General features: G+C 63.8%; 199 protein-coding genes, 1 tRNA gene, 5 pseudogenes and 1 riboswitch (2 of these 206 only partly in view). Of the genes and pseudogenes, 113 read left to right on the top strand and 92 right to left on the bottom strand.

Going from position 1 to position 230,686, the window contains the following annotated elements; all coding sequences use genetic code 11:
• Positions 1-580, top strand: the 3' portion of a protein-coding gene (locus ABIC09_RS12760) for a sugar kinase (protein ID WP_148748972.1). The gene continues 314 nt to the left of window position 1, outside the view; only the last 580 of its 894 coding nucleotides appear in the window; its start codon lies beyond the left edge, outside the window; its stop codon occupies positions 578-580.
• Between the two features lie 75 nt (positions 581-655).
• A complete protein-coding gene (rbsK, locus tag ABIC09_RS12755; protein WP_148748973.1) occupies positions 656-1,564 on the top strand; it encodes a ribokinase in 909 nt (302 codons plus the stop codon).
• Between the two features lie 161 nt (positions 1,565-1,725).
• Here the strand turns inward: rbsK and ABIC09_RS12750 are convergent, their stop codons facing one another.
• On the bottom strand, positions 1,726-2,958 hold the full coding sequence (locus tag ABIC09_RS12750) for an NAD(P)/FAD-dependent oxidoreductase (RefSeq protein WP_354109465.1): 1,233 nt from the start codon (positions 2,956-2,958) through the stop codon (positions 1,726-1,728).
• 243 nt (positions 2,959-3,201) lie between these two features.
• Here ABIC09_RS12750 and ABIC09_RS12745 point away from each other — a divergent pair, with 243 nt between their 5' ends.
• Positions 3,202-3,996: an enoyl-CoA hydratase/isomerase family protein gene (locus tag ABIC09_RS12745; protein ID WP_354109464.1), complete on the top strand. Its 795-nt coding sequence runs from the start codon at positions 3,202-3,204 to the stop codon at positions 3,994-3,996.
• Positions 3,993-4,574 (top strand): histidine phosphatase family protein, encoded by a 582-nt coding sequence (locus tag ABIC09_RS12740; protein WP_354109463.1) that lies wholly within the window; start codon positions 3,993-3,995, stop codon positions 4,572-4,574. The genes ABIC09_RS12745 and ABIC09_RS12740 overlap by 4 nt, the downstream gene beginning before the upstream one ends.
• Positions 4,575-4,579: 5 nt before the next feature.
• Here the strand turns inward: ABIC09_RS12740 and ABIC09_RS12735 are convergent, their stop codons facing one another.
• The 4 genes from ABIC09_RS12735 to ABIC09_RS12720 form a co-directional block, all read right to left on the bottom strand.
• Positions 4,580-5,920, bottom strand: a complete 1,341-nt coding sequence (locus tag ABIC09_RS12735; protein ID WP_354109462.1) for a TRAP transporter large permease — start codon at positions 5,918-5,920, stop codon at positions 4,580-4,582.
• The gene (locus tag ABIC09_RS12730) at positions 5,917-6,495 is read right to left on the bottom strand and encodes a TRAP transporter small permease (protein WP_354109461.1); all 579 of its coding nucleotides are present in this window, start codon (positions 6,493-6,495) and stop codon (positions 5,917-5,919) included. Before ABIC09_RS12730 ends, ABIC09_RS12735 begins: the two co-directional genes overlap by 4 nt.
• 153 nt (positions 6,496-6,648) lie before the next feature.
• Complete coding sequence (locus tag ABIC09_RS12725; RefSeq protein WP_354084332.1) at positions 6,649-7,656, bottom strand: TRAP transporter substrate-binding protein; 1,008 nt, start codon at positions 7,654-7,656, stop codon at positions 6,649-6,651.
• 59 nt (positions 7,657-7,715) lie between these two features.
• Positions 7,716-9,434 (bottom strand): IlvD/Edd family dehydratase, encoded by a 1,719-nt coding sequence (locus ABIC09_RS12720; protein WP_354109504.1) that lies wholly within the window; start codon positions 9,432-9,434, stop codon positions 7,716-7,718.
• A 173-nt stretch (positions 9,435-9,607) separates the two neighbouring features.
• Here ABIC09_RS12720 and ABIC09_RS12715 point away from each other — a divergent pair, with 173 nt between their 5' ends.
• Positions 9,608-10,285 (top strand): GntR family transcriptional regulator, encoded by a 678-nt coding sequence (locus tag ABIC09_RS12715; protein ID WP_148748980.1) that lies wholly within the window; start codon positions 9,608-9,610, stop codon positions 10,283-10,285.
• Between the two features lie 15 nt (positions 10,286-10,300).
• Here the strand turns inward: ABIC09_RS12715 and ABIC09_RS12710 are convergent, their stop codons facing one another.
• A complete protein-coding gene (locus ABIC09_RS12710; RefSeq protein ID WP_148748981.1) occupies positions 10,301-11,122 on the bottom strand; it encodes an NAD-dependent epimerase/dehydratase family protein in 822 nt (273 codons plus the stop codon).
• An 89-nt stretch (positions 11,123-11,211) separates the two neighbouring features.
• Between ABIC09_RS12710 and ABIC09_RS12705 the strand changes: the two genes are divergently transcribed.
• Entirely contained in the window at positions 11,212-12,189 is a 978-nt protein-coding gene (locus tag ABIC09_RS12705; protein ID WP_354109460.1) for an SMP-30/gluconolactonase/LRE family protein, read from the top strand.
• A 176-nt stretch (positions 12,190-12,365) separates the two neighbouring features.
• On the opposite strand, the gene ABIC09_RS12700 is transcribed toward ABIC09_RS12705, so the two are convergent.
• Together ABIC09_RS12700 and ABIC09_RS12695 are read right to left on the bottom strand one after the other, a co-directional pair.
• Positions 12,366-13,796 (bottom strand): aldehyde dehydrogenase family protein, encoded by a 1,431-nt coding sequence (locus tag ABIC09_RS12700; protein WP_148748983.1) that lies wholly within the window; start codon positions 13,794-13,796, stop codon positions 12,366-12,368.
• Between the two features lie 274 nt (positions 13,797-14,070).
• Entirely contained in the window at positions 14,071-16,434 is a 2,364-nt protein-coding gene (locus ABIC09_RS12695) for a thiamine pyrophosphate-binding protein (RefSeq protein ID WP_354109459.1), read from the bottom strand.
• Between the two features lie 135 nt (positions 16,435-16,569).
• On the opposite strand from ABIC09_RS12695, the gene ABIC09_RS12690 reads away from it, so the two are divergent.
• Complete coding sequence (locus tag ABIC09_RS12690; RefSeq protein ID WP_354084329.1) at positions 16,570-17,031, top strand: Lrp/AsnC family transcriptional regulator; 462 nt, start codon at positions 16,570-16,572, stop codon at positions 17,029-17,031.
• A 90-nt stretch (positions 17,032-17,121) separates the two neighbouring features.
• Positions 17,122-18,042, top strand: coding sequence for a polyphosphate kinase 2 (gene ppk2, locus ABIC09_RS12685; RefSeq protein WP_187434594.1), 921 nt, complete (start codon positions 17,122-17,124; stop codon positions 18,040-18,042).
• 191 nt (positions 18,043-18,233) lie between these two features.
• Here ppk2 and ABIC09_RS12680 read toward each other — a convergent pair whose 3' ends face one another.
• The 7 genes from ABIC09_RS12680 to ABIC09_RS12650 form a co-directional block, all read right to left on the bottom strand.
• Positions 18,234-19,229, bottom strand: a complete 996-nt coding sequence (locus ABIC09_RS12680; protein ID WP_354109458.1) for a zinc-binding dehydrogenase — start codon at positions 19,227-19,229, stop codon at positions 18,234-18,236.
• Between the two features lie 60 nt (positions 19,230-19,289).
• On the bottom strand, positions 19,290-20,231 hold the full coding sequence (locus ABIC09_RS12675) for a DMT family transporter (RefSeq protein ID WP_354109503.1): 942 nt from the start codon (positions 20,229-20,231) through the stop codon (positions 19,290-19,292).
• Positions 20,232-20,419: 188 nt separating this feature from the next.
• Positions 20,420-21,259, bottom strand: a complete 840-nt coding sequence (locus ABIC09_RS12670; RefSeq protein WP_148748989.1) for an aldo/keto reductase — start codon at positions 21,257-21,259, stop codon at positions 20,420-20,422.
• Between the two features lie 264 nt (positions 21,260-21,523).
• Positions 21,524-24,229 (bottom strand): molybdopterin-dependent oxidoreductase, encoded by a 2,706-nt coding sequence (locus ABIC09_RS12665; protein ID WP_354109457.1) that lies wholly within the window; start codon positions 24,227-24,229, stop codon positions 21,524-21,526.
• Between the two features lie 15 nt (positions 24,230-24,244).
• On the bottom strand, positions 24,245-25,462 hold the full coding sequence (locus ABIC09_RS12660; protein ID WP_354109456.1) for an NAD(P)/FAD-dependent oxidoreductase: 1,218 nt from the start codon (positions 25,460-25,462) through the stop codon (positions 24,245-24,247).
• Between the two features lie 10 nt (positions 25,463-25,472).
• Positions 25,473-25,901, bottom strand: coding sequence for a globin family protein (locus ABIC09_RS12655; RefSeq protein WP_354031699.1), 429 nt, complete (start codon positions 25,899-25,901; stop codon positions 25,473-25,475).
• A gap of 123 nt (positions 25,902-26,024) precedes the next feature.
• Entirely contained in the window at positions 26,025-27,407 is a 1,383-nt protein-coding gene (locus ABIC09_RS12650) for an MFS transporter (RefSeq protein ID WP_148748994.1), read from the bottom strand.
• A 691-nt stretch (positions 27,408-28,098) separates the two neighbouring features.
• Here ABIC09_RS12650 and ABIC09_RS12645 point away from each other — a divergent pair.
• A complete protein-coding gene (locus tag ABIC09_RS12645) occupies positions 28,099-28,938 on the top strand; it encodes a formate/nitrite transporter family protein (protein WP_148748995.1) in 840 nt (279 codons plus the stop codon).
• A 59-nt stretch (positions 28,939-28,997) separates the two neighbouring features.
• Complete coding sequence (locus tag ABIC09_RS12640; RefSeq protein ID WP_354109455.1) at positions 28,998-30,725, top strand: bifunctional protein-serine/threonine kinase/phosphatase; 1,728 nt, start codon at positions 28,998-29,000, stop codon at positions 30,723-30,725.
• A gap of 35 nt (positions 30,726-30,760) precedes the next feature.
• Here ABIC09_RS12640 and ABIC09_RS12635 read toward each other — a convergent pair whose 3' ends face one another.
• Both ABIC09_RS12635 and ABIC09_RS12630 read right to left on the bottom strand, forming a co-directional pair.
• The gene (locus ABIC09_RS12635; RefSeq protein WP_354109454.1) at positions 30,761-31,429 is read right to left on the bottom strand and encodes an NAD(P)-dependent oxidoreductase; all 669 of its coding nucleotides are present in this window, start codon (positions 31,427-31,429) and stop codon (positions 30,761-30,763) included.
• A gap of 75 nt (positions 31,430-31,504) precedes the next feature.
• Positions 31,505-32,374: an SDR family oxidoreductase gene (locus ABIC09_RS12630; RefSeq protein ID WP_354109453.1), complete on the bottom strand. Its 870-nt coding sequence runs from the start codon at positions 32,372-32,374 to the stop codon at positions 31,505-31,507.
• 103 nt (positions 32,375-32,477) lie between these two features.
• On the opposite strand from ABIC09_RS12630, the gene ABIC09_RS12625 reads away from it, so the two are divergent.
• Entirely contained in the window at positions 32,478-33,371 is an 894-nt protein-coding gene (locus ABIC09_RS12625; RefSeq protein WP_354109452.1) for a LysR family transcriptional regulator, read from the top strand.
• Between the two features lie 24 nt (positions 33,372-33,395).
• On the opposite strand, the gene ABIC09_RS12620 is transcribed toward ABIC09_RS12625, so the two are convergent.
• Positions 33,396-34,313 carry an intradiol ring-cleavage dioxygenase gene (locus ABIC09_RS12620; RefSeq protein ID WP_354031694.1) on the bottom strand — a complete coding sequence of 306 codons (918 nt, stop codon included), beginning with the start codon at positions 34,311-34,313 and terminating at the stop codon, positions 33,396-33,398.
• Between the two features lie 174 nt (positions 34,314-34,487).
• Here ABIC09_RS12620 and ABIC09_RS12615 point away from each other — a divergent pair, with 174 nt between their 5' ends.
• Complete coding sequence (locus tag ABIC09_RS12615; protein ID WP_354109451.1) at positions 34,488-35,762, top strand: serine hydrolase domain-containing protein; 1,275 nt, start codon at positions 34,488-34,490, stop codon at positions 35,760-35,762.
• Positions 35,763-36,056: 294 nt separating this feature from the next.
• Positions 36,057-37,514: a sensor histidine kinase gene (locus ABIC09_RS12610; RefSeq protein ID WP_354084573.1), complete on the top strand. Its 1,458-nt coding sequence runs from the start codon at positions 36,057-36,059 to the stop codon at positions 37,512-37,514.
• Positions 37,515-37,518: 4 nt separating this feature from the next.
• Here ABIC09_RS12610 and ABIC09_RS12605 read toward each other — a convergent pair whose 3' ends face one another.
• Both ABIC09_RS12605 and ABIC09_RS12600 read right to left on the bottom strand, forming a co-directional pair.
• Positions 37,519-38,247, bottom strand: a complete 729-nt coding sequence (locus ABIC09_RS12605) for a cytochrome c biogenesis CcdA family protein (RefSeq protein WP_354109450.1) — start codon at positions 38,245-38,247, stop codon at positions 37,519-37,521.
• Positions 38,248-38,455: 208 nt separating this feature from the next.
• On the bottom strand, positions 38,456-38,722 hold the full coding sequence (locus ABIC09_RS12600; protein ID WP_354109449.1) for a hypothetical protein: 267 nt from the start codon (positions 38,720-38,722) through the stop codon (positions 38,456-38,458).
• A 515-nt stretch (positions 38,723-39,237) separates the two neighbouring features.
• Here ABIC09_RS12600 and ABIC09_RS12595 point away from each other — a divergent pair.
• From ABIC09_RS12595 to ABIC09_RS12575, 5 genes are all read left to right on the top strand, one after another.
• The gene (locus ABIC09_RS12595) at positions 39,238-40,287 is read left to right on the top strand and encodes a LysR family transcriptional regulator (protein WP_148749002.1); all 1,050 of its coding nucleotides are present in this window, start codon (positions 39,238-39,240) and stop codon (positions 40,285-40,287) included.
• 29 nt (positions 40,288-40,316) lie between these two features.
• Positions 40,317-40,688, top strand: a complete 372-nt coding sequence (locus tag ABIC09_RS12590; protein ID WP_014497036.1) for a helix-turn-helix domain-containing protein — start codon at positions 40,317-40,319, stop codon at positions 40,686-40,688.
• 366 nt (positions 40,689-41,054) lie between these two features.
• Positions 41,055-42,401: a L,D-transpeptidase family protein gene (locus ABIC09_RS12585; protein ID WP_354109448.1), complete on the top strand. Its 1,347-nt coding sequence runs from the start codon at positions 41,055-41,057 to the stop codon at positions 42,399-42,401.
• Positions 42,402-42,509: 108 nt separating this feature from the next.
• Entirely contained in the window at positions 42,510-43,325 is an 816-nt protein-coding gene (locus ABIC09_RS12580) for an enoyl-CoA hydratase (RefSeq protein ID WP_354109447.1), read from the top strand.
• Positions 43,326-43,459: 134 nt separating this feature from the next.
• Positions 43,460-43,747: a hypothetical protein gene (locus ABIC09_RS12575; protein ID WP_354109446.1), complete on the top strand. Its 288-nt coding sequence runs from the start codon at positions 43,460-43,462 to the stop codon at positions 43,745-43,747.
• 246 nt (positions 43,748-43,993) lie between these two features.
• Here the strand turns inward: ABIC09_RS12575 and ABIC09_RS12570 are convergent, their stop codons facing one another.
• From ABIC09_RS12570 to ABIC09_RS12555, 4 genes are all read right to left on the bottom strand, one after another.
• Complete coding sequence (locus tag ABIC09_RS12570) at positions 43,994-45,508, bottom strand: DUF5939 domain-containing protein (protein ID WP_354109445.1); 1,515 nt, start codon at positions 45,506-45,508, stop codon at positions 43,994-43,996.
• Positions 45,509-45,989: 481 nt separating this feature from the next.
• Positions 45,990-47,069 (bottom strand): isocitrate/isopropylmalate dehydrogenase family protein, encoded by a 1,080-nt coding sequence (locus tag ABIC09_RS12565; protein ID WP_354109444.1) that lies wholly within the window; start codon positions 47,067-47,069, stop codon positions 45,990-45,992.
• 125 nt (positions 47,070-47,194) lie between these two features.
• Positions 47,195-48,262: an alcohol dehydrogenase gene (locus ABIC09_RS12560; protein WP_148749010.1), complete on the bottom strand. Its 1,068-nt coding sequence runs from the start codon at positions 48,260-48,262 to the stop codon at positions 47,195-47,197.
• A 74-nt stretch (positions 48,263-48,336) separates the two neighbouring features.
• The gene (locus ABIC09_RS12555) at positions 48,337-49,533 is read right to left on the bottom strand and encodes a CaiB/BaiF CoA transferase family protein (RefSeq protein ID WP_354109443.1); all 1,197 of its coding nucleotides are present in this window, start codon (positions 49,531-49,533) and stop codon (positions 48,337-48,339) included.
• Between the two features lie 195 nt (positions 49,534-49,728).
• Here ABIC09_RS12555 and glgA point away from each other — a divergent pair, with 195 nt between their 5' ends.
• The gene (gene glgA, locus ABIC09_RS12550) at positions 49,729-51,144 is read left to right on the top strand and encodes a glycogen synthase GlgA (RefSeq protein WP_354109442.1); all 1,416 of its coding nucleotides are present in this window, start codon (positions 49,729-49,731) and stop codon (positions 51,142-51,144) included.
• Between the two features lie 172 nt (positions 51,145-51,316).
• Here the strand turns inward: glgA and ABIC09_RS12545 are convergent, their stop codons facing one another.
• The 6 genes from ABIC09_RS12545 to ABIC09_RS12520 form a co-directional block, all read right to left on the bottom strand.
• The gene (locus tag ABIC09_RS12545) at positions 51,317-52,267 is read right to left on the bottom strand and encodes an oxygenase MpaB family protein (protein WP_354109441.1); all 951 of its coding nucleotides are present in this window, start codon (positions 52,265-52,267) and stop codon (positions 51,317-51,319) included.
• Between the two features lie 84 nt (positions 52,268-52,351).
• Entirely contained in the window at positions 52,352-53,491 is a 1,140-nt protein-coding gene (locus ABIC09_RS12540) for a patatin-like phospholipase family protein (protein ID WP_502917666.1), read from the bottom strand.
• 225 nt (positions 53,492-53,716) lie between these two features.
• A complete protein-coding gene (locus ABIC09_RS12535; RefSeq protein WP_354109440.1) occupies positions 53,717-55,069 on the bottom strand; it encodes an MFS transporter in 1,353 nt (450 codons plus the stop codon).
• The gene (locus tag ABIC09_RS12530; RefSeq protein WP_187434597.1) at positions 55,066-55,587 is read right to left on the bottom strand and encodes a PRC-barrel domain-containing protein; all 522 of its coding nucleotides are present in this window, start codon (positions 55,585-55,587) and stop codon (positions 55,066-55,068) included. The genes ABIC09_RS12535 and ABIC09_RS12530 overlap by 4 nt, the downstream gene beginning before the upstream one ends.
• A gap of 22 nt (positions 55,588-55,609) precedes the next feature.
• Positions 55,610-57,814, bottom strand: coding sequence for an amylo-alpha-1,6-glucosidase (locus tag ABIC09_RS12525; RefSeq protein WP_148749016.1), 2,205 nt, complete (start codon positions 57,812-57,814; stop codon positions 55,610-55,612).
• Between the two features lie 59 nt (positions 57,815-57,873).
• Positions 57,874-59,637 (bottom strand): ABC transporter ATP-binding protein, encoded by a 1,764-nt coding sequence (locus ABIC09_RS12520; protein ID WP_354086330.1) that lies wholly within the window; start codon positions 59,635-59,637, stop codon positions 57,874-57,876.
• A 272-nt stretch (positions 59,638-59,909) separates the two neighbouring features.
• On the opposite strand from ABIC09_RS12520, the gene ABIC09_RS12515 reads away from it, so the two are divergent.
• On the top strand, positions 59,910-60,980 hold the full coding sequence (locus tag ABIC09_RS12515; RefSeq protein WP_148749018.1) for a glycosyltransferase family 4 protein: 1,071 nt from the start codon (positions 59,910-59,912) through the stop codon (positions 60,978-60,980).
• A gap of 125 nt (positions 60,981-61,105) precedes the next feature.
• On the opposite strand, the gene ABIC09_RS12510 is transcribed toward ABIC09_RS12515, so the two are convergent.
• The 5 genes and pseudogenes from ABIC09_RS12510 to ABIC09_RS12490 all read right to left on the bottom strand — a co-directional run bounded on the left by ABIC09_RS12510 (position 61,106) and on the right by ABIC09_RS12490 (position 67,410).
• Entirely contained in the window at positions 61,106-63,037 is a 1,932-nt protein-coding gene (locus ABIC09_RS12510; RefSeq protein ID WP_354109439.1) for an alkyl/aryl-sulfatase, read from the bottom strand.
• 273 nt (positions 63,038-63,310) lie between these two features.
• Positions 63,311-64,594, bottom strand: coding sequence for a TRAP transporter large permease (locus ABIC09_RS12505; RefSeq protein WP_347340232.1), 1,284 nt, complete (start codon positions 64,592-64,594; stop codon positions 63,311-63,313).
• Between the two features lie 243 nt (positions 64,595-64,837).
• A pseudogene (locus tag ABIC09_RS12500) lies at positions 64,838-65,179 on the bottom strand (TRAP transporter small permease); the annotation flags it as partial.
• A gap of 260 nt (positions 65,180-65,439) precedes the next feature.
• On the bottom strand, positions 65,440-66,441 hold the full coding sequence (locus ABIC09_RS12495) for a DctP family TRAP transporter solute-binding subunit (RefSeq protein WP_354109438.1): 1,002 nt from the start codon (positions 66,439-66,441) through the stop codon (positions 65,440-65,442).
• A 198-nt stretch (positions 66,442-66,639) separates the two neighbouring features.
• The gene (locus ABIC09_RS12490; protein ID WP_354109437.1) at positions 66,640-67,410 is read right to left on the bottom strand and encodes a methyltransferase domain-containing protein; all 771 of its coding nucleotides are present in this window, start codon (positions 67,408-67,410) and stop codon (positions 66,640-66,642) included.
• A 145-nt stretch (positions 67,411-67,555) separates the two neighbouring features.
• On the opposite strand from ABIC09_RS12490, the gene ABIC09_RS12485 reads away from it, so the two are divergent.
• A complete protein-coding gene (locus ABIC09_RS12485; RefSeq protein ID WP_148752383.1) occupies positions 67,556-68,299 on the top strand; it encodes an SDR family NAD(P)-dependent oxidoreductase in 744 nt (247 codons plus the stop codon).
• A 150-nt stretch (positions 68,300-68,449) separates the two neighbouring features.
• On the opposite strand, the gene ABIC09_RS12480 is transcribed toward ABIC09_RS12485, so the two are convergent.
• Positions 68,450-69,379 carry a helix-turn-helix domain-containing protein gene (locus ABIC09_RS12480; protein WP_354109436.1) on the bottom strand — a complete coding sequence of 310 codons (930 nt, stop codon included), beginning with the start codon at positions 69,377-69,379 and terminating at the stop codon, positions 68,450-68,452.
• 514 nt (positions 69,380-69,893) lie between these two features.
• On the opposite strand from ABIC09_RS12480, the gene ABIC09_RS12475 reads away from it, so the two are divergent.
• The 5 genes from ABIC09_RS12475 (at position 69,894) to ABIC09_RS12455 (ending at position 75,053) form a co-directional block, all read left to right on the top strand.
• Entirely contained in the window at positions 69,894-70,844 is a 951-nt protein-coding gene (locus tag ABIC09_RS12475) for a helix-turn-helix transcriptional regulator (RefSeq protein WP_354086326.1), read from the top strand.
• A 100-nt stretch (positions 70,845-70,944) separates the two neighbouring features.
• A complete protein-coding gene (locus ABIC09_RS12470) occupies positions 70,945-71,934 on the top strand; it encodes an alpha/beta fold hydrolase (protein WP_354109435.1) in 990 nt (329 codons plus the stop codon).
• 43 nt (positions 71,935-71,977) lie between these two features.
• The gene (locus ABIC09_RS12465) at positions 71,978-73,183 is read left to right on the top strand and encodes an NAD(P)/FAD-dependent oxidoreductase (RefSeq protein WP_354109434.1); all 1,206 of its coding nucleotides are present in this window, start codon (positions 71,978-71,980) and stop codon (positions 73,181-73,183) included.
• 37 nt (positions 73,184-73,220) lie between these two features.
• Positions 73,221-74,138 carry an MBL fold metallo-hydrolase gene (locus ABIC09_RS12460; protein ID WP_354086323.1) on the top strand — a complete coding sequence of 306 codons (918 nt, stop codon included), beginning with the start codon at positions 73,221-73,223 and terminating at the stop codon, positions 74,136-74,138.
• A 105-nt stretch (positions 74,139-74,243) separates the two neighbouring features.
• Positions 74,244-75,053, top strand: a complete 810-nt coding sequence (locus ABIC09_RS12455) for an SDR family NAD(P)-dependent oxidoreductase (protein WP_354109433.1) — start codon at positions 74,244-74,246, stop codon at positions 75,051-75,053.
• A gap of 89 nt (positions 75,054-75,142) precedes the next feature.
• Here the strand turns inward: ABIC09_RS12455 and ABIC09_RS12450 are convergent, their stop codons facing one another.
• Together ABIC09_RS12450 and ABIC09_RS12445 are read right to left on the bottom strand one after the other, a co-directional pair.
• Positions 75,143-76,273, bottom strand: a complete 1,131-nt coding sequence (locus ABIC09_RS12450; protein WP_354109432.1) for a helix-turn-helix transcriptional regulator — start codon at positions 76,271-76,273, stop codon at positions 75,143-75,145.
• Positions 76,274-77,236: 963 nt separating this feature from the next.
• The gene (locus tag ABIC09_RS12445) at positions 77,237-77,350 is read right to left on the bottom strand and encodes a DUF3606 domain-containing protein (RefSeq protein WP_502916848.1); all 114 of its coding nucleotides are present in this window, start codon (positions 77,348-77,350) and stop codon (positions 77,237-77,239) included.
• Between the two features lie 445 nt (positions 77,351-77,795).
• Between ABIC09_RS12445 and ABIC09_RS12440 the strand changes: the two genes are divergently transcribed.
• On the top strand, positions 77,796-81,077 hold the full coding sequence (locus ABIC09_RS12440; protein ID WP_354109431.1) for an autotransporter outer membrane beta-barrel domain-containing protein: 3,282 nt from the start codon (positions 77,796-77,798) through the stop codon (positions 81,075-81,077).
• Between the two features lie 218 nt (positions 81,078-81,295).
• Here the strand turns inward: ABIC09_RS12440 and ABIC09_RS12435 are convergent.
• A pseudogene (locus ABIC09_RS12435) lies at positions 81,296-81,397 on the bottom strand (non-homologous end joining protein Ku); the annotation flags it as partial.
• A 265-nt stretch (positions 81,398-81,662) separates the two neighbouring features.
• Here ABIC09_RS12435 and ABIC09_RS12430 point away from each other — a divergent pair.
• Both ABIC09_RS12430 and ABIC09_RS12425 read left to right on the top strand, forming a co-directional pair.
• A complete protein-coding gene (locus tag ABIC09_RS12430) occupies positions 81,663-82,061 on the top strand; it encodes a lipocalin-like domain-containing protein (RefSeq protein ID WP_354109430.1) in 399 nt (132 codons plus the stop codon).
• 763 nt (positions 82,062-82,824) lie between these two features.
• On the top strand, positions 82,825-84,213 hold the full coding sequence (locus tag ABIC09_RS12425) for an MFS transporter (protein WP_354109429.1): 1,389 nt from the start codon (positions 82,825-82,827) through the stop codon (positions 84,211-84,213).
• 8 nt (positions 84,214-84,221) lie between these two features.
• Here the strand turns inward: ABIC09_RS12425 and ABIC09_RS12420 are convergent, their stop codons facing one another.
• Both ABIC09_RS12420 and ABIC09_RS12415 read right to left on the bottom strand, forming a co-directional pair.
• On the bottom strand, positions 84,222-86,417 hold the full coding sequence (locus tag ABIC09_RS12420; protein ID WP_354109428.1) for a hypothetical protein: 2,196 nt from the start codon (positions 86,415-86,417) through the stop codon (positions 84,222-84,224).
• A 171-nt stretch (positions 86,418-86,588) separates the two neighbouring features.
• Complete coding sequence (locus ABIC09_RS12415) at positions 86,589-88,208, bottom strand: B12-binding domain-containing radical SAM protein (RefSeq protein ID WP_354109427.1); 1,620 nt, start codon at positions 88,206-88,208, stop codon at positions 86,589-86,591.
• A gap of 314 nt (positions 88,209-88,522) precedes the next feature.
• Between ABIC09_RS12415 and ABIC09_RS12410 the strand changes: the two genes are divergently transcribed.
• From ABIC09_RS12410 to ABIC09_RS12365, 10 genes are all read left to right on the top strand, one after another.
• Positions 88,523-88,972, top strand: coding sequence for a (2Fe-2S)-binding protein (locus ABIC09_RS12410; RefSeq protein ID WP_354086316.1), 450 nt, complete (start codon positions 88,523-88,525; stop codon positions 88,970-88,972).
• Positions 88,973-88,983: 11 nt separating this feature from the next.
• Positions 88,984-91,170 (top strand): xanthine dehydrogenase family protein molybdopterin-binding subunit, encoded by a 2,187-nt coding sequence (locus ABIC09_RS12405; protein WP_354109426.1) that lies wholly within the window; start codon positions 88,984-88,986, stop codon positions 91,168-91,170.
• Between the two features lie 44 nt (positions 91,171-91,214).
• Entirely contained in the window at positions 91,215-92,516 is a 1,302-nt protein-coding gene (locus ABIC09_RS12400; RefSeq protein ID WP_354109501.1) for an FCSD flavin-binding domain-containing protein, read from the top strand.
• The gene (gene soxX, locus ABIC09_RS12395; protein ID WP_148752410.1) at positions 92,509-92,958 is read left to right on the top strand and encodes a sulfur oxidation c-type cytochrome SoxX; all 450 of its coding nucleotides are present in this window, start codon (positions 92,509-92,511) and stop codon (positions 92,956-92,958) included. Before ABIC09_RS12400 ends, soxX begins: the two co-directional genes overlap by 8 nt.
• Before the next feature lie 8 nt (positions 92,959-92,966).
• The gene (locus ABIC09_RS12390; protein WP_354109425.1) at positions 92,967-93,425 is read left to right on the top strand and encodes a SoxY-related AACIE arm protein; all 459 of its coding nucleotides are present in this window, start codon (positions 92,967-92,969) and stop codon (positions 93,423-93,425) included.
• On the top strand, positions 93,425-93,742 hold the full coding sequence (soxZ, locus tag ABIC09_RS12385) for a thiosulfate oxidation carrier complex protein SoxZ (RefSeq protein ID WP_354109424.1): 318 nt from the start codon (positions 93,425-93,427) through the stop codon (positions 93,740-93,742). The genes ABIC09_RS12390 and soxZ overlap by 1 nt, the downstream gene beginning before the upstream one ends.
• A complete protein-coding gene (soxA, locus tag ABIC09_RS12380) occupies positions 93,739-94,518 on the top strand; it encodes a sulfur oxidation c-type cytochrome SoxA (protein ID WP_354109423.1) in 780 nt (259 codons plus the stop codon). Before soxZ ends, soxA begins: the two co-directional genes overlap by 4 nt.
• Positions 94,519-94,593: 75 nt before the next feature.
• Positions 94,594-95,919: an ABC transporter substrate-binding protein gene (locus ABIC09_RS12375; RefSeq protein WP_354086313.1), complete on the top strand. Its 1,326-nt coding sequence runs from the start codon at positions 94,594-94,596 to the stop codon at positions 95,917-95,919.
• Positions 95,916-96,854 carry a carbohydrate ABC transporter permease gene (locus ABIC09_RS12370; protein ID WP_354109422.1) on the top strand — a complete coding sequence of 313 codons (939 nt, stop codon included), beginning with the start codon at positions 95,916-95,918 and terminating at the stop codon, positions 96,852-96,854. Before ABIC09_RS12375 ends, ABIC09_RS12370 begins: the two co-directional genes overlap by 4 nt.
• Complete coding sequence (locus ABIC09_RS12365) at positions 96,851-97,690, top strand: carbohydrate ABC transporter permease (RefSeq protein WP_502917665.1); 840 nt, start codon at positions 96,851-96,853, stop codon at positions 97,688-97,690. Before ABIC09_RS12370 ends, ABIC09_RS12365 begins: the two co-directional genes overlap by 4 nt.
• Positions 97,691-97,741: 51 nt before the next feature.
• Here the strand turns inward: ABIC09_RS12365 and ABIC09_RS12360 are convergent, their stop codons facing one another.
• A complete protein-coding gene (locus tag ABIC09_RS12360; protein WP_502917664.1) occupies positions 97,742-98,677 on the bottom strand; it encodes an oxidoreductase in 936 nt (311 codons plus the stop codon).
• A gap of 36 nt (positions 98,678-98,713) precedes the next feature.
• On the opposite strand from ABIC09_RS12360, the gene ABIC09_RS12355 reads away from it, so the two are divergent.
• The 3 genes from ABIC09_RS12355 (at position 98,714) to ABIC09_RS12345 (ending at position 101,314) form a co-directional block, all read left to right on the top strand.
• Positions 98,714-99,265: a TetR/AcrR family transcriptional regulator gene (locus tag ABIC09_RS12355; protein ID WP_354109421.1), complete on the top strand. Its 552-nt coding sequence runs from the start codon at positions 98,714-98,716 to the stop codon at positions 99,263-99,265.
• Between the two features lie 343 nt (positions 99,266-99,608).
• Positions 99,609-100,487, top strand: a complete 879-nt coding sequence (locus ABIC09_RS12350; protein ID WP_354109420.1) for a hypothetical protein — start codon at positions 99,609-99,611, stop codon at positions 100,485-100,487.
• Positions 100,433-101,314 (top strand): alpha/beta hydrolase family protein, encoded by an 882-nt coding sequence (locus ABIC09_RS12345; protein ID WP_354109419.1) that lies wholly within the window; start codon positions 100,433-100,435, stop codon positions 101,312-101,314. Before ABIC09_RS12350 ends, ABIC09_RS12345 begins: the two co-directional genes overlap by 55 nt.
• Before the next feature lie 51 nt (positions 101,315-101,365).
• Here the strand turns inward: ABIC09_RS12345 and ABIC09_RS12340 are convergent, their stop codons facing one another.
• Both ABIC09_RS12340 and ABIC09_RS12335 read right to left on the bottom strand, forming a co-directional pair.
• Positions 101,366-103,033, bottom strand: a complete 1,668-nt coding sequence (locus tag ABIC09_RS12340; RefSeq protein WP_354109418.1) for a regulator — start codon at positions 103,031-103,033, stop codon at positions 101,366-101,368.
• 4 nt (positions 103,034-103,037) lie between these two features.
• Positions 103,038-103,742 (bottom strand): cysteine hydrolase family protein, encoded by a 705-nt coding sequence (locus ABIC09_RS12335; RefSeq protein WP_354035885.1) that lies wholly within the window; start codon positions 103,740-103,742, stop codon positions 103,038-103,040.
• Between the two features lie 620 nt (positions 103,743-104,362).
• Here ABIC09_RS12335 and ABIC09_RS12330 point away from each other — a divergent pair.
• Positions 104,363-107,839 carry an indolepyruvate ferredoxin oxidoreductase family protein gene (locus ABIC09_RS12330; protein ID WP_354109417.1) on the top strand — a complete coding sequence of 1,159 codons (3,477 nt, stop codon included), beginning with the start codon at positions 104,363-104,365 and terminating at the stop codon, positions 107,837-107,839.
• Positions 107,840-107,980: 141 nt separating this feature from the next.
• Here the strand turns inward: ABIC09_RS12330 and ABIC09_RS12325 are convergent, their stop codons facing one another.
• The 4 genes from ABIC09_RS12325 to ABIC09_RS12310 all read right to left on the bottom strand — a co-directional run bounded on the left by ABIC09_RS12325 (position 107,981) and on the right by ABIC09_RS12310 (position 112,933).
• On the bottom strand, positions 107,981-109,708 hold the full coding sequence (locus tag ABIC09_RS12325) for an FAD-dependent oxidoreductase (protein WP_354109416.1): 1,728 nt from the start codon (positions 109,706-109,708) through the stop codon (positions 107,981-107,983).
• Between the two features lie 58 nt (positions 109,709-109,766).
• Complete coding sequence (locus tag ABIC09_RS12320; RefSeq protein ID WP_148752428.1) at positions 109,767-110,786, bottom strand: S1C family serine protease; 1,020 nt, start codon at positions 110,784-110,786, stop codon at positions 109,767-109,769.
• 91 nt (positions 110,787-110,877) lie between these two features.
• Positions 110,878-111,327: a gluconate 2-dehydrogenase subunit 3 family protein gene (locus ABIC09_RS12315; protein WP_354109415.1), complete on the bottom strand. Its 450-nt coding sequence runs from the start codon at positions 111,325-111,327 to the stop codon at positions 110,878-110,880.
• 7 nt (positions 111,328-111,334) lie between these two features.
• Positions 111,335-112,933 carry a GMC family oxidoreductase gene (locus tag ABIC09_RS12310; RefSeq protein ID WP_354109414.1) on the bottom strand — a complete coding sequence of 533 codons (1,599 nt, stop codon included), beginning with the start codon at positions 112,931-112,933 and terminating at the stop codon, positions 111,335-111,337.
• A 200-nt stretch (positions 112,934-113,133) separates the two neighbouring features.
• Here ABIC09_RS12310 and ABIC09_RS12305 point away from each other — a divergent pair, with 200 nt between their 5' ends.
• Complete coding sequence (locus tag ABIC09_RS12305) at positions 113,134-113,922, top strand: thermonuclease family protein (RefSeq protein ID WP_148752431.1); 789 nt, start codon at positions 113,134-113,136, stop codon at positions 113,920-113,922.
• A gap of 214 nt (positions 113,923-114,136) precedes the next feature.
• On the opposite strand, the gene cyoD is transcribed toward ABIC09_RS12305, so the two are convergent.
• From cyoD to ABIC09_RS12285, 4 genes are read right to left on the bottom strand one after another with little or no spacing between them, the layout of a single operon-like run.
• Positions 114,137-114,526, bottom strand: coding sequence for a cytochrome o ubiquinol oxidase subunit IV (gene cyoD, locus ABIC09_RS12300; RefSeq protein WP_148752432.1), 390 nt, complete (start codon positions 114,524-114,526; stop codon positions 114,137-114,139).
• Positions 114,523-115,164 carry a cytochrome (ubi)quinol oxidase subunit III gene (locus ABIC09_RS12295; RefSeq protein WP_148752433.1) on the bottom strand — a complete coding sequence of 214 codons (642 nt, stop codon included), beginning with the start codon at positions 115,162-115,164 and terminating at the stop codon, positions 114,523-114,525. Before ABIC09_RS12295 ends, cyoD begins: the two co-directional genes overlap by 4 nt.
• Positions 115,164-117,164: a cytochrome o ubiquinol oxidase subunit I gene (cyoB, locus tag ABIC09_RS12290; RefSeq protein WP_354109498.1), complete on the bottom strand. Its 2,001-nt coding sequence runs from the start codon at positions 117,162-117,164 to the stop codon at positions 115,164-115,166. The genes ABIC09_RS12295 and cyoB overlap by 1 nt, the downstream gene beginning before the upstream one ends.
• Positions 117,154-117,987, bottom strand: coding sequence for a cytochrome ubiquinol oxidase subunit II family protein (locus tag ABIC09_RS12285; RefSeq protein WP_354109413.1), 834 nt, complete (start codon positions 117,985-117,987; stop codon positions 117,154-117,156). Before ABIC09_RS12285 ends, cyoB begins: the two co-directional genes overlap by 11 nt.
• 280 nt (positions 117,988-118,267) lie before the next feature.
• Between ABIC09_RS12285 and ABIC09_RS12280 the strand changes: the two genes are divergently transcribed.
• Entirely contained in the window at positions 118,268-119,068 is an 801-nt protein-coding gene (locus tag ABIC09_RS12280; RefSeq protein WP_354109412.1) for an SDR family NAD(P)-dependent oxidoreductase, read from the top strand.
• Between the two features lie 36 nt (positions 119,069-119,104).
• On the opposite strand, the gene ABIC09_RS12275 is transcribed toward ABIC09_RS12280, so the two are convergent.
• Positions 119,105-120,409 carry a PQQ-dependent sugar dehydrogenase gene (locus tag ABIC09_RS12275; protein ID WP_354109497.1) on the bottom strand — a complete coding sequence of 435 codons (1,305 nt, stop codon included), beginning with the start codon at positions 120,407-120,409 and terminating at the stop codon, positions 119,105-119,107.
• 205 nt (positions 120,410-120,614) lie between these two features.
• Here ABIC09_RS12275 and ABIC09_RS12270 point away from each other — a divergent pair, with 205 nt between their 5' ends.
• The 7 genes from ABIC09_RS12270 (at position 120,615) to ABIC09_RS12240 (ending at position 127,797) form a co-directional block, all read left to right on the top strand.
• Entirely contained in the window at positions 120,615-121,808 is a 1,194-nt protein-coding gene (locus tag ABIC09_RS12270; RefSeq protein ID WP_354109411.1) for a urate hydroxylase PuuD, read from the top strand.
• Positions 121,809-121,914: 106 nt separating this feature from the next.
• On the top strand, positions 121,915-122,772 hold the full coding sequence (locus ABIC09_RS12265) for a VOC family protein (protein WP_354109410.1): 858 nt from the start codon (positions 121,915-121,917) through the stop codon (positions 122,770-122,772).
• 317 nt (positions 122,773-123,089) lie between these two features.
• Positions 123,090-123,692: a hypothetical protein gene (locus tag ABIC09_RS12260; protein WP_354109409.1), complete on the top strand. Its 603-nt coding sequence runs from the start codon at positions 123,090-123,092 to the stop codon at positions 123,690-123,692.
• Positions 123,689-123,958 carry an HGGxSTG domain-containing protein gene (locus tag ABIC09_RS12255; RefSeq protein WP_354109408.1) on the top strand — a complete coding sequence of 90 codons (270 nt, stop codon included), beginning with the start codon at positions 123,689-123,691 and terminating at the stop codon, positions 123,956-123,958. The genes ABIC09_RS12260 and ABIC09_RS12255 overlap by 4 nt, the downstream gene beginning before the upstream one ends.
• A 160-nt stretch (positions 123,959-124,118) precedes the next feature.
• A complete protein-coding gene (locus ABIC09_RS12250) occupies positions 124,119-125,291 on the top strand; it encodes an ABC-three component system protein (RefSeq protein WP_354109407.1) in 1,173 nt (390 codons plus the stop codon).
• Positions 125,281-125,772 carry a three component ABC system middle component gene (locus ABIC09_RS12245; RefSeq protein ID WP_354109406.1) on the top strand — a complete coding sequence of 164 codons (492 nt, stop codon included), beginning with the start codon at positions 125,281-125,283 and terminating at the stop codon, positions 125,770-125,772. The genes ABIC09_RS12250 and ABIC09_RS12245 overlap by 11 nt, the downstream gene beginning before the upstream one ends.
• Positions 125,773-125,775: 3 nt before the next feature.
• Positions 125,776-127,797, top strand: coding sequence for a DUF3732 domain-containing protein (locus ABIC09_RS12240; RefSeq protein WP_354109405.1), 2,022 nt, complete (start codon positions 125,776-125,778; stop codon positions 127,795-127,797).
• Between the two features lie 301 nt (positions 127,798-128,098).
• On the opposite strand, the gene ABIC09_RS12235 is transcribed toward ABIC09_RS12240, so the two are convergent.
• Positions 128,099-128,836, bottom strand: coding sequence for a metallophosphoesterase family protein (locus ABIC09_RS12235; protein ID WP_354109404.1), 738 nt, complete (start codon positions 128,834-128,836; stop codon positions 128,099-128,101).
• A gap of 324 nt (positions 128,837-129,160) precedes the next feature.
• Here ABIC09_RS12235 and ABIC09_RS12230 point away from each other — a divergent pair, with 324 nt between their 5' ends.
• Both ABIC09_RS12230 and ABIC09_RS12225 read left to right on the top strand, forming a co-directional pair.
• Entirely contained in the window at positions 129,161-130,672 is a 1,512-nt protein-coding gene (locus tag ABIC09_RS12230) for a CYTH and CHAD domain-containing protein (RefSeq protein ID WP_354109403.1), read from the top strand.
• An 87-nt stretch (positions 130,673-130,759) separates the two neighbouring features.
• Complete coding sequence (locus ABIC09_RS12225) at positions 130,760-132,379, top strand: inorganic phosphate transporter (RefSeq protein ID WP_354109402.1); 1,620 nt, start codon at positions 130,760-130,762, stop codon at positions 132,377-132,379.
• A 3-nt stretch (positions 132,380-132,382) separates the two neighbouring features.
• Here the strand turns inward: ABIC09_RS12225 and ABIC09_RS12220 are convergent.
• Positions 132,383-132,487, bottom strand: a pseudogene (locus ABIC09_RS12220) (IS5/IS1182 family transposase); the annotation flags it as partial.
• 87 nt (positions 132,488-132,574) lie between these two features.
• On the opposite strand from ABIC09_RS12220, the gene ABIC09_RS12215 reads away from it, so the two are divergent.
• The 9 genes from ABIC09_RS12215 (at position 132,575) to ABIC09_RS12175 (ending at position 143,754) form a co-directional block, all read left to right on the top strand.
• Positions 132,575-133,546 (top strand): MBL fold metallo-hydrolase, encoded by a 972-nt coding sequence (locus ABIC09_RS12215; protein WP_354109401.1) that lies wholly within the window; start codon positions 132,575-132,577, stop codon positions 133,544-133,546.
• A 422-nt stretch (positions 133,547-133,968) separates the two neighbouring features.
• Positions 133,969-135,216 carry an MFS transporter gene (locus ABIC09_RS12210; protein ID WP_354109400.1) on the top strand — a complete coding sequence of 416 codons (1,248 nt, stop codon included), beginning with the start codon at positions 133,969-133,971 and terminating at the stop codon, positions 135,214-135,216.
• 103 nt (positions 135,217-135,319) lie between these two features.
• A complete protein-coding gene (locus tag ABIC09_RS12205) occupies positions 135,320-136,513 on the top strand; it encodes a M20/M25/M40 family metallo-hydrolase (RefSeq protein WP_354109399.1) in 1,194 nt (397 codons plus the stop codon).
• 40 nt (positions 136,514-136,553) lie between these two features.
• Positions 136,554-137,642: a mandelate racemase/muconate lactonizing enzyme family protein gene (locus tag ABIC09_RS12200; RefSeq protein WP_354109398.1), complete on the top strand. Its 1,089-nt coding sequence runs from the start codon at positions 136,554-136,556 to the stop codon at positions 137,640-137,642.
• A 203-nt stretch (positions 137,643-137,845) separates the two neighbouring features.
• A complete protein-coding gene (locus tag ABIC09_RS12195; protein ID WP_354109397.1) occupies positions 137,846-138,994 on the top strand; it encodes an amidohydrolase in 1,149 nt (382 codons plus the stop codon).
• 69 nt (positions 138,995-139,063) lie between these two features.
• The gene (locus ABIC09_RS12190) at positions 139,064-140,215 is read left to right on the top strand and encodes a caspase family protein (protein WP_354035912.1); all 1,152 of its coding nucleotides are present in this window, start codon (positions 139,064-139,066) and stop codon (positions 140,213-140,215) included.
• Positions 140,216-140,439: 224 nt separating this feature from the next.
• The gene (locus ABIC09_RS12185) at positions 140,440-141,870 is read left to right on the top strand and encodes a sodium:solute symporter family protein (RefSeq protein WP_354109396.1); all 1,431 of its coding nucleotides are present in this window, start codon (positions 140,440-140,442) and stop codon (positions 141,868-141,870) included.
• Positions 141,867-143,072 (top strand): sialidase family protein, encoded by a 1,206-nt coding sequence (locus tag ABIC09_RS12180; RefSeq protein WP_354109395.1) that lies wholly within the window; start codon positions 141,867-141,869, stop codon positions 143,070-143,072. Before ABIC09_RS12185 ends, ABIC09_RS12180 begins: the two co-directional genes overlap by 4 nt.
• Positions 143,073-143,076: 4 nt before the next feature.
• The gene (locus tag ABIC09_RS12175; RefSeq protein WP_354109394.1) at positions 143,077-143,754 is read left to right on the top strand and encodes an SDR family NAD(P)-dependent oxidoreductase; all 678 of its coding nucleotides are present in this window, start codon (positions 143,077-143,079) and stop codon (positions 143,752-143,754) included.
• Between the two features lie 17 nt (positions 143,755-143,771).
• On the opposite strand, the gene ABIC09_RS12170 is transcribed toward ABIC09_RS12175, so the two are convergent.
• Positions 143,772-146,879, bottom strand: coding sequence for a DEAD/DEAH box helicase (locus ABIC09_RS12170; RefSeq protein ID WP_354109393.1), 3,108 nt, complete (start codon positions 146,877-146,879; stop codon positions 143,772-143,774).
• Between ABIC09_RS12170 and ABIC09_RS12165 the strand changes: the two genes are divergently transcribed.
• Positions 146,878-147,075, top strand: a complete 198-nt coding sequence (locus ABIC09_RS12165) for a hypothetical protein (RefSeq protein ID WP_354109392.1) — start codon at positions 146,878-146,880, stop codon at positions 147,073-147,075. The two genes, ABIC09_RS12170 and ABIC09_RS12165, sit on opposite strands and share 2 nt — an antisense overlap.
• A 319-nt stretch (positions 147,076-147,394) precedes the next feature.
• On the opposite strand, the gene ABIC09_RS12160 is transcribed toward ABIC09_RS12165, so the two are convergent.
• Positions 147,395-148,582: a CaiB/BaiF CoA transferase family protein gene (locus ABIC09_RS12160; RefSeq protein ID WP_354109391.1), complete on the bottom strand. Its 1,188-nt coding sequence runs from the start codon at positions 148,580-148,582 to the stop codon at positions 147,395-147,397.
• A 187-nt stretch (positions 148,583-148,769) separates the two neighbouring features.
• On the opposite strand from ABIC09_RS12160, the gene ABIC09_RS12155 reads away from it, so the two are divergent.
• A complete protein-coding gene (locus tag ABIC09_RS12155; RefSeq protein ID WP_354109390.1) occupies positions 148,770-149,657 on the top strand; it encodes a VOC family protein in 888 nt (295 codons plus the stop codon).
• A gap of 57 nt (positions 149,658-149,714) precedes the next feature.
• Here the strand turns inward: ABIC09_RS12155 and ABIC09_RS12150 are convergent, their stop codons facing one another.
• The 3 genes from ABIC09_RS12150 to ABIC09_RS12140 all read right to left on the bottom strand — a co-directional run bounded on the left by ABIC09_RS12150 (position 149,715) and on the right by ABIC09_RS12140 (position 153,326).
• Complete coding sequence (locus ABIC09_RS12150) at positions 149,715-150,776, bottom strand: ABC transporter permease (protein WP_354109389.1); 1,062 nt, start codon at positions 150,774-150,776, stop codon at positions 149,715-149,717.
• Complete coding sequence (locus ABIC09_RS12145; protein ID WP_354109388.1) at positions 150,773-152,299, bottom strand: sugar ABC transporter ATP-binding protein; 1,527 nt, start codon at positions 152,297-152,299, stop codon at positions 150,773-150,775. Before ABIC09_RS12145 ends, ABIC09_RS12150 begins: the two co-directional genes overlap by 4 nt.
• Positions 152,300-152,360: 61 nt before the next feature.
• The gene (locus ABIC09_RS12140; protein ID WP_354109387.1) at positions 152,361-153,326 is read right to left on the bottom strand and encodes a sugar-binding protein; all 966 of its coding nucleotides are present in this window, start codon (positions 153,324-153,326) and stop codon (positions 152,361-152,363) included.
• A gap of 256 nt (positions 153,327-153,582) precedes the next feature.
• Between ABIC09_RS12140 and ABIC09_RS12135 the strand changes: the two genes are divergently transcribed.
• The 6 genes from ABIC09_RS12135 to ABIC09_RS12110 all read left to right on the top strand — a co-directional run bounded on the left by ABIC09_RS12135 (position 153,583) and on the right by ABIC09_RS12110 (position 161,490).
• The gene (locus ABIC09_RS12135; protein ID WP_354109386.1) at positions 153,583-154,851 is read left to right on the top strand and encodes an ROK family protein; all 1,269 of its coding nucleotides are present in this window, start codon (positions 153,583-153,585) and stop codon (positions 154,849-154,851) included.
• A gap of 106 nt (positions 154,852-154,957) precedes the next feature.
• Positions 154,958-156,058 carry a DNA polymerase IV gene (dinB, locus tag ABIC09_RS12130; RefSeq protein WP_354109385.1) on the top strand — a complete coding sequence of 367 codons (1,101 nt, stop codon included), beginning with the start codon at positions 154,958-154,960 and terminating at the stop codon, positions 156,056-156,058.
• 182 nt (positions 156,059-156,240) lie between these two features.
• Positions 156,241-157,893 carry an ABC transporter substrate-binding protein gene (locus tag ABIC09_RS12125; protein ID WP_354109384.1) on the top strand — a complete coding sequence of 551 codons (1,653 nt, stop codon included), beginning with the start codon at positions 156,241-156,243 and terminating at the stop codon, positions 157,891-157,893.
• 38 nt (positions 157,894-157,931) lie between these two features.
• Entirely contained in the window at positions 157,932-158,942 is a 1,011-nt protein-coding gene (locus ABIC09_RS12120) for an ABC transporter permease (RefSeq protein WP_354035932.1), read from the top strand.
• Positions 158,939-159,787: an ABC transporter permease gene (locus ABIC09_RS12115; protein WP_148752459.1), complete on the top strand. Its 849-nt coding sequence runs from the start codon at positions 158,939-158,941 to the stop codon at positions 159,785-159,787. The genes ABIC09_RS12120 and ABIC09_RS12115 overlap by 4 nt, the downstream gene beginning before the upstream one ends.
• The gene (locus tag ABIC09_RS12110; RefSeq protein WP_354109496.1) at positions 159,766-161,490 is read left to right on the top strand and encodes a dipeptide ABC transporter ATP-binding protein; all 1,725 of its coding nucleotides are present in this window, start codon (positions 159,766-159,768) and stop codon (positions 161,488-161,490) included. Before ABIC09_RS12115 ends, ABIC09_RS12110 begins: the two co-directional genes overlap by 22 nt.
• Before the next feature lie 93 nt (positions 161,491-161,583).
• Here the strand turns inward: ABIC09_RS12110 and ABIC09_RS12105 are convergent, their stop codons facing one another.
• The 3 genes from ABIC09_RS12105 to ABIC09_RS12095 all read right to left on the bottom strand — a co-directional run bounded on the left by ABIC09_RS12105 (position 161,584) and on the right by ABIC09_RS12095 (position 163,907).
• Entirely contained in the window at positions 161,584-161,985 is a 402-nt protein-coding gene (locus tag ABIC09_RS12105; protein ID WP_354109383.1) for a VOC family protein, read from the bottom strand.
• 130 nt (positions 161,986-162,115) lie between these two features.
• Positions 162,116-162,898, bottom strand: coding sequence for a class II aldolase/adducin family protein (locus ABIC09_RS12100; protein WP_354109382.1), 783 nt, complete (start codon positions 162,896-162,898; stop codon positions 162,116-162,118).
• Positions 162,899-162,914: 16 nt separating this feature from the next.
• Entirely contained in the window at positions 162,915-163,907 is a 993-nt protein-coding gene (locus tag ABIC09_RS12095; RefSeq protein WP_354109381.1) for an NAD(P)-dependent oxidoreductase, read from the bottom strand.
• A gap of 219 nt (positions 163,908-164,126) precedes the next feature.
• On the opposite strand from ABIC09_RS12095, the gene ABIC09_RS12090 reads away from it, so the two are divergent.
• Positions 164,127-164,525 (top strand): VOC family protein, encoded by a 399-nt coding sequence (locus tag ABIC09_RS12090; protein ID WP_354086278.1) that lies wholly within the window; start codon positions 164,127-164,129, stop codon positions 164,523-164,525.
• An 11-nt stretch (positions 164,526-164,536) separates the two neighbouring features.
• Here the strand turns inward: ABIC09_RS12090 and ABIC09_RS12085 are convergent, their stop codons facing one another.
• The 3 genes from ABIC09_RS12085 to ABIC09_RS12075 all read right to left on the bottom strand — a co-directional run bounded on the left by ABIC09_RS12085 (position 164,537) and on the right by ABIC09_RS12075 (position 167,869).
• Positions 164,537-164,923: a 4Fe-4S dicluster domain-containing protein gene (locus ABIC09_RS12085; protein ID WP_354109380.1), complete on the bottom strand. Its 387-nt coding sequence runs from the start codon at positions 164,921-164,923 to the stop codon at positions 164,537-164,539.
• On the bottom strand, positions 164,920-166,482 hold the full coding sequence (locus tag ABIC09_RS12080) for an FAD-binding protein (RefSeq protein ID WP_354086277.1): 1,563 nt from the start codon (positions 166,480-166,482) through the stop codon (positions 164,920-164,922). The genes ABIC09_RS12085 and ABIC09_RS12080 overlap by 4 nt, the downstream gene beginning before the upstream one ends.
• 61 nt (positions 166,483-166,543) lie before the next feature.
• Positions 166,544-167,869 (bottom strand): O-acetylhomoserine aminocarboxypropyltransferase/cysteine synthase family protein, encoded by a 1,326-nt coding sequence (locus ABIC09_RS12075; protein ID WP_148752466.1) that lies wholly within the window; start codon positions 167,867-167,869, stop codon positions 166,544-166,546.
• Between the two features lie 48 nt (positions 167,870-167,917).
• Between ABIC09_RS12075 and ABIC09_RS12070 the strand changes: the two genes are divergently transcribed.
• From ABIC09_RS12070 to epsC, 3 genes are read left to right on the top strand one after another with little or no spacing between them, the layout of a single operon-like run.
• Positions 167,918-168,259, top strand: coding sequence for a hypothetical protein (locus ABIC09_RS12070; RefSeq protein ID WP_354109379.1), 342 nt, complete (start codon positions 167,918-167,920; stop codon positions 168,257-168,259).
• 44 nt (positions 168,260-168,303) lie between these two features.
• The gene (locus tag ABIC09_RS12065; RefSeq protein ID WP_354109378.1) at positions 168,304-168,876 is read left to right on the top strand and encodes a flavin reductase family protein; all 573 of its coding nucleotides are present in this window, start codon (positions 168,304-168,306) and stop codon (positions 168,874-168,876) included.
• A complete protein-coding gene (gene epsC, locus ABIC09_RS12060) occupies positions 168,866-169,783 on the top strand; it encodes a serine O-acetyltransferase EpsC (RefSeq protein ID WP_354109377.1) in 918 nt (305 codons plus the stop codon). Before ABIC09_RS12065 ends, epsC begins: the two co-directional genes overlap by 11 nt.
• On the opposite strand, the gene ABIC09_RS12055 is transcribed toward epsC, so the two are convergent.
• From ABIC09_RS12055 to ABIC09_RS12040, 4 genes are read right to left on the bottom strand one after another with little or no spacing between them, the layout of a single operon-like run.
• Positions 169,780-170,646, bottom strand: a complete 867-nt coding sequence (locus ABIC09_RS12055) for an ABC transporter permease (protein WP_354109376.1) — start codon at positions 170,644-170,646, stop codon at positions 169,780-169,782. The two genes, epsC and ABIC09_RS12055, sit on opposite strands and share 4 nt — an antisense overlap.
• On the bottom strand, positions 170,639-171,499 hold the full coding sequence (locus ABIC09_RS12050; RefSeq protein WP_354109375.1) for an ABC transporter ATP-binding protein: 861 nt from the start codon (positions 171,497-171,499) through the stop codon (positions 170,639-170,641). The genes ABIC09_RS12055 and ABIC09_RS12050 overlap by 8 nt, the downstream gene beginning before the upstream one ends.
• Positions 171,496-172,554, bottom strand: coding sequence for an ABC transporter substrate-binding protein (locus ABIC09_RS12045; protein ID WP_354109374.1), 1,059 nt, complete (start codon positions 172,552-172,554; stop codon positions 171,496-171,498). The genes ABIC09_RS12050 and ABIC09_RS12045 overlap by 4 nt, the downstream gene beginning before the upstream one ends.
• Positions 172,555-172,573: 19 nt before the next feature.
• Positions 172,574-173,500: a TauD/TfdA dioxygenase family protein gene (locus tag ABIC09_RS12040; protein ID WP_354109373.1), complete on the bottom strand. Its 927-nt coding sequence runs from the start codon at positions 173,498-173,500 to the stop codon at positions 172,574-172,576.
• A gap of 564 nt (positions 173,501-174,064) precedes the next feature.
• Between ABIC09_RS12040 and ABIC09_RS12035 the strand changes: the two genes are divergently transcribed.
• From ABIC09_RS12035 to ABIC09_RS12020, 4 genes are all read left to right on the top strand, one after another.
• Positions 174,065-175,408, top strand: coding sequence for an LLM class flavin-dependent oxidoreductase (locus ABIC09_RS12035; protein WP_354109372.1), 1,344 nt, complete (start codon positions 174,065-174,067; stop codon positions 175,406-175,408).
• Positions 175,409-175,452: 44 nt separating this feature from the next.
• Complete coding sequence (locus ABIC09_RS12030; RefSeq protein ID WP_354109371.1) at positions 175,453-176,268, top strand: MetQ/NlpA family ABC transporter substrate-binding protein; 816 nt, start codon at positions 175,453-175,455, stop codon at positions 176,266-176,268.
• 246 nt (positions 176,269-176,514) lie between these two features.
• The gene (locus ABIC09_RS12025; protein WP_187434980.1) at positions 176,515-176,667 is read left to right on the top strand and encodes a hypothetical protein; all 153 of its coding nucleotides are present in this window, start codon (positions 176,515-176,517) and stop codon (positions 176,665-176,667) included.
• A gap of 45 nt (positions 176,668-176,712) precedes the next feature.
• Entirely contained in the window at positions 176,713-177,222 is a 510-nt protein-coding gene (locus tag ABIC09_RS12020) for an Lrp/AsnC family transcriptional regulator (RefSeq protein WP_354035969.1), read from the top strand.
• Positions 177,223-177,361: 139 nt separating this feature from the next.
• Here ABIC09_RS12020 and ABIC09_RS12015 read toward each other — a convergent pair whose 3' ends face one another.
• From ABIC09_RS12015 to ABIC09_RS12000, 4 genes are all read right to left on the bottom strand, one after another.
• The gene (locus tag ABIC09_RS12015) at positions 177,362-179,188 is read right to left on the bottom strand and encodes a tannase/feruloyl esterase family alpha/beta hydrolase (RefSeq protein ID WP_354109370.1); all 1,827 of its coding nucleotides are present in this window, start codon (positions 179,186-179,188) and stop codon (positions 177,362-177,364) included.
• Positions 179,189-179,475: 287 nt separating this feature from the next.
• Positions 179,476-180,456, bottom strand: a complete 981-nt coding sequence (locus ABIC09_RS12010) for a tripartite tricarboxylate transporter substrate binding protein (protein WP_354109369.1) — start codon at positions 180,454-180,456, stop codon at positions 179,476-179,478.
• A 75-nt stretch (positions 180,457-180,531) separates the two neighbouring features.
• The gene (locus ABIC09_RS12005) at positions 180,532-181,437 is read right to left on the bottom strand and encodes a VOC family protein (protein ID WP_354109368.1); all 906 of its coding nucleotides are present in this window, start codon (positions 181,435-181,437) and stop codon (positions 180,532-180,534) included.
• A gap of 17 nt (positions 181,438-181,454) precedes the next feature.
• Entirely contained in the window at positions 181,455-182,447 is a 993-nt protein-coding gene (locus tag ABIC09_RS12000) for a zinc-dependent alcohol dehydrogenase family protein (protein ID WP_354109367.1), read from the bottom strand.
• A gap of 113 nt (positions 182,448-182,560) precedes the next feature.
• On the opposite strand from ABIC09_RS12000, the gene ABIC09_RS11995 reads away from it, so the two are divergent.
• The 9 genes from ABIC09_RS11995 (at position 182,561) to ABIC09_RS11955 (ending at position 191,027) form a co-directional block, all read left to right on the top strand.
• Complete coding sequence (locus tag ABIC09_RS11995) at positions 182,561-183,262, top strand: GntR family transcriptional regulator (RefSeq protein ID WP_354109366.1); 702 nt, start codon at positions 182,561-182,563, stop codon at positions 183,260-183,262.
• 92 nt (positions 183,263-183,354) lie between these two features.
• On the top strand, positions 183,355-184,218 hold the full coding sequence (locus ABIC09_RS11990) for a fumarylacetoacetate hydrolase family protein (protein WP_148752480.1): 864 nt from the start codon (positions 183,355-183,357) through the stop codon (positions 184,216-184,218).
• 6 nt (positions 184,219-184,224) lie between these two features.
• On the top strand, positions 184,225-184,806 hold the full coding sequence (locus ABIC09_RS11985) for an amino acid synthesis family protein (RefSeq protein WP_148752481.1): 582 nt from the start codon (positions 184,225-184,227) through the stop codon (positions 184,804-184,806).
• A gap of 331 nt (positions 184,807-185,137) precedes the next feature.
• On the top strand, positions 185,138-185,803 hold the full coding sequence (locus ABIC09_RS11980) for a helix-turn-helix transcriptional regulator (protein WP_354109365.1): 666 nt from the start codon (positions 185,138-185,140) through the stop codon (positions 185,801-185,803).
• 143 nt (positions 185,804-185,946) lie between these two features.
• On the top strand, positions 185,947-186,891 hold the full coding sequence (locus tag ABIC09_RS11975; protein ID WP_354109364.1) for an ABC transporter substrate-binding protein: 945 nt from the start codon (positions 185,947-185,949) through the stop codon (positions 186,889-186,891).
• Positions 186,888-187,691 (top strand): ABC transporter ATP-binding protein, encoded by an 804-nt coding sequence (locus ABIC09_RS11970; protein WP_354109363.1) that lies wholly within the window; start codon positions 186,888-186,890, stop codon positions 187,689-187,691. Before ABIC09_RS11975 ends, ABIC09_RS11970 begins: the two co-directional genes overlap by 4 nt.
• Positions 187,672-188,454, top strand: coding sequence for an ABC transporter permease (locus ABIC09_RS11965; protein ID WP_148752485.1), 783 nt, complete (start codon positions 187,672-187,674; stop codon positions 188,452-188,454). The genes ABIC09_RS11970 and ABIC09_RS11965 overlap by 20 nt, the downstream gene beginning before the upstream one ends.
• Entirely contained in the window at positions 188,451-189,212 is a 762-nt protein-coding gene (locus tag ABIC09_RS11960; RefSeq protein ID WP_354086264.1) for an ABC transporter permease, read from the top strand. Before ABIC09_RS11965 ends, ABIC09_RS11960 begins: the two co-directional genes overlap by 4 nt.
• 33 nt (positions 189,213-189,245) lie before the next feature.
• Positions 189,246-191,027 (top strand): SDR family NAD(P)-dependent oxidoreductase, encoded by a 1,782-nt coding sequence (locus ABIC09_RS11955; RefSeq protein ID WP_354086263.1) that lies wholly within the window; start codon positions 189,246-189,248, stop codon positions 191,025-191,027.
• Between the two features lie 47 nt (positions 191,028-191,074).
• On the opposite strand, the gene ABIC09_RS11950 is transcribed toward ABIC09_RS11955, so the two are convergent.
• A complete protein-coding gene (locus ABIC09_RS11950) occupies positions 191,075-191,974 on the bottom strand; it encodes an MBL fold metallo-hydrolase (protein WP_354086262.1) in 900 nt (299 codons plus the stop codon).
• 48 nt (positions 191,975-192,022) lie between these two features.
• On the bottom strand, positions 192,023-192,655 hold the full coding sequence (locus tag ABIC09_RS11945) for a DsbA family protein (RefSeq protein ID WP_354086261.1): 633 nt from the start codon (positions 192,653-192,655) through the stop codon (positions 192,023-192,025).
• A gap of 113 nt (positions 192,656-192,768) precedes the next feature.
• On the opposite strand from ABIC09_RS11945, the gene ABIC09_RS11940 reads away from it, so the two are divergent.
• Positions 192,769-193,665, top strand: coding sequence for a LysR family transcriptional regulator (locus tag ABIC09_RS11940; protein WP_354109362.1), 897 nt, complete (start codon positions 192,769-192,771; stop codon positions 193,663-193,665).
• Here the strand turns inward: ABIC09_RS11940 and ABIC09_RS11935 are convergent.
• Both ABIC09_RS11935 and ABIC09_RS11930 read right to left on the bottom strand, forming a co-directional pair.
• Positions 193,657-193,755, bottom strand: a pseudogene (locus ABIC09_RS11935) (GMC oxidoreductase); the annotation flags it as partial. The gene ABIC09_RS11940 and the pseudogene ABIC09_RS11935 overlap by 9 nt on opposite strands.
• A 575-nt stretch (positions 193,756-194,330) precedes the next feature.
• Positions 194,331-194,405, bottom strand: a tRNA-Gln gene (locus tag ABIC09_RS11930).
• Between the two features lie 239 nt (positions 194,406-194,644).
• On the opposite strand from ABIC09_RS11930, the gene ABIC09_RS11925 reads away from it, so the two are divergent.
• Positions 194,645-196,423, top strand: coding sequence for an acyl-CoA dehydrogenase family protein (locus tag ABIC09_RS11925; protein WP_354035992.1), 1,779 nt, complete (start codon positions 194,645-194,647; stop codon positions 196,421-196,423).
• A 160-nt stretch (positions 196,424-196,583) separates the two neighbouring features.
• Here ABIC09_RS11925 and ABIC09_RS11920 read toward each other — a convergent pair whose 3' ends face one another.
• A complete protein-coding gene (locus ABIC09_RS11920; protein ID WP_148752564.1) occupies positions 196,584-197,813 on the bottom strand; it encodes an MFS transporter in 1,230 nt (409 codons plus the stop codon).
• A gap of 299 nt (positions 197,814-198,112) precedes the next feature.
• Between ABIC09_RS11920 and ABIC09_RS11915 the strand changes: the two genes are divergently transcribed.
• The 8 genes from ABIC09_RS11915 to ABIC09_RS11880 all read left to right on the top strand — a co-directional run bounded on the left by ABIC09_RS11915 (position 198,113) and on the right by ABIC09_RS11880 (position 207,082).
• Positions 198,113-198,871 (top strand): enoyl-CoA hydratase-related protein, encoded by a 759-nt coding sequence (locus tag ABIC09_RS11915; protein ID WP_148752565.1) that lies wholly within the window; start codon positions 198,113-198,115, stop codon positions 198,869-198,871.
• A gap of 49 nt (positions 198,872-198,920) precedes the next feature.
• Complete coding sequence (locus tag ABIC09_RS11910) at positions 198,921-200,579, top strand: bifunctional metallophosphatase/5'-nucleotidase (RefSeq protein ID WP_354109361.1); 1,659 nt, start codon at positions 198,921-198,923, stop codon at positions 200,577-200,579.
• A gap of 134 nt (positions 200,580-200,713) precedes the next feature.
• On the top strand, positions 200,714-201,643 hold the full coding sequence (locus ABIC09_RS11905; RefSeq protein ID WP_148752567.1) for a histone deacetylase family protein: 930 nt from the start codon (positions 200,714-200,716) through the stop codon (positions 201,641-201,643).
• A gap of 74 nt (positions 201,644-201,717) precedes the next feature.
• Positions 201,718-201,969 carry an exodeoxyribonuclease VII small subunit gene (locus ABIC09_RS11900; protein ID WP_148752568.1) on the top strand — a complete coding sequence of 84 codons (252 nt, stop codon included), beginning with the start codon at positions 201,718-201,720 and terminating at the stop codon, positions 201,967-201,969.
• 593 nt (positions 201,970-202,562) lie between these two features.
• Complete coding sequence (dxs, locus tag ABIC09_RS11895; protein WP_354035994.1) at positions 202,563-204,491, top strand: 1-deoxy-D-xylulose-5-phosphate synthase; 1,929 nt, start codon at positions 202,563-202,565, stop codon at positions 204,489-204,491.
• A gap of 38 nt (positions 204,492-204,529) precedes the next feature.
• Positions 204,530-205,084 (top strand): nucleoside 2-deoxyribosyltransferase, encoded by a 555-nt coding sequence (locus ABIC09_RS11890; RefSeq protein ID WP_148752570.1) that lies wholly within the window; start codon positions 204,530-204,532, stop codon positions 205,082-205,084.
• 26 nt (positions 205,085-205,110) lie between these two features.
• Complete coding sequence (locus ABIC09_RS11885) at positions 205,111-205,845, top strand: TlyA family RNA methyltransferase (protein ID WP_354035997.1); 735 nt, start codon at positions 205,111-205,113, stop codon at positions 205,843-205,845.
• On the top strand, positions 205,838-207,082 hold the full coding sequence (locus ABIC09_RS11880; RefSeq protein WP_354109360.1) for a class I SAM-dependent RNA methyltransferase: 1,245 nt from the start codon (positions 205,838-205,840) through the stop codon (positions 207,080-207,082). Before ABIC09_RS11885 ends, ABIC09_RS11880 begins: the two co-directional genes overlap by 8 nt.
• On the opposite strand, the gene ABIC09_RS11875 is transcribed toward ABIC09_RS11880, so the two are convergent.
• Positions 207,079-207,669, bottom strand: a complete 591-nt coding sequence (locus tag ABIC09_RS11875) for a hypothetical protein (protein ID WP_354109359.1) — start codon at positions 207,667-207,669, stop codon at positions 207,079-207,081. The two genes, ABIC09_RS11880 and ABIC09_RS11875, sit on opposite strands and share 4 nt — an antisense overlap.
• A 253-nt stretch (positions 207,670-207,922) precedes the next feature.
• On the opposite strand from ABIC09_RS11875, the gene ABIC09_RS11870 reads away from it, so the two are divergent.
• Positions 207,923-208,981: a class I SAM-dependent methyltransferase gene (locus tag ABIC09_RS11870; protein WP_187434993.1), complete on the top strand. Its 1,059-nt coding sequence runs from the start codon at positions 207,923-207,925 to the stop codon at positions 208,979-208,981.
• Positions 208,982-209,193: 212 nt separating this feature from the next.
• On the top strand, positions 209,194-210,039 hold the full coding sequence (locus ABIC09_RS11865; RefSeq protein WP_354109358.1) for a nucleotidyltransferase domain-containing protein: 846 nt from the start codon (positions 209,194-209,196) through the stop codon (positions 210,037-210,039).
• Between the two features lie 6 nt (positions 210,040-210,045).
• Here ABIC09_RS11865 and ABIC09_RS11860 read toward each other — a convergent pair.
• Both ABIC09_RS11860 and ABIC09_RS11855 read right to left on the bottom strand, forming a co-directional pair.
• A pseudogene (locus ABIC09_RS11860) lies at positions 210,046-210,553 on the bottom strand (hypothetical protein).
• A gap of 124 nt (positions 210,554-210,677) precedes the next feature.
• Entirely contained in the window at positions 210,678-211,556 is an 879-nt protein-coding gene (locus tag ABIC09_RS11855) for a DUF1194 domain-containing protein (RefSeq protein ID WP_148752576.1), read from the bottom strand.
• 256 nt (positions 211,557-211,812) lie between these two features.
• Positions 211,813-211,891, top strand: a riboswitch (Fluoride riboswitch).
• Positions 211,892-211,981: 90 nt separating this feature from the next.
• On the opposite strand from ABIC09_RS11855, the gene ABIC09_RS11850 reads away from it, so the two are divergent.
• From ABIC09_RS11850 to clpS, 5 genes are read left to right on the top strand one after another with little or no spacing between them, the layout of a single operon-like run.
• Positions 211,982-213,193, top strand: a complete 1,212-nt coding sequence (locus tag ABIC09_RS11850) for an MFS transporter (RefSeq protein WP_148752577.1) — start codon at positions 211,982-211,984, stop codon at positions 213,191-213,193.
• Between the two features lie 16 nt (positions 213,194-213,209).
• A complete protein-coding gene (gene crcB / locus ABIC09_RS11845; RefSeq protein WP_148752578.1) occupies positions 213,210-213,599 on the top strand; it encodes a fluoride efflux transporter CrcB in 390 nt (129 codons plus the stop codon).
• 6 nt (positions 213,600-213,605) lie between these two features.
• Complete coding sequence (crcB, locus tag ABIC09_RS11840) at positions 213,606-214,034, top strand: fluoride efflux transporter CrcB (RefSeq protein WP_148752579.1); 429 nt, start codon at positions 213,606-213,608, stop codon at positions 214,032-214,034.
• Between the two features lie 2 nt (positions 214,035-214,036).
• Positions 214,037-214,378, top strand: coding sequence for a DUF190 domain-containing protein (locus tag ABIC09_RS11835; protein ID WP_148752580.1), 342 nt, complete (start codon positions 214,037-214,039; stop codon positions 214,376-214,378).
• 41 nt (positions 214,379-214,419) lie between these two features.
• Positions 214,420-214,725 (top strand): ATP-dependent Clp protease adapter ClpS, encoded by a 306-nt coding sequence (clpS, locus tag ABIC09_RS11830; protein ID WP_148752581.1) that lies wholly within the window; start codon positions 214,420-214,422, stop codon positions 214,723-214,725.
• 4 nt (positions 214,726-214,729) lie between these two features.
• Here the strand turns inward: clpS and ABIC09_RS11825 are convergent, their stop codons facing one another.
• Positions 214,730-215,719 carry a LysR family transcriptional regulator gene (locus ABIC09_RS11825; protein WP_354109357.1) on the bottom strand — a complete coding sequence of 330 codons (990 nt, stop codon included), beginning with the start codon at positions 215,717-215,719 and terminating at the stop codon, positions 214,730-214,732.
• A gap of 82 nt (positions 215,720-215,801) precedes the next feature.
• Between ABIC09_RS11825 and leuC the strand changes: the two genes are divergently transcribed.
• The 3 genes from leuC (at position 215,802) to ABIC09_RS11810 (ending at position 219,197) form a co-directional block, all read left to right on the top strand.
• Entirely contained in the window at positions 215,802-217,226 is a 1,425-nt protein-coding gene (gene leuC, locus ABIC09_RS11820; protein WP_354109356.1) for a 3-isopropylmalate dehydratase large subunit, read from the top strand.
• Complete coding sequence (leuD, locus tag ABIC09_RS11815) at positions 217,223-217,822, top strand: 3-isopropylmalate dehydratase small subunit (RefSeq protein ID WP_354109355.1); 600 nt, start codon at positions 217,223-217,225, stop codon at positions 217,820-217,822. Before leuC ends, leuD begins: the two co-directional genes overlap by 4 nt.
• Positions 217,823-217,883: 61 nt before the next feature.
• Positions 217,884-219,197: a 2-hydroxycarboxylate transporter family protein gene (locus ABIC09_RS11810; protein ID WP_354109354.1), complete on the top strand. Its 1,314-nt coding sequence runs from the start codon at positions 217,884-217,886 to the stop codon at positions 219,195-219,197.
• A 39-nt stretch (positions 219,198-219,236) separates the two neighbouring features.
• Here ABIC09_RS11810 and ABIC09_RS11805 read toward each other — a convergent pair whose 3' ends face one another.
• The 5 genes from ABIC09_RS11805 to fabI form a co-directional block, all read right to left on the bottom strand.
• The gene (locus tag ABIC09_RS11805; protein WP_354036009.1) at positions 219,237-219,731 is read right to left on the bottom strand and encodes a GNAT family N-acetyltransferase; all 495 of its coding nucleotides are present in this window, start codon (positions 219,729-219,731) and stop codon (positions 219,237-219,239) included.
• A gap of 16 nt (positions 219,732-219,747) precedes the next feature.
• The gene (locus ABIC09_RS11800; RefSeq protein WP_354086246.1) at positions 219,748-220,938 is read right to left on the bottom strand and encodes an adenylate/guanylate cyclase domain-containing protein; all 1,191 of its coding nucleotides are present in this window, start codon (positions 220,936-220,938) and stop codon (positions 219,748-219,750) included.
• Between the two features lie 63 nt (positions 220,939-221,001).
• Positions 221,002-222,090, bottom strand: a complete 1,089-nt coding sequence (gene aroC / locus ABIC09_RS11795; RefSeq protein ID WP_354109353.1) for a chorismate synthase — start codon at positions 222,088-222,090, stop codon at positions 221,002-221,004.
• Positions 222,091-222,273: 183 nt separating this feature from the next.
• The gene (locus ABIC09_RS11790; RefSeq protein ID WP_354109352.1) at positions 222,274-222,873 is read right to left on the bottom strand and encodes a histidine phosphatase family protein; all 600 of its coding nucleotides are present in this window, start codon (positions 222,871-222,873) and stop codon (positions 222,274-222,276) included.
• A 12-nt stretch (positions 222,874-222,885) separates the two neighbouring features.
• Complete coding sequence (gene fabI, locus ABIC09_RS11785) at positions 222,886-223,695, bottom strand: enoyl-ACP reductase FabI (RefSeq protein WP_148752589.1); 810 nt, start codon at positions 223,693-223,695, stop codon at positions 222,886-222,888.
• A gap of 171 nt (positions 223,696-223,866) precedes the next feature.
• Between fabI and ABIC09_RS11780 the strand changes: the two genes are divergently transcribed.
• Positions 223,867-224,355, top strand: coding sequence for a sigma-70 family RNA polymerase sigma factor (locus ABIC09_RS11780; protein ID WP_128953175.1), 489 nt, complete (start codon positions 223,867-223,869; stop codon positions 224,353-224,355).
• A gap of 106 nt (positions 224,356-224,461) precedes the next feature.
• Positions 224,462-225,235: an anti-sigma factor family protein gene (locus tag ABIC09_RS11775; RefSeq protein ID WP_354109351.1), complete on the top strand. Its 774-nt coding sequence runs from the start codon at positions 224,462-224,464 to the stop codon at positions 225,233-225,235.
• Between the two features lie 355 nt (positions 225,236-225,590).
• On the opposite strand, the gene ABIC09_RS11770 is transcribed toward ABIC09_RS11775, so the two are convergent.
• Both ABIC09_RS11770 and ABIC09_RS11765 read right to left on the bottom strand, forming a co-directional pair.
• Positions 225,591-226,556, bottom strand: a complete 966-nt coding sequence (locus ABIC09_RS11770; protein WP_354037652.1) for a DnaJ C-terminal domain-containing protein — start codon at positions 226,554-226,556, stop codon at positions 225,591-225,593.
• 168 nt (positions 226,557-226,724) lie between these two features.
• Positions 226,725-227,132: an RT0821/Lpp0805 family surface protein gene (locus tag ABIC09_RS11765; RefSeq protein WP_187434996.1), complete on the bottom strand. Its 408-nt coding sequence runs from the start codon at positions 227,130-227,132 to the stop codon at positions 226,725-226,727.
• Between the two features lie 113 nt (positions 227,133-227,245).
• On the opposite strand from ABIC09_RS11765, the gene pdxH reads away from it, so the two are divergent.
• The 3 genes from pdxH to ABIC09_RS11750 are packed head-to-tail and all read left to right on the top strand — an operon-like array spanning position 227,246 to position 229,473.
• Positions 227,246-227,887 (top strand): pyridoxamine 5'-phosphate oxidase, encoded by a 642-nt coding sequence (gene pdxH / locus ABIC09_RS11760; protein ID WP_354086242.1) that lies wholly within the window; start codon positions 227,246-227,248, stop codon positions 227,885-227,887.
• A 50-nt stretch (positions 227,888-227,937) separates the two neighbouring features.
• Positions 227,938-228,690, top strand: coding sequence for an SDR family NAD(P)-dependent oxidoreductase (locus ABIC09_RS11755; protein WP_148752594.1), 753 nt, complete (start codon positions 227,938-227,940; stop codon positions 228,688-228,690).
• A gap of 12 nt (positions 228,691-228,702) precedes the next feature.
• Positions 228,703-229,473, top strand: coding sequence for a class I SAM-dependent methyltransferase (locus tag ABIC09_RS11750; protein WP_354109350.1), 771 nt, complete (start codon positions 228,703-228,705; stop codon positions 229,471-229,473).
• Positions 229,474-229,556: 83 nt separating this feature from the next.
• Here ABIC09_RS11750 and ABIC09_RS11745 read toward each other — a convergent pair whose 3' ends face one another.
• Positions 229,557-229,778 carry a hypothetical protein gene (locus tag ABIC09_RS11745; RefSeq protein ID WP_148752596.1) on the bottom strand — a complete coding sequence of 74 codons (222 nt, stop codon included), beginning with the start codon at positions 229,776-229,778 and terminating at the stop codon, positions 229,557-229,559.
• Between the two features lie 206 nt (positions 229,779-229,984).
• Positions 229,985-230,686 carry the 3' portion of a magnesium transporter CorA family protein gene (locus tag ABIC09_RS11740; RefSeq protein WP_148752597.1) on the bottom strand. Its footprint extends 276 nt past the window's final position, so only the last 702 of its 978 coding nucleotides appear in the window; its start codon lies off the right edge, out of view; it ends in the stop codon at positions 229,985-229,987.

Below are 230,686 nucleotides of genomic sequence, written 5' to 3'. Positions count from 1 at the left end.
CCGCGACGACGAGCACATCCACCCTTTTCCGATGCTCAACCTCGGCGGCTGCCGTGCGCTGCATGTCGACGGCCATCAGCCGGACGCCGCGATTCACTACGCAAAGGTCTGCCGCGAGGCCGGCATTCTGACCTCGCTCGACGGCGGCGGCCTGCGCACCAACACCCATGAGCTGCTCGAATACATCGACGTCGCCATCGTCGCCGAGCGGCTGTGCGAGCAGATGGATCTGACGCCGGAGAAGATGCTCGACTACCTCAAGGGCCGCGGCTGCAAGATCGGCGGCATCACCATGGGTGAGAAGGGCCTGCTCTGGTACAACGAGACCGGCACCGTCGAGACCATGCCGGCGATGCCGATCCCGCGCGAGCGCGTGATCGACACCAACGGCGCCGGCGACGTCTTCCACGGCGCCTATATCTATTCCTACCTCGCGCATCCCGGCAAAAGCTGGCGCGAGCATTTTGACTTCGCCCGCGCCGCCTCGACCTTCAAGATCCAGCGCCTCGGCAACGAGGCCGGCCTGCCGACCCTTGTGGACATCGCCAAAGTCAGGCACGAATTCGAAGCCAGGGTCTAAGGATTCTTTGTTTGAGCATGATCTTATCGGAGAACCGCTTCACACTTTTCGGGATCATGCTTGAGAGGGCATATCATGGGGCGCGTCTTCGTAGCCGGCAGCATCAACATGGATGTGGTGGCGACCGCCGATCGCCACCCCAGGGTCGGCGAGACCGTCGCGGGTCGGCAGGTGCTGTATTTTCCGGGCGGCAAGGGTGCGAACCAGGCCGTGGCCGCGTCACGGCTCGGCGCGAAGACCACGCTGATCGGGCGGCTGGGCACGGATTCGTTCGGGGCTGAGCTCAGGACGTTTCTTAACGCTCAGGGCATCGATCCCGGCGCGATCAAGGAGACGCCCGGGACACACACCGGCACCGCGATCATCACGGTCGCAGCCTCCGACAACACCATCATCGTCATTCCCGGCAGCAATGGGCTGGTCAGCGCGGATGACGTTGCGGATACGCCGCTGGCGAAGGGCGATGTCGCCGTCAGCCAGTTCGAGATCCCGCTGCCCACCATTGCCGCCTTCTTCCAGCGCGCGCGCGCGGCGGGCGCCACCACATTGCTGAATCCTGCCCCGGCGCAAAAGATGTCGAGCGAGCTGCTCGCGCTAGTCGATATCCTGGTGCTGAACGAGACCGAGCTTGGTTTCCTTGCAGGCACCGAACTCACCGACAGCGACGAGGCTGCAAGGATCATCGCGGTGGCACGAAAACTTCAGGCGCGCGCGGACCAGACAATCTGCATCACGCTCGGCAAGCGCGGCGTGCTCGCGCTCGCTGCCGCCGAAGAATTCGCGGTGCCGGGACGCGTGGTGAAGGCGGTCGACACCACCGGCGCCGGCGATTGCTTCGTCGGCGCGCTCGCATCACAGCTCGCTGAGGGCGCCGCCTTGCGCGCAGCCCTCGCCTTCGCCAACGCCGCCGCATCGATCAGCGTGCAGCGCATGGGCGCCGGGCCGTCAATGCCGACAGCCGCGGAGGTGGCGATGATTCTGTAGGTCCCTCTTCACCTCGCCCCGCTTGCGGGGAGAGGTCGGATTGCATCGAAGATGCAATCCGGGTGAGGGGGAGCCTCCGCGAGTCCAACTGTCACAGTATGCGCGGATAGAGCCCCTCATCCCAACCCTCTCCCCGTAAGAACGGGGAGAGGGAGAGAGCCTCACGCCAGCGCGCTCTTCAGGTCAAAGCTCTCATCCGCGGCCTGTTCCGGCGTGATCGAGCGATTCATCGCCTGCAACCTTCGGCCGAACATGTGATCGCCGGCGCGGTTGATCGATTCGATGCCGAGGAGCCTGTCGCCGTGGTAGCAGAACGCAGAGAACGCCTTTTTGGCGGGATCGCCGCGCAGCACGACGCGATCGTAGCCGGTGGTGAGACCTGCGATCTGGAGCTTGTCGTCGCCCTGGTCGCTCCAGAACCAGGGATGGCCGTCATAGGGCTTCTTGTCGCCGGTCAGCCGCGCGGCGAGGCAGCGGGCATGGTCGGTGGCGTTCTGCACCGATTCCAGCCGCAGCGAGCCGCCGAAGCGCGGGCTCGCGAACAGCGCGCAGTCGCCGACCGCGGAAATGTTAGGGTCGGATGTCGAGAGATATTCGTCGACGATAATGCCGGCGGCAACTGGCAGCCCCGCCTCGGCCGCCAGCTCGATATTCGGCAGCACGCCGACGCCGACCACGACGAGATCGGCGGGCAGATGCCGGCCGTCGCTCAAGGAGACGCCGGTGACCTTGCCGGTATCCTTATCGCCTTGGGCCTCGATGGAAGTAGCCTGCACGCCGAGGTGAATGCGAATGCCGGCCTCGCGATGCCGCGCCTGAAAATACTCCGAGACCTCCGCCGTCACCGCGCGCGCCATCACGCGCGGCGCAAGCTCGAGCACGTCGACCTCGAGCCCCTTGATCCGCGCGGTCGCGGCGAATTCGAGGCCGATGAAGCCGGCGCCGATCACCACGACCCGCGTCTTTGACGGAATGATCTTTCGCAGCGCCTCGCTCTCGTCGAGGATGCGCAGATATTTCACGTCGGGCAGATTGGCATTGGGCAGATCGAGCAGGCGGTTGCGCGCGCCCGTCGCCAGCACGAGATGGCCGTAAGGCAGCATCTCGCCGGATGCGAGGAGCAGCTTGCACCTCGCGCGGTCGATCGACACGGCGCGGCCCGCGATCAGCTCGATGGTCTGGTCCTGGTAAAAATTCTCCGGCCGGAACATCAGGCTCTCCGGCCCGGCGGAACCCTTGATGTAGGCCTTGGACAAAGGCGGCCGCTGATAGGGCAGATGCGCCTCGTCATTGATCAGGCAGATGCGATCCGAAAAACCCGCCTGCCGCAGGGATGCCGCGGCCTGATAGCCACCATGGCCGGCACCGACAATGAGCACAGGACCGTCCGTCATTGGACAGCCCATTTCCGCAAGACACGAGCGTCACCCATGTCGTCTCCTCTCTCGCTAAGATTGGCTTGGCTAGCCTTACGAGGAGCCGGCGCTCGTGTCCGTCCCTAAACGAAGGCGGCCCCATTTGAGCCGATCATTCCGCACGACGCAAGGCCCCTATGCGGGGCACTGGCGGCCAGGGATTGTCACCCCCCGCCTTCTGCGATTTAGTTGCGGCAACGAACCTCATGCCGGGGATTTCCGATGCCAGCTCCCGTCTCCCAACCCGATGATCCCGCCCTGCTGCGGATCGAAGGCCCGATCGCAACCATCACGCTCAATCGCCCCGCCGCCTTCAACTCGATCAACCTGGCGATCGCGCAGAAGCTCGAGCAGCTCGCGGCCACCATCGAGGGCGACGACGCGATCAAGGTCGTGATCCTTGAGGGCGAGGGCCGCGCCTTCTCCGCCGGCGGCGATCTGCAGACGATTGGCGCGGCAGCCGAGGCCAACACGGTGACGCCGGTGGTCGGCGAGCTGCTCAAGCACTATCATTCCTTCATCGAGATCATCCGGCGCATGCCCAAGATCTCGCTGTCGAGCGTGCACGGCTCGGCGGCCGGCGCCGGCATGGGCCTCGCCTTCGTCACCGATCTCTGCATCGCCGCCGAGGACGCGAAGTTCACGCCGGCCTATGCCAAGATCGGCGTCTCGCCGGATGGCGGCTCGACGGTCGGGATCGTCGGCACGGTCGGCGCGCGCCGCGCGCTGCAGATCTTTCTGACCGAGGATAATTTCACCGCGCAGCAAGCCCTTGAATGGGGCCTCGTCGCCAAGATCGTTCCCGCGACCGAGCTGAAGGCCGCGACGCGGCAGCTTGCCGAGCGGCTGGCGCAGAACGCGCCGGCAGCGATCGCCGGCACCAAGTCGCTGGTCTACGCGGCTGCCACCACACCCGTAAAACGGCAGCTCGATGCCGAGGAGCACAAGATCATCATGGCGATGAATACGGAGCAGTTTCGTGTTGCCGTGAAGAAGTTCACGAGCAAGAGCAAGTGAGCGCGCCCACGCCATCGCGTTCGTTCTGCGGCCTGCGCCACGGCGCGACGGATTGGAACCGGCAGGGACTGTTTCAAGGCCGGACCGACAATCCGCTGAACGAGGATGGCCTGCGGCAAGCACACGAAGCGGCGTATCTGTTGCGCGGTGTCGGCATCAGCCGCATCGTCGCAAGCCCGCTGGTGCGTGCGGCGAAAACCGCCGAGATCATCGCGGATGCGATCGCAGTGCCGCTCACGATCGACGCCGGTATCATCGAGCTCGATTTCGGAAGCTTTGAGGGCCTCCCCGTCCGCGACCTCATGATCAAGCACGGCGTCGATTCGGCGACGGGCCTCGTCTCGATCCTGCCCGCCGACGGCGAGAACTGGGAGGCCATGGCCGAACGGTCGCTGGCTTGCGTCTCCGCCTGGCTCGACAATTATTCCGGCGACCATCTGCTGTTCGTCTGCCACGACGCGGTGATGCAGGGCATGGCGAAGTCGCTCTCCGGCAGCTACTTCAAGAACAGCCATGGCACGCCGTTCGGCTACGTCCGGGACGGAGCCGGCTGGCGCATCGAGCAGATCGTCACTTGAGAAGATCACTTGGGACAGATGTAGCCGGTCCCCGCCGGCGATTTGAAGCAGCCGACCGATTCCGGCAGCACGTGCTGCGGCAGCCACAGCACGACGTTCGGGAAGTAGATCGCGAACGCAATGGTGGCGAAGAACACGACATAGATCGGCAGCGCCGCGCGTAGCGCTTTCGCAAAGCTGACCCCGACGAATTTCGACGCCATCAGCAGCACCAGCCCGTAAGGCGGCGTGATCAGGCCGAAGGCGAGCGTCGCGATCAGCACAACGCCCATGTGGACGCCGTTGATGTCGCCGGCTTCCGTCAGCGTGTTGACCAGCGGCATGAAGATGATGATGGTCGGCACGGGCTCGATGAAATCGCCGACCACGGTGAACAGCAGCACCATCAGCAGCATGATCAGATGCGGGTCGTTGCCCGCGATCGATGTGATCATGTCGGCGATGTAGCTCGCGCCGCGCAAGTAAGCGAGCATCCAGCCGAAGGCGTTGGCGGCGCCGATCGTGATCAGCGGCAGCGAGAAGATCAGCCCGGCGAGGCAGAAATCATACGGAATCTTCCTGAAATGCCCGCGGTTGAGCGCGGGGATCACGACCAGGATGATCCAGGCCACGGCGACGACGCCCGCTTCCGTCGGCGTGAACCAGCCGGTCAAAATGCCGCCGAGCAGGATCACCGGGATCATCAGCGGCAGCGCCGCATCGCCGGCGGCGAACACGATTTGCCGCAGCGGCGCGCGCGGCTTGCGCAAGCCCGAGGGGCCGAAGAAATAGCAGTAGATCATCAGGCCGAAGCCGATCATCAGGCCCGGCACCACGCCCGCCATGAACAGGCCGGCGATCGAGACGTTGCCGACCGCACCATAGACCACCGCGGTGATGCTCGGGGGCACGAGCGCCGCAATGGTCGAGGCCGACGCGATGATCGCGGCGATGAACGCGGGCTCATAGCCCTCGCGCTTCATCGGCCCACCCAGCGCGCGGCTCATCACGGCGACATCGGCCGTGGTCGAGCCCGACATCTCCGAGAAGAACATGCTGAAGACGACCACGACCTGTGACAGCCCGCCCCTGATATGCCCGACCAGCGACACCGAGAGGTTGGCTATTCGCACCACCACATTGGCCGAGCTCATGAGCTCACCGACCAGCAGGAAGAACGGGATCGCCAGCAGGGCTTCGGAATCGACGCCGTCGAAGATTTTCTGGATGATCGCGGCGAGCGAGACGTCGGACAGGATCGCACCGATGAATACGCCGGCCATCAGCGAGAACGGCACGGGCACGCCGAGGTAGCCGAACGACAGGAAGCAGATCGACATCAACGCCAGGACAATGGGTGCGCTCACGGCTGCGCCCTCATTTGCGCTTCGGTAACGACGGGCGCAGCGTCCTCGTCCAGCGGCTCCGGATGGTCAAAACCTTTGCGCAGACCGTTGACGAGCTGCTCGATGGTGAACAGGCCGATCAGGACGCCGGACAGCGGAATAATCGCGTAAAGCGAGGCAATCGGCGTGCCCGACGGCAGGCGGAAGCTGCCGAAGCCACGCAAATAATTCTGGTAGCCGTACCAGATCAGGCAGAAGGCGACGCCGAGCACGATGAGACGGATGATGATTTCGACGATCATCCTGGGCACGCCATGCATCGCCTCGGAAATCGCGGTGAGATAGAGGTGATCGTTGCGGCGGGTCGCAACCGCGGTCCCGATGAAGATCGCATAGATGAACAGCGTCGAGGTGACTTCCTGCAGCCACAGCCAGGGATGGCCGATGGTGCGGGTGACGATGTCGGCGGTGACCGACAGCGAGAAGCCGAAGCACAGCACGCCGCAGAGGATCATCAGCGCGAGCTCGAGCCAGTCGAGCCAGCGCCATTTCAGGTGGCGCTGGCGTTGCAATACGAGCTTGTCGGCGATGGCCATTGTTACCCTCGTCGTCCCGGCGAAGGCCGGGGACCCATAGCCCCAGCTGCTCATTGTGTTAGCGAGTTGACAGCTATCCCCCCAAAGCGCCGCTGCGGAGTAGAGGTCCCGGCCTTCGCCGGGGCGACGCGGAGAAGCGCCTGCGCGCGTGGTCTACTTGATCGACCGGATCAGGTCCTTGACCTTCACCGCGTGCGGGCCGAGCTCCTTGGCGAGCTTGTCGAGATAGGGATCGGCGATCGCAATGAAGCCGGACTTGTCAACATCGGGAACGATCTTGACGCCGATCGATTTCAGCTTGACTTGCGATTGATGCTCAAGCTCGATCGCCTTGGCGGGCTGGGTCTTGTTGACCTCGTCGGCGGCGGCCTGCACCCAACCCTGCTGCTCTGGCGTGAGGTTGTTCCAGAGCTTGTCGCTGACCCAGACCAGACTGTTGTTGGCCTCATGCTCGGTCATCGAGAGCACCGGCGCCACTTCATAGTGCTTGTTGGCGAGGTAGACGTTGACGCCATTCTCGGCGACATCGACCACGCCGGTTTGCAGAGAAGTGTAGACGCTGCCGAACGGCATGTGCACGATCTGGGCGCCATAGGCCGGGAACATGGTGTCCTCGGTCGGCGTCGCCTGCACCCGCACCTTGAGGCCCTTCATGTCCTCGACCTTCTTGATCTCCCGCTTTGAATACATGTTGCGCAAGCCAAGCGTCGCCAGCGCGATGACATGAGTGCCCTGAACTGTCTCTGCAATCATCGCTTTGACCGCATTTGCCACCTCGGGATTTGCTATCGCCTTGATGAGATGGTCTTCCGAGCGGAACAGGTAGTGCATTGACATAACGCCTGCCTGGGGCGAGAGCGTCGCGGCGTTCGCAGACGACGAAATACAGAACTCGATATCCCCCGCCTTGACGAGCTGCAACACCTGCGGCTCCTGCCCGAGCTGCGCGCCGGGATACTGGTCGATCAACATCGTTCCTTTGCTCAGCGCCTTGAGCTTCTCGCTGAAGATGTCGCCGAGGATTCCATAGCCGGTGATCTTGGGCTGGTCATAGGCGAAGCGATAATGCTTCACCTCCTGCGCCCCGGCGCCCGTGACGAAGAGAACAGCGGCCGTTGCCGCCAGCCGATGTAAGAATCTTGGCATCGATCGTTCAATCATCGTTTCCCCCTGTTTATCGCTCGCCGCTTTAGCGGTCTGAGCGTTCGTTCGGGTGGTTATCACCCCTTCTCGGTCTTCTTCCCAGCCCTCTGCATGAAATCGAAGTCGCAGCCCTCGTCGGCCTGCATGATGGTCTCGTTGAACAGCCAGGCATAGCCGCGCCGCGCTTCATCCGGCGCTGCGGCCGGCTTCAGCGCGGCGCGCCGACGCTCCAGCTCGGCGGCATCGACCAAAAGCTCAATGCTGCGCTTGGCCACATCGAGTTGAATTTTGTCGCCGTTCTTCACCAGCGCCAGCGGGCCGCCGACCGCGGATTCCGGCGTGATGTGCAGCACGATGGTGCCGAACGCGGTGCCGCTCATGCGCGCATCTGAAATGCGCACCATGTCCTTGGTACCATTCCGTGCGAGCTTCTTCGGGATCGGCAGATAGCCCGCCTCGGGCATGCCGGGCGCGCCCTTCGGGCCGGCATTGCGCAGCACCAGCACGTCGTCGGCGGTGACGTCGAGATCGGGATCGTCGACCCGCAAGGTCATGTCCTCGACGGATTCGAACACCACCGCGCGGCCCGTATGCTGCAGGAGCTTGGGGCTCGCAGCAGATTGCTTGATGACCGCGCCGCGCGGCGCGAGATTGCCGTGCAGGACGGCAAGGCCACCCTCCTTCTTGATCGGATTGTCGCGCGGACGGATCGCGTCCTGACCCGGCACGTCCTCCGCATTCGCGACGACGTCGCGCAGGCTCGCGCCCGAGATCGTCTTCGCGTCGAGATCGACGAGATCGCCGAGCTGCGCCAGCAGTTTCGGCACGCCGCCGGCGTGATGGAAATGCTCCATATAGTGCTCGCCGGACGGCTTGAGATCGACCAATACCGGCACCTCGCGGCCGATCTGGTCGAACACTTCGAGATCGAGCCGGTGCGGCGAGCGATGCGCCATCGCGGTCAGATGGATCAGGCCGTTGGTCGAGCCGCCGATCGCCTGCAGCACGACCTGCGCGTTCTTGAAGGAGGCCGGCGTCAAGAGCTCGCTCGGCTTCGGGCCCTTGGTCTTGGCCATCTCGGCCGCAACCCGGCCGCTCGCCTCGGCCAGACGGAAACGCTCGGCATGCGGCGCCGGAATTGTCGCGCTCATCGGCAGCGACAGGCCCATGGCTTCGATCATGCAGGCCATGGTCGAGGCCGTGCCCATCACCATGCAGGTGCCGACCGACGGCGCCAGGCGGCCATTGACGGCTTCGATCTCTGCATCGTCGATCTCGCCGGCGCGATACTTGCCCCAGAGACGGCGGCAATCGGTGCAGGCCCCTAGCACCTCGCCCTTGTGATGACCGACCACCATCGGACCGACGGGAATGACCACGGTCGGCAGGTCGGCGCTGATCGCCGCCATCACCTGCGCCGGTAGCGTCTTGTCGCAGCCGCCGATCACGATCACCGAATCCATCGGCTGGGCCCGGATCATCTCCTCGGTGTCCATCGCCATCAGATTGCGCAGATACATCGAAGTCGGATGCGCAAAGCTCTCGGCGATCGAGATGGTCGGGAACACGAACGGCATCGCGCCCGACAGCATCACGCCGCGCTTGGCGGCCTCGATGATCTGCGGGACGTTGCCGTGACAGGGATTGTAGTCGCTATAGGTGTTGGTGATGCCGACGATCGGGCGCTCCAGCGCGTCGTCGGAATAGCCCATGGCCTTGATGAACGCCTTGCGCAGGAACAGCGAGAAGCCGGCATCGCCATAGCTCGTCAGACCCTTGCGCAAACCACTCGTCATCATGCCGCTCCTTAGCTTGCTATTGTGGTACAGCCTGCCCCCTGATTGTCAATAAGACAGGGCCGGATCGCCACGCTTTCTGCTCCTGATGGCGCTCCTGGGCACAAATTATTGACAATCTGGGTTCGCCCTGCTCCACAAGGCGGACCGGCGAGGCGCCGGAGGCTGAGGGCATGTCCGACATTCGCACCGCAGACGCCATGACTATCCGGCGCGACGATCCCGATGACGTCGTCGCGCGGCTGGAGGAGGACATCATCTTCGGTCGTCTGCCGCCGGGCGCGCGCCTGACCGAGGACGCGCTGATGTCGCGCTACGGCACCTCCAGGCATTTCGTGCGGCAGGCGCTGGTGGACGCAGAGCGCCGCGGCATCGTCCGCCGCGAGAAGAACGTCGGCGCCACCGTGCGGTTCTATTCCGCCGAGGAGGTCCGGCAGATCTACGAGGTCAGGGAGATGCTGACGCGGCAGGCCGCGCTGATGATCCCCCTGCCCGCGCCGCAAGTCCTGATCGACGAGCTGACCGCCTTGCAACGACAATATTGTGCCAGGGCGGACGTGCAGGATCTGCGCGGCATCCACGAGGCCAACGACGCCTTCCACGTCGCGCTGTTTTCGGCTTGCGGCAATCCCTACCTGGTGCGCTCGCTGCAGGACTATATGAGCCTGACGCTGCCGATGCGCGCGAAGAACCTCGCCGACCGCGAAGGGCTGGCGCAGTCACGGCGCCAGCACGAGCTGATGATCGAGCTGTTGAAGGGCCGCGACAGCTGGGCGCTGGCGCAGCTCTGTGTGGATCACATGCAGTTCAGCAAAGCGGATTATCTGGCAAGGATTGCGGGGGAGAGCTAGCGCCGCCGTTCAAGACTACCGCTTATTCCAATCAATGATCCGGCTCGTGTCGCCGTCGAACTCGTTGCTGCAGAACGCGCCGCCCTGGTAGTGGTCGCCGACCGGATCCGGCTTCAGCTTGGCCTGTTCGGCCATGGCGTGCGCGACATGATCCTCAGAGCGGCCGGTGGGACGATAACCGAATTCGTAGGCGCGGTGGTTGTCCCACCAGGCGCGCTCGTTCAGCGACACGCCGTAAAAAACCTCGAAATGGATGTCGGGATGCTCGAGCCCGATTTGGCAGAGCTGCACCAGGTCTTCCGGCTTCAGCCAGATCGAGATCCGGCGAAGGTCCAGCGGCACGTCACCGAAATTGCCGATGCGGAGGCAAGTCACCTTCAGGCCGTGCTTATCGGCGTAGAGCGCGCCGAGTGCTTCGCCGAACACCTTGCTGACGCCATAGCGGCCGTCCGGGCGCGCGGTGACGTCGGTATCGATCCTGCGGTGGCGCGGATAGAATCCAACGGCATGGTTCGAGGACGCGAACACCACGCGCTTGACGCCCTTGCGATACGCGGCCTCGAACAGATTATAGCCGCCGATGATGTTGGCCTGGAGGATGTCGTCCCACGGGCCCTCGACCGAATAGCCGCCGAAATGGATGATGCCGTCGACGCCCTCGCAGATCGCCTCGACTTGCGCGAGATCGGACAGGTCCGCCGCCTTGAACTGCTCGTTCGCCCCGAGATCGGCGGGCGGGCGGATGTCGGAGAGCAGGAGGTCCGGATAGATCGGGGGCAGAAGTTTCCGCAGGCGCGTTCCGATCCCGCCCGAAGCTCCCGTCATCAAGATGCGCATGTCATTCCTCGTCTTTGGCGACAGATTTGCCGTCACGTGTCTCTAATGATAGCTGGATTGTCCAGAGGGAACGAAACGAGAGAACCGACATGAATGAGGCATCGTCCCACACCGAGGAGCGGTCAGGCTGGCAGCCGGCGACCTATTACCCCGATCCAGCGATAAAAGCACTGGACCCCCGCTTCGAAAAATACTGGTTGAAACTTTCTGCGGTGGAGCGGCTGGCGACCGGCCTGCGCTGGGCCGAGGGCCCGGTCTGGTTCGGCGACGGGCGCTATCTGCTCTGCAGCGACATCCCGAACCAGCGCATCATCAAATGGGAGGAAGAGACCGGCGCGGTGTCGGTATTCCGAAAGCCCTCCAATTTCGCCAACGGCAACACGCGCGACCGCCAGGGACGGCTTGTCACCTGCGAGCACGGCGGCCGCCGCGTGACCCGCACCGAATATGACGGCGAGATCACAGTGCTGATGGAATCGTTTAACGGCAAGCGGCTGAACTCGCCGAACGACGTCGTGGTCAAGTCCGACGGCTCGATCTGGTTCACCGATCCGACCTTCGGCCTGCTCGGCAATTACGAGGGCTACAAGGCGGACTCCGAGATCGACCCGAACGTCTACCGGCTCGATCCCGCGACCCGCAAGGCGAGTGTCGTCGCCGAGGGCGTGCTGGGCCCGAACGGGCTGTGCTTCTCGCCGGACGAGAAGATCCTGTACGTGGTGGAATCGCGCGGGCAACCGAACCGAAAAATCCTCGCCTATGACGTCTCGGCGGATGGCACCACGATCTCCAACAAGCGCGTGCACATCGATGCGGGTCCGGGCACGCCGGACGGCATGCGCTGCGACATCGACGGCAATCTCTGGTGCGGCTGGGGCATGGGCGATCCCGAGCTCGACGGCGTCGTGGTGTTCGCGCCCGACGGCGTCATGATCGGCCGTATCGCGCTGCCCGAGCGCTGCGCCAATCTCTGCTTCGGCGGCCTCAAGCGCAACCGCCTGTTCATGGCCGCGAGCCAGTCGATCTACGCGCTGTATGTGAATACGCAGGGGGCGGTGGGGGGATAGGCTTTCGAACTCTCTCCTCGTCATTGCGAGGAGCCCTTGCGACGAAGCAATCCAGACTGCCTCCGCGGAAGGATTCCTGGATTGCTTCGCTTCGCTCGCAATGACGGAGAGAAACGAAACGAAAAACGCCGGAGCGGTTTCCCGCTCCGGCATCGCATTCATTCAGGCGCTAAAACTTACGCGGCGTTGAAGCCCGCAACCGCCTTCACTTCGAGGAAGTCCTCGAGGCCGTACTTGCCCCACTCGCGGCCGTTGCCCGACTGCTTGTAGCCGCCGAACGGCGCGCTGCGGTCGTTGGGCACGCCCTGAAGGTTGACGTTGCCGGCGCGGATCTGGCGACCGACGCGCTTGGCATCCTCGACTGAAGCGCCCGTGACGTAACCAGCGAGGCCATACGGCGTGTCGTTGGCGATGTGCACGGCGTCGGCTTCGTTCTTGGCGCCGATGATGGTCAGCACCGGTCCGAAGATTTCTTCACGGGCGATCGTCATCTCGGGGGTGACGTCGGCGAAGATGGTCGGGCGGACGTAGAACCCCTTGTTGACGCCTTCGGGCAGGCCCGGGCCGCCGGCCACGAGCGTTGCGCCCTCGTCGATGCCCTTCTTGATGAGGCCCTGGATCTTGTCCCACTGGCCGCGGTTGACGACCGGACCAATGGTGGTGCCTTCGGCGCGGGGATCACCGGCCTTGGTCTTGTCGGCGACAGCCTTCGCGATCGCGGCGACCTCCTTCATCTTCGACAGCGGCACGATCATGCGCGAGGGCGCGTTGCAGGACTGGCCGGAGTTGTTGAACATGTGCATCACGCCGCCGGTCACCGCCTTCTGCAGGTCGGCGCCTTCGAGGATGACGTTCGGCGACTTGCCGCCCAGCTCCTGGCTGACGCGCTTCACGGTCGGCGCCGCGCGCTTGGCGACGTCGATGCCGGCGCGGGTCGAGCCGGTGAAGGAGATCATGTCGATGTCGGGATGCTCGCTCATGGCGGCGCCGACCTCGGGGCCGAGGCCGTTGACGAGGTTGAACACGCCCTTCGGCACGCCGGCTTCATGGAGGATTTCCGCGAAGATCAGCGCCGAGGTGGGCGTGAACTCCGACGGCTTCAGGATCATGGTGCAGCCGGCGGCGAGCGCAGGGGCGACCTTGCAGGCGATCTGGTTGAGCGGCCAGTTCCAGGGCGTGATCATGCCGACCACCCCGACCGGCTCGCGCAGCACCATGGCGGTGCCGACCGGCTCCTCGAAATGATAGTTCTTGAGCACGTCGAGCGTGGTCATGAGATGGCCGAGGCCGGCGCCGGCCTGGAGTTTTTCAGCCATCGGCAGCGGCGCGCCCATCTCGTCGGAGACGGCGGCCCCGATCTCCTTGAGACGGCCCTTGTAGACCTCGATGACCTTCGTGAGCAGCGCGACGCGCTCATCGCGGCTGGTCTGGGAGAAGGTTGCAAAGGCGCGCTTGGCGGCGGCGACTGCCTTGTCCACGTCAGCCTTGGAGCCCAGCGCAACCTCGTACATCGCCTCTTCCGTCGCCGGATTGACGACCGGGGTGGACTTCTTGACGGCGGGATCGACCCAGGCGCCGTCGATGTAGAATTGCATGCGATTGACCATCGTTAACCTCTTCTTGGGGCTTGGAGGGGGCGTTTCGGCAGGCATCCTTGCACGAAAGCGCCGGCAATTGAACCCGCCATATGCGGGGCCAGCGTTGCGGCGGACGGAGGTTATATGAGCCGATGGCGGGAACGTGGCAAGGCTCCCTCAGATGTCATTCCGGGGCGCGACAAAGTCGTGAGCCCGGAATCCATTGCACCACCTGAACTGAGGCGCAATGGATTCCGGGCTCGACGCTACGCGTCGCCCCGGAATGACAACCAGGTTACGTCGACTACACCGCCATTTTACGATGTAGCACCGGCGCGCCGGTGGTGAGGCTTTCCGCCGCATCGATGATCGCATTCGCATCGATGCCATAGTGCCGATAAAGGTCCGCGATGGTGCCGGTCTGCCCGAACTGCTCGACGCCGAGCGCCTCGACGCGGTGGCCGCGGACGCTGCCGAGCCAGCCGAGCGCCGACGGATGGCCGTCGATCACAGTCACGATGCCGCAATCGCGCGGCAGTGGCGCCAGCAGTTTTTCGATATGGCTGAGGTGCTGCACGCCGCGCCGGTCGCGCCGCAATTTTCGCGCGGCAGTCCACCCGGAATGCAGGCGATCCGCCGAGGTAATCGCAAGCAGGCCGATGTCGCGCCGGCTCTCGCCGATGAAGCCGGTCGCCTCGATCGCTTCGGGCGCGACCGCGCCGGTATAGGCGATCACGAGTTCGGCATTGGGGCCCGGCTTGCGCAGCCAGTAGGCGCCATCGGTGATGCCCTGCTGCAGCTCCGGCGTCATGATCCGCTGCGCCTGCTCGATCGAGCGCGTCGAGAGCCGCAGGTACACGGAACCGCCCTCACCGGGATCGCGCTGCATGTGCTCAAAGCCCCACCCCATGATCACGGCGAGCTCGTCGACGAAGGCCGGCTCGAACGAGGTGAGCCCATCCTGCGCCATGCCGATCAGCGGCGTCGCAATCGACTGGTGCGCACCGCCCTCCGGCGCGAGCGTGATGCCTGACGGCGTCGCCGCCACCATGAAGCGTGCATCCTGGTAGCAGGCGTAGTTCAGCGCATCGAGACCGCGCTCGATGAAGGGATCGTAGAGCGTGCCGACCGGCAACAGCCGCGCGCCGTTGATCTGGTGCGACAGGCCGAGCGCCGAGAGCATGATGAACAGGTTCATCTCGGCGATGCCGAGCTCGAGATGCTGTCCCTTGGGCGAGAAGTCCCAATTGAAGGTGGACGGAATTTTTTCGCTGCGGAATAAATCCGCCTTCTCACCGCGCGCGAACAGGCCACGCCGGTTCACCCACGGACCGAGATTGGTCGAGACCGTGACATCGGGCGAGGTCGTGACGATCCGTTGTGCTAGCTCGCTGTCGCCGCGCGCGATCTCGTTCAGCACGAGGCCAAAGCCCTGCTGCGTCGACATCTGCGGCGAGGGCTTGAACGCCAGCTGCTGCGGCACCTCGACGACGGGCGCCGTCAGCCGGCGGCCGTCCTTGTTGAACTGCACGCGCGCGAGGAAGGCGTCGAGCTCGGCGGCACTTTGCGTGAGGCCTTCGTACTTGTCCCATTCGTGGCCGGGGCGGATGTTCTGGCTCTCGCGATATTTCTCCATCTGCGCGACCGTCATCAGGCCGGCGTGATTGTCCTTGTGGCCCTGGAACGGCAGGCCGACACCCTTGATGGTGTAGGCGATGAAGCAGACCGGGCGATCGTGATCGATCTGTTCGAACGCCTCCAGCATGCTTGCCATGTCGTGGCCGCCGAGATTCGACATCAGCGCCAAGAGCTCATCGTCGCTGCGCTTGTCGATCAGCTTTGTGATCGGCCCCTGGTCGCCGATCTCGTCATGCAAATGCTTGCGAAAGGACGCGCCGCCCTGGAAGCACAGCGCCGCATAGAGCGCGTTCGGGCAATTGTCGATCCAGCGCTTCAACGCCTCGCCGCCGGGCTCGGCAAAGGCCTCGCGCATCAGGCGACCGTATTTCACGATGACCACGTCCCAGCCGAAATTGCGGAACATGGTCTCGAACTTTTCCCAGAGACCTTCGCGCACCACGGCATCGAGCGACTGGCGGTTGTAGTCGACCACCCACCAGGTGTTGCGCAGGCCGTGCTTCCAGCCTTCGGCCAGGGCCTCGAAGATGTTGCCCTCGTCCATCTCGGCGTCGCCGACCAGCGCGATCATCCGCCCCTCGCGGCGATCCTTCATCCAGCCATGCGCCTTGACGTAGTCCTGCACCAGCGAGGCGAACAGCGTCTGCGCGACGCCGAGGCCGACCGAGCCGGTCGAGAAATCGACGTCGTCGACGTCCTTGGTGCGCGAGGGATAGGACTGCGCGCCCTTGAAGCCGCGAAAATTCTCCAGTTTCTCGCGGCTCTGCCGGCCGAACAGATACTGGATGGCGTGGAACACCGGGCTCGCATGCGGCTTCACCGCGACGCGGTCCTCAGGCCGCAACACGCTAAAATACAGCGCCGACATGATGGTGGCGAGCGAGGCCGAGGAGGCCTGATGTCCGCCGACCTTCAGTCCATCCGTGTTCGACCGGACGTGGTTGGCGTGGTGGATGGTCCATGACGACAACCACAGCGCCTTGCGGGCCAGCGCGGTCAATGTGTCGAGACGGGCGGAATCAACGGGCATGGCAATGCTCCCGGAAAACAGGTCGGAAGATGATACGCCTGCGGGCGGCGCCAAACTTCTCAATTTTTCGCGCCGTACGCCCAAATATTGGGATAATTTACCAATGACAGCCAGCCAAACATAGGTTCCATTCCAATGCCCGAACTCGACGCCATCGACCGCAAAATCCTCAGCTCTCTCCAGACCGACAGCCGACTGACCATGCAGCAGCTTGCCGACAAGGTCGGGCTCTCGGTCTCGCCCTGCCATCGCCGGGTCAAGCTCCTGGAGGAGCGCGGGGTCATCTCGCGCTACATCGCAACCGTCGACCAGAAGGCGCTGGGCCTGCATGTCAGCGTCTTCATCTCGATCAAGCTCGCGCGGCAGAAGGAGGAAGACCTCAACCGCTTTGCCCGCGCAATATCGAAATGGGACGAGGTGCTGGAATGCTATCTGATGACCGGCAACCGCGACTACCTCCTGCGCGTGGTGGCGGCCGACCTTGCCTCCTACGAGATCTTCCTCAAGACCAAGCTAACCCGGCTCGACGGCATCGCCTCGATCGAGTCGAGCTTTGCGCTCAGCCAGGTCAAATATTCGATCGCGCTGCCGGTCTGACGCCCCTGCCGGCCACCGGTGTCACATGGACGCAATAAACCCCGTCGATGGTCGCGGGTGACAGGCATCCTTGGCCCGAGAGAGAGACCCATGACTGCATCCGACCGCACCTCCCAGACCGCCAAGCGCGAGCGCATCATCCAGGAGATGGCCGACGATCTCGACGAGGAGCTGGAGATGGAGCTGGACGACTCCAGGCTCGACGAGTTGCTGGACGAGACCGACGTTCTCAACCCGACGGTCGATCGCCGGCTCTATTTCCGGGAGCTGCTCCGGCTTCAAGCCGAGCTGGTCAAGCTCCAGGACTGGGTGCAGAGCGAGAAGAAGAAGGTCGTCGTGCTGTTCGAAGGCCGCGACTCCGCCGGCAAGGGCGGCGTCATCAAGCGCATCACCCAGCGCCTCAATCCCCGCATCTGCCGCGTCGCGGCGCTTCCGGCGCCGAGCGAGCGCGAGCGCACGCAATGGTATTTCCAGCGCTATGTGTCGCACCTGCCGGCCGGCGGCGAGATGGTGCTGTTCGACCGCAGCTGGTACAACCGCGCCGGCGTCGAACGCGTGATGGGCTTCTGCACCGACGAGCAGTACCAGGAGTTCTTCCAGACGGTGCCGGAGTTCGAACGGATGCTGATCCGCTCCGGCATCATCCTGGTCAAATACTGGTTCTCCATCACTGACGACGAGCAGCAGTTCCGCTTCACCATGCGCATCAAGGATCCCTTGAAGCAGTGGAAGCTGAGCCCGATGGACGTCGAGGCCCGCAGCCGCTGGGAGGCGTACACCAAGGCCAAGGAGACGATGCTGGAGCACACGCATCTGCCGGACTCGCCATGGTGGATCGTCGACGCCGTCGACAAGAAGCGCGCGCGCCTCAACTGCATTGCGCATCTCTTGAGCCAGATCCCCTATCAGGAAGTTGGTCGCGCTCCGGTGGTGCTGCCGCCGCGCGTGCGCAATCCCGACTATCACCGCGGTCCGATCCCGCCGGAGATGTACGTGCCTTCGAAATACTGACGAAGGTCTCGTAGGGTGGGCAAAGCGTAGCGTGCCCACCATTCTTACCACGGACGTGGACGCATGGTGGGCACGGCGCTTTGCGCCCTTGCCCACCCTACGACACCGTTATCGCCACGGCTGCACGATGATCTTGGTGTGCGCCTCGGGATTGGCGAGATCGGCGAACGCCTTGGCGACGCCGTCGATGGCTACCCCGCCGTCACCATCGCCGCGGCATCCACCTGCCCTTCGGCGATCAGGCGCAGCGACCCCGAAAACTCCTCCGGCGTGTAGCCGAGCACGTACTGGACGTTGAGCTCCTTCATGATGCCGAGCATAGGCTCGCATCTGTCGCTCTCCATGCAGACGCCGACCACGACGATCCTGGCATCGCGCGGCGCGCCTTCGAACACCTGCTGCAGCAGGCCGGGCACACCGACGCATTCGAAGATGACCGCGGGCTTCAGCGCCGGCAGCATGGCCTGGAGCGGCGGCCGCGCCGCCTTCTCCGCCTCCGACATCTGCGCGTGCTCGGCCCAGGTCGCATAGGGCTGCGACGTCAGGGGATCGACGACGATATCGGCGCCGAGCTGAGCTGCAAGCGCGCGCCGCGCCGGCGAATAATCGGCCGCGACGATCGGATGCAGCCCCTTGATCTTCAGAGCTGCGATCACCGCGAGCCCGACCGGCCCGCAGCCGATCACGAGCGGCACTTCGCCGCCACTGATATTGGCTTTTGCGACGGCGTGAACGCCGACCGCGAGCGGCTCGGTCAACGCGGCATGTTCCGGCGCAAGGCCGTTCGGCACCTCCAGCAGCAACGGCTCGCTGAGCAGCATCGCTTCCGCATAGCCGCCGACAAAGTCGTTGGAATAGCCGATGCCCTTGATGCCTTCCGGCGTCAGCAGGGCGGGCAGCGAGCACACATGCGTGCCGGGCTTGAGCTTGCGCGCGGTGCCGGGGCCATAGTCGACGATCTCGCAGCAGAACTCGTGGCCAAAGACGACATCGCGCGACAGATCCATCGGCGTTCGCCCGGTCTTCTTCGCCATCTCCACCATCCGCGGCGCGTGCTGGCGCGCGTGCAGGTCGGAGCCGCAGATGCCGCAGGCAAGCGTCTTGACCAGCACCTGGCCGGGGCCGGGCTTCGGTTCGGCCATCCGGTCGACGACAATCTCACCATTCCTGAAAATCGCAGCGCGCATCCGGCTCCTCCCTGTTCGTTGGAGCCGTTGATAGCACGAAGCAGGACGTGTGAACTTGCGTCAGGGGTTCGGGGAACGCTCTTCCAGCACCAGCAGCTGGGCGCGGCGGATGCGTTCGCGATGGGCGATGTAGAGACCGCTGGCGACGATGAAGGCCGCGCCGGTGACGGTCCAGACATCAGGCAGCTCGCCGAACAGGAAGAAGCCCAGAATGCTGACCCACAGCAGCTGCGTGTAGGAGAACGGCGCCAGCACCGAGGCATCGCCATAACGATAGGCGAGCACGACGATCCACTGGCCGATCGTTGAGGCAAGACCGATCACGATGCCGAGCCCGATGCCCGTCCAGGTCGGCGTGACCCAGACGAACGGCACCATGATGCTGAGGATCGCAACGCCGGTGAGAGCCGAATACGCCATCGTGGTGAGCACGGCTTCCCGCCCGCTCATCAAGCGCGTCATGATCAGCGCGGCAGCCCAGCAGAACGCCGAGACGATCGGGAAGAACGCAGCGATGTGGAACGCGCTCGAGCCCGGCCGCAGGATGATCATCACACCGATCAGCCCGATCGCGGTCGCGATCCAGCGACGCATGCCGACCTTCTCGCTGAGGAAGATGATCGACAGCGCGGTGACGAACAGCGGCGAGACGAAGCCGGTGGCCGAGGCTTCTGCGATGGGGAGGAAACGCAAGCCGGTGATGAAGAACAGCGAGGAGCCGAGCAGCACGACGCCGCGCATCAATTGCAGCCCGAGACGTTCGGTGCGCATCGCATGTAGTGGCGAGCCCGGCAGCATCACCGGCGTGAACATCAACGCGAAGGTGACGAAGCGGATCCAGGTGATCTCGATCGACGGCAGGCTCGTCGAGAGATATTTCGCGGTGACGTCGGAGCAGCCGAGAAACACCGTCGACAGCAACACCAGCGCGATGCCCTTGAAGGGATGATCGACGCGCGCAGGCGCGCGGCGCGTCTGCTGCTTCTTCTCCGGCACGGGCATGGAAATACTGTCGAGCCTTGCGGCTGCGGCGGGCGGCGGTGTCACGGCTGGAACCTGGGAAAACGACGATTCGGGAACGGTCGTAAAAAACGACAAATGCGCCGCTTTCACAACTTCCGAAAACAGGATGCCGATATGCGCTCACGTCCGCGCGTGTCAATACTCCATTAATAATAGGCTTTTGTGCACTACAGCATAGGCAGGCCATGTGGCTTCGGACCGCGCGGAAACGCCGCATCCAGCGCTGAAATCTCCTCTTTCGTCAGCACGAGATCGCCAGCGGCCGCATTTTCGCTGGCGTGTTCCGCGGACGACGCCTTGGGAATCGCGAACACCGTAGTCGCACGGGTGAGGAAGCTCAGCGCGACCTGACGCGGCGTCGCGCGACGCGCCGCCGCGATGCGCGCGAGCACGGCGCCGCCCTTGCTGCGCTCATCGGGAAAATCATCGTGTCCGAACGGCGAATAGGCGACGACCGCGACGCCATGCCGCTCGCACCACGGGATCACCGCGTGCTCGATCGCGCGCTCCTTGAGATGATAGAGCACCTGATTGCAGGCGATCTTGCCTTCGCCGGAAACGTCGAGGATCTCGTCGAGATCGGCGGCGTCGAAATTGGAGACGCCCCAGGACTTGATCTTGCCGGCCTTCACCAGTTCCTCGAACGCGGCGACGGTGTCTTCAAGGTCATACGAGCCACGCCAGTGCAGCAGATAGCAATCGAGACGGTCCGTCTTCAGCCGCTTCAGCGAGCGCTCGCAAGCGGTGATGGTGCCGCGACGCGAGGCGTTGCTCGGCAGCACCTTCGACACGAGGAACACGTCATCCCGGCGGCCCGCGATCGCATCGGCAATGACGAGCTCGGCATCGCCATACATCTCCGCGGTGTCGATATGGGTCATGCCGAGATCGAGCCCGCGTTGCAGCGCCGCGACCGCACGTTTGCGATCGCCATGGTCGAGATACCAGGTGCCCTGCCCGATCACGGAGACATTGGCGCCGGTCCTGCCGAAGGGTTTTGCGTTCATGTTCGTCTCCGATGCCGATCTCTCGTCCAAGCAACTACCACGGAGCTCAAGAGTTCAGTTCACTGACGACAGCAAGGTGTTGGACGGCAGGCACGATAGGGCACAACGGCGCGGCCGTCGATTGCTGCGGATGTCATCGCAAAAATTCGTGTACAGCTGCATCAACACCGTCATTGCAAGCGCAACGAAGCAATCCAGAATCCCTCCGCGGGAAGACCCTGGATTGCTTCGCTGTGCTCGCAATGACGATGGAAAGAGCGCCGTCTACCCCGCCGCGCCCGCGACCTTTACCTGCTTCGCCGGGGCCACCTCGGTCGTCGCAATCAGCCGCTTCAGCTCGGGGATGCAGGAGCCGCAATTGGTGCCGGCCTTGAGCTTGGCGCCGATCTCGGCGGCGGTGCGGGCACCGCTCGCGATGGTGTCGCAGATGGTGCCGCGGCCGACGCCGAAGCAGGCGCAGACGATCGGGCCGGTCGCCGCGGCTCCTTCGCTGGATTTGCCTGATAGCAGCATGCGGCGCTGATCGTCGGTGACATGATCGGCCGCGAAAACGCTCTTCACCACCTCCCAGTCGCCGGCATCATGCGCGGGGCCGACGAACAGGCAGGCCTCGATGCGATCGCCCGCGAACGAGGCCGCGCGGTAGACGCCGCCGCCGAAATCGCGGTACTCGGCCACGTCGTCACCGGCGAGGCCATCGAGCCAGGCCGGCCAGCGCGACAGATCCGCATTGTCGGCGAAGAGATAGCCGAAGCCGCCGGCGACGGTCGCGCGGGTCCACAACAGATTCGGCGGCAGATCGAGCTGCTTGCGCGACAGCACAAAGCCGCGGAAGACGTATTCATACGGCGCGATCGCAGCCGGCGTCGCCTTCGACTCCGGCTGTCCGGAGAACGGATCGGTGAACGGCGCGACCAGCGCACCGACGCGGCCGTGCGAGGCATTCATCGCGCTCCAGTGGATCGGCGCGAACAGCGTGCCGCGCTGCTGCCGCTCGCTGACGACGGCCTTCAAGATGCACTGGCCGTAATCGGTGGCGATGCGGGTATAGCCGTCATGGACGATGCCGTATTTGTTGGCGTCGTCGGGATGGATCTCGACGAAGGGCTCAGGCAGATGCGCGCCGAGCCGCTTGCTCAGCCCCGTGCGCGTCATGGTGTGCCACTGGTCGCGGATGCGTCCCGTGTTGAGCCGCAGGGGACGCGACGGTCCTGTCTCGCTGCGCAGTGCCGGCACCTCCGGCGCGACGAAGCGGCCCTTGCCGTCATTGGTGAAGAAGCCGCCAGTCGCGAAGAAGCGCTCGCCCGGCGCCTCGCCCTCGCGCGCCGGCCATTGCACGGGCTTCAAGGCGTCGAAGTCCTCGTCGGACAGCGACGTCAGCGCGCCGATGTCGAAATCGCGGCTGCCGTTGTTCTCGAACGCCGAGAGCGCGGCATGCTCGCGGAAAATCTCGGCGGCGGATTTGTAATTGAATCCGTCGCCGAAGCCGAGGCGTTTTGCGGTCTCGCTGAGGATCCACCAATCGGGGCGCGCCTCGCCGGGTGCGGGGAGGAACGAGCGCTGGCGGGAGATGCGGCGCTCGGAATTGGTCACCGTGCCCGACTTCTCGCCCCAGGCCAGTGCCGGCAGCAGCACGTGCGGGCCGGCCTCGACCGTGTCGTTGGAGAGCACGTTCTCGGACACCACGAACAGCTCGAGCTTCTTCAGCGCCTCGCGCACGAGATCCGCATCGGGCAGCGACACCGCGGGATTGGTGCCCATCACCCAGAGCGCCTTGACCTCGCCGCGGTTGATCGCCTCGAACAGCTGCACCGCCTTCAGCCCTTCATGGGTGGCGATGCGCGGCGCTTTCCAGAACCGCCTGACACGGTCGATGTCGGGCGGCGTGAAGTTCATGTGCGCCGCGAGCTGGTTGGCGAGGCCGCCGACCTCGCGGCCGCCCATCGCGTTGGGCTGGCCGGTGAGCGAGAACGGCGAAGCACCGAGCTTGCCGATGCGCCCCGTCGCGAGATGGCAATTCAGGATCGCGTTGACCTTGTCGGTGCCCTGCGCCGACTGGTTGACGCCCTGCGAATAGAGCGTGACGACGCGCTCGGTGTCGCGAAACATCCTGAAGAACGCGGCGACGTCCTGCTCCGAAAGGCCGGTCGCCAGCGCGGTCGCGGTGACGCTGCCGGCGATGCTGCGCGCGCGCGTCAGCGCATCATCAAGGCCCGACGTGTTCCGAGCGATATACTCCTGATCCAGTGCGCCGCTGTCGGCGAGATGGACGAACAGGCCCGAGAACAGCGCGGTGTCGGTGCCGGGCTTGAGGCCGAGGAACAGATCGACGTCGCTCGCGGTATCGGTGCGGCGCGGATCAATCACAATCATGCGCGCGCCGCGCTCCTGCCGGTTCTTCACCATGCGCTGGAACAGCACCGGGTGGCACCAGGCCGCATTCGAGCCGACAAAGACGAGCAGATCGGCCTGGTCGAGATCCTCGTAGCAGCCGGGCACGGTGTCGGCGCCGAAGGCACGGCGGTGGCCGGCGACCGAGGACGACATGCAGAGCCGCGAATTGGTGTCGACATTGGCGGTGCCGACAAAGCCCTTCATCAGCTTGTTGGCGACGTAATAATCCTCGGTGAGGAGCTGGCCCGAAAGATAGAACGCGACCGCATCGGCACCGTCGCGCGCGACGATGTGCTGCATCCGATGGGCGACGTGATCGAGCGCATCGCTCCAGGCAACGCGCTCCAGCACGCCCTTGCAGCGGATCATCGGATACAGCAGCCGGCTCTCGAGTCCGACGGTCTCGCCGAGCGCAGAGCCTTTCGAGCACAGCCGGCCGAAACTCGCGGGATGATCGGGATCACCCGCAATCGCAGCGCCACCCGCGCCGTCGGGCGTTGCGAGCACGCCGCAGCCGACGCCGCAATAGGGACAGGTCGTCTTGGTGGTGCGGAGGCTGGGGTCGATCGCCGTCATGTCAAGCCGTCTCCTTCACGCCGCCTTGGACGGAAACGCGAGCGCGCGGCCGAACATCATGTCCGCGCGAATCCCGGCGATCTTCTCGCGAGTGCGGATCAGCTCGAGATACCAGAGCGCATCCGTGGTATCGCCGATCAGGACGGCGCCGGTGAGGCATCCGTCGGCAATGACAAGCTTCTTGTAGGTACCGCGCCTGCGGTCGGTCAGCACGAGGCTCTCGCTGCCCTCGCCGCCCATGAAGTCGCCGGCGGAAAACACGCTGACGCCGGAGACCTTGAGGTTGGTCGAGACCACGCTGCCCTGATAGGCGGCGGGTTGGCCGCCGAGATGCCGCGCCAAGACGCGCGCCTGCTCATAAGCCGGCTCGACCAGGCCGTAGCAGGTGCCGCGATGCTCCGCGCACTCGCCGAGCGCGTAAATGTCGGGCGATGCGGTTTGCATCTCGTCATTGACGACGACGCCGCGGTTGACCGCGATGCCGGCCTCCTTGGCCAGCGCAATGTTGGGCCTGATGCCGGCGGCGAAGATCACGGCGTCGGCCTCGATGCGGCTACCGTCGGCAAGCTCGACGGCCTCGACATGGCGCTCGCCATGGATGCGGGCGGTCGAGGCATTGAGCATAATGTGGATGCCCTTGCGCTCGACCAGCGTCTTGAGCAGATCGGCGGCCGGCCCATCGAGCTGGCGCTCCATCAGCCGGTCCATCAGATGGAGAAGCGTCACGGGCGCGCCGGCCTTCGCAAGGCCGTAGGCTGCCTCAAGCCCGAGCAGGCCGCCGCCGACCACTACGACGCGCTTCTTCGCGGCCGCCAGCGTCAGCAACAGGTCGACATCGCGCGTGTCGCGAAAGGTATGGACACCGGCGAGATCGGCGCCCGGCACGTTGAGCCGCAGCGGCGTCGATCCCGTGGCGAGCACAAGCTTGGAATATTCCATGCTCTCTTCGCCGGCGATCTTGAGCTCGCGGCGGCCAGTGTCGATCTCGGTGACGCGATAGCCATAGCGCACGGTGACACCGCGATGGCGCCACCAGTCCGCCGGGCGGAGCTCAATCTCGTGCGAGCCGGTCTCGCCGGCCAGCACGGAGGAGAGCAGCACGCGATTGTAAGCGAGCCGCGGCTCATCGCCGATAACGGCAACCGCGTAGCGGCCGAGCGCAGTCTTGGCGAGTTCATCGACCAGACGCGCGGCCGCCATACCGTTACCGACGATGACCAGCGGTTCACTCACAAGGCATCTCCTATTCGGCGGCCTGCGACTGTGCGCCGTAGGCTTCGGAAATCATGTAGCCGGACAGCACGCCATAGGCGTCGGTCCAGGCGGTTGCGAGTTCGCCCGTCCAGGCCTCGGCGAGGCCCTTCTCCAGGGTCCAGAGCAAGGTCGCGCCGACCACGGGATAGTGCTCGGCCTTGGCGCCATAGGCGACGTGACGCTTGGCGAGCGCCGAGGCCGCGGGAAGAATCGTCTCGAGATTCGACAGGCCGCTGACGACAGCAGCCAGCATGCCCATCAGCTTCTTGCGCTGCTCGGTCATGTCCTCGGGAAACATCGCACGCACGGACGGCGCCACTTCGAACAAGCGGTCGTAGAACAGCTGCGAAGCTGCTTCGGAAATCGGCGCGACCTTGGAAAAGCTTTGCTGCACGAGGGCGATCTGCTGAGGTGTCATGATGGTTTCCTGTCTGTTTCGGTCTGCCTTTGTCCGCGCCGTTGCGGAGAAAGTTCATGGATCAAACGTCATCAGAGCGGCTTCTCCCCGCGTGCGGGGAGAAGCGAGTTTCGTGACGCGCGATTACACGCGCGCTTCGGCGAGGCTTGGCGCGCCTTCCGCCTGCGGGCTACGACGCAGGTAGAACCACCAGGTCATTCCGAGGCAGATCGCATAGAACGCGAGGAAGATGGCGAGCGCGACCTGCGGTCCGCCCGTCATCGCGATCGACTTGCCGAAGCTGCTCGGGATCAGATAACCGCCAACCGCACCGACCGCGCCGATGAAGCCGACAGCCGCACCGCTCTCGATGCTCGCGGTCTTCAGCGCGAGAGCGCGCGCCCCATCGCCCTTGCCGCGCACCTTGAACAGGTTCTCCTCGCGGAAGATCGATGGGATCATGCGATAGGTCGAGCCGTTGCCGATGCCCGTCGTCAGGAACAGGATCAGGAACATCGCGAGGAAGCCGGTGAAGTCCTTCTCTCCGACGAAATACAGCACGCCGATCGTGGCCGCCGCCATCGCGATGAAATTCCAGAAGGTGATGATGGAGCCGCCGACCTTGTCGGCGAGCCAGCCGCCGAACGGACGCGACAACGAGCCGACCAGCGGACCAAGGAACGCGATCGAGATCGTGACCGTGGGAAACTGAGTCTTGATCAGCAGCGGAAACGCGGCGGAGTAGCCGATGAACGAGCCGAACGTCCCGATGTAGATGATGGCCATGATCCAGGTGTGCTTGCGCTTGACGATCGCAAGCTGGTTCTTGATCGACGACTTGGCCGAGGTCAGGTTGTTCATGAAGAACACCGCGCCGATCACCGCGATCGCGATCGGCAGCACCCACATCAGGCCGGCATTCTGGAGATAGACGCCGCCGACCGGCGCTGCCTGGAACAGGTTGATGACGGCGAGCGTCATCAGGATCGGCGTCAGCAGCTGCACGCTGGAGACGCCGATATTGCCGCCGGCCGCGTTCAGGCCGAGTGCCCAACCCTTCATCCGGTCAGGAAAGAAGAAGGAGATGTTGGTCATGCTGGAGGCGAAATTGCCACCACCGAGACCGGCCGTCGACGCGATCAGCAGCATCAGCCAGAACGGCGTTTCGGGCTGACCGACGAAATACGCAAGCGCCAGAGTCGGGATGAACAGCACGGCTGCGCTGAAAATCGTCCAGTTGCGCCCGCCGAACGTGGTGACCGCGAACGTATAAGGAAAGCGCATCAAGGCGCCGATCAGGCCCGGCACAGCCACGAGCTGGAACAGTTCGTCGGTCGAGTAATGGAAGCCCGCCTGCGGCAGCTTGGTCGCGACGATGCTCCAGATCAGCCAGACGGAGAAGCCGATGTGCTCAGCGACGATCGACCAGATCAGATTACGCCGGGCGACGACTTTGCCGCTCGCATTCCAGAACGCCTCATCTTCGGGGCGCCAGTCAGAAATCCACTTCGGATTGCCTTCCTTCATTGGAAAAGTCCCTTTCACTAGGAAGCGGGACACCGACTGACGCGGGGCGCAAAGATGCACGCTCGGGGAAGCCCCCCGTTTTCGGCGGTGTCACGATTTGAATGATTGCTCGGTGACGGCGTCGATGGCGTCGAGACGCTTAATTCAAGCTCCATGCCAAGTCGGCCAGCGCAAGAAAGAAGAATAATTACAAAGCCTTATCTAATTGCTTAAAATATAATCACGCCTATAATTGCATCAAAAATTTGCTGGCCGCTCATTTCTTGAATGCGGATTCGCCCGTTGATTGTGCGTCGCACAAGAGTTGGGCAGGAGCCCGTTTTCGCGCCAGCCCGCCGCGGCGGCGGTCGGACGCGATGTTCTCCAGAAGGGCTATCCCCTTCCAGCACGAGCAAATTTGGGCTCGGAATGCAGCCTGCCGTGCCGGATCATCTGGCACATCGATTGCTTCCACTCTGCCTAGTCAACGATGACTGACAGTGAGCCGGAGCGCGAAGCCACCGAAGGCCACTGGGAAGCCTATTCGCTGGTCCGCCAAGGCGCGGTCATCGTGACGCTATCCCTTGCGCATGTCGATGTCGCTTTCCGGTACGCGCCCCAATCCCACGGGGCGCGAAAGCTCACTGGTCTGACAAAGGCGTCGATCCGGCACGGACCGGGTCGATCATGCACATGAGCAAAGGAGCTGTTGATGTCGTATCTCGCACCTTCGGAATTCGTCACCAAGATGGTGGACGCAGGCGAATCCAAGATCTTCATGTCCACCAGGGATACGGTCATCCGCGCCTACATGGCCGGCGCCATCCTGGCACTCGCCGCCTGGTTCGCCGTCACGATCAACGTCAACACCGGCCAGCCGATCATCGGCGCACTGCTGTTTCCGGTCGGATTCTCGATGCTCTATCTGTTGGGCTTCGACCTTCTGACCGGCGTGTTCGTGCTCGCGCCGCTCGCGCTGATCGACAAGCGGCCGGGGGTCACGCTCGGCGGCGTCTTGCGGAACTGGGGCCTCGTCTTCATCGGCAATTTCGCCGGCGCCCTCACGGTGGCCTTCATGATGGCTTTCGTGACGACGTTCGGATTCACGCAGGACCCGGACAAGGTCGGCGCGGCCATCGGCAATATCGGTGAAGGCCGAACGCTCGGCTACGCGGCACATGGCGCCGCCGGCATGGCGACGCTGTTCATCCGCGGCATGCTCTGCAACTGGATGGTCTCGACCGGCGTCGTGGGCGCGATGATCTCCACGACTGTGCCGGGCAAGGTCATCGCGATGTGGATGCCGATCCTGGTGTTCTTCTACATGGTGTTCGAGCATTCCGTGGTGAACATGTTCCTGTTCCCTTCAGGCCTGATGCTCCATGCCAAGTTCTCGATCATGGACTATTTCATCTGGAACGAGATCCCGACCGTGCTGGGTAACCTCGTGGGCGGCCTCGCCTTCACCGGACTGACGCTGTACGCGACGCATGTGCTGACGAAGCCGAAGCGCGAACCGGGTGCGAAGGCGCAGACCCGCGCCGCGGCCTGATCGTCAACAAAGGGAGCCTCGCCTGATAAGGTGAGGCTCCCTTTGCATTGGTGGCGAGGATGGACCGGGGCTTGCGAATTTCGATCGGGCAGCACTCCGACAGGGGGCGCAAGCCGGTCAATCAGGACTTTCACGGCGCCCTCATCCCGGCGGAGCCGCTGTTAGGCCTGAAGGGGATTGCCGTCGTCCTGGCCGACGGCATCTCGAGCAGCGCGGTGAGCCAGGTGGCGAGCGAATCCGCGGTCAAGAGTTTCCTGACCGACTATTACTGCACGCCCGAGTCCTGGACGGTGAAGACCTCGGCGCGACGCGTGCTGGAAGCCACGAATTCATGGCTCCACGCCGAGACGCGCCGTAGCCAATACGCCTATGATCGCGACAAGGGCTATGTCTGCACCTTCACAGCCATGGTGGTCAAATCGACCATGGCCCATATCTTTCACGTCGGCGATTGCCGGATCTACCGCGTCGCCGGCAAGGCGCTCGAGCAGCTCACCGACGATCACCGCGTCATCGTCTCGTCGGAACAGACCTATCTCGGCCGCGCGCTCGGCATCAACCCGCAAATCGAAATCGACTACCAGGCGCTCCAGATCGAGCAGGGCGACATCTTCCTGCTGGCCACCGACGGTGCCTACGAGTTCGTCGATCATCGCTTCGTCCGGACCGCGCTCGCGACGCACGCGGACGATCTCGATGGAGCGGCGAAATCCATCGTCGAGGAAGCCTATCGGCGCGGCAGCGACGACAACATCACCGTCCAGATCCTGCGCATCGACGAAGTGCCGCCGACCGGCTCATCCGACATTTTTGGCGGCACGGCCGAGCTACCGCCGCCACCGCTGCCGGAGCCGCGGGCGCTGTTTGACGGCTATCGTATCGTCCGCGAGATTCACGCCAGCAGCCGCAGCCACATCTATCTCGCGGTCGACACCGAGACTGAGGAGACGGTCGCGCTGAAGATCCCCTCGATCGATCTTCGCGACGATCCCGCCTATTTGAAGCGGTTCCTGATGGAGGAATGGATCGCGCGACGGATTGACAGCCCGCACGTCCTGAAGCCCCGCTCGCGGTCGAAGCGGCGTAACTATGTCTATGTCGCGACCGAGTTCATCGAGGGGCAGACGCTACGGCAGTGGATGCTGGACAATCCTCGCCCCGACCTCGAGACCGTGCGCGGCATCGTGGACCAGATCGCCGCGGGCCTGCGCGCCTTCCATCGCATGGAAATGCTGCATCAGGATCTGCGACCAGACAACGTCCTGATCGACAGGACCGGCACCGCGAAGATCATCGACTTTGGTGCGGTCAAGGTCGCCGGCGTCGCCGAGGCGGCACCGGACAACACCGAAATCCTCGGCACGGTGCAGTACACAGCGCCAGAATACTTCCTTGGCGAAGGCGGCTCTCCCCGATCGGACATGTTCTCGCTGGCGACCATCTGCTACCAGATGCTGACCGGAGAGCTGCCTTACGGCGCCCAGGTCGGCCGTATCAGAGGACGATCGGACGCGTGGAAGCTCAGATACCGTCCGGCCAGCCATGACGACCGCGCCGTCCCGGTCTGGATCGACGGCGCGCTACGCAAGGCGCTGCATCCGGATCCCAACAAGCGCCACGAGGATGTGTCCGAATTCACCTACGAGCTCAGAATCCCGAACCCCGCCTACCTCAGCACGCGGACCACGCCCCTGATCGAGCGCAATCCGCTTCTGTTCTGGAAACTGACCACGGTGGTCCTGGCCTGCGCCGTCGTCGTCCTGCTCGCCCTGCTGCACGCGCGCTAGCAGGGCCGGTCTGGATCAGGCCGGGTCGGCCGCCTTCACCATGTGACCAACGGAGAACGATGCAGCCAGGCATCAGCGCGCAGCTGGTCCAAGACGAACCTCGCAACGTCTTCTCGCGATATGCCTCCGCCATGGAAGTTGGATAGATCCGTGAGCGCCCGGATCGTATCGCGGCTCGGCTTGTTGTTCAGGACGGAGGGGCGAACCAGAACCCAATCGAGGCCGCTGTCTCTCACGATCGCTTCCTGACGATCCTTGTCGGCGTACACTCTGCGCAGGAGCAGCGGGAAAATCAGCTTGTCGAAAAGAAAACCGCCGTGCCCGACACTGTCACCGGCTCCCATTCCCGTGATGCAGACCAGACGTGAGACTTGCTCGATCTGCATTGCGCTCGTGAGCGCGCGCGTCGCTGTCGAGAGAAGCGTCACCTCTCGGAACGGGCTTGCCGGTGTGCCCAGCGCGCTTACGACGGCGTCACGGCCCTTGAGCGCCTGGCGCAGCACTTTTTCGTCACGGGCGTCTCCGACAATGAGCTTCGCCCCCTTGAGATCACGCGCCTTCTCGGCAGAACGCACGAGCACGGTGACGTCGTACCCTCGCGCCACCGCCTGGCTGACGATCAGACGGCCAGTAGCGCCGGTCGCTCCAAGAACCAGTATCTTCGGTGGGGCAGTCCGGATGTCGTCGGTTTCAGAATTTTGCATGGTAGCTACCTCGAGGCGGGACGCCTGCGCTGGCGATTGCATCCTTGTTGTCGTTGTCGGGTATCGCCCCTGCCCTCAGGCCGACGCCGCGATCTCGGAGGCGAAGTCGCGATAGGAACGCAGGGGACGGCCCAGGAGCGCGGTCAGACGCTCGACGTCGCCAGCGTCGGGAATCATGCCGTCCGTCAGGAATCGCTCGCACATCAGCCGCATGTCGTAGGCCATCCAGCCCGGCATGAACTGTCTGAGATTCTGCTCGAATCTGCCGGCGTCGTCGCCGCCATAGGCGATCGTGCGGCCCAGCACCTCCGACCAGATGGCGGCGATATCCGCGCCGGTCAGCGTGTCCGGACCGACGAGATTGATCCGGTCAAGCGGGAGCGGCCCGGTGGCCCGCTCGCGGCGGATCAGCTCGATGGCTGCGATCTCACCGATGTCGCGCGCATCGATCATGGCGAGCCCCTTGCTACCGATCGGCATCGGATAGACACCATGTCCGAGCACGACGTCCTTGATCGTGAGATCGTTGTTCATGAAGTAGGCCGGCCGCAGGATGGTGGCGTTGAAGCCCATCTGCTCGATCATCCGCTCGACACCGAACTTGCCCGCGAAGTGCGGCACGTTCACGTAGAGATCGCTGTGGATCACTGACAGGTAGACGATCCGCTCGACGCCCGCCTCGCGCGCCAGGTTGAGCGCGATCAGCGCCTGCGTGAATTCATCTGCCACCACTGCGTTGAGCAGGAACAGGGTGGATACGCCTGACAACGCGCCGCGCAAGGAGTCGACATCGAGCAGGTCGCCCTGCGCGACGATGACGCCTGTCGGGAAATTGGCCTTCGCGGGATCGCGGACGAGAGCACGAACATCGGCGCCGCGCTTCACCAGTTGTTCGACAACTTGGCGGCCGACAGTGCCGGTTGCGCCGGTAACGAGGATGGTCATGGGGGTCACTCCGGTTGGGGTCAAAAGACACTCCGGAAACTAGCGATCCACATCTGGCCCGATAGACGCTATATTTAGACCTTCTGTCCCACTGGTGGAACCCATGGACCTCCTCGCCCTCGCTGACTTCAATCTCGTCGCCCGGCACGGAGGGTTCGGACGGGCCGCACGTGCCGCTGGGCGGCCGAAGGCGACCCTGTCCCGCCGGGTCGCGGAACTGGAGAGCAGCCTCGACCTGCGCCTGTTCGAGCGCGGAGCGCGCGCCCTGAAGCTCACCCAGGAAGGACGGGCCCTTTTCGAGCGAACGGGGGCATTGCTCACCGAGCTCGACGAGACGGCGGCAGCGATCGCTTCGGGTGGGGAAAGCCCGCGAGGCAGGTTGCGGATCAGCGCGCCTTTGCTGTTCTCGCAGACTGCGATGGGGAAGCTCGCGGCCAGGTTCGCGCTTAGATGTCCGGAGGTCCGCCTTGAGGTCACGACGGAAGACCGGAGCGTCGACATGGTGGAGGAAGGCTACGACCTGGTCATCCGGGTCAATCCGGATCCGGATGAAAGCCTCGTCGGACGAATCTTTCTGCGCGACCGGCTGGTGATCGTGGCGAGCCCGGAGCTGAAGCGACCGAGGGACTATCTCGCTGTGCCGGCTGTCATGCGCGGAGCGGGCGACCAGCTGACCACCTGGGAAGTGACGGTGCCAACTGGAAGATCGCGCATCGCGGTTGATCCGGTGCTTCGCCTGTCATCGCTCGTCATGGTCCGCGATGCGGTCCGGGCGGGCGTCGGCGCCGCACGCCTTCCCGTGTCACTGGTCAGTCACGACCTCGCCGCCGGCACGCTGGTGCATTGGGGCGACGTCGACGGACCAGAGATCGCGCTGTGGACGCCCTATCCATCGCGCCGGCTCTTGAGCGCGCGCGTATCCGCCTTCCTCGACTTTATGAAGGAGGCCTTTCCGATGGGGACGCCCGACGAGCTGGCGGCCTATATCGGGAGGTGAGAAGCGGCGCGCCCGGCAGGGCCGTCAGGCCGGCTCCGCCGCCTTCGTCCCAAGCGGCTTCGGCGCCATGCCGCCGCCCGGCTTGAGATGGAATTCGTAGGTCATCAGGTGCCACTGTCCGCTTGCCTTGCTGCCGTCGGGCATCTCAAGGTCGTTGCGCGGCTCGACCTTGGCGACGAGGTCGTCCTTGACCCCGAACACCACGTCGGAATCGAGATATTTGTCGCCGTCCATGAAGACGTGGGTGATCAGCGGCTCGTAGCCCTTGGCGTTGACCAGGAAGTGCACATGCGCCGGGCGCATCGGGTGGCGCTTGGTCTGCACGATCATCTCGCCGACCGGCCCATCCGTCGGGATCGGATAGCTGCACGGCAGAATGGTGCGGAAGAAGAAGCGGCCGTCGGCGTCGGTGATGAAACGCGCCCGCGCCGAGGCGCCGACCTCGTCGTAATTCGCCTTCTGTGAATCGTAGAACCCGTCATCGTCGGCATGCCAGACGTCGACGGGGACATTGGCGAGCGGCTCGCCCTTGAGATCGGTGACGCGGCTCTGCACGAACATCCGCTCGCCGGTGAGATTATTCGGCGAGATATCGGTGCCATGAGCGGTGATCTTGTGCTCGCCGACATAGAACGGGCCGAGCACCGTGGTCTCGGTCGCACCATCGCGGTCGCGGTGGTTGACGGCATCGACCAGCATGGAGACGCCGAGCACGTCGGAAAGCAGGATGAACTCCTGACGGGTGTCGGTGCATTTCTGGCCGGTGCGGGTCAGGAAATCGATGGCGTATTCCCATTCCTCGAAAGTGAGACCGGTCTTGCTTACGTAATCGTGCAGCGACTTCATCAATTCCTGGAGCAGGAATTTCGCACGCGGATTCGGTGTCTGGTCAAAGCTCCGGACGACGGCTTCGGTGAGTTCGGTCTCGTTGAACTGGGTCATGATGCGTTTGCCTTGCATTTTTCTCGTTGGGCCCATCAAAAGTCCTTGGGGCTCCCTGGAGGCGTTCCAGACTGGAGCCTACACCAGTCGGTGGGCTTGCGTTAAGCGCGACCCGCTTGGAATGGGGTCCCAATTTCGGCTATTACCTCCTGCAGAAACTGCCCGGAGGAACTGATGCTCGCCCCTACCCCCGCCTCACCCGAATCCGTCGGCATGTCCAAGGCCGCGCTCGACCGCGTCGATGCACACCTGAAGAACCGCTACATCGATGCCGGCCGCTTCCCGGGCACGCATCTGCTGGTCTATCGCCGCGGCAAGGTCGCTCACAGTTCGGTCCAGGGCTTTGCCGATATCGAGCGCAAGGCGCCGGTCAAGGACGACACCATCTACCGCATCTATTCCATGACCAAGCCGCTCACCAGCATCGCCTTCATGATGCTGGTCGAGCAAGGCCTGGTCGCGATCGACGAGCCCGTCGCCAAATACATCCCGGAATGGAAGGATCTCGGCGTGTTCGTCGCCGGCACCTCGCCGGCCTTCCTGACCCGGCCGCCGTCCCGGCCGATGCTGATCGTCGACCTCCTGCGCCACACCTCCGGGCTGACTTACGGCTTCCAGCAGCGCTCCAATGTCGATGCCGCCTATCGCGCCGAGAAGATCGGCGAGGTCGAGAAGTCAGGCACGCTCAAGACCATGATTGAGAGCCTTGCAAAGATCCCGCTGGAGTTCTCGCCGGGCGAGGCCTGGAACTACTCGGTCTCGACCGACGTGCTCGGCTACCTCGTCGGAAAGATCTCGGGCATGCCGTTCGAGCAGTTCCTGAAAACACGCATCCTTGATCCGCTCGGCATGACCGACACCGATTTCCACGTGCCGGCCTCGAAAGCGCATCGTTTCGCCGCCTGCTATTCCGCCGATCCCGGTGGCGGCATGACCTTCCATGCCGGCCAGCGACGCGAGGGCCTGACGCTCCAGGACGATCCGACCAAAAGCTCGTTCCTCTCGCCGCCCTCCTTCATCTCCGGCGGCGGCGGCCTGTGCTCGACGGTCGCCGACTATCTCACCTTCTGCCGCGCGCTGCTCAACGGCGGCGAGCTCGGAGGGGTCAGGCTGATCGGGCCGAAGACACTGGCACTGATGACGACCAATCACATTCCGGGCGGACGTTTCCTGCCGGAGGTCTCGCGCTCGCTGTTCTCCGAGGCAACCTATAATGGCATCGGTTTCGGCCTCGGCTTCGCCGTCACCATGCGCCCGGCGGAGACACTGATCGCCGGCAGCCCCGGCGAATATAATTGGGGCGGCGCGGCCACGACCTCGTTCTGGATCGATCCGGCCGAGGAGCTGATCACGATCTTCATGACGCAGGTGCTGCCGTCGAGTGCCTATCCACTCCGCCGCGAGTTGCGCAGCATGGTCTATGCCGCGATCACCGAGAGCAATCTCTGACCTCCCAACATTTGTTGCAACGGGCTTCGCGCATCATCGCGAAGCCCGCGACATCGCATCGTGTACGCCACGTGCCTGTTGCTCACCGCCATCAGCATGAGTTGAGACGGCGGCGATTGCGCCGCAAAAATCCTGTCTGGCCTGCTCGCCGGATGTGAAAATCATGGCGCAGCGCAAATCCTGCCCGTATGGTTTGACAAAATCATAATCCGGCGTCGCAGCGCTGGAACCGGGACGCCTGCGTTGTCAAAGCTCTCTTTGCCGGTCCGGCTCGCTCTCCTGGTGACGGGAACGATGTTGCCGTTGATCGTTTTCGCCGTCGGCCTCGCCTATTCCAACTATCGCCAGGACCGCAGCGACGCGACGCGCCGGGTGCTTGAGACGGTGCGAAGCATGCGCCTCGTGCTCGATTCCGAGGTACAGCGGATGACAGGCGGCCTGCAGGTGCTCGCGCTTAGCGAGTCCTTGCACAGGGGCGACTTCGACAGTTTCCGCCGCTCGGCAGTCGGGTTCATCAGCCAGTATGGCGAGGACAGCGTCCTGCTGCTGGCCGACAAGTCCGGACACCAGCTGTTCTCGACGCTGACGACCGACACGGCGAGCCTGCCGCCGCGCAACAATCGCGATATCGTCGAACGAGTCTTCGCGAGCAAGACGCCGCAATTTTCCGATCTGTTCACCGGCTCGTCCAAGAAGCGCCCGATCGTCACGGTCGAAGTCCCGGTGCTGCGTGACGGCGAAGTCGTCTACACGCTCTCCTTCAGCCCGCCGATCGACATCTTCCAGCACCTGGTCGAACGGCAGCGCCCCGACGAGCAGTGGACGGTATCGCTGCTCGACAGCAAGGGCGTCGTGTTCGCGCGCGCCCCCAATCCGAACGAGACCTTCGGCAAGCAGGCTTCGCCGTCGCTCTATGAGGCGATGTTCCGCGCACCCGAGGCGGTTCTGTCGAGCGTGTCGCTCGACGGCGTGGCCCTCGCCTCGGCCTATGCGCGATCGCGGCTGACCGGCTGGACCGTCGCCGCCGGCGTCACCGAGAGCTCGCTAATCGCGCCGCTCTGGCGCGACATCGCGATCACCAGCCTGATCGGCGGCGTGCTGCTGCTGGTCGGCCTCACCTTTGCGGTCAGGATGGCGACCACGATCGCGCGCGGCGACATGCTGCACAATCTGCTGATCGAGGAGCTCAACCACCGCGTCAAGAATACGCTGGCGCTGATGCAGGCCATCGCAGTGCAGACTTTTCGCAGCGCCAGCCGCGACGAGCGGACCAAATTCGAGGGGCGCCTCTGCGCGCTGGCCGAGGCGCACAATCTCCTCAGCCAGGAGAAGTGGGCGGGCTCGGAGCTGCGAGACGTGATCGCACGCGCGCTACAGCCGTTCCTGCTCGCCAATCCCGATCGCATCAGGATGGCCGGCCCCACCGTGCCACTGTCACCGCGGCTTGCCGTGGTGCTGTCGATGATCGTGCATGAAATCGCGACCAACGCCGCGAAATACGGCGCGCTGTCCAACGAGACCGGCCGGGTGACCCTGGACTGGGAGATCATGGAAGATGCGCCCAAGCCGCGGCTCCGGCTCATCTGGACCGAGACTGGCGGCCCGCCGGTGACCGCGCCGGTGCAGCGCGGCTTCGGCTCGCGCCTGATCGAGCGCAGCGCGCGCGACCAGCTCGGCGGCGAGGCAACGGTCGACTTCCTGCCGCGCGGCGTGGTCTGCACGGTCATCTGCGCGCTGGACGAGGAGCGGTGAACGCCTACCCGATCGTCTGCAGCGCCGGAAATGTCTCCAGCAGCCAGATGCTCACATTGGAGACGGCGCCGGTGAGGAAGCCGACGCCGGTGATGACCATCAACACGCCCATGGCGCGCTCGACATTGACGAGCTGGCCCTTCATGCGCGCGAACAGCTTTGAGAACTGCTCGATCATCAGCGCCGCGATCAGGAAGGGTATGCCGAGGCCCGCGGAATAGACCGCGAGCAGCCCCGCCCCCTTCGTCACCGTCGCCTCCGCCGCGGCGATCGAGAGGATCGCGGCGAGGATCGGGCCGATGCAGGGCGTCCAGCCGAAGGCGAAGGCGAGGCCCATCACATAGGCGCCCCAGAGACCGACGGGTCTTGGTGCAGTCAGGCGCCCCTCGCGCATCAACAGGCCGATCCGCGTCAGCCCGAGGAAGTGCAAGCCCATGATGATGATGACGATGCCGGCCAGGATCGACAGTTCCGCCGACCAGGCGCGGATCAGCCCGCCGACCAGCGAGGCGCTGGCACCGAGAGCCACGAACACCGTCGAGAATCCGAGCACGAACAGCAGCGCCGCCATCATGATCGCGCGCTTGGAGGTCGCCGGCTCGTCGCTTTCGACATGCTCGATCGTGGCGCCGGTGAGATAGATCAGATAGGGCGGAACCAGGGGCAGGACGCAAGGCGAGAGGAAGCTGACGAGGCCGGCAATCAGCGCCGCCGTAATCGAGACATTTTGCATGATGCAGTCGGAGCCATCCCGGGCCCTCGGGCAGCGCGCCGGGAATGGGCGCATGGCCGGAGCCAAACCGGCTCTGGTGTAGCCGATGCCGGGGAATGCGCAACAGAGGCGCGATCAAACCAAGGCTCCTCCCGATGCCGTCTGCGATCACAGATGCGGCATCGGGACGCGCACAAATCTCGCCAAAAAGCGAGATTCAGCGGCGCGGCTACTTCACCACGCGGAGCAGCGGACGCCGGGGCTGGTCCTGCGTCTGCTTGGAGGGGGGCAGCGGCTCGCTGGCAGCGCTCCGCAGCATTTCGTCGCACAGCGCCTTGAGGTCCGCACTGTCAATTCCTTTGAGCTTCATCCTGACATCGAGGATGACGATCGAGAGCAGCTCAGCCGACTCACAGCTGTTGCTCTCGTTGAGAACCTTGCGGCACTCCTCGAGCGTCTCGAGCACCGACTGCAACTGTTCGTCTGAATGCGACACGGCGTTCTTTCCGTTAGTTCGGGCTGCGAGACGTGCTTGAAACGATCCCCTTGGCCCCCAAAGCGAGCCAAGGATAGCATGAGGAATCCGCGCCCTCGAAGATGATTTCAATGTGTTTCTGCGTCGAAACCGCAGTTCCAGATGGCTTTGCAAAGCGGCGCAAGTCGGAATGGCGAGAGCTGAAACGCTTGAAGCTGAAACGCTTGGAGCTGAAACGCCTGGAGCTGAAACGCCTCGGCCCGCGCGATCGATCCATCCCGCGAGCGCGCGCGGCATTTCGCACGCCACCCTCAGGTCCAATTGGACCCGGCAATCCCGCAGCCATGGTAAGGCTCGCAACGGAACGCACGTGTACCCCTCTTCCGGGCAACAACTAGCCCGATTCCCAACCCCAAGCACACTAAAATACCACTTCGGGCGCGGTAAGTATGGCGTTTAAAACTCACCGTTCCCCAACCCGTCGTGGTTGTGGTTTGCGCTAGATTCTGCCAGTTTAGCGCCCCGAAGGGACTTGTATGCACTCCTTGGCGGAAAGGGGCGTTCCACTGGAGGAACGCCTAAAGACAAACATCAGCGGCCTCTCCGATTGGGATGCGGCCCGCATCTTCTTGGAAGTCGTTCGATGCGGCAGCTTCCGCTCGGCGGCCGAACGCTTGTCTCTGTCGATCAACGCTGTCCGCCGCCGGATCGATGATTTTGAGCGCCAGACCGGCACCACCCTGTTCACACGCGATGTCCACGGCACCCATCTCACCGATGAAGGCGCGCTGGTGGTCTCCGCTGTCGAGCGCATGGAGGCGGCGGCCTTCGACGTGTTGCGCACCAGCGATTCAACCGCCAACGCCCTCACCGGCGAGGTTCGCGTCGCCGTCACCGAGGGACTGGGCACCTTCTGGCTCGCCCCCCGGCTGGTGGAATTCCAGCAAGCCTATCCGAATATCCTGGTCGACCTGCATTGCGCGATGCGCTCGGCGGACGTTTCCCGCCACGAGGCCGACGTCGCCATCCATCTGTCGCGGCCATCGGCGCTCGACGTCAAGCTGGTGCGGCTCGGCCGCATGCATTTGATGTTCTGGGCTTCGGAAAAATACCTTGAGAAATATGGCACGCCGCACTCGGCGCTCGAATTGATCAAGCACCGCCTGGTGCTGCAATTCGCCGACCAGCTCGCCGCCAAGGAAACTTTCGAGAGCTTCTTCCCGGGCGTTCCGGAGCGTGACCTTCTGGTCATGAAGACCAACGTCTCAAGCGCCAATTACTGGGCTGTCGCGAATGGAGCCGGAATCGGCGTATTCCCGAGCTATGCCATTGCGCTTGGCGGGAAGTTGATTCCACTGGAGGTCGAGTTGAACCGACCGCTGGATATCTGGTTGTCCTACCACCCTGGTAGCGGCCGGATTCCCCGCGTGCGGCACATGATTGATTGGCTGATCGAAGCTTTCAATCCGGCTCGCTTCCCGTGGTTTAAGGAAGAGTTCGTGCATCCGCATGAATTCAAGGACTCGTATATGGGCGAACCCCTGACCCAGCTCTTCGGGGGATTTTCAACCGAAGAACAAAGGTGAAAACCAAAATGAAAGCAGCGGCGAAAAGGATGAAGCAGCGCAGTGCCGGCAAGCCGGACATCGAGCTTGGCAAGCGGATCCGTCTGCGGCGCGTCGAGATGAAGATCTCGCAGGCTGAGCTCGGCGAAAAGCTCGGCGTGAGCTTCCAGCAGGTCCAGAAATACGAGAAGGGCGTCAACCGCGTCGGCGCGGCTCGGCTTCAGCAGATCGCCACCGCCCTCGATGTGCCCGTGACCTTCTTCTATGACGGCGACAACAAGGCCCGCGAAGTCGAAAGCCTCCTGTTCCTGGACTCGGCTTTCAGCCTCCGCCTGCTGCGCGCCTACAGCAAGATCAAGGATCAGACGGTGCAGCGTCAGCTCGTCTCGCTGATGGAATCGATCGCGGCGAACGAAGCCTGATCGATCGACGGCCTGGCCTTCACGGCCAATGTTCAATCCGCCGCGTCGCGGGGGCGCGGCCGGATTGGGCGAGGCCCGATTGGCAGGATGAAGCCTGATTGGCAGGAGAAAGGCGTGCGCACCTTACGCGCGCGGCCTTCGATTTTTGGGGCGGCATGACCGCCCCTTTTTTTGGTATTCGTCGCAGTTTACGCGAACCCGTCCCAACCTTGTTGCGACCTACTCGAGAGCCTCCGCGTTGGACGCGCAGGGGCCTCGATGCGCTTAATGGGACCGCAACCCTGATGCCCTAGCTTCCCGCCGATTTCGCTGATCGGCGCACGCAGCACAGCGGCCGGGAATTGCCTCTTGGGGAAAACCAGACAGATGTCGAAACGCCATGCCGTGATCATTGCCATGGGCCTCATCGTCAGCGCCTCTGCGCTTGCGCAGACCGAGACCACGGGCCAGGCCGGGCCCAAGCCCGGCACCTCCGGCACCGTGCCGGCGGTCGCCAACCCGGCTCACGCCGCCGTCCCCAAAGCCGCCATTGCGGCACCGGCTTCGACCGCCGAGAGCCGCTCGGCCGCAGCGCTCGCGCTGACGCATGAGCCGACCTATGACGAAGGCACCGCCCAGCGCATCAAGGACGCGGCGCTGAGCTATTCCGATCTTGCGGTGCGCGGCGGCTGGCCGACGATCCCTACGGACGCCAGGTTCGCGCCCGGCGTGCAAGGCGCCAATGACGACCTTCTGCGCAAGCGGCTGATTCTCGCGGGCGACCTCGCTGCCGAGAAGGCGAGCGGCGCTTTCGACCAGGATCTCGCGGACGGTGTGAGGCGCTTCCAGGCCCGCCACGGTCTTGCGCCGACGGGCACGATGACGCCGCGCACGCTCGCGGCCATGAACGTCACAGTGCAAAAGCGCATCCGGCAACTGGAAGCGTCGCTCGAGCGGCTTGAGAACACCAACTTCAGCTTCGGCACGCGCTATGTCGTGGTCAACATCCCCGCCGCCTTCGCCGAGGCGGTCGAGAACGACGTCGTGGTGCGGCGCTATCGCGTCATCGTCGGCAAGACCGAAAAACCGTCGCCGACGCTGACGGCCCAGATCACCGGCGTGGTGCTGAACCCGACCTGGACGGTGCCCTCCTCGATCGCCAAGACCGAGATCTCCGCACATATGCGCAAGGACCCGACCTATCTGTCGCGCATGCACATGGAGGTGCTCGACGGCCACGACAATCCGATCGATCCGCATTCGGTCGACTGGTCGGGCACGCACACGCCGAATTTCACCGTGCGCCAGCAGAATGGCACCTTCAACGCGCTCGGCGCGGTGAAGATCGACATGCCGAACTCCTATTCGGTCTACATGCACGACACCAACCAGCGCAATCTGTTCAGCGACGACTACCGCTTCGATTCCCACGGCTGCTCCCGCGTCGACAATGTGCGCGATCTCGCCGCCTGGCTGCTCAAGGACCAGCCGAAATGGAGCCGCGCCGCGATCGATGCGGAAATCGCCACCGGTCAGCACCAGGAGGTCGCGATGGCCAGGAAGGTGCCGGTGGCCTGGATCTATCTCACCGCGTGGATGACCAGGGACCAGTCCATCCAGTTCCGCAGCGACGTCTATAGCCAGGACGAGCAGTTGCTGGAGGCAACCGCCGAAGAAGCCGCGTTCTTCAGCAATGCCGGCAATCATCCGCTGACCGCGCATATGGCGCAGTAGACATGCAATCGCGGCACGGGCGGATGCAAATCCCCTCGCCCTGCCGCGGTTGACCTGGGCCTCGGCCCGGTCGCACATTGCGCCTCGTCAACGACAAGCGAGCGCGCGATGCCCGATCTCTCCCATGAAGCTCCCAACGCCGACGGCAAGATCATCACGGAGGTCGCCGACGGCGTCGGTGTGATCACCTTCAACAATCCCGACAAGCGCAACGCGATGTCGCTGGAGATGTGGGAGGGATTTGGCGAAGCGCTGACAGCGTTGCGCGACGACGATTCAGTCCGCGTCGTGATCATGCGCGGCGCCGGCGGCAAGGCGTTCGTCTCCGGCGCCGACATCAGCCAGTTCGAGAAAAACCGCCATAATGCGGCGGCCTCCGAGGAGTACGGCAAGCGCAGCGCCGCCCAGCGCGCGCTGCTCGCCGACTACCCGAAGCCGACCATTGCCTGCATCCAGGGTTTTTGCCTCGGCGGCGGCATGCAGGTCGCGATGCTGGCCGACATCCGCATCGCCGCGCACGACAGCCAGTTCGGCATTCCCGCGGCGAAGCTCGGCATCGCCTATGGCTTTGACGGCCTGCGGCACCTGGTGTCGCTCGTCGGCCCGTCCTGGGCGCGGCTGCTGATGTACACGGGCATGCGCATCGATTCCACCGAAGCCTTGCGCATCGGCCTCGTCGAGCGCGTGATCCCCGACGACCAGCTCTGGGGCGAGACCATGGCGATTGCCGCGACGATCTCGCAGAACGCGCCGCTTGCGATCAAGGCCGCCAAGATCACCATCGCGGAGGTGCTGAAGGACGAAAGCGCACGCGACATGACCGCAATCAAGGCGATCGGCACGGCCTGCATGGACAGCGCCGATTTTCGCGAAGGCCGGCAGGCCTTCATGGACAAGCGCAAGCCGCAGTTCCAGGGGAAGTGACTCTGAGGCAGATAAGCTGAGGCGAGCGAAGCTGAACCTTCATTCACCAAGATTAAATTCCTCGCCGCCTTGCGCTGCGATAGCAACCAATTGATCTGGTGCAAGTTCTCCCGCCACCAATGAGGGAGATCGCGATGACACTCAAACTTTCTGTTCTTGGTCTGGCTGCCCTGGGCAGCGCCGCGCTGGCGTCGGGACAAGCGCTCGCGGCGATGCCGAACGGCATACCGCAGGCCGATCAAATCGCAGGCGGTCCGGCCGCGCAGGTCGATCAGGTGCGGATGGTCTGCAACGCCTGGGGCCGCTGCTGGTGGCGTCCGAACTATTACGGCGCCTACGGCTACTATGGCGGCCCGCGACGCTTCTACGGTTACGGCCCGCGTCCATGGGGCTGGGGCCATCGCCACTGGCACCGCTGGTAAATGACGAAGGGGCCGTGAGGCCCCTTTTTCCTGGAAGGCCCGCGGGCGGTCAATCGCTCAAAACCTCAATCAGGCAAAAGCGCTGCTGGTCGGAGTGGAGCGGACACTGTCATCAGTTCGGCCGTTATCGGCGGCCTTTTGACCCAGTGTGCAGACTCGATATTGCCCTCGCCTCTTTTTGCTTCTGCCGAGCGGCGCTGCTCCATGGCTGAAATGTGCGAACGACGCTGGCGGCATCAGCGGGGCTCACCTCCGTGTCGGAGAAACTCCAATCCGATGAATTTCCATCTTCTGGCCGACGCCCTTCAAGTTCTCGTAGTCGCGCGATGCCGGGCGTCCTTCGACGATGTCACTGACGCCGGGGGCTTCCATGACAGCTTCGGTCAGGCACACCTCGTTGACGGCGGCAAGCCCTTGCACGCGTGCAGCAATATTCACGTCCTGCCCGAAGTAATCAATCCGGTCGTTTAGCCGTACGGCAACCGCCCTGCCTCTGTGCACACCGACCTTGAGGCCTAGCGGCCGTGAAGCGGTTTGGTTGAAGTGCAACAGTTCTTCGATCATCTCGATGGAGGCACGGACAGCATCCTGTGGGCGCTCAAATCCGGCCATGACCGCATCGCCGATCGTCTTGATGATGGTGCCAGATCGTTCTCGAATGATCTTGTTCAAGATGTCGAAGTGCTGACGAACGAGAAAATAGGCATTCACGTCGCCAACGCTTTCATACAGCGGAGTCGAATCTTTCAGATCCGTGAACAGGTAAGTCATGTCGGAGACGGCGAGGCTCTCGCGCTCGTCCACCAACTGCGTCTTGTAGAGTTCGCCGAAGCACGGGGTGAGCAGTAACCGCTTGCCAGACAGAAAGGGCTCGTATTCGACCAGATGAGGCACGAACTGGGGAGGATACTGGAGGAACCAGAAGCGGCCGCGCTCGCTCGTGCGGTTCTCAATCACGACGGTATGCTTGCCTGGGCTGACGTCGGTCGTCCGTCGAAAGGCAAAGAGTCCATCGCCCAGGACCATTTCTCTCGGCCCGATCGATCGGTCCGGAACCACGAACCGACCCGAGTCGAGTTGAATTTGCGTCCCTTGGGGTCCCGCCACCTCACCGTTGGCGAAGAAGACCAGGAGCAGCTTATGGCTGAGGTCAAGCACCTCGAAACGGCCGGCCGTCACGTCAAACTCGAAGCTTCTGCATTGCTCAGCTTCAATGTCGGCAAATCCGCGTGAGAGCGCCGCGACGAGTTGTTCGTGCGTCATTCCAAGTGGAGGCCTGAAATCTCCGGAGAAATTGTAGCGCAGATAGTAGTCCTGCACGGACAGCTTCTCAGGATGGCGGAACACGATGTCGCGGACGGCATCCGAGACTGTAAAGGCAACCTGGATATAGTCATCCAACGCCACATCGTTGAGTGCGTTGCAGAACTCGCACTGGAAGCGTGGATGAATCTGGTCCAGCTCACGAAAACTGCCTGCGACCTGTGGGCAATAGGCGCAGATGAGTAGCCACTGCATCTCGAACAGGCCGACCTTGGCGGCGTGCACAAACAGGTCGATTCCATCGGCCTCACTCAACCCGTTGACAGTCGCGTACTTGATCGGGTTGACCCGAAAGAGATCATAGTCGTCGCCGGTGTGAATAAAGCGCTCGAGGTCCTGGAGCACAGACGGCGGCCAGTTCGCAGCGGACTCAAGCTCGCTCAAGCGCTGCGTCAGCACGCTTTCGTTTATAGACGCAGGGTTCAATCCTCTCGACATGCCAGCTCCGATCGTAGTTGCCGGCCTTCGCGGCCGTTGATCAAAAGCCACCCCTTACTGAATGTACCTGATTGAGGCCAAGAGGTCCGGATATTTTGGCAAGTTGGTCTGGTGCAGCGCCGATAAACCGTCTTCGAAGCCTTCAACACCATTGGCGTTCACGGCGAGCCGATCAAAGATGCGCCGGAGCGGTGTCTTTGGTAGGTAAATACCCTTTTCACAAAATACGGAAAACCTTGGCTGCCAATACGCCCATGCAGCCGGACATCGGCTTATGCCCCATCGCGTTCGAGATCGACGCGTCTTGACGACCTTGATGACAAATTCGAGCAATTCGTCTGCGAGCACGGGACCGTCGCCGAAAACAACGGTAAGAGTTCGACTCGCGGAGAGTCCCTCTCACCCGAATTCGCGCTTCGCTCGAAATTCGACCTCTCCCCGCAAGCGGGCGAGGTGAAAGCGCCCCGCGGTCCGATTACTCCTACAGCGCCGCGAGCACCGCCCTGGTAATATCCGCCGTGCCGTTGCTGCCGCCAAACTCGATCGGCTTGAGGCCGGCGGCATAGACCTGATCCACCGCGCTCTCGATCTGCTCGCCGGCTTCCGCCGCGCTCTCGACGCCGTGCTTGTCGGCGAGCCAGTCCAGCATCATCGCCGCAGACAGGATCATGCCGGTGGGATTGGCCTTGCCCTGCCCCATGATGTCGGGCGCGGTGCCGTGACACGGCTGGAACACGGCGTATTTGTCGCCGATGTCGGCCGACGGTGCCATGCCGAGGCCGCCGATCAGGCTCGCGGTGATGTCGGAGACGATGTCGCCGAACATGTTCTCCATCACCATCACGTCGAAATCCCAGGGACGCTTGACCAGCATGGCCGAGCAGGCGTCGACATAGAGGCGATCGGTTTTCACCTCGGGGTGCTTCTTCGCGATCTCGTCGAAAATGCCGCGGAAGAACGCAAAGGCCTTGAACACGTTCGCCTTGTCGACGCAGGCGAGCGCACCCGGCTTGCCGCGCGCCTTGCGCCGCTCGGCGAGGCGAAACGAGAAATCGAACAGGCGTTCTGAGGTCCTGCGCGTGATCACCATGGTCTCGCGCGCATCTTCATGGGTGACCACGCCCTTGCCCATCGAGGCGAACAGGCCTTCAGTGGACTCGCGGATCACGACGAGATCGATGCCGCGCTTGTCAGCGCCGACGATCGGGCTCTGCACGCCCGGAATGAGCCGCGCCGGGCGCACGCCCGCGTAGAGATCGAAGATGAAGCGCAGCTCGATCTGCGGCGCGATCTCGGTATTGTCGGGGTAGCGCACCGACGGCAGGCCGCAGGCACCGAGCAGGATCGCATCCGCTTCCTCGCACAATTTGATGGTGGAATCCGGCATCGACTTGCCGGTCGCGAGATAATTGTTGGCGCCCGCGGGCGCCTCGGTGAAGCGGAAGCGCAAGTCCGACTTCGCCTCGATCTTGCGCAGCACCTCAAGCGCGGGCGCCATGACTTCGGGACCGATGCCGTCACCGGCGAGCACGGCAATGTGGAAGGCGTTGTTTGCGGACATGGGTGATTCCTGGGCGAAGAAAAGAAAGGCCCGTCATTGCGAGCGAAGCGAAGCAATCCAGACTGTGTCCGCGGAGGGATTTCTGGATTGCTTCGCTCCGCTCGCAATGACGGAGGAGAGAGCCGCTACGGCGTCAGCACCGTGCGCCCGACCACGGCGCCCTGCTGCAACTGCACCAGCGCGTCGTTGGCCTTGTTGAGCGGCGCCTTCGTCACCGGGATCGGCGCTACGTTCTTGGCGCGGACGAGATCGAGCAGCTCCTGCGTCTCGCGCAGGTTTCCGACATAGCTGCCCTGGATCGTCACCGCCTTGATCGGGATCAGCGGCAGGGCCCAGGTCGCGCCACCGCCGAACAGGCCGACGATAACGAGCTTGCCGCCCTTGGTCAGGCAGTCGAAGCCGAGCTGCGTCGTTGCGGCATTGCCGACGAGGTCGATCACGGCGCGGATCGGGCCGCCCGCCTTCTTCGCCAGCTGCTCCAGCGCATCCGGCGCCTTGGGATCGATGGTGGCAAGCGCGCCGGCCTTTTCCGCCGCCTCGCGCTTCCTGGCATCGATATCGACCATGATCGCGCCCTTGCCGCCCATCGCCTTCAAGAGCGACAGTGCCATCAGGCCGAGACCGCCGGCGCCGAACATCACGATCGGCGTGTCAAAGTGCTGCTCGACCTTCTTCAGCGCGCTGTAGGTGGTGACGCCCGAGCAGGCATAGGGTGCGGCCGACGCGGGATCGAGCCCGTTCAGGTTGAGCAGATAGCGCGGATGCGGCACCAGCATGTGATCGGAATAGCCGCCGTCGCAATAGACGCCGAGCGAGCGCGGCGTCAGGCACATGTTCTCGTCACCGCCGAGGCAGGTGGCGCATTTGCCGCAGCCGATCCAGGGATAGACCAGGCCGACATCGCCATGCTTGAGGCCGCCCTGGTCGGTCGGCTTCACGTCGGGCCCGAACGCCAGCACTTCGCCGACCGTCTCGTGGCCCATGGTCAGCGGCAGATTGATGCCGCGATCCTTCAGTGACAGCGGCTTGCGGCCATGGCCGAGATCATAGCCGCCTTCCCAGATATGGAGATCGCTGTGGCAGACGCCGGCGGCCTTGACCTTGATCAGCACCTGCGTGCCTGACGGTTGCGGCGTGGCCTCGTCGAACTCCTGCAGCGGCGCCTTGAAATCAGCGACCTTGAAACTCTTCATGGCGTCCTCCCGGCATATTTCTTCGTCGCGCCACCATGGCACGGGCGGCGGGACGAGACAAACCTGGCCCTTCGTCAGCCTTGCACGGTCGTTTTGCCGGACGGAATTGGCGCGTCGTCGCCGAGGCCGAATTCGTCGCACAGCGCATCCGTGTGCTCGCCGAGCACAGCGATCGTCTTGCCCGGCGTCGTGTCAGCGCCCGTCATCCGGAACGGCAGATTGAGCACCTGGAACGCGCCGCCTCCGTCCTCCACCGACGAGAGCGCCTGCCGGTGCGCGAGCTGCGGATCGGCCAGAGCTTCCTTGATGGTGCGATAGGCCGAGGCCGGCACGCCGGCAGCGCTTAAAGCCACAAGGCATGCATCGGTCGTGAGCCGCTTCGACCAGGCCTCGACGCCGTCCATCATGTCGGCCCAGTTCTCGCGCCGCGGAGCATAGGAGGAGAAGCGCGGATCGGAGATCCATTCGGGCCGCCCGATCACACCCATCAGGCACTGAAACGTCTTCTCGCTGGCGACCGTGATCATGACATAGCCGTTGGCGGTCTCGGTCGGGCCGAACATCGGACGCGGCGGCGGCTTCACCGCGAATTGCGAGCTCTGCAATTCGATCACCGTCAAGGTCAGCATCGATTCCAGCATGGAGACGTCGATGTGCTGGCCGAGCCCGGTCACGGTGCGCTGATAGAGCGCGGACGCAATCGCGCCAAAGCCATAGGTACCGGTGACGACATCGGCATGGTAGATGCCGCAATAGTCCGGACGGTTGCGGCCCGGCTGGTAGGCGAGATGCGCCATGTCATAGCCGGAGGCGGCATGGATCACCGGCGCGTAGGCCGGCAGCTCGGCCGAGGGACCGGTCTGGCCATAGCCCGAGATCGAGCAATAGATCAGCCTGGGGTTGACCGGGCGGAGGCTGTCATAGTCGAGCCGCAGCCGGCGCATCACGCCCGGGCGAAAATTCTCGACCAGGATGTCAGCGGCGGCGACCAGCCGGCGGACCGCCTCCCTGCCGTCCTCGGACTTGAGGTCGAGCACCACGCTCTTCTTGCCGACATTGAGCTGGCCGAACACGGTGCTGCAGCCTTTACGCAGCGGCGGCCGCGTCCGCATCGTCTCGCCGCCCTCGGTTTCGATCTTGATAACCTCGGCGCCCATGTCGGCCAGCATCCGCGCGCAATGCGGGCCGGCAATCGTGGTCGAAAAATCCAGGACCCGCAGACCCGCGAAGGCCTTTGTCGTCGTGTCTTCGTGCTTATCTGCTAGCTGCATGCCGGCCACGTCTCCTTGCCGCCCCTTAGGAACTATCGATGTTCTCTCTTGTTGCTGCGCCGACCCTAGAGGGCGGCGGCTGAGTAGGAAAGTCTTTACCGAACCGATGCGTCTCGTGGGGGGCTTGAGCGTTTCCGGGACAACTGGACCCGATCTTGCATAGCAGCAATCGGGATCGGAAGAGGGCAATCGTTCTTGAGGGTCTTATTCGTCACCACGGAGATGGACGACTTCGTCCGCGTCGGCGGACTTGGTGCTGTTTCCGCTGCCCTCCCTCGAGCGCTCCGCCCCTTCGCCGATATCCGGATCATGCTGCCCGGCTATCGCGACATCATCGAGCAACTCACGCATATTCAGGTCGTTGGCCGCTGCCCGGCATTTGCGGAGATGCCGGCCTGCTCGCTCGGCCGGGCCGCCACCAAGGACGGCCTGCCGGTTTATGTGCTGTTGTGCTCACAACTCTACGACCGTCCCGGCAATCCCTATGGCGACGAGTCCGGGCGCGACTGGCCGGACAACGACATTCGCTTCGCGCGGCTCGCCTCGGCGGCCGCTGAGCTTGCCATGGGCAAGCTGGACAAGAATTGGGCAGCAGATCTGGTCCATGCCAATGACTGGCAGGCCTCGCTCGTGCCGGCCTACCTCGCCTGGCGCGGCGCCAAGCTGCCGTCGATCCTGACCATCCACAACCTCGCCTATCAGGGTCTCTTCCCGAAGGACTCGCTGCGGCGGATCGGCGTCCCCGAAAGCTCCTTCCACATCGACGGCGTCGAGTTCTACGACCAGCTCTCCTTCCTCAAGGCTGGCCTCGTCTATGCTTCGCATCTCACCACCGTCAGCGGCACCTATGCGCGCGAGATCACGACGGAGGAATTCGGCTGCGGCCTCGAAGGACTGCTGCGCGTCCGCTCCGAAGCGTCCGAGCTCACCGGCATCCTCAACGGCATCGACGAGAGCTGGGACCCGCGCTCCTGCGCCCAGCTCGCGCAGCAATTCGGCGCCGGCGACTGGGTCGGCAAGAAGGCCAACGCGGACTACGTACGCAAGCAGTTCGGCCTCGCGGTCTCGCGCGGGCCGATGTTTGCGATCGTCGCGCGGCTCGTGCACCAGAAAGGCATCGACCTCGTGCTATCGGCCGCCGACGAGATCGTCGATGCCGGCGGGCAGATCGTGGTCACCGGCTCCGGCGAGCCCTCGCTCGAGCAGGCGCTGATCGATGCCCATCGCCGCCGTCCCGACGCCATCGGCGTCACCATCGGCTTCAACGACGCCCAGGCGCGGCGCATCTTTGCCGGCAGCGATTTTACGCTGATGCCGTCGCGCTTCGAGCCGTGCGGGCTTAGCCAGATGTATGCCCAGCGTTTTGGCTCGCTGCCGATCGGTCACCAGACCGGCGGCCTCGCCGAAACCATCACAGACGGCGAGACCGGCTTTTTGTTCTCAAGACCCTCGCACGAGTCCTTCCTCGGCGGCGTCCGCCGCGCCTTCGAGGCGTTCATGGCCCAGGACCAGCTCGACACCATGCGCCGCAGCGCGATGGGCCGGTCGTTCTCCTGGAGCATCTCGGCCGGAAGTTACAGCGCGCTGTATCGGAAGCTCGCGGCGGCGTGAGGCTGAGGCGTTTCACCCCCGTCTCGTGCCCCGGACGCAGCGCAGCGTCTCTTCGACGGTGCGCTGCCGAGCCGGGGCCCATGTCGCGCCGGAGTTCGCGGCCCCTGGGTCCCGGCTCTGCGCCGCAATGCTCCCGCATTGCAGCTTGTCCGCGACACGAGATGCTAGCACCTCACCCCTTCCCGCGCACGTCCATCTGCGGCCGGCCGATCCAGGCGCGGTTGAGGCAGCGGGTCATCCAGTCGAGCTGCGGCTCGCCGCGCAGCCGGGCCTGCGCTTCCTGATAGGGACCGACATAGCGCAGCCTGTCCGGCAATTTCGGATAGACCCGCTTGATCCATCGCAGCGCGTTGTCGGCGGATTTGGCGTGCTGCTCATCAAGCTCAAACCCGAAGCCTGCGCGCAGACGCTCCGGCAGCAGGCTTGCCGTGAGTGCGCGATACCATCGCGGCGGCCGCAGCCACGGGCGCGCGCCGCCAAAGATCTGCGCGGCGATCTCGCGCGCGGCCGGGCTTACGGTCAGCGTGTCCGACTGCGTCATCGCTGCGGCGTAGGCTGCGAAGCCGGACCAGTCGGCCGGCAGATCATCGCCCGTCAGCCCGAACAGCGCGCCAAAGGTCCGGCTCTCGGTCCAGTAGCGCTCGCGCTCCTCCACCGAGAGCGGCGGCAGGACCAGATCGTGCGCCATCAGCGCGGTCTCGACCAGCGTGGCGTGAACCCAGCGCAGCGACGGGATGTCGTTGGCGCAATAGCGCGAACCCACAGCGAAGGGACCGACGGTCTCGGGCATCTGGCCGACGATCATGCTGTGGCGCCGATGCAGTTGCCGGGATGACAGCATGGCGCGGTCGAGCGAGCCGAACACCATGGCGAACACGATGTCGAAGGTGCGGTGGAAGCGCCCGATCGGATCGGCTAGGGTGTTGGAATGCTCTGCGATGGCGGCCGCGACCCAGGGATGCGCGAGTTGAAGCAGCAGCGCACGGCCGGCGCCGAGAAAGATGACCGCCTCCCGATCGATCCGCCAGGTCACCGTGTCAGTACCGAACACGCCGGACACCGGTCCCGGCGCATTGGCGCGGACCTGATCGAGAGCCAATTCCAGATCGTTCCCGGTCACCACTTGCAGGGTCTTTCGATTGCGGACGAAAGCCGACGATCCGCAAGGCCTGTGGCAATTCGATGAAGCCAACGGCCGCTTATGGCGCTATTCCGCGGCCAGCGGCATCTCGTCGATATGCTCGTGCAGCACCACGCCCGACAGCGGATCGAATTCGCCGGTCCACGGCGCGCGCATCAGCACCGACCTTGTATGCGCGTAACCGGCGTCCCAGCGCCGCATGATGCCGGACGGGCTGAAGTCGATGTCCTTGGTGTGGGTCTCGCGATCGAGCTGCGGTGCCAGCAACCGCACCACATGCATGCGCGTCGAGCAGCCATAGCCGATCAGATCCCTCACCGCTGGATCATCGCGCTCGCTCGCGGGCAATCGGGCCGCAAGCTGGTTGATGACGTGGCGCAGCCGATGGGCCTGCTGCTGGCGCTCGATCTGGCTCGCGATCCGGCTGGAATATTGCACGTCCTTGTGGCGGGTCAGCACCTCCCCCATCGTGGTTGGCTCGGCGCCGGCGGGATTCCACAGATGCACGGAGAAGATCAGCGAGTCCCTGCGAGGATTGTCGTCGAATACGGCCTCCGTCGGCGAGTTCGAGAGAATGCCGCCGTCCCAATAAAGCTCGCCGTCGATACGCACCGCCGGGAAGGCCGGCGGCAGCGCGCCCGAGGCCATGACGTGCTTCACCGTCAGCTCACCGTCGCGGCTGTCGAAATAGCGCATCCGGCTAGTGCCTACGTGGGCCGCCCCGACCGTGAGACGCGGCGCGCCGCGATTGGCGAGGCCGAAATCGACAAGCTCGCGCAGCGTGGTCTCCAGCGGCGCAGTCGTATAATAGCCGGCGCGATCGGCGCCGAGCGGATAGGACTCGCCGGCATGCGCAAGTGGATTGGGCCGGAAGAAGCCGGGAATGCCGCGGGTGACAGTCGACCAATAGGCCAGCTTGTCGTCGAAGCCGGGAACGCCGGTGCGCAGAGGAGTCTGCTCCATCCGTTTCCAGAACTCCTTCAGGCGCGCGAGCCTGTTTTCCGGCGCGTTGCCTGCGATCAGGCTCGCATTGATAGCCCCGATCGAGGTGCCGATGACCCAGTCCGGCTCGATGCCCGCCTCGTGCAAGGCCTGGTACACGCCCGCCTGATAGGAGCCGAGCGCACCGCCGCCTTGCAGCACCAGCACGATTTGTCCCGGCAGGTCCCTGCACCTGCCCGCCTCGGCGTTGCCCTGCATGCTCATCACGCTCCTGCTTCAGAGAGCCTGTCTCTATCTTCGCAAATCCTCCGGCATTGTTACGCCCGGCGACCGTCGGCCGTCCAGCGACGATCGTCCGGGAGGGAGCCGCATATGACCGCAGGGCGCACAGAGCGTTGACGCTTCGCAAGCTTTGCTGCGCAACAGTCAGCGCTTGCACAATCTTCACGCCTGATTTTGTCTTCCCCACTTGTGGCCGGCTGATCTGGTTCAGCCGGCCATTTCTTTTGTCGCGATCATGCCAGTGCGCCGGGTCTCCGGCATCACGAACAGGATCAGCAACAGCCCGATCGCTGCGATGCTCGCCAGCCCGAGGAACGCGGTGGCATTGCCGAACTTGTCGCTGACATAGCCGCCAAGCGCGGTGCTCAAGGACGCACCGAGGCCGGTCGCGGTGCCGACGATGCCTTGCGCCAGATTGAAATGCCCGCTGCCGAAGGCGACGTCGGCCACGATCAACGGGATCATCACCGCGAACACAGCGGCCGTGAAGCCGTCGAACACCTGCACCAGCACCAGCAGATAGGGATCGCGCACGGTCGCGAACAGCACGCCGCGGATCGCCAGCGCGGCGAAACCGATCAGCAGCAACGGGCGCCGACCCCAAAGCTGCGCCTTGCGCCCGACGGTCGGCGACAGCAGCGCGACGATCGCCTGGGGCACGACGATGCAAAAGGCCACCAGCACCGTCGCCCACTGGCTCGACCGCGCCGTCACGGCGCTTGCCATCAGCGGCATCATCGAGGCGTTTGCGAGCTGCAACAGCAGCACGCTCAGCGCAAAGACGATGAGCGGTTTCTGCCGGATCAGATGCCAGACATTGGTGTCCCCGGGAACCGGCGCCTCGCGTGGCATCTCGCCGTGGCAGCGCGCGATGTCGACCTCCTCCTCGCGGATCCGCGACAGCGCGATCAGGGTCGGGATCGCGAGCAGGAAGCTGACGAGGAATACCGAGCGGCTCGAGAGAAGATAGCCGGCGGTGCCCATCACCGCGGCGGCGACGCCATTGCCGAGCGAGGCAAAACGGGCGTTGCGGCCGAGCCGTTCGCCGATCTTGAGCGGACCGACCAGGCCCAGGCTGATCGCCGCGATCGCCGGGCCCAGCACGCAGCTCGCCGCCGCATGCAAGGTGGCCGCCGCCACCACGACGGGGAAGATCGGCATCGCCGCATAGGCGAGCGCGCAGCAGCCGATGGTCGCGATCGCAAGCGCCGCAACCAGCCGCTCGGATTTCGCGGCGTCGATGATGGCGCCGCCTGGCATCTGACCGATCAGCGCGATAATGCCGCCGATCGACAGCACGAACCCGATCTCGACCTGGGTCCATTTCTGCGTGGTCAGATAGACCGCGATGAAGGGGCCGAAGCCGGTCTGCACGTCCGCGAGGAAGAAGATGAACCAGTCGAGGCCGCGCAGGCTCCGGCGCGACGGCGCCGGAATGCCCGCGATCGATGGCACGCCGGCGAAACTCTCCTGCTCAACGCGGCCGTCGCGATCCTGGGCTCCATGGTTCGGCTTCTTCGACGATGAAAGCACCGGCGGCCATCCCTCCCCGCGCCTCACTGAATCGCTTGCAGCGGTTGCAGGCTACCGGACGCGCCGAGCACGACCATCGGAGTGTCTTCCTTGTATTCCGGCGCGGCTGCGACCTGCGCCTTGGTCAATTCCAGCGTGATACTGTCCTTCTTGTTGGTGATCTTGCCGAAACGAAGCGCATTCCAGTCGACCACGATCTTGCGGCTGCCGACGCCGAGGAAGCCGCCGAAATCGATCACGGCGGCGCGCACATGGCCGGTGAGATCGACGATGACGTCGACGATATGACCCATGTCCTCGTCCGCTGCGCTGCGCACGTCCCGTCCGAGCACGCCATGGGCGTCGCTGGCGCCGATGATGGTCACCGAGGGCGGCGGCGCGGCATCCTTCGGCGTGATCGGCACCACCGAAGCCGGCGACTGCACCGTCGGCGGTGCGTTCGCCTCGGTTGCGGCTGCGGGTTGCTCTTCCGCGGCTCGCGATACGGCAACCGTCAATCCCGCGACGATCGCCACGCTCACGACCAACCATCCGGCGTTACGCATGATCCCTCCTCGCGGCGCGCCGCTAGCGCGCCAGCACGATCGACACCTGGATCTGGCCGCGCGTGCGCAGCACCTCCAGCGCCACGTCGTGGCCGTGGCGGCTGACGCGCAGGTCGACGCTGGATTCGCCCAGCCGCAGATCGCGCAAGATGACCTCGTTCAAGAACGTCGGCAATTGCGGATTGCGCAGCCGGATCTCGCAGCGCGCGACGTCGAACTCGATGCCGAGCGCCGCCTCCAGCAGCGTGAACGGCGTGGCGCTGGCCCAGGCCTGCGGGGCACAGGCGACCGGATAGAGCGTCGGGCCGCGCCGCTTCTCGCGGCGGAAGCCGCAGAACAATTCCGGCAGCCGCCTCAGATCCATGTAGGCCGCGGCGTCGAACAGGCCCTTGAACACATGGGCCACCGAGTGTTTCAGCCCGTAATGGGCGAGCCCGAGCGCGATCAGCGCATTGTCGTGCGGCCAGATCGAGCCGTCGTGATACGACATCGGGTTGTAGCGCACCTCGCCGCGCGCGACGGTGCGAATGCCCCAGCCGGAGAAGAAGTGCGGCCGCATCAGATCGGCAGCCACAAGACGGGCGCGATCCTCCCGGATCATGCCGCTGAACAGCACCTGCCCGGCATTCGAGGTCCGCACCTCGCATCGCCGCTTGTTGCCGTCGAGCGCAAGCGCGTAGGTCCTGAGCTCCTCGCACCAGAACGCCTCTTCGAAGCGCTCGGCGAGCGTCTTGGCCTCCGCCTCAAGCCTCTTCGCGACGTCAGGCTTGCCGAGCTGCAGCGCGCATCGCGCGGCGAGCTGTTTTGCGGCGTAGACATAGCCCTGAACCTCGGCGAGCGCGATGTTGCCCTCCGCGAGCTTGCCGTCGGCATGGAAGATGGCGTCGAAAGAGTCCTTCCAACCCTGGTTGGCGAGCCCCTTTTCGGTGGCGCGCTGGTATTCGACAAAGCCGTCCTGGTCGGGGTCGCCGGGACCGTCGATCCAGGCAAGCCCCGCCTCGATCGCGGGCCACAGCTCGACCAGCGTTGTCTGGTCGCCGGTGCGCTCGAAATAGCGCCCCGCGAGCAGGACGAACAGAGCGGTCGAATCCACGCTGCCGTAATATTGCGAAAACGGCACCTCGCGCAGTGCCGCCATCTCGCCGCCGCGCATCTCATGCAGGATCTTTCCGGGTGCGGCGTCAGCGAGCGGATCGACCGCCTTGGCCTGGAAATGCGCGAGCCGCCGCAGCACGCCCCTGGCGACCCGCGGATCGACCCAGAGCATCTGCAGCGCGGTGATCAGGCCGTCGCGGCCGAACGTCGTCGAATACCAGGGAATGCCGGCATAGGGATAGCGCCCCTGCGGCGTCTCCGTCATCAACATGTTGAGGTCGGCCATGGCCTGGCACAGCACCTCGTTGAAAATGTTGTTGGAGGTCTCGATGCTGGTCGCGCCGATCGTCGACTGCCGCATCTCGCGGCGATGCGCCAAGAGGCTCCTGAAGAAGCGCGCCGGCTTCTCCGCGATCGGCCGGTTGCAGGACACGGCCACGAACAGCGATCTCGCCTCATGTGGATCGAGCTCGAGCTGCCACGTTGCGGCATTCACCGAAAGCCTGGTCGGACGCGGATCGAAATGCAGCCCGGTGGTCCGCTCGACATCGTCGAGACCACGATATTCGAACAGCACGTCTGTCGGCCCGAGCAGCTTGCTGGTGCCGGCGCCGCGGCGCGGACGCCGCTCGCCGCGCACTTCGAACAGATCGGCAAAATCGTTGTCGAACAGCAGCGTCAGCTCGAAGCTGGCGCGCTGCTCGCCGTGGTTCTGCAGCCCAATGCGCTGATACGCCGTGCCGCGCCACAGGAAGATCGTGCGCACGATGTGCAGCAGGTCCTTTTGCAGGACGATGCGGCCCTGGCGGTAAATGTCGGGATTGGTGAGGTCGACCGTTAATCCCGAATTGTCGTCGCGCAGGTTCGAGCCGAGCAGCAACGGCTGGAGATCGTCGAGCACGAGCTCCAGCCGCGCCAGATAGCGCGTGTCATGGTTGAACAAGCCGTCCGGCCCGCCGGCCGACGCTCCGATGTCGCCGTGGCTGTCCAGCACGATAAAAGTGTCATCGTGCTTGAGCGAGCGGCGGGGCCGCGCGGCGGGCCCCGTCATCGGAATGTAGAAGGCCTGCTCCGCGACGGTCTCGACCGTCTGCGATACCGAAATGATCTTGGTTGCGGCTTCGGCTCCCATAAGCTGCTCCCCTGCGGCTTGTTGTTCGAACGCGGCCACGCAAACGCAACTGCCGGGTCTTAGGCGGCGAACTTCGCGAGCCGGCTCATTTCCTGCGTCACCAGCTCACGGTATGGGCCGTGGCCCTGCATCAGGCGGTCGGGCGCGCCGTCCTCGATGATCTTGCCATGCTTCAGCACGATCACCCGGTCGAAATTGCGCAGCGTCGCGAGACGGTGCGCGATCGCGATCACGGTGCGGCCGCGCATCAGGCGCCCCAGCGCCTCGCGGATCGCCTCCTCGGATTCGCTGTCGAGCGCGGCGGTCGCCTCGTCGAGCAGCAGGATCGGCGCGTCCTTGACGAAGGCGCGCGCGATCGCGATCCGCTGGCGCTGGCCACCGGACATCTTCACCCCGCGGTCGCCGACCATGGTGTCGAGACCGTCCGGCAGGCTGTCGATGAAATCGCAGCGCGCCGCGATCGCCGCGCGCAGCACCTCGTCGTCGGTCGCGTTGGGACGGCCGTAACGGATGTTCTCGCGGATCGAGCGATGGAACAGGGAGATGTCCTGCGGCACCACCGAGATCGCTTCGCGCAGGCTCTGCTGCGTCACCTTGGAGATGTCCTGGCCGTCGACAGTCACACTGCCCTCGTCGACATCATAGAAGCGCTGCAGCAGCGTGAACAGGGTCGACTTGCCGCCGCCGGACTGGCCGACCAGGCCGACGCGCTGGCCGGGCTGAAGGCGCAGGCTGAAGCGCTCGAAGATCTTCTCAGCCCCGGGATAGCCGAAGGTCACGTTGTTGAATGCAATCGCGGCACCGCTCTTGACCAGCGGCTCGGCCTCCGGGTGATCGCGCAAATCATGCGGCACCAGCAGCGTGGCGATCGCCTCGGTCAGGCGCGCGACATGCTGGGTGACGTCGACCAGCGCCACCGCAAGATCGCGAGTCGCGCTCAGGATGGAGATGCCGAGGGTACAGACCAGCACCACGTCGCCGGTGGTCGCCTCGCCCTGCTGCCAGAGCGTGACCGCCCAGGCCATCAGCGCAATCGTCAAAATCACGGTCACGGCGGCATGCAACAACCGCAGCTTCTCCAGATAGCGCAGGCTGCGTCCGCGCGCATTGACTTCCCGGTTCACCGTGGCATCGAACCGCTCATGCTCGTGGCCAATGCCGCAGAAGGCGCGGACCAGCGGCATGTTGCTGATGACGTCAATCATCTCGCCGTCGACGGCGGCCGCCTTGTCGGCAAAGTCGTCATGCAACGGTTTGCCGGCCGCGGCCAGATGGAACATCGCGACCACCATGCCGCCGGCGATCACGATCAGGCCGACCGCCATATAAGGGCTCACGGTTCCAATCAACGCGATGGCCGCAATTGTGGCGATGCATGGCGGCAACACATTCCAGATGAACATGTTCTCGACGGTGAACACTGCATTGGATGTGGCCGTAATGCGACTGGTCAGCATGCCCGGCATCCGGTCCGAGAAGTAGCTCGGCGCATGACCGGTCAGATGACGAAATATGTCACGGCGTAAATCGCCCGTGACACGAACAAAGGTGAAGCTCGCTGTCCAGCTCGCGATGCGCCACAGAAAGTTGTCGGCGGCAATCAGCGACATGAGCAGAATGAATGCCAGCCATACGCTACCGCCATGCGAAGTTCCCGCCGACAGGCTGTCGACAAGGGATTTGACGCCGTATTGCGTGCCTACCGAGCAGGCAACTGCCGCAACAACGGCACCCAGGATCACCAGGTGCGACGCCAAACGACGCCGCAGATAGCGCAGAACAAAGGCAAATGGCCTGCGCGCATATCCAGAAAGATGATCCATTCTCTGCGACCCCGTCATGATTTCCATTTTTCTTACTGATCGAGTGAACATCGACCGCTTCGCCTCGGTTCCCGGGCAAAGCCATCACGACATGCGGATACGGACGAACTGAGAAGGGGTGATGGCAGCATCGCGGCCACGCTGCAGTGTGACGAAGAAGTAACGTTAGTTGAGAGGAACTTCGCAAATGCGAGAACGTTCCCTCCCTGGCGTGCCGGTGCCGAACTCGGTAGGGGCTTTAATTTCCATGATCACGCAGAGGAGAAGCTGAGATGCGCATCGCGCAGGTAGCTCCGTTGACGGAGGCTGTTCCACCCAAGCTGTATGGCGGCACCGAGCGGGTGGTGCACTGGTTGACGGAAGAGTTGGTTGCCCTTGGTCACGACGTCACGCTATTTGCCAGCGGCGATTCGCAGACGTCGGCAAAGCTGGATGCCTTATGGCCGCGGGCACTGCGCCTCGATGGTTCCGTGCGCGATCCCAACGCGCTGCACATGGTGCTCCTGGAGCGCGTGCGGCAGAAATGTGACGACGAGGAGTTCGACTTCCTCCACTTCCATCTCGATTATTATCCGTGGTCGCTGTTCCACCGGCAGCCGACACCGTTCCTGACCACGCTGCACGGCCGGCTCGATCTGCCGGAGCATCAGCCTGTCTTCAACACCTTCTCCAAGATGCCTGTCATCTCGATCTCGAATGCACAGCGGCGGCCGGTGCCGCAGGCGAGTTGGGTGACCACGATCCATCACGGCCTGCCGGAGCATCTGCTGACGCCGAGGCCGGCGAAGCAGGAATATCTCGCCGTGCTCGGCCGCATCGCGCCGGAGAAAGGGGTCGACCGCGCCATCAAGATCGCGATGCATTGCGGCATTCCGCTGAAGATTGCGGCCAAGGTCGATCGCGCCGACCAGGACTATTACGACGAGCTGATCAAGCCGATGATCGTGAACAATCCGCTGGTGGATTTCATCGGCGAGATCAGCGATCACGAGAAGTCGGACTTCTTGAGCGGCGCGCTCGGCCTGCTGCTGCCGATCGACTGGCCGGAGCCGTTCGGCCTCGTCATGATCGAGGCCATGGCGTGCGGCACGCCAGTGGTCGCCTTCAACCGCGGCTCGGTGCCGGAAATCATCGACGAAGGCCTCACCGGCTTCGTCGTCGAGGACATCCTCAGCGCAGCCGGCGTCGTCAACCGCCTCGCGCAACTCGACCGCACCGCCATCCGCAGGCAGTTCGAGAAGCGCTTTACCGCGCGGCGGATGGCGCTGGATTATCTCGCGGCCTATCGCGGCCTGACCGAAGCGACCGCGCCACGGATCAAGCTGGTGAGCAGCGCGGAGTAACTCGGCTCTCGTGTCCCGGACGCGCTGCAACGCCCTTAGCGTTGCGGCGCAGAGCCGGGACCCACGCGGCAAGGCACACTCGCGCACCGCTGAAGAAGCGTTGCGCTGCGTCCGGGCAAGAGATCCTACCTCACCACCGCCCGCTTCGGCTCCACAATCTCGAACATCCGCGGGAATTCGTCCATCAGGCCCATCAGCTCGGCAAGCCGCATCGGGTTGCCCGACAGCTTGACCTTGCCGGCGGCGACGGCCTCCGGAAAGCTCGTCAGCTTGGCGATCACCTCATCCAGCGTCGCGCGCGCCAGCGTGAAGCTGGCATCGGCATTGTCGGCCTGCACGCCTTCCGTATAAGTCAGCGCGCAGTTCTCCAGATTGAGCACGAACGTCTCGCCGGTATCGGAAAAGCTCCAGTTCAGCACGATGTGCTTGCCTTCCGCCTTCGGGCCATTGAGGCGGATGCCGAGCACGTCCCAGAGCTGCCCGGTGCGCAGCGCTGCCAGCGTCTCGCGCGGCATCGGTGGACGTGGCGGCGTCTTCGGCATGCCGTGACGCAATTCCTGGGCGCCGAACAGATAGGCATTGCGCCAGGTCGAGCTCTCGGCGGCATAGCCGAGCTGCTCCAGTGTATCCGCCAGCAGCGCGCGCGCAGCCTGATTATCAGGCTCGGCGAAGACGAGATGGCCGAGCGCCTGCGCCACGAAGCGGAATTCGCCCTTGTCAAAATCCGCGCGCGCACGAGCGAGGATCGCATCGGCGCCGCCCATGTACTCGACATATTTCTTGCCCGATTCCACCGGCGGCAGCGGATCGAGATTGACCGGGTTGGCGTCGTACCAGCCGAGATATTTTTGGTAGATCGCTTTCACATTGTGGCGGATGTGACCGTAATAGCCGCGCCCGTGCCAGGCGCCCTCCAGGCTCTTCGGCAACTGGATCGTCTCGGCGATCTCGGCCGCGGTCAGCCCGTGGTTCATCAGGCGGATGGTCTGGTCATGCGCGAACTTGTAGAGGTCGCGCTGCTCGCGGATCATGGTGTCGATGCGCTCACGCCCCCACACCGGCCAGTGATGCTGGCCGCACATCGCCTCGGCCTTGCCGCCCCACAGATGCAGCGCCTCGCCCAGATATTTCGACCAGGCCAGCGCATCGCGCACGTCGGCGCCGCGGAACGGCAGCAGATTGTGAAAATTATGTGTGCAGTTCTCGGCGAGGTTGAGAAGCTTGTAGCGCGGAAGGAAGAAGTGCATCTCCGCCGGCGCTTCGCTGTTCGGCGCCATCTGGAATTCGAACGAGACGCCGTCGATGACGCGCTTGTCGCCGGTCACCATGATCAGGTCGGTCGGACGCAGCAGCGCCACCGATCCCGCCGCCATGGTCTTGCCGAGGCCGCAGTCGACCTGCCCGCGCACGCCTTTGGCCAGGAACGGGCCGAACTGGTATTGCGCCCGGCGCAGCATCGCCGGTCCCGCGATGATGTTCTCGGAGACGGCGTGCTCCATGAACAAATTCGGCGCGATGATCGGCACGCGCCCCGTCGCCAGTGCATCCTCCTCCAGCACGCCGCGCGCGCCACCCCAGTGATCAGTATGCGTGTGGGTGAAGATCACTGCCGCGACCGGCCGCTGGCCGCGATGCCTGAAGTAGAGATCGAGCGCGGCGCGCGCGCCTTCGATCGAGGTCAGGGTATCCACCACGATGACGCCGCTGTCGCCCTCGATCAGCGTCATGTTGGCGATGTCGAGCCCACGCACCTGGTAGACACCGGGCACGACCTCGAACAGGCCGTGCTGCATGTTGAGCCGCGACTGCCGCCACAGGCTGGGATTGACCGTCGGTGGCGCCTCATCGGTGGACAGAAAGCCATAGGGCTCGAGGCTCCAGACCGTCCGCCCCTGCGGGTTCGCAATCTTCGCCTGCTCGATGGTGCCGAGGAAGCCGCGCGCAGCGTCGTCGAAATCCCGCGTGTCGGAAAACGGCAGCGCATTCAGCATCGCCGTTTGCTGCGCAATCACGGACGGCGTTGCGTCCTTCGGCTCATTGCTGGAAATCCCGGTCATTTGCATCCTCCCGGCCTGACGCGCGGCATCTAACCGCATCTCGCGGCCGATTGCCATCGTGAGGAGGACAAAGTGACGAACGCAGGCGCCTCTTCCCTTCTCCCCTTGTGGGAGAAGGTGGCGCGAAGCGCCGGATGAGGGGTTCTCTCTGCTCGCAAGACTGTTCGTGAGGATAGATACCCCTCACCCGGCTTCGCTGTCGCGAAGCCACCCTCTCCCCTTGTGGGCCCACAAGGGGAGAGGGTGCACCGTTAGCGCCGCCGCTTGCGCGCCTCAATGCATCCCCAGCACCCGCGGCAGCCACAGCGTCAGATCGGGCCAGTAGGTCACGATGACGAGGAAGCCGAGCATGGTGAGAAGCCACGGCATCACCGCTCCCGCCAGATCGGTGATGCGCATTCGCGCGATCATCGATGCGACGTAGAGGTTCAAGCCGACCGGCGGATGGCAGAGGCCGACCTCCATGTTGACGTCCATGACGATGCCGAAATGGACGAGGTCGATGCCGAGCTTCTTGGCGGCCGGCGCCAGGATCGGCGCCATGATCAGGATGATCGAGTTCGGCTCCATGAAGTTGCCGGCGAGCAGCAGCAGCACGTTGACGACCAGCAGGAAGCCGACCCAGCCGAGGTTCTGCGCCGCGATCCAGTCGGCCAAGGTCGCTGGCAGGTTCTCATTGGAAAGCACGAAGGAGAACAGCACCGCGTTGGTGACGATGTAGAGCAGCATCGCGCTGGTGTTGGCGGCGCGCAGCAGCACCCGCGGCACGTCCACTATCTTGATGGCCTTGTAGACGAACACGGCGATGATGAAGGAATAGACCGCGGCCATCGCGGCGGCTTCGGTGGCGGTGAACAGGCCGCTATAGATGCCGCCGATGATGATGACGACCAGCATCAGGCCCCAGATGCTCTCGCGAAAGGCGTGGAGCGTCTCGCCCCAGGTCGCCTTCTGCATCCGGGGATAGTCGCGTTTGCGCGCGAGCCACCAAGTGACGATGCAGAGCATCGTCGTCAGCAGCATGCCTGGCAGCAGACCGGCAACGAACAGCGCGCCGATCGAGGTGTTGGTCGAGACCGCATAGACGATCTTCGGGATCGACGGCAGCATCAATATGCCGAGCGAGCCGGCGACCGTGATGATGCCGGCGCCGAAGCGCATGGGATAGCCGTGGCGGACCATCTCGGGCAGCACGATGGCGCCGATCGCGGCGACCGTCGCCACGCTCGAGCCGCACACCAGTGCGAACATCGCGCAGGCGACGATGCCGGCGAGCCCCAGGCCGCCATGCCAGTGCCCGATCAGCGAGGTCGCGAAATTGATCATGCGGCGCGCGACGCCGCCATGGGTCAGGAAATTTCCGGCGAGGATGAAGAACGGGATCGCCATGATCTCGAAGCCCTCGATGCCCGTGAAGAGCTTCATCGAGACGGCTTCGATCGGCACTGTCGTCAGCGTGAACAGGAACGTCATCACGGTGAGGCCGAGCGCGATCGAGACCGGAATGCCGGTCAGCATCAGCGCGATCAGCAGCGCGAACACCGTGAAGGCGCGCAGCCAATGCGGCAGCACGATGAAGCCGGTCTTCTCGCCAAGGCAGAGCGCGAAGATCAGGATCGGCGCCATGATCAGGATCACGCCGAGCGGCGAGACTTTGCGGGAAGCCGCCTTCGTAGCAGTGCCGGCGGGCTGCGGATGCAGCGCCGGCGAAACAGCGGCCTCCACGCCTTCGACATGGGTCTCGTCATGATGCGGCAGATCGCCGGTCCAGTAATAGAACCAGGAGACCTGAAGAAAGCGGAAGCACATCAACCCGGAGCCGAGCGGGATCGCCAGATAGACGAACCACATCGGCGCTTCCAGGTCGTTGGACTGCTGCCCGGTGTGGAACATCTCGCGCACGAAGGAGGCGCCGAAAGCGGCGATCATGCCGGTGAACAGCGCGCCGCACAGCAGCGAGAACAGGATCACATGCTTGCGCGAATACTCGGGCAGGCGGTTGACGAGCAGATCGACACCGACATGGATGCCGGTGCGCACGCCATAGGCCGCGCCGAACTTCGCCATCCAGATGAACATGTAGATGCAGAGTTCCTGCGCCCAGGACAGATCGAGCTCGGACAGGAAGGTGAACACCGCCATCGACAGCGACGCGAGCCAGGTCATCCCGTGCGCGGCCGCCCATCGCGAGAACACGATCGATTCGCCGGCACCATAACGGTGCACCACCGCGATGAAGATCAGGCCGGTTGCAGCCGCAATGAGCGTCGCGATCAACCATTCTTCGAGATGATTGAGCCCCTGGTTCAGCACGCGAAGCAAATCAAAGTCCCCCTATCGATACGAAACGGTCGGGAGTGCATACACTCCCGACCGTTGGTATTGTTCTCCCGGAAAACGCGTCAGTTCATCTTGACGTCGAGCTCCTTGGCGACGAGATCGAGCACTTCCTGCCCGACCCGGCCTTTAGCCCATTTGTAGGTCGGCTGCATCGCCTCCTGCCACGCCTTGCGATCGGCGTCGGTGAGATAATGCAGCGTGGTCTTGCCCGTCTTCTTGATCTCGGCCAGCGCGTCCTCGTTTTCCTGGTGCGCGATCTGGTTGGTATAATCGGTCGCGTCCGCCATCGCCTTCTCGAGCTGGGCGCGGATGTCAGGCGGCAGGCCGGACCAGAATTTCGAGTTGACGATGACGGCGTATTGCAGATGCGCGTGATAGGACACGGTGATGTCCTTCTGCACCTCGTAGAACTTCTGCGTTAGATAGTTGGACGCCGTGTTCTCGCAGCCGTCGACCACGCCGGTCTGCAGCGCCTGGTAGACTTCCGAGAACGCCATGATCTGCGGGATCGAGCCCATCAGGCGGAAATACTGGTCGGCGATCTTCGATCCGGAGATGCGGAATTTCAGGCCCTTGAAATCTTCCGGCTTCATCAGCGGACGGCTCGACGACACCATGTGGAAGCCGTTGTCCCAATAGGCGAGACCGGTGATGCCCTTGGCTTCCAGCTTCTGGAACAGCCATTTGCCGACCGTGCCCTTCATCGCATTGGAATAGGTCGCGTCGTCCTTGAACAGCCAGGGCAGGTCGAGCGCCTCGAATTCCTTGATGCCGAGCGGCGCGAATTTCGCGGTCGATGGTGCGAGCATCTGCACCGACCCGAGCTGAAGCGCCTCGATCTCCTCCTTGTCCTTGTAGAGCGAGGAGTTCGGATAGATTTCGATCTTGACCTTGCCGTCGGTGTACTTCTCGGCGAGCTCCTTGAACTTCAGCGCGCCCTTGCCCTTCGGGGTATCGTTGGCGACGACGTGGCTGAACTTGATGATGATCGGGCTCTGCGCCTGCGCAACAGCAGGGGCCAGAGCGAACGCGGCTGCGGCGACCGCAAAGAGCAGCTTGCGCATGAAGGACCTCCCCAACAACCTCGGAAACCGGGTGCTTTTTGTTTTACGGTTCCAGTAGTGGCAGCAATCCGGACCCCGAACAACTAGACCTAAGCCCAATTTGCCGCAGCGAAGCTATCTTGATGGCGGCCGCATGCGCAACCCGACGCCCGCTCCGGCCGCTCCCAGCGAGCGCTTATGTCGCATCGCCGAAGGACATTAACCCTTGCGCTGGGCAACCATGAACAGCCGACGGAACGGGAATAGTGTCTGCCCCGCGGCGTTCTTCGGATAGGCCTTCGCCACTCGCATCCCGTAGGCCGCTTCGAACGCGGCCTTCTCATCGCCCTCGAGCACGTCGAGATAGCGCGTCAGCCAGGTGCCCTTGGTCCATTCCTTCACGGGATTGTCGCCTTCGAGAACCTGGAGGTATTCGGTCTCCCAGATGTCGATGTTCTGCGCCAGCGGCGCAAGCAAATCGTGATAGAAGGCCGGCCCCTCGACCGGCGGCGGCGTCACGAGGTGCTCGACCGTGGACCGCCAGGGCCCGCTCAGGGCGGTCTCGCCGATCAGCACATGCGAAGGCGCCAGGAAGTTGCGCGGCATTTGCACCGCAAGCATGCCGCCGGGCGCGACCTTCTCCATCACCGACGGGAAGAGTGCCGCATGATCGGGCAGCCAGTGCAGTGCGGCATTGGAATAGACGACGTCATATTGCTTGACGGGGCGCCAATGACCGAGATCCTCATGTGACCATTCCACATCAGGCGCGGCTTTGCGCCCCGCAGCAACCATCTCGGCCGAGCCCTCGACCCCGGTCACCGCGGCGGACGGCCAGCGCTCCCTGATCAGCTTGGTGACATTGCCGGCGCCGGCACCGAGGTCGGCGACCTCGCGAGGACCGAGATCCGGAATCCGCATCAGCAGGTCCAGCGCGGGCCGGAGCCGGTGGCCGGAAAATTTCAGATATTGCTGCGGATCCCACACCATAACCTGCGCCTTTTCTTTTTCGTATTTCCTTCGTGGTCACCCTTGGTTACCACTGCTCGTCCCGGTCGGGCAAATCGCCGCACCCGGGACAGGGCAGGAAACCAACGGCCAACGAACGAAAAAAGCAAACAAGAGAGCTGTGACCATGGACCTCGGGCTGAAATCGAAAACCGCTGTCGTCACCGGCGCGAGCATCGGCATCGGCCGCGCCATCGCCAAGGGCCTCGCGGCCGAAGGCGTACGCGTCGTCGGCGTGGCGCGGCGGACCGATCTGCTTGCCGAACTTGTGAAGGAGGTCGGCGGCGGGCTGATCACGCCATTCGCGCAGGACGTGATGGCCAAGGACGCGGCGGAGAAGATCTCGGCCTTCGCGCTAAGGGAGTTCGGCCATGTCGATATTCTCATCAACAATGCCGGCGGCAGCCGCCCCCTGCCGGTCGATGCGCCCGACAGCCAATGGGACGAGGCGATCGCGCTGAACTTCACCAGCTACCGCCGCATCGCGCATGCGTTGCTGCCGCAGATGATCGAACGCAAATGGGGCCGCATCGTCAACATCACCGGCAAGTCCGAGCCGGAGGGCCTCAACGCGGCCTTCGCGGCGAAGGCCGCCGTGCACGCCTGGGCCAAGGGCCTGTCGCGCGAGATCGGCGAGCACGGCATCACCATCAATTGCATTCCGCCCGGCCGTATCATGAGCGAGCAGATCCGCCGCAACTATCCGCCGGATTACCGCGAGCGTTTTGCGGAGGAGGAGATTCCGGTCGGATATTGGGGCGAGCCGGAAGACCTCGCGGCGCTCGCGGTGTTTCTGGCCTCACCGGTCGCGCGCTACATCACGGGAACGGTGATCCCGGTGGATGGGGGCTTGAGACGGTATCAATTCTGAGTTTCGCCTTCGCCACGCCTATGGTGCGCCCCTAGCCTCGCAGCATCCGCATCGTCATTGCGAGCGCAGCGAAGCAATCCAGAATCCCGCCGCAGTGACAGTCTGGATTGCTTCGCTGCGCTCGCAATGACGGAGTGCATCCGACGCAGATCATGCGTCGCGGCTTACCGTTCCCAGCGCATCGCGCCGCCATGCACCCGGGCTGACCCCTGTCGTCGCCGAGAAGACCCGCGTGAAGTGGCTCTGGTTGGCAAAGCCGGCCGAAATCGCAACCTCGGACAGCGACAGGCCGCGCACGCTCATCAAGCGCTTGGCGGTTCTCACGCGCTGATGCAGAAGCCAGCGATAGGGTGGCAGGCCGGTCGAAGCGCGAAACGCGCGCGAGAAATGACTGACCGATAGGCCGAGTTCGGCCGCGATGGTCTGCAGCGGCAGTTTGCCATTGAGGTCCGACTCGAGCTTGTCGCAGGCGCGCGCCAGCTGCCATGGGGCAAGTGCGCCCCGGCCGGTCTCGGCCTTGTGCCTGTAGCCTCCATAGGCCTGAGCGACGTGCGCGGTCAGCGCCAGCATCATGTGATCGATGAAGAGCTGGTTGGCCTCATCAGGCCGGCGCAGCCCCGCGCGCAGGGACGCGCCGATATGTCGGATGATTGCGTCATCGTGCCCGACAAGCCCGCAATCCAGCGCATCGATGCGTCGGGCCCCCGATTGATCGGCGAGTCCGTCGAGGGCCGAACGCGGCACGTAGAAATGGAGAGAATGAAGCGGTTTGTCGATCACGTAACGCGGGTCGGCCTTGAGATCGTAGAGATAGGTCGTCCCGGCGTGAACATCCGCTTTCTTGATGTGACGGCCCTGCTCCCAGAGCTCGCAGTCCGGATAGTCGCGCAGCTTGAGGCTGACGAGATAGGCATCTTCGGCAGCGAGCGAGCCGGAAAGGCCCGGCACAGGATTGTCGTTGCGTGTTTCGGTGACCGCAATCTCGGTGCCGCGCAGCGAGCGGGTCACCAGCGAGGGCGGCGCTTCCGCGAGGCGAAGGAAGTCTCCGAGCCGTTCGCCGTAAGCGCCTGTCCTGGTCATCGGATGTCTCTTCTGTGAAGGTCCAAAGAAAGGACCAAGAGCAGGCCACAGCGTCCTGCCATTTCGAGAACAGTATATCGGCTATCCACCCATTGCTGTCCACGACCGACGACGTCGCACCCGGCAAGGCCTGCGCGCTCGCCCCAGCGCGACCGGTATCAAAATTTTCCAATCATTTCATAACGATCCGGTTCGCGCCTTGACGACCTGAGGGTGTCGTCGACCGAAACGCGGCGATCACGACTTTTCACAAACGCACGCAAGCTGCACGCGTGAGGCATCCTGGGAGCAGGATCAGGCAACGCAGGGCAGCATCAGGAAAGACGCGGGCCTTCGTGCCGCCTAGAACCCGCAAATCAACGGTGCCTGAGCTGCAACGGATCGCCTTCGGCCCCCCGCCCATTCGTTGAGCAGGGATCGCCAGACCGGCCCGTTCGGCTCCGCCATGCGGCGGCCGACGCCATGATCGCGAAGTCGCGCACCCAGCGACGCGCCCCCAATACGAGCAAAGTCCATGAGCAAGATTGTGTTGCGTGAATCTTCGAATGAAATTCCCGCCGTGTCTCAGGTACGGCGCGACGCCCCGTCGGCCGGCGACCGGCCCCCTGCCGAAGTCGAGATGGCCCGCGTGCTCGGAACGGTGCCTTTCCGTATGGCATTGGATTCGTCCGGCGCAGGGATTGCGCACTGGAAGCACGAGCCATTGCACGACATCGTCGCGCCCATGGGCCACCACGTCATCATGGCTTACAACTGCTCGGTCCAGCGGATGGAGCGGCGGTCCGGACGATCCGTCGCGATCGGGACGTTTCGCCCCGGCGTGGTGACCATCATTCCCGAAGGATCGAGCTCGCGGTGGGACATTCCAAAGCCCGTCGACGTCGTCCAGCTCTATCTTCCACAGGCAACGCTGACGCGTGTTGCGGACGAAGCCAAAGCCGGAGCGCCGGCCGATCTTCTGGAGCGGACCGCCCATCCCGATCCCGTGACGTCCCGATTGCTCCTGAGTGCGGCGGATGTGCTGGAAGGCAATGAGGCGCTGGATACGCTGTTCAGGCAGCAACTGATGGATTTGCTGGCGACGCGCCTTCTCGCTGCGCACAGCGGCTCGCCGAACATAATCGCGCCGGTCAGGGGCGGGCTGGCGCCGAAGACGCTGCTTCGCGCGATCGAGCGCCTGCGCTCGGACAGCGATGACGACGTCTCGCTCGGGGCGCTTGCTGCGGAGGCCGGCCTGTCGCGCTTTCACTTCTGCCGCGCATTCAAGGACAGCACCGGGCTTTCCCCTCATGCCTGGCTGCGCCAGCACCGGCTTGAGCAGGCCATGAACATGCTGCGCGACACCGAATTGTCCGTCGTCTCGGTCGCGGCGACGCTCGGCTACGCCTCGCAGACCGCCTTTGCCGCCGCGTTTCGAAAGTTGACCGGGGAATCGCCGAGCGATTGGCGGCGGCGGGCGCGTTAGCAGCAATCGCGCTGCAATCGCGTCAATCGCGCTGGGGCATCGGCCCATGCGGTTCGCTAGGAATCATGGTGTCCACAAACTCCAGAAATGGAAACTGCAAATGGCCTTGATCAATTCCGTCAGCCGGCTCGCGAGCACCTCGCGGCGGAAAATCCTCGCGACAACGCTCATGTACGCGGCATCGATGACTGTCCGCTCCACCTCGGCAGCGGGTAGCGAAACGAAAACAGCGGCCCTCTCCACCGGAAAGAACGACGTTGCGACCTCGGTCACCACCAACGACGGCGTGAAGCTCTTCTACAAGGATTGGGGACCGAAGTCCGCGCAGCCGATCGTGTTTCATCATGGCTGGCCGCTCAGCGCCGACGACTGGGATGCCCAGATGCTCTTTTTCCTCGGCAAGGGCTTCCGCGTGATCGCGCATGATCGCCGCGGTCATGGCCGCTCGAGCCAGGTCAGCGACGGGCATGACATGGATCATTATGCGGCCGATGTCGCAGCCCTCGTCGAGCATCTCGATCTTCGCAACGCCATTCACGTCGGCCACTCCACGGGCGGCGGCGAGGCCACGCGCTACGTCGCGCGTCATGGCCGCGATCGCGTCGCCAGGCTGGTGCTGATCGGCGCCGTGCCGCCGCTGATGTTGAAGACCGAGTCCAATCCCGGCGGATTGCCGCTTGAGGTGTTCGACGGCTTGCGCCGGCAGCTCGCCGCCAACAGGTCGCAATTCTATCTCGAATTCGCGGGCGGACCTTTCTATGGCTACAATCGTCCGGGTGCCGAGCCTTCGCAGGCCGCGATCTGGAACTGGTGGCGTCAAGGCATGATGGGCAGCAGCAAGGCCCACTACGACGGCATCAAGGCCTTCTCCGAGACCGACTTCACCGAAGATCTGAAAGCCATCGCCGTGCCGACGCTGGTCCTGCACGGCGGCGATGACCAGATCGTCCCCGTTGCCGACTCGGCAGCGCTGTCGGCCCGCCTTTTGAAGCACAGCACCCTGAAGATCTACGACCTGCTGCCGCACGGCCTGTGCACGACACATCCCGACATCGTCAACGCCGACCTGCTCAAATTCGTGACGGCGTAACCACGCGCTTCCATCGCAATACCTCAACCAAGGAACAATCGACATGCGCATCGTCATCATTGGCGCCGGCTTCGCCGGCATGTATGCCGCCCTTTCCGCGGCCCGGCTACGCGACATCCAGGGTGTCTCGCCGGAAAAGCTCGAGATCGCGCTCGTTTCGCCCGAGCCGACGCTGGTGGTTCGCCCGCGGCTTTACGAACCGAAGCCCGAAACCCTGACGGCCCCGTTGCAGCACGTGCTGAAGGCGATCGACGTCGTCTATGTCCAGGGCCGTGCCGAGGCGATCGATACCGGGGCGAAGCTCGTCGAGATCGTTGCCGCACAAGGCGCCAGGAAGAAGCTGTCGTATGACCGGCTGATCGTCGCCACCGGCAGCCGCTTGTTCCGCCCGAACGTTCCGGGCCTTGCCGAGCACGGCTTCAGCGTCGACCAGCTCGATGACGCCATCGCGCTCGATCGCCATTTGCACCAACTCTCCAGCTGCCCGGCCTCGAAGGCGCGCAATACCGTCGTCGTGGCTGGCGGCGGCTTCACCGGGATCGAGGCCGCAACCGAGGTGCCATCGCGCCTACGCGCAATTCTCGGCAAGGATGCGGAATTGCGCGTGGTCATTGTCGATCGCAACGCGGCGATCGCCCCGGACATGGGCGCGGGCCCCCGCCCCATCATCCAAGAGGCGCTACGCAAGCTCGGCGTCGAAACCAGGCTCGGTGTCGGCGTCGGCTCGCTCGATAAATCCGGCGTCACGCTCTCCAGCGGCGAGCACATCGAATGCGAAACCGTGATCTGGGCCGCCGGCATGCGCGCTGCTCCGTTGACGGCGCAGATTCCCGCCGAGCGCGACCAATTCGGCCGGCTGCTGGTCGACCGCGAGCTTCGCGTGCCATCCGTGAACGGTGTCTTTGCGACCGGCGATGCCGCACGGGCCGCGTGTGACGACAACGGCAATTACGCGCTGATGTCGTGTCAGCATGCGACCCGGATGGGCGCCTTCGCCGGCAACAACGCCGCCGCCGAGCTGCTCGGCGTTTCGACCAGGCCTTATCACCAAAAGGCCTATGTCACCTGTCTCGACCTCGGCGAAGCCGGCGCGCTGTTCACCCGCGGCTGGGAACGCACGGTCGAGATGGTCGGCGACGTCGCCAAGAAGACCAAGCAGGAAATCAACACGGTCTGGATCTATCCGCCCAAAGCCGAGCGCGCCGCAGCGCTGGCCTCGGCAGATCCGGAGCGCGTCACCTCTCTCTAGACATTCCACGATCCACAACGCTCAACAGGAGACTAAAATGAATCTGCACAACACATCCTCCCCCGCGACATCGAAACCCGAAGAGCTCGTCCCGTCGCGCTATGCGGTGCGGATCGGTGAGATCGACGTGCTGGTCGTCAGCGACGGCGTGCTGCCGCTGCCGACCACCATGCTGGCGCACAACGCCGACCCCGCCGTCCGGGCAGCCTGGCTGGATGGCATGTTCCTGCCGCCGGACGCTTTCGACTGGGCACTGAATGCGGTGATGGTGCGAAGCGGCGACAAGACCATCCTGATCGACGCCGGACTTGGCTCCGATCCGGACCTGCACTTGCCCAGGGCCGGGCAGTTGATCAAGCGACTGGAGGCCGCCGGGATCGATCTTGCGTCGGTGACCGACCTGGTGCTGACCCACATGCACATGGACCATGTCGGCGGGCTGCTCGTCGACGGCGTGAAGCAGCGGCTGCGCAAGGATCTGCGCATCCACGTCGCGGCGGCCGAGCTCAAGTTCTGGGAGGCGCCCGATTTCACCCACACCAACATGCCGCAGGGATTCCCGGATGCGCTTCGCGCGGCCGCCAAGCGGTTCGCGAAGGAGTACGGCAGCCAAATCCGGCCGTTCGTCGACGAGCACGAGGTCGCACCGGGCGTCGTCGTCCGTCGCACCGGCGGTCACACCCCCGGACACAGCGTGGTTCGCGTGGCGTCCGGCGGCGACGCCCTGACATTCGCCGGCGACGCCGTGTTTGCTGTCGGGTTTGAGCAGCCCGAGTGGCACAACGGCTTCGAGCACGATCCGGAAGAGGCGGCGCGCGTTCGTATCCGCCTCCTGCGCGAGATTGCCAAGACCGGCGAGCTGCTGGTGGCCACGCATATGCCGTTCCCATCCGTCGGCCATGTCGCAGTCGCCGGCGATGCCTTCCGTTGGGTGCCGGTGTTCTGGGACTACTGATTGCAACTCAGCGAGACCGAGCCGGGGCACGTGCTCATGAGTGGGTGCGCGCTCCGGTTCAAGACCCTCACAACTGCCGGTCACCGAGAACCGTAACGGAGCGCGGTGACCGACAAGCTCGCCTTCAATCCAACCAGGCGGTGCGGCCGCCGCACCGGAGAGTGGAACATGCAAGATCAAAAAGTCGTCGTCGTGACAGGCGGCAGTTCAGGTATCGGTCGGGCAGCGGCGTTGCGCTTCGCGAAACAGGGCTACCACGTGCTCGTCACCGGCCGCCGCGCGAGCCTGATCCAGGAGACGATGCTGCAACACGCGAATATCGCGGGGATGGCGGCGGATGCTGCTTCCGCCGAAGATGCCAAGCGTACGATTGCCAAGGCGGTCGACACATGGGGGCGCCTCGATGCGCTGGTCAACAATGCCGGCGCAGGCGCCATTCTGTCGCTAGCCGATGTGACCGCCGATCGCATCGCGGATATTTTCTCCGTCAACGTGGTCGGTCCAAGTCTGCTCGCATCGGCCGCGCTTCCTCATCTCAAGGCCACAGGCGGCACGATCGTCAACGTCTCCAGCACCTTTGGGCACAAGGCGGCGGCCGGACTGTCTCACTACGCAGCCAGCAAGGCCGCCGTGGAGCATTTGACGCGGTGCTGGGCACTGGAGCTGGCGCCATTCGGCATCAGGGTGAACGCCGTCGCGCCAGGGCCAACCGAGACGGGTGCGCTGACCGGCATGATGGGATTGTCGGCCCAACAAGCCGCGGCGGTCGAAGAACAGGAGCGCGCCAGCATACCGCTCGGCCGCCGCGGGGTACCCGACGATATCGCCGAGTGGATCGTCCAACTCGCCGGGCCTGCCTCGGGTTGGATAACCGGCCAGGTGATCAGCATCGATGGCGGACTGGGGTTGGCCTGATCCGGCGGACCCAATAACGTTGCCTACCTGACGCTTCATGCGGGCACCACCGGCAGCTCGCGCGGCTCGTGGATGACATGAGTGTGCTCTTATCCGGCAAACGGCCGGGCATCTGCCGCAATGAGCTTGATCAAGTCCGCCTGACGGCGCACGCCGGTCTTTCCAAAGATATTCTGGAGATGAGTTTTCACGGTGGCCTCGCTGATGCCAAGCGTCTCCGCCATCTTAGGTACTCCGCTGACCTTGAGCACCGCATCAAGTACCCGCACTTCGCTCGGCGTGAGTCGGAATTGTCGCACCGCCACTTCGATCGGATAGGGCGCCGCCATTGATACCTTTCGGACGAAGACGGCAGCGACCGCAGAGTGTCGGCCCCCGATTTGACGCCGCGCGCCCGACGTCAGCGGCAGTATATCGGCGACCCAATTCTGGCCAAGCTTACTAGACAGCGGAATGGCAACACCATCCACGCCGACAGCGCCATCGCCACCGCTCGCGGCGGCGAGAACATTGCGCAATAGCTGCGCCGCATGTGGGTCCACAGCACTCAAATTATTGTTGACGGTTCGCAAGATCGTCGCATCGTCGAGCAGCGCCTGCGCGGCTATGTTGGAGAATGCGATATGACCGTGCTTGTCCAACAGAAAAACGCCGGCATCGAGCCCGTTGAGCGCATCTGACAGACTTCCGGCCTTTTCCTTTTGAAGGTCGATGACATTGCCGATCGACACCGCGCGGCGCATGTGGGGAACCAATAGATGCATGCGCTGCCGCATATCGTCGTCGGCAAGCCCTTGGCGCTCGTTTCGGAAGACTCCGAACTGAGCGAAGCTCGTTGCGGACTTGTCGAGCGTGGCAGCCAAATGATCGGCCCACCCATTCGGCTTGACCCACTCCTTGTAGAAGGTCGTCTCGACGAACTCATCATAAGGCAAAACGTTGGTCGTGTTGTAGATCTCCCCAACTTTGAAAAAGAATTGGGCCGTCAAACTCGGATCGAAGCGGATATATTTCTTGAAGTACGCGTCCACGCTGGACGGTTCAACATTGTATACGTAGTGAAGTTCACCCTGAACGGTGATGTCCTTCCAGTAGATTCCAGCCGCAGTTCCGCCGATGAATTGCGTCGCCTGCTCGAGAACGCCTACCCATAAGCTGGAGTCGAGTGCTGCGTCGTAGATATCGCCGATCAACTGCGACAAAAATTCCGGATCGACCATTCCCGACACCGCTCGTTGGACTGACTGCGATATTGATGCGGGCAATCGCATCAACCGACCTGTGGGACACCCATATGCTCTGAGACCTGATGGCTTTGAGCGTGTGTATGGCGCGAGTCGATTGCCTCGCGCCTTGGTTGAGCGTTGTACAGGCGTGGAATATCGCAGGCCAGCCCAGATTTGGTGCGCCAGTATCGTGGCAACTTGCCAGACGGCACAGCGAACAGGCACTTTGTCGAGTGGAACGGCAGTGGCGTCGATCAAGGCTGGCTTGGTGACAGGAGTGCGCCTCGCCCGCCTGGATCCTAACGCAGGAAACGTCACACTGCACACCTTGAGGCACACAGCGGCGACGCGACTCCTGGCCTGGCGCTTGAACGCTTGGCAGTCGCCGACATCGGAAGACTATCGCTTACGGCGTGGGCAGCCGTATAAGTCGCTTCCGCGGGGCGGCGGCAGCCTTGGTTGCTCGGTTGCGGCTAGTGCCGTCGCATCGTTGCGGTCTGGAGCCGTGTTCACGTCGATCTCCTGGGGCACGCGCATGGCGGGCGGTCCGGCAACGCGCAGGCGATCATTCGCTGCTGGCGAGCCCACGTAACTTCAATCGTCAAGATTTTGGCCAGTCATCGCGTCGATGCGCCCGATGGCAGCATCATGGGTGGTTTTTTAAGATGCGCGACGATGCAGCAGTTCTGCTGAGTTTTCCCGACGTGGCAAAACATTTTTCCGGAGTGCCGAGCTCAGAACCAGATCATGCAGGAAAAACTGCTGCATGCCCGAAAGCGAGCCTTCAATATCGCCCGCGAAGATTCGACAGCCGGTGTCTCCCCTGACGCGCCAGCGGCGAAGTTCGCGACGTGCTGAACTTGATCGGTGATACCTGCCCGGAATGCCCTCCTGATTAGAAGGACGGCGCCGGACCTCGAGGCCGACCCGGCTCTCCGATCAGGGGCCCAGTCGTTTCTAGACGCGCTTGCGCGCGTTGCCGACCTTTTTGACGGCCTTTTTCACCGCCGGTGCGGACTTTCCGGTCTCCTTCGCCTCAAACCGCACTTCGTAGTGCTGCCTGCCGGCCACCCTTCTTCGTTGTTTTGTTCAGCGAAACTGGCGTCGCGGCCGGAGATGCAGTTCGGCAACACTTGACCCAGAAAGCGGTAGCTAAAGCGGTAGCTAAAGACCGGTATTGCATCGGCTTCAACCGAACGGCTGATGCGCGGGTACGCGATCCCGCGCCACGTTCGCTTCGCGGATGCACGCGCATGGGTTCTGTTTCGCGCGGGTCTAGCCGGCCGATCACAATCGGCGGCGTTTTGGAGCTGAGAACGCGAATGTCTGGCGCCTCCCAGGGGTTACCAAATCTGATCAGATCTCGCCCACGTGCTGATCGGATACCGATCAGGGCAGCTCAAGTAACCATGATAGCGCTCCCCGTGGCAGTATTTAGGCTGATCAGTACTGCGTCGGCGGCGAGCCCAGCCGGCAGGCGCCGGCGTCAGGCCGCCGCGGCGCTGCTTGCCGGGATGTGTCTCGCTGCGAGCAACGCGCGAGCACAGGACGCCACCTGGCTGTCCAATCCGGGCTCGGGCAGCTTCAATACCGCGGCGAACTGGACCCCGGCCGCCGTGCCAACGGGCACGGCTTTCTTCGGGGCTACGAGTACCCCCTCAATATCTTTCGTGGCGACAACACGGTAGGTGGCTTCACCTTCAATGGGGGCGCCTCGAACTACAACTTCAGTGGCGGCGGTCTGCTGACATTCAATGGCGCCGGCATCGTTATCAGCGGGGGCAGCGCTACATTCGCAAATGCCATCGACTTCCTTGGTGCCGGCACCACGGCCGGTAGCGCCACGCTAAACGGTGGCGTGGATTTCTTCCAAACAAGCACAGCTGGAACTGCCACCATCAACGTTTCCGCAGGCTTTTTTGACCACAGCACGGCTGGCAACGCCACATTTACAGCCGGTAGTTCCTTGTTCCTTGACGACCACAGCACGGGCGGCAATTCGCATATTACCAATAGCACCGACATGCATTTGGCGCACAGCGCCTCGGGAGGCGATGCCAGCATCACCAACACGAGCAGCGGCAGCATCTTGTTCCGGGATTCGAGCACCGCTGGCAACGCCCGGATCACCAACTCCGGCATCGTGGAGTTCGGCATCGACGGCGGTTCCGGCATCACCAACAGCACGGCCGGCAGCGCGACAATCTCCAACGTTGGTACCGGACAGATCGTATTCACCAATACCGCAAGCGCAGGCAATGCCACCATTGCGAACAACGGCACCACCTTTGGCGCAGAAATCGATTTTGGAGACAGCACCACAGCCGGTAATGCGACCATCACCAACAACGTTGGGATTATTCGGTTCGGCGCCAGCAGCACCGCCGGCAACGCCACCATCGTCAACAACGCCGTTTTCGACGATCACGACTTCCTCGTATTCAGAAATAACAGCACGGCTGGCGCCGCCATTATCATCACCAATGCCGGTAGCGTCACCGGCTTTGGTGACAGCGCCACTGGTGGCACCGCGCGCCTCATTACCAATGCGAATGGCTTCCTCGACATGTCAGGGCTGGCGACAGGCGGCATGACTGCTGGCTCAATCGAGGGTGCAGGCACCTATTTTCTTGGCGCGAACCAGCTCATTGTCGGCGGCAACGACCTCTCGACTGTCGTCAGCGGGGTCATTTCAGATGGAGGCGCAGGCGGTGGTGCCGGCGGCTCACTGGTGAAGGTCGGAGCCGGCACCCTGATCCTGTCGGGTATCAACACCTATACGGGAGCAACCGCGGTGAATGGCGGCGCACTGGAAGTAAGCGGATCGATCGCCTCCACCAGCAGTGCGACGGCGGGCCCGGGGGGCGTGCTACAGGTCGACAATGGAGGCGCGTTGGGTACGGCGCCGGTTGCGCTCTCAGGCGGCTCGCTTCGCACCAACTTCAACGGGACATTCGCGAATAGCATCACGTTTTCTGCGGGCGCGCTCAGCTCTTTGACCGCAGCCGCCGGAACGCAGGTCATGCTTACCGGACCTGCCTCCATCGCAAGTGGAGCAACCGCGCAGTTCGGCTCGCTGACGGATACCGGCACGGTCGTGTTCCAGCCGGGTAGCGGGACCATCGCCCCCTCGGCGGAGGTGGTCGTCGCAGGCGGCAAGCTGATCGTGAATGGATCGCTCGCCGATGCCGCAATGAGTACGGTCAACTCGGGTGCCACCCTTGGCGGAACAGGTACCCTGGGCAACACCACTGTGGCGAGCGGCGGAACGTTCGCCCCCGGCAATGGCACGGCGGGGAGTTCGATGACCGTCGCTGGCAATCTCGCTTTCCAGTCCGGCGCGCTATATCTGGTCAGCCTCAACGCGACGAACTCGAGCTTGGCCAGCGTGACCGGCACTTCGACACTCGACGGATCGGTTGGCGTCAGCGTGGCCGCCGGCACCACTTTAGCGAAGAAGTACACCATCCTCACAGCGGCCGGGGGCGTCAGCGGGTCCTTCACCGATGTCGCGACGCTGGGCCTACCCGCGGGTGCGTCCGCCAGCCTGAGTTACGACTCCAACAATGCCTATCTGAACTTCACGCTGGATTACAGCGCCAGGAACAAGCTCAACATCAACCAGACCAATGTCGCCAACGCCCTGGCAAACTTCTTCAACACCAATGGCGGCATCGCCGCAGCCTATGCCTCCCTGTCGCCGAACGGCCTGACGCAAGCCTCGGGCGAATCCGCAACTGGAGCGCAGCAGACGACCTTCAATGCGATGAACTTATTTCTGGGATTGTTGACCGACCCCTTCATCGCCGGTCGCGACGGTGCCGGCAGCGGCACTCGCGTGACGCCATTCGCGGAACAGTCAGGCTCGCTGGGTTATGCGGCGAAGCCGGACAAGAATCCGCGCGATGCGCTGACTGCGATCTATGCAAAGGCGCCGCCGCGTGGATTCGATTTCGATCACCGCTGGAACGTCTGGGCGGCCGGCTACGGCGGCTCGCAAGCGACCGACGGCAATGCGGCGCTAGGCTCGAACAATGCCAGCAGCAGCATCTATGGCACCGCTGTCGGTCTGGATTACCGCTTCTCAGCCAGCACCATCGCAGGCATGGCGCTGGCCGGCGGCGGCACCAGCTTTTCTGTCGGTGGCCTCGGTTGGGGTCGCTCCGACCTGTTCCAGGCCGGCGTCTTCCTGCGTCATACTGTCGGCCCGGCGTATCTCTCGGCTGCACTTGCCTATGGCTGGCAGGATGTGACCACTGACCGCATCGTCACCGCGGCAGGCATCGATCATCTGCGCGCGGAATTCAATGCCAACACGTTTGCGGGCCGCCTCGAGGGCGGCTATCGCTATGTGACACCGTGGATGGGCATTACGCCTTATGCCGCCGCGCAGGTCACGAATTTCGGCCTGCCGAGCTACGCCGAAAGCGTGGTGTCCGACGGCGGCGCGTTCGCACTGGCCTATGCGGCCAAGAGCGTGACCGATACCCGCAGCGAGCTCGGCTTTCGCAGCGACAGGTCGTTCGCCATGGAGAATGCCGTGCTGACGCTGCGCGGCCGTCTTGCCTGGGCGCACGATTTCAACCCGGACCGCAGCGTGGGCGCGGTGTTCCAGGCGCTGCCGGGCGCCGCCTTCGTTGTCAACGGCGCGCGACAGGCCAGCGACTCCGCGGTGACCACGGTCGCCGCCGAGACGAAATGGCTGGACGGCTGGTCGGCCGCCGCTACTTTCGAGGGCGAGTTCTCCAACGTGACGCGCTCCTATGCCGGCAAGGGCGTGGTGCGGTATGCGTGGTAAAGGCCTACGTTCGGCTGAAAGATGAGCATTTGATGGATGATGGATTCAAAGCAACACCGGACCGGTGACGGTACGAGGTGGTGTCGCTGCGGTTCCGAAGTTCTAGGTCGGCCTCGGCCGCTTCAAAATCGCTCTTGGAAATGATGGCGGGTAACTCGATTGCCGATCGCATGTTTCGGTGAGGTCGGCGGGATAGGCTGCCGGAATGGGATAGGCCGGCGCTTCCGGTCGATGAGATCAATCAGCGCCGTTTCGTACTCGTCCTCGGACTTGTCGGGCTCGAAGGATTTCTGATTGACGTTGTGCCGGGCGAGATCAAGATGAAAGCGATAGGACGTTACGGGGGCTGTAGCTAACACCCCGGCAGATACGCTTGCTGCCTTGTTGTTCTCTTGATCTATTGTGGCCTCGCTATCCTGCGAGCGGTTCTCGTCGGTCTTCCAATGCCGCCAGCAGGCGCCGTGCTCTGCGCACTGGCGCCTGGAGAACCTGAGGAGGTCGCAGCGAGGGAAGCGGCGTCCAATGAGTTTTATGAATCGACCATTGTTTGAATGCACCCGGTTATCTGCTGAGATGGAGCAAGACATGGTACTTCTCCGCGTGTTTGCAGCTGCTTTTGTATGCCTCTGTTTTCAAGCTGGATTTGCCCTTGCGGAGGATACGTTGGGGCAACTCGCAGGTAGTTGGAAGCTAAGCTCATGGACAATTCAGATTATCGGTGGAGAGGCTGCTGAACCCTTCGGTCCCAATCCCAAACGCAGGGCGATCTTCGCGGCGGACGGATACGTGACGTTCGTCACCGTGGCCGCAAATCGCAAACCGGCAACAACCAATGACGAGTCGGCAGCCCTTCTGAAGTCGCTCCTTGCTTACTCCGGAAAATTTACGGTCGAAGGAGACAAGTTTACAACCAAAGTGGATATATCGGCGAATGAGCTTCTCACCGGACAGGACCAAGTGCGATTTTTTCAAGCTGGAAGGTGACCAGCTGACCATTCGAACAGCTGAACAGGTCAGCTCCGTTTTGCCCGGAAAGAGAGTGGTAGGAAGCCTTACTTGGGAACGCGAGCGCTAAGAGCGCTTGGCTGGCAATCTGTATTCAGCTTCGCCCGCTTCGATGAGGCATGAAGATGTCAGGTCAGGACGCGGCCGGCGCGGCCAGAACCTTCAACCACGACAGACGCCTGATTTTCTGAATCTGGCTTGATGTCAGGCCGGTCTCGAGCCTGATTGAGTGTTCGCCGCCGGAAACGATCACCGTCAATTCCCCGAGCAGGTTGGTCTTGACGGTGGCCTTCCGGTATTTGACGTCGACGTCCTCGTCCGTAGCGCCCAGATCTATCCCATTACACTCGATCTTCGCGTGAAACGGGAAGCGCTATGCGCGTCCAAGCGCACGCGGCCCGATCGACCGCGATGATGACATCGTGCCGGTGTTTTGCCCGACGTGTCAACTTCGGCGGAGCGCCAGGGGTCGCGGCGACACCGCCTCAAAAAGCCCTTGTCGCTCAGGGGGCTTTCTACTGTGCATGGGGTTGTTTTCGAGCTTTTCGGTTCGGACGCGAAAGAAAAAACAGAAAAGCGCGCGCCCCTCCAGCGGCAGATTGAGCTGGAGGCGATCGCGCAGGGTCATCGCCCGACCTTCGCGCATACAATGCATGCAAGCATATGCCTGTGGCAGCAGCCTCGGGCGTAGTACATGCCGGAAAGACCATTCGAGCCCCGCTGTCGGAGAACGCGCAAGGCAATGACAATCACGTTACCTGCCGCTGCGCGCGCGCCCGATCATCCCGTTGCCGATGGCCTGCCGGCCGAGCAGCGCCGCTGGGCGATTGCCGCGATCTTCACTGCGCTGGCGATGGCCTCGCTCGACACCGCGATCGCCAACATCGCGCTGCCCGCCATCGCCGCCGATTTGCATGTCAGCCCGGAGCAGTCGGTCTGGGTGGTCAACGTCTACCAGATCGCGCTGGTGGCGACGCTGCTGCCGCTCGGTGCGCTCGGCGAGATCGTCGGGCACCAGCGCATCTATCTCGGCGGCCTCGTGCTGTTCACCATCGCCTCGCTCCTCTGCGCCGTCGCCTGGTCGCTGGACAGTCTGCTGGTCGCGCGCACCCTGCAGGGCCTGGGTGCGAGCGGCATCATGAGCGTCAACACCGCGCTGGTGCGCTTCGTCTATCCCGGCCGGATGCAGGGCCGCGGCTTCGGCCACAACGCGCTGGTGGTCGCCACCGCCTTCACCTTCGGCCCCTCGATCGCCTCCGCGATCCTCGCGGTCGGTCCGTGGCCGTGGCTGTTCGCGGTCAACATCCCGTTCGGCCTCGTCGCAACCGGCATCGGCTTTGCGATGCTGCCGAAGACGCCGCGCGCCGATCACGGTTTTGATTTCCTCGGCGCACTTCTCGCCGCCATCTGCCTCGGCCTGTTCATCACGGGCATCGGCAGCGCCGCGCATAATCTGTCGCCTGCTATCGTCGCAGTCGAGCTGGTCACGGCGCTCGCGCTCGGCTTCATCCTGACGCGCCGCCACGCCGGCCATCCCGCGCCGATGCTGCCGATCGACCTGTTCAGCCGGCCGATGTTCGCGCTGTCGGCGGCGACCGCCGTCTGCTCCTTCGCGGTGCAGGGCCTCGCCTTCGTCTCGCTGCCGTTCTATTTCGAGGACGTGCTCGGACGCTCGCAGGTCGAGACCGGTTTCTTCATGACGCCGTGGCCGCTGGTAGTCGGCATCATGGCGCCGATCGCGGGACGCCTCTCCGATCGCCATCCGGTCGGCCTGTTGGGCGGCATCGGCCTCGTCCTGCTCGGTCTCGGCATGGCGCTGCTCGCGCTGCTTCCGGCGAGCCCGGGCATTCCCGATATCGTCTGGCGGATCATGATCTGCGGCATGGGGTTCGGCTTCTTCCAGGCGCCGAACATGAAGGCGATCATGTCAAGCGCGCCGCCACACCGCGGCGGCAGCGCTTCGGGCATCGTCGCCACCGCGCGCCTGACGGGGCAGACGACCGGCGCAGCGCTTGCCGCAGCGTGCTTTGCGCTCGCCGGCCACAACGGCGCGACCGTGGCCCTGGCGTTAGGCGCGGGCTTTGCCGCACTCGGCAGCGTGATGAGCTTTTTGCGGTTGGCGGTGAAGTAGGCCGGCTCTCACGGCGCCTTCTGCGCGATCGGTCGGCTCACGATCGCTGCCGCGTCGAGCGGCTCGCATGTGATCGTCCGCCGCAGCTTTGGTGGATTGTCCCAACCCGCGGTGTCGCTCAGGGGCTTATACGAGCCGCCCTGCGGCGTCAGAACGACCGGCTCCGATTTCAGGCAGGCATCGGGAAACGCGATGCCGTGTCCGCCGCCTTGCGAGAAATGCCCGACCAGCATCTGCGACGCCTGCATCCGCGCCGCCGGCGAGGCCCGCATCGAACGATCGGGATCGAAGGCGCGATAGCACGGCCAGTCGGTATGACCGGGTGCGAACTCATAGGTGATCCTGCAAGCCGCGCCGGCCGATTTCACGAACGGCGCATCCGAAGGCGCCGCCGCGTCGCGCTCGAACACCAGGGTCTGCAATGTCAGTGCTTCCGTCGTCGCATCCGGCGAGACCGGCTTGCCGGGATCGATCGCGATTTCACCGCGTGAAAACACCAGCCTGGTCCTGGGTTGAACGTCCCTGGTCTCCAGCACCATCAGGGGTCTTGCGGCCCAGGAGCGATCCAGCTCCACGTCGCCGCTGCCCATCGTCAATCGCACGTTGCCGAGAGCCGGGTTGTCCCTGGCGAAATCGATCATGCGGAGGCGCACGGTCTCCTTCGATGCCTCCAGGCTGAGGAAGCGCAGATCGTCGACCTTGCGCGTGATCGGCATCATCGGGTCGAAGCGATCGTCGATATTGAACCGGACGATCTTCTTCAGCTTGGCCGCGGCGGGTCCCTTGGGCGTGGCCGGCGGCGCGACGTCGATCACGAGCAGCGCGCCACCCGGTGAAAAGGTATCGCCGAAGGCGCGCTGCCAGATCGCCGTCAGCGGCGAGCTCGTCCGCTGGTCGACGTCCCGCGCGAAGACGATCTGCTGTCCGGCACGAATGACCGGAAAATTCTGGAATGCGCCGAGCGCCGCGCCCGTGTTGACAGCTTCTCCGGTGAAGTGGATGCATCTGGACCGGTCGTCATTGCCGGATTGTTCGACCGGCCTGGATGCCGAACGCGAGCAGAAGCTGAGATCGTTGTCGACCGTCTTCTGCGGACTGATGGCCGTCGCGTAGATGGGCTCCGGCGCGCCTGGAATTTCCATCGGCAGCGGAGAGGTCGCGAACATGTCGACCTCCACCATGGTCAGCAACGACTCGGCGTCCTTTGAGCACAGATCCCGCCGCGGCAGCGTATTGGTGAGAAGCCGCGCGGCGTCGGCGCCGACGATGCAGGACATGGTGTCCTGCGGATTGTTCCGGCTCATCCAGATCAGATGATCCTTGCCCCTGCTGTCGACCAGCAAATGCGGTGCCGCATGATGGCGGCGCGGCGGCAGCCAGATCGGGACGGTTTCCGACAGCATCGGCTCGCGCTTGAGCAGCGCCTCCGGAAGCTTGGTCACGCCCACCAAACGCAGCTCGGCGTCGACCTCGTTCGGATCCTGCGTGTACTCGAACACAGGCAGCTTTCCGCAGGTCATGCAGGTGACGGCGATGTCTGATCGCACGTTCTCGAAGGACAGGATGACCTGATCCGGCTCGTTGCGATATTTGGCGGGATCGGCAGCCTTGAACGGATGATCCACGACACGGCTGGCCTGGAAGCCGTCAGAGCGGAACGGATCGGATTCGAATTCGAAATAGGTCGATCGATCCCAGCCGCGAAAGGCGTTGTATCCGCCCATGCTGACGCCTGCCAGGACCATCTTCGAATCGGTCTGGCAGCGCGTCGCGCTTCCGGTCCCGCTGCCATTGCGGATATAAGTGCAGAGCCGGAACGCCGCATTTTGCAGGATGCGATCGCAATCGTTCTGGTTATAGCCGTAGGTGGCGAGGCCGTGGCGATAGCAGAGATCGTGGAAGACGCAGGCCTGTCGGAAGCGCTGCAGGACGAGGTGGCGCCTGCCCTTGTCGTCCCTGCTTCCATCGAAGAAGATGTTGGTCACCGCGGGAAGGCTGCAGTTCAGTCCCTCGCCGCTGCCGCCGATCGTGCTGACGACCTCCGGTCCCGATTCGAAGGAGGTGATGGTGGCGGGCATCTCCCCATCGGTGATATCGTCGACATTCTTGTAGAGGGAGTCGGCGACGAACGAGGGCAGATAGTTCAAGAGCAGAAAGATCGCGACGATCGCCGCGATCGACCAGCCGATCACCTTCCTGGACATGCCGCACTCCGCTAAAGCTATTCTCGTCGCAATATGGCTGACAGGCTCGGAAATTAGCGGGCGTCGCCGCAATCGATGGCGGCCCGGTGTTAACCTGAGGACGATCGCCTCCAGGTTGTCTCGCTGTCAAGCGAGAGGCTCACAATCGCAGCCCTGAATTTGGGAGGGATGTCAGGCCAGATTTCGCGCCACGGTGGCGCCATCAGCAACGACCGGAACCGGCATTTGCTCATCCAGCGCGGCGAGGCGCGCGTCGATGGCATCGATGACCTTGCGCGAGAACGGTCCGAGATGCGCATAGGCCGCGATCATCTGCACCGCGATCCGCGCCGACGAGGTGTCGCGCTTGGCGCAATTCATGAAGGTCTGCCACAGCGGCCCGCGTGCCTCGGGAAGGGCGGTGACTACCTTGTGCACCGTCTCCATCGCCCCGATCCTGGCGCGAATGTCTCCCACGGCAAGCTCGGAGCGCTGCCTTGAACGGTCGAGCAGCGTCATCAGGCGATCAATACGGCCTGCATAGGCGGCCGGGCTGTAGATGTGCTCCAGCACCTTCTTGTAGTCCATCAGGATGTCGCGCAACGGCCGCACCGGATCGAAGTTGATCCCGGCCGTGCACTGATCGGCGCCGATGGTCGGCGCCACGTCGTGGCCCGGATGCAGCCGGCCTTCGCGCTCGAGCCGGCGTGTGAGCTGCGTGTTCGGCAAGGCATAGAGCAGGCCGACCATGCTGACGGGAATCGCAGCCTCCTCGATGAACTCGATCATGGCCTCCGCCATCGAGACCTTCTCGTTGTCGAAGCCGACGATGAATCCCGCAGTGACGAGCATGCCGGCCGCGTAGATCTTGTGGATGCTCTCGGCGATGTTGCGCCGCGTGTTCTGCTTCTTGCGCATCGCAACCAGGGTGGCGGGATCCGGACTCTCGATGCCGACGAAGATGCCGAAGAAATTGGCCGCCCCCATCAGATCGAGCAGCTCCTGATCGTCGGCCAGGTTGACCGAGGCTTCCGTGGAGAGTTCGAACGGGTAGCCATGGGCGCGCTGCCATTCGGCCAGTTGGGGCAAGAACAGCCGCAGCGACTTCTTGTTGCCGATGAAATTGTCATCGACGAAGTCGAGATGTCCCCGGTAGCCCATCCGGTAGAGCGTCTCGAGCTCGGCCAGGATCTGCTCGTTCGTCTTGGTCCGCGGCACGCGGCCGTAGAGCTCGATGATGTCGCAGAACTCGCAGGTGAACGGACAGCCGCGCGAATACTGCACACCGAGATAGAGATAGTCCTCGAACTTAAGCAGGTCGAACCGCGGCACCGGCGTCTTGGTGACGTCGGCCTGGAATTTCGGCGCGGTGAAAGTGCCGGAACGCGCCCCACCCTCCCAGGCCGCGATGAACTCATCGATGACGCTTTCGGCCTCGCCGAGCACCCGGATGTCGGCCCTCTCATAGATGTGGGGGCTCGAGGTGGGATCGGGGCCGCCGACCACCACCGGCTTGCCCGCCGCGCGGCAGAGCTCGATCAAACGCAGCGTGTCGGCCTGCTGCGGCAGCATTCCACCGGTGAAGACGACGTCGGCCCAGGCGAGATCCTCGTCGCCGAAGGGCGCCGTATTGCAATCGATCAGCCGGACCGTCCAGCTTTCGGGCAACATTGCCGCGACGGTGATCAGGCCCAGAGGGGCGGCTGGGCGCTTGACGCCCAGCACCTTGCAGGATTCGCCAAAGCTCCAGAAGGACTCTGCCGAGAACAGCGGATAGAGCATCAGCACGTTGCAGGGACTCGGCACGTTCATGGAACTCCTTTTGCTTCGCACCAGTGTATCAGAGCGTTGGCGTCTTGCACCCGAACAAGAGCGTCAAACTGTCGCTTTCGCATCGCGGCCCGACGTCGCCTTAGGCCGTATTCCTGGCGTCCAGGGAGATGGCTTGAATTGGGCGCCACGATGGCTTTTTCAGCGAGCGCATAACACCGGCCACTCTATAATCTTCCCGCGACCGCGGAAATCTTGATGGCTTACCCCTCAGAGTGTTGATTTGAACAGTTCCAGCTTGCCGGACACATTGGCCCCTGAGTCCATCGGTGGATGGGCCAATCAGGGGACTTGCGATGGCAAACCTAACAATCAACGGAAAAACCCTCACGCTTGACGTCGAGCCGGACACCCCGCTGCTCTGGGCGATCCGCGAAAATGCCGGGTTGACCGGCACCAAATATGGCTGCGGCATTGCACAATGCGGCGCCTGCACCGTGCACATGGACGGTGTCGCCATCCGCTCTTGCGGGATCTCGGTCGCCGAGGCCGAGGGCAAGGCAATCACCACGATCGAGGGGCTCGCCTCGGGCAGCACGCTGCACAAGGTGCAGCAGGCCTGGATCGCCAAGGACGTTCCGCAGTGCGGCTATTGCCAGAGCGGCATGATCATGGCTGTGGCAGCGCTCCTGAACGAGAAGCCGAAGCCGACCGACGCCGACATCGACGAGGCCATCACCAATATCTGCCGCTGCGGCACCTTCCAGCAGGTGCGCGAAGCGATCCACACGATCGCAAGCGCCTGAGGAGCCGGCACATGAACAAGCATGTTTCTCCCAAGATGAACCGCCGCTCCTTCGTCATCGGCACCGCCGCTGTCGGCACGGGCCTCGCCATCGGTCTTGATATCCCGTTCGGCGGTCCCGCCGTGGTCCGCGCAGCCGACGGCTCGCCCGAGGTCAACGCCTGGGTCGTGGTCAGGCCCGACGACACCGTGGTGATCCGCATCGCCCGCTCCGAGATGGGCCAGGGTTCGCTCACCGGCCTCGCCCAGCTGGTCGCCGAGGAGCTCGAATGCGACTGGTCGAAGGTCACGACCGAATATCCGACACCCGGCCAGAGCGTCGCCCGCAAGCGCGTCTGGGGCGATTTCTCGACCGGCGGCAGCCGCGGCATCCGGAGCTCGCAGGACTATGTCCGCAAGGGCGGCGCCACCGCGCGTGTGATGCTGATCCAGGCCGCCGCCGACGAGTGGAAGGTGCCGGCCGCCGAATGCACCGTCGCCAAGGGCGTCATCTCGCACAAGGCATCGGGCAAGACGACGACCTACGGCAAGGTCGCCGAAGCCGCGGCGAAGCTGACGCCGCCGGCCGACGTCAAGCTGAAGGATCCCAAGGACTGGACCATCGTAGGCAAGGGCCTGCTACGGCTCGACACCGCAGACAAGACCACCGGCACGATGGTCTACGGCATCGACATCAAGCTGCCGGGCATGCTGAACGCCGCGATCAAGGATTGCCCCGTGTTCGGTGGCAAGGTGAAGAGCTTCGACGAAGCCAAGGTCGACGGCATGAAAGGCGTCAAGAAGGTCGTCAAGGTCGGCGATTCCGCGGTCGCGGTCGTTGCCGACACCTGGTGGCACGCCAAGACCGCGCTGGAAGCGCTACCGATCGTCTGGGACGAGGGCGACAACGCAAAGGTCTCGAGCGAGACGATTGCGAAGTGGCTGGCCGAGGGCCTCGACGACGCGCAGCCGGCCTATGTCGGCAACAAGAACGGTGACGTGAAGGCGGCCATTGCCGGCGCCGCGACGAAGGTCGAGGCCGTCTACAACTATCCCTATCAGAACCACGCCACGATGGAGCCGATGAACGCCACCGCGCTCTACACCGCGGACAAATGCGATGTCTGGTGCGGCACGCAGAATGGCGAGGCGGCCTTCGCCGCAGTGCTGGAGGCCTCGGGCCTGCCGGCGGAGAAGTGCGACGTGCACAAGGTGATGCTCGGCGGCGGCTTCGGCCGGCGCGGCATGACGGACTATGTCCGCCAAGCCGTCGCGATCGCCAAGCAGATGCCGGGCACGCCGATCAAGCTGTTATGGTCGCGCGAAGAGGACATGACGCACGGAAGGTATCATCCGATCACCCAGTGCAAGATGACCGGCGCGTTCGATGCCGACAACAATCTGGTCGCGCTGCACTACCGCCTGTCCGGGCAGTCGATCCTGTTCTCGTTGCGCCCCGAAGCGTTGCAGAACGGCATGGATCCGGCCGCCTTCCAGGGCGTCGCCCAATCCGGCGAGGCCGCGTTCGGCTATTCGGTGCCGAACCTGCTGATCGAGCATGCGATGCGCAACCCGCATGTTCCGCCCGGCTTCTGGCGCGGCGTGAACGTCAATCACAACGCGATCTACATGGAATGCTTCATGGACGAGCTGGCCCATGCCGCAGGCCAGGACCCGCTCGAATTCCGCCGCAAGCTGATGGGCAAGAATCCCAAGCATCTGGCGGTGCTCAATGCCGTGGCCGAGAAGATCGGCTGGACAACGCCGGCACCGCAGGGCGTCTATCGCGGCATCGCGCAGGTGATGGGCTATGGCAGCTATGTCGCCGGCGCCGCCGAAATCTCGGTGACGGACGGCAGCAAGATCAAGGTGCTTCGCATCGTCGCCTCCACCGATCCCGGCTACGTCGTCAATCCGGCGCAGGTGGAGCGGCAGATCGCGGGCTCCTTCGTTTATGGCCTCTCGGCGCTGTTCTACGGCGGCTGCACCGTCAAGGACGGCCGCATCGAGCAAACCAACTTCGACACCTTCAACTCGATGCGGATCAACGAGATGCCGAAGGTGGAATCGGTGATGGTGCCGAGCGGCGGATTCTGGGGCGGTGTCGGCGAGCCGACCATCGGTGTTGCGGCGCCTGCGGTGCTCAACGCCTACTTCGCGGCGACCGGCAAGCGTATCCGCTCGGTGCCGCTGCGCGACCAGAACATCAGTTTCGCGTAAGAGAAGCCGCGGCGGCCGTTATGGCCGCCGCGGCACTTGCCGGGATGATCCACATGACCACGCGACCGATGACACGGCGCACTGCCGTGCTCGGCATCACCGCCGCAACCGCGACATTGGCGCGGCCATCGGTCTTGCGCGCGCAATCGACAGGCCGCGTCGTCGTGGTCGGGGGCGGCTTCGGTGGAGCAGCCTGCGCCCGCGCGCTCAAGCGCGCGCGAGGAGACTTGCAAGGAGACTTGCAAGTCATCCTGATCGAACCCAATGCGGTCTTCACCTCCTGCCCCTTCAGCAACGAGGTCATCGCGGGCCTGCGCGACATCGAAGCGCAGCAGTTTGACTACGCCAGGCTAGCTGCCGAAGGCGTCACCGTGATCGGTCAGGCCGTGACCACCATCGAGCCACAGCTGCGCAGCGTCCTGACGGCCGATGGCGTCGCGCTGCCCTATGACCGCCTCGTGCTATCGCCGGGCATCGACTTTCACTTCGATGCCCTGCCCGGCTATGACGCGGCCGCAGCCGCATCTGAAAAGATGCCGCACGCCTGGAAGGCCGGCGCGCAGACGCTGCTGCTGCGCAGGCAGCTGGAGGCGATGGACGACGGTGGCACGGTCGCCATCGCGATCCCCGCCAATCCCTCGCGCTGCCCGCCCGCGCCCTACGAGCGCGCCAGCTTGATCGCGCATTATTTGAAGACGCGGAAGCCGCGCTCGAAAGTGCTGATCCTCGATGCCAAGGACGATTTCCCGCAGCAGCGGCTGTTCGAGAAGGCATGGAAGGAGCTTTACGGCGAGATGATCGAGCGCATCGGCCTGTCGCAAGGCGGCCGCGTCACCTCGGTCGATCCCGCGACCAAAACCATCGTCACGGAGTTCGGCAACTACACGCCTGACGTCGCCAACGTCATCCCGCCGCAGCGCGCCGGGCACATTGCCGAGATCGCGGGCGCAACTGACGCCACCGGCTGGTGCCCGATCGATCCTGTGACCTTCGAGTCAAAGCTCGTCAAAAACGTCCATGTCATCGGCGACGCCTGCCTCGGCGGCGGCGTTCCCAAATCGGCATCGGCCGCAAACGCACAAGGCAAGGCCTGCGCTGCAGCCATCGTCAACCTGCTCGCCGGCCGTACGCCGGAGGCGCCACGGCTGACCGGCGTCTGCTACAACACCGTCGCACCCGGCTACGGCTTCTCGCTCGCCGGCAACTACCAGCCGAGGGGCGACATCTTCGCCGAGGTCGAAGGCGGCGCGACGAGTCCGGTCGATGCGCCGCGTGAACTGCGCGCCCGCGAGGCGGCCGAGGCGGAACGCTGGTTTCAAACCATCACGGCGGATACTTTTGGCTAGATCGACGGTCCACATCGTTGCTCTGATCGCCAGCCTCGCGCTCGTCTCCAACACGAGCGCCGAGGGACTCGCGCCCTACAAGATTGTCGGCGACGGCATCGCGGAATCGCTCACTGGCTCGCCTGGCGATCCCGCGCGCGGGCGCGCGCTGGTGCTGGCACGCACGACGACCTGTATCCTCTGCCATTCCGGCCCGTTCCCGGAAACGCGGTTTCAGGGCGACCTCGCGCCTGATCTCACCGGCGCGGGGAACCGCTGGACTGTGAGCCAGTTGCGGCTTCGGATGGTGGACGCCTCGCGCTTCAACCCGGACACCATCATGCCGTCCTATTACCGCAACGACGGCCTCGTCCGCGTCGGACGCAATTTCACCGGCAAACCGATACTGTCGGCCGCGGAGATCGAGGACATCGTGGCTTATCTTGCAACACTTCGGAACTAGGACTGGTCATGCCAACGACGCGACGACAATTTCTAACCCTGGCTGGCAGTGTCACGGTCATTCCAATCGTTACACCACGGTCGGTCGAAGCAACGCCCGCGATGCTCAACACGGCCATCCGCAACATCGTCGGCGAGGCGCCAATTCGCACCGGCAAGGTCAAGCTCGACATTCCGCCTCTGGTCGAGAACGGCAACACGGTGCCGATGACGGTCAGCGTCGCGAGCCCGATGACGGCGGACGACTACGTCAAGAGCATCCACGTCTTCAACGAGAAGAACCCGCAGCCGAACATAGGTCATTTCTATCTGAGCCCTTCTTCCGGCCGCGCCCAGATCTCGACGCGGATCCGGCTCGCCGACACCCAGAAGGTGGTCGCGATCGCCCGCCTCTCCGACGGCAGCTTCTGGCAGGTCACAGCGGATATTGTCGTGACGCTGGCCGCCTGCACCGAGGAGGTGAACTGATGGCCGCCCTCATCAACGTCCCCGCAAAGGCCAAGCGCGGCGACATCATCGAGATTCGCACGCTGACCTCGCACATCATGGAAACCGGCTTTCGCCACACCGTGGACGGTGCGCTGGTGCCGCGCGACATCATCACGAGCTTCACCTGCCGCTACAACGGCACCGAGATCTTCCGCGCCGATCTGTTTCCGGCCATCGCCGCCAATCCCTATTTGTCCTTCTTCACGGTCGCCAGGGAGAGCGGCAAGTTCGAGTTCGAATGGATCGGCGACAACGGCTATTCGTCCACCACATCGGCATCGATCACGGTCGAATGAATTTATGGCGCGCGATACTGCTGGCGGCGCTTGCCGCCACGGCTCCTGCCCTGCTTGCCGGCGAGATCCCGCCCGATGCGAGCCGCTCCGGCTATTTCTTCATGGGCCCCGATACCCGCGCCATGCAGGATGACGACAGCTCTAATCCGGGCATGCTGTTCGTGCTCGACGGCGAGGCGCTGTGGACAAAGAAGGCGGGCAGCGCGGACAAGGCGTGCGCAGACTGCCACGGCGATGCGCGCAGCAGCATGAGGGGCGTCGCGGCGCGCTATCCCGCCTTCGACAAGGCGCTCGCGCGCCCCGTCACGCTCGACCAGCGCATCAACCTCTGCCGCGCCAATCATCAGCAGGCAGCACCGCTACCCTACGAGAGCCGCGACATCCTGGCGCTGTCTGCCTTCGTTGCCCACCAATCGCGCGGCGTCGCAATCACGGCAGGCGACGATCCACAATTCAAACCTTTCGTCGAACAAGGCCGCAATCTCTTCATGCAGCGCGAAGGTCAGCTCAACCTGGCCTGCACCAATTGCCACGACGACAACTTTGAGAAGCGCCTCGCGGGCTCGCCGATCACGCAGGCGCAGCCGACCGGCTATCCGCTCTATCGGCTGGAATGGCAGACGCTGGGATCGCTCGAGCGGCGCCTGCGCAGCTGCATGACTGGTGTCCGCGCCCAGGCCTATGACTACGGCGCGCCCGAGCTGGTCGCGCTTGAGCTCTATCTGATGTCGCGGGCCCGCGGAATGCCGATAGAAACGCCAGCGGTGCGACCGTAACGCCCAAATTAGGGCTAGGCAGGCGTGGAACGGTCGCTAGTATCCCCCCAAATTGAGTCACAGGGAGGAACTAAAGTGGCTGACCACAAAATCTCGCGCCGTACGCTTTTGACTGGCACTGCCGCAGCTGGCGCGCTCAGCCTGACGGGATTGCCGGCGCGCGCCGAGGTGAACTGGAAGAAATATGCCGGGACCAAGCTGGAGGTGATCCTCGCCAAGGGACCGCGCGGCGATAACTTACAAAAATACGTCAAGGAATTCACCGAGCTCACCGGTATCCAGGTCGAGGCCGAGCAGATTCCCGAGCAGCAGCAGCGCCAGAAATGCGTCATCGAGCTCACCTCGGGCCGGCCGAGCTTCGACGTGGTCCATATCAGCTATCACGTGCAGAAGAGGCAGTTCGAGAAGGCTGGCTGGCTCGCCGACATGACGCCATTCATGAAGGATCCGACGCTGACCGCGCCCGACCTGGTCGAGAGCGATTTCTCGGCTGCCGGCCTGCAATACGCCAAGAACGACAAGGGCCAGATGCTGTCGCTGCCCTGGTCGGTCGACTATTTCATCCTCTACTACAACAAGGAGCTGTTCCAGAAGAAAGGTGTTGCCGTCCCCAAGACCCTCGATGAGATGGTTGCGGCCGCGGAGAAGCTCACCGACACCAAGGAAGGCACCTTCGGCTTCGTCGGGCGAGGCTTGCGTAATGCCAACATGACGTTGTGGACCAACTTCTTCCTCGACTACGGCGGCGAATTCCTCGATGCCAAGGGCAACATCCTGACGGACGGCCCCGAAGCCATCGAAGCGACCAAGCTCTACCAGACGCTGCTGACGAAAGTTGCCCCTCCTGGCGTGGCCGGCTTCAACTGGATGGAGTCGATGGCGTCGTTCACGCAAGGACGTTCGGCGATGTGGATCGACGGCGTCGGCTGGGCGCCGCCGCTGGAAGATCCGGCCGCCTCACGCGTGGTCGGCAAGGTCGGCTACACCGTGGTCCCGGCCGGACCGAAGGGGCAGTATTCGGCCACCTACGGCGACGGCGTCGGTATTGCCGCGGCGAGCAAGAACAAGGAAGCGGCCTATCTGCTCTGCCAATGGATCGTCTCGAAGCAGCAGGGCGCCCGGCTGCTCCAGGCCGGCGGTGGTGTCCCGTTCCGCAACTCGATCCTTGGCGATGCCGAGGTCCAGAAGGGCGTGAAGATGCCCAAGGAATGGCTGCAGTCGGTGATCGATTCCGGCAAGATCAGCAAACTTGGTCTTCCCGTCGTGATCCCGGTCGCCGAATTCCGCGACATCGTCGGCGCGGCGATCACCGCGACCCTGTCCGGCGCCGATCCCGCGACTGAGCTGAAGAAGGCCAACGATCAGTTCCGGCCGATCCTGGAGCGTAGCGAAAAGGCGTGAGTGCATTGACACAATCGACTCCGGGCGCGGCACAGTCTGCTGCCGCGCCGGAGAAGGAACTGCGGCCGCCGTCCTATTGGCCGTTCGTGGTGCCGGCGCTCGTCGTCGTGCTCGCCATCATCATCTTCCCGTGGGTCTTCACCATCTGGATGAGCCTGAACGAGTGGAAGGTCGGCTCGTCGACCACCTTCGTCGGATTCTCCAACTATCTGCGCCTGACCAGCGATCCTCGCTTCATCGAGGCGATCGGACATACGCTGGTCTACACCGTGCTGTCTGTGGTGTTGCCGCTCGTGTTCGGCACATTCGCGGCCGTGGTGTTTCACCAGAAATTCGCGGGACGCGGCTTCCTGCGCGGTGTCTTCATCATGCCGATGATGGCAACGCCCGTGGCGATCGCACTGGTCTGGACCATGATGTTCCACCCGCAGCTCGGCGTGCTGAACTATCTGCTGTCGCTGGTCGGCATCCCTCCGCAGCTCTGGGTGTTTCACCCGGCAACGGTGATCCCCTCGCTGGTGCTGGTCGAGACCTGGCAATGGACGCCGCTGGTGATGCTGATCGTGCTCGGCGGCCTCGCCGCGATCCCGACCGAGCCTTACGAGAGCGCGCAGATCGACGGCGCCAATCTCTGGCAGGTGTTCCGCTTCATCACCCTGCCGCTGATCATGCCGTTCCTGTTCATCGCCGGCATGATCCGCATGATCGACGCCGTGAAGAGCTTTGACATCATCTTCGCGATCACCCAGGGCGGACCGGGCTCGGCGTCGGAGACGATCAACATCTATCTCTACAGCGTCGCCTTCTCTTATTACGACCTCGGCTACGGCTCGGCGATCGCGGTCGTGTTCTTCCTGCTGATTGTCCTGCTTGCGGCGGTGATGCTCTACGCGCGCCAGCGCATGCTGTGGACCGAGATCGCGAGCGACGCATGACCCCAGGTCAGATCAACCCAAGGCAAATCATCGGCAAGATCAGCCTGTGGTTCGCGGTACTGGTCATCGTGTCGCCGGCAATCCTGTTCTTCCTCTGGATGGTGTCGCTCTCGCTCAAATTCGAGGTCGACAACGCCGCCTACCCGCCGGTCTTCATCCCCGAGCATTTCGCCTGGAAGAACTATGCCGACGTAGTCGCCTCCAATCGATTCGTGACCTATTTCTTCAACAGCCTGATCGTGACCGGGAGCGCGACGGCGCTCGCGCTGATCGTCGGCGTCCCCGCCGGTTACGGCATCGCGCGCATGGCCGCGCATAAATCCGCGATCGTGATCCTGATCGCCCGCATCACGCCCGGCCTGTCCTACCTCATCCCGCTGTTCCTGCTGTTCCAGTGGCTGGGACTGCTCGGCACGCTGGTGCCGCAGATCATCATTCATCTCGTGGTGACGGTACCGATCGTGATCTGGATCATGATCGGCTATTTCGAGACGACGCCGCTGGAGCTGGAGGAAGCCGCGCTGATCGACGGCGCCACGCGCTGGCAGGTGTTCCGCCACGTCGCGCTGCCGATTGCAAAGCCCGGCATCGCGGTCGCCTTCATCCTCGCGGTGATCTTCTCCTGGAACAATTTTGTGTTCGGCATCGTGCTGGCCGGACGCGAGACCCGCACCCTGCCCGTCGCCGTCTACAACATGATCTCGTTCGACCAGCTGAGCTGGGGACCGCTCGCCGCCGCTGCGCTGATCGTCACTCTCCCGGTGCTGCTGCTCACGGTATTCGCCCAGCGGCAGATCGTGGCCGGACTCACGGCGGGTGCGGTCAAGGGCGGGTGATCGCTGCTCACCCACCGATACGACGCTGACGCTTGTTCCGGCCGCATCCCGTCAAAAGGCTCGCGCCGTGCGGGCAGGCTGCGATGCGGCTACCGCATCGAGCCGCAGATCCTTTCGAATCCCGGCGTCCACCAGACCGGCTGGCGCAAACCTGCGAAGGAGCCGCAGGCGGTTCGCGAGCTTGCCTGCCGCATACCGGACTTTCGGCTGCGCCGCGCTCGCCGCCTTCAGAACGGTCTCGGCCACGACGGCAGGGAGCTCGGCCGTTGCCATCACCTCGTTCACCCGCTTGATGACGCCCGCGCGAGACTCGCGATACTCATCGAGCTTGGCATCCGGCTCCATGAAGTTCGCATCGAATGGCGTCTTCGTGTACGCTGGCTCGATGACCGAGACCCGGATGCCCCGCGTGCGCAGCTCATGGTCAAGTGATTCCGAATAGCCTTCCACGGCGTGCTTGGTCGCGGCATAGAGCGCGCCATAAGGCATCGGTAGAAAGCCAAGCACGGAGCCGATGTTGATGATGCGACCATTCCCTTGGCGTCGCATGTGAGGCACGACAGCGCGAGTCATCCTTACCAGTCCGAAGAAATTCGTGTCGAAAATCGATCGAGCCTGATCCATCGAGCTCTCTTCCGCTCCGGCAGGGGCAACACCGAAGCCGGCGTTGTTCACGAGCAGATCGATGCGGCCCTCGCGCTGCATCACTTCGCCGACGGCGGCTTCAACGGATTCATCGCTGGTCACATCGAGGGCCAGCATCTCGAACGACCGCCTGCCGGCCTGTGCGCCTCGTCTGCTGGTGCCGTAGACCTTGTAGCCGGCTTTCGCGAGCCGCTCCGCTGTGGCTTCGCCGATGCCTGATGAGGCGCCGGTAACAAGCGCGATCCTGGTGTTGGTCGTATTCACGAGCTTCTCCTGTGAGGGTGCCAGCCCCGAACCATTTTGATTACGATCGTAACTATTGATGTAAATGACGATCGTCATTATGATTGTCAAGACCCGGGACCAAGGATCTGCGACATGCGCGTTTCAAAGGAACAGGCGGCCAGGAATCGCGAGCGCATTCTCGATGCCGCCTCCCGCCTCATACGAGAGCGCGGCATCTCCGGCATGGGTGTCGACGCGCTGGCCGACGCTGCCGGGATGACCCATGGCAGCATGTACAGTCAGTTCGGCTCCAAAGAACGGCTTGTCGAAGAAGCGGTGACTCACGCCGTTGTCGGCAAAGAGCGAGAAATACCCGACGGATTTGCGCTCGGGGACTATTTTTCCGAGTACCTCTCGGCGGGACATCGCGACAAACCGGGAAGCGGTTGCCCTTTCGCAGCCCTGTGTTGTGAGATGCCGCGCCAAAGTGGCGGCGTGAGAGAACGTTTCACAGCCGGAGTGCGGCGCATGATCGGGCTGCTGAGTGCTCGAATGGCCTCAACGCTAAAGCCGCGGCAGCGCGAAGAGAAGGCGCTCGCGACGGCCGCCTCCCTGATCGGGGCACTCGTGCTCGCCCGCGCCGTGAACGATCCCAAGCTGTCCGACGACATTCTTCGCGCGACCAGAAACCACTTAAGCGATTGATCGCACCTCGCAGCGCCGCCGATGGTTCTACGTGGAGTTGACATAACGTAACGCTACTATATTTGACACAAAGACGTAACCGCGCTGATGCACACGAAACGCGATAGAGACGCCAATGTCAGCTCGTCCCCTGATCCCGCGCAGGAAACTGTTTGGCAATCCGACCTACGTCGGAGCGAAGCTGTCGCCGGATGGCCAATGGCTGTCCTGGCTTGCGCCCGTCGACGGCGTTCTGAACGTGTGGGTATCGCCGGTCGACAGCATCGCCGCGGGGCAGCCAGTGACGCGCACACGAGGCCGACCAATCAACTGGCAGACCTGGAGCCCGGATGGTCGCTACATCATGTTTCTCAACGACGAGAACGGCGATGAGAATCTGCACCTGTTCGTCGTCGATCCCCACACGCAGGAGCTCCGTGATCTAACGCCATTCGCGAACGTCCGGGCGCTTCCGACCTACTGGTCGCATGTTGTGCCGGACAAGGTCGCGGTCAATCTCAACGATCGCGACCCGCGTTGGCACGACACCTTCCTGCTCGATCTGGCAAGCGGCGAGCGTTCCCTGATCTGGGAAAACCGTCAGGAGTTCGACTATGTCGGGCTCGACTGGCAGCTGAGGCCGCGCCACGCCCGCAGCAACGCGGCCGACGGAGGTACACGGCTTTGGCGCCTCGAGGGTGGGGAGGCGACGCACTGGCGCGACGTTCCGTTCGAGGCCTACACAAGTACACGGCTCTGGACGTTCGACGCCGGATGTAACCACCTCCACATGAGCTCGAGCCTGGAGCATGACAAGTCGACGCTGCTGCGGGTCGACTGGTGGATCGGTGACGAGCGCGTCCTGTATCAAAGCGACTGCGCCGACGTGACGGGCGCCATCTTCAATACCAAAACCTTCGAACCGGAAGCAGTTTGCATCGACCCCGGCCGGCAGGAATGGACGGCATTAACGCCAGCGGTCGCGAGCGAACTCGACCTGATCAAGAGGCGACTGCCGGACCACGCGTTTTATGTCGAAAGCCAGAGTGATGATGGCCGGCAATGGATCGTGGCGGGCCACGCGCCAGATCAGCCCGTCACATATCATCTGCTTGACCGCGATAGGCAGACCATCACCGAGCTATTCACGGCGCGGCCCGAGCTAAGACCCTACCGCGCCTCGCACCGATGCAGGAAGTTCAGGGCAAGTCGCGCGACGGACTCACGCTCGTCTCCTACCTGACGCTACCGGCGGATATCGAGGGCGACCGCCCGCCCCGGCCGCTGCCGATGGTCCTCATCGTCCACGGTGGTCCGTGGGGCCGGGACATCTACGGCTATCGCAGGGATCACCAATGGCTGGCCGATCGTGGCTACGCCGTGCTTTCGGTCAACTATCGGGGATCGACGGGTTTCGGCAAGGCGTTCGTCGCGGCAAGCGAGAAAGAGCACGCGCGCAAGATGCATGACGACCTCATCGACATGGTCGATTGGGCAATTGCCGAGGGCATCGCGCAGAAGGACAAGATCGCGATTTTCGGCCTGTCCTACGGTGGACTGGCCTCGTTCGTCGGCGCGACCTTCACGCCGGACGTGTTCTGCTGTTCCGTACCGGTCGTAGGCATCTCCAACCTGCAAACGCTGCTGGAATCCATGCCGCCCTATTGGGCCGGCTTCGCTGAATTCATGTATCGCAGCTACGGCGATCCCCGCACTGAGGAAGGCCGCAAGCTGCTGGCCGAACGCTCGCCGATCAACAAGGTCGACAACATCAAGAAGCCCATGCTGATCTTTCATGGCGCCAACGACGTTCGCTGCAAGATTGCGGAAAGCGACACCATCGCGGCGGCCATGCAGGCGAAAAAGATTCCCGTGACCTACATCGTCTATCCCGATGAGGGACACGGATTTCAGAGGCCGCCGAACCAGCTCTCCCATCTCGCAATTGCCGAAGCGTTCTTTGCACGGCATCTGGGCGGCGCCTGCGAGCCCGTCGGCGAGGATTTCAATGGATCCAGTCACGAGGTTCGTGCCGGGGCCGATATCCTGTCCGATCTGGGCCTGGCCTGAAAAAGCGGCCGGGCGACATGGTCACCCGGCCGCGATCAATGCTGGCTAAAGCTACTCCGCCGGCGCGGCGTGCATCTCCGGATGAGAGGCATAATGCTCGGTGGTGCCGAGCTTGCTGGCCGCGAACAGGCCGGCCGCCATCACGGCATAGGCGAACGCCACCGCAGGCGTCACGCCGAAGCCGCCGCCGATGCCGACGGCTTCGCCGTGCATGAAGCCGAAATAGGTCAGTACCGCGCCAACGAGCGCGAAGGCTGACGCCTTTTCGAAATCGCGCTCGATGATAAAGACGCCGATCGCACCGAGGATGAGGCCACCAAGGATGGAGCCGCCGCCCATCACTTCCAGCCCGTGATAGAACACGCCCTGCTGCGGCAATGCGGCGATCGCTGCGGTCTTGACCGCGTCGGCCTTGTCGGCGGCCATCCCGCCAACCGTTGCTGCGGCCGTCATGGTCGAGCCCAGCATGGTGTCGATCTGGAGCTTGGCCCAGGCGGCGAGATGCGGGGTCAGCGCCAGCACGATCGCCGGCGCGTGCTTGACCGGCGTGGTCTGAAACGCCTGCGCACCGATCAGCATGCCGATATAGAGCAGGATCGGCGAGATCGCGACCACCGGCACCAGCGCCAGCAGCACCGAGATGATGCCGAACCAGGCCAGCACCACCACCATGATGCCGGTCGCAGCCGAATAGCCGATGCGGCCGCCCATCGCCTTCCAGCCGGGATGGCCGATATAGACGGCGTTGATGAAGGGATTGCCCATCAGGCAGCCGATCAGGCTGACGATGCCGTCGGCGGTCAGCACGCGCGTGGTCGGATATTCGTCACCGGCCGCTTCAGCGCTCTCCACATTGTCCATCGCCTCGACCAGGTCATAGATTCCGAACGGAATGGCGGTAACGAGGATGACGCCGAGATATTCGAAGCCGGAGAAGACATAGCCTACCGCCGGGATCGGCACCGAGAAGCCGAAATTGGAGAAGGCAGCCCCCACGCCCGCGATGCTCAATCCGCCGAGGCCGAGCCCGAACAGGTTCGATCCCCAGGCGATGATCATGCCGGCCGCAATGGCGACGAGACCCGCGGGAATGCCTTTCGGATACTTCACACCACCAAACCAGCTCACCAGGATGATGGCAAAGCAGACCAGGCCGATCTGCGGCGTCATGTACATCTCGAGCGCAGGCCGCATCGAGATGAAGGTGACGGAGACGCCGGCAAGCGTGCCGAGCAGCGCTGCGCGCGGCGTGATCTTGCGAATGAACGGCGCGACGAAGCCGCCGATCATGAGGATGAAGCTCTGGAAGAACACCCAGACCAGGCCGGCCGACCAGCCCTTGAGCGGATCGCCGGTCTTGAGCGTGATCGGCAGCATGATCACGAAGGTGACGATGAACATGTGCGGCACGCTGACACCCGAGGGCAGCGCGCAGACGTCGCTGCGGCCGGTCTTCTGCGCCAGGCGATAGGCAAGGAAGGCGTAATAGAAAGTCGACAGGCACATCATCAGCCCGAGCGCGGGCAGGATGCGGCCGAATACGAGACTGTCCGGCATCTTCAATACGAAACGCAGCAGGCCCGTGAGCACCAGCATGTTGACGAGGATATTGGTGCCGAAGCCGAAAAACGCGTTCCAGTCGCCCGATGTCCATAACGCCGGCTTGAACTCGGGCTTGTTCAAATCGGACTTGCCGGCCGTCCCCGTCAATGTGCTCATCATATTACCCCTGTGTGGTCGAAGTCTTCATCGCCTCCAGTACTGCAGCTGAGTCAGCTACCCAGCCGAAGATGCCGCCCTGGGCCTTGATCATCTTCAGGCCCATCTCGTGAAACTCGGGGAAGTAGGATGCGCAACCGTCCGAGATGACGACGCAGCGATAGCCGCGGTCATTGGCCTCGCGCACGGTGGTGTTGACGCACACTTCGGTGGTGACGCCGCACACCAGAAGATTCTCGATGCCATATTGCTCCAGCACATCGGTGAGCTCGGTGGCGTAGAACGCGCCCTTGCCGGGCTTGTCGATGATGACCTCGCTGTCGAGCGGATAAAGCTCCGGGATGATGTCGTGACCGGCTTCGCCACGAATAAGAATGCGGCCCATCGGACCGGGATCGCCGATCCGCAAGGACGGTGCGCCGCGCTCGACCTTCGCCGGCGGCGCATCGGAGAGATCGGGCAGATGACCCTCTCGGGTGTGGACCACCAGCATGCCAGTGTCGCGCGCCGCCTTCAGCACCGCCCCGATCGGCTTCACGGCGCGCGCGAGCTGACTGACGTCGTTGCCGAGCGTTTCACCGAAGCCACCGGGCTCCATGAAGTCGCGCTGCATGTCGATGATCACGAGCGCGGTGCTCGCCCAGTCGAGCTGGATCGGCTCGGGTTCGGCGTTGATGACGCCCAGTGTCGGCTTGGTTGAGCTCAACATGACTCAAGGCCCCCGCGAGAACTCTCTTTGCCAGGAGTTCTGCAAGCGCCGTGCCATTGTGTACAATTGCGATTGAACGCGCAGCGTAGAGAAATTCGCTGCGCTATCAGAATGTTATCGGATGAGATCGTCTCTGCTTATTCGCTGTGCGACGGCTTTGCGACGTGCATTTGCTCAAAGGATGAGCGCTCTCCGTCGTCATTCCGGGGCGACGCATAAGCGTCGAGCCGGAATCCATCGGGCCGCAATATATGAGGCGAAATGGATTCCGGGCTCACCACTTCGTCGCGCCCCGAATGACGAGCGGAGAGTGTGGCGCTGCCACCCCACCCCAAACAGCTACCGATGTTTTTCCTCATACGCCTACGAATCCTTCAGCGTCGCCATATTGCGCAACATCGTCGCGACAAACGTCCTTGCCTTTGTCGAACGCGCGTCTTCACCCCGGGGCTTCTGTACGGCGCCTGCCACAAGCCATGACGAGCGGGAGCGCCACGGATGCGGCCAGCGATATTGACTTCACCGGTCCATGCTCTTGACTGCGACCAGCTGCTTCGCAACCGAAATTCCCTCCCGCAGCGCACACCCTCGCCGGACCAAGAAAAGCAAGGACTTTCGAAATGACGCTGATGCAGGTCGAGCTGGACGACAAGTACCGGCTCGAATCGAAGCGGATCTTCCTGTCCGGCACCCAGGCCCTGGTCCGCCTGCCCATGCTGCAGCGCGAACGCGACCGACTCCAGGGGCTCAACACCGGCGGCTTCATCTCCGGCTATCGCGGTTCCCCGCTCGGCATGTACGATCATGCGCTGTGGCGCGCGAAGTCGCACCTCCAGCAGCACGACATCGCCTTCGTCCCCGGCCTGAACGAGGATCTGGCGGCGACCGCCGTCTGGGGCAGTCAGCAGGTCGGCCTGTTTCCCGGCGCCAAGGTCGATGGCGTATTCGGCATCTGGTACGGCAAGGGCCCCGGCGTCGACCGATCGGTCGACGCGCTCAAGCACGCCAATGCGGCCGGTACCTCGCTCAATGGCGGCGTGCTCGCGCTCGCCGGCGACGACCACGGCTGCCAGTCCTCGACGCTGGCGCATCAGAGCGAGCAGGTCTTCGCCGCGGCCCTGATCCCCGTGATCAATCCGGCAACGCTGCAGGATTACCTCGATCTCGGCCTCTACGGTTTCGCGCTGTCGCGCTTCTCCGGCTGCTGGGTCGGCTTCAAGGCCATCAGCGAGACCGTGGAGAGCTCGGCCTCGATTGACAGCGATCCCGCGCGCATCCAGATCAGGCTCCCCGATGATTTCGAGATGCCGCCCGGCGGCCTCAACATCCGCTGGCCCGATCCGCCGCTGGACGCCGAGCGGCGGTTGTTCGGCCCCAAGATGGCCGCGGTGCAAGCCTTTGCCCGTGCCAACCAGCTCGACCGCATCGTGCTCGATTCAAAGCCCGCGCGGCTCGGCATCGTCGCGACCGGCAAGGCCTATCTCGATCTGCGCCAGGCGCTGGCCGACTTGGGGATCACCGACAAGGACGCGCAGGATCTCGGCCTTCGCATCTACAAGGTCGCACTGACCTGGCCGCTGGAGGAAAGCGGCGCCAGGCGTTTCGCCGAAGGCCTTCAGGACGTGCTGGTGGTCGAGGAAAAGCGTGGCTTCATCGAAGACCAGCTGATGCGCATCCTCTACAACATCGATGCGTCCCGGCGTCCGACCGTCACGGGAAAACGCGACGAGAGCGGCGCGCCGCTGCTGCCGAGCGAAGGCGAGCTGACGCCGACCATCGTTGCGGGCGCGCTGGTGGCGCGGCTGCGCAAGCTCGGTCATCACAGCCCGGTGCTGGAGCAGCGTCTCGCCCGGCTGGAGGCCTTCGACAATCCCGTCACCGCCACCACGCAGATCAAGCTCGCGCGCACGCCGTTCTTCTGCTCGGGCTGCCCGCACAACACGTCGACGCGTGTGCCCGAGGGCAGCCGCGCCATGGCCGGCATCGGCTGCCACGGCATGGCCCTGAGCATGCCGACCCGCCGCACCGACCTGATCTCGCACATGGGCGCCGAGGGCGTGAACTGGATCGGCCAGTCGCCCTTCACCACCGAGAAGCACATTTTTCAGAATCTCGGCGACGGCACCTATACGCATTCCGGGCTCCTCGCCCTTCGCGCGGCATCGGCCGCCGGCATCAACATCACCTACAAGATTCTCTACAACGACGCCGTCGCGATGACGGGCGGCCAGCCGGCCGAGGGCGCCTTTAACGTCGCACAGATCGCGCACCAGGTCTGGGCCGAGGGCGTCAAGCGCCTTGCGATCGTCTCGGACGATCCGAGCAAATATCCCGACGGCAATTACTTCCCGCAAGGCGCGACCATCCATCACCGCCGCGAGCTCGATGCCGTGCAGCGCGAGCTGCGCGACATCACGGGCCTCACGGTCGTGATCTACGATCAGACCTGCGCCGCGGAAAAGCGCCGCCGCCGCAAGCGCGGTCTCTATCCCGATCCCGCCAAGCGCGCCTTCATCAACGAGCTCATCTGCGAAGGCTGCGGCGATTGCTCACAAGCGTCCAACTGCGTCTCGGTGCAGCCGCTGGAAACCGAGTTCGGCCGCAAGCGCCAGATCGACCAGTCGAACTGCAACAAGGACTTTTCCTGCGTCGAGGGCTTTTGCCCGAGTTTTGTCACCGTGCATGGCGGTTCACTGAAGCGCGTGAAGACGTCGGCGGTGGATTCAGGCCAGATGTTCGCCGATTTGCCGCTGCCGCCCGCGCGTGAACTCGAAGGCCCCTACAACATCCTCGTCACCGGCATCGGCGGCACCGGCGTCATCACCATCGGCGCCCTGCTCGGCATGGCCGCTCATGTCGACGGCCGCGGCTGCTCGGCGCTGGATTTCACCGGCCTGTCGCAGAAGAACGGCGCCGTGATGAGTCATGTCCGTATCGCACAGAGGCCGGAGGACATTTCCGCGGTCCGTATCACCACCGGCGGCGCGGACGTCATCCTCGGCTGTGACATGATCGTCTCGGCCGGCCCCACCGCGCTGAGCCGCGCCGAGCGCGGGGTGACCAAGGCCTATATCAACGCCGACCTGCAGCCGACCGCCAGCTTCGTGCAAAACCCCGATCTCGATTTCGAGATGGGCACGATGCAGACCGTGCTGCGCGACGCCATCGGCGACAAGAACCTCGACATCATCGACGCGACGGGCATCGCCGCGGCGCTGATAGGCGACAGCATCGCGACCAATCCCTTCATGCTCGGCTTCGCCTTCCAGAAGGGCGCGATCCCGCTGTCGCTGGAGGCCCTGCTCCGCGCCATCGAGATCAACGGCGCCGCGATCGAGATGAACAAGCTCGCCTTCACCTGGGGACGGCTGGCCGCCCACGACATGTCGCGCGTGCGCAGCGTGCTCCAGTTCAAGAGCCGGGCGAGCGCGCCGACGAAGTCGCTCGACGACATCATCGCGACCCGGGCGGAGTTTTTGACCGGCTATCAGAACAAGGCCTATGCGGATCGCTATCTCGCGGCCATCTCCAAGGTGCGCAAAGCGGAGACGGCGGCCTCGCCCGCGTCCACGGAGCTGACCGAAGCGGCCGCGAAAAACCTGTTCAAGCTGATGTCCTACAAGGACGAGTACGAGGTCGCGCGGCTCTACACCGACGGCAGTTTTGCCAGGAAGGTGTCGGAGAAATTCGACGGTGACTTCACGCTGAAGTTCCATCTGGCGCCGCCGATCTTCGCGCAGCGTGACAAGACGACCGGGCATCTGCAGAAGAAGGAGTTTGGCGGCTGGATGATCCACGCCTTCCGCGTGCTGGCGAAGCTCAAGTTTTTGCGAGGCGGCGCGTTCGATCCGTTCGGCCGCACCGAGGAGCGGCGGGCGGAGCGCAAGCTGATCGAGGAATATCTGTCGATGATTGATCAGCGGACAGCCGGCCTGCAGGCGGAGGAAATTCCGCTGCTGGCGAGGCTTGCCCGCGTGCCGGAGACGATCCGCGGCTTCGGCCATGTCAAGGAGGCGAACGTCAAGCTGGCTGCGGCCGAGAAGGCGCGGCTCGAGGCCGAGCTGGAGAACAGCCGTTTCGCTGCGGCGGCGGAGTAACGACGAGAGGGGCAAGCCCTCTGCTCGTCATTGCGAGGAGCCCTTGCGACGAAGCAATCAAGACTGCCACCGTGGAATGATTCCTGGATTGCTTCGCTGCGCTCGCAATGACGGAGATTGTGGATACAGCGGAGATAACGATCAGAGGGATAGCTTGGCAGCACGCGTCGCCGTCACCACACTCCCCTCCGCCAGATGTCGTCCCGCGATATACCCGAACGTCAGCGCCGGCCCGAGCGTGATGCCCGGCCCGGGATAATTCCCATTCATGATCGAGCCCATGTCGTTGCCGCAGGCGTAAAGGCCCGCGATCGGCGTGCCGTCCGCGCGCAGCACGCGCGCCTGCGCGTCCACCTTCATGCCGATGGCGGTGCCGAGATCGGCCGGGTAGATGCGCATCGCGAAGAATGGCGCATGGTGGATCGACGCGACGCAAGGGTTTGGCTTATGGCTGATATCGCCGAGGTGCCGCTGGTAGATGGTGCTGCCACGGCCGAATTCGGGATCGCGGCCCTCCTTCGCGCCGGAATTGTAGCTCGCGATCGTCGCACTCAGCACAGACGGCTTGATGCCGATCTTCGCCGCGAGCTGCGCGATATCAGGCGCCTCGATCAACTCGCCGCTCGCGATATAGCGCCTGGTACCACGCGCAAATGGCTTGATGCGGCCGAGGCCATAGCTCCACAGAAACTGACGGTCGCAGATCAGATAGAACGGCCGATCCGGCTCGCCATTGCCATCGCGCAGCATGGCGAGCACGAACTCATGGTAGGACAGCGCCTCGTTGACGAAGCGTCGCCCCGCGGCGTTGACGGCGATCACGCCGGGCTTGGCGCGGTCGGTCACGGTATGCGGGAAGACGCCGCGGCTGCCGTCGTCACGGCGGAACAGCGAAGCAGGTACCCAATAGGCCGGGCTGGTCGCCTCCGTGTTGAGCGCAGCACTGGCCGTCATCGCGAGCCGAAGCCCGTCGCCTGTACCTGCTGTGCTGGTCGCCGAGACGAAGCCGGCCGCAGGCGGGAAAAAGCGCTTGCGCAACGCGGCGTCGTGCGAAAAGCCGCCGGTCGCCAGCACGACACCTCGCCTCGCTGCGATGGAGCGATCGCGTGAGCCATGGCGAATGACCACGCCGCTGACTCGATCGCCCTGCACCGACAAATCCTCGACATCGGCGCTGAAGAGGATCTCGACCTGCCGCGCCAGCAGCGACGCATAGAGCCGCGCCGCAAGCGCATTGCCGAGATGCAATGTCGTGCCGCGGGGCCAGCGCAGCCGCTGCAGCGCATACTCCGAGACCAGCCGCGCCGCACGCAAGGTCGAGCGCAGCGATTTTCCGATCCGGCGCAGATGCCGGATGTCGAGGCGATTGACCATCATCCCGCCGAACAGCGTGAACTCCGGCAATGGCGCACGCAGCCGCGCGAAATGCGCGCCCAGCCGGGTGCCGTCGAACGCAACTGGCTCCAGCACGCGTCCGCCCGGCGTCGCACCGAGCCGCTCCGGATAAAAGTCCGGATAGGGTTTCACCGGCTGCAGGCGAACTTCCGTGTTGGCTTCGAGATAGGCAACCGCCTCTGGCCCACGCGCAAGGAAGGCAGCGCGCAGGCCCGCATTGGCGGGCTCCGGCACCGTGCTCGACAGATACCGAACGGCATCCGTGATGCTGTCGGCGAGCCCCGCCTCCTTCATCCTGGCATTGGCAGGGATCCACACCATGCCGCCGGACCACGCGGTCGTGCCACCGACAAAGGCGGTCTTCTCGATCACCAGCACGTGCAACCCTTCGGCGGCGGCAACCGCCGCAGCGGTCATGCCGCCGGCACCGGCGCCGATGACAATGACGTCGTAGGTCTCATGCGCCGGCATCATGCGGCGAGGGTCCGGAGGCGAGGCATGACACCGTCATACCCCGCCTGTGGCCTCACAGCTAGCGCTGCGGCTTCCGCTCGATCGGATCGATCTCGATCGCCCGCAGGCGCCCGAGTCGCAGCACGTCCATGGCGAGCCGCCGGCCGATCCGGTCGCGGTCGAGCACCCGGATCAGATCGTCGACGCCGTTGATGTCGACACCGTCCAGCCTGATCACGACGTCGCCTGGCAACAGGCCCGCCTTCGCCGCCGGGCCGTCCTGCTCGATCTGCATCAGGAGCGCGCCCATCTTGTTCTCGACGCCGGCCAGCACCGCGTGCCGCCGCGGGACCGGTGCGGTCTGTCCGGCAACGCCGATGAAGGCGCGGCGGACGTAACCATGACGGATGATCTCCGAGAGCACGAACTGCGCGGTATTGCTGGCAACCGCAAAGCAGATGCCTTGCGCGCCATTGATGATCGCGGTGTTGATGCCGATCACCTCTGCATTCGACGACACCAGCGGTCCGCCGGAATTGCCAGGATTGAGCGCGGCATCGGTCTGGATCACGTCCTCGATGGTGCGGCCGCTGACGGAGCGGATCGAGCGCCCGAGCGCCGAGACGACGCCGGCGGTGACGGTCGATTCAAAGCCGAGCGGATTGCCGATCGCGATCACAAGCTGGCCGCGCCGCAACGTCTTCGAGTTGCCAAGCGCGGCATAGGGCAAGTCGCGCACGCCATTGGCGCGCAACAGCGCCAGATCTGTATCAGGGTCGACGCCGAGCACCCGGGCGTCGCCGACGTTGCCCTCGACGTCCCGCAGCCGGATCTCCTTGGAGGTCCCAACCACATGGCTGTTGGTGAGGACGAGCCCATCCGGCGAGATCACGATGCCCGAGCCGAGCCCGCCCCGTTCGCGGCCGTTCGGCACTTTTGGCCCGGTCTCGACGCGGACGACGGCTGGACCGACGCGGTCGGTGACGTCGATCACGGCATTGGAATAGGCGTCCAGCAGGGCCCGGTCATTGTCCGCGACAGCCGCCGCCGTTCGCGATGACACCGCGTCATCGACGATATCTGAAGTGAAATCCAGCATGGCAAAAGTCCTTGAGGCTCACACAGATGGTGGCCTGTTCCGTCAGGCGCAAGTGGCCCGTCTGGGGCGCAAGGCTGGACTGCCTAGGTGGCTAGGGTGCCCGCCGCAACGTACCGGACCTGGCCTTGACCGGGTCGAGCAGCGACCAGTCGCCGTCCGGGAGCACATAGCCGTTGGGGAACGGCGCGCGCAGCTCGAGCCCGAGCGAGCGCAGCACGCGATCGTCGCGGTAGTAGCATTGCAGCACGACGCGAACGAGTGTCGCGGCCGCCGCGCCGCCCTGCTTGCGAAACTCCTGCGCCACTGCATCGCGCCTGGCGGCATCGAGCTCCGCGAGCGGCTGGCCGGCGAGCCGCGCCAGATGGTCCAGCGCCGCCGTCACCAATCTGGCGTCGCGCCCGAGCGTCGCAAGAATGTCGGCCTGGATCGCGGGGTCGTCAGCGCCGGGCACCTTGTATTCGTCGCTGGCGGGCACGATCATGCCGGCGACGGTGCGAAGGTCGTTGCATTGGACGCGCGTAAGCTGGTTGTCTGCGGACATGACGGCCTCAGTCGAACAGATTGGCGAGGCGCTGCTTCATCTGGTCGGCGATGTAGAGCGCGAGGGCCTGGATGGTGGAGGTCGGGTTCACGCCGCCCGAGGTGACAAAGATGCTGCCGTCGACGATGAACAGGTTCTTCACGTCATGCGTGCGGCCCCATTCGTTGACGACGGAGCGTTTTGGGTCGGTGCCCATCCGCGCGGTGCCGAGCAGATGCCAGCCGCCCCACGGGATCGGCGAATTGATGCAGATGTCGGTCGCCCCTGCCATTTCCAGGACCTCGCGGCCGCGGGCGAGCGCATGGTCCATCATCTTCCGGCTGTTCTCGCTGATCGTGTAGTTGATCTTCGGCGCGGGGATTCCGTGGCTGTCCTTCAGCACCGGATCGAGCGTGACCTGGTTGTGCTCCTCCGGCAGGTCCTCGCAGATCGCAGAGAACCCGAGCCGATGGCCGTTGAGCTTGCGGAAGACGCGGTGATGATCTGCGCCCCAGGGCAGAATGCCCTTCTGCTCGCTGACGACCGCCTCGAACACCGGCCCGGCCCCGCGCACGAACTGGACGCCATAGCCGCGCACGAAGCCGCGCGACAGGTCCGTGTCATACCACTGCTTGCTCCACAGGCAGGTCGGCGGCGCGCGGTTGCTGTCGGTCGGCTCCTTTACGTAACCATAGATCTGCGCATAGGGGTGGAACATCAAATTCCTGCCGACGAGGCCTGACGAGTTGGCAAGACCGTCCGGGAAGCGGTCAGATTTCGAGTTCAGCAGCAGCCGCGGCGTGCCGACGCCGTTGCAGGCAATGATGACGACATGCGCCGGCTGGAACTGCTCGACCCCGTCCTTGTCGTAATAGACCACGCCCGTGGCCATGCCGTTCTCGTCGGTCGTGATCTCGCGTACCCGGCAATGGGTGCGCAGCTCGACGCCGGCGCGGACCGCATGCGGCCAATAGGTGATGTCGGTCGAGGATTTTGCACCTTGCGCGCAGGCCGGCGTGCAATGGCCGAGATTGATGCAGCGGGCGCGGCCCTCATAATCCATGGTCGCAACCGTCGTGTCCGACGGCCACCAGTGCCAGCCGAGCTTGTTCATGGCCTTGCCGATGATGGCCCCGGACAATCCAAGCGGCTGTTGCGGCATCGGCGGATGCGTCAGCGGCGACAGCGGATCGCCCGATAGACCGGACGTGCCCATCATCCGGTCGTTCTCTTCGAAGAACGGGGTCAGGGCGTCGTAATCGATCGGCCAGTCGTCGGCGACGCCGTCCAGCGTCTTCACCTTGAAATCAGAGGGATGCAGTCGCGGCCAATGCGCGGTGTACATCACCGTCGAGCCACCGACCGCATTATAGTTGACGACCTTGATCGGCGAATTGTCGTCGTTGATCGGATAATCTTCGGGTCGGCCGCGGACATTCGGGCTCGACGACCACTCGCCGTAGAATTTGGCCTCCCAGTCGCGGCCCGTGCTGGGATATTCCGCCGGATTCATCCAGCCGCCCTGCTCCAGGCAGAGAATGTGCATCTTGGTCTCGGCCAGCGACCACGCCACTGCGGCGCCCGAAGCGCCGGCGCCGATGATCAGGACGTCCACGGGGTCTTTCATCAAAAAATCTTCCTCCCGCCCTCGCCGCTTCGCGGGCGATTCGGCCGTCACGGCTCACAAGGCCGGCAAACGATAGGGGCAGACCGGCCGGCGAGTAAAGGCTCGCGCGCGAATGTCGCACTTCGCACAGCGCAGACCATTGGTATCGTCCCAGCCGGATGCTAGGAACGGAGGCCAAGAGCAATCGATAGCGAGAGATTATGTCCGTCGAGAATTCATTTGCCGCCGCCCGCGCCTTCGCGCTCGTTTTATTTCTCGCTCTGTCCGGATCTCTGGGGATCTCCAGCCCCGCCACCGCGCTGACCGCCGCCGCGACCGTCCGTGACGCCAATTCCATTCAGCTCGGCGACGTCACCTACCGGCTCGACGGCGTCGACGCGCCCGAGCTGGACCAGATCTGCATCGACGATCACGCCGATCCCTGGACCTGCGGCATCGAGGCCCGCGACCAGCTCACCAAGCTGGTCGGCGGAAAGCCCGTGCGTTGCGACGATGTCGGTCCCGAGAAGAATTTTGGCAAGCGCCACCGCGCGGTCTGCACGGTCGAGGGCGACAAGGTCTCGTTGAACGAGCAGCTGCTCAAACTGGGCTTTGCCATCGCGCGCGAGCCCACCAAGGCCAACGTCAAGCCGGCGGCTGCCGAAGCCAAGACGGCATCTGCCGGCATCTGGAAGGGCTGCTTTGTTGCACCGCAAGAATTCCGCACCGGCAAGAAAGATGGCGCCCTGCTCGGCGCCGCCTGCCGCGCCGACCGCGACAAGGAGATTCGCGCGGTGCTGTTTCCGGAAGAACTGACGGCGCCGCCGAGCTGCGCCATCAAGGGCAAGCTCGCTGTGCGCGCGCGCGTCACCGGCAATATCGGCATCTATCATCTGCGGGGCTGCCCGAGCTACGCCGCAACCACCCAGCCGGACCGCTGGTTCTGCTCGGAGGACGACGCGCAGGCCTCGGGCTTCCGCAGGGCCTACAATTGCCGCCGGCCAAAGTGAGCAAGTGGTTCACGCAGCCGTGAGTGGTAGACCGAGACAGTATTGATCCGGAATTGAACTCCGTCGCGAATTGGTACACTCATAAACGTGCACACGCGCCTTGCGCGAGTGCATCCTTGGCAGGCGATCCTCATCGGATTGTCTTTGCTCGGGCGTTTCCTCCCTAGACTTGGGCCGCTTGTCACAACAAGCGGCTCTTCTTTTCTGCGCGGCGCTAGCTGTGCATCCGAATGAACTGATCCATCGGCGGCATGTTCTGATTGAGATGCGCCATGATCCAGACGGTTCCGCCCACCACCAGGAACACGACCAGCAGCCCGAAGGCCAGCGCCAGCACGTTGTTGGTGTTGTCAGGCCCCGTGGTGATGTGCAGGAAGAACACCAGATGCACGCCCATCTGCGCGATCGCAAGCACGATCAGCGCGACGGGAATGGAAGGCTGCCAGACCAGATCGGTGCCGGCGATGAAGAATGACGTTGCCGTCAGGAGCAGCGCCAGGCCGAGACCAACAACGTAGCCAACGATCCGCTCACCTACGCTGTGCTGCTCTTCTTCGCCCGGAGCGAGATCATGTTCAGTCCGCGCGTGCGTCTGATCGCTCATACGCCACTCCCTAGCAGATAGACGACGGAAAAGACGCCGACCCAGATGATGTCGAGCGCGTGCCAGAACAGCGCGAAGCACATCATCCGGCGCAGGACGTCGGCGCGAAAGCCCTTTGCGAAGACCTGGGCCATCATGGTGAGCAGCCAGAGCACGCCAGCCGACACATGCAGGCCGTGACACCCGACCAGCGAGAAGAACGCAGTCAGGAAGGCACTGCGCGACGGGCCATAGCCGCGGGAGACGAGATCGGCGAATTCGCGGAACTCGATCAAGAGGAAGATGAGGCCGAGCACGCAGGTCACGGCCATGCCGAGATAAAACCAGAACCGGTTGCGGACGTCGGCCGCAATGCTCGCCATGCCACAAGTGAAGCTCGACAGCAGCAGGCAAACCGTCTCGATCGCAACGTTCCGCTGCTCGAAGATCTCCGAGCCTTTCGGGCCGTCGGCGGTCTGGCTGACCAGCACCGCATAGGCCGCGAAGAAGCAGGAGAACATCACGATGTCGGAGAGCAGGAAGACCCAGAAGCCGTAAGCCGTCACGATGCGCTTCGATGCGGGGCCGGGATGCTCGACGACGAGCCCGATGTGATGGGGATCGGCATGGGCGCGGCCGACGGTCGCTGTCATCGACATCAGATCGCTCCCGCCATGCTGACGAGGCTGCGCCGTTCCTCGAGATTGATACGGTCGATGCGCGCGACTTCGTCCGCCGGAATGACGTATTCGTCATGGTCGCGCCAGGCGAACACGACGAAGGTCGCGAACGCGCCAATGCCGCCCAAGATCACCATCCACCAGATGTGCCAGATCAGCGCAAAGCCCATGATGGTGGCGAAGAACGCGCAGACGAAACCCGTCGGAGAGTTCCTGGGCATCTCGATGTCGTGGTATTCGGGCGCAGTGTGCTCGAGCGATTGCTGCTGGGCGTGAATCTTTATGTCCCAATAGGCGTCTTCGCCGCGCACGTCGGGATGGAAGGCGAAATTGAACACCGGCGGCGGCGACGAGGTCGCCCATTCCAAGGAGCGGCCGTCCCAGGGATCGCCGGTGCGGTCGCGCAAAGCCTCGCGGTTGCGGATGCTGATAACGAGCTGCATGATCTGGCAGATCACGCCGATCGACAACACGGCCATGCCGATCGCAGCCACGATCATCCAGGGTCGCCACTCCGCGACGTCATAGTGCTGCATGCGCCGCGTCATGCCGAGCATGCCGGCGACATAGAGCGGAACGAAGGTGACATAGAAGCCTGAGAAGGTAAACCAGAACGCGAGCTTGCCCCAGCGCTCGTCGAGGCGGAAGCCGAACGCCTTGGGAAACCAGTATTCGAAGCCGGCGAAGGCGCCGAACAGCACGCCGCCGATGATGACGTTGTGGAAATGCGCCACCAGGAACATGCTGTTGTGAAGCATGAAATCCGCCGGCGGCACCGCAACCAGTACGCCGGTCAAGCCGCCGATGATGAAGGTGACCATGAAGCCGACCGCCCACAGCATCGGCGTCGCAAAGCGGATCCGGCCACCATACATCGTGAACAGCCAGTTGTAGATCTTCACCCCCGTCGGCACCGCGATGATCATGCTGGCGATGCCGAAGATGGCGTTGACATCGGGACCCGCGCCCATCGTGAAGAAATGGTGCAGCCAGACCATGAAGGAGATGATGCAGATCGCCATGGTGGCGAGCACCATCGAACGGTAACCGAACAGCGCCTTGCCGGAAAAGGTCGACACCACCTCGGAGAAGATGCCGAAGGCCGGCAGCACGAGGATGTAGACCTCCGGATGGCCCCAGGCCCAGATCAAATTCATGAACATCATGACGTTGCCACCGGCCTCGTTGGTGAAGAAGTGGAAGCCAAGATAACGGTCGAGCAGCAGCATCGCGAGCGTCGCGGTGAGGATCGGGAACGCCGCAACGATCAGGAGGTTCGAAGCCAGCGTGGTCCAGCAAAACATCGGCATGCGCAGATAGTTCATGCCCTTGGTGCGCAGCTTCAGCACTGTCGTGACGAGATTGATGCCTGCGACCAGCGTGCCGACGCCGGATATCTGCAGCGACCAGGCGTAATAGTCGACGCCGACGCCCGGCGAATAGGACAGCTCCGATAGCGGCGGAAAGGCGAGCCAGCCGGTGCGCGCGAACTCGCCGATCACGAGCGACAGGTTGACCAGCAGCGCGCCTGTCGCGGTCAGCCAGAAGCCGACTGAATTCAGCGTCGGAAAAGCGACGTCGCGCACGCCGAGCTGAAGCGGCACGACGAGGTTCATCAAGCCGATCACGAACGGCATCGCCACGAAGAAGATCATGATGGTGCCGTGGGCCGAAAAGATCTGGTTGTAGTGTTCCGGCGGAAGATAGCCCTGCGACTGGTACGCGATCGCCTGCTGAATCCGCATCATGATGGCATCGCTGCCGCCCCGCAGCAGCATCACTGAAGCCAGCAGGATGTACATCACGCCGATGCGCTTGTGATCGACGCTGGTGATCCATTCCTGCCAGAGATAAGGCAGATGTCCCTTCGCCACGACCCAGATCAGCACTGCCAGTATCCCCACCAGCACCACGGCGCCCGCGATCAGCGGAATCGGCTGGCCGAACGGGATCGCCGACCAATCGAGCTTACCGAGCATCATGGCCTCCACTGTGCGGTCGGCCGGCATCGGATAGCAGTTCCGGTCCGGGCCCGGGCGGGATTTGCTGGGTCGAGATCAGGTTGAACAGCCTGGGATCGTCGAGGCGATAGGTCGGCCTGCCCGTCTCAATGCCCTGCTGCATCAACTTCTTATAGCTGTCCTCATTCAGCACAGCGTCGGTTTTCGCGGTGGTCGCAACCCAATCCGGAAATGAGAGCGGCGAGATTACGTTGACGTCGAACATCATGTCCGGAAAGCCGTCGCCGGAAAAATGCGCCGACAGCCCCTTGAGCTTACCTTCGTCGTCGGCACGCAGGTTAAGCCTCGTCACCATGCCGTTCATGGTATAGATCATGCTGCCGAGCTGCGGGATGAAGAACGTGTTCATCACGCTCGACGACGTCAGCTGGAAATTCAGCTCGGCACCAGCCGGCACCGTCAGCGCGTTGACCGTGGCGATGCGCTGGTCGGGATAGATGAACAGCCATTTCCAGTCGAGTGAGACGGCCTGGATCCGCACAGGGCTCCCGGTCCCCGGCACCGGTGCTGCGGGATCGAGCTTATGCGAGCCGATCCAGGCAACGCCGCCGAGCAGGATCACGGTCAGTGCGGGGATCGCCCACACCACCATCTCGACGCGACCGGAATAAACGAAGTCGGGTTGGAAGCGCGCCTTCGGATTGGATGCGCGAAACCAGAACGCAAAAGCCAGAATCGCGAAAATAGTCGGCACCACGATCGCGAGCATGATGAAAACGGAATCGACCAAAATGGTGCTGTTGGCCGCAGCTACGGGCCCTTGTGGATCAAGCAGATTCATCGGCAAGCCACTGGCGATTGGGAAACCCCGAGGGAAGCGTAGCGCGAAAAGCCCCCAGCAACAAACGCAGTTGCGTGCAGACGGTTCCACAACACGCCTGCTCGCCCGAGCCGTCCCGCGCCGCGGCATGCAATTCCATGCGATGTCAATGACATCGGCGCGTGTTGGCAGGCCTTCTCACCTCAGCGCTCCGTTGCTAATTTGCACGAAAATATCGGGATGGAACGATATGCAGGGCCCTGAGGACGATGCCGGCCTCGCCGGCCGGGAGTGAACTGAGATGCGCCTGAAGGACAAGATTGCGATCGTCGTCGGCGCCGGCCAGAGCCCGGGCGAAGGCATGGGCAACGGCCGCGCCACCGCGCTGACCTTCGCGCGTGAGGGCGCGAAGGTGCTGTGCGTCGACCATCACCTGGAATCGGCGCAGGAGACCGTCGACCTGATCGCGGCGAAGCAAGGCATCGCGGCGGCCTTCAAGGCCGACGTAACCAAGTCTGCCGACATCAAGGCGATGGTCGCCGACGCCAAATCGCGCTGGGGCCGCATCGACGTGCTGCACAACAATGTCGGCGTCAGCCTGTCCGGCGGCGATGCGGAGCTGCTAGAGATCACCGAGGAAGCGTTCGACCGCGTCGTCGCCATCAATCTGAAGAGCTGCATTCTGGCGGCCAAGGAAGTGATCCCGATCATGCGCGCGCAGAGAAGCGGCGCCATCATCAACATCTCCTCGATGGCCGCGATCACCACCTATCCTTACGTTGCGTACAAGGCGACGAAATCGGCGATGATCGCTTTCACGGAACAGCTCGCCTACCAGAACGCCGAATACGGCATCCGCGCCAACGTCATCCTGCCCGGCCTGATGAACACGCCAATGGCGGTGGACACCCGCGCCCGCGAATGGTCCAAGACCCGCGCCGAAGTCGAAGCCGAACGCGACAGCAAGGTGCCGCTGCGCAAGAAGATGGGCACCGGATGGGACGTCGCAAACGCTGCGCTGTTCCTGGCGTCGGACGAGGCGAATTTCATTACGGGCGTGACGCTGCCCGTGGATGGCGGGGCGAGTGTGAGGCGGGGATGAGGTCTCTCCCTGCACGCGCGAGAGGCGAGAGCCACATCAGTGCGTCACCCGCCAGATCGTGCCGCCCGTATCTTCCGAGACCAGCAGCGCGCCATCCTTCGCCACCGCGATGCCGACCGGCCGTCCCCACACTTGCGCGTCGTTCACGACAAAGCCGGTGACGAAATCCTCGTACTCTCCGGTCGGCTTGCCGTCTTTCATCTTGATACGGATCACCTTGTAGCCGGTGCGCTTCGAGCGGTTCCAGGAGCCGTGCTCAGCGGCGAAGGCGTCGCCCTGGTACTCGGACGGAAACTGCGTGCCCTGGTAGAAGGTCATGCCGAGCGAGGCCGAATGCGCCTGCACCAGCACATCAGGGATCGTCACCTTGTCCTTGAGGTCCGGCCGCGCGCCGGCGTGACGCGGGTCTTCATGGTTGCCGATGTAGAACCATGGCCAGCCGTAGAACGCGCCTTCCTTCACGCTGGTCACGTAGTCGGGCACGAGATCGTCGCCGAGGCCGTCGCGCTCGTTGGCCGAGCACCACGGCAGGCCGGTCTGCGGCTGGATCGCGAGGCCGACACAGTTGCGGATGCCAGTGGCATAGAGCTTGCGGTCCTTGCCTTCGGGGTCGAAGGAGAGCACCACCGCGCGCTCGGCCTCATAGCCCCAGGACGCGCCGACGGCTTGCGTCCGTGACCAGGCCTCGAGCCCGCCGGGCGGACTCCCCATGCCTTCGGCGTCATTGCTGGCAGAGCCGACCGACACCAGCATGCGCTTGCCATCGGGCGTGAACACGATGTCGCGGGTGGAATGCCCCGACCCGTGCGCCAGGTTCGCCACCACGATTTCGGGCTTGCCCGACGCCTTCAGGTCACCGGCGTGATAGGGAAAGCGCACGACGTTGCCGGCATTGGCGACATAGACCCATTGCGGATTGTCGCCATTCGGGAAGAAGGCGATGCCGAAAGGACGGTTAAGCCCGCTGGCAAAGACCTCGTTGGTCGCAGCCTTGGCGCCGCCCTCCCCAAGGCGCAGCACGCGGATGCGCCCGGGGCCGGTCTCCGCAACGAAAATGTCGCCATTCGGCGCTACCCGCAGCACGCGCGGATCGGAGAGACCGTCAGCCAACAGCTCGATCCTGAATCCCTGGGGCACCAACGGCGTGGCGCTGCCACGCGACGTCACGCGCGTGGCATTGGAGACCGACGGCGATGCGCCGGGCTTTGGCAGGTCGTCGGGGCGGATCAGCCTGACGGTGCCGGGCTTGTCGGCCTGCCAGCTGCCATAGGCATCCTTGCCTTGCAGCACGGGCTCGGCTCGTGCACCGGCGCAGGCCACCAACAGCCAAGCGGGCACCATCACGTGCGAAACACGAATTGTCACGTCGCCTTCCTCCCGGACTTTTCTGCCAAATCCCACGTCAGCTCATGCCCGCACGATGTGCATTTGGTATGACCCATCGTACTGGAAAACAACGCGGATCGGTGCGACAGATTGTAAGGGCACGGCCGCCGGTTGCGGTCATCAAAGCTGCGGCATCGACGTCGCGATTGATGGGGTGATCATGTGGGGATCGATCGTATCGGAATGGGCGAGCCTGCTGCTGCGCTGGCTGCACGTGGTGGCCGCGATCGCCTGGATCGGCAGCTCGTTCTATTTCATCGCGCTCGACCTCAGCCTCAAGCCGAGGAACGACCTGCCGGATGGCGTGCAAGGCGAGGCCTGGCAGGTCCATGGCGGCGGCTTCTACCGGATCATGAAATATCTGGTGGCGCCGACCCAGATGCCGGACGAGCTCACCTGGTTCAAATGGGAGGCCTACACCACCTGGCTGTCCGGCTTCGCGCTGATGGTGGTGGTGTACTATCTCGACGCCGATCTGTTCCTGGTCGACAAGTCGATTCTCGACCTGACGCCGACCCAGGCAGGGCTGTTCAGCTTCTGTAGTCTCGCGCTGGCGTGGCTGCTTTACGAGGCTGCCTGCCGCACCGGGCTTGCACAGCGCGAGCTCCCGTTTGCCATCGGCGGCTATCTGTTCCTGGTCGCACTGACCTACGCCTTCACGCATGTGCTGAGCGGGCGCGGCGCCTTCAACCAGATCGCAGCGATCATCGGCACCATCATGGTCGCCAACGTGTTTGCGGTGATCATCCCGAACCAGAAGAAGATCGTCGCCAGCCTGATCGCGGGCCAGGCGCCCGACCCGAAACTCGGCAAGACCAGCAAGGAGCGATCGGTCCACAACAATTATCTGACGCTGCCGGTCGTCGTGCTGATGATCAGCAACCACTATCCCCTGCTCTATGCCACGCGCTTCAACTGGATCATCGTTGCGATCGTGCTGGCGCTGGGACCGGTGATCCGCCACTTCTTCAACGAGGGGCACGCGGGGCGCAAATCGCCGTGGTGGGTGTGGGGCGTCGCAGCAGCGGGCGCGATCGCGATCCTGTTCCTGTCTGCGGGCGGCCCGCGCGAGGTGAAGACGGGCGCGCTGTCGGCACAGCCGACGCTCGCCAATGTCGAGGAGATCGTGATGTCCCGCTGCAGCATGTGCCACGCGGCCGAACCGGTCTGGGCCGGCATAGTCACCGCGCCGAAGGGCGTCTTGCTCGACGCGCCCGAGCACATCCATCGCAATATCCGCCTGATCGGGCGCGTGGCGGCCTGGTCCAATGCGATGCCGCCGGGCAACATCACCGAGATGACCAGCGAGGAGCGCGCCATCCTCGCTGCCTATATCAGCGAGCAGGATCGCTGACGCCGTCGACGTTCGCATCGACTTGATCGCCTATCCGGCGTAGACAGGACCAGCGGCCACGGGCCGCCGTCCAAAGTCGGTTTGCATTCGTTGCGGGGAAATCACAGTGGCTCTCAAGAACATCATCGGTATCGACCACGCTGTGGTCATGGTGAAAGACCTCGACAAGGCCGCCGAAAATTACAGGCAGCTCGGCTTCACGCTGTCGCCGCGCGGCACCCACAGCGCCCACATGGGCACCGGCAACTACACCATCATGTTCGACCCGGACTATATGGAGCTGCTCGGCGTGCTGGTGCCAACCGAACACAACGCGCCTGCGCGCGCCTTTGTCGAGCGGCACGGTGAAGGCATCGAGCGCGTCGCCTTCACCGCGGTCGATTCCGCGGCCGGCGCCGAAGAAATCCGCGCGCGTGGCCTCACACCGATCGGTCCGACCGATTTCGAGCGGCCGGTCACGCTGCCTGATGGCACCGTCGCGGCCGCCAAATTCCGTACCTTCATGTGGCCGACGGCAGAAGCCCCCGGCGGCGTGCGCATCTTCGCCTGCCAGCACAAGACCCGCGAGACGGTGTGGATTCCCGAACTGATGACGCACGCCAATGCAGCGAAGCGGATCAGCGAGGTGCTGATCGCGACGCCCGAGCCCGCGAAGGAAGCAGCCCATCTGGCGCGGTTGATCGATCGCGAGCCGAAAATAGAGATCGACGGCGCGGTGACGGTGACATCGGGTGGCGACCGCGCCGACTTCGTTTATCTGACGCTCGACCAGCTCGGCCAACGCTATCCGGGCGTACCGCTCGCCGGCCTCTCCGAGCGCGGCGGCGCAGCGCTGGTGCTCGTCAGCGGCGATCTCGCAGCGACCGAGAGAACGCTGGGCTCGGCGGGCATCCGCAGCGGAGCCGCGGTCGTCGTGCCCCCGGCCAAGGCCAACGGCACCCTGCTCGCCTTCATTGCCGGCTGATCTGCCGCAGCCCGGACAAGACTCGCGAAAACAACCCCATGCACAGTAGCCGGCGCCAGTCAGAACCAGGACTTGCGGAGAGACGACTTACGTAATCCCGAAATTGCGTTTGACACGTCGGGCAAAACAGGTGCACGATGGCATCATCGCGACAATCGCCCGTGCTCGAGCCCGCCCAATCATCGGCGCGCTCGATACCTGGCCGCGCGTAAGCTCCTCATCGACATCCGAAAATCTCAACCGCCGCACAGCAGGCACGCGATCGGCTTCGCGCGGCCCGCGAACGCTCGCGCCTGCACCGGCAAAGGACCCACCGCATGACGACACTTCCGACGCTTTCCGAGACGATGCCCATCGCGCCAACCGATAGCGCCCCGTTCATCGCAAGCCCGAAAGTCAAACTCCGCCGCAGGCGCATCGTGATCGATCATCCCGACCCCGGCACCGGCGAAAAGCTGCTGGCCGAGGCGCTTGGCGCCGTCGACCGCGAGGCGCTGCATGGCCTGTTGGGCCAGCTGGTGAAGGCCAGCGCGGTTGCGCGCAAGCCGGAACAGGGCAATCTCTCGTTCATGGTCTCGATGCTGAAGAGCATCGCGCCGAAGGACTCGCTCGAGGCCATGCTGGCGGCGCAGATGGTGAGCATTCACGTCGCGTCGATGCGCTGCGCCTGCCGCCTCGCCTGCACCGACGACGTGCCACAGCAGGAAAGCCTCACGCGCGCACTGACCCGGCTGGCCCGCACCTATGCAGCCCAGATGGAGGCCCTGAACCGCCATCGCAGCAACGGCGCGTGTGCGATCACGGTGCAGAATTTGTCGGTGCAGGACGGCGGCAAGGCCGTCGTCGGCCATTTCACGCAACATGCGAGCCTGATCGCCGCGCAGCCAGGCCTGGCGGACGCAGCGGCCGTCAGCGCGTGAGCCATGCCCGCAACACCGGCGCGATGCAAGCGAGCCTCCGTTGTGGCGCGCAAACACGCAACGGTGAAACTTGTCGCGCGCCGGCGCTGCGCGGCAAGGCGCGCTGCCGCATGCACGGCGGCGCTTGGGGATCGGGGGCGCCATTTGGAAACAGCAATGCCGTCAAGCATGGCTTCTTCACCAAGGATGCCATCGCAGAACGCAGGGAGGTCCAGATGCTGGTAAGCGAAGCTCGAAAGCTCGTCCGGCGATTGACCCACTTCTAGTGTGATCGCTGCTTGCTCCCGCTCTAAATTAGGACAGTTGCGCTGACAGATTAAGTTACGATAAGTCGGCTACCATTGACAGAGGTTGAGTCAGACCGTATCGACAACCACTTCTACAAGCATATGTTTTTGCGGGTGAAATTAAAGCAGCCCTAAGGTCTTGGATTCGACTTACGATAATACCGCACCAGCGCAAGCTGCAGGCTACATTCTGCAGCTCGACCGCGCATTGCACCATTTGGCTCACGCGGCGAGTGGCGACGTCGCTGTCGCCGTGGAGCACATCGATGATGTCGTTGCCAGCCGGGACGGCAAGATCTTCCTGACGGAGCAAGATAAGAGTTCATCTCGAGCTGGCTTCCAGTTGTTGGCGAACCGCAGCCGAGCATTTTGGCGCACTCTTGAGATTTGGCTGCGTCATCGCAATAGCCCTGACGGCCAATACGTCGAACGGCGCCTGTTCTTCGTCAACAGGTGGGTGTCTTCCCCTATTGCGCTTCTGCTTAAGAGGCGAACAACGCAGCAGACCACATCTGCTGAGGTCGTGAAGGCCATGCGAGAAATTGGAGCAACGCGCAGGAAATCAAAAATCCAAGCCGTCATAGACAATGTGCTGTCCAACAGCGACGACGATCTCGCATCACTGATCGAAACAGTTGAGATCGTCGAGGCAAGAGATCCTATAGACGAACGAGCCAGCTTGGCGAATGGACTTGGTCTGAATCCCCGCGCTAATGCAGACGACATCTTGGACGGTCTACTCGGCTGGTTGACGACGAAGGTTCGCACCGAATGGTCGGAGGGGCGACTGGCCCTGATTACACGAAGGGAGGTTCTCACTCAGAGCTACGCGCTGCAGGAGAGACAAGCCAGGGCCCGATTTCTCCCTCGCCCATCCGCGGAAGTTGCCGTGAGCGATGAGGATCGCAAGGGCGCGCTCAGCCGCAATTTTGTCGAACATCTCGGAAGGATTAGTGCCGATCAAGAAGATGTGGTTCTAGCTGTCGACCATTTCATCAAATTCAGCATCGAGAAACACCGCTTGGTTCGCACCGGCGACGTGCCAGTTGTTGAGTGGCGCCATCGTTCAAATCGGCTCCGGGAACGGTGGGGAAATCTTATGCGCCGCAAAACACGGGAACTTGCCGGTTCTACGAACGCGGCTATTGGCCAGGCGGTGCTTGCCGACACCACGTATGAACACCGCGAGACCCTTGATGGTCATACGTGCGACGAGCTCTATATGACATCCGGACACTATCATCGTCTCGCAGAAGAAAACGACGTTTGGTGGGATCCGGACTTCTTGAGGGACCAGGCGCGTGAGAGATGATCACGAAGAACTTCTCGCTCGCAATCCCGCTTTGCTAAGCCGATGCTTCTGGCATCTGGCGCGGAGATTTGGAGAAACTGCTGCGGGCAAGTCCCCCGGACTACCAATATTTGTAGTTGGGGCAGGACTGCTCTTTCACCAGGACACCGTAGAAAAAATTCACCGCATGAATTTTGACAGTCGTTTTCTCAAAATGATCGCAGAAAGACCCGACCTCCTCGGCGGCCTCCAGTCTAGAATTGAGCAGGCGTATGTTGCTTCGCTAAAAGCGCTCCAATTGGGTGTAGCCGCCGGAATATTCCAACGCGATGGCGGAGGAGGTTTTCCTACTTTCCGGGCACTCGGGGGAGGAGACTTGCCGCCCCCCCTGCGAAACCCTTCCGGCTCAAGCGACATGATTGCCGCAGCCAGAAGGCTGGGCGCGTGGTTTGCTCTGGAACCATTCGAGGTGATCCAACGACAGCTCGGCATCGAGTTCTAGGCCATGAAATTATTCATCAGAGCCGTCATTATATGGCCCGAAGATCCGAACCACGACCCAAGAAGGGTACCGTTCGACATTGAGAAAGTGTCCATAGTTACAGGGTGGAGCAGCACGGGCAAATCCGCGATCGTCGATATCATCAACTACGTTCTTGGATCGGGAACCTGCTCAATCCCGGTGGGCTATATTCGTGACCTCGCCTCGTGGTACGGGTTGGAAATCGAAACTGACGCAGGTCCGATGCGGATCGCCCGCCCAAAGCCCGCAGCACGACAAGTCTCGGAAGACATCTGGTTGCAGCAGGGCGGAGACACCGAGAGCCCGCTCCCACGACGACCGACCATGACGACTAATGTCGCACGCTTGAAAGCGATGTTTGATGCAATGTCAGGCTTGTCGAATCTCGGCATGGTCCCAGAGGGAGAGCAGAGCCGCGCGAGCTTTCGCGACATGGCATCGTTCAATTTGCTGCCGCAACATATTGTTGCCAACCCATATACTCTCCTCTTCAAGGCAGACTCGTTATCTCACCGCACCAAACTCCAGCACGTTCTGCCCTTGGCAATGGGCATCGTAACAAACGAGGACTTGGTTCGCATCCACCGCCTGCGCCTTCTTCGCGACGAGCTTCGTCAAATTGAAACCGAGCTAAGGGCGCGACGGGACGCTATTGATAATTGGAAGGCAAACGCACGGGGCGCCTTCTACCGGGCCCAAGAACTCAGTTTACTTCCAGCTGGCGAGCCACCAGAAAGTCTACAAGTCTTAATTGGGCTCCTGCAGAGAGTCGTCGACGCCGGCGGTCGCACGATAGCCGCCTCGGGAAGAGTTACCGCCGCTGTTGAACGACTTGAGGACATTCGGCGCCGCGAAGAGGAACTAGACACCAGGATCGGTACTGATCGACGGCGGCTCCGCAAGCTGAAGAGCTTGGCGAGATCTGTCTTCGACTACAATGAAATCCTACAAGAGCAAACTACGAGCGTGATCGGCGTTGGATGGTTCAAAGCTCAAACCCATGAAGAGGCTTGTGTCTTGTGCGGATCCGATACTGATGCTGCCAAGCAAGCGCTCGCCGACCTAGAGGAGCCGATCGCCGAACTTTCATCTCTCGCTGCGAGTGCCGCATCAACCAAGCCAATGGTTGATCGAGACATTATTGAGACCCAAGAGACACTGTTGAGACATGAGCGAGACTTATTGTCGTTGCGACAGACTCGGGAGGCATTTGAAACTGAGGTCGATAGAGAACAAGGCCGCAGCCAAAGCTTGGAGAGCGTCTATCGTTTTATAGGTTCGACCGAGCAGGCACTCAAGATGCTGGGTGAGGTTGAAAGCGAGGGGGGCCTCACTGATCGAGCCGAGGCCCTGCGCAAAGAAATCGCTGGGCTCAATGCCCAAGCAAACGAGCTTGATCGACAAAGCCGAGCTGAACGAGTCCATAATCAGATATCAAACTACATCCCTAAGTTCATTGAAGCGATGGGGGTTGCTGGTGCCGAAGGCAAACCAATCCTTGATGAGCGCGAGCTTAACATCAAATTCGAGCGGGAGGGCACCACTCGCCCGGATTATTTGTGGGAGATCGGTAGCGGAGAGAATTGGATGGCGTACCATTTGGCCGCTCTTCTCGCGCTTCAGGGCGTATTTCTCGCGCGTAGCGGCGCGAATCCAGTACCTTCCTTCTTAGTTATTGATCAGCCGAGTCAGGTTTATTTTCCAAGCGATACATTTGACCAGTTCGTCAGCGGAGACAGCCCGGCGGGGCAAGATCGGCGGCACAAGCGCCGTCGGCATCTAACAGACATCGAGAGTACCAACCGAATCTTCTCCAGTCTTGCGCGCGCCCATCGCAAATTCGAAGGGCGCCTCCAGATTATTGTTCTGGACCATGCGGACAAGAACGCGTGGGGCGACGTGGAAGGAGTAGTCGGCGTGACCAACTGGCGCGATGATGAGGACTTCCTTATTCCGACTGCATGGATTCCGGCGCGAGCGGACGAAACTGACGAAGACAATTAGGCTAGTGCTGTCGCACCAAACGAGGCGATCGATGGGCGAAAGCTCCGTCGCGCCACCGTAGTCGATGAGCGGAATCTTCTGCGAGGCTTGAATTGAACAGAAACTGAGTCCGCGCGCAGCCGAAGCAACAACCTGCCGGCCGGAACGAGTCTGCAACTTCTATTCGGATGGAACCCAACCGACCATGCCGGGCACGGACGGCGCTCCAGAGGGAAGCGGCGCAACAGAAAGAGGTGTGTCGCCGTAACGAAGCCTTATCCTCACGCGGCGAGCCGCTTGGCCGGCGCATCTTCACTATCTCTCACCGTTCGACCCACCCCGTTGCAATCGCGCTTGCCCAAATCGGCATGCCTCTGCTGCGAGCGAGTTCAGCCATGGCCGTGCTGTCGTAGGGCACGTAGCGGATCGTCGCGGACCAGCCTGCGCGGGCACGCTCCAGAATGGCATAGCAGGCGTGCGGGGTGCCGACCTCGACCACATAAGGAACGGGCGTCCGTCCATCGTAACCGGGCAATCCGACGCTGCCGGGATTGACGATCATCCGCCCGTCCCGCAGGCGGATCACGCGCGGGATGTGGGTGTGTCCGCAGAGAATGAGTTTCGCGTCGATGCCTTCGGCGCCGGCCTCGATCATGTCGATCGGGCTGGCGCGGACGCTGCCATCGGCGGCGACGTAATCGAGCCAGAACGCGGCATCGTCCCTGGGGGCTGCATGACAAAGGAAGACGTCCTCCCGATAGACAAGCGTCGGCGGCATGCTCGCCATCCAGTCGAAGTGCCTGCGCTCCAACAGCCGGAAATCGCCGCGGGCCGATTGGCCGGCCCGCGAGAGGCCGACGAGAATGCGGTCCTGGTCGCCCTGCACCGATGGAAAGCCCCGCGCGATCAGCAGATCCGCAGTCCGGGCCGCCTCGAGCGGGCCGCTGACGTGATCGCCGAGGTTCACGACGTCATTGATGCCGAGGTCGGCGATGTCCGCCAGCACCGCCTCAAGTGCCGGGCAATTTCCGTGGATGTCCGCGATCGCGGCAAATTTCATCGACCCCTCCTCTCTTCAGGACGGCCGACGACATTCCGGTGCGGGACGATGCAGACGTGACGCTTCGCTTTAGCTGCATTTGGAGAAGCGCCCGCAAGCTGAGTGTCAAATCGGCGCTGTCCTCAAAACTATCACCGCCCGGCGCGCGCAAGCAAGCGACGGCTTGGGCCTCTTTCGGGTCACGCGCCTACCGCCCCCAACCGGCCGCTCTCCCGCCCGGTTCCGTGAAGCTTTCATGACGCCGCAGATCCAGATTGAAATGTCGGCAGCTCCGGAACTTCCCGCAGTTGCGCCACTTTGAATCGGGCAACGGAAGCTCTGACGATGAATGCTGAAACGGAACTGAAATTCCGCGTCGCACCGCGAAGCTTGTCATCCGTCTTGCGGACCGGCGCAAACGGACGTGGGCGCGAACGGGCAGAACAGGCGCTCGTGTCGACCTACTACGATACGAGCAAGCACAAGCTCAGGCGGCATGGTCTCACGCTCCGGGTCCGCAAGGTTGACGGACGCTACGTGCAGACCGTGAAAGCGGGCAACGCGGGAAGCGTTACGCGCGGCGAATGGGAGAATGAGGTCGCAGGCGCGAGACCGGAGCTCGAGAAGGCGAGAAAGACGCCGCTCGAGGACCTCACGACCAAGAAACTTTCCCGCAAGCTCAAGCCGGTCTTCCGGACCGAGGTTCGTCGCACCACGCAGACCAGGCGGGTCCGAAACAGCCAGATCGAACTCGCCGTCGACCGCGGCCGGATCGGCGCGGGACCGCGGGCGCGGCCGATCGCCGAGCTCGAGCTGGAATTGAAGTCCGGAGACGTCGCAGACCTGTTCCGGCTGGCACGCAATGTCGAGCGCAAAGCGGGCGCCGAGCTCGATCTCCGTTCGAAAGGCGAACGAGGTTACGAGTACGCCACAGGCGGCGGCCGCGGGGCGCAACGCGCCGAACCGATCGAGCTGAAGTCCGAACTCTCGCCGCGCGATGCGTTCCGGGTTATCGCGCTTTCGACGCTGCGTCATTTCACGGCCAACGCCGATCCGGTGCGCGACCGGGACTCCGAGGGAGTGCATCAGATGCGCGTCGGCCTGCGGCGGCTGCGTGCGGCCATCTCGTTGTTCGACGATATCCTGCCACGGGCGAGCACAGCACGGGTGAAGACCGAACTGAAGTGGCTTACTGACGAACTGGCACCGGCACGTGAAATCGACGTGTTCTTGAAGGAAAGCGTTCAACCGGTCGCCGAAAAGGGCGTTCCGAAGCGGGGCGCGCGCGCGCTCCGCGAGAAATTCTCCAGACAACGAGCGGCGGCCTTCGGACGTGCCCGCAATGCGGTGACGTCGGCCCGTTACCGCCGCCTGCTGATCGACGTGATCGAGTGGATCGAAACTGGACAGTCTCGCGCCGATGATGACCGGTCGATCGCCGCCTACGCCGCGGCAGCGCTCGACCGGCGCCTCCGGAAGGCTCGAAAGCAGGGCATGCGCCTGAACGATCTCGACGCGACGCAGCGCCACAAGCTGAGGATCAGGATCAAGAAGATCCGCTATGCCGTCGACTTCTTCAGAAGCCTCTACGGCAATCGCGCCCGGCAGCGGCTCGCGGATCTTTCCGACCGGCTGAAGCGGATTCAGTCTGCCCTCGGATCGCTCAATGACTTCATGGCGCACCGCGAATTGGCGATGGAAGCGGCGTTGGCAGCGCCGCCTGCGAACCGGCGCGCCCAGGCGTTCGCATCGGGATTCATCGTCGGCCAGGAACACGAGACCGCGGTCGGGCTGAGGAAGGACGCCGCGAAGGAGCTTCATCGGTTGCGGCGCCTGCGCGTCGATCCCGACGGCTGAGTCACAAATCTGAAAGCAGCGCCGGGACGCCGCGACGTCCGGGTTCACAGGGATCATTGCTGACCGACCGACCAACGAGCAATCCACATGTCCGATCTTGCACTGAACGATCGACCGCGGGGCTCCGAGTCCGCCGCCAAACCCGACCTCGATCGCAAGCCACATGTGAGCGTGGTCGCGGCCTTCCTGCTCTTCCTGGTCAGCGGGATCGGCTACGCCGCCTATGGCGTGTTCACCGACACGCATAACGTGGGCGAGCCGCTTGCGCTCGGTGCTCTGCTCCTCCTCGGCGTCGCCCTCATGATCGCGCTCGGGTTTGAGTTCGTGAATGGATTCCACGACACCGCGAATGCGGTGGCGACCGTCATCTATACGCACAGCCTTCCACCGCTGACCGCGGTGATCTGGTCGGGCGCGTTCAATTTCCTCGGCGTGCTGGTCTCCACCGGTGCGGTGGCCTACAGCGTGATCACGCTCCTGCCCGTCGACCTGATCCTTAATGTCGGCAGCACCGCCGGTTACGCCATGATCTTTGCGTTGTTGATCGCGGCGATGATCTGGAATCTGGCGACGTGGTCGATGGGCATCCCGAACAGCTCCTCGCATTGCCTGATCGGCTCGATCATGGGAGTAGGCCTTGCCAACGAACTGGTCGCGCCCGCCGCGCAGGCGACTTCCGGCGTCGACTGGTCTCAGGCCGTCAGCGTGGGCAAGGCTCTCCTGTTCAGCCCGGCAGTCGGCTTCGCGCTGTCGGCTCTGCTGCTGCTCCTGCTGAAAGTCATCGTCCCCGTGCGTAAGCTGTACGAGGAGCCGAGAGGCAAGACGCCGTGGTGGATCCGCGGCATCCTGATCCTGACCTGCACCGGCGTGTCGTTTGCGCATGGCGGCAATGACGGGCAGAAGGGCATGGGCCTGATCATGCTGATCCTGATCGGCGTGGCACCGACGGCCTATGCGCTGAACCGGACCATGCCGGACTCGAGCACGCCTGTATTCATCGACATCACCGGCAAGGCAAAGGGCGTTTTCGCCGCCCATGCCGAAGGCGCACAGCCGGCCAATCCCAACGATGCCAGAGGCCTGATCGGCGACACGCTCAAGAGGCGCGATCTGAACCGCGCGGAGGTGTATGCGGCATTGGCGGCTCTCTCGGACGATGTCGCCAACGGCGTGAAGAGCTACGGCTCGATCAGCCGCATCCCGGCCGCGGCGACGCCGAACATGCGCAACGACATGTATCTGGCCGCCGACGCCATCCGCCTGCTGCCCGAGGCCGGTGCGAATTTCAGCGCCGGTGACGCCGCGATCCTGAAGGACTATCGCTCCAGCCTGGAGGCCGGAACGCGCTTCATCCCGAACTGGGTCAAGGTCTCGGTCGCGATCGCGCTCGGGCTGGGCACCATGGTCGGCTGGCGACGGATCGTCGTGACGGTCGGCGAGCGCATCGGCAAGCAGCACCTGACCTATGCGCAAGGCGCGTCGGCCGAGCTGGTGGCGGCGGGAACGATTCTGGGCGCGGAGTTCTACGGCCTGCCGGTGTCCACCACACACATCCTGTCGAGCGGCATCGCCGGCACCATGGCAGCCAATGGCTCGGGGCTGCAAACGGCGACAATCAGGAACATCGTGCTGGCGTGGATCCTCACCTTGCCAGCGGCGATGTTGATCGCCGGCTGCCTGTATTTGATCTTCCGTTCCGTCATTTGACAAGGACGCGGACTCATTAAGGCGCAGCCATAGCCTGATCGACGCGAGTTGAACCAAGGCAAGATAGTTGGCGGCAAGCCTGTCGTAGCGCGTCGCCACCCGACGACATTGTGAAAATGACCCAAAGCCGACCTTGTGCAGTGCACATCCCCATTGATATGCTCGATCCATTCAGTCAGCGGGGAGTCCCGAACGATGTCCGATATCTCGCGTCGGGACCTGACACTTGGCGCAGCCGGTGCTTATGCCGCGTTTGGACTCGACAAGCCGATCACGTTTGTCGACGCGGCTCACGCTCAACAGTCCGTCACTCAACCTTTCCGCAAATACAAGATCGGCGACATTGAAATCTTCTCTCTGATCGATGGCATGCGTGACGTTCCGCTGCGGGAGGGCATGGTCAGGAATGTCAGCGTCGAACAGGTCAAGACCGTGTTGCGTGGTGCCGGTTTTCCCGACAATAAGGCGCCCCTGCGGTTTATCGTCATGGCGCTCAAGCTGCGCGATCAAGTGGTCCTGATCGACTCGGGTACGGGCGGTCATCCAATTTATGGTGAGGGGAACGGCCGGTTATTCGAGAGCATGGCGGCGGCGGGCCTTGACCCCAAGGCAGTCAAGACAATCCTCATCTCCCATCTCCACGGCGACCACATTTATGGCCTCATGAACAATGAGAGCGATGCGCAGGTCTTCCCGGATGCCGACATCGTGGTGCCCGCCGCGGAATTGAAATGGTGGACGCGCCCGGGGGTCGAGTCGATCGATCTCGGACCGACGCGCAAAGGCCTCGCCCAGCGAATTCAGGCCACGGTGGCGACTTGGAAAAACGTCAGGACCTTTGAGGGAGAACCAGAACTCCTGCCCGGTGTGTACGCCGTTCAGGCGCCCGGCCATAGCCCGGGAATGGTCGCGCATCTGGTCACCTCCGGCGGCGAACAGTTCCTGATCAGCGCTGACGTGGTCAATCTTGCGCCACACATTTCAACAAATCCCGAGTGGCAGCTCGCTATCGACCAGGATCCGCAAATGGCTGTCGAAACGCGAAGGAAGATCTTCGATCGCGCGGTCGCCGACAAGCTCGCTATTTCGGGTACTCACTGGTTGATGCCGAACGTCGGCACGCTGGCCAAGGATGGCAACAGGTACGTATTCGTAGCCGAGGGGTAATATTCCCGCGACACTATCTGGTAATTCGAACACGACTGCTGCTCGTAGCCGAGAACCGGTCGGCATCTGAGTCGGCTTGTTGTCCCATCGCGACATATTGCGCCGCCGCACGAACTCAGCCGAACCCGGAATGGCTTTAGGCTGAATCAACCGGCCGCGGGCTCGTTCACCTCTCCCGCTTGCGGGCAACGCTATCGCATGTGGTGTGCACGATGCGGCGGCATCGGCAGTAGGCTCCCTCTCCCGCTTGCGGGCCCGCAAGCGAGGGAGGGAGCGCATCTCGCTCGTTGCGACATCGAGCCTGCGCTTTAGGTCTGAGATTTCCGCTGCACAATCCGGAATGATGGGGCTGCAGCTGCCGCCATTGGCACGCCTTCGCCAATCATGTACCCCACCCAAAATACTCCTGGGACGGGACGCTCATGACCACCGCCACCACTGACGATGCGGGTGACAGCACCCGCGCGCTGATCTTTGCGCTGGTGGCGCTCGCCTGCGGGCACATGCTGTCGACCTTGCTGCGCACGATCCCGGCGCTCAGCCTCGATCTGATGGCGGCGGATTTCCACGTGCAGCCGCAGGCGCTGGCGAGCCTCACCTCGGTCTATCATTTCGCCTTTGCGGCCTCGCAGATCCCGGTCGGCGCGGCGATGGACCGGTTTGGCGTGCGGCCGGTGTCGCTGAGCCTGCTTGCGGGCACCGTGGTCGGCGCGATCGCGTCTGGCTTTGCGACGGGGCCTTCGAGCTTTGCGTTCGGGCAGTTGATGCTGGGGATCGCGACCTCGGGCATGCTGATGTGCCCGATGACGCTGGCGGCCAAGCAATTGTCGGCGGCGCGGTTCGGGCTGTGGTCGGGCGCGATCCTGTCGATCGGCAATATCGGCATGCTGCTGTCGTCGAGCCCGCTCGCTTTCGTGGTCGATCACTACGGCTGGCGCGCCGGCTTCTGGATCGCAGCAGCCGGCGGCGTCGTGGTCGCGCTCGCCGTGTTCGCGCTGGTGCCGAACCAGCCGGCCGAGCACAAGGACGAGGCTTCGCCGCTCTCGCAGATGATCGAGGTGCTCAGGCTCGGCCTGTCGCGGCCGTTGCGCGGACTGATCGCGCTGGCGCTGGTGTCGCTGGCAACCTCGCTGGTGCTGCGCGGATTGTGGGGCGGGCCGTGGCTGATGCAGGTCAAGGGATTGACGCGGGTCGAGGCCGGCAACCAGCTCGGCGCCTACACGCTGGCGATGATCGTGGGCCCGCTGTGCATGGGCATGATCGACCGCAGGATCGGCCGCCGCCGGGAGCTCGTCGCCGGCACGCACACGGTCGCGGCGCTGCTGGTGGTGCTGATGGCGCTCGGCGCGCCGCATTATGCGGTTGCATGGCTGTTCGGCGTGGCGGTCATGCCGCCGCAATACGATCTCGTGCTGTTCGTGCTGATCGGGCTTGCGACCTCGGCCCAGCCGCTGCTGTTCGGCATGTGCCGGCAACTGGTCGACGCGCAAGTAGCGGGCAAGGCGCTGGCGGCGGTGAACCTCGCCTTCTTCCTCGGTACCGCCCTGATGCAGTCGACCACCGGCGCAGTCGCGGCGTTTGCGGGGCTGCCGGCGGTGCTGCTGTTCATGGCGGCGGCGCTTCTCGTGGGGGTGATGATCTTTTTGACTTGTACCTCGCCGCGTTCGTAGGATGGGCAGAGCGAAAGCGAAACCCATCATTCTTGCCGGAAAATGATGGGTTTCGCGAAGAGCTCTTCCCATCCTACGAGTCTGCGCATCAAGGAAATGGATCATGCCTGTCGACACCAAAGCCGCCACCGACCGCCTCATGCGCTTCCTCGCGATCGAGGGCGTCACCGGACAGGAGGCGGCGATCGGGCGTGAGCTCACCGCCGCGCTGAAGGAGAGCGGCGTGCCGGCCAAGGCGATCCGGCTCGACGACGCCAACACCCGCATTCCCGTGCCGACCGAGACCGGCAACCTCATCGTCGACCTGCCCGGCCGCGGCGCCCTGCACAACCAGCCGCGCATCATGTTCATGACCCACATGGACACCGTGCCGCTCTGCGCCGGCGCCAGGCCGAGGAAATCCGGCCGCAGAATCGTCAACGAGGCCAGGACCGCGCTGGGCGGCGACAATCGCTGCGGCTGCGGCGTGCTGGTGACGCTGGCGGCCGAGCTCGAGAAGCAGAAGCTCGACCATCCGCCGATCACGCTGCTGTTCTGCGTGCGCGAGGAGAGCGGGCTCTACGGCGCGCGCCACGTCAAGCTCGACGCGCTCGGCTCGCCGGTGATGGCCTTCAACTATGACGGCGGCCCAGCCTCCAATGTCACCATCGGCGCCGTCGGTGCCGATCGCTGGAGCGTCGAGATCCATGGCCGCGCCTCGCATGCCGGCGTCGCGCCGGAGCGCGGCATCTCCTCGACCATGATCATGGCGCTGGCGCTGGCCGACGTGAAGGCCGGCGGCTGGTTCGGCAAGGTGGTGAAGGGCAAGCGGCAGGGCACCAGCAATGTCGGCCCCGTCACCGGCGGCGAGGGCCGCCCCGCGGGCGATGCCACCAATGTCGTCACCGACTACGTCCATGTGCGCGGCGAAAGCCGCAGCCATGACGGAAAGTTCTTCAAGGAGATCACCAAGGCCTACAAGGCCGCGTTCGAGAAGGCGGCCAAGAAGGTGACGAATGCGCAAGGAAAGTCCGGCAAGATCAAGTTCAAGGCCGAGACCGACTATTATCCGTTCCGCATGAAGGACAGCCAGCCCGTGATCAAGCGCGCGGTCGAGGCGGTGTCCGCGGTCGGCGGCACCCCGAACGTCCGCACCGCCAATGGCGGTCTCGATGCCAACTGGATGGTCCGCCACGGCGTTCCCACCGTGACCTTCGGCGCCGGCCAGAACGAGGCCCATACGATCGACGAGTGGATCAATCTCGACGAATACGACCGCGCCTGCGCGCTCGCCGTGCAGCTTGCGACGATGCGGTGATGGATTCGTACGAACCAAAAAACAAAAATCGGGAGGCCATATGCCACGCATCGCGACCCTCGAGACCGGGCTCTACCGGATCCCCCTCCCCGTCACGCTGTCCGACTCCACCCATGGCGAGATCGCGGCGTTCGAGCTGATTACCTGCCGCGTCCGTGATGCCGACGGCGCCGAGGGCGTCGGTTATACCTATACTGTCGGGCGCAATGGCGGCGCTGCCGCCGATATCCTCAAGCGCGAGATCCCGCCGCTGGTCGAAGGACGCGAGGCCGACGACACCGAAGCCGTCTGGCATCACGTCTGGTGGGGCCTGCATTATGGCGGTCGCGGTGGCCCTGCGGTGCTGGCGTTGTCCGCGCTCGACATCGCGCTGTGGGATTTGAAGGCGCGGCGCGCCAGATTGCCGCTGTACCAGTTGCTCGGCGGTTTTGATGCGCACGTACCGTGTTATGCGGGCGGCATCGATCTCGATCTTTCGGTCGAGGCGCTGCTCAAGCAGACCGACGGCAATCTCGCAAAGGGCTTTCGCGCCATCAAGATGAAGGTCGGCCGGCCCGATCTCAAATCCGATGTCGCGCGCGTCGCGGCGATGCGGCAGCATCTCGGCGACGGCTTTCCGCTGATGGCGGATGCCAACATGAAGTGGACGGTCGAGGAGGCGATCCGCGCCGCCCGCGCCTTCGTGCCCTACGACCTCACTTGGCTGGAAGAGCCTGTTATCCCCGACGATGTCGCGGGCCACGCGCGCATCATGCAGGCCGGTGGCGTGCCGATCGCAGCGGGTGAAAATCTACGCTCGCTGTGGGAGTTCAAGAACTACATCACATCAGGCGCGGTGTCCTATCCCGAGCCCGACGTCACCAATTGCGGCGGCGTCAGCACCTTCATGAAGATCGCGCGGCTGGCGGAGGCCTTCAACCTGCCCGTCACCAGCCACGGCGCCCACGACATCACCGTGCATCTGCTCGCGGCCTGCCCGAACCGCTCCTATCTGGAGGCCCATGGCTTCGGGCTGGACACTTATATCGAGCATCCGCTGGTGCTGGAGGACGGCAAGGCGCTCGCGCCGGCCCGCCCGGGCCACGGCATCAGCTTTGACTGGAACGGGCTAGCGAAGCTGGCGGCGTAGCCCATGAGGTCGTCATGCCCGGGCTTGTCCCGGGCATCCACGTTCTTTGTGCCGCAAGCAAGACGTGGATGGCCGGGTCAAGCCCGGCCATGACGATAGAGCGGCGTACTTTGCTGCACGCGAGGCATTCCAAGGGGCTTGATGCACCGCGCGGATAATCCGCTAAGGTGCCGGCAGCCGTCACCCTTCGAGAGAGCCGCGCCTTGACCCCCGAGTTGCATCAAAAACTGACCGCGTGGCGCCAGCATCTGCATGCCCACCCCGAGCTGTCCCTGCAGGAAAAGGCGACCGCGGCCTTCGTGCAGGAAAAACTCACCGAGCTCGGGATTGCCTTCGAGGCCGGCATCGGCGGTCACGGCGTGGTCGCGACGCTGACGCGCGGGTCGGCGCAAGGGCGCGTCGGCCTGCGCGCTGACATGGACGCGCTGCCGATCACCGAGGATACCGGGCTTGCCTACGCCTCAAAAACGCCCGGCGTGATGCATGCCTGCGGGCATGACGGACACACCGCCTCGCTGCTCGGTGCCGCTGCGCTGCTCGCCGCAGACACAAGCTGGAGCGGCACCGTCGACTTCATCTTTCAGCCGGCCGAGGAAGGTTTTGGCGGCTCGCGCGCGATGGTCGCGGCCGGGCTGTTCGAGCGATTCCCGATGGACCGCGTGTTCGGCTTCCACAACTGGCCGGGCCTCGCGGCCGGCACCATCGCGGTCCATGACGGCGTGGTCATGGCCTCCGGCGGACGCGTCACCATCACCATCGAGGGCCATGCGGGACACGCCGGCATGCCGCATCTGACCCGCGATCCCGTGATGGCAGCCGGCCATCTGATCGTGGCGCTGCAATCGATCGTGTCGCGCAGCGTCGATCCGCTCGACACCGCCGTGCTCTCGCTGTGCACGATCGAGGGCGGCACCGCGCCCAATCAAATCGCGGGCAAGGTCGTGATCCGCGGCACGCTGCGGCATCACCGCAATGACGTGAAGGACATCCTTCTCGGTCGCATCGCAGACATCTGCGCCGGCATCGCCACGAGCCTTGACGTCAAGGTCACGCCCGACATCGTCATGGGCGTCGGCGTGACGATCAACACGCCGGAAGAGGCCGGCTTCGCGCGCATGGCCGCGGACAAGGTGCAGGCGCCGATGCGGCGCGATCTTGCGCCCAGCATGGCCGGCGAGGATTTTGCCTTCTATCTCCAGCAGCGCCCCGGCGCGTTTGTCTGGATCGGCAACGGACCCTTGCGCGACGGCGCCGAGCTGCACGGCCCGCGCTACGATTTCAACGACGCGATCCTCCCGGTGGCATCGACCTGGATGGCCGAAGTCGCCAGGACAGCGCTGTCGGCGAACTGAGGCGGGCCCCGTGGCTCCCCCGGATCGGTTGCGCTAGGATCAAAGCTCCTTCGAACCAGCGAGATCCGGATGAACCGGCGCGAATTCGTGTCAAGGTTGACGGCGGCAACCGCGTTTGCGGGCGTGGCGTCGCCGGCGGCGGCAGCAGAAGGCAGGCGGGTCGCGCTGGTCATCGGCAACGGTGCCTACAGCAACGTGCCCGCGCTGCTCAATCCGCCGAACGACGCGAGCGACATCGCCGCGGCGCTGAAGCGGCTTGGCTTCACCGTCTCCCTGGCTGCGAACGCCGGCTTCGACGAGATGCGCCGCGGCCTGATCGCATTAGGGCGTGACGCCGCCGGCGCCGACATGGCGGCTGTGTATTTCGCCGGCCATGGCATGGAGATCAATGGCGAGAACTGGCTGATCCCTGTTGACGCAGAACTGAAGCGCGACACCGACGCGGCGAATGAAGCCATCAACCTGCAAAGCGTGATGTTGCAGGTGTCGAACACCACGAGCCTTGGCCTCGTCATCCTCGACGCCTGCCGCAACAATCCGTTTGCCGCCCGGATGAATCGCTCGATTGCCACGCGGGCGGCCACCATGAGCGGGCTCGGCCGCATCGAGCCCGTCGGTAACGTTCTCGTCGCCTATGCCGCACGCGACGGCACCACGGCGCTTGATGGCGACGCGCGCAACAGCCCGTTTGCAGCGGCGCTCCTGCGCAACATCGAGCTGCCCGGTGTCGAGGTGACGTTCATGTTCCGCAACGTCCGCGACGACGTGATGGAGGCGACCCGCAACGCGCAGCAGCCGTTCGTCTACGGTTCGCTGTCGCGCCAGGCGATCTACCTTGCCGGCCGGCCAACGGCCGGTGCCGATGGAGCGCCGAACCCGCTTCCGGCCGTCGCCTTGCCTGCTCCACAGCACACGCCGACCTCGCCAACGATCGATCCCGCGCTGGTCGGCACCTGGGAGATCATGGTGCCGAGCGGCCGCGGGCAGTCGCGCTGGATCTGGCAGATCATGGGCGACGGCACCTACAGATTCCACGCCGAGCCGCAGCGCTCGGCTCGTCCGCACGAAGGCACGATCACGGCCGCGAACGGCCACTGGACGCTGCACGCCCTCAGAGGCCTGTCGGGCTACAGCGACGGCGGCGCCTACGAGATCCGCAATGCGCTGGCTGTCATCACAGGCAAGCTGGGCACAGGCGCCTGGAAGCGCAGCGCCGAGTAGATGCTCCTGCGCGCGATGATGCGACCCGAAGGGCCGCGTCACGGCTGCCACCCTGCTCGCTGGAACCCGGATGTCCCCGGCGCCTTGACGCGTGCGCTTGACGCACCGCGCCCGGGCAGCTTTAATGGATTACAAGAACATTTGTTCGCATTCCGAACATTCTGCCGTCGGGCAAAAGCGGGCTCACAACACCGCGTCCCGCACCACCAGAGGAAACGTCACCGATGCAAGCCCTCCTCTCCGGCGAAAGCACGCTCGTCGTCACGATGATCGTCGCCTATATCGCCTTCACCTCCTGGCTCACGCTGAAGCTGCGCAGCCGGACCAGCGATCAGTTCATGACCGCGTCCCGCGCGATGCCGGCCGTCGTCGTCGGCGTGCTGATGATGTCCGAATTCGTCGGCGCCAAATCGACCGTCGGCACGGCGCAGGAAGCGTTCCAGTCCGGCATGGCTGCGGGGTGGGCCGTGCTCGGCGCCTCGCTCGGCTTCCTGCTGTTCGGCCTGTTGATGGTGAAGAAGCTGTACAATTCCGGCGAATACACCATCTCGGCCGCGATCGCGCAGAAATACGGCAAGTCGACCATGCTCACCGTCTCCGTGATCATGATCTATGCGCTGCTGCTGGTGAATGTCGGCAACTATGTCAGCGGCGCAGCCGCGATCGCCACCGCGCTGCATGTCAGCCTCCCCGTTGCGATGTGCATCATCGCTGCGGTTTCGACCTTCTACTATGTGTTCGGCGGGCTGAAAGGCGTCGCCTGGGTGACCATCCTGCACAGCGCCTTCAAGGTGGTCGGCATCATCATCATCGTCTCGGTTGCGATGTCGCTGACCGGCGGCATCGCGCCAATCCAGGCCAAGCTGCCGGCCTATTATTTCAGCTGGGACGGCAAGATCGGCTTCACGACGATCTTCGCCTGGACCTTCGGCACCGTCGGCGCGATCTTCTCGACGCAATTCATCGTCCAGGCGATCTCCTCGACGCCAAGCGCCGCCGAGGCCCGCAAGGCGACGTACTATGCCGCAGCGTTCTGCCTTCCGCTCGGCTTCCTGCTCGCGCTGATCGGGGTTTCCGCAAAATATCTCTACCCCGACATGAACAGCCTCTACGCGCTGCCGGTGTTTCTGGAGAAGATGCCGCCGCTGGCCTCCGCCTTCGTGACGACCTCGCTGGTCGCCTCGATCTTCGTCAGCGTCTGCACGGTGGCGCTCGCGATCGCCTCGCTGGTGGTGCGCGATTTCTACGTGCCGTACTGGAAGCCGACGCCGGAGCGCGAGCTGAAGATGACCCGCGTGTTCTCGATCGTGATCGCGATCGTGCCGCTCATCTTCGTGTTCTTCATTCCGGAGATCCTGAAGCTGTCGTTCTTCACGCGCGCGCTGCGCCTGTCGGTGACGATGGTGGCGATGATGGGCTTCTATCTGCCGCTGTTCGCCAGCAACCGCGGCGCCACCGCCGGCCTGATCGGCGCTGCCGTCGCGACCACGTTCTGGTACCTGCTCGGTAACCCCTTCGGCATCGACAACATGTACATCGCCGCCGCGTCGCCGCTGGTGGTGATGGCGATCGAGCGCATGGTGATGGGCCAGGCGCCCGCCGCCGCGCCACAGGCGGCGCAACCCAATGCTTTCGTGGAAAGGACTTCGACATGAGCATCGGTGCCGAGGTCGCGATCGCCGACATCGAGATCACCGCCGACGGCACCGTTCGCCCAGTGGCCGGCGATCCCGACCGGTTCGACGCGTTCATTCCCTCGCCTTGCGTGCAAAACCACGCCGCCAACCTGATGCCGCTCGCCAATGGCGATCTCGCCTGCGTCTGGTTCGGCGGCACGCAGGAGGGCATGTCGGATATCTCGGTGTATTTCTCGCGGCTTCCGCGCGGCGCGACGCAATGGTCGGCGGCCGAAAAGCTGTCCGACGATTCCGGCCGCTCGGAGCAGAACCCGGTGCTGTTCCCGGCCCCCGACGGCACGCTGTGGCTGATGTGGACGGCGCAGCTGGCGGGCAACCAGGACACCGCGCTGATCCGCCGCCGCCTCTCGCGCGACCATGGCAAGAGCTGGGGCCCGATCGAGACGCTGTTTCCGGAGCATCGCGGCCGCGGCACCTTCATCCGGCAGCCGATCGTCGTGCTCGACAATGGCGACTGGCTGTTGCCGGTGTTCTATTGCCACAGCACGCCGGGCAAGAAATGGAACGGCGACGAGGACACCAGCGCGGTAAAGATCTCGTCCGATGCTGGCGCAACCTGGCGCGACATCGACGTCCCCGGCAGCCGCGGCTGCGTGCATATGTGCATCGAGCGCCTCGACGACGGCTCGCTGATCGCGGTCTATCGCAGCCGCTGGGCCGACAACATCTATCAGAGCCGCTCGACCGATCACGGCCGCAGCTGGTCGGCGCCGGTTGCGACTGCGCTGCCCAACAACAACTCCTCGATCCAGGTCACGCGGCTCGGCAACGGTCATCTCGCGCTGGTCTTCAACGATTCCAGCGCCAAGGATGCGAGCGGGCGCCGCCTGTCGCTCTATGACGAGATCGAGGACGACCTTCCGCCCGTGCTCGCCGGCGATGGCGGCAAGTCGGACGGACGCACCGCATTCTGGGGCGCGCCGCGGGCGCCGATGACGCTGGCGATCTCGACCGACGGCGGACGCTCGTGGGCCAAGCGCAACGTCGAGACCGGCGACGGCTATTGCATGACCAACAATTCGCGCGACCAGACCAATCGCGAGCTGTCCTACCCCTCCGTCAAGCAGACCGCCGACGGCAGGATCCACACGGCCTTCACCTTCCATCGCCGCGCGATCAAGTATGTGCGCGTGACCGAGCCATGGGTGAAGCGGGGCTGAGAGCATGGACAAGCGGCACGCACTCGTCACGGGCGCCAGTTCGGGGATTGGCGCTGCGATCGTCGAGCGCCTGCTGCGCGACGGCTGGCGCGTCACCGGGATCAGCCGGCGCCCTGTAACGTTCGACCATCCGGCGTTCGATCATCTGTCGCTTGACCTGAACGACGTCGACAGCATTGCAGGCGCCGTCGCGGGCCTCGCACCGACAGCGCTCGTTCACGCCGCGGGCCAGCTGAAGGTCGCTCCGCTGGGATCGCTTGACCATGGCGACGGTGCTGCGATGTGGCGGCTGCATGTCGATGTCGCCGCACGCCTCGCCGACGCGCTGGCGCCGCGCCTGCCGCAGGGCGGGCGCATCGTCTTCATCGGCAGCCGCACCGCATCGGGCGCGACCGGCCGCGGCCAATATGCCGCGACGAAAGCCGCGCTGGTCGCGATGGCGCGGTCGTGGGCGAGCGAGCTCGCGCCGCGCGGCATCACGGTGAATGTCGTTGCGCCCGCCGCGACCGAGACACCGATGCTCAACGACCCGACGCGTGCCACTGTCGCGCCAAAGCTGCCGCCGATCGGCCGCTTCATTAGACCTGACGAAGTCGCAGCCGCCGTGGCGTTCCTGCTCTCGCCCGACGCTGCCGCCATCACCGGACAGCAGCTCGTCATTTGCGGCGGCAGCTCGCTCTGACGTCGGCAGCTCTCCCGTCACGCTTCGTCGAGCAGCTCGAACAATTCCTCGACCATGTCGAACGGGGCATCGCGCGTCTGGCTGTGGTAGACGACGCGATCGCCGTCGCGTTGCAGCGATTTTCCTCTCGACTTCCGCAGCCGTCCCGGCAGGAACGTCGCGGCCACCGCGCTTTGTCCGACGTCGAGGCGGACGATGCCTCTGCGCTTGCAGTCGAGCCTCAGCCGCGCGGCTGCAAAGACGTCGCGCGCTGGCGGCGGCAATGGTCCGAAGCGGCGCGAGGTTTCCTCCTCGAGATCGTCGAGGTCGTCCTCGCTGGCGCAGCGCGCGGCACGGGCATAGAGCTCCAGCCGTACCGGGGCAGATTGCACGTAGCTCTCGGGAAGCATGTCCGCGACCGGCAGGTTGAGGTCGGGCACCCACACCACGGACCTGCCGTCATCGACCTTCTCCGATGCCATTTTCAGAAGGTGACTGTAGAGCACGGGGCCGAAGACCTGGACGTGGCCGGATTGCTGCTCCGAGAACAGATCGCCTGCGCCCCGGAGATCCAGATCGCGCTCGCTGATCGCAAAACCTGCGCCCGGCCGGCTGAACTCCTCCAGCACGGCGAGCCGCTTCTCGGACTGTCCCGAGGCCGACTCGGTCAGCAGAAATGCGAAGGCGCGGATGCCGCCGCGCCCGACGCGTCCGCGCAGCTGATGCAGCTGAGCGAGGCCAAACTTTTCGGGCCAGCACACCACGATGGTGTTGGCGCGCGGGATATCGAGGCCACTCTCGACGATGTTGGTGGCGAGCAGGACGTCGGCGTTGCCCTCGACGAAGGTCATCATGCGGTCGTCGATCTCGTCGGCCGGCAATCTGCCGTGCAGGCAGACGATCTTGAGATCGGGCGCCACCGCCTGTACGCGCGCCAGCATCGGCTCGAGATCCTGGATGCGCGGGCAGATCAGGAAGCTTTGCCCGTGCCGCCGCTGCTCGCGCAGCAAGGCCGAGGCGATGGCGGCATCCGACAACGGCGCGATCTTGGTCGCGACCGGAAGCCGGTGCACCGGCGGCGAAGCGATGACACTCAGGTCCCTGAAGCCGGCAAGACCCGCGGCGAGCGTGCGCGGGATCGGCGTGGCGCTCATCCAGAGCGTATGCGCATTCCTGGCAAGCCCGGAAAGCCTCGCCTTCTCGGCAGCGCCGAAATGCTGCTCCTCGTCGATGATGACGAGACCGAGGTCATCGAATTTCACGTCCTTCGAGGTGAGCGCCTGCGTGCCGACCACGACCTTCACCCGGCCGCTGCGCAAGCCTTCCCTGGTCTCCCGCGTCTCGGCACCGGAGGTGGCGCGCGACAGGTTGCCGACCTCGATGTCAAAAGGCGCAAACCGCTTGCGGAAGGTCGCAACGTGCTGCCGCGCCAGCACTGTCGTCGGCACCGCGATCGCCACCTGCTTTCCCGACAGCACCACGGCGGCCGCCGCCCGCAGCGCCACCTCGGTCTTGCCGAAGCCGACGTCGCCACAAATCACCCGGTCCATGGGATGCCCCGACGCGAGATCATCCAGCACGTCGTTGATCGCCTTGGCCTGATCGATCGTCGTGAAATACGGAAAGCGCGCGACGAATTTTTCGTAGGCCGATCCCGGCGGGACCAGCTTGGCCGCCTTCCGCCGCTTGCGCTGGCTGATGTGCTTGGCGAGCGCCTTGCCGGCGAGCTGGATCTCCTGCTCGGCGGCGGTGCGGCGGGCCCACCATGTGCTGCCATCCGCCTTGTCGAGCGCGAGCTTGCCGCGCTCCGCTGAATAAGGCCACATCTGCGCCAGATCGGGCGGCGGCACCAGCACCGCGTTGTCGCCGGCGAAGGACAACCTGACCATCTCGCGCAAGGCGCCGCCGCCGGTGTTCACGGTCTGCAGGCCATCGAGCACGGCAAGGCCGCGCTGAAGATGCACGACCACCGTGCCCTGTTCCGGCACGTCGGCATGATCGAAGGCCGCAATCCAGCTTCGCGCCATCGGCTGCGGATGATGCGCACGGCTGCCGAGCACGTCACTCGCTGTCAGCACGACGGCAGCTTTCTTGCCTGGAATGACGAAGCCGGCGTCGAGATCTGCGATCAATGCCACGTCGCGATGGCGCGCACTCGCGGCCTCGTCCCAATCCGCGACGCGCTCCGCGCGCACGCCGCTCATCCGCTCCATCGCGCGCAGATCTTCCTCCTGCGCCGCGACGAGGATCAGGCGCGAACCGGCGCGCCTGGTGTCCTCGACGAAGGCGCGCAGAGCCTTTCTGGCTGACGTCAGCTTGGAAAATTCCGGCGTCGGCTGGAACGGAGCGCTGCGCGGCAGCACCTTCATGCCACGGGTTGCCTGCTTCCAGTCGGGGCGTCCCAGATATTCGCGCTCCCTGTCCGCGCGACCCGCGCCCTCCTCGATCGTGCTCAGCCAGGCATCGGCATGCACCGAAACGCCGGCATCCGCGATCCACCTGGCCTTGCCGCAATAGTCGAACAGCGTCGCGCGCTTGGCCCGAGCGCCAGCGATGGCGAGCCGCTCCGACATGGGATCGACGAGAAGCTCCCTGGTCTCGAAGATGATGTCATGCTCTTTCGGATCGAATGCCACGATGCGGCGGATGGCGCGCGCGGAATGCTCCACCCGGAACGGACCCAGCGCGCCTGCGGGAAATATCTCGAAGGTCTGGCCGTGAAACAGCACGCCGCCTGGATAATCCGGCTCGTCATCGAGGTCATAGCCCAGCTCTTCGAGACGGACGCGAAGCTCGCTCTCGGAGAAATGGCCGCCGACCTTCAAGCCCGTGTTCAAGCGCAACAGGCTCGCCGGCGTCGGCAGGCGCTCCATCACCGCTTCCGCCGTCGAGATGAGAAAGATCGGCTGCTTGGATTTTGCGAGGCGCCGCAGCACCGAGGCGCGACGGCCGGCGATCTCGCGCGATGGCTCCAGTTGATCGAACGGCAGGGTGTTCAGCCGCGGAAACACCAGCACTTCGCAGGACGGATCGAGTGCATGAATGACGCTGCCGAGCCGTTCTGCCCTGTTCTCGCTCTCGGCAAGGAACACGAGACCGCTGCGCCCGGATTCCTTCCACTGCGCCAGCAGATGCAGCGCCATCATGCCGAGCGGCGACGACGACGAGATCGTGGCGCGCTGCGAGCCCTTGCTCGCCGTCGGAGAACTTTTGGCTAGCGAGCGCCTGCTCGTCGAACTTTTGGCGGGCGAACGCTTTTTGGGCGAGCTTTTGACTTGCGAGCCCTTCTTTAGAGAACTCTTGCTTAGTGAGCCCTTGGCTTGCCGCAGTTTTTTGGAATGACGCACGTTAATCCGTTTCTCGTCGTAGGCAGTCGCTAATGGCACGCGCAGCCGAGTTCGTCCCGATTCGGTTGCGAATGGTCATGCATATGGGACGGGGCGCGCGAACGCACGCCTCCCAAAACACCTCGCGCGACATAGAAGTCGCCGGCACACGCAAAAGCGCCAAGCCCAAAGCGCGATGTATCACCGCGCTCCAGTTTGTTGTTTGAGTATGATCTTTTTCGGAAAACCGCTACGCGCTTTTCCGGATCATGCTCGTGCCGCCAGTCGTCTAGCAGACACGCCGGCCCATTTCCACTCTTGTGATCACGTCGCGGCTAAATGATGCCGCCCTGCCGAAGCGCTGCAATCGCGGCCGTGTCGTAGCCGAGTTCCGCCAGCACGGCATCGGTATGCTCGCCGAGCGTCGGCGGGCGCGTCGCGATTTCGCCCGGCGTTTCCGAGAGTCGAATCGCGGCGCGGGCAACCGGGGCCTGCTTCGGCAAGCCGGGATAGTCGACGTCTTGCAAGAAGCCGGCGGCGCGGATGTGCGGATGATCCAGCGCCTGCTGCGGGCTCAAAACCGGCCCGGTCGGAATCATCGCTTTGCCGAGGGTGTCGACCGCCTCCTGCGTGGTACGCTCGGCGCACCAGCGCGCCATTCGCTCGCTGATGACGGGTCCGTTGTTGCCGCGGCTGATGTCGTCGGCAAAGCGCGGATCGTTCAGCCACTGCTCCTCCTCGCCCATCAGCCTGGCCCAGCGCTTGAACAGCGGATGACCGGTGACCTGGCACAGCACCCAGCCGTCCCGGGTGCGGTAGATGTCTGCGGGCGCGGCAGTCTGGCCGAGATTGCCTGATGGGACGCGATTGACGTTGATGACGGCCTGCTCGATCAGCGTCGCATTGGTGAAGGACAGCGCGGTCGCCAGCAGCGCGCCCTCGACGATCTGCCCGCGCCCGGATTTGCCGCGCTCGATCAGTGCGGCGAGCGTCCCGAAGGCGCAATGCAGCGCGGTGCCGAAATCGACCCAGTTCACCGCCGCGCGGTAAGGCGGATTGCCCGCGCCGGTCATGTAGACCGAGCCCGACATGACCTGGCCTACGCCATCGAAACCGACGCGGTCGGACCACGGCCCCGGCCCGCCGAACGCAGTGGCCGTGGTGAGGATGATGTCCGATTTGATCGCCTTCAACGAGTCGTAATCGAGCTTCATGGCGCGCAAGGTCTGCGGCGGCAGATTAGCGACGACGACATCAGCTGTCTTGACCAGCCGGCGCATCACCTCCTGGCCTTCAGGCGTCATCGGATCGAGCGTGATGCACTTCTTGTTGCGGTTGACCTGGAGGAACAGCGCGCCCTCGCCGCCTTCGCCGACCGGCGCCACGAAGCGATCCTCGCTGCCGTCACGCTTCTCGACGCGAATGACCTCGGCGCCGAACTCGGCCAGCAATGTCGCGCAATACGGTCCCGCGATGTAGCGCCCGAAATCGAGGACGCGCACGCCTTCCAGAACTCCCCCCATCGACCTCTTCTTTCCCTCACTACTTCCGGTCAGATTACAGGGAATGGGTGCCACGGCAAGGTGCAGCGCACACCATGCCCTGTCCTCAAGATGCTGCCTTCAAGATGTCATCATCCAGCCGTTTCGGCCGGCGGAAATTCTGCTCTAGTATAGGCCTGTCCGTCCCTCCAGCCAGAAGCGCACATCCATGCCGCAACAATTCGATCGATCCGCAGAAGATCTCGGCAACGCCATTCATTTCGAGCACGTCAACATCCAGGTTCCGGACCAGCGCCTCGCCACGCTGTTCTACGTCACCGGGCTTGGACTGACCCGCGATCCCTATCTGATGGTGTCCGACACCAACATGTGGATCAATGCCGGACGGAGCCAGTTTCATCTGCCGAGCGGCAAGGCACAGGTGCTGCGCGGCCATACCGGGCTGGTCATCGAGGGCCGCGAGGCGCTGCTGGCGCGATTGGCCTCGGTCGCCGGGAAGCTCGAAGGCACCGCCTTCGCATACGCCGAGCACAACGATTATGTCGAAGCGACCTGCCCCTGGGGCAACCGCCTGCGCATCCACGAGCCGGACGCGGCACGCTTCGGGCGCATCACGCTCGGCATCCCCTATGTCGAGTTCGAGGTGCCGGCCGGATCGGCACAGGCAATCTGCGCCTTCTATCCCGAGATCATGGGCATGCCGGCGAGCTTGCGCAACCGCGGCGGCAAGGTTGCCGCGGTGAAGACCGGCCGCGACCAGCATCTGCTGTTCCGGGAGACCGATCGGCCGCAGCCCGCCTATGACGGCCACCATGTGCAGATGTACATCACCGATTTCTCCGGCCCTTATCGCAAGCTGCTGGCGCGCGACCTGATCTCCCGCGAGGACAACCAGTATCAGTACCGGTTCTGCGACATCGTCGATCTCGACAGCGGCAAGCATCTGTTCACGGTCGAGCACGAGGTGCGCAGCGCGACGCATCCGATGTTCATGCGGCCGATGGTCAATCGCAGTCCTGTCGTCAACAACCGCAACTACGCCTACGGCCACGATCAGGCATCCTGGGCGATGGGGCCGGATCAATATGAGGGATAGGACCTACCGCGACAAAGCCGCCGACGAAGCGGCTTTGTCAACGCGAGCCTGGGTCCGTCACACCTTGTCGCCGGTCCTCGCCGGCAGCGCGTCCACGCCGCGCGGCGGTGCGCCCGGCTGTCCTTGCACAGGTGTCGATCTCGGCGCCGTGCGGGCGATGCCGGCCAGCGCCTGCTTGCGCCGGCGTCGTTCCTGCAATTGCTGGTCTGCCAACACGCCGATCAGAATCACCGTCCCCATCACCGCGAAGTTCAGCGAATTGGGGATGCCGAGGATATTCACGAGGTTCTGGAGCACCTGCAGCAGCGCAGTCCCCAGCACGATACCGAGAATAGAACCCTCGCCGCCACGCAGGCTGCAGCCGCCCAGCACGGCAGCCGCGATCGCGTAGAGTTCATAGAAATTGCCGAAGGAGCTCGGAGACACCGAGTTCGTGTAGAACACGAACAGGACCGTCGCAACTCCGGCGAGCCCACCGCTGATGATATAGGCGGTTGCGATCACCATGTTGGTGTTGATGCCGGAGAAGCGCGCCGCCTCCTCGTTCTTGCCGACGGCATAAAGCCAGCGTCCGTAGACCGAGCGGTGCAGCACCACGCTGAGGACGAACGCAAGGACGATCAGGAGGATGAAGGTGTTCGGGATGCCCGCCACATGGCCGGAGGCAATGTTGCTCAGTGTCGCTGCCTCGTCGCCGTAGCCGAAGCCGCGTGTCGAGTCGGTCGTGTAGTAGCGGGCGGCGCCGCGATAGATCAGCAACCCGCAAAGCGTCACGATGAAGGGCTGCATCTTCAGCCGGGTGATCAGGACGCCCTGAATCGCCCCCAGCACCAGTCCGCCCAGCAACACGGCCAGCAGCGCCAAGGGCCAGGGAACCTGGTACGTCGTCAGAAGGTCGACGAAGACGACACCGAGCAGCGCGAACATCGAGCCGAGCGAAAGGTCGATGCCGCCGGTGATGATCACGAGGCCTTCGCCAAGCGCAAACACGCCGAACAGGCCGATCAGATTGGCCATGTTGAGCAGGTTCACCACCGACAGGAAGGCCGGATTGATCATGCCCGTGATGACGGAAATCACCACGAGCAGCAGGCCGAGACCGAGTTCTTTCTTGTTCATGGGGCAGCGGCTTCCACGGTTTCCAGCGCCTGGCCCATCGCAAGCCGCAGCACGTTGTATTCACTGAATTGCGGTCGCTCCAGCACACCGCTGACGCTGCCTTCATGCATCACCGCGACCCGGTCTGAGACACCGATGACCTCCTCCATGTCCGAGGAGATCATCACGATCGCGACGCCCTGGTCGGCGAGCTCGCGCATCAGCGCGTAGATCTCGCTCTTGGCACCGACATCGATGCCGCGGGTCGGCTCGTCGAAGAACATCACGCGCGGCTGCATGGAGAGCCACTTGCCGAGCACGACTTTCTGCTGGTTACCGCCGGAGAGGGTCACGGCCTCCATATCAACGCTCGGCACCTTGATGGAGAGCCGCCTGACCTGCTCCTTCGCGACATTGCGCTCGGACGCGCCGTTGACCAGCCACATCCGCGCATAATTGCGCAGGCTCGCCAGCGTCACATTCTCGCGGATCGGCAGCTCCAGCACGAGCCCGGTTTTCTTGCGGTCCTCCGGCACCAGATAGATGCCTTGCCTGATCGCATCCCGGGGCGATGCGACATCGACCGGCGCGTTGTCGATCCTGATCTCGCCACCCAGCACCGGATCGATGCCGAAGGCCGCGCGGGCCAGCGAGGTACGACCAGCGCCCACCAGTCCTGCCAGTCCGAGGATCTCGCCATGCCGCACGGAAAGATCGATCTGCCGGTCGGGGAAGGCTGACGTCACGAGGCCGACGATGTCGCAGCCGCCCGGCTGCGGCGGCCGTTTCGGCGGCGTATGCAGCGCTTTCAGGTCGCGGCCGATCATCAGCCGGATCATTGTGGCATGGCTGAGCTGGTCCCGCGCCAGCTCTCCCACCGTGCGCCCGTCGCGCAGCACCACGACGCGGTCAGCGCAGGTCATGATCTCGCCGAGCCGGTGGGAGATGTAGATCACGGCGATGCCGTGCGCCTTCAGATCGGCAATCACCGCCAGCAGCCGCTCGGTCTCCGAAATCGTCAGGCTCGAGGTCGGCTCGTCCATGATGATCACGCGGGCGTCGATCGAGAGCGCCTTGGCGATCTCCACCATCTGACGTTCCGCGATCGAGAGATTTTCGACCAGCGTGTCAGGTCCGAAATCGGCGCCCAGCCGCTGCAGCAGCGGCGTCACGCGGGCGCGCATCTGCGCGCTGTCCACCAGCTTCAGCGGGCCGCCGACGAGCTTCTCGCGTCCGATGAAGACGTTCGCGGCGACGTCGAGATTCTCGAACAGGTTCAGCTCCTGATGCACGAAGGCGATGCCGGTCTGCGTCGCCTCGTTCACCGTCATTTGGGCATGGTCAGTGCCGCCGATGCGGATCACGCCCGCGCTCGGCTCAATCACGCCGCCCAGCACGCGCATCAATGTCGACTTGCCGGCGCCGTTCTCGCCGATCAGGCCCAACACCTCGCCGTGGTGCACGCGCAGGCTGACATCGTTGAGGGCCATGACCCCGGGATAGGACTTGCTGATCCCGACAAGTTCGAACAGGATTTCCGCCATTCACTTCCTCCCAACCGACGCCCGACGGCTATGGCCGCCGGGCGTCGAAAGGCACTCAGAGTCACTTCTTCAGCAGATCCTTCATGTGAGCGGTGAAGTCCGCGACGTTGGTCTTGCTGATCACCTGGGTCGGCACGATCAGCTTGCTGTCGGCCGGAATCCAGGACTTGTCGCCGTTCAGCGTCTTGATGATGTTGGTGGCGGAGAGATAGCCGAATTCGAACGGCTGCTGCACCACCGTCGACTCGATCGTGCCGTCGGAAATTCCCCGCAGCGTGCGCTGATCCTCGTCGAAGCCGACGATCTTCACCTTGCCGGCCTTGCCCGCCGCCTTGACCGCATCATAGATCAGCGGGGTCTCGTAGCTCCAAAGGCCGGACAACAGCGCAATGTCGGGATATTTGACGAGCACGTTCTCCATGTTTGCCTTGGCCTTGGCGGAGTCTACCTGGTCGGTGAACACGTCGACCAGCTCGATCTTGGTGCCGGCGATCGCTTCCTTGATACCCTGCACCCGCTCGCGGGCGTTGTCCGCGTCCATCGTGCCGACGAACAGCGCGATCTTGCCGCCGTTCGGCAACGCCTTCTTGAACTCCTCGCCCGCTTGCCGCCCGGCCGCGACGTTGTCGGTGCCGATATAGGCGAGACGCTTGCTCTGCGGCGCGTCGCTGTCCGTCGTGATCAAGATGGTCTGGGACGCGACCTTGTTGAGCTCTTCGGTTGCGTGCGGCGCATCGTCGACCGAGATCGAGATGCCGGCGACGCCGCGCACCAGCAGGTCGTCCAGCTCGCGCCGCTGGCCCGCCGCGGTCGCATCGTTGGTGACGATCAACTGGATATCGAATTCCGGGTGCTCCTTCTGAGCCTTCTCGAGCCCGCGGCCGGCGATGACCCAGAAATCGGCCGCTGCATTGGTCACCAGCGCGATGGTCTTCTTCTGCTGGGCCTGCGCCGCACCCGTGGCCAGCGCGAACGCAGCGGCGGTCGCGAGCAACGGCACTAGCAATGTCTTCATTGATCCGTTCATGTGTACCTCCCTTTGGTCCCCCCAGATGCGGGGCTTTACAGCGCTTTTGCGCTCTATTTTATTCACGCAGCGAAGAAATGTTGCAGAGCAGAACATCAAAATCAGGATGCGCTGGCCACTTCTTCAAGCGGAAATAGTACATGAGGCATGATATTAGTAAATATGGCCGCCTCGTCGCGCTCCGCGCTGTGCTTTTCCAATCACACCGCCCCAATACGCGCTCATTAAATTCATGCTCTGAATTAAATAGGACAGCATGACTGACCAGACTGAGTTGCCGAGACGAATTTCAGGCATGACCCGTGGCTCGAACCGGGGCCGCCTGGTGGAAGTCCTGCGACGCCACGGGCCGTTGCCGCGTGTGGAGCTGGCCCGGAGCACGGGACTGAGCTTCCCCGCCGTTTCCGGCCTGACGTCGAGGCTGATCGCGGAAGAGCTGCTGTGCGAGACCGAGACAGCGGCAACCCCTTGGTCCGACGTCCCCGACGAAGAGGATCCGGATGGGTTGAATGGCCGCCGCCGTGGCCGGCCGGCCGTGCTGCTGACCCTGAACCCGAAGTTCGGCCGCGTCATCGCGGTCTCGCTGCGCATGAATCTGATCGAGACACTGATTGCGGATTTCAGCGGCTTCAGCCTGGCCCAATCCCGACTCGAAATCGCGACCCGGGCTCTCGATGCGGGCGCATTGTGCGACCTCGTGATCACGCAAATCAATGCGATGCTGGCGGCGACGGCCACACCGCGCCATCGGCTGTTGGGAATAGGGATTGCCCTCCAGGGCATCGTGAACGCGGACACTGGCCGGCATCTGTGGAGCCCGGTGTTGTCCGTCACCGACATTGATCTGGCGAAGCCGGTGCGCGAGGCTTTCGGCACCGAAGTCGTGATGGCGAATGATGCTGTCGCGGTTGCGCTCGCTCTCGCCGCCGCGGAGCCGTCACTGGCGCAGGGCCTGATGGCCACGATCCTGATCGGTCACGGCGTCGGCATGGGCGTCGTGGTCGACGGTGAAGCGCGGCTGGGCGCCGGCGCCGGCAGTGAGATCGGCCATACCAAGCTGGGATCGAACGGGCCGCAATGCCGCTGCGGCCAGCGCGGCTGCATCGAGGCCCATCTCGCCGACTATGCGCTCTACCGCGACGCCCGCACCTTTCTCGACTTGCCGCCAGCGGCGTCGCAGCAGCCTTCCGAGGCGCAGATGACCCTCCTGCATGAGCGGGCACGGAGCGGTGATCCCCGTCTCGAGCACGTCTTCCAGCAGGCAGGTCGCGCGCTTGCCGAGGCGGTCGCGGCAACGATATCCGTGCTGCGCCCGCACCATGTCGTCCTGGCAGGGCGCGGCCTGCAGGCATTTGACATGATGCGCCACGCCTATGAGGAGCGGCTCGAGCAGGCGGTGTTGCCATGGCTGCTCAAGTCCACGACGATCCATCTGCGTCCAAGCGATTCGGCGGCCATCGTCGATGGCATGATGCAACGGACGCTGCGGGTCGTGGACCGCAACCACATGGAGACAACCGAATAAGCCACGGCCCCCGCCGATCATGAAGGCGATCCGGCGAAGTTGAGGGCGAACTGCGGCAGCCCGCGATCATCTCGCGATTCCCACGGCCCGATTGTATTATCCGCGCATGAGCGAATCCGGCACCGTGGAAGGCGACGCAAGGCGCGTTCGCAAGATCATCCATATCGACATGGATGCCTTCTACGCATCGGTGGAACAGCGCGACAATCCGGAGCTGCGCGGCAAGCCCGTCGCTGTCGGCGGTTCGGCCGAGCGCGGCGTGGTTGCCGCGGCGAGCTATGAAGCGCGTAAATTCGGCGTTCGGTCCGCGATGGCGTCGGTGACCGCGAAGCGGCAATGTCCCGACCTGATCTTCGTGAAGCCTCGCTTCGAGGTCTACAAGGCGATCAGCCGGCAGATCCGCGAGATTTTTGCCGAGCACACGGAGATCATCGAGCCCTTGTCCCTCGACGAGGCCTATCTCGACGTGACCGAGAACCTGCAAGGCATCCCGCTCGCGCGCGACATCGCGCTGCGGATCCGCGAGAAGATCAAGGCGGAGACCGGCCTCAACGCTTCGGCGGGCATTTCCTACAACAAGTTCCTGGCCAAGCTCGCCTCCGATCACCGCAAGCCCAACGGCCAGTTCGTGATCTCCCCGGAGATGGGACCCGCCTTCGTGGAGACGCTGCCCGTCGGCAAGTTCCACGGGATCGGGCCGGCAACAGGTGCGAAGATGAACGCACTCGGCCTGTTCACCGGTCTCGACATCCGGAACCAGACGCTCGAGTTCATGAACGCGAACTTCGGCAAGTCGGGCGCCTATTATTACTGGATCTCGCGCGGCGTCGACGAACGGCCGGTCCGGGCCAACCGGATCCGCAAATCCATCGGTGCGGAGACCACGTTCTCGACCGACCTTGCCGAATTCGACGCGCTGGTCGCCGAGCTTCGCCCCCTCGTCGACAAGGTCTGGCGCCATTGCGAGACGACCGGCAGCCGGGGCCGCACCGTCACCTTGAAGATCAAGTTTGCCGACTTCGAGATCATCACGCGCAGCAGGTCTCTGCTCGCGCCGGTCGCAGGCCGGGACGAGCTGGAGCGGCTGGCCTGCGGCCTGCTCGAAGTCGAGATGCCGCTGCCCAAACGCGTCAGGCTCCTGGGTGTAGCGCTGTCCTCCCTCCAGCTCGCAGACGATGCGGAGCCGCAACTGACCTTCGGCATCTGATCCAGAGCCGCATGCGGCAAATGCACAGCTTTGTCCGCGCACGCGGCGGGAGGGAGCGGTGGTCCTCATCTTGATTCAGAGGCATTTGTTGCCCGCCTTAAACGAAATTTGGAATGGCCAGGCCGCTCCATTTCGCTTCTCCTACGCATCTCGCCATCCGCCTGGTGCAACAGGAGCTATTCGTGACCGAACGCCTTCCTTCGTTTTTGATCTCCCGGCGTCGCCTATTGATCACGACGTCCGTGATGGCGGCCGCTGCCCTGACGGCAATGGCTGGTCTGTCATCGGTTCGAAGTGCCGGCGTCTCATCGAACGGCGGTGACATCACCTTCCTTATCGACTCGCTCGGCGGCACCTGGATTCCGAACAACAGCTCCATCTCCAGCTTCCAGGGCCACATCTGGGGCCACGTGACCGACAAGCTCGTCTATGTCGATGCCGACGGCAAGGTCAGTCCCTGGATCGCCGAGAGCTGGGAGCAGAGCAGCGACGCCACCCAGTTCACCCTACACCTCAAAAAAGCTGTGACGTTCTCCGATGGCACTGCACTCGACGCATCGGCTGTCGTCGCCAATCTCGACATCTGGTACGCCGGACGGAAGAGCGAGGGCATCAACCCGGTTGGCCTCTTCCCGAAGACCTACGACCGCGCCGAGGCGGTCGACGCAACCACCGTGAAGGTTGTCTTCAAGGCGCCGACACTCGGCTTCATTCCGACCCTCGGCTATCACGGCTCGATTCTCATCTCCCCAAAGACTCTCGCGCAGCCGGCAGCCCAGCAGGCCGACCTTGGCAAGACGTCCGGCAGCGGGCCGTATGTGGTCGCCTCCTGGAAGGAGGGCGACTTCGTAAAGCTGGTCAAGCGCAAGGACTACAATTGGGGTCCCGCAGCCGTCGGCCACACCGGCCCGGCCTATCTTGACTCGATCACATACAAGATCGTCTCCGAACCATCGTTGCGGGTCGCCGCCGTCCAGTCCGGCCAGGCCGATGTCGCCTACAGCCCCTCGCCGCAGGAATTGAAGTCGCTCAAGGATGCCGGCTTCACCACCGCAACCCCACGCTATCTCGGCTTCGTCAACGGCCTTGCGGTCAACACCAGGCTGGAGCCCTATAACGATGTGAAGGTACGACAAGCGCTCCAGGCCGGGATCGACCGGAAGGAGATCATCGACACCATCTATACGCCCGACTGGAAGCTGGCGACGTCCTTCATCCAGAGCAACGTGCCCGGTGCGACCGACCACAGCGACCTCCTGGCCTACAACCCAGGCAAGGCCGAGAAGCTGCTCGACGAAGCTGGCTGGGTCAAAGGGGCCAATGGCATCCGCACCAAGGACGGCAAGCAGCTGTCGCTCACGCTTCACTCCAACCCCTACCTTGCGACGGCGAAGTCGATCGACGAGCTCATCGCCCAGCAGCTCGGCAGGATCGGCTGGAAAGTCACCATCCGCGCCTATGACGTCGTGACGTTCGGCGAGAAGGTGCGGTTCGGCGGGCCAGCCGTGCCGGCCTACGAGGTGACCCGCAGCTTCATCGATGCCGGCACGGTCGCCAGCATCCTCACCGACGCGAACAATGGCGAGAACTGGTTCAATCTCGGCGACAGCGACAAGAAGCTCAACGAGCTACGCGACAAGATTGCCGGCGCCGCCTCTCTCGACGTTCGCAATCCGCTGCTCGATGAGTTGCAGACCTACGTCCTGGAGCAGGGCTACTTCATCCCGCGCACGCAGATCGTCCAGCGGATCTACGTGCAGTCCCCGAGGCTCAAGGGCGAGGTCTACAACGGCATCGCGTACGCCAGCTATTACACGGCCACGAAGGGCGAGTGAGGCACCATGCGAGCGAATAACGCGACGAGGGCGCCGGCATGAGCAATGCTTACCTTGCCGACGCCGCAAGGCGCCTCGCGCAGGCCTTCATCGTGATCCTGCTCGCTTACGTCCTTACGTTCGTCGTCGTCAGCATTTTGCCGGGCGACCCCATCACGAACGTCCTGCGTGATCCCCAAAACGGGTTCAGCGAGGACGAGATCAAGGCGATCATCGCCGCGCAGGGCCTGGACCAGCCGATTCCGGTTCAGCTCTGGACATCGCTGTCCCACTTCGTCATCGGCGACTTCGGCCTGTCGATGCGGTCCAGCCGGCCCGTCGCAACCCTGATCGCCGAGGTTCTTCCTTCAACCCTGATCCTCGCATCCGCCGCGTTCGCGATCGCGCTGCTGCTGGCGATGACGATCGCCTATGGTACGCAATTCATTCCGAAGCAATTGGGCCAGGGTTTGCTGCGCGGCTTCCCGTCGTTTTTCCTGTCGGTGCCCAATTTCGTCATCGGCCTGATGCTGATCCACGTGTTCGGCTTCCAGCTCGGCCTGTTCCGCGTGATCGCACCCAACAGCTTCTGGGCGACCTTCTTCGCCGCGGTCGCGCTGGGCATCCCCGTCTCCGCGCGGATCGCCGAGGTGCTGATCGCGAACCTCGACAAGGAGTCCGAGCAGGAATACGCGGCGGTCGCGCGCGGCCGCGGTCTGACGCAGATGCGTCTCTTTGCGAAACATTTGCTCAAGCCGTCTTCGCTCCCGGTCGTCACCGTGATCGCACTCGCCATCGGCGAACTTCTCGGCGGCTCGCTGATCACCGAGACGGTGTTCGGGCGCACCGGCATCGGCAGCCTGGTGCAACGCTCGGTGAGCACGCAGGATTTGCCTGTCCTGCAGGCGGTCGTTTCGCTCGCGGCAGTCGTGTTCGTGCTCGTCAATTTGATCGCGGATCTCGTCTATCCGCTGCTCGACCCGCGCGTGAAGCTGGTCGACGGTCCCGGGGTGCGTCCGACCACCGCTGACGACAGCGCGACTGCGAAATCCGCGGCGGTGACATCATGACCCTCGCCTCCTTCTCCTCTGCTTCACGCGTCACGTCGATCGGCCGGCAGACAGCTCTTCGGGTAGCGCCGACCGTAGCGCTTTCCTTTGCGGTCATCGCGATTGTGATTGCCTGGTCTGTGGCACCAAGCTTGTTCACGGGCCATAGCCCGATCGTCGGCGTCCCCGCCGACAAGCTGCTCAGCCCCAGCACGGCGCACTGGTTCGGCACCGATCACCTCGGCCGGGATCTCTATACCCGCGTCGTCTACGGCACAGCGTCCTCGGTGACGAGCGCGCTCATCGCCGTCGTCATTGCCGCCGTAGCAGGCGGACTCATAGGCCTCCTGGCGGGCTTTCTCGGCGGCCGGGTTGACATCGTGCTCGCCCGCCTGGTCGACGTGCTGCTGGCGATCCCGAATTTCCTGCTGGCAGTCATCGTCGTCACCGCGCTCGGTTTCGACACGACGAACGCTGCCATTGCGACCGGCGTCTCGGCGGTGGCCGTGTTCGCGCGAGTAATGCGCGCGGAAGTGATCAAGACCCGACAGGCGATTTTCGTCGAGGCGGCGTTCCTGTTGGGCGGCTCACGCTGGCACATCCTGTTACGACATGTGTTGCCGAACGCGTCGCGCTCTGTACTCCCGCTCGCGGTGCTGCAATTCGGCCTTTCGATCCTGGTGATCGCGAGCCTCGCTTTCCTCGGTTACGGCGATCCGCCGCCCGCTTCCGACTGGGGCCTGCTGATCTCGATCGGCAAGGACTACCTCAAATGGCCGTGGCTGGTGTATGCGCCCGCCTTCGTGACGATCGCGACCGTCCTCTCCGTGAACAGGATCAGCCGATGGCTGCGCAAGACAGACTGACCGCCGATACACTGACGCGCGCCGAGCTCATCGCGCCGGTGCCGTTGCGCCCGCTTCCGCTGCTCCGGGTCGATGGCCTGTCGGTCTGCTACGGGCCGCACGAGGTCGTGACCAATGTGGGGTTCGAGCTCGGCCGCGGCGAGAGCCTTGCTCTCATCGGAGAGTCGGGCTCGGGCAAGTCGACGATCGCCCGCGCGGTACTGCGGCTGCTCCCCAGCGGCGGGCACGCCACCGGCCGCGTGGCCTTCGACGGCCAGGAGGTGCTGGGGATTTCCGAGCGCGGCTTCCGGCCGCTGCGGGGACGAGCCATCGGTTTCGTGCCGCAGGATCCCGCCAACTCACTCAACCCGGTGCGTACGATCGGCGCCCAGGCGCAGGAGGCGGCCGCGCTGCTCGACGAGGCCGACCAGGCGTTCCGTAAGCAGCTCATCCTGGAGACGTTCGCCGAGGTCGGTCTCGACAATCCCCGGCGGGTCTACGACTCCTACCCGCACCAGCTGTCCGGCGGCATGCTCCAGCGCGTGCTGATCGGCCTTGCGATCCTGCCACGGCCAGCATTGCTGGTCGCGGACGAGCCGACCTCCGCGCTGGACGTCACGATCCAGAAGCGGATTCTCGACCTGCTCACGCGGCTGCAGCACGACCTCAAGATCAGCCTGCTTCTGATTACCCACGATCTGGCGATCGCGGCCGAGCGCGCGAACGCGCTGGTGGTGCTCAAGGACGGCGTCATTCACGAAGCCGGCCGGACTGCTTCCGTCTTCTCCTCGCCTGAGTCGGCCTACGCCAGGAAGCTGCGCGCGGATGTCCCGGCGCTCAACCCTGACCGTTACGCAGCGTTGCGCGATAGCGGTTTTCATGCCATCAAGACCGGCTTCGGCGACACACCGAAGATCGACGTTGGCGCCGTCACGAAGACCTTCATCGTCGACGGCAAGACGCTGACGGCCGTCGACGACGTCTCATTCATCGTCCCGGCCGGCACCACGCACGCGCTGGTCGGCGAGTCCGGGTCGGGCAAGACGACGGCGGTCCGGCTGCTGCTGGGCCTCGAGCAACCCGACACCGGGACCATCTCGGTCGCCGGCGAGCAGATCACCGGCCGCTCGCCGGCGGCGCTGCGCGCGGCGTGGCGCCACCTTCAACTCGTCTATCAAAATCCGTTCACCTCGCTCGATCCGACCTGGACAATCGAGCGGCTCGTGCGCGAGCCGCTCGACCGTTTCAGGGTCGGAACCAGCAAGGAGCGGGTCGCGCGCGTGCGCGAGGCGCTGGCCGATGTCGGGCTCGGCGGGCACCTGCTTTCGCGCAAGCCTGGAACCCTGTCAGGCGGCCAGCGCCAGCGCGTGGCTATCGCCCGGGCGTTGGTTCTCAAGCCTGATGTGATCGTGCTCGACGAGCCCACATCCGCCCTCGACGTCAGCGTCCAGGCCGACATCGTCGAAGTCCTGCTCTCGCTACAGGCCAATTTGGGCCTGACCTATGTGTTCCTCTCTCACGACCTCGCCCTGGTGCGCCAGCTCGCTCACACCGTTTCGGTGATGCACCGCGGACGCATCGTCGAACATGGGACCGTCGCCGAGATCTTCGACAATCCGCAGCAGCCCTATACTAGGTCGCTGCTGGCCTCGATCCCGTCGGGTATCGCCGGCGCCGCACACCTACCGCAGGCGCGCCTTCGGCTGATGGCGACTGCGGATTGAGTGACCGCAGTAAACTTCTGCTTGCTCACTTCTCATCATCCAGCGCGAGAACGGCGAAGCTCGCGAGCCAGTGCTCTCCCATGTAATGGTTCTCTATCCCCGTTCGAGCACCTGTGCGATCTCCCAGACATGACCTGAAGGATCGGCAAAGGACGCGGTTCGCCTTCCCCAAGGGCGATCGATCGGCCCATTGAGCAGATCGACGCCGATCTCCCGAAGGGCCGTGCACACTTGGTCGACGTCGACAACCCTGATCGTCAGGAGCACGCGCGGGCCGGCGGAGGGCCCCCCGACGCGCAGCGGCTCCACGAGCGGAGACGCCTGCGAAACGTCGAGAAGGTTGACCAAGAGCCCACCAAATCTGAGCACGGATGAGACCTTATCCTCCCAGATGGTCTCACATGCGAAAACCCTCGTGTAGAAGGTCCGCGATGACGCGATGTCATCGACGAACAATGTGATGACTTCGACCTCGCTTGGCAAACCAATGGCCATGTCGCTCTGCTCCTCGCCGTTGCAGTGTCGACTTGCGTGAACAAGGCAAGCCGCCGGCCATCATATTTCACGATGTCAGGGCGCGGCGCAATTCCGGCGGACCATCGGCCCGGCCCAGAAGCCTCGAGCCCTAGTTGAACAAATCCGGCTCGGCCTCGGTGATCCAGTCCCACAACGGTTGAAAGCTGAAATAGCCGCCCTTGTGCGTGCCGACCTGTCGCGAGGTCAGGCTGGCGATCTCGTGAGGGATCGGCTTTGGCGTGCCGGCGGCCCCGGCGAGCAACTGGGCGCGCGCTGCATTGTCCATCGCGATGTACCACCAGGCGACCGCCTCGATGGTCGGCCCCACCGTGAGCAGCCCATGATTTTGCAGGATCGCCGCCTTCCTCGATCCAAGCGCTTGCGCGATCTTGCGGCCCTCCTCCGCCTCCAGCACGACGCCGGAGAAGGGATCGAACAGCACGTGATCCTCGTAGAAGGCGCAAGAATCCTGCGTCAGCGGATCGAGCAGACGGCCGAGCGCCGACCACGCCTTGCCGTAGGTCGAATGGGTATGAGCTGCCGCGATCACCTCCGGATGCGCGGCGTGTATCGCAGAGTGAATCACGAAGCCGGCCTGGTTGATCGGCTTGTCGCCGATCAGGATATTGCCGTCGTGGTCGACGAGTTGGAGGTCCGAGACCTTGATCTGGCTGAAATGCTTCGACAGCGGATTGATCCAGAAGCGTTCAGGGAATTCCGGATCGCGCACGGTGACGTGACCCGCCAGACCCTGATCGAAGCCGTAGCGCGAGAACAGCCGGAACGTTGCCGCGAGCCGCTGCTTGCGATGCAGACGTTCCTCCTCGAACGACGCCGCGGGCGTGCGCTCGATCAGCGAGTATTTCCTGGGCTTCTCGACGACCTTGTTCATTGCAGCAGCTCCTTTTCTAGTATTCGAGATTCCTGTCGAAGACGTCGGCCAGCGGCACGCCATGCGCATAGGCATCGAGGTTGACGAGCGTCTTGTCGGCCAGCCGCTTGACGTCCTCTCCTCCCGTCCACGACACGTGCGGGGTCAGGACGATCTTGGGATGGTCATAGATCGGGTCGTTGTCCGGCGGAGGCTCCGGATCGGTGACATCAAGCGTGGCGCCGGCAATTCGCCCCTCATCCAGCGCCTGCAACAGGGCGTTCTGATCGACGATGCGGCCGCGCGCGACATTGATCAGGTGCAGCGATGTCTTGGTGCGCGCGAGGACATCGGCGTTGATCAGACGCGCCGTCCTGGTCGTCGCCGGCAGCGCGAGAACGAGATGATCGGAGACCTCGACCAGTTTCTCGATGCTATCGGCGGGCTCGACGCCGGGAATGACATATGGCCAGGCCGAGCGCCGCAAAACCCTGATGTTGACGCCGAACGGCTTGACCCGCTCCACGACGGCGCGGCCGATCGCACCGAAGCCCGCGATGCCGATCGTCTTGCCGCTGAGCGAGCCCAGCGGGGTGATCTTCCATTGCTCGCGACTGCGCGGCCGGATGTCATGGATACGCTTCTCGAAGCCGAGGATCGCTGCAAGCACATATTCCGCGATCGGATCGGCCGAGATGCCACGGCCGACCGTGACCACGGGACCGTCGAGCAGCCAGGCCGGGAAGAAATCGACGCCCGTCGATGCGGTCTGGATCCAGCGCAGGCCGAACGGCCAGCCGGCAGGCTTCTCCGCAGGCGCCTTGTTCCAGCCCGCCAGCGGCCGCGTCAGCAGCACGTCCGCCTCCGGAGCCACCTCCCACGGCGCGCGATCGGCAGGATGATCGATGATCAGCGGACGCGACCAGTGATCGGCCAACGCGGCACGAATGTCCGGACCAAGCTGATTGACGATGATCGGAGATCGCACACTGGTGGAGGCGCGCCGGCTTTCAATTCGGGGGGTGTTCATGTCGCGACGTTCATGATGGCAACGGGGCGGACATGCTAGGCGCTCGAGGCAAGATAGTCTTTTCAAAGATCATCGGCATCGGGCAACAACAGGATGACGCTTCCGATCGAGGCATAAGAATTCGTCTTCTGCATGCGGTGCGCCGACGGCGCCCCAGCGCTCACGCCTTGACATCGCCGCTAGCGATCCAATCTTGAGTGGAGATCAAGGACCTGGCTCATGAAAATCCTCAACATCCTGACGCGGCGCTGCCTGCCGCTCGAAGAACTGGATGCGGCCGTCGCCTTTTACGAAACGCTGATCGGCCAGAAAGCGCGCCTTCGCTTTGATTACCCCGAGTACGACCTGAGACTGGCGCAGGTCGCATCGATCCTGCTCATCGCCGGAACCGAGCATAGCCTGAAGCGGTTCGCCGCGACGCACATGACTTTCATGGTGGAGGGCATCGAGGCTTTTGCCGCGTATCTTCCGACGGTCGGCGCGACGATTCTGGAAGCGCCGAAGCCGGTCCCGACAGGCCGCAACATGCTGGTGCGGCATCCAGATCAGACGCTGGTCGAATATGTCGAGCACAACGACAAGCATCCGGCAGACGTGCTGTCGTCGGCCTCCCGCTGATCTGACTGCCTCTATTTCTTGCCGCCGAGGCCCTCAGGCCGCTCAGCCCGCGATTGAGCCGCTGCCTCGCCGGCGCGGCGGAAGACGGTCTCCATCAGCCATTGCTCGTTGGGAAAGTGCTCCGCCCATTCATCCCAGCCGGAGTGCTTGCGATATTGTCCGAGACGTCCGGACGCCAGCACATCCTCCTTGCTGACCGAGACGCGGCGGTCGCAATCGGGTGCGACGTAGATCGCATCTGCACGGCAATAGAGCTCGCACATGAAGCAGGTCTGGCAATCCTCGACGCGCGCGAGAACCGGCAAGCCGTCGGTGCCGGGATCGAGCACATTGGCCGGGCACACCTCGATGCAGGCCCCGCAATCCGTGCAGCGCTCCGCGACGATGAGCTCAATCATGACGTCGTCTCGAGTTGACCAGGTTGGGCGCTTGCAGATGGACGATCCAGCGCGACCCAGACCTGGTCCAGTCCGCCGCTGAGCAGGCGCGCGGCCAATCGCGGATCTCGTGCGGGATAATCCTCGCGACGGTGAAGTCCCCTGCTCTCATCACGCGCTGCCGCGGTCGCAACGGACCACCGCGCCGTGGCCAGCAACGCCGCTGTCTCGCGCAAGGCGATCGAGCCCGCCTGTCCGTGATTGGCCACCTCACTCCATAAATCTTCGAGTGTTTGCGAAGAGGCCGCGAGCCCTGCCCCGGTGCGGAACAAGTTCTTGTCGAACGGATGCATCTCGGCGCGCACGCGGTCCCTGGTTGCGGCCACGTCAATGTCCTGTGGCCGGCCATGCGGACGTAGCCCGGCACGTCCAAGCGGGGTGAGCTCCGCAGAACGACTCTTCATGCTGCGCGCGACGCGCGCGGCCGCGGTTCCTGCGAATACGCCGGACGACAGCGCCCACGCCGAGTTGACATTGCCGCCGCCGGAAATCGCGCCCGCGACCTTTTCGCGCGATGCATTGTCGCCTGCGACGAACAGTCCCGGCACCGACGTAGCGCCGTTCACATCATGGACGCGCACACCGCCAATACCGCGGATTGTGCCGTCGTTGTGCAGGGTGACTTCGAACCGGTCGCGGTAGGGATCGATGCCCCAGCGGTCGAACACCAGCGGCACGTTCGGCGAGATCGTATGCAACCGCGCCTTGACGTCATCAGGCAGACGCTGCAGCGTGCAATAGACCGGGCCGCGCTGGAGCGCGCGGGCCAGGCGGACGGTCTGGTCGGGGCCGAAGGGAAGATCGAGCTCGCCCCCGTCGGCGTCGTAATAAGTCGCGAACGCATAGGCCATGCTTCGCGTCATCGTCGAATGCGCCGGCGCAATGGTGTAGGCCGCAGTGAACTCCATGCCGGACATCTCGGCGCCGGCCTCCGCCGCGATGAGATAGCCGTCGCCCGTGTTGGTTCGCGATCCCAGCAGATGGGACAGGAAGCTGGTCCCGCCGGCCGCGAGCACCACAGCCCCTGCCTCGACCCGATAAGCGCGGCTGCCATCCTGCCGACGCTGGCCACGGGCACCGCCGATCGAGCCGTCGCATCGTGCCAAAAGTTCAAGAACGGGCGATTGATCGAGGATCGTGACGCCGTAGCTCAGCACCTGCTGCCGCAGGGCGCGCATGTATTCGGGCCCGCGCACGGCGCGGTAGTTCACCCGCCCTTCGTCATCGGTCCCGAACTTATAATAGCGCGCGAGGGTCGGCAGCGTGCGCCAAGTCTGGTCGAGGATGCGATACATCCAGTCTGCTTCGCCAAGACCGAGGCCGGCGGCGATACGATTCGCGACGGCCGCGTCTCGCGCCGCGGCAGGATCCGGCGGCACCCACCAATGGCCGGGCCCCGCGGCAGCCGTGACGCCGCTGGTGCCGCAATAACCCTTGTCGGCCAGCACGACTTTCGCCCCGGCCTGCGCGGCGGATGTCGCGGCCCAGGCCCCCGCCATGCCGCCACCGACAACCAACACGTCGGCCGTTATCGACAACTGTTCTGGAAAAGCGGCCAATTTGCTCAACCGGGTCCGGGTTTCACGCCGCCTTGCGTGTACCAGCGCCGGCGTCGGCCTGTGCCAGCGCCTGACCGAGATCCGCGAGGATATCGTCGGGATGCTCAATCCCGACCGACAGGCGGACGTAGCCGGGCGTGACGCCGGCGGCGAGTTGCTCAGCGGCAGTCAGCTGCTGATGCGTCGTTGAGGCCGGATGAATGGCCAGCGAGCGGGCGTCGCCGATATTGGCAACGTGATAGAATAGCTTGAGCGCATCGATGAATCGCCGGCCGGCTTCGACGCCCCCTTTCAGCTCGAAGCCGACCAGCCCGCCAAAGCCGCCCTTCAGATAGGCGTCCGCCCTGCGCCGGTTCTCCCCGCTTTGCAGTCCGGGGAAGATCACGTTCGAAACCAAGGCGTGCCTGGCGAGGAAGTTCGCGACCTTGACCGCATTCTCGTTGTGCTGCCGGATGCGCAGCGGCAGGGTTTCGAGACCCTGAATGAACTGAAAAGCATTTTGTGGCGCGATCGACGCGCCCAGATCCCGCAACAGCTTGACGCGAGCCCGCAGGATGTAGGCGATCGGACCGAGCGGCTTCGCGGCCTCAGTCCAGATCGCGCCGTGATAGGCCTCGTCGGGCTTATTCAGAAGCGGGAAGCGGTCCGCATGTGCCGCCCAGTCGAAATTGCCGCCATCGACGATGGCGCCACCGATCGCGGTGCCATGGCCACCGATATATTTGGTCGTGGAGTAGACAATCACTGCAGCGCCGTGCTCAAACGGTCGCGCGATCAGGGGCGACGCCGTGTTGTCCAGGATGAGCGGAACGCCGAGCGAGCGGCCGATATCCGCGACTTCCTTGATCGGAAAGACATTCAGCTTCGGGTTTGGGAGCGTCTCGCCGAAATAGGCTCGCGTCTTTGCGTCCGTGGCCCGACGAAAATTCTCGGGATCGGAAGGATCGACAAAGCGGACCTCGATGCCGAACTGCTTCAAAGTCTGCGACAGCAACGTCCAGGTACCGCCGTAAAGATCAGTGGAGGACACGATGTTGTCGCCGGCCTGGGCAATGTTGAAGATCGCGAAGGCGGAAGCCGTCTGCCCGGAGGCAACTGCGAGGGCGGCTGCCCCGCCCTCAAGTGCGGCAAGCCGATCCTCGAAGGCCTGCTGGGTCGGATTTCCTATACGGGTGTAGATCGGGCCAAGCTGCTCGAGCGCGAACAGGCGCGAGGCGTGATCCGTGCTTTCGAACTGGAATGATGTGGTCTGGTAGATCGGAACCGCCACCGCACCGGTGGCGGGGTCGGTGCGGTACGATCCACCATGCAACGCCAGCGTCTCGAAGTTCCGGGTCTCCAACGCCATCTGCAATTCCCTTTCGATCTCGAGAGCGCGCGTCGCGCGCGGCAAGCCGTGCTTGTCGACGAAAATGATGCGGTCGGATTCTTCGGCTGTCGAGCGTGTCAGAAAAATAGCGATGCGCGTCCTGTATCAACGCCGCTTCGTAACGCGTTTCTTTCCACGCCTCCGCTGAATTGGAAAAAAACTCGCTCACGCAAAATGCTAAAAATGGTCGGGCGGACGAGATGTTCTTCGCAATTGACGATCGGACGAGACCATGACGAGACCGCGCGAGCTGCGCGTCAACGCTTTCAACATGACCGCGCCGAGCCACAACTGGGCCGCCTATGGTCTCATCCGCGCGGCGAGCACGAGATCAACGGCACGCCGCTGCCCGCGAAGAGCTTCTTCTGAGAGCGAACAGGCCGATCCACGGCGTCCGATGCGAGGAGCGACAGATGGGAAAGTCCGACATTCATCTGGTCAGCGGCGATGACGAGGTCGAGAACCAGTTTCGAGCCGTGATGCGGCGCCTGGCCGGCGGCGTCACCATCATCACGGCCGGCTGCGACGAGGACATCACCGGCATGACGGTGACGTCCCTGACGTCGCTCAGCGCCAGTCCGCCGCGGCTGCTGGTCAGCGTCAACCGGCAGGCCTCGTCCTTCGCTCGAATCGCGCGTTACGGCGTATTCGGCGTCAACGTTCTGGGATCTGACCAGCAGGCTCTTGCCGGGCGTTTCAGCGACGGCAGCTTGAAGGGCCACGAGCGCTTCGACGGGATCCGATGGTCCGCGGGGGCGGCCGGCGTGCCGCTGCTTGGCGACACCCTCGCAACCATCGAATGCAAGGTCGAGGAAATCATCGAGCGGCACTCGCATGGCATCATTATCGGCAGCCTGTTGAGCTTCGAGCTATCCCGCGAGCTGTCGGGCCTGGTGTACTGGAACGGCCAGTACATCAGGATCACACATGATTTCGACCTTGACCTCCTCGCCGAAATCAGCATTCCGTTGGCCCATGTCAGATAACCCTCCGGAATCGCCCAGCGGCGGGCGCTGGCAGCTTGACAGGATTGTCGCCGAGCTTCGCCTCTCGCGCGAAGAAACGCACAGCATCAGGCGCGACGGAGAGGCGCGGCGCGCGCCCTCGCGCGAGGCGCTTCAGGCCATTCTGGATGGCCTCACCGAGGCGATGTTTCCGAGGCATTACGGTCAGTTCGACCTCGACGGCGAGAATATCGACTACTTCGTCGGCAATCGCCTGAGTATCGCCCTCGACGGGCTTTGCGACCAGATCCACCGCGGCGCGCGATTCGTCGGCGACGAGCTGATCCCGGGCTACCGGCGCGAGGACGCGGTCGCGCTGACGCGGCAGTTCGGCGAGCGCCTGCCCGTGGTGCGCGGCCTCCTGATCTCCGATTTGAGAGCCGCCTTCGTCGGCGATCCCGCAGCCAGGAATTTTCCGGAGATCCTGATCGGATATCCGGGCATGACGGCGATCATCCATCACCGGCTGGCACATATCCTTGATGGGCTCAATGTGCGCTTGATCGCCCGGCTTGTCGCGGAGATCGCTCATACCAGAACCGGGATCGACATTCATCCCGGCGCCAGCATCGGATCCGGCTTCTTCATCGATCACGGCACCGGCGTGGTGATCGGTGAGACCGCGATCATCGGCGACAATGTCCGTATCTATCAGGCCGTGACGCTCGGCGCGCGCCACTTTCCGACCAACGATGATGGCCATCTGATCAAGGGCGATGCACGGCATCCGATCGTCGAGGACGACGTCGTGATTTATGCCGGTGCAACCATCCTCGGCCGGATCACGATCGGCCGGGGCGCGACGATCGGCGGCAACGTCTGGGTCACCCAGGACGTGCCGCCGAACAGCATCGTGACGCAGGCCACCGCCCGCAACAAGCAGGGTTAGGCGGCCGGCGCCTTCCAGCGCATCAGGCGGCGTTCCAGCGCCTCGAGGATCGCGTTGAAGACGAGGCCGATCACGGTAATCCCCAGGATGCCAAAATACATCTGTGGGATCAGAAAGCTGTACTGGCTGTTGATGATGAGATAGCCGAGCCCGGATTTCGCGCCGACCATCTCGGATGCGACCAGCACCAGCATCGCGGAGGCGCTCGCCAACCGTATACCGACGAAGATCGTCGGCAGCGACGCCGGCAGGATCACTTTGCGGAACAGCTGGCTCGGCGTCGCCCCCATCGTCCGTGCGGACTTAATCAAGAGCGGATCAACCTGACGCACGGCAGCGATTGTATTGAGCAGCAGCGGCCATGCGCAGCTATAGACCACCATGGTGACCTTCGAGAGCTCGCCAATCCCGAGCAGCAGGATGAAGACCGGCAGCAACGCCAGCGGGGCCGTGTTGCGCGCAATCTCGATGATCTGGTTCAGGAAGTCGCCGAGCCGGGCGTACCACCCGGTGACCAACCCGAGCGGCACGACCAGGACGACTGCGATCAGGAAGCCGCTGAGCGCTCGTAGCATGCTTGCGGCAACATCGTCGTAAAGCTCTCCCGTCTGAGCAAGCTGCCAGCCGGCCGCGATCACCTCCGAGAACGGGGGCAGGAACGTCACATCCACCAGCCCGAGCCGCGGAACGATCTCCCATGTCGCCAAAAACAACAGCACCAACAGAGAGCGCTGCCCAATGGCGCCGAACCCTTTCACGAGGCTCCCCGTCGCCGCGGAGAGCGCGCCAGCGCGTTGCCTAGCCCGATCCTTCGGGCTCCCCTCGGCGAGCTCCAGCAGCGTCAGGATCTCCAGATTAGACATGAGCCACCTCCTTCGTCTTTGCGGCAAGCTCGCCTTCAGCTGCAGTTACCTGAGCTCCTTGCGCCTTCAGCACCTCGTCGCGCAGCAAGGACCACACCGCGTGCCTGACATGCCCGAACTGCGGCAGTGACCGGACGTCTTCGGTCTCGCTGTGCAGCTCATCGGGAATGTCGACGATCTGCTTGATGCGGCCGGGACGCGAGGTCATCACCGCCACGCGCTGGCCGAGCACGACGGCCTCATCGATGCCGTGCGTGATGAACAGGATGGTCTTCCCGGTGCTGCGCCAGATCCGCAGCAGCTCGCCCTGAAGCGTCTCGCGCGTCTGTGCGTCCAGCGCCGCAAAGGGCTCGTCCATCAGCAGCACCTCGGGGTCGTAGGCGAGACTGCGCGCGATCGCGACGCGTTGCTTCATGCCGCCCGAGAGCTCGTGCGGATAACGGTCGGCAAAGCCGGACAGTCCGACCAGATCGAGGTAGTGCAACGCCTTCTCCCGCCGCTCCCTGGCTTTCAGGCCGGCAATGTCGAGCCCGAATTCGACGTTCTGCGCGGCCGTGCGCCAGGGGAACAGCGCGTATTGCTGGAATACAATACCGCGATCGCGCGCAGGTCCTTCGATGACCTTGCCGTCGAGGAGGATGCGCCCGCTACTCGGCGCCGTCAGGCCACCGAGCAGGTCCAGCAGGGTTGACTTGCCGCACCCGCTCGGCCCAACCAGGGCAAGGAATTCGCCGGTCCGAACATCCAGCGTAATGTCGTCCAGCGCGGTGAAGCGTTGCGCCGGCCCACCATCCTCGCCGCGCACCGAAAAATCCTTGCAGACATGCTCGAAGCGGATCTTGGCCCTTGTCATTTGGCCTCCGCGGTCTTGCCCGGGCGGAAATAATTGAACTCGTTGGTATAGAGGTCCGACGGCTTGAACTGGTCCTGCTTCAACAAGCCATCCTTGACCAGCCAGTCGATCCACACCTGCAGCTCGGCGTCGCTGATCACGCCGCCTCTGGTCGCTATGCCCGTGCTCTTCCAGTATTTGATCGGCGTGGCGTCCTCGTTGCGCTTTCGCTCGGCGATGATGCGTTCGAAGCGGGCCCGGACCTCCTCAGGCGGGGTGGTCTGCGCCCAGGCAATGGCCCGCGAGACGCCTTCGATCAACGCCCGGGAGGTGTTGGGATTGTCCTTGATGAATTTGTCCCGGAGCACGTAAGATCCCCCGGTGAAGTTTCCGAAGATGTCCGTATCCGCAAACAGCCTGCGGATGCCGCCGCGTTCGAGTGCCTTGTCGCGCAACACGCCATTGAGCGTGCTGACCTCGACCTGTCCCTGTCGCAATGCCTGCTCGCCGGTGACGGGCGGAATCGCGACCAGCGTCACCTGCTTTGCCTCCGCCGGCGTCAAACCGTTGCGGGAGAGATATTCGCGCAGCACGAACTCGAGATGCGCCCCTAACGTGTTGACAGCGACCTTCTTGCCGATCAGGTCCCGAGCGGTCCTGATCGGGCTGTCCTCCTTCACGTAATAGCCGTTATAGGTGTTGTCGTCCGATCCGTAGTAGCCGACCACGGCCTTGATCGGCGCCTTGGCCGCGATCAGCTTGATGATCGCGCCATAGAAAGCGCCGCCGATGTCGATGTCACCGGTGACGACAGTCTGGATGTCCTGCGGACCGCTGATGGTGTTGCCGACCCATTTCAGCTTCAGCGGCGCGAGATAGCCGAGGTCATCGGCCAGCTCGATGAACGTCACCTGGCCAGCCCAGCCCTGGTAGCGGATTTCGGTCTTTTCGAGCTGCGGCTCGGCCATGGCTTGGCCAACCAGGCCGGCCAGCGCGATGCTAGCGAGAGCAAGCTGGCGGCCTCTTGCGCGCAGGCCCGCAACCAGACGGCGCAATGTGGAGATAGCGATTATCATTCTCATAACTCCAACTCGTTCAGGCGGCTCTCGCCTGCGGCTTCGCCGCCTTGATGCGGGTGACGCTGTTGCGACCGTCGGTGCTGACCGGCACCTCGCCATCGATGGTGGCCCGCCGGACCACGCGGTGCTGGTCGCCGTAATCGTTCACGGCGTAGTGTTGGGTGGCACGATTATCCCAGATCACCACATCGCCTTGACGCCAGCTCCAGCGCACCGTGTTCTCGGGTGCGGTGATGTGGGCTTGGAACAGGTCGAATAATTTCTGGCTGTCGTATTTCGACAGGCCGACGAAGCGCTGCACGAAATTGCCGAGCACCAGCGTGCGCTCTCCGGTTTCGGGATGGACGCGGACAACGGGATGCTCAGTCTCGTAGACCGTCGCCGTGAAGACCTCCTCGAATTGCTTCCGATCGGCTTCGCTTGCGCGGGTCTTGACCGCGTAGTCGTAGGCATTGCTGTGCACCGCCCAGAGCTCGTCCGCGAGCTTTCGCAACGGCGCCGGCAGATCGAGATAAGACGCGGCCGTGTTCGACCAGATCGTATCGCCACCGAACTCGGGGATCACGACGCCGCGCAGAACCGAGATCTTGGGATAGGCGTCGACGAAGGTGACATCGGTGTGCCACTGGTCGGCGCGGCCGCCGCCGCGTCCGGAATCGAGCTCCAGGATCGACGCCGTTCCTTTTGTCGCGCCAACCGTCGGATGCGGCACCAACTTGCCGAGCCGATGAGCAAACCGCTCCTGTTCGGCATCATCCAGATGGTTCTGGTCTCGGAAGAAGATGACTTTTTGCTCGAGGAGAACCCGGTTGATCGCCGCAATCGTCCGATCCGGCAGATCGCCAGAGAGCTTGATGTTCCTGATTTCGGCGCCGATGCGGGCCGACCGCTTGACGATATCCGAACGCGGAATGACGTTGTCGATGGTGATTCCGTCAGTCATGTCATCTTCCCCAAGACCGCGATCCATTTGGACAAGGCTCCGCCGTTCGCCGATCGCTGATGCGACGGCGGAGTGAAAGACAGTAATGTTGCGATCGATCCTCTTGCGGGACTGCCGTCTGCTCTGACGACAATCGCATCTTGCGGGATCTTCCGTGGATGCTGCATCAATGCAGCCTGTGTTCAGTTACACGATGCTAACGCAAGGGCTTCGGAAATAGCTTCCAAAGTTGAAGGCAAGCGGGAAACAGATGCACCTGCGGTGACGGCGTGTCCGTTCGTTATTTGCATTGACTGCGTGGAATGAGCCCTGGAGAGCACCGGACATTCGCCCCGGCGCAGCGCCTTCTAATCGAGATCATGAACCCGCAACATCATCTCTTTCGCTCGCTGCCGCCGCTAGATTCATGCTCGCATCACGCCGAACAACGCAAATCCATTTCATCGACATTTCTCGTTCCGGCAACATAGAGTTGGTCGCGATCACGCCGTCTCTACGGCGCGTAGGACATTTTGGATAGAACGATGTCGACACCAGGCGCCATCGAATCTGGGCACTCGAACCATGAGCAACCAACGGCAGCTTGTACTCAATCTCTTCATCTACCCCGGCGGCCACCACGAAGCCGCGTGGCGCTACAGGGGATCTGAACCAGACCGCATTCTCGACATCACTCATTATCAGGAGCTGGCGCAACGCGCCGAGGCGAGCAAGTTCGACGCCATCTTCTTTGCCGATGGGCCAGCACTGGCCGACAACGTCCGCTACGCCCAGCGCTTTCGTTTCGAGCCGATCACCTGGCTCGCGGCGATCGCGGCGGTGACCCAGCGCATCGGCCTGATCGCAACCGCATCGACCACCTATACCGAGCCCTACAATCTCGCACGCCTGTTCGCTTCACTGGATCATCTGAGCCGGGGGCGCGCCGGCTGGAACATCGTGACCACCAGCGCACCGCAGGCCGCACAGAATTTTGGATTGCCAGAGCACCCTCCTCACCACGAACGCTACGAACGCGCCCGCGAGTATCTCGATGTCATCTCGCGACTCTGGGATAGCTGGGAGGACGACGCGCTCGTCAACGACCCCGAATCCGGCATCTTCGCCGATACCAGCAAGATCCACACGCTCGACCACGTCGGGAAGCATTTTCGTGTGCGCGGCCCGCTGAACATTTCGCGCACGCCACAGGGCCGGCCGGTCTATGTGCAGGCCGGCTCCTCCGACGACGGCCGTTCCTTCGCCGCCCGATACGCTGAGGCGATCTTCACCGCGCACCAGACCCCGGACTCGGCCAAGGCCTTCTATGCGGACATCAAGCGCCAGGCCCGCAGCTTCGATCGCGGTCCCGACGAGATCAAGATCCTGCCCGGCATCAGCCCCTTCATCGGCAGCACGCAGGCTGAAGCCGATCGGCTTCAGGACGAGTTCAACGCGCTGATCCAGCCGGAGTATTCCCTCACGCAGCTCCGCCAGATGATCGGGCTCGATCTCACCGCCTACGATCTCGACGGTCCCGTCCCGCGCCACCTCATCGACACCGCGAGCGCGCGCGGCGCCGCCAGCCGCTTCAAGCTCGTGGTCGACATCGTCGATCGCGAGAAGCCGACCATTCGACAGCTGGTGCAGCGCCTTGCCGGCGCGCGCGGCCACTGGGTCATTGCCGGAACGCCGGAAAAGATCGCCGACAACATCCAGACCTGGTTCGAGAACGGCGCGGCGGACGGCTTCAACGTGATGCCGCCCTGGCTGCCCGGCGGCTTCGATGTCTTCGCCGAGCAAGTCGTCCCGATCCTGCGCAAGCGCGGCCTGTTCCGCGAGGACTACACCGGCACGACGCTGCGCGAGCATTACGGCGTCGCCCGTCCCGCCAGCATCTACTCCAACGCGGTCAAGGCGATCGCCTGACACCGCTTCCGTACTGACATCCAACTCGAGACCAGCAAGAAGACATGAAGACAGCGTTTTTTCTCCTCTCGAGCCTTTTGGCTCTCTCCCCCTTAGCCGCGGGAGATGCCTCGGCACAGCAATCCGCAAGGCCGGAGCTGCGGGTCGGCTTCGTGCCGGGGCCATATATCGATGAGTTCAAGGTCGGCGTCGAACCCGAGCTGAAGAAGAAGGGCTACAAGATCCGCTATGTCGAATTCTCGACCGGCCTTGAAGCCAACAACGCTGTGTTCAAGTCCGAGATCGACGCCAACGTGATGCAGCACACGATCTTCCTCGACTCCTACAACGAGCGCCAGAAGACCGATCTCGTCGGCGTCGTCCACGTTCCGACGCCACCGATGGGCCTCTATTCGAAGAAGCACCCGCTGGGCACGCCGATCAAGCCGGGCTCCAGCGTCGCGGTGCCGAACGATCCGGTCAATCTGCAGCGCGCGCTGTGGGTGCTGCGCGATCTCGGCCTCATCGAGATTCGCGACAGCAAGCCGGTCGATGTCACCGAGCTCGATGTCATCAAAAATCCCGGCGGCATCAAGATTGTGCCGCTCGAGGCCGCACAGGCGCCACGGGCGCTCGACGACGTCGACTTCGCCGCCGTCCAGGGCAATTTCGCGATCTTCAGCGGGCTAAAGCTGACCAACGCCTTCGCGCTCGAGAAGATGACGACACCCTATATCAACGTGCTGGCCGTAAAGAAGGCCAATGCCACCGCCGGATGGGCTCAGGACATCGTCGCCGGCTACAAATCGCCTGCGTTCAAGGCAGCGATTCAGGCCGACCGGTTCTATGACGGGTTCACTTTGCCTGATTACATGAAGTGAGCGGAGCGCATGTTCGAATTCACGCTTGAATGGGCCAGCCGCCGCTCCGTCGCATGCGTTCGGCGCGGCGATGGCATCAAAACCACCCATCTCCGATAAGCGCCGTGGAATTTTCCATCCGCGCCCGCGACGACGTCAGCATGATTCAACCAAACTGATCCCGACGAGTATGTAGCAATGTCCAACGCCATCCCTGCCGTGATAGCGTTCCCGGGTTCTCGCCCTACACCGTTGTCCGGAGTGAACATGAGCTATCTCATCTCGCTGCAGTCAGGCTGCGCTCGTTTGATCGAACAGGCACGCGGATGGTTCCAGCGCTCGCTGCAGCCGCGGACAGGCGGCCCGGACAACACACAGGACGATCTCTACGAGATCTTCCTGTTCGGGCCTCACGGCTGACGCCAGGCAACGCCGTCCAACTTTCATCACACTGAGGTTTCAGACATGACCGACGCTGCGCTGCAGCTCGTCGAGACCGGCCGCCGTCTCGACGCCATCGACCGCAAGATCCTGGCCGTCCTCCAGGAGGACGCTTCGCTCTCGGTTGCGGAAATCGGGGACCGCGTCGGCTTGTCCTCGACACCGTGCTGGAAGCGCATCCAGAGGCTGGAAGCCGACGGCGTGATCCTGAGACGGGTTGCACTGGTCGATCCGAACAAGATCGGGCTTGGGCTCTCGGTATTCGTCTCCGTGGAGAGCTCCGACCATTCGGATGCCTGGCTGAAGCGCTTCGCCGAGGCTGTCAGCGCCATGCCCGAAGTGATGGAATTCTACCGGATGGCCGGCGATGTCGACTATATGCTTCGCGTCGTGATTCCGGACATGCAGAGCTACGACGTGTTCTACAAGAAGCTGATCAACGCCGTGCCGCTCAAAAACGTCACCTCGCGCTTCGCGATGGAGAAGATCAAGTCGATCACGGCGCTGCCGGTGCCGCTGGTGGTGGCGGACTAAGGAGCGAGCGGAGACGACTCTGCCCTCCGCGCCGAGCGGCTGGGCTAACGACAGCACGGTACCCGCACGCACGCATTGCATCGCGCCCAACCTGTTCGGAAGTTTTCTTCATGTCGCCACGTTAACGGTCCCTTGATGCTCACGGCGCCGACGGCGTGCACCGATAGCTTTCCGCTCGCAGGCGATCACCGGACGTGTAGCGCGGATAGTCCGGATAGCGGCACATCGGACGTGAGCCCAACAGCTTGAACGGCGGCGAGTTCTCCTTGACTGTCTGAATCAGGGCATCAGGCGGCGGCGCGCCATCACTCACCCAGCGGTCCAGTGGATCGAGCAGATCGACCATGGTTGGCACCGGGCTGCCGTCGGTCACGCTGGCCGCTGGACCGCTATGGGTCGAGGCGGGTGAAATAAACAGGCGCGCCGAGCGATCGACCATCGCCTGCCCAACCCTTGCAGACACCGAATTGAAGTAGTTGATCGCGGCCAGGGGACTCAGTGCAAGGTCGCCGGTGTTGGAGCGCATGATCAGCTTGCCGCCGCGTGCGAAAAACGCCGACAGATCGGGATTGGTGGAGTCGAGCAGTTCCGATAGCTCGCGAAGGCGGTCGCGAAACTTGTTCGGATCGAACGTGCTCGGATCGAAGAGCGCGTCCTTCGCGACAAAGAATCGAACAAAATTCGCGGCATAGAGCCAATGGATCGAGGACGTATCGATGTCGACGGCCGCGTTCGGCGCCGCCGTCCCTGTGATCCAGCGCATCATGTGCGAGCTGCGGCCATCCGGCGTAATCTCGTTGCCGTAAAGCCATTGCGGATAGGCCGCGAGCCCGTTTGGTACCGCGAACGGCAGTTCATAGGGCGAATGGAGCGCCACGACGGTCGCGATTTGTGCATCGGACAGGCAGGTTTCACCGCTGTCAGCGCCGTTCGCACAGCGCAATTCCTTCAGATCAACATGCGAGGGACAAGCGAGATAATTATTGACGACGCCGTCGACCAGCCCGTCCAAGGCGTCACAACGATCGGCGACGAATTTCGCAAACATGCCGAGCTTGGCAGGCGGTATCCATCCGCCGTGGACCTGCGGGATCTCGTGATGCAAGAAGGCTCCGCCAATCATTGACAGCTGAATGGCGGGCACCACGCTGACGATGCCGTCGTAGTCGGCCGGGAATCGCTGCGCCATCGTCAGGCCTTCGCGCCCACCCTCCGAGCCGCCGAAATAATACACCCGCGACGGCGGCTGTCCGTAGAACATGCCTATCATGTTCACGCTGACGTCCCTGACCTTCTTGTAGGACGCATAGGCGTAATTCACCACCATCTCGTCATTGAGGCCGAACTGTCCAACGCTATTTGGCGCAAACGCTGACGCCTGATGGCCCGAATCGGTTCCGAAGGTCACGTAGCCGCGCGTCAGCGGCAATGGATCGTCCGATGCAGCATCGCGCAACGGCGCAAGTCCGGTGATAAGCGTGCCGTTGTAGCCGCCACCGCCGTACTGCACTGCCTTGCCGTTCCACGCGATCGGCAGATTGATCTGGAAATTGATCAATTGCGCCGCGGGATCGACCGGCGCGATGCCGCCATTTACCCTGCAAAACTCGGGCGTGGCCGGCGTGGCAGTGGCGTTAGCGGCAACAATCGTCCCGGAAGCAATGGTAGCTTCCCCGCTCGGCAGTCCAATCGACGCTGCGGGAATCACACGGCCGGCGAGCGTCGAACAGATTGCCTTGAGTTGCTCAGCACTTGGCAAGGCCGCAAGGGCTTTCTTGGCACAGATCGTCTCACTACCCAGGAGGATCGAAAGCACGAGCAATGCCAGTCGGAGTGGTGAGCGGTAGTTCATCTGATCCCCATTTTTTCGTTTCTTGTGCCAACGAAGACTCGAGTCGATGAGGATAGCGCGCTGCTCCGCGTTGCGCCAATTTAAACGCCCGCTCTTCAGCTGTCGTGAACGCATTGAACGAACTCCCGAAGTCGCATTAATCAATGACGTTCAGCAGAAGAGTTGCTGGTCAGGTGCGCACGAACCCGACCTTCTGGAACAAGTAATCGCGGGATTCGGACGCGAGGCGCTTCGCTCGTATAACGAGAGCATCGTCGAGAATCCGGCCGCCAAACTTTCATGGGCCTGTCGGCGACGAAAGCCGCCTCGATGCAACCGGCGTCCGCCGCGCCGACGATCGCATCCACCGACACTCCCTCCCCCTGTAAGCCTCTTTTCATCTTCCGCGGCGGACGCGCAGATCAGATCTTGGGGATCTTCGCCCGCTCAACCACACCCGACCACTTCACGATTTCGGACTGGATCAGCTTCTTCATCTCTTCCGGAGAGCTGCCACGGACTTCGCCGCCGACGGCCGTTTCCAGGCGCTGCCTGATCTCGGGCTCGTTGAGGATGTCGAGTGTCGCCGAGTTGAGTGCGGCGATGACGGCAGACGGGGTGCCCTTGGGAGCGAGAACGCCCGCCCAGGTCCGCACGTCATATCCCTTGACGCCGGCTTCCTCGACCGTTGGAACATCCGGCAACAGCGCAGTCCGCGTTGGCGAAGTCACCGCCAACCCGCGAATGGCACCGCTCTGGATTTGCGCTGCGAGCAGCACGGGCGTGCCGACGATGACCGGAACCTCTCCGCCAAGCAGCGCGGTGACGGATTGAGAATCCCCGCGATAGGGTACATGGACCATGTCGATGCCGGCCATCGCATCGAGCAGCTCTCCCGCGAGATGATGCGTGCTGCCGAAACCGACCGAGCCGAAGCTGAGCGCGCCGGGCTTCTGCTTTGCCATCGCGATCAGTTCGCCCAGCGATTTGGCCGGGTAGTCGTTGCGCACCGCAATGACCAGCGCGTAGTAGACCAGCGTCGAGATCATGTCGAAACTGTCGGCCGGCTGGTAGCTCAGGCTCTTGTACGTCGCGGGCGATATGGCGTGGGCGCCTGTGACGAGTCCGATCGTGTAGCCGTCGGGCTCAGCCTTGGCGATCGCGTCCGCCCCAATGTTGCCGCCGGCACCGGGCTTGGCTTCGACGACGATCGGTTGCCCGAGCTTCCTGGAGAGCCCGTCGGCGATAATGCGCGACAGCGTGTCGGCCGCGCCGCCGGCGGCAAAGCCGTGAATCAAGCGTATGGGGCGCGAAGGATAGTTGTCCGCCGACTGGGCAGGGCCGGCCGCCATAAAGCTGCCGAGCAGAAATCCGGTCGCAGCAAACCGCTTCATCCACCTCATGGATGCATCCTCCCTTTGACTGTTGTCTCGTTGGCCGCGGCGAAGCGGCGGTCTTCCAAACGAGTGCCGGGCCTCCTAGCGGGCGAACTCGACGCATTCCGGTGATGGCGGCAGACCCCAGACGTCGCGCGGCAGCCCGACCCAGACTTTCGGCCGCTGCGGACGATCGCGATGCCAGGGACGCGGATCGAAATAGCCAAGCTCCTCATCGATCATGCGATCGAGATCGTGGAACAGCTCGACGAGATGGCCATCCGGATTGCGGTGGTAGACCGCAGTGTTGTGGCCGGGGCCGTGACGGACCGGTCCCCAAAGGATATTGAGCTTGTGGCGGGCGAGATGATCGCAAGCCTGCTGCATGTGGGAAGGGCCGCGCAACTCGAATGCGAGATGATGCAGGCTGCGCACGGGCGCACGGGCGAAGTTCAGCGTATGATGTTCGTAACCGCTGCGCATGAAGACGAAGCGGTCCTCGACCCAGTCGGAGACCCGCAGGCCCATGACGTTCGCATAGAACTCCGACGCCGCAAGCGGATCTGGCGTACGAAGCGCGACATGGCCGAGCTTGGTGACGGCGAGCGCACTGATCCGCTCCTGCGCCGGTGTGGGCGTCCAGCCCTGGATCAGTTCGAACCGCGTTCCCTCGGGATCGGTGAAGGACAACAGCCTGGAAATTCCAGGCAGAGGATCACTCCGCAGTTCGGGACGCAAATTCGCGCGCTTCAGAGCGGCCCCCAGTGCGTCCATCTCGACATTCGGAGAGATCTCGAACGCGATACTCGTCAACGCCGCCTCGCCGGGCTCGATCACGAGCGAAAGCTGCTCGGAATCGCTGGCGAGAAAAATGCGATCTCTATCGCGGCCGACCAGGCCAAGACCGATCACGCCGCGGTAGTAATCGAGCAATCGCTCGGAATCCGGCGAGGCGAAAGTGGCGTGTCTCAGCCGTGTGAATCGGGCAATCGGTGCCTGGGTCGTCATTGTACTGGTTCACTCTCTCATGGCGTCATGATGATCTTGCCGAGCGCGGAGCCCTGCTCGAGCAAGGTGTGAGCTTCCCTGACCTGGTCGAGCTTCAGTGTCGCCGAGATGGCCGGCTTGATCGCGTTGCGGCTCAAGGCGTCGATCACGTTGCGCATCAGGGCGCGACGGCCCTCGCGATCATGGTCATAGATGTGGAAGGAGAAGCAGCGCACGGCCGGGCAGATGTCGAGATGATTGCGCATCGCCGCCATCAGATTCTCTTCCGGCAGCCCGGCGAAGGCGTTGTACGACAGCAGCGTGCCCCACTTGCCGAGCGCGCCGAGATAGGAGGTAAACTCCGGTCCGCAAACGTGGTCGAGCACGAGGCCGACGCCCTCGCCTTTGCTCAGTTCGCGGGTCCGCGCCACGACATCCTCGCGGCGATAGAAGATGACGTGGTCGGCACCGTTGCTTCGCGCGAAGGCGGCCTTCCCGTCGGTGGAGACCGTGCCGATCACGGTCATTTGTGCGAGCTTGGCCAGCTGCACCAGCGCGGTGCCGACACCGCCGGCCGCGCCGATCACCAGCACACTTGCGGGCGCGCGCGGATGGCGGCACTCGTGCAGCAGTGCGTAAGCCACCTGATAATTCGACAGGCACACTGCGGCTTTCAGATCGACATTGTCGGGAAGTGCATGAACGGCATCGGCGGGGGCGACGACGTATTCGGCGCAGCAGCCGCCGCGCTGCGACAGGTCACGCGCGCTCAGCAGGACCTTCTGGCCGACCTGCAAGCCTTCAACGCTCGACCCGAGCGCGGAAATACGGCCAGCGACATCATTGCCGGGATTGGCCGGCAGCGGCGGCATCCATTTGTAGACGCCGCGGCGGATCAGCACGTCGGGCTGCCCCACGCCGAATGCTTCGGCGCGGATCTGAACCTGACCGGCACCGGGCGCTGGCACCGGCACTTCGACCAGTTCGAGGGCATCCGACCCGCCCGGCTGACGTACCAGAACCGCTCTCATGAGCTCATCCCCTCTCCCTCGGACCATATTTTCGAAAATACTAGCTGTTACGAAAATTATTGCAAGATGGTCGTTGGCGCGGCATCTTGGGGCATCAATTGATCGGCAGAACCATGCCTGAGACCGCCATTCGCTCCCGCAAGGAATTCGGCAAGACGATTGCCGCCGATATTACTCATCGGCTGCGCGAGGAGATCGTGACCTGCGGTCTGCCCCCCGGCGAGCCGTTGCGGTTCGACGTGTTGCGCGAGCGCTTCGGCGCGAGCTTCACCACATTGCGGGAAGCGCTGACCGCCCTTACCGCCGAGGGACTTGTCGACGCCCAGGAGCAGCGCGGATTTCGCGTGGCGCCGGTCAGCCACCAGGATCTGGTGGAGGTCACCGATGCCAGGGTGCTGATCGAGGTGGAGTTGATCCGCCGCTCGATTGAGAAGGGCGATGACGACTGGGAGATTGCCGTCATCTCGACCCTGCACAGGCTGAAGCGGATCGAGCAACGCGATCCCGAGCATCCGCTGCGCGATCCCGAATGGAAGATCGCCCATCGCCAATTCCATCAGGCGCTGGTCTCCGCCTGCGGCTCGGCGACACTGCTCTCGATTAGAGCCGAGCTGTTCGATCGCGCCGAGCGCTACCGGCATCTGTCGGCCAATTTCCGGCCCCGCCCGCGCGACAAGGCCGGCGAGCACCAGGCGATCATGCAGGCCGCCATCTCCCGCAATGCTGATCAGGCCGTGCAACTGATAGAGACCCATATCCGCACTACCGCCGACAATGTCGCGAAATACGCCGGGCACCTGCTGGACACCAAATAGACGGCGCTTTTTCAGGTCCCGCGGGCTTGCGCTCCGGACAATTTTCGAAAATACTATAAATCATCGAAAATTCTCACTGGTGGATCACAATCATGAAGCTGCTGTCGTTCCTGGACGGAAATCGGGAAAGCTGGGGAGCCATTGTCGAAAACGGTGTCGTGGATCTGGGCCGCGCCCTGCCCCAGTATCCGATCCTCGCAGACTTCGTCGGCAGCGACGACTACGCGCGCCGCGAGGCCATCGTCGCCGGGCACAAGCCCACGATGGCGCTCAGCGACGTCGAATATCTCCCCGTGATCCCGCGCCCGGAGAAGATCGTCTGCGCCGTGCGCAACTATCTCGACCACCACAATGAAGCGGTCGCCTTCGGCATGAAGCGCGAGATCACCGAATTCCCGCCCATCTTCCTGCGGGTCTGGCGTTCCCAGGTCGGCCACAACGCCCCCGTGATCCGACCGAAGGTCTCGGACAATTTCGACTGGGAGGGCGAACTCGCCGTCGTCATCGGCAAGGGCGGCCGTCACATCAGCCAGGCCGACGCCTGGGATCACGTGGCGGGCTATTCGATCTACAACGACGTCAGCGTCCGCGACTGGCAACGCCATGCCCAGCAGATCGCCTCCGGCAAGAACTTCGTCGGCACCGGCCCGTTCGGACCCTGGCTGGTCACGCCGGACGAGATCGGCGATCCCACCAAATTGAAGCTCGAAACACGCGTCAATGGCGCGGTGGTGCAATCCTCCGACACCTCGATGCTGATCTTCTCGATCCCGCGGCTGATCGAATACTGCTCGACCATTTTCGACCTCGTCCCCGGCGACGTTATCGCCACTGGCACGCCGGCCGGCGTCGGCTTCACCCGCAAGCCGCCGATCTTCCTCAAGCCCGGCGACGTGGTCGAGGTCGAGATCGAGAACATCGGCGTGCTGCGCAATCCGGTCGTGGATGAGGCATAGGCTCGCATGTCCTCCTATGACATTCGCAAGACCGCGCTCAGCGTCGAGACGGTCTGGCACGAACGCGGCCCCCGGCTGGAAAAGCCGCTCCTGATCGGGACGGCCGTTGCGGTCGTCGCCAATCCCTTCGCGGGACGCTACGAGCCAAACCTGATGCCGTTTCAAGCTGCCCTGCGTGAGCTCGGGCGCGAGCTCGCAACGCGGCTGATCGCGCAGCTCGGGGGCGCTGCGCATATCGAAGCCTATGGCAAGGGCATCATCGTCGGCGAGGATGGCGAGCTCGAGCACGGCGCCGTCTGGCATGAAGCCGGCGGCCAGGGCATGCGCGAAGTGCTCGCTCAGCCCAAGGCGATCGTCCCGGCGGCGAAGACCATCGGCGGTCCCGGCACGCGCCTGATGGTCCCGCTCGGACACATCCATGCGTGCTATGTGCGCAGTCATTTCGGCACCGCGGAGATGACGCTCTGGGACGCGCCCAGGCGTGACGAGATCGCCTTCGGCCTGGTGATGGCGACCGGCGGCAGACCGCATGCGCGGATCGGCGGGCTCGCCGTATCGGACATCTCTGTGCACGATGGGCAGCGCTAGGCAAACGAAAGAGACATTGACCGCACCAGCAACCCTGCGCGCTTCCGTCGGCTTTGCTCAACGTCATCGACGGTCCTGGATCCCGTTTCATCGGATTTGGGCGCAGGTACTCAGGCTTTCCTGCTCATACTGTCGAGCTGCTGAAGAGTTCTGGGGCGAGCGCGGACGACCTCCAGCTGGACAGTCGAACTCACCTTGAATTATGCTCCCAAAGGGGAGGACGGCGATGAACATAAGCACAAAGAAGCAGCGTGTTCTGTCCCGCATTATCGGGCTGCTTTCCGCGCAGCATGCAAGCAATCAGGAACTCAGAACCATCATTGGACCGTTGTTGCTCGACCTGCTCGATGCCGATTTCTATGCGTCCTACACCTGGAACTCACGCAAACAAGCGTTCGAGCTCGGGGTCTCCGTCAATCTGGACGACGCCTGCGTCCCGAATTACGAGCGCTATTTCCAGCACCGGCACAAGGCGGGACTGTCCCGCTGGTTACGCCAAGGCGTCAATCCCGTCAGCGCGCTGATTTCGCACCGCGACCTGATGCGAACGGAGATCTACAACGAGTTCTTGCGTCCGTTTGGACACTACTACGGCATCAACCTGTTTGCGTTCGATGGGCGTGAAAGCATCGGCGACGTCAGAATCTGGCGGAGAAACGGACGGCCCGATTTCGACGACAACGAAATCGAGCTGCTTAAGCTGATTGAGCCCGGATTTACGCAGGCGCTGAAGCGCACTGCGCTCTCAAGCGCACCCAGGCTGCTGCCAGGCGTGCAGGCCAAATTGTCGCCGCGCGAGGCGGCCGTTGCCGGCCTGGCCGCGAAAGGCCTCGCCGACAAGGAAATCGCCCGACGCCTCGCCGTGACCTTTGCAACGGTCAGGGCTCATCTCGACAGCGCATTCGCCAAGCTCGGGGTTCGAAACCGCACCCAGCTTGCTTCTCTCCTGCACGCTGCCGACGTAACGCAAGGCACACAGAGCCGCACCAAGCACTGAACGGATCGGACGCTCCGGCGCTTTGCAGCTCGATCCAGCCTGTTGACCTCCCTCAAGCCTACACCTCCCCAATCTTGGGGAGATGGTCTCACTCGCGCGCGCTGTTATCCTCACCGAGCCATTTCGGATAAGCAGACGCCATCATGCGAAACGCCCTCTCAACTCTTCTCAGGACCGCGCCGGCTGCCTTCGCCGTTCAGCTTGCGCTGATCAGCTTCGCCACAGCTCAAACCAAGATCACCATCGGCGTGCCGCCGGTGCCCGAGTTCGTGCTGCCGATGATCGCGGTCGAGCGGGGCTATTTCCGGGATCACGGCATCGACGCGACGATCAAGATCATTCCCGGCGGTCAGTCGATGCCCGCGGCTCTGCAGTCCGACTCGCTTCAGATCGCCGCGCTGAGTACGGCGTCCCTGATCCAGGTAACAGACAGCGGTCTCGATCTCGTCATTGTTTCGGGAGGCGCCATCGCGTCGGTCAACGACACCAACTACGGGATCGTCGCCGGTGCTAACTCGGGCATCGAGAAACCGGAAGACTTCGTCGGTAAGAAGATCGGAACGCCGGGTCTGGGCAGCTTCTTCCACATCATGGCACGCGAATGGTTTCGGCGGAGCGGCGTCGACTGGCAGAGGATCACCTTCGTCGAAAGCACCTTTCCGCAGCTCGCCGATCTCTTGAAGGCCCGTACGGTGGACGCCGTACTCTCGACAAACCCCTTTCTACAGCGAGCTGCCGCACCGGGGATCGGCGGGAAGATCTTCTACATTGCCGCCAACCTCCCCGACCGCCTGCCCCCATTCGTCTATGCCAGCAGCAGAGCCTGGACTGACGCGCATCGCGAGGCAGCCGCCGGATTCAAGCTCGCCCTGGACAAGGCGATTGCCTTTGAGCAGAGCGACTTGCCGGCGACGCTCGAAATCTTCGGCAAATACGTGAAGATGCCGCCCGAGGTGCTGAAGACGCTGACGATAAACAAGCTGGACACAGATGTGACGCCGCAGCAGGTCCAGCTCTGGGTCGACATGATGGACAAGCAGGACATGCTGCGGAACTTCAAGTCACCCGAAAAGCTCTTCGCGAAATGAACAAAATCAGCTCCCGGCTCGCGCCCGCCGCCGAGGCTTGCGCGCAGCCTGCTATTGCGTTCGACGGCGTCCGGCTCGATTTCGGCGGCAAGTGCGTCGTGGACGGCCTTTCGTTCACGGTCGCTCCCGGTGAGTTCGCGTGCGTCGTCGGCCCTTCCGGCTGTGGCAAGACGACCTTGCTGCGGCTCGTGACAGGTTTGCTGTCGCCGACCCGGGGCGAAGTGCGTCGCCTAGGGGTAACCGTCGACGGCCCGTCGCGTGACGTGGCGATCGTGTTTCAGGATTATGGGCGGGCTTTACTGCCTTGGCGAACCGCAGCAGGCAACATTGCCCTCGCGCTGGAAGCGATGGGGGCGCCGCGCCTGGCGCGCGCCGAGCGCGTTACCGCCCTGCTCGACAAGGTCGGTCTCGCCGGGCATGGCGACAAGTATCCGGCGCAACTGTCCGGCGGCATGCAGCAACGTGTGCAGATCGCCCGCTGCCTGGCCCAGGGGCCGCGCGTTCTTCTCATGGACGAGCCGTTCGGTGCCCTCGATGCACTCACCCGTCAGGCTCTCCAGGACGAGATCGCGAGGCTTGTGAGGGACAGCAGAGCAACTGTCCTCTTCGTCACCCATGATCTCGATGAAGCCATCTATCTTGGCGATCGGGTGTTCGCACTGCAAGCCAATCCCGGCCGATTGGCGGAAGTGATCGATGTCGGATTGCCGCGGCCCCGCGACCAACTCCGGACCCGCGAGCATCCGGAATTCCTTCGGCTTCGCCACGTGCTGTTCGACCATGTCCAGAAGACACATTGATATCGTGCTGCGCGCCTTGCCAGCGTGGCTGGTCCCGCTCGCATTTCTCGGCATCATCGAACTCGCAATGCGCGCCTCAAGCATCGAGAGCGATGGGCTCGCACTACCGAGCCAGACCGCGGCCGCCCTGCTCGGCCTGATCACCGATGGCGAGATCTTCCTGCGAACGGCGGAGACGATCGGCGCAATCGCGGTCGGTGTTCCCATCGGGGGCACGCTCGGCTTGCTGCTTGGCGTGTGGCTGGGCCTTTCCCCCACAGCCGCACGCCTCGCCTCGCTGTCGATCGAATTGTTTCGTCCGATCCCACCGGTTGCAGTCATTCCCTTGATGATGCTGATCTACGGTCTCGGCATCAGAATGGAAGCGGCGATCATCGCCTTTGCATGCTTCTGGCCGATGCTGCTGCTGACTCGCGACGCCGTGCTCGGCGTCGAGCCGCGATTGATCGAAGTCGCCCGCATACTCGGCCTGCCGCGCCGCAAGCAGATCACAAAGATCGCGCTGCCAGCAGCGGTTCCGCGAATCTTCACGGCGCTGCGATTGACCCTCGGCATCGCTCTGATCGTCGCAGTCACGACCGAAATTGCGGCCAACCCGATCGGCATCGGCTACGCAATCATCTCCGCCGGGCTCAGTCTCCGTCCCGAGGTCATGTATGCCTTCCTGGTCTGGCTCGCAATCCTCGGATGGCTGCTCAATGAGAGCCTGATTGCCATGCACCGGCGCCTGTTCGGCGCGGCGTACGGGGACGCGGCGACATGAGCAACTGGTCCCTGCGGGCAGGCTCCGTCCTCGTCACCTTGTCGATCCTTCTGCTCTGGCAGTTGGTGACGACCACCGGGTTGGTTCAGCCGATTTTCCTGCCTTCGCCCTCCTCGACATTCGCCAACCTCTTGCGGGGCCTGACCCGTGGCGACCTGCTCGCGCTCACCATCTCGACCATGGAGCGCATGATCTATGGCTGGACGCTGGCATCGCTCGGCGGCATCCTGCTGGGTGCCCTGATCGGCCTGTCGCAGCGCGCGCGCTATTGGCTGACGCCAACGCTCGAGCTCCTGCGTCCACTGCCTGCATCGACGCTCCTACCCGTGGGCATTGCGCTGTTCGGACTACATCCGAACATGCTGCTGGGTATCATCGCCTTTGGCGCAATCTGGCCCGTGCTTCTGCCGACCATTCACGGCTTCAGCGCGATCGACCCACGGCTGCGCGAAGTTGCGAGGAATCTCGGCATCGGCCCGCTGGCATTTGCGCTCAAGTTCGGACTGCCGAACGCGCTGCCGGACGTGACCGCGGGGATGCGGCTGTCGCTGACCGCCTGCCTGATCATCACGGTGGTCGGTGAAATGATCACGGCGCAGCAGGGGCTCGGCTCCACCATCATCATGGCGGCGCGCTCGTTCCGCAGCACCGACCTCTATGGCGGGATCGTCCTGCTCGGAGCGGTAGGTGCAGCCAACAACGCGCTGCTTGGACTTGTCGAACGCGCGCTCACGCCGTGGCGTAGGGCTCGAGCCTGATCTTTATGAATCTCTCCTGGAAGGACTTCGCCGATGAATGAGATGGCTGGCTTCAATCGCGACACGACCGCAGACGAGGTACTCGCGGGCATCGATCTGTCCGGCAAGGTCTACCTCGTGACGGGCGCATCGTCTGGCCTGGGCCAGGAGACCGCTCGCGTGCTCGCGTCGCGCGGCGCAAAGGTCATCATGGCCGTCCGATCGCGCGACAAGGGCGAAGCAGCCGCCACAGCGATCAGGACGGTCGTGCCGGGCGCTGCGCTGGACGTCCGCCTGGTCGATCTCGCTTCGCTTGCCAGCGTGCGCGCGTTCACGGCGACCCTTGCAGGTTCGTACGGCGGCCTCGACGGCATTGTGGCCAATGCCGGCGTGATGGCGATCGACCATGCCCTCACCGCGGACGGTTTCGAGATGCAGTTCGGGGCCAATCACCTCGGGCACTTCCTGCTCGTCAATCGGCTGGCGCCGCTTCTCGAGGCGCGCGCACCCTCGCGGCTCGTCGTGATGACATCGGGCGCCCACCGCTTGCACAATGTCGACCTTGAAGATCCGAACTTCCGTCACAAGCCGTATGACCGCTGGGACGCCTACGGCCAGTCGAAATCGGCGAATGCTCTGTTCGCATTGGCCTTCGACGCGCATCACCGCGACGCGGGCGTGCGCGCGTTCACGGTTGCCCCAGGAATCATCACCGATACCAACCTCCACCACCATCTGACCCAGGATGATTTCGCGCCGCTGCGCCGCCGTCAGCCGGAGGTCGCCAATCTTCCGCGAAAAACTCTGGCCGCCGGAGCTGCAACGATGGTCTGGGCGCTCGTTCATCCCGAGCTCGACGGTCTTGGCGGCCGCTTTCTCGAAGACTGCGGCTTCTCCGAGGTGAATCCCGATCCGCGCCTGCCCAATGGGATCATGCCATGGGCCCTCGATCAGGCTCATGCCGAAGCGGTCTGGGGCTTGTCGGAGCGCCTCGTCGGCGAGAGCTTTGCAAGAACTGCAGATTCGGGCGTCAAGATGTCCGCGACGGCTCCCTCGGCGGCCGCTGTTGCCAGCGGGCTGTCCGTAAACCGGCAGCCCAGCACGAACCGGCTGCAAGGCCAGACATTGGAAGTCGCACTCGAAGCAGACAGCAAGATAATCCTGGAATTTCTACCAGATGGCGTGCTGCGCTGGCGCGGCCTGCCTGGTCTCGCGCTGGATCAAAGCGGGTTCTGTCCGGTCGACGTGGTGGAGGCGGCTCCAGACGTGCTGCTCATCGTGGCGATGCTGCCGGCACAGGGCCGCGAGACCATGGCCATCGTGCTCGACCTCAGCACGCATCACGTGTTGTTCGTCGCATCGCAGCTTGCCGACGGTCGGCGCCCGTTCGAAAGAAAGACCAGAGTGACGCAAAGATTCACGAAGGGACAAATTCGTGGCTCTCGACCTTCGTTGCAATCCTCTGCCCCCGAGCCTACACGCGACCTCATCGGAACGCGGGCGATCTACCGCTACAGCGAGGACACTGTTTACGAGCACCTATATCTGAACACGCACTGGTACTCATATCAGTGCCTGAAGGGCGTACGCCGGGGCGATTGCGGCACGGATGAAGCGAGTTATTGGAAGATCCGGGATGACATCTATGTCGTCACCTGGCGGGAGATCCTGATCGATCTCGCCGCCACTTTCGTCTACGACATGAAGGCCTGTCGGAGCACCGGCTGCGCCTGGGGAACGCCGGGCGGATCGCCGGAGCCCCGACATATCCTGACGGGAGCCTTCTTTGAGAAGCTCAAGGACGCGGGCTATCCTGCCGACATCGAGCTCATTTGACCTGTGGCTGAGAGGCGGATCAGCCCGCCCGATCCGCCCTCCCTTTCTTAGCCCCACTTCATCTCGCCCTTGGCGACCTTGGAGCCGATATCGAGTGCCACGCCCATTCCGAGATTCGGGAAGCGGGCTTCCATAGCCGCCTTGAGCGCGGCACCGTCAGCTGCCTTGGCGAACTCTTCATCGAACGCGAGCAGATATTTTTTGGTGTGCTCGACGGCGGAGAGATCGACGGCAACGCTCGGCGCCATGTGACCCGCCACGACGATAGACGGCTTGCGGGCGGCGATCTGGTCGAGGTTCGCGACCCAGGCCGCGCGCTGCTCCTTGGTCGGCGTATCGGCGGTCCAAACGTGAACACCGGAGAAGATCATCACACCGCCGAACACGGCGTTCAGGGAGGGAACGAAGAGATAGCGGCGGTTGGCAAGGCCGTCGGCATTGACGATTTCGATCGTCTCGCCGTCAACCGCGAAAGAGGTTCCATCGAAAGCTTCCGGCAGCACGATGTCTGCCAGGGTCTGCGGACCGTTCTCCTTCAACTGCGGGCCCCAGACGGCGAGCTTTTTCTCCACATTTCCCTTGATGGCCGCAAGCGTCGCGGATGCCGCCAGCACCTTGGCATTCGGAAAGGCTTCGCGCACGGGCTTCAGGCTGAAATAGTAGTCGGGATCAGATTGGCTGATGTAGATGGTCGTCAGCTTCTTGCCCGTCGCCTTGATCGCCTCGGCCAGCGCACGTCCGTCGGGATAAGAGAATCCGCCGTCGATCAGGACCGCCTCGGTGGGACCTTCGAGCAGCACCGGAGCACGAAAAAACCCGTTGGGGCCGGCGGGAAAATGCTTCCAGCTCAGCTTGGACTCAGTGGCGTACCCGACATCAGCGGGAGCAAATACGGCGGCGGCGCTGGCAGCAAGGATCGTTTTCACGATCTGTCTCCTTGAGAACATCGGTCTCTCCATCAAACTTCGTCAGTGGGATAAGTCGGTCTTGAGCCTTCAAGCCGCGCGCAACTGGGCAGCCAGCAGATCGAAGCGCCCGAACAACAAGCTGCTGCTCAGCAACCGGCGCCCGGCACTTTCACCAGCCACCAGCGCCGGCACGCCATCGACGGCAAATCGCGCCATCTCGGAACGGGCAGCTTCGACCCGTCCCCGGTAAGCCGCGAGGAGGGCATCGTCTGGCGCCCGAACGCGGCCAGCCGCATCGGTGAATTGCGCTTCGTCGAGCACGTCGGCGACGACCTGAAGACTGGAATTGTCCCGGCCGTCGACATAGCGAGCGCGCTGCAAGAGTTTTAGCGCCTCCAATTCGCGAGCGGGCTCCGCGAGGCCGACTGCGACCAGGCCAAGGGTTGCGGGGGCCGAGTCGAACATGCCGCCGATATTGCTGAGGATCTGGTTGCGATAAGGCTCAGTGAAAGCTTGGCCCGTGAGTCGCGCAATGCGCTGATCGTTCTGCCAGGCATAGGCCGCAAAATGCTGGTCCATTGGTCGGGCGGCCTCGCCTGCAAACATGCCGGTCGGTGCGAGCTCCAGCCTCGTGTCGGCCAGCCGCGCAAGCCGGTCCAAAACCGGTCCAGCGCCGTAGCACCAGCCACACAGAGGGTCGAAGAGATAGGTGATCCGCATGATTTCAAGCCGCTGCGATTCCATGTGCCGCAGAATTAGCCGACGCCAATTGATTGATAAACGCAATATAATGATACATATTGTTAGCTATTGGCTTACAATCACTGAGTCCAATGGAAACGATCAACCTCAATCGCCTGGCCTATTTCGCGGCAGTGGTTGACGCGGGCTCCTTTACCCGCGCGGCCGAGCGGCTCGGCATCACCAAGACGGTCGTCAGCCAGCAGGTCGCGCGGCTCGAGGCCGAACTGAAGACGGCGCTCCTGCTGCGGACGACCAGAAGAGTGGGGCCGACCGAGGCCGGACGCCTGCTGCACGCCCGCTGCGTCATGATCCTGCGCGAGGCCGAGTATGCCATAGACGAGCTTGCCCAGACGAACGCCGAGCCCATGGGGGTACTGCGGATCGCCGCGCCGAACGACTACGGTGCATCGACCATTGCGCCGGTCGCGGCCAAATTTGCGCGGAAGTACCCGGCATGCGGCGTCGATCTGGTTCTCTCGGATACCAGGACGGATCTCATCGCCAACCAGATCGATCTGTCGATTCGCGTCGGCTGGCTGAATGACTCAAGTCTTCAAGCCCGACGGCTCGGGACGTTCCGCCAGTTATTGGTAGCCCCGCCGGAGATCGCCGTGGCGGTTCGCGTGGACAAGCCCGATGACCTTGCGGCTTTGCCGTTCATCGCCAATGGGGCGCTCGGTGAGCCGCTGGTCTGGCGCTTCACGAGAAACGATATCGAAGTCTGCACAGTTCGCATGCGACAAGCGATCGCGATCAACACGACGCCAGCAGTGCTTGCGGCGGCACTTGCCGGCGGAGGCCTGTCCGTGCTGCCCGACTTCCTTGTTTCGGAGCATCTGAAAGCCGGACGGCTTGTCCATGTCCTGCCGTCCTGGGCCCTGCCATCAGGCGGTATTCATGTCGTCTATCCCGCCGCCCGTTTTCGCGCGCCCAAGGTCACGGCATTCGTTGCGATGCTGTCGCGGGTCGCAAGACGCTCATCTTAGTTCTTTTATCATCATCGTCGGAGCGTTGGTGTTGCCGGAAACGAGACGCGGCATGATCGACGCGTCGGCGATCCGGAGGCCTTCGACCCCTCAGATCCTCCGAGACGACCGACATCGGATCATCGGCCGCCCCCATGCAGTCCTCGAGGCCGCCAGTTCATTCATTGATGCAACAAGGTCGATCAAGCAGCATCCTTGATGGATCCCGCGCCCAACCTGCGTGACAGAAACCTTCGGATTTTCTCAACCATCATGAACTTGTGAAGAAATCTTTTGTTTGAACTACTCTGCTTAACGCGGCGGCCACCAAACGAACGCCGCTTGTCTGAGCTGCTTTTGGACTCGATACGGCACTTGGCACTGAATGTGTGCTGGCGACCTTGCTTCACCGAGCTACACCATCATCGTGGACACGACAGGTTGTCCGATTTGTGCGCCGTAATGAGCTATTCTACGATGAGCGCATCACAGATCTGTCGGCGTGGCCTCCCCGCGGTATATGTTGCGGATGAAAGCCACGCAGATAGGCCAGTATGGTCGCCGTAGTGCACACCACACCGTTTAGTTCGATTCTGGAACGAGCATCAGAAGCTCCATTTCCAGACCCGCCCAAAAATTCGGCGGGAATAGAGCTGTTACATAACGAACTTAGCAGCTTTAAGTGCTGGCTGGGGCGGGAGGGATCGAACCTCCGAATGGCGGAATCAAAATCCGCTGCCTTACCGCTTGGCTACGCCCCATCAGGCGACGAAGGGAACGGCGGAAAATTGGCACCCGCAGATTCCCTCTGGTCGCAGCCGGTCTATAGGGTGCGGCGCGGCATTTCAATCGCCTGGAGAGGCAAAATACCACAGGTCCGGGGGCCGCCCGGGCCACACTCTATAATAAATGCGGTCCGCGCCCTTCCCGTCCCTCAGGCCATTGAGACGACAGGCGTTTCATGGGAATACGGCGCCAAACCTGTCCTCGGGAGTGAGCCATGACCTACCGCGCGCCGATCTCTGACATGCTGCTGTCGCTCAACCATGGCGCCGGCCTGAAGGCCGCCATCGAGGCCGGCCATTACGGCGATTTCGACACCGATATCGTCGCCGCGGTGCTGGAAGAGGCCGGCAAGTTCGCAACCGATGTGCTGGCGCCGCTCAACCGCGTCGGCGACGAGCACGGCATCAAGCTTAGCGACGGCAAGGTCACCACCGCGCCGGGCTGGCCGGATGCCTACAAGCGCTGGACCGCCGGCGGCTGGAACGCAGTGTCCGGACCGGAAGGTTTCGGCGGTCAGGGCCTGCCGACCGCGATCAACGCCGCCTGCACCGAGATCTGGAGCGCGTCGAACGTTGCCTTCGGCCTCTGCCCGCTGCTCACGGCCTCCGCGATCGAGGCGCTCGATGCGCATGGCAGCGACGAGCTCAAGACGATCTATCTCGAGAAGCTCGTCACCGGCGAATGGACCGGCACGATGCAGCTCACCGAGGCGCAGGCCGGCTCCGACGTCGGCGCGCTGCGCACCCGCGCCGAGAAGCAGGCCGATGGCACCTATCGCATCAAGGGGACGAAGATCTTCATCACCTATGGCGAGCACGACATGACCGACAACATCGTGCATTTCGTGCTGGCGCGCCTGCCGGACGCACCCGCCGGCACCAAGGGGATTTCGCTCTTTCTTGTTCCCAAGTTCATGGTCAATGCCGACGGCTCGCTCGGCGCGCGCAACGACATTTTTGCCAGCGGCGTCGAGCACAAGCTCGGCATGCATGCCTCGCCGACCTGCACCATGACCATGGGCGATCATGGCGGGGCGATTGGTTTCCTGATCGGCGAAGAGAACCAGGGCATGCGCTGCATGTTCACGATGATGAATCAGGCCCGTCTCGGCGTCGGCCTCGAAGGCGTCGGCGTCGCGGATCGCGCCTATCAGCAGGCACTGGCCTATGCGCAGGAGCGCAAGCAGGGCCGCGCGATCGGCAAGAAGGGCGACGGGTCGGATGCGATTTTCGTGCACCCCGATGTCAAGCGCATGCTGATGCGGATGCGGGCGCAGACGGCGGCCGCGCGCACCATCTGCTATGCCACAGCAGTCGCGATCGACGTCTCGACGCGTGCCAGGGATCCGAAGGTACGCGCCGATGCGGCCGCTCGCGCCGCGCTGCTGACACCGATGGCAAAAGGCTATTCCACCGATATCGGCAACGAGGTCGCCTATCTTGGCGTGCAGGTGCATGGCGGCATGGGCTTCATCGAGGAGACCGGCGCCGCGCAGCATTATCGCGATGCCCGCATCACCGCGATCTATGAAGGCACCAACGGCATCCAAGCGATCGACCTCGTCACGCGCAAGCTTGCGGCGAACGGCGGGGCATCGGTGTGGGCGCTGCTCGACGATCTCGCGGCCACCGTCAAGCAGGTCGAAGCCTCGAACGATCCCGCTTTCGGCACCACGGGCGTGAAGTTGCGCGAGGCGCTGGAGGCGCTGACGCGAACGAGCAAGTGGCTGCTGGAGCGCGTCACATCCGCGCCGAACGAGGCGCTCGCCGGCGCGACGCCGTATCTGCAGCAGTTTGGCTCGACGCTCGGCGGCTGCATGCTGGCCTCCGAAGCGCTCGCCGCCAAGGCCGGCGGCAATACCGAGGCCGCGCGCTACGTCTCGCTCGCGCGCTTCTTCGCCGAGAACATCACCGTGCAGGCGCCCGCGCTCGAGCGCACCGTGACGGAAAGCGCGGAGTCGGTTGCGGCGGCGGATGCGGTGCTGCTGGGGTAAAGAAGCCTCCCTCCTCCTTGCTGTCATTCCCCGCGAAAGCGGGGAATCCAGTACGCCGCTGCTTCTCGATCAACGACGGACGTCTCGGAGTACTGGGTCGCCCGATCAAGTCGGACGATGACACCGAATGTGTAGGACGCGCGTGCCACGCTTATCCGTCCTACGAAGCTGCGACCTCGGCTCTTTTTCCCGGCCGCCACAGCACGATGCCGGCCGCGACGACATCGAGCACAACGCACATCGCGAACGCCATGGTGTAGTCACCACTCGCGCTGCGCACGAGGCCGACGATGCCCGGGCCGAAGGCGCTGACGACGCCGCTGATCGACGTCCCCAACCCCATCGCGGCCGCGAAAGCCGTGCTGCCGATCTCGCGCTGGATGATCAAGGGGGGGAACGTGATCATGTTGCCGATCGAGAAGCCATAGACGGCGCAGCACATGAGCAGCACGGTCGGGCTCTGGCTTTGCAGGAGAACGAGCAGCGCCGCCGCCTGGCTCGTCATCGACGCCGCGCAGGCAAGCCGCGGATCGAGCCGGTCGACGAACAGGCCGAGCGACAGCCGGCCGACCACCGCCATCGCCGCCATGATGGTGACCGCGAGGCCTGCACTGGCGCGGCCGATCAGCGGCTCGAGAAACGTCACCTGGTGGATGATGAATCCCATCTGCGCCAACAGCGCGATCGCGATCGGCAGCACCATGGTCCAGAATGACGCGTTGGCGAGCAGCTCCTTCCGCGAATGACGCGCGGCCTTGCCCCCAGAGACACCTGCTCCATTCGGCGACGCGTCGACCGGCCAACCGGTGAAGACGATGACCACCGGCAGCACCAGCACCACCATCACGATGGTGGCCGCCAGCATGGCTGAACGGAAACCGATACTGCTGCTCAGCGCCAGCAAAACCGGAACGAGGATGATGCCGCCGAAGGTGGCGCCGTTGAAGGCGAGGCTGAGCGCGAGCCCGCGGCGCCGCGCGAACCAAGCGTTCAGCACCGTCGCGATCACCACCGATCCCATGCCGGTCCAGCCGACCGACATCAGCGCATAGGCAAGATAGAGCTGCCAGGGCGCCTGCATCAGTCCCAGCAGCGCCGTCGATGCGCCAAGCGCCGTCAGCCCGCACAGGATCAGCGCCCGCAACCCGATGCGGGCGAGCAGATCATCGGTGAAGATGACGAGGACGGAGGTCAGCAGGAACGAGAAGGTGCTGGCCGCGGACACCAGCGTACCGGGCCAGCCATGGGCGCGCTGGAGCTCGGCGAGATAGACACCCTGGCCGTAAAGACCAAAGCCGAACATGAAGAAGGCCATCAGGAAGCAAGCCAGCACCACGCGCCAGCCGCGGTAGTGAAGCGAGGATTCGTCAACGCCCGTTGCGGCAATCATCGATCAAGTATCGACCTCATGGAACGAGACGGCTGATCGTGACGCACAACCACCGGTTTTTCAATCGAAACATTGTAGCCGATTGTTGCAATGCGCAAAACTCCGCAGCACATGTGATCCAGCTTTTCGCGCCACGGTTCCCGGACGAGCGCCATCATCGGACGGGTGTCATGCGACCGCTCGCGGGTATCACCACCGAAATGGTTGAGCCGCAGGATTGGCACGCCTGCCCGATCATGTAGGCTGCGCCTCGCAAGAGTCGCCGATGGCAAGCGCCGCGGCGGCCGGAGGGAGTCCTCATGCCGAACGGCAATATCGTCGTCACCGAAGAGCGTGGAACGCGCGTGATCACCCTGCGCCGCCCGGGCAAGAAGAACGCGATCACCCAGGACATGTATCGCGAAATGAGCCGCGCGATCGACACCGCGCAGAACAATCCCGACATCCGCTGCATGATCATCACGGGCGGCTCCGGCGTGTTCACGGCCGGCGACGACATCGACGATTTCATCAAGGCCGACGCGTCGCGGCCCGAGACGCTGTCGGACGGCGCCAAATTCCTGTATTCGCTGGCCCTCAACGTCAAGCCGATCATCGCAGCCGTGGACGGCGCCTCGATCGGCATGGGCACCGTGATGCTGTTTCACTGCGACTACGTGCTCGCCTCCAACGCCGCGACCTTCTCGGCGCCTTACATCAATCTCGGGCTCGTGCCGGTCGGCGCCGCCAGCCTGCTGATGCCGAGCACCATGGGTTACCAGCGCGCCTTCGGCATGCTGGTGATGGGACGCAGCTTCACCGCCGCGGAGGCCCATGCCGCCGGCTTCGTCAACACCGTGGTGTCGCCGGGACATACCGAGGTCGAGGCCCGCAAGGTGGCGCGCGAGATCTGCCGGCTGCCGGCGGAGGCGGTCGCAATCTCGCGCAAATTGCTGCGCCCAGCCCCGGAAGAGCTCACCCGCCGCATCGACCAGGAAGCCCATTTATTCGGCGAACGGTTGAAATCGGACGAGGCCACGGCCGCGTTCAATGCGTTTGCGAACAGGAAGAAGAGGTAGGCAAGAGAACTTTCGTGAAATCTTCGCGCGGAATGACTAATCTTGTTCCATGCGACATCTTCTCCGCCTGACCAGCTTCGCCCTCGCGCTCGCCGCCCTGCCCGCCGCGGCCCAGACCGCGGCGCCCGTCGAGCTGCGCATTCTCGCGATCAACGATTTCCACGGCAATCTCCGTCCGCCGCCGGGCGGCATCCGCATCAATGATCCCGAAGACAAGAGCAAGAAAGTGATGGTCGCCGCCGGCGGCGCCGAGTACATGGCAACGCTGGTCAAGCAATTGCGCGAGGGGCACAAGAACACCATCTTCGTCGCCGCCGGCGACCTGATCGGGGCGAGCCCGTTCCTGTCGGCGATGTTTCACGACGAGCCGTCGGTCGAGTCGCTCTCGATGATGGGGCTTGCGATCACCTCTGTCGGCAATCACGAATTCGACGAAGGCAAGACCGAGTTGCTCAGGATGCAGAACGGCGGCTGCCATCCGGAGGACCGATGCCAGGGACCGCATCCTTTCACCGGCGCAAAATTTCATTATCTTGCGGCCTCCACCATCGAGACTGCGACCGGCAAGAGCGTGTTGCCGCCTTACGAGATCAGGGAGTTCGAGGGCGTCCCGGTCGCCTTCATCGGGCTGACCTTGAAGGACACCGCCGGCATCGTCTCTCCGTCAGGCATTGCCGGGCTCGAATTCCGCGACGAGGCCGAGACCGTGAACGCGCTGGTGCCGCAATTGAAGGCGCGGGGCGTCGAGGCGATCGTGGTGCTGATCCACCAGGGCGGCGAGCCAAGCGGCGATTACAACGAATGCCCGGCGATTGCGGGGCCGATCGTCGACATCGTCAAGAAGTTCGACCGCGCCGTCGACGTCGTGGTCAGCGGCCACACCCATCGTGCCTATGTTTGCCAAATCGACGGCCGGCTGGTGACGAGCGGCGACAAATACGGCACGCTCGTCACCGCGATCGACCTCAAGCTCGATCCCGCAACACGCGACATCGTCGGCGCCAGGGCCGAGAACGTCATCGTCGCCAACGCTTCGCTCGCCAAGGATCCCGAGCAGACCGCTCTGATCGACGCCTATGACAACCTCTCGGCGCCGATTGCCAACCGGCCGGCCGGATCGGTGACGCAGACGCTGTCGCGCGTGCCGAACGAGGCTGGCGAAAGCGCACTCGGCGACGTCATCGCCGATGCGCAGCTTGCCGCAACCAGGGACGCCAAGGATGGCAGCGCTGTCATCGCGTTCACCAATCCCGGCGGCATCCGCACCGACATCATCCCGAAAGAGAACGGCGCGGTGTCCTATGGCGAACTGTTCGCGAGCCAGCCGTTCCGCAACCGCCTTGTCACCATGACGCTGTCAGGCAGCCAGCTCAAGGACATGCTGGAGCAGCAATGGCTCGATCCGAAGCGGCCTCGGATTCTCCAGGTGTCGATCGGGTTCAGCTATAGCTGGGACGCATCAAAGCCGCTCGGCGAGCGCGTGATAGCCGACAAGATGACGCTCAATGGCAAGCCGATCGAGCCGGGTACCGGCTACCGTGTGACCGTCAACGATTACCTCGCCGTCGGTGGCGATGGTTTTACGGTCGCGAGACAGGGCGCTTCGCCGCAATATGGCGGCTATGACGCCGATGCGCTGTTTGCCTTCTTTAAAGCACATGGTCCGATCGGCCCGCTGCCGTCGACCCGCATCCTGCGGGTGAATTGATCCGGATCAAACCTGGGCGGAACGGGACGCCCTTTGCCATTCGCGATGGAACGCATAGATTGGGTTTTGCATTGCGTTTTGTCGTTGGATGCGCCAAGCGACGTCGAGAGTTCGTTCCCAGTGAGGCCGACCTGATGAGCACGCTTCTCCTTTCCCACAAGGCCTGCCTCGACCACGTCACGCCGCCGGGACACCCTGAAAGACCCGACCGCCTGCGCGCGGTGGAGGAGGCGCTGTCGGTTGAGCGCTTCCAGTTCCTGGCCCGCGACCTGGCGCCGGAGGGCGATCTCGACCTCGTCACGCTGTGCCACAACGAAGATTACGTCACCGAGCTGCGTCACATCGCGCCGGCCAGCGGCCAGGTCTATATCGACGGCGATACCTCGATGTCCCCCGGCACGTGGGAAGCGGTGATGCGCGGCGTCGGCGGCGCCGTGGCTGCGACCCAAGCGGTGATGAACGGCGAGCACCGCAACGCCTTCGTCGCGGTGCGCCCGCCCGGCCATCACGCCGAGATCGGCAAGCCGATGGGCTTCTGCTTCTTCGACAATGCCGCGATCGCCGCGCGCCATGCGCAGCGCAAATATGGCATCAAGCGCGCGGCCATCGTCGATTTCGACGTGCATCACGGCAACGGCACCCAGGACATCTTCTGGTCGGACCCGACCGTGATGTACTGCTCGACGCATCAAATGCCGCTGTTTCCGGGCACCGGCGCCAAGGGCGAACGCGGCGATCACGACACCATCGTCAACGCACCGCTCGCTTCGGAAGACGGCGGGCCCGAATTCCGCAGTGCGTTCGAGAATTTGATCCTGCCGCAACTCGAAAAATTCAGCCCCGAATTGCTCATCATCTCCGCGGGCTTCGACGCGCATTACCGCGATCCGCTGGCCTCGCTGAATTTGCGTGCTGAGGACTACAGCTGGGTCACGCGCAAGCTGATGGACCTTGCCGACAAGTCCGCTGGCGGGCGCGTTGTTTCTGTGCTCGAAGGCGGCTACGACCTGCAAGGACTGAAAGAATCTGTTACGGCGCATGTCGGCGCCCTGATGGGCGCCTAGACAGACCCGCCACATTAAGCCCGCAAAACTCTGCTGTTTTACACGAGAAGCGAATCGGGCAATCGGAAACGGATATGGCCGAAAATACCCAAGTCGACGTCTCCCGGCTCACCTTCGAGCGCGCGATCGAGGAACTCGAAACGATCGTGAAGCGGCTTGAGGACGGCAAGGTGCCGCTCGAGGAATCCGTCACGATCTACGAGCGCGGCGAAGCCCTGAAGCGCCGCTGCGAGGAGCTGTTGCGCCAGGCGGAGGCGCGCGTCGACAAGATCACCATCGATGCCAGCGGCCAAGCCAACGGCACTGCACCGCTCGACGTGCAGTAAGCGCCGCCGCACAAAAGCCGCCCGTTTTGGGCAATGGCCGCCTGCAATTTTTCATGATCGCACGCTGCCCTTCCCTTCAAGGGCCAAATGGCTGGGCCCATGAAGATTGGGGAACTGCTCCGCGAGGGAACCTCCGGCCTCTCGAATCCATCCGAAAAAGCCTCGCGCTTGCCCAAAATCCTGCCAAGGAACTGGGCAAGGCTGGAACCGTCCGCCGGCGCCAGGATTAACCACCCTGGCCCACGGGTTGCACGGGCATGCCCGTAATCGGTCGGGCCGGGTTGGCTTTGGCCCAAGCTTTGGTGTAAAGCTGCGCAGAGTGTGGCTTTTTGTTAGCTTTGACGTGGGGACCGATTTCCGACGACAAGCGCTTCAAATCGCTAATGAAATTGGCTGGGACGGACGAAGCCGATCTACGTGACAAGGATCACAGAGACTGAACCGGAGCGCACTTAAGCTCACCTAAGCTTGAAGACGGGGCTTTTGCCCCATGCAGGTGGCTCCGACGGTTTAAGGACTCGCGCTGCGCCGACATTGTGCAAACCCATCGCGCACCGGAACGATCTTCCGGCGCTGACAAATTGGAAATCGCCGTGAACGCATATAGTAAAACGCCGCTTCTCGACACCATCCGGACGCCGGACGACCTTCGCAAGCTCAAGGTGGAACAGGTTCGCCAGGTTGCCGACGAGCTGCGTCAGGAGACCATCGACGCCGTCTCGGTGACCGGCGGTCACTTCGGCGCGGGCCTCGGCGTGGTCGAGCTCACCACCGCGATCCACTACGTCTTCGACACGCCGCGCGATCGGCTGATCTGGGACGTCGGCCATCAGGCCTATCCGCACAAGATCCTCACCGGACGCCGCGACCGCATCCGCACGCTGCGCACCGGCGGCGGCCTCTCCGGCTTCACCAAGCGCAGCGAGAGCGATTACGATCCGTTCGGCGCCGCGCATTCCTCGACCTCGATTTCCGCCGGCCTCGGCATGGCCGTCGCACGCGACCTCGCCGGCGGCAAGAACAACGTCATCGCAGTGATCGGTGACGGCGCGATGTCGGCGGGCATGGCCTACGAGGCCATGAACAACGCAGGCGCCATGAACTCGCGCCTGATCGTCATCCTCAACGACAACGACATGTCGATTGCGCCGCCGGTCGGAGCCATGAGCGCCTATCTGTCGCGCCTCTACTCCGGCAAGACCTATCGCACGCTGCGCGAGGCGGCCAAGCAGATCAACAAGCGCCTGCCGAAGATCCTCGCCAACCGTGCCAACCGCGTCGAGGAATATTCCCGTGGCTTCATGATGGATGGCGGCACGCTTTTCGAGGAGCTCGGCTTCTATTACGTCGGCCCGATCGACGGTCATAACCTCGATCACCTGCTGCCCGTACTGAAGAACGTGCGCGACATGGAGACCGGCCCGATCCTGGTCCACGTCGTGACGCAAAAGGGCAAGGGCTACGGCCCGGCGGAAGCTTCCGCCGACAAGTACCACGCCGTCGTCAAGTTCGACGTCGCGACTGGCACCCAGGCGAAAGCCAAGCCGAACGCGCCGGCCTACCAGAACGTGTTCGGCCAGAGCCTGGTCAAGGAAGCCGAGAAGGACGACAAGATCGTCGCCATCACCGCGGCGATGCCGTCCGGCACCGGCGTCGACATCTTCAACAAGGCTTTCCCCGACCGCACCTTCGACGTCGGCATCGCCGAGCAGCACGCGGTGACGTTTGCCGCCGGTCTTGCGACCGAAGGCTACAAGCCGTTCTGCGCGATCTACTCGACCTTCCTGCAGCGCGGCTACGATCAGATCGTCCATGACGTCGCAATCCAGAACCTGCCCGTCCGCTTCGCCATCGACCGTGCGGGCCTCGTCGGCGCCGACGGCGCGACGCATGCCGGCTCGTTCGACAATGCCTATCTCGGCTGTCTGCCGAACATGGTGATCATGGCGGCGGCAGATGAAGCCGAGCTGGTGCACATGGTCGCCACTCAGGTTGCGATCAACGACCGCCCGAGCGCGCTGCGCTATCCGCGCGGTGAAGGCCGCGGCATCGAGATGCCCGAGGTTGGCGTTCCCCTCGAGATCGGCAAGGGCCGCATGATCCGCCAGGGCAGCAAGATCGCCCTGCTCTCCTTCGGCACGCGTCTGGCCGAGTGCGAGAAGGCAGCCGACGAGCTCGCCGCCCATGGCCTCTCGACCTCGATCGCGGATGCGCGCTTCATGAAGCCGCTCGACACCGAGCTGGTGCTCAAGCTCGCCCGTGACCACGACGTCCTGATCACGGTCGAGGAAGGCTCGGTCGGCGGCTTCGGCTCGCATGTCGCGCAGTTCCTGACCGACCAGGGCGTGCTCGACACCGGGATGGTCAAGTTCCGCACGATGGTCCTGCCCGACGTGTTCCTGGACCACGACACGCCGAACGCGATGTACGCCCGCGCCGGTCTCGACGCCAAGGGCATCGTCGCCAAGGTGTTCGAGGCGCTCGGCAAGGACGTCAAGACCGAGACGGTCAAGCTCGCCTGAGGGCGAGCTTCGGCCTGACGCGAAGCAGTGCGACGTTCATGAAAATCTATCTGGCAGGTCCCGACGTGTTCCTGCCGGATGCGGTCGAGATCGGCCGGCAGAAGGCCGCGATCTGCGCTGCCCATGGCCTCACCGGCCTGTATCCGCTCGACAACGCCATCGACCTCGCCACGCCTGACGCTTCGCGGCAGATCTTTGCCGGCAACGAGGCCATGATGGACGATGCCGACGCCATCATTGCCAATCTGACGCCGTTCCGCGGCGCCGGCGCCGATCCGGGCACTGTCTACGAGCTCGGCTACATGGCCGGCCGCCGCAAGTTTTGCATGGCCTATTCCAACGATGGCACCACCTACGCCGACCGTGTCGGCCGCTTCATGCACGTCGCCTCCGAGGACGGGCGGCTGGTCGACGCACAGGGGCTGACGGTCGAGGATTTTGGCCTCGTCGACAATCTCATGATGATCCATGCGCTGGAGCTGCACGGCTGCCCGCTGGTGACGCCGGCCAAGCAGCCCGTCGACGTTTGGCACGATCTCGCCACGTTCGAGACTTGCGTCCGGATGGCAGCCGCGCGATTGATCGCTAGATAAGCGCTTCAGTCGTCTTTGGAGAACCGATGTCCCCTGCCCGCAAGCGCGCGGATGTTCTGCTGGTCGAGCGCGGCCTGTTCGAGAGCCGGGCGCGGGCGCGCGCGGCGATCGAGGCCGGCCTCGTCAGGGCTAACGACAAGCAGGTCGCAAAGCCCTCGGAGACGATCGCCGAGGACGCGGTGATCCAGGCCGAGCCTGCGCACCCTTACGTCTCGCGCGGCGGCGTCAAGCTCGCGGGCGCACTGGAGCGCTACCCAATCGACATCGAGGACCATGTCTGCCTCGACGTCGGCGCCTCCACCGGCGGCTTTACCGAGGTGCTACTGGCTAACGGCGCGAGCCTGGTGTTCGCCATCGACGTCGGCACCAGCCAGCTGCATGCTTCGCTGCGCGATCATCCCAAGATCGTGTCGATAGAGGAGACCGATATCCGCAGCTATGAAGGCAAGCGACTACCGGCGCGGCCCGATGTCGTCGTCATCGACGTCAGCTTTATTTCGCTCAAGGCGGTGCTGCCCGTGGCGCTGTCGCTCGCGGCTGCGCCGATGAGCCTGCTCGCCCTGATCAAGCCGCAGTTCGAGGCGGATCGGAAGCACAACAAGAAAGGCATCATCCGCCACGCCGCGGTGCATCAGGAGATCTGCGACGACATCGCGGCCTTTGCCGCGTCGCTCGGCTGCACCGACATCGAGGTGTTTCCCTCCCCGATTGCGGGCGGGGACGGCAACATCGAATTCTTCCTGGGCGCGCGCCGTGGTTGAACGCGTCACGATCGATCATGTCGGCCATCGCGGCGATGGCGTCTCGCTGACGACCGGCGATGCGGTCTACGTGCCCTACACGCTTGGCGGCGAGAGTGTCGAGGCAGACCATGTCGCGGGCCATCCTGACCGCCGCAAGCTGCTCGCGGTCGACGTCGCAAGTCCCGAGCGTGTTGAGCCGTTCTGCCCGCATTTCGGCATCTGCGGCGGCTGCGCGATCCAGCATTGGGCGGCCGAGCCCTATCATGCCTGGAAGCGCAACATCGTGATCGAGACGCTGGCGCAGGCCGGCATCGATTGCGAGGTGGCGCCGCTGGTCGATGCCCATGGCGTTGGCCGCCGGCGCGTGACGCTGCACGGAAGGTTCGGCACGCATGACGTGCTGAAGGTCGGGTTCTCGGCGGCAAGCTCGCACGACGTGATCCCGATCCATCGCTGCCCGATCCTCGATCCCGCGCTCGATGGCGCGCTCGATGCCGCCTGGGCGCTCGCGGAACCGCTGACGTCAAAAATGCTAATGACGAAGCCGCTCGATATCCAGGTCACCGCGACCGCCAGCGGCCTCGATGTCGACGTGCGCGGCTCCGGCCCGCTGCCGACGCCGCTGGTCACGGCGCTGTCGCGCGTCGCCGAGCAGCATCGCCTGGCGCGGCTGACGCGGCATGGCGAGCTGGTGCTGCAACGCGTGCCGCCGACATTGCAGATGGGCCGCGCCGAGGTGACGCTGCCGCCGGGCTCGTTCCTGCAGGCGACGGTGGCGGGGGAAGAGACCCTCGCTGCACTCGTTGCCGAGCGCGTTGGCAAGGCAAAGGAGGTTCTCGACCTCTTCTGCGGCGTCGGCCCGTTCGCTCTGAGGCTCGCCGAGAAGGCGCGTGTCACGGCTTACGACAACGACGCCGGCGCGATTGCCGCGCTCGCGAAGGCCGCGCGCACGCCGGGGCTCAAGCCGATCAAGGCCGAGCCACGCGACCTGTTCCGCCGTCCGCTGGTGCCGCCGGAGCTGCGCGATTTCGATGCCGTGGTGTTCGATCCGCCGCGCCAGGGCGCACAGGCGCAGGCGCTCAAGCTTGCCGCGAGCAAGGTGCCTGTCGTGATTGCGGTATCCTGCAACGTCGCAACCTTTGGCCGCGACGCGCGGCTCTTGATCGACGGCGGCTACAAGATCGACGCGGTAGTGCCCGTCGACCAATTCCGCCACACGCCACATGTGGAGCTGGTGGCAAAGTTTACGCGTTAGCGCCGAAGCGCGCCCAACGCCGGCGACTCGCCCGGCAGCATGTTCGACCTGATGTCGCTGTCCATGCGGCCCGAGTCCCGCTGGGTGAACCCGGCTCCGAACGACAGGCTGAGGTTCGACGTTGGCTTGAACTCGACACCCCCGAATGCGCCATAGCCGGGTGCAGCGCTGGAGGTCAGCGGCGCAACCGAACTGCCAATGCCGTTGCCATATTTCAGTGTGTCGAAACCGGCAAAGAACGTCACGGGCATGCCGCCCGCGCTTTTCATGTTGTAGCCGAACTGCGTGCTGTCGTAGGACAGCGCGCTGAGATTGCCGGCCAGACCTGCCTGGCTGAAACCGCTCAGACCGAGATTGCCGCTCTGGCTTCCGACAAAGAAACCGGGGCGAAAGCCGTAACCGTCGCGGGCATCGCCGGCATTGAAGCTTGGAAAGTTGCCGTAGCTGTCGGCGCTGCTGCCAAGACCGAAAGCCCCGCCCGGGATCCAATACTGCAGGGGTGCGACCTGCGCATGAATGGGCGCCCCGCCGAGGCAAAGCACGGCGAGCAAAGCTGCAAAACCACAAGAGCGTGCGAGGCTGGACATTCCGGCTACCGTCAAAAGTGCTCCGATTATACCCTCCGAACATCGCGAATGCCAGCGGAGCAGCGCCGGCTGTCGCGTCATCAAGTTCCGGGATTACGTCTTGCCGACACGTTGAACCTCGCCCTCGCCAGATTGACCCACATAGAGGACGCACATGCTCAGGCCGCGGCTTTGACCGCGAAAGCCTGCGCAGTCCTGCAGCGCGCAATTGCGCAAACCCTTGAAAATGCCCAGCGTTTGTATGGAGGCTGTCATGGAGGTCAATTCCGACAGGTTGAATGCCTTTATGGGAAAGATGATCACCGAGGTTGGGGCCGCGATCAACGCGTCGCTGGTCCTGCTGGGCGACAAGCTCGGTCTCTACCGCGTCCTCGCCGCCAAGGGACCCATGAATTCCGCTGAGCTGGCAAGCGCCACCGGAACGAACGAACGCTACGTCCGCGAGTGGCTGGCGAGCCAGGCGGCTTCCGGTTACGTGGAATACGACTCCGTTTCCGGCAAGTTCTCGATGCTGCCGGAACAAGCAATGGCGCTTGCCGACGAGGACAGCCCGGTGTTTCTCGGCGCAGTCGGCAATGTCATCGCCGCGGCGTTTCTCGACGAGCCGAAGATTACGGATGCATTCAAGTCCGGTAAGGGCGTCGGCTGGAACCGGCGCAGCGAGTGCCTGTTCTGCGGCACCGCCCGCTTCTTCCGCACCGGCTACATGCATCATCTGGTGCAAGAATGGTTGCCCGCGCTCGACGGTGTCGTGGACAAACTGAAGCGCGGCGCCAAGGTCGCCGATGTCGGCTGCGGCCACGGCGTCTCGACGCGGCTGATGGCGGAAGCCTTTCCGAACTCGCGCTTCTATGGCTTCGACTATCACGAGGGCTCGATCGAGGCGGCGCGCAAGGCGGCAGCCGAGGCCAAGCTCGGCGATCGCGTCAACTTCGCGGTTCACTCGGCCAAGACCTATCCGGCCGAGGGCTACGATCTCGTCTGCTTCTTCGATTGCCTGCACGACATGGGCGATCCCGTCGGCGCCATCAGCCACGTGCGTCAAACCATGGCGAAGGACGGCACCTGCATGCTGGTCGAGCCGTTCGCGGGCGACCGCCTCGAGGATAATCTCAACCCGGTCGGGCGCGTCTACTATGCGGCGTCGACCATGATCTGCACGCCGGCCTCGCTCGATCAGGAGGTGGGCCTCGCGCTTGGCGCGCAAGCCGGCGAGGCAAGGCTGCGCAAGGTCGCCAGCGAAGGCGGCCTGTCGCGCTTCCGTCGCGCCGCCGAAACACCCTTCAACCTGATCCTGGAGGCACGGATCTGATCCGGGCGCCGCGGTCGACTTTGTCAGGCCGCGGCGTCCGTCCCCATCCCACGCAACCTAGCATGCGCACCAAGGCCTTGAATGGGTCACGCCGCGCCGTAAGCTGACGATCGAACAGGGCGGCGCTGATCACGATGCAGGCGGAAGCCCCAAATGATAGCGTCTCGCCGCTACCGTCGCTCGCGGCGAAATAGAAGCAGTACACGTCGTTCATGACGCAAGATCCCTTGCTCACGCGCCCGACATCCGCTTTTGCCGAAGTGCCGGGCGTCGAGGCCATTGTGCTCGGCGGCTCGCGTGCGCGGGGCAGCGCGCATACGACGTCCGACTACGATATCGGCCTCTATTTCACGGCGGCCGCTCCGCTGGATATGGAACGGCTGCTGGCCGCCGCGAAGGCGGTCGCCGAAAACCCGGCGGCCGCTTCAGTGACGCCGATCGGCGAGTGGGGACCGTGGATCGTCGGCGGCGCGTGGCTGTCGGTTGAGGGATACAAGGTCGATCTGCTCTACCGTAACGCCGATGCCGTCGAAGCTGTGATGGAAGCCTGCCGCGCAGGGACCGTCACCATGGACTACCAGCCCGGTCATCCGCACGGCTTCTGCTCGGCCATCTGGATGGGCGAGATCGCCTATTGCCAGCCGATGCACGATCCGCGAGCCCTGATCGCGCGACTGAAATCTATTGCGCTGCCCTATCCGCGATCCCTGCGCGATGCTTTGATCCGGCGCTTTCAATGGGAGGTGCTGTTTGGCGTCGAAAATGCCGAGCTTGCCATCGCGCGCGACGAGCGGACCCACATTGCCGGATGCATCTACCGATCGCTCGTCTGCGTCGCACAGGTCCTGTTCGCGCTGAACGAGCGCTATCTCATCAATGAAAAGGGCGCGCTGCCGGAAGCAGCGCACTTGCCGCTGACGATTCCGCATCTGGCCGAACAGGCAAAGGAGGTCTGGCAGCTGATTGGCGACGGCGCCCTCGCGCCCGCCTGCAATGTTGTGCGGGAAATCGACCGGCAATTGCAGGCGCTGACGCCGTCGAGCGGCAAGCAACCGTGAGAGCGGCTACGCCGTCACATCGACCGAGGACGATGAATCCGCCGGCGGATATTTGGTCACCGGCACCATGAAGGACTTCATGCCGACCTGGTAGATGATCTTGCCATTCTTCCCGTCATCCGTCGCGATCTGGGATTGCCCGAACATGATGACGTTCTTGTAGACGATGCCGGTGCCCTGGCGGGTGATGCCGTCGGTGGTGACGCTGACCTGCGCTTCGTTGCCGTTGGCGCCTCCCGCCGAGAACAACAGCACGAGGTTCTTGCCGTCCTTGGTGCCGACCGTCACCGAAGGTGATAAGCGAGCCGGTGATCTGGGCAAAACCACGCTCGGTGTGCCCGTTATGGGTGTACTCGACCTGTGCACGGCTGCCGCGGATGTTCACGACCTTGAAGCCGACGGGCTGGTTATTGCCTGCCCAATTGCCCTTCCATTCACCGAGCAGAGCGCTCAGGTGATACATCCGCTCATTGGCGGGCGAAATCTGGCTGGTGCTTTGCGTGACGATGGCCATGAATCTGCTCGGAAGCAGCGTCAGAAACATTCAGAAACACATCGAATAGGCCACGCCGTAGTTAATGAACGGTTAATCCAACCATCGCGCGCGGCGAGACAATTGGCCTCACCGGGGTGGAACTTTAGCGGCCCCAGCGGTCCGACCAGATTTTCTCGCCGATCAGGCAGTTCACGCGCGGCTCCTTGTCCTTCTCCGCAACGTGTACGACCGGATGCTCGGGTGTGCGGCCGGCAACTTCCATCAGCAGCTTGGTGCGGATCGCTTCCTTGAACTTTTCGCGATCCTTGATCGAGATCACGAAGGAGCCGGGACCGCCGATGACGCAATCCTCGTAATAGTAATCGAGGTTGTCGATATCCATGGTCGAATAGGATGGCTCCTTCACCATGATCGGCAGGCCGTTGATGATGATGCCTTTCTCGAGCGCAGCATCCCGCGCCAAGGTGACCGGGCTGCCATTGTTGTTAGGGCCGTCGCCGGAGATGTCGATGACGCGACGAATTCCGCGATAGGGATCCTCATCGAACAGCGGCATCGCAAATCCGATCGCGCCGGAGATCGAGGTGCGTGAGGCGCGCCGGATTGGCGTCTTCATGATCTCGGTTGCGACCGCGTCCGCCGTCTCCGGTCCGTCGATGAGACGCCACGGGATGATGATCTTCTGATCGGAGGACGCGGCCCATTCGAAATAGGTCACCGCGATCCTGCCGTTGGGGCCGACCTTCAGCGCCTGCAAAAACTCCTTGGACTGGATCGCCTGCGCATAACCCTCGCGCTGAATCGCGAGCTCGTCCATGTCCATGGAGTAGGAGACGTCGACCGCGAGGATCAGCTCGACATCGACCGACTGCGCGTCACCGTCGGCCGCCTGTCGCTGATGTCTTGACGGTTCAAATTTCGGCGGTTCAAATTTAGGACTTGGTGCCGCGATGCCCGCGACATCCCCTCCGGCAAGCACGCCGGCCACCAGCACAGCCCCGATCGAGAACAGCAAGCGCATCGCAGCCTCCCGTCGTATGACGCGATGGTGACATGCAAACGGCTTGCCGCAAAGTGCGAAGATCGCTTGTGCTTCACATTCAGGTTAGAGATTTGCCAGGTTAGAGATTTGCCAGGTTAGAGATTTGCCAGGTTAGAGATTTGCGCGTTGGGATTTTCGTGCGTTGCGCGAAACCGCCGCCATATAGCCACGCTGGCGCCGCCATGGGACAGAGCGCCCGCCTACTTGTTCCCTGTGATTTCCATGCTAGGCTGACCATGCAGATGGGGATGGAGTCCCCCGACAACCGCCCGGCGGCCGAACGACCGTAGTGGGCTGATGACTCCTGCTTGAGGTGAGGCATTCATGAGCCTCTGCCTTAGGCGGGAGCATGGACAAGCCCGCCGCTGGCGGGTTTTTTGTTGTCTGAATACGAAGGTCAGGACGTGACGACGACCACACCGAATGCTGCGCGCACCAGGCTGCCCAGGGGAATCTGGGTGCTCGGCTTCGTCTCGATGCTGATGGACATCTCCTCCGAGATGATCCACGCGCTGCTGCCGGTCTATCTCGTCACCGTGCTCGGCGCCTCCACGCTCACCGTCGGCTTCATCGAGGGTATCGCGGAGGCAACCGCTTCGATCACGAAAATCTTCTCCGGCGCGTTGTCGGACTGGCTCGGCCGGCGCAAGCTGCTCGCCGCCCTCGGCTATGGCCTGGCCGCCCTGACCAAGCCGCTGTTCCCCCTTGCCCCCAGCGTCGGCTGGCTGGTCGCGGCGCGCTTCATCGACCGCGTCGGCAAGGGCATCCGCGGCGCCCCCCGCGATGCGCTGATCGCCGATATCTCGCCGGCGGGCCTGCGCGGCGCGAGCTTCGGCCTGCGACAATCGCTCGATACGGTCGGCGCCTTCGTAGGACCACTCGCCGCGATCGGCCTGATGTGGTGGACGGCGGATCATTTTGCCGCGGTGTTCTGGGTGGCCGTCGTACCGGCGTTTTTGTCCTTTGGCCTGATCGCATTCGCGGTCAATGAGCCGGAGCCGGACGCAAGTCGAAAGCCTGCCAAGAACCCTCTCAACACCGCCGCCATGCGGCAGCTGGGGCCCGTATACTGGCGCGTCGTCGCGGTCGGCGTCGTCTTCACGCTCGCCCGCTTCAGCGAGGCCTTCCTGATCCTGCGTGCGCAGAACATCGGCCTCAATGCGATGTGGGTGCCGGCGGTGCTGGTGCTCATGAACATCACCTACGCGCTCTCGGCCTATCCGGCCGGTGTGCTGTCGGACCGGATCAACCGGACTGCCCTGCTCGCGCTCGGCCTCGTTTTTCTCGCCGGCGCCGACCTCGCACTCGCACTGCTGCCGAGCCTCCCCGGCCTCGCACTTGGCGTCGTGCTCTGGGGTCTGCACATGGGACTGACGCAAGGCTTGCTCTCGGCCCTCGTCGCCGATACTGCACCATCAGTGCTGCGCGGCACCGCCTTCGGCTATTTCAACCTGTTCACTGGGCTTGCCTTGCTGGCCGCGAGCGTGATCGCCGGCGCGCTGTGGGACGCCTATGGTCCGGTCAGCACCTTCCTAGCAGGGCTTGGCTTCGCGCTGGCCGCGCTCGCGGGACTGCTTGCCGTCGGCAACGACTTGAGAACGGAGAGCAAGGAATGACGGGAGACGGTTCATCGTGCTGAGCGGAGTGATCGCAATCATGGTCGGCTGCGTGCTGGGCGGCTGCGCCCGCTATTTCGTTTCCGGCGTGATCGCGCGGCGAATGGGGGAGACCTTTCCCTGGGGCACCATGACGATCAACGTCACTGGCGCCTTCCTGATCGGCATCTTCGGCGCGCTCGCGACCCATCCCGGCTCGGTGTTCGCCGCACCCAATCCGTGGCTGTTTGCCGTGACGGGGTTCCTCGGCTGCTACACCACGGTGTCTTCGTTCAGCCTGCAAACGCTGACACTCGCCCGTAACGGTGAGCCGGCGCACGCACTCGGCAATGTCGTGTTCTCGGTTGGACTGTGCCTCCTCGCCGTCAGTTGCGGCTTCTTCCTCGCCGACGGCTTTGGGGGCTAGAGGCGGATGAAATTGCCCTCTTTCACCGACCGCTGGCCCAGCGCGATGCTTTATGCCTGGGTTTCCTTCGGGAGCATCCTTGGCGGGCTGGCGCGCTATTTCGTCTCGCTCGTGCTCGAGACCGGCCCGGGTTTTCCGTTTGCGACGCTGTTCATCAACGCCACGGGATCCATGATCATCGGCTTTTATGCGACGTTGACCGGTCCTGACGGCCGCGTGCTGGCGCGGCCCGAGCACCGGCAGCTCGTCATGACCGGGTTCTGCGGCGGCTACACCACGTTCTCGGCCTTCAGCCTGGAAACCTTCCGCCTGTTCCATGGCGGCATGAAATTGACCGCGCTCGCCTATGTCGCGGCGTCCATCGTCTGCTGGCTGGTGTCGGTCTGGCTCGGCCATATGATGGCGAGCCGCTACAACCGCTTGAAAAGGAGTTGACCATGCAGATCCCCAATCAGGCTGTTTCACTCCGCATTTTCATCGGCGAGAGCGACTATTGCGAGGGCAAGCCGCTCTATGAAGCAATCGTGCTAAAGGCGCGCGAGCTGCACCTTGCCGGTGCCACAGTGCTGCGCGGCCCCATGGGCTTCGGCAAGTCGAGCCGGCTACACACCTCGAAGATCCTGCGGCTGTCGGAGGATCTGCCGTTGCTAATCGAGATCGTCGACAGCGAGGACAACATCAACGCATTCCTGCCCATCCTGGATGGCATGATGTCGAGCGGGCTGATCACCTTGGAGAAGGTGCAGGTCCTGCAATATGGTAAGAAGGCCGCGAGCTGATCGCCGGCAGGAACCCAAGCCCGCCGTTTCCGGGAGGCGGAATGAACGACACTGTCACCACGCCGAAAACCAGGACCAGGACCAAGGTCGAGCGGCCAAAGCTACACAAGGTCATCCTGATCAACGACGACTACACCCCGCGTGAGTTCGTAACCATGATCCTGAAGGCCGAATTCCGCATGACCGAGGATCAGGCCTACAAGGTCATGATCACCGCGCACAAGTTGGGCGCCTGTGTGGTCGCCGTGTTCACCAAGGACGTCGCTGAAACCAAGGCCACCCGCGCCACCGACGCCGCCCGCACCAAAGGCTATCCGCTGCTGTTCACGACGGAGCCGGAGGAATAGGGCTTTAGCCCCGGCTCCGACGCACGCGAGGCGCCTTGCGCCGGCTGCTCGTGGGCGGATGCTCCTGAACGTGCGTCCAGAACGCTTCGGCCGCCGGCGTCAGTCGCGATCGCGGGCGGAACACGCGGATCTCGATCGGTATCTCCCACTCCTGTCCGCCGGCCTTCACCAGCGCGCCCGATGCAAGCTGATCAACGATGAGGCTCTCGGGAAGCCAGGCCATGCCGCGGCCGGCCTGGACCATGGTGACGAGAAGCTTTGCAAGATGCGACGTGAACGCCGGTTTCAGATGCGCGCCAAGCGGCGAGGTCGAACGTACCGCGTCGAGGATTTTTCCCATTCCGGACTCCTGACGGTAGCTCAGGACCTGCACCGGTGCGGCTTCCGTTCCAGGAAGCCTGAAGCGCGCGGCCCTGCCTGATCGCGATGCCGGCACGGATGCCGGGATCAGGCAGTCGTCGCCGACATGAGCCGAGCGGAACTGCGAGGTCGTCAGCGCTGTGACGACGGCGGGATGATGGTGGCAAAGCAAAAAGTGCACCTCGCCCGCAAGCAGCATGCGCTCGCACGCCTCCATGTGGTTGGCGACCAGCTGGACGTTCGGCACGAATGACAGCATCGTTTCGATTCCGCGCAGCCAGTCCGGAAAGAACGTCAGCGACAGCGCATTGGTCGATGCGAATTTCAACACGTCGGAAGCGCCGCGCGCGAGCTCCTGTGCCTCGAGGCGGCCGGCGGACAGGCGGCGGACGATGTCCTCGGCGGTCAGGCGGAATGCATCACCGGCGGGCGTGAGGCTGACCGCGTGGGTCGTGCGCTCGAACAGCGCCGCCCCGGCCCACACTTCCAGCGCCTTGATCCTGCGGCTCAGCGCCGGCTGCGACGAATTCCGCTGCTCGGCCGCGCGCGAAAAGCTGCGGGCCGATGCCACCGCGATGAAATCGTGCAGCCAGTTGATCTCCATGGCACCGCCTTGCTTATGCAAATACCGCATAATCATATCACGAGGTGACATTGGATTTCCAGAAGGCCGTCCTGCACCCTCGAAGAAAGTCAGATTTCTCTGGAGAGGCCGAATGTCCGGGCGCACGCTCTACGACAAGCTGATCGATACGCATATGGTTCGGCGCCTCGACGATGACGGGCTGGTGCTGCTCTATGTCGATCGTACCGTGCTCAACGAATATACCAGCCCGCAGGCCTTTGCCGGCCTGCGCGCCGCCGGACGCAAGGTCTGGAATCCGTCCGCAGCGCTGATGGTGGTCGATCACGTCAATCCGACCGCGGCTCGCCGCACACGGCAGATGCCGGATGCCGACGCCGCACGTCAGGTCGATTATTTCGCCGACAACGCCCGCGACTTCGGCATCGAATATTTCGACATCCTCGATCCGCGCCAGGGCATCGAGCATGTCGTCGCCCCCGAGCAAGGGTTGGTCATGCCGGGCATGGTCATCGCCGCCGGAGACAGCCACACCACCGCCTACGGCGCCTTCGGCGCGCTCGGCTACGGCATCGGCACCTCCGACATCGAGCATTATCTGGCGACGTCGACGGTGCGCTACCGCCGACTGAAGACGATGCGCATCCATGTGACCGGGCATCCGCCGCTCGGGGTGACGCCGAAGGACATCGTCATGGAGATCATCCGCCGCATCAGCGCCGATGGAGCCACCGGCTATGCGGTGGAATTCGCCGGCCCTGCCGTGACCGAGATGAGCGTCGAGGGACGCATCGTGATGTCGATCATGATCGTCGAAGCCGGCGCACGCGGCGTCGTCATCGCGCCCGACCAGAAGGTGCTCGATTATCTCAAGGGGCGGCCACGTGCGCCGAAGGGCGAGATGTGGGACCGCGCTGCAAAGACCTGGTTGCAGCTTCGCTCCGATTCCGACGCCCGCTTCGACCGGGAGATGACGATCGATGCCGGCGCTGTCGCCCCGCTGGTGACGTGGGGCACGAGCCCGGACCAGGCGATCGCCGTGACCGATCGCGTGCCGGATCCCGACAGCAATGTCACGACGGAGCGCAAGACGGCGGACACACGTGCGCTCGCCTATATGGGCCTGACGGCGGGAACGCCGATCCAGTCGGTGCCGATCGATTTCGCCTTCATCGGCTCATGCACCAATTCGCGCATCGAGGATCTGCGCGATGCGGCGCGCATCTTCAGGGGCCGTCACGTCGCAACCGGCGTCCGCGCCATCGTCGTTCCCGGATCGACACAAGTCCGCGCGCAGGCCGAAGCGGAGGGGATCGCGCAGATCCTGATCGACGCGGGCGTGGACTGGCGGCAATCGGGCTGCTCGATGTGCCTTGCGATGAACGACGACATTCTCGCGCCGGGGCAGCGCTCGGCCTCTTCGACCAACCGTAATTTCGAGGGCCGCCAGGGGCCCGGCGCGCGCACGCACCTGATGAGTCCGGCGATGGTCGCGGCCGCCGCAGTCACCGGCCGCATCACCGATGTGCGCGACCTGATCGGAGGAGATTTGCAATGACGCCGTTCCATCGCGTCTCCGGCGCTGCTGCACCGATGACGACGCCCAATATCGACACCGACGTGATCATGCCAAAGATGTTCCTGAAGGGTGTCGACCGCAGCGGTCTCGGCGACGGCGCCTTCAACCTGCTTCGGTTCATCGCGGGAAAGCCCAATCCAGATTTCGTGCTGAATAGGGACGGCTATCGTGACGCCAGCTTCCTGATCGTCGGATCGAATTTCGGCTGCGGGTCGAGCCGCGAGCACGCCGTATGGGGCCTCCAGCAACTCGGCATTCGCGCGCTGATCGGCACCACCTTCGCCGGCATCTTCAACGACAATTGCGCCAATAACGGCCTGCTGACGATCAGCCTCGATGCCGCCACGGTCGGCACCCTCGCCGGCATCGTCGCGAGCCCTGCGAGCAACAGGCTCACTGTCGACCTCGAGCAGCAGACCATCCGCAGCGACGGCGGCACCATTCTCTTCGCGATAGGGTCGGCGCGGAAGGAGGCGTTCCTCACGGGGCGCGATGCGATCAGCTCGACGTTGGTCTTTTCCGATGACATCCGCGCCTTCGAGGCGCGGCACCGGGCGGACAATCCCTGGTTCTGAGCGCGAGCGGAGCGCGCAGACCGGCAACCAAACAAACATAAAACGACAGAGGGAGGCATTGTTGACCGACACCACCATCAAGCTCACGGAGACGACGCAACCATCCGCGCTCACCGCGTTGAAAATCGGTCCGCTCCCGATCACCGTCTATTTTCCCGCAGCGCTCGTCTGCGCCGCCGCGGTCTATTCCGGAAAACTGCCAAATGATGTGATCGGCGGGCTCTCGGTGCTGATGCTGCTCGGCTTCCTGCTCGGCAAGCTCGGCCAGACCATTCCCGTCGTGAAGCGGATCGGCGGCACCGCGATCATGTGCCTGTTCGTGCCGGCCGCGATGGTTGCCTACGGCTTGATGCCGGAGACGGCGCTCAAGGCGATCACCACGACGTTCCGCACCGCCAACTTGCAGTATTTCTTCATCGCCTGTCTCGTCGCCGGCTCGATCCTCGGCATGCCGCATCGCGTCCTGGTGCAGGGGTTTCTCCGGATGTTCGTGCCGCTGCTGGTCGGCACAATCAGCGCCATCACCATCGGCATCACGGTCGGACTGCTGTTCGGTCATAGCCCGAGGGAGACGTTCTTCTTCGTGATCATGCCGATCATCGGCGGCGGCCTCGCCGAAGGTGTGCTGCCGCTATCCATTGCCTATTCAGAAATGCTGCACCGGCCGCAGGCCGAGCTCGTGGCGCAAATGGTGCCTGCGGCGCTGCTCGGCAACGTCGTCGCCATCGTCGCGGCCGGACTCCTCGCCCGCCTCGGCGAAAAACGGCGCGACCTCAACGGCCAGGGCATGCTGGTGAAAACAGGCGATGACGACATTCTGGGCCCGGCGCGATCCGACCACCCGATCGATCTCAGCCTGTTAGGTGCCGGCATTGTGCTGTCCTGCGTACTGTTCGTGCTCGGCATGGTGCTCGCGCCCTATACCGGCATTCCCGGCCCGATCCTCATGATCATCGCCGCGGTCGCGCTCAAGCTGACAAAGCTGTTGCCGGCCGAGATGGAGCTCGGCGCCTACCAGATCAACAAGTTCATGTCGACCAGCCTCACCTTCGCGATCCCGGTGGCGATGGGAACGCTGCTGGTGTCGTGGCAGCAGCTCGTGGCGTCGTTCAATCCCGGCTACATCGCGATCTGCACGACGACGGTGCTGGCGATGGTCGCATCCGGCTTCTTCGTCGGAAAATGGCTGAACATGTATCCGGTCGAGGCGGCGATCGTGACGGCCTGTCATTCCGGGCTCGGCGGCACCGGCGACGTCGCCATTCTCGGCGCCGCGGACCGCATGGGACTGATGGCCTTTGCCCAGATCGCAACCCGCGTCGGCGGCGCCATCATGATCGTGATCGCAACGCTGGCGATGAAGATCGCGTACTAGGGTCTTCACGCGACGGCCGGCATTGCCGCGCAACGCCGGCTAGCCCTTGAGGCGCGCCATGATGATTTCGTCGTGATAGGTGCCGTCGATCACGATCGCCATCCGCTTGATGCCCTCCTCGACGAACCCAACCTTGCGATAGAGGGCGGCAGCGGCGGTGTTGGTCGCGAAGACGCCGAGCTCGATACGCCTGAAGCCGAACACATCTGCCGCCTCGATGGCTTGCCGCAACAGCCGTTCGCCAAAGCCTTTGCCACGGAACTCCGGTACAAGCCCCATGAAGAGATCGCCGACATGCGCCGAGACCGCGCGACTGGCCGGCGGCACGTTGCACCATCCGACCACGGCGCCGTCGACGACGGCGACGATTTGCGGATAGCCGCGCTCGACATTGCGTGCGACGAAGGCGCGGACCTGCTCGATCGGCGGCGCCTCCACCAGCGCGATGTATTTGCGCTCGCGGGCGACAATGTCGACGGCCGCACGAAAGGCGTCGGTGTCAGCGATCTCGATCTGGCGGAATTCGACATTCATGGGCAGCCTCGGTGCCTCACGCCATCACCACCGGCGTCTCCTCGGCGAGCCCGTACACGCGCTGCGCCTTGGAAAATCCTGCGATCGGAAAATCGCCGAGATCGCGCCAGTCATGCTGGCAGACATTGGCGAAGCCCTCAGACGCCACGACGGTGCGCCCCAAGCGGCCGGCGATTTTCTCCATTCTTGCCGCGAGATTGACGGCGGGGCCAATGCAGGTGAAGTCGAGCCGGTTGCCGCCGCCGATATTGCCATAGAGGATGTTGCCGACATGCAGTGCGACGCCGAAGCGGAAGCGTTCGATGACGTCGCCAACCGGAAAAGCGAGCGCCTCGACGCTGGCGCGGGATTCGCGGGCGGCTTCAAGCACGCGCGTGCAGACATGCGCGGCATCGCCGACATATTCGTCGATCGGGAACACCGCGAGCAGGCCGTCGCCCATGAACTTCAAGACTTCGCCGCCGTGGCCGCGGATCGCCGTGACCTGGCAATCGAAATAATGGTTGAGGATCTCGACCACGGTCTCGGCCGGCAGCCGGTCCGACAGCGCGGTGAAGCCGCGCAGATCCGACAGCCAGATCGCAGCCTGCATGGTGTCGTTGTGACCGCGGCGGATCTGGCCGCCCAGGATACGTGCGCCGGCGCGGTTGCCGACATAGGTGTCGAGTAGCATCTCGGCGGTGCGGCGCAGGCTGATGATCTCGCTGACGCGTGCGAGCGGCGCCACGAGGGTCCGGATCGCGGCGATGTCGTCTTCGCTGAAACCGCCGGGACGTCGCGTGACCCAGCTCGTCGCGTGGATCGAACCGTCGAGATATGGCATCGGCATCGCGAAATAGTCGGTCACGCCTTCGGCGCGCATGTCGTCGAGGAACGGAAACCGCTTGCTGTCCGGATCGTCCATCCGTCCGCGGACCTCCAGCCCCTCCTCGAACACGATCCGGAGCGGGCTCCTGGCGAATTCGGGCGTGTCCAGAATCTTGAAATCGACGGTGCCGATCTCGACCTTCTGGCCTTCCCGCCAGATGAAATTGCGGCCGAAGATTTCCGGATGCAGCGTGCGGATGAAGATGCCGAACCGCCACAGCGGCAGCCCGGCCTCGACCAGATGCTCGCAGACCTCGGCGATCATCTCGGAAGGGGCCCCGGACGACCTCGCGCCGTCGATCAGCCAATTGGTGATGCGCTGAATCTCGGAGTTTTGCATCCCCGCATTTGCCGACGAAGTTGTGGAGCCGTCAAGCTGCGCGGTAGGCTGGTGCCGTTGGCGCTAGCGCCCAACCTGCCCGCGGTCGCGAAGGAAATGATCGGCCAGCACGCAGGCCATCATGGCTTCGCCGACGGGGACGGCGCGAATGCCGACGCAGGGGTCGTGGCGGCCCTTGGTCATGATCTCGGTGTCGGCGCCCTGCCGATCGACAGTGAGACGCGGCTGCAGGATCGACGAGGTCGGCTTCACCGCAAAGCGCACCACGATCGGCTGTCCGGTGGAGATGCCGCCCAGAACGCCGCCGGCGTGATTGGACAAAAAGCGCGTGCCATCATTGCCGGTGCGCATCTCATCGGCGTTCTCTTCGCCGGTGAGCTCGGCCGCGCCAAAGCCGGCGCCGATCTCGACGCCCTTCACGGCGTTGATGGTCATCATCGCACCCGCCAGATCAGAGTCGAGTTTTGCGTAGATCGGGGCACCAAGGCCGGGCGGCACGCCTTCGGCGACGATCTCGAGCACGGCACCGATCGAGGAGCCGCTCTTGCGGATGCCGTCGAGATAGGTCTCGAAGAACGATGCCTTGTCCTTGTCCGGACAGAAGAACGGATTTTTGGCGATCTCGTCCCAGTCCCACTTGTCGCGGTCGATCTTGTGCGGGCCCATCTGCACCAGCGCGCCACGCACCTTGATGTCAGGCAGCACTTTTCGCGCGATCGCACCGGCGGCGACGCGCGTCGCCGTCTCTCGCGCCGAGGAGCGCCCGCCGCCGCGATAGTCGCGCAGGCCGTACTTCGCCTCGTAGGTGAAGTCGGCATGGCCGGGACGAAACTTGTCCTTGATTTCCGAGTAGTCCTTCGAGCGCTGGTCGGTGTTCTCGATCAGAAGCCCGATCGGCGTGCCCGTCGTCACCTGCACGCCGGTCTCCGGATGCGCCATCACGCCGGACAGGATCTTGACCTGGTCCGGCTCCTGGCGCTGGGTGGTGAAGCGCGACTGGCCGGGCTTGCGGCGGTCGAGGTCGCCCTGGATGTCGGCTTCGGTGAGCGGGATCATCGGCGGGCAGCCGTCGACCACGCAGCCAATTGCCACCCCATGGCTCTCGCCAAAGGTGGTGACGCGGAACATGTGGCCGAAGGTGTTGAAGGACATCGCTGCTCGCTGGCTGGTAAGTCAGTGCTGACTTAGCTCGCCCTGAAATATGGGTCAAATATACCGACGGCCGTCATGGCCGGGCTTGTCCCGGCCATCCACGTTCTTGGTCACAACGAGAAAGTCCGTGGATGCCCGGGACAGGCCCGGGCATGACGGCGGAGGGCGGGGCGACGAGCCGGGCTAACTATACTTGTCCAGCCGGCCATCGCGGAACACGTAGACGGCGCCCTGCTCGATATAGAGCTCGGCGGCGCTGGCCGGCGTCTCCAGGCCGAGCGAAACCATCAGGGCCCGGCAGGTGCCGCCGTGGGCGACCGCGACGGTGTCGGTCCGGAGCTCGTCGTACCAGGCGCGCACGCGGACCTGCACATCGGCGTAGGTCTCCCCGCCCGCGGGCCCCACGGTCCATTTGTCGGCGAGGCGCCTGGCATAGATGTCGGGATCGGTCGCCTCACTCTCCGCCAGCGTCAGCCCTTCCCAGACGCCGTAGCCGATCTCGCGCAGGCGATCGTCCAGCGCGTAGTCGGCAGGCGGCAATTCGAGCTTGCCGCGCATGAGTTCCATGGTCATGCGCGAGCGCCCGAGCGGGCTCGACACGTAGGGCAACGCGGCCTTGTCGCGGCCGTCGCGCTTGAAGAGATCGGCGAGAATGCCACCGGCTTGCAGGGCCTGATCGCGCCCGCGCGCGTTCAGCGGAATGTCCTTGGTGCCCTGGAGCCTGCCGAGCGCATTCCACTCGGTCTCGCCGTGGCGAAGGTAATAGATCGTGGGCACGGGCATTGCTGGTCGTGGTCAGTCCTTCGGCGCATCGGGTCGCATCATGCCCAGCACGTTGTAGCCGGAATCGACATGGTGGACTTCGCCGGTAACGCCGCGCGACATGTCCGACAGGAAATACACTGCGCTGTCGCCGACCTCCTCGATCGTCACGTTCCGCCGCAGCGGCGCGTTGACCTCGTTATATTTCAAGAGCAGGCGTGAATCGGCGATGCCGGCGAATGCCAGCGTCTTGATCGGGCCGGCCGAGATCGCGTTGACGCGGATCGCCTTCTCGCCGAGATCGGCCGCAAGATAGCGCACGCTGGCTTCGAGCGCGGCCTTTGCCACGCCCATCACGTTGTAGCGCGGCATCCACTTCTCGGCACCGTAATAAGAGAGCGTGACGATCGAGCCGCCGTCGGTCATCAGCTTCTCGGCGCGCTGCGCGAGCGCGGTGAGTGAGTAGCAGGAGATCAGCATCGACTTGGAGAAGTTTTCCGGCGTGGTGTCGACATAGCGGCCGTCGAGCTGTTCGCCATAGGCGATCGCGTGCACGACGAAGTCGATCTTGCCCCATTTTTCCTTGAGGGCATCGAAGGCAGCATCGATGGTCGCGGCATCGGTGACGTCGCAATGGCCGAGCACGAGCGCGCCGAGTTCGGCGGCGAGCGGCTCGACGCGCTTTTTCAGCGCATCGCCCTGATAGGTGAGTGCGATGTCGGCGCCGGCCGCTTGGCATGCCTTGGCGATGCCCCAGGCGATCGAGCGGTTGTTGGCAACGCCGAGGATCACCCCGCGCTTGCCTTGCATCAGTCCTTGCATCAGTCCTGAATTCTGCGCCATTTGCTAACGTCCTGTAGCTCTCGTTAGCGTCTGGAGGTACACCAGCCCTCCCCTGCGGTACAGTCCTAATACGCGGCGTTAACGCTGTTTCGAGCGCCGGAATAGCCGTTCCGTTCGGGTGTTATGATCGTTGAGGCGCTCGCGCCTGATGTGAAGGACGTCTAGACGGCAATGAGTGCGTTTCGCCAGAGCGTGGAAGCCATGATCCCGGCGTTGCGCCGCTACGCCCGCGCGCTCACGCGCGATGCGGATGCGGCCGACGATCTGGTGCAGGATACGCTGGTGCGTGCGTTGCGTTCGGAGCGATTGTTTCTCGGAGGCGACGTCAGGAGCTGGCTCTACACGATCCTGACCAACCTCAACAAGAACCGGCGGCGCTCGCTGGCAAGGCGGCCGCAATTCATGCAGCTGACGGAGAACAACCCGGATGCCAGCGGGACGGAGGCGGAAGGACGTGACATCGAACGTGCACTCTCGACGTTGGTCGAGGAGCAACGCTCGGTGCTGCTCCTGGTAATGCTGGAGGGCATGAGCTACCGCGAGGTCGCCGACATCCAGGGCGTGCCGATCGGCACCGTCATGTCCCGCCTGGCCCGCGCCCGCGCACACGTTAAAGCGTCGCTGGAGGGCGAGCGCCCGGCGCTCAGGCGGGTGAAATGATGGCAGGATTGATGCATCGCGCATGCCACGTCCGCTGCACGGAGAGAGAAGCAGCGCAGTTGAACCGCGTCAGATATTTTGGGCCGCAGAGCCAGAGACGACCGATATGAACGACCGCAATATTCCCGTAACCGAAGACGAGCTACACGCCTTTGTCGATGGCGAGTTGCCGACCGAGCGCCGCGCCGACGTCGAGGCCTGGCTTGCCGCACATCCTGAGGATGCCGAGCGGGTGCAATCCTGGCGCGCCATGGCCGAGATGCTGCATGCCCGCTACGACAACGTCGCCCAGGAGCCGGTGCCGGTCCGGCTGGAGCTCGAGCGGCTGGAGCGCCGTCCGCGGCAATGGCTCTACGGCGCGGTCGCCGCCACGCTGGTTGCCTTCATCGCCGGCGGCGCGGCCGGCTGGGTGGCGCATGGCGCCGCCAACGCGCCCTCGACCTTCCAGAGCTTTACGACGGATGCGCTCGATGCCCACCGCCTTTATGTCGTCGAGGTCCGCCATCCCGTCGAGGTCGGCGGCAACGAGCGCGACCACCTCCAGGCCTGGCTGACCCGGCGCTGCGGCTGGACCGTGTTCGCCCCCAATCTGGAGGGGAGCGGGCTGAAGCTCGTCGGCGGCCGGCTGCTGCCGGGGCCGAACGGGCCGGCGTCCTTCCTGATGTATGAGGGCGCCTCGGGCGAGCGCTACACGATCTACACCGCCAAGACCGAAACCGGCGCAACGCAGATGCGTTACGCCAGGGCGGACAAGGATGGCGCGTTGTTCTGGGCCGAACGCGGCGTCGGCTACGTCGTCAGCGGCGGCGGCGCCGACCGCGATCGCCTGACCAAGGTGGCGCAGGCGGTGTACGACCAAGCCGAGAAAACCGGCGGCTGAACAACCCGCCATATCTCAAGCTTCGCTTGGGCGTCCTTCAAACCGCGCCGTGCCTCGATTCCGTCATTGAAAATTTCGAATCAAGACATGTGTGCGTCTCATTATCGCACCGGGTGTTCACGCGAATATGAGCAGCGTTCGATCCGCCGATCGACGCGGGCGGCCTCGATTGGGGTTTTTGGTACCGCGCTGGTCCCCCTCTCGAGGCCGCACCTTTTTATCGGCTGCCCCGCCGGACATCCGACACGTCGAGCATACGAGCCGAGAAGCGCTACCGCGCCTCAGGCGTATGATGAGCATCATCTGCTGGAAGATGCGCTAGACCGTAGGAGAACCCCTTCGGTTGGATCTCGCCCTAACCAAGCCCGCTACGTGGATTGTAGGGGTGTTGGTCCCGCCACTTCTCCATCAATGCTTCAAGCTCGGCGTCGTTCCCGTCCGGTAGCATAATCCTGATGGTAACGAAGAGATCCCCGGTTCCGCCAGATTTCGGCAGGCCCTTACCTTTGAGTCGGAAGGTCCGGCCGCTGGAGGTGTTTTTCGGGACCGACAGTTCCACCGCATTGCCGAGTGTGGGCACGCGGACCTTGCCGCCGAGCACAGCTTCGTAGAGCGTGACCGGCAGGTCGATCCTGAGGTCGGCACCCTCGATCTTGAAGAACGGGTGCGGGGCGATGCTGATGGTGATCAGGAGATCGCCGGGCGGATGGCCTTGGGCGGTCTCGCCCTGGCCGCGCAGCCGGATCTGCTGACCCTCGACGACGCCCGCCGGAATCTTGACGTTGAGTTCCTTGCCATTCGGCAGCCGGACGCGCTTCTCGCCACCCTTGACCGATTCTTCCAGCGAGACGGACATGGCGACGTTGACGTCGAGATCGAGCCCGATCCCGCCGGTGTCGAATTCGAACTGGGCACCGCCGCCGGCCCCAGGGCGCGCACCGCGCATCCCGCCGCCGAACATGCTGTTGAGGATGTCCTCGAACGCGCCCGCTCCTTGGCCGGGGCCTGCCCCGCCGCCACGGAAATTGTAGCTCTCGAACCCGCCGGGACCCGCGCGACCGCGCGGCCCGCCGCCGCCCGGAAAGCCCTGGAAGCGCGGCTTGCCCTCGGCATCGATCTCGCCGCGGTCGAACTGCTTGCGCTTGTCCTCGTCGCCGATGATCTCGTTGGCCGAATTGATCTCGGAGAAGCGCTCGGCGGCCTTGGGATCATCCTTGTTGCTGTCGGGATGATGCTTCTTGGCCAGCTTGCGATAGGCGCTCTTGATCGCGGCAGCGCTAGCGCTCCGCGGCACCCCCAAGACCTCATAGGGGTCGCGCATCCGTCACGTCTCCTCTTGGGAATACGAAATGTCGAAAGGGGCTGCCCGCCCCCATCTGAGCCACATGTGGGGGCGAGTGGCATTTTTGCAACTAGTCAGTCGAGCCGAATCTCTAAGTCTGGAGCATGATCTTATCGGAAAACCGGCCTCCACTTTTCCGGATCATGCTCAGCTCCGCCACGGCTTTAGCGTATGAATCTCCCAACGGCCACGGCTGCTTTGGCAGCCGGCACCCTGGAGCCAGCTTTCGGTCGTCCCGTTGACGTAGCTCGCCAGGAAATCGCGGCACTTGCGGCCGTCCTCGGCGGCGTAGGATTGCGCGATCGGCGTCACCGAGCCGCGCGCGCCGGTTTCAGGATTCTCCCAGTGCTGGGATGCATCCTTGTCGCCCTTGCTCAACACGTCGGAGGCTGCGTTGCGGGCGAAGGCGAGATCGGTCTCGGTCGGAGGGGCGTCCTTGGCCGGCCGTGCGATCGAGCCGGTGAGGTCGTTGTCGTCGGCCTTGGCGTAGGCATTGGTGTCAGTTCGGGGCAGACTGCAGCCGCCGGCGCCGAGCCCGATCAAAATCATCGTCATGGCAAGGCCCGACGGCCGCATCGCCGATAGGCCAACGCGTCCCCATGCCCTATATAGGGCAGTAGCAGACAACAGCGCGCTTTGGGCCGCGGGACGCAATTCGGACTCCAGACATGACCGACACGACCTCGATGAAACACCAGACACCCTTAACATCCGGTGATTTCACCGCCGCCGACGAGCCTTTTGCGCTGTTCGAGGCCTGGCTGAACGAGGCGATCAAGAGCGAGCCGAACGATCCGAACGCCATGGCGCTCGCAACCGTCGATCCCGACGGCCTGCCCGACGTGCGCATGGTGCTGATGAAGGGCTTCGATACCGAAGGTTTTGTCTTCTACAGTCACATCGCAAGCCAAAAAGGCCGCGAACTCGCCGCAAATCCTAAGGCGGCTTTACTTTTTCACTGGAAGTCGCTGCGCCGTCAGGTCCGCATCCGCGGCAACGTGACGCCGGTGACCGATGCCGAGGCCGACGCCTATTTCGCGACGCGACCGAAGCAGGCGCAGATCGGCGCCTGGGCCAGCAAGCAGTCGCAAGAGCTGGAGAGCCGCTTCGCCTTCGAGCGGGCCATCGCCACGGTTGCCGCCAAGCATGTCATCGGCGAAGTGCCGCGGCCACCGGGTTGGAGCGGCTGGCGCGTCACGCCGGTGCGCATCGAGTTCTGGCACGATCGCCCATTCCGTCTGCATGACCGCATCGAATTTCGCCGTGACGCGGCCGGCCAGAAGTGGTCCAAGACGCGGATGTATCCTTGAGCCTTGTCTCGAATCTTGTCTCGAATCTTGGGCCGACCTGAAAGATGTCCATGCCGCATTCGTCCAATGCGCCACGCCGCACGCTGCTTCTGACCGGAGCTAGCCGCGGTATCGGCCACGCCACCGTGATCCGCTTCTCGTCGGCGGGATGGCGCGTCATCACCTGCTCGCGGCATCCCTTCCCCGAAGATTGCCCGTGGGATGCGGGCCCCGAGGACCACATCCAGGTCGATCTCGGCAATCCCCAGGACACCACGCGCGCGATCTCCGACATCCGCGACCGCCTCGAGGGCGGCATGCTCCACGCGCTGGTCAACAACGCCGCGATCTCGCCCAAAGGTCCAGGCGGCTCCAGGCTCGGTTCGGTCGACACCGACCTCGACACCTGGACGCACGTCTTCCACGTCAACTTCTTCGCGCCGATCATGATCGCGCGGGGCTTGATCGACGAATTGAAGGCGGCCAAGGGCTCGGTCGTGAACGTCACCTCGATCGCGGGCTCGCGCGTGCATCCCTTCGCGGGCGCTGCGTACGCGACCTCCAAGGCCGCACTCGCGTCCCTGACGCGCGAGATGGCCTCGGACTTCGGCCGCGTCGGCGTGCGCGTCAACGCGATCGCGCCGGGCGAGATCGACACCTCGATCCTGTCGCCGGGCACCGAGAAGATCGTCGAGCAGCAGATTCCGATGCATCGCCTCGGCACACCGGACGAGGTCGCCAAGATCATCTACGTGCTGTGCACGGAGACCAGTTCTTACGTCAACGGCGCCGAGATCCACATCAACGGCGGCCAGCACGTCTAGGCCGGGTAACGCATGGGCCGGTTTGCGAGCACGGCGCCAACTTACGAGCACTTGCGGCCGCCCTACCCGGGCGCGTTCTTTCGCAGCGTCGCGCAGAAGCTCGGCCTCTCCGAACGATGCGCCTTAATCGATCTGGGCACCGGCCCCGGGTTGCTCGCGCTGGGCTTCGCACCCTATGTCGGCCGTATCGTCGGCGTCGACCCTGAAATCGCGATGCTCGAGGCTGCGCGACAAGCGGCGGCGCGCGCAGGGCAAGAGCTCACGCTGATCGCAGGCAAGGCCGAGACGCTCGCCTCCGAGATCGGCACGTTCGACATCGTCACGATCGGCCGCGCCCTACATTGGATGGATCGCAACGCGACGCTCGCGCGGCTCGATGGACTGGTCGCGCGCGACGGCGCGATCCTGATATGCGCCTCGTTCTCGGTCACCGACGGCCGCAACCCATGGCTTGATGGCTACAACGAGATCCGCCGCCGCTGGTCACCCGCGAATCTCTGGGAGGCAGCCGGCCGGGGCACGCGGACCCATCGCGACCTTCCCGCGTTCTTCCGCGGCAGCGCTTTTGCACCCACCGAGCTCGTCACGGTCGAGACCCACCACATGGTCAGCATGCAGGACCTGGCGCAACGCACCCTCACCTATTCGTCGTCCTCTCCGGAAGCGTTGGGCGACAACGTCGAAGCGATGTTGCACGACGTCGAGAGCCATCTGGCATCGTTCAGCCGCGACGGCGCGATCGCCGAGACCATCGTCTCGACGGCGCAAATCGTGAAGCGCTAGATGATTTGCCGCGAAAGGCGGGAAGCCAGGCGATCCAGACAACGCCGCCGCAAGACTGGATCGCCCGCCCTTCCTTCCACTCCTCAATCCAGGCGAATCCGACGCGACCGTTCGCGCAGCCGCGGAGCGGCGGCTGCGTTGAATGCGGTCGAGCAATCGTCATCGTTCTCGCCATCGAGCAGCGGAGCACCACAGTGCCGGCACATGCGTGCCGACAACGACGGCGCCTTGCCGCTCGCCACGGCCTGACGATAGCTCGTCAGGTCGATGACGTTGCGGGGCGTCGTTATCTGTTTTTCAACCATGGCTGTTCCTCGCGGCTAACCCGTTGCTTATCGCAGACAAGTTTCGCGCAAACGTTCAGCCCACTGCTCAAATTTTACCGGAGGAATTGGGGCACAGCACACGCATCACCGCATAGCCGCAATGACGCTCTATTCTGCGACACCATCAGCCCTGTCTCTACGACCGGCGTAAGGTCTCGGTCACTATTTTCGGAGCGCAGGCCGGCTCAGAGCCACTTCTTCCACTTGAAGATCCAGTACGGAACGATCGCTGCGAACAGCATCAGCACCAGCGCAAACGGATAGCCGTGCGTCCATTCAAGTTCCGGCATCGACTTGAAGTTCATGCCGTAGATCGAGGCGATCAGCGTCGGCGGCATCAGGACAACGGCCATGACCGAAAACAGCTTGATGATGTTGTTCTGCTCGAGATTGACGACACCGAGCATGGCGTCGAGCACGAAGGTGATCTTGCTGGAAAGATACGAGGCGTGGTCGGTCAACGAGACGACGTCGCGCTGCATGGTCTTGAGCTGCTCGCGCATGTCCTTTGACCATTTCACGCCCTCCACCACCGCGGACAGGAACGTGACGACGCGGCCGATCGACACCAGGCTCTCGCGAACCTTGGAGGTCAAATCGCCCTTGCGGCCGATCGAGATCAGGATCTGCGAATATTGCTTGGCGTGGCCGTGACGCTCGCTCTCGGGCTCGAAGATGTCGTGCGAGACCTGGTCGATCTCGGCGCCGCAGCGTTCCAGAATGTCGGCGCAGCGGTCGATGACGGCATCCAGCAGTTCCATCAGCACCATCTCGCCGGTGATCCCCGGGGTGCAGGACCGCGCCAGCTTGGCCTCGACCAGGGCGAACGGCTTGGGCTGGTCGTAGCGCACCGTGACCAGGCGATGGTCGCCGAGGATGAAGGTCAC

It is taken from the genome of Bradyrhizobium sp. S3.12.5 (assembly GCF_040548225.1).
Lineage (GTDB): Bacteria > Pseudomonadota > Alphaproteobacteria > Rhizobiales > Xanthobacteraceae > Bradyrhizobium > Bradyrhizobium cytisi.
The sequence above is the reverse complement of the archived record's forward strand: the minus strand, read 5'-3'. Positions and strand labels throughout refer to the sequence as shown.

Excerpts from the sequence above, each read along its gene's own strand:
- rbsK (WP_148748973.1), top strand. The coding sequence starts at position 656 with ATGGGGCGCGTCTTCGTAGCCGGCAGCATCAACATGGATGTGGTGGCG.
- ABIC09_RS12750 (WP_354109465.1), bottom strand. The coding sequence starts at position 2,958 with ATGACGGACGGTCCTGTGCTCATTGTCGGTGCCGGCCATGGTGGCTAT.
- ABIC09_RS12745 (WP_354109464.1), top strand. The coding sequence starts at position 3,202 with ATGCCAGCTCCCGTCTCCCAACCCGATGATCCCGCCCTGCTGCGGATC.
- ABIC09_RS12730 (WP_354109461.1), bottom strand. The coding sequence starts at position 6,495 with ATGGCCATCGCCGACAAGCTCGTATTGCAACGCCAGCGCCACCTGAAA.
- ABIC09_RS12725 (WP_354084332.1), bottom strand. The coding sequence starts at position 7,656 with ATGATTGAACGATCGATGCCAAGATTCTTACATCGGCTGGCGGCAACG.
- ABIC09_RS12720 (WP_354109504.1), bottom strand. The coding sequence starts at position 9,434 with ATGACGAGTGGTTTGCGCAAGGGTCTGACGAGCTATGGCGATGCCGGC.
- ABIC09_RS12715 (WP_148748980.1), top strand. The coding sequence starts at position 9,608 with ATGTCCGACATTCGCACCGCAGACGCCATGACTATCCGGCGCGACGAT.
- ABIC09_RS12710 (WP_148748981.1), bottom strand. The coding sequence starts at position 11,122 with ATGCGCATCTTGATGACGGGAGCTTCGGGCGGGATCGGAACGCGCCTG.
- ABIC09_RS12705 (WP_354109460.1), top strand. The coding sequence starts at position 11,212 with ATGAATGAGGCATCGTCCCACACCGAGGAGCGGTCAGGCTGGCAGCCG.
- ABIC09_RS12700 (WP_148748983.1), bottom strand. The coding sequence starts at position 13,796 with ATGGTCAATCGCATGCAATTCTACATCGACGGCGCCTGGGTCGATCCC.
- ABIC09_RS12695 (WP_354109459.1), bottom strand. The coding sequence starts at position 16,434 with ATGCCCGTTGATTCCGCCCGTCTCGACACATTGACCGCGCTGGCCCGC.
- ABIC09_RS12690 (WP_354084329.1), top strand. The coding sequence starts at position 16,570 with ATGCCCGAACTCGACGCCATCGACCGCAAAATCCTCAGCTCTCTCCAG.
- ppk2 (WP_187434594.1), top strand. The coding sequence starts at position 17,122 with ATGACTGCATCCGACCGCACCTCCCAGACCGCCAAGCGCGAGCGCATC.
- ABIC09_RS12680 (WP_354109458.1), bottom strand. The coding sequence starts at position 19,229 with ATGCGCGCTGCGATTTTCAGGAATGGTGAGATTGTCGTCGACCGGATG.
- ABIC09_RS12675 (WP_354109503.1), bottom strand. The coding sequence starts at position 20,231 with ATGCCCGTGCCGGAGAAGAAGCAGCAGACGCGCCGCGCGCCTGCGCGC.
- ABIC09_RS12670 (WP_148748989.1), bottom strand. The coding sequence starts at position 21,259 with ATGAACGCAAAACCCTTCGGCAGGACCGGCGCCAATGTCTCCGTGATC.
- ABIC09_RS12665 (WP_354109457.1), bottom strand. The coding sequence starts at position 24,229 with ATGACGGCGATCGACCCCAGCCTCCGCACCACCAAGACGACCTGTCCC.
- ABIC09_RS12655 (WP_354031699.1), bottom strand. The coding sequence starts at position 25,901 with ATGACACCTCAGCAGATCGCCCTCGTGCAGCAAAGCTTTTCCAAGGTC.
- ABIC09_RS12650 (WP_148748994.1), bottom strand. The coding sequence starts at position 27,407 with ATGAAGGAAGGCAATCCGAAGTGGATTTCTGACTGGCGCCCCGAAGAT.
- ABIC09_RS12645 (WP_148748995.1), top strand. The coding sequence starts at position 28,099 with ATGTCGTATCTCGCACCTTCGGAATTCGTCACCAAGATGGTGGACGCA.
- ABIC09_RS12640 (WP_354109455.1), top strand. The coding sequence starts at position 28,998 with ATGGACCGGGGCTTGCGAATTTCGATCGGGCAGCACTCCGACAGGGGG.
- ABIC09_RS12635 (WP_354109454.1), bottom strand. The coding sequence starts at position 31,429 with ATGCAAAATTCTGAAACCGACGACATCCGGACTGCCCCACCGAAGATA.
- ABIC09_RS12630 (WP_354109453.1), bottom strand. The coding sequence starts at position 32,374 with ATGACCATCCTCGTTACCGGCGCAACCGGCACTGTCGGCCGCCAAGTT.
- ABIC09_RS12625 (WP_354109452.1), top strand. The coding sequence starts at position 32,478 with ATGGACCTCCTCGCCCTCGCTGACTTCAATCTCGTCGCCCGGCACGGA.
- ABIC09_RS12620 (WP_354031694.1), bottom strand. The coding sequence starts at position 34,313 with ATGACCCAGTTCAACGAGACCGAACTCACCGAAGCCGTCGTCCGGAGC.
- ABIC09_RS12615 (WP_354109451.1), top strand. The coding sequence starts at position 34,488 with ATGCTCGCCCCTACCCCCGCCTCACCCGAATCCGTCGGCATGTCCAAG.
- ABIC09_RS12610 (WP_354084573.1), top strand. The coding sequence starts at position 36,057 with ATGTTGCCGTTGATCGTTTTCGCCGTCGGCCTCGCCTATTCCAACTAT.
- ABIC09_RS12605 (WP_354109450.1), bottom strand. The coding sequence starts at position 38,247 with ATGCAAAATGTCTCGATTACGGCGGCGCTGATTGCCGGCCTCGTCAGC.
- ABIC09_RS12595 (WP_148749002.1), top strand. The coding sequence starts at position 39,238 with ATGCACTCCTTGGCGGAAAGGGGCGTTCCACTGGAGGAACGCCTAAAG.
- ABIC09_RS12590 (WP_014497036.1), top strand. The coding sequence starts at position 40,317 with ATGAAGCAGCGCAGTGCCGGCAAGCCGGACATCGAGCTTGGCAAGCGG.
- ABIC09_RS12585 (WP_354109448.1), top strand. The coding sequence starts at position 41,055 with ATGTCGAAACGCCATGCCGTGATCATTGCCATGGGCCTCATCGTCAGC.
- ABIC09_RS12580 (WP_354109447.1), top strand. The coding sequence starts at position 42,510 with ATGCCCGATCTCTCCCATGAAGCTCCCAACGCCGACGGCAAGATCATC.
- ABIC09_RS12575 (WP_354109446.1), top strand. The coding sequence starts at position 43,460 with ATGACACTCAAACTTTCTGTTCTTGGTCTGGCTGCCCTGGGCAGCGCC.
- ABIC09_RS12570 (WP_354109445.1), bottom strand. The coding sequence starts at position 45,508 with ATGTCGAGAGGATTGAACCCTGCGTCTATAAACGAAAGCGTGCTGACG.
- ABIC09_RS12565 (WP_354109444.1), bottom strand. The coding sequence starts at position 47,069 with ATGTCCGCAAACAACGCCTTCCACATTGCCGTGCTCGCCGGTGACGGC.
- ABIC09_RS12560 (WP_148749010.1), bottom strand. The coding sequence starts at position 48,262 with ATGAAGAGTTTCAAGGTCGCTGATTTCAAGGCGCCGCTGCAGGAGTTC.
- ABIC09_RS12555 (WP_354109443.1), bottom strand. The coding sequence starts at position 49,533 with ATGCAGCTAGCAGATAAGCACGAAGACACGACGACAAAGGCCTTCGCG.
- ABIC09_RS12540 (WP_502917666.1), bottom strand. The coding sequence starts at position 53,491 with ATGAGCATGCAGGGCAACGCCGAGGCGGGCAGGTGCAGGGACCTGCCG.
- ABIC09_RS12530 (WP_187434597.1), bottom strand. The coding sequence starts at position 55,587 with ATGCGTAACGCCGGATGGTTGGTCGTGAGCGTGGCGATCGTCGCGGGA.
- ABIC09_RS12525 (WP_148749016.1), bottom strand. The coding sequence starts at position 57,814 with ATGGGAGCCGAAGCCGCAACCAAGATCATTTCGGTATCGCAGACGGTC.
- ABIC09_RS12520 (WP_354086330.1), bottom strand. The coding sequence starts at position 59,637 with ATGGATCATCTTTCTGGATATGCGCGCAGGCCATTTGCCTTTGTTCTG.
- ABIC09_RS12515 (WP_148749018.1), top strand. The coding sequence starts at position 59,910 with ATGCGCATCGCGCAGGTAGCTCCGTTGACGGAGGCTGTTCCACCCAAG.
- ABIC09_RS12510 (WP_354109439.1), bottom strand. The coding sequence starts at position 63,037 with ATGACCGGGATTTCCAGCAATGAGCCGAAGGACGCAACGCCGTCCGTG.
- ABIC09_RS12495 (WP_354109438.1), bottom strand. The coding sequence starts at position 66,441 with ATGCGCAAGCTGCTCTTTGCGGTCGCCGCAGCCGCGTTCGCTCTGGCC.
- ABIC09_RS12490 (WP_354109437.1), bottom strand. The coding sequence starts at position 67,410 with ATGGTGTGGGATCCGCAGCAATATCTGAAATTTTCCGGCCACCGGCTC.
- ABIC09_RS12485 (WP_148752383.1), top strand. The coding sequence starts at position 67,556 with ATGGACCTCGGGCTGAAATCGAAAACCGCTGTCGTCACCGGCGCGAGC.
- ABIC09_RS12480 (WP_354109436.1), bottom strand. The coding sequence starts at position 69,379 with ATGACCAGGACAGGCGCTTACGGCGAACGGCTCGGAGACTTCCTTCGC.
- ABIC09_RS12475 (WP_354086326.1), top strand. The coding sequence starts at position 69,894 with ATGAGCAAGATTGTGTTGCGTGAATCTTCGAATGAAATTCCCGCCGTG.
- ABIC09_RS12470 (WP_354109435.1), top strand. The coding sequence starts at position 70,945 with ATGGCCTTGATCAATTCCGTCAGCCGGCTCGCGAGCACCTCGCGGCGG.
- ABIC09_RS12465 (WP_354109434.1), top strand. The coding sequence starts at position 71,978 with ATGCGCATCGTCATCATTGGCGCCGGCTTCGCCGGCATGTATGCCGCC.
- ABIC09_RS12460 (WP_354086323.1), top strand. The coding sequence starts at position 73,221 with ATGAATCTGCACAACACATCCTCCCCCGCGACATCGAAACCCGAAGAG.
- ABIC09_RS12450 (WP_354109432.1), bottom strand. The coding sequence starts at position 76,273 with ATGGTCGATCCGGAATTTTTGTCGCAGTTGATCGGCGATATCTACGAC.
- ABIC09_RS12430 (WP_354109430.1), top strand. The coding sequence starts at position 81,663 with ATGGTACTTCTCCGCGTGTTTGCAGCTGCTTTTGTATGCCTCTGTTTT.
- ABIC09_RS12425 (WP_354109429.1), top strand. The coding sequence starts at position 82,825 with ATGACAATCACGTTACCTGCCGCTGCGCGCGCGCCCGATCATCCCGTT.
- ABIC09_RS12420 (WP_354109428.1), bottom strand. The coding sequence starts at position 86,417 with ATGTCCAGGAAGGTGATCGGCTGGTCGATCGCGGCGATCGTCGCGATC.
- ABIC09_RS12415 (WP_354109427.1), bottom strand. The coding sequence starts at position 88,208 with ATGAACGTGCCGAGTCCCTGCAACGTGCTGATGCTCTATCCGCTGTTC.
- ABIC09_RS12410 (WP_354086316.1), top strand. The coding sequence starts at position 88,523 with ATGGCAAACCTAACAATCAACGGAAAAACCCTCACGCTTGACGTCGAG.
- ABIC09_RS12405 (WP_354109426.1), top strand. The coding sequence starts at position 88,984 with ATGAACAAGCATGTTTCTCCCAAGATGAACCGCCGCTCCTTCGTCATC.
- ABIC09_RS12400 (WP_354109501.1), top strand. The coding sequence starts at position 91,215 with ATGATCCACATGACCACGCGACCGATGACACGGCGCACTGCCGTGCTC.
- ABIC09_RS12390 (WP_354109425.1), top strand. The coding sequence starts at position 92,967 with ATGCCAACGACGCGACGACAATTTCTAACCCTGGCTGGCAGTGTCACG.
- soxZ (WP_354109424.1), top strand. The coding sequence starts at position 93,425 with ATGGCCGCCCTCATCAACGTCCCCGCAAAGGCCAAGCGCGGCGACATC.
- soxA (WP_354109423.1), top strand. The coding sequence starts at position 93,739 with ATGAATTTATGGCGCGCGATACTGCTGGCGGCGCTTGCCGCCACGGCT.
- ABIC09_RS12365 (WP_502917665.1), top strand. The coding sequence starts at position 96,851 with ATGACCCCAGGTCAGATCAACCCAAGGCAAATCATCGGCAAGATCAGC.
- ABIC09_RS12360 (WP_502917664.1), bottom strand. The coding sequence starts at position 98,677 with ATGACGATCGTCATTTACATCAATAGTTACGATCGTAATCAAAATGGT.
- ABIC09_RS12355 (WP_354109421.1), top strand. The coding sequence starts at position 98,714 with ATGCGCGTTTCAAAGGAACAGGCGGCCAGGAATCGCGAGCGCATTCTC.
- ABIC09_RS12350 (WP_354109420.1), top strand. The coding sequence starts at position 99,609 with ATGTTTCTCAACGACGAGAACGGCGATGAGAATCTGCACCTGTTCGTC.
- ABIC09_RS12345 (WP_354109419.1), top strand. The coding sequence starts at position 100,433 with ATGCAGGAAGTTCAGGGCAAGTCGCGCGACGGACTCACGCTCGTCTCC.
- ABIC09_RS12340 (WP_354109418.1), bottom strand. The coding sequence starts at position 103,033 with ATGAGCACATTGACGGGGACGGCCGGCAAGTCCGATTTGAACAAGCCC.
- ABIC09_RS12335 (WP_354035885.1), bottom strand. The coding sequence starts at position 103,742 with ATGTTGAGCTCAACCAAGCCGACACTGGGCGTCATCAACGCCGAACCC.
- ABIC09_RS12330 (WP_354109417.1), top strand. The coding sequence starts at position 104,363 with ATGACGCTGATGCAGGTCGAGCTGGACGACAAGTACCGGCTCGAATCG.
- ABIC09_RS12325 (WP_354109416.1), bottom strand. The coding sequence starts at position 109,708 with ATGATGCCGGCGCATGAGACCTACGACGTCATTGTCATCGGCGCCGGT.
- ABIC09_RS12320 (WP_148752428.1), bottom strand. The coding sequence starts at position 110,786 with ATGCTGGATTTCACTTCAGATATCGTCGATGACGCGGTGTCATCGCGA.
- ABIC09_RS12315 (WP_354109415.1), bottom strand. The coding sequence starts at position 111,327 with ATGTCCGCAGACAACCAGCTTACGCGCGTCCAATGCAACGACCTTCGC.
- ABIC09_RS12310 (WP_354109414.1), bottom strand. The coding sequence starts at position 112,933 with ATGAAAGACCCCGTGGACGTCCTGATCATCGGCGCCGGCGCTTCGGGC.
- ABIC09_RS12305 (WP_148752431.1), top strand. The coding sequence starts at position 113,134 with ATGTCCGTCGAGAATTCATTTGCCGCCGCCCGCGCCTTCGCGCTCGTT.
- cyoD (WP_148752432.1), bottom strand. The coding sequence starts at position 114,526 with ATGAGCGATCAGACGCACGCGCGGACTGAACATGATCTCGCTCCGGGC.
- ABIC09_RS12295 (WP_148752433.1), bottom strand. The coding sequence starts at position 115,164 with ATGTCGATGACAGCGACCGTCGGCCGCGCCCATGCCGATCCCCATCAC.
- cyoB (WP_354109498.1), bottom strand. The coding sequence starts at position 117,164 with ATGCTCGGTAAGCTCGATTGGTCGGCGATCCCGTTCGGCCAGCCGATT.
- ABIC09_RS12285 (WP_354109413.1), bottom strand. The coding sequence starts at position 117,987 with ATGAATCTGCTTGATCCACAAGGGCCCGTAGCTGCGGCCAACAGCACC.
- ABIC09_RS12280 (WP_354109412.1), top strand. The coding sequence starts at position 118,268 with ATGCGCCTGAAGGACAAGATTGCGATCGTCGTCGGCGCCGGCCAGAGC.
- ABIC09_RS12275 (WP_354109497.1), bottom strand. The coding sequence starts at position 120,409 with ATGGTGCCCGCTTGGCTGTTGGTGGCCTGCGCCGGTGCACGAGCCGAG.
- ABIC09_RS12270 (WP_354109411.1), top strand. The coding sequence starts at position 120,615 with ATGTGGGGATCGATCGTATCGGAATGGGCGAGCCTGCTGCTGCGCTGG.
- ABIC09_RS12260 (WP_354109409.1), top strand. The coding sequence starts at position 123,090 with ATGACGACACTTCCGACGCTTTCCGAGACGATGCCCATCGCGCCAACC.
- ABIC09_RS12240 (WP_354109405.1), top strand. The coding sequence starts at position 125,776 with ATGAAATTATTCATCAGAGCCGTCATTATATGGCCCGAAGATCCGAAC.
- ABIC09_RS12235 (WP_354109404.1), bottom strand. The coding sequence starts at position 128,836 with ATGAAATTTGCCGCGATCGCGGACATCCACGGAAATTGCCCGGCACTT.
- ABIC09_RS12230 (WP_354109403.1), top strand. The coding sequence starts at position 129,161 with ATGAATGCTGAAACGGAACTGAAATTCCGCGTCGCACCGCGAAGCTTG.
- ABIC09_RS12225 (WP_354109402.1), top strand. The coding sequence starts at position 130,760 with ATGTCCGATCTTGCACTGAACGATCGACCGCGGGGCTCCGAGTCCGCC.
- ABIC09_RS12215 (WP_354109401.1), top strand. The coding sequence starts at position 132,575 with ATGTCCGATATCTCGCGTCGGGACCTGACACTTGGCGCAGCCGGTGCT.
- ABIC09_RS12210 (WP_354109400.1), top strand. The coding sequence starts at position 133,969 with ATGACCACCGCCACCACTGACGATGCGGGTGACAGCACCCGCGCGCTG.
- ABIC09_RS12205 (WP_354109399.1), top strand. The coding sequence starts at position 135,320 with ATGCCTGTCGACACCAAAGCCGCCACCGACCGCCTCATGCGCTTCCTC.
- ABIC09_RS12200 (WP_354109398.1), top strand. The coding sequence starts at position 136,554 with ATGCCACGCATCGCGACCCTCGAGACCGGGCTCTACCGGATCCCCCTC.
- ABIC09_RS12190 (WP_354035912.1), top strand. The coding sequence starts at position 139,064 with ATGAACCGGCGCGAATTCGTGTCAAGGTTGACGGCGGCAACCGCGTTT.
- ABIC09_RS12185 (WP_354109396.1), top strand. The coding sequence starts at position 140,440 with ATGCAAGCCCTCCTCTCCGGCGAAAGCACGCTCGTCGTCACGATGATC.
- ABIC09_RS12180 (WP_354109395.1), top strand. The coding sequence starts at position 141,867 with ATGAGCATCGGTGCCGAGGTCGCGATCGCCGACATCGAGATCACCGCC.
- ABIC09_RS12175 (WP_354109394.1), top strand. The coding sequence starts at position 143,077 with ATGGACAAGCGGCACGCACTCGTCACGGGCGCCAGTTCGGGGATTGGC.
- ABIC09_RS12165 (WP_354109392.1), top strand. The coding sequence starts at position 146,878 with ATGCCGAGCGGCGACGACGACGAGATCGTGGCGCGCTGCGAGCCCTTG.
- ABIC09_RS12170 (WP_354109393.1), bottom strand. The coding sequence starts at position 146,879 with ATGATGGCGCTGCATCTGCTGGCGCAGTGGAAGGAATCCGGGCGCAGC.
- ABIC09_RS12160 (WP_354109391.1), bottom strand. The coding sequence starts at position 148,582 with ATGGGGGGAGTTCTGGAAGGCGTGCGCGTCCTCGATTTCGGGCGCTAC.
- ABIC09_RS12155 (WP_354109390.1), top strand. The coding sequence starts at position 148,770 with ATGCCGCAACAATTCGATCGATCCGCAGAAGATCTCGGCAACGCCATT.
- ABIC09_RS12150 (WP_354109389.1), bottom strand. The coding sequence starts at position 150,776 with ATGAACAAGAAAGAACTCGGTCTCGGCCTGCTGCTCGTGGTGATTTCC.
- ABIC09_RS12145 (WP_354109388.1), bottom strand. The coding sequence starts at position 152,299 with ATGGCGGAAATCCTGTTCGAACTTGTCGGGATCAGCAAGTCCTATCCC.
- ABIC09_RS12140 (WP_354109387.1), bottom strand. The coding sequence starts at position 153,326 with ATGAACGGATCAATGAAGACATTGCTAGTGCCGTTGCTCGCGACCGCC.
- ABIC09_RS12135 (WP_354109386.1), top strand. The coding sequence starts at position 153,583 with ATGACTGACCAGACTGAGTTGCCGAGACGAATTTCAGGCATGACCCGT.
- dinB (WP_354109385.1), top strand. The coding sequence starts at position 154,958 with ATGAGCGAATCCGGCACCGTGGAAGGCGACGCAAGGCGCGTTCGCAAG.
- ABIC09_RS12120 (WP_354035932.1), top strand. The coding sequence starts at position 157,932 with ATGAGCAATGCTTACCTTGCCGACGCCGCAAGGCGCCTCGCGCAGGCC.
- ABIC09_RS12115 (WP_148752459.1), top strand. The coding sequence starts at position 158,939 with ATGACCCTCGCCTCCTTCTCCTCTGCTTCACGCGTCACGTCGATCGGC.
- ABIC09_RS12110 (WP_354109496.1), top strand. The coding sequence starts at position 159,766 with ATGGCTGCGCAAGACAGACTGACCGCCGATACACTGACGCGCGCCGAG.
- ABIC09_RS12105 (WP_354109383.1), bottom strand. The coding sequence starts at position 161,985 with ATGGCCATTGGTTTGCCAAGCGAGGTCGAAGTCATCACATTGTTCGTC.
- ABIC09_RS12100 (WP_354109382.1), bottom strand. The coding sequence starts at position 162,898 with ATGAACAAGGTCGTCGAGAAGCCCAGGAAATACTCGCTGATCGAGCGC.
- ABIC09_RS12095 (WP_354109381.1), bottom strand. The coding sequence starts at position 163,907 with ATGAACACCCCCCGAATTGAAAGCCGGCGCGCCTCCACCAGTGTGCGA.
- ABIC09_RS12090 (WP_354086278.1), top strand. The coding sequence starts at position 164,127 with ATGAAAATCCTCAACATCCTGACGCGGCGCTGCCTGCCGCTCGAAGAA.
- ABIC09_RS12085 (WP_354109380.1), bottom strand. The coding sequence starts at position 164,923 with ATGATTGAGCTCATCGTCGCGGAGCGCTGCACGGATTGCGGGGCCTGC.
- ABIC09_RS12075 (WP_148752466.1), bottom strand. The coding sequence starts at position 167,869 with ATGGCGTTGGAGACCCGGAACTTCGAGACGCTGGCGTTGCATGGTGGA.
- ABIC09_RS12065 (WP_354109378.1), top strand. The coding sequence starts at position 168,304 with ATGGGAAAGTCCGACATTCATCTGGTCAGCGGCGATGACGAGGTCGAG.
- epsC (WP_354109377.1), top strand. The coding sequence starts at position 168,866 with ATGTCAGATAACCCTCCGGAATCGCCCAGCGGCGGGCGCTGGCAGCTT.
- ABIC09_RS12055 (WP_354109376.1), bottom strand. The coding sequence starts at position 170,646 with ATGTCTAATCTGGAGATCCTGACGCTGCTGGAGCTCGCCGAGGGGAGC.
- ABIC09_RS12050 (WP_354109375.1), bottom strand. The coding sequence starts at position 171,499 with ATGACAAGGGCCAAGATCCGCTTCGAGCATGTCTGCAAGGATTTTTCG.
- ABIC09_RS12045 (WP_354109374.1), bottom strand. The coding sequence starts at position 172,554 with ATGATAATCGCTATCTCCACATTGCGCCGTCTGGTTGCGGGCCTGCGC.
- ABIC09_RS12040 (WP_354109373.1), bottom strand. The coding sequence starts at position 173,500 with ATGACTGACGGAATCACCATCGACAACGTCATTCCGCGTTCGGATATC.
- ABIC09_RS12035 (WP_354109372.1), top strand. The coding sequence starts at position 174,065 with ATGAGCAACCAACGGCAGCTTGTACTCAATCTCTTCATCTACCCCGGC.
- ABIC09_RS12030 (WP_354109371.1), top strand. The coding sequence starts at position 175,453 with ATGAAGACAGCGTTTTTTCTCCTCTCGAGCCTTTTGGCTCTCTCCCCC.
- ABIC09_RS12025 (WP_187434980.1), top strand. The coding sequence starts at position 176,515 with ATGAGCTATCTCATCTCGCTGCAGTCAGGCTGCGCTCGTTTGATCGAA.
- ABIC09_RS12020 (WP_354035969.1), top strand. The coding sequence starts at position 176,713 with ATGACCGACGCTGCGCTGCAGCTCGTCGAGACCGGCCGCCGTCTCGAC.
- ABIC09_RS12015 (WP_354109370.1), bottom strand. The coding sequence starts at position 179,188 with ATGCGTTCACGACAGCTGAAGAGCGGGCGTTTAAATTGGCGCAACGCG.
- ABIC09_RS12010 (WP_354109369.1), bottom strand. The coding sequence starts at position 180,456 with ATGAGGTGGATGAAGCGGTTTGCTGCGACCGGATTTCTGCTCGGCAGC.
- ABIC09_RS12005 (WP_354109368.1), bottom strand. The coding sequence starts at position 181,437 with ATGACGACCCAGGCACCGATTGCCCGATTCACACGGCTGAGACACGCC.
- ABIC09_RS12000 (WP_354109367.1), bottom strand. The coding sequence starts at position 182,447 with ATGAGAGCGGTTCTGGTACGTCAGCCGGGCGGGTCGGATGCCCTCGAA.
- ABIC09_RS11995 (WP_354109366.1), top strand. The coding sequence starts at position 182,561 with ATGCCTGAGACCGCCATTCGCTCCCGCAAGGAATTCGGCAAGACGATT.
- ABIC09_RS11990 (WP_148752480.1), top strand. The coding sequence starts at position 183,355 with ATGAAGCTGCTGTCGTTCCTGGACGGAAATCGGGAAAGCTGGGGAGCC.
- ABIC09_RS11985 (WP_148752481.1), top strand. The coding sequence starts at position 184,225 with ATGTCCTCCTATGACATTCGCAAGACCGCGCTCAGCGTCGAGACGGTC.
- ABIC09_RS11975 (WP_354109364.1), top strand. The coding sequence starts at position 185,947 with ATGCGAAACGCCCTCTCAACTCTTCTCAGGACCGCGCCGGCTGCCTTC.
- ABIC09_RS11970 (WP_354109363.1), top strand. The coding sequence starts at position 186,888 with ATGAACAAAATCAGCTCCCGGCTCGCGCCCGCCGCCGAGGCTTGCGCG.
- ABIC09_RS11965 (WP_148752485.1), top strand. The coding sequence starts at position 187,672 with ATGTCCAGAAGACACATTGATATCGTGCTGCGCGCCTTGCCAGCGTGG.
- ABIC09_RS11960 (WP_354086264.1), top strand. The coding sequence starts at position 188,451 with ATGAGCAACTGGTCCCTGCGGGCAGGCTCCGTCCTCGTCACCTTGTCG.
- ABIC09_RS11955 (WP_354086263.1), top strand. The coding sequence starts at position 189,246 with ATGAATGAGATGGCTGGCTTCAATCGCGACACGACCGCAGACGAGGTA.
- ABIC09_RS11950 (WP_354086262.1), bottom strand. The coding sequence starts at position 191,974 with ATGTTCTCAAGGAGACAGATCGTGAAAACGATCCTTGCTGCCAGCGCC.
- ABIC09_RS11945 (WP_354086261.1), bottom strand. The coding sequence starts at position 192,655 with ATGCGGATCACCTATCTCTTCGACCCTCTGTGTGGCTGGTGCTACGGC.
- ABIC09_RS11940 (WP_354109362.1), top strand. The coding sequence starts at position 192,769 with ATGGAAACGATCAACCTCAATCGCCTGGCCTATTTCGCGGCAGTGGTT.
- ABIC09_RS11925 (WP_354035992.1), top strand. The coding sequence starts at position 194,645 with ATGACCTACCGCGCGCCGATCTCTGACATGCTGCTGTCGCTCAACCAT.
- ABIC09_RS11920 (WP_148752564.1), bottom strand. The coding sequence starts at position 197,813 with ATGATTGCCGCAACGGGCGTTGACGAATCCTCGCTTCACTACCGCGGC.
- ABIC09_RS11915 (WP_148752565.1), top strand. The coding sequence starts at position 198,113 with ATGCCGAACGGCAATATCGTCGTCACCGAAGAGCGTGGAACGCGCGTG.
- ABIC09_RS11910 (WP_354109361.1), top strand. The coding sequence starts at position 198,921 with ATGCGACATCTTCTCCGCCTGACCAGCTTCGCCCTCGCGCTCGCCGCC.
- ABIC09_RS11905 (WP_148752567.1), top strand. The coding sequence starts at position 200,714 with ATGAGCACGCTTCTCCTTTCCCACAAGGCCTGCCTCGACCACGTCACG.
- ABIC09_RS11900 (WP_148752568.1), top strand. The coding sequence starts at position 201,718 with ATGGCCGAAAATACCCAAGTCGACGTCTCCCGGCTCACCTTCGAGCGC.
- ABIC09_RS11890 (WP_148752570.1), top strand. The coding sequence starts at position 204,530 with ATGAAAATCTATCTGGCAGGTCCCGACGTGTTCCTGCCGGATGCGGTC.
- ABIC09_RS11885 (WP_354035997.1), top strand. The coding sequence starts at position 205,111 with ATGTCCCCTGCCCGCAAGCGCGCGGATGTTCTGCTGGTCGAGCGCGGC.
- ABIC09_RS11875 (WP_354109359.1), bottom strand. The coding sequence starts at position 207,669 with ATGTCCAGCCTCGCACGCTCTTGTGGTTTTGCAGCTTTGCTCGCCGTG.
- ABIC09_RS11870 (WP_187434993.1), top strand. The coding sequence starts at position 207,923 with ATGGAGGTCAATTCCGACAGGTTGAATGCCTTTATGGGAAAGATGATC.
- ABIC09_RS11865 (WP_354109358.1), top strand. The coding sequence starts at position 209,194 with ATGACGCAAGATCCCTTGCTCACGCGCCCGACATCCGCTTTTGCCGAA.
- ABIC09_RS11855 (WP_148752576.1), bottom strand. The coding sequence starts at position 211,556 with ATGCGCTTGCTGTTCTCGATCGGGGCTGTGCTGGTGGCCGGCGTGCTT.
- crcB (WP_148752579.1), top strand. The coding sequence starts at position 213,606 with ATGAAATTGCCCTCTTTCACCGACCGCTGGCCCAGCGCGATGCTTTAT.
- ABIC09_RS11835 (WP_148752580.1), top strand. The coding sequence starts at position 214,037 with ATGCAGATCCCCAATCAGGCTGTTTCACTCCGCATTTTCATCGGCGAG.
- clpS (WP_148752581.1), top strand. The coding sequence starts at position 214,420 with ATGAACGACACTGTCACCACGCCGAAAACCAGGACCAGGACCAAGGTC.
- ABIC09_RS11825 (WP_354109357.1), bottom strand. The coding sequence starts at position 215,719 with ATGCGGTATTTGCATAAGCAAGGCGGTGCCATGGAGATCAACTGGCTG.
- leuC (WP_354109356.1), top strand. The coding sequence starts at position 215,802 with ATGTCCGGGCGCACGCTCTACGACAAGCTGATCGATACGCATATGGTT.
- leuD (WP_354109355.1), top strand. The coding sequence starts at position 217,223 with ATGACGCCGTTCCATCGCGTCTCCGGCGCTGCTGCACCGATGACGACG.
- ABIC09_RS11805 (WP_354036009.1), bottom strand. The coding sequence starts at position 219,731 with ATGAATGTCGAATTCCGCCAGATCGAGATCGCTGACACCGACGCCTTT.
- ABIC09_RS11800 (WP_354086246.1), bottom strand. The coding sequence starts at position 220,938 with ATGCAAAACTCCGAGATTCAGCGCATCACCAATTGGCTGATCGACGGC.
- aroC (WP_354109353.1), bottom strand. The coding sequence starts at position 222,090 with ATGTCCTTCAACACCTTCGGCCACATGTTCCGCGTCACCACCTTTGGC.
- ABIC09_RS11790 (WP_354109352.1), bottom strand. The coding sequence starts at position 222,873 with ATGCCCGTGCCCACGATCTATTACCTTCGCCACGGCGAGACCGAGTGG.
- fabI (WP_148752589.1), bottom strand. The coding sequence starts at position 223,695 with ATGGCGCAGAATTCAGGACTGATGCAAGGACTGATGCAAGGCAAGCGC.
- ABIC09_RS11780 (WP_128953175.1), top strand. The coding sequence starts at position 223,867 with ATGAGTGCGTTTCGCCAGAGCGTGGAAGCCATGATCCCGGCGTTGCGC.
- ABIC09_RS11775 (WP_354109351.1), top strand. The coding sequence starts at position 224,462 with ATGAACGACCGCAATATTCCCGTAACCGAAGACGAGCTACACGCCTTT.
- ABIC09_RS11770 (WP_354037652.1), bottom strand. The coding sequence starts at position 226,556 with ATGCGCGACCCCTATGAGGTCTTGGGGGTGCCGCGGAGCGCTAGCGCT.
- ABIC09_RS11765 (WP_187434996.1), bottom strand. The coding sequence starts at position 227,132 with ATGACGATGATTTTGATCGGGCTCGGCGCCGGCGGCTGCAGTCTGCCC.
- pdxH (WP_354086242.1), top strand. The coding sequence starts at position 227,246 with ATGACCGACACGACCTCGATGAAACACCAGACACCCTTAACATCCGGT.
- ABIC09_RS11755 (WP_148752594.1), top strand. The coding sequence starts at position 227,938 with ATGCCGCATTCGTCCAATGCGCCACGCCGCACGCTGCTTCTGACCGGA.
- ABIC09_RS11750 (WP_354109350.1), top strand. The coding sequence starts at position 228,703 with ATGGGCCGGTTTGCGAGCACGGCGCCAACTTACGAGCACTTGCGGCCG.
- ABIC09_RS11745 (WP_148752596.1), bottom strand. The coding sequence starts at position 229,778 with ATGGTTGAAAAACAGATAACGACGCCCCGCAACGTCATCGACCTGACG.